We start from the raw sequence: 216,351 nt of genomic DNA, 5'->3' as shown, positions 1-216,351 counted from the left end.
TGACTGCGATGCGCGGCGTGCCGGCGCCCGCGCTGACGGCCGGCACGCCGCGCATCGCAGTCACGATCGGTGCGCAACCGCCCGTCGTCGTGCGGATGGGGCCGGCCGCCTCGCTGACGGCGCTCGCCGATGTGCTGCAAAGCGCGCTTCAGGCCGCGAGCCCCCTCGTCGAATATAAGCAGGCGCAAGTCGGCGTGAGCGGCACGCAGCTGTTGGTGATTCCGGGCTCGCCTGGCCTCGTCAGGTTCGATGCGGTGTCGGGCGACGTCACCACGGTCGTCGAGCTGCAACTCCACGCGCGCTTCGCGGTGCGCGTGCGCGTGAACGACGCCGAAAGCTTCGACGATGCCTCCGTGGAGCTGCCGCAATGAAGCCCGAACCTTCCTTCGACGACTGGCGGCTCGACAATGCGCAGTGGCTGCGCCTCGCGTTGCGCCTCTTGCGCGCGCGGCTGCATCGACATGCGCGCCGTTGCGCGTGCGATGCGGGGCGCGCGGCCGACTGGCTGCTCGCCGCCGACGATGCCGAGTTCGACGCGCGCGCCGCCATCGAACCGGACTGCGCACTGGCTGCGCTCGAAGCGGAGCTCGCCGCATATACCGCGCACATGCGCGAGCACGGCGCACGAGCGCCCGCGCTACCCATGCTCGCGGATCTGGCGAGCCTGGACACGCTGGAAAGCGACCTGTTGCTGATGGCCGCCGCTCCGGCCCTGGACGGTGCATTCGAGCTGGCCTACGCGGGCGTGCACGGCGATGCGCACCTGACGTGCGCGACGCTGCATCTAGCGCTCGCACTGCATGTCGATGAACCCGATGCGCGCCTCATCGCCGCCGACTGCCTGATGCCCAATCGGCCATTGCGCGCTCTGCGCCTTCTGGAAGTCGACGACCGCGAGGGGCCGCTGCTCACGCGGCGCCTCACGGTCGATGAGCGTGTGAGCGACTTTCTGCGCGGTGTGAATCACCTCGACGCGCGCCTTTGCCCACTGCTCGCGCCGCTGCCCGCGACGCCCGAGAGCGTGGCGGCGCGCGCGGCAGGCGAGCAGGCCGCGCGCGCAGTGCTCGCCGACGCCGACCGTTGGGCGACGCTCAATCTGATCGGCCAGCTCGAACGCGGCGCCGCCGATGCCGCAGCGGCCGCGTGTGCGGCGCTGGGACTGCGGCCGTTGCTGCTGGACCTCGAGCGCTACGCGAGCCTGAGCGCCGCCGAGCGCGCGACGATGACCACGCTGATGAGCCGCGAGGCGGTGCTCGTGCAGCTCGCCGTCGTGGTCGACGGCGCGCGCGCCGCCGGTCACGGCGAGTGGAGCGCGGCCATCGACGAGCTGATCGCCTCGCTGGCCGGGACACTCTTCGTCGTCAGCGGGGAACGCTGGCAGGGCAGTCGCGAGCTCCTCACGCAGCGCATTCCCGCTCCGACGCGCGACGAGCAGCGCAGCCTGTGGCGCTCGGCGCTCAACGGCCACGGCGAGGCGATGCAGGACACGGTCGAGCGCATCGTGCAGCAGTTCGATTTCGGCGGCGCCGCCATCGAGCAGATCGCGGCGCGCACCGCGGCGGCTCACGGCGACCCGTCCGGCGACGCCCTCACCGGCGACGCGCTCTGGCAGGCCTGCCGCGAGCACTGCGGCGCGGCGCTCGACGAATACGCGCGCCGCCTCCAGCCCTGCTACGGCTGGGACGACATCGTCGTGAGCGACGCGGTGCGCGCGCAGCTGCGCGAACTCGCCTCGCAGGTGGAAGCGCGCGCGCGCGTCTACGAGCACTGGGGCTTCGGTGCGCAACTCGCGCGCGGGCGCGGCATCACCGCGCTGTTCGCGGGTCAGAGCGGCACCGGCAAGACCATGGCGGCGGAAATCCTGGCCGCCCATCTGCGGCTGGATCTGTACCGGATCGATCTGGCGGGCATCGTCAGCAAGTACATCGGCGAGACGGAGAAGAACCTGCGTCGAGTGTTCGACGCCGCCGAGCGCACCGGCGCGATTCTCTTCTTCGACGAAGCCGACGCGCTCTTCGGCTCCCGCACCGACGTGCGCGACAGCCACGACCGCTACGCGAATCTCGAAATCAATTACCTGCTGCAGCGCATGGAGGATTACGCGGGACTCGCAATTCTCGCGACCAACCGGCGCAGCGCGCTCGATCCGGCGTTTTTGCGGCGGCTGCGCTTCGTCATCGATTTTCCGTTTCCGAACGCCGATGAACGCCGCCACATCTGGCAGCGCGTGTTTCCGCCGCAGGCGCCCGTCGACGGCCTCGAACTCGCGTTCTTGTCGCGGCTCGATCTGAGCGGCGGCAATATCCGCTCTATCGCACTGAACGCGGCGTTCCTGGCGGCATCCGCCGGGCATCCGATCGACATGCCGAGCATCATGCGCGCAGCCGCGCGGGAGTACGCGAAGCTCTCGAAGCCGGCCGGCGGCGCGGAGTTCGGCGTCTGGCTCGACGCGGCGCAGGGCGGAGCCAGGCGATGAAGCCTGCGCATCTCACACTCACCATCGACCGCGTGATCGTCGCGGCGAACGCGGCGACACCGGATGTGGGCGTGCTCGACGCGCTGATCCAGGCCGAAGTGCGCGCCGCGCTCAGCGACGCCTCGCTCCCGGCGTGCCGCACCGTGAAGGCGCAGGTCAGCGTGACTGCGGCCGCGCTCGATTCGATGGCGTCGATCGCGCGGGCAATCGGGATGGGCGTCGCGCAGGCCGTGAGCAGGGGACGCGCCCATGGGTGAGATGACCCGAGCCGCCGTGCGGCGCAGCAACCTCGCGACGCAGGCGCGGCGAACGCCCGAGCCTGCGGCGCGCGGCGCACGCGACCACGATGGCCACGAAAGCCACGACGCCCGCGCGAGCCTGCACCTGGTCGGCGGACACGCCCTGCAGCCGAGCCTGATGCTTGGTGCTGCCAACGATCCGTTCGAGCAGGAAGCAGAGCAGACCGCCGAAACGGTGACGTCGACGGGCGCGCCGCCTGCCATCGCGGCAGGCGGCATCGCCGCGCGGCTGATGCGCTTCGTGCGCCGCGCGCTCGGCAAGAACGAGCCGCCTACCCACAAGGACGATGACGATCGCCCCAAGCACGTGCAGAAGGAAGCGGCGGAAGCTGCGTCCGGGCCGGTGCCGGCTGGCGTGGAAGCGCGTATCGACGCGATGACCGCAGCGGGCGGCGCGCCGCTGCCCGACGGGCTGCGCGCGGTGTTCGAGCCGCGCTTCGGCTTCGATTTCACCGACGTTCGCGTGCACACGAGCCACGAAGCCGCGGATGCTTCGCGCAAGCTCGGCGCGCGCGCATTCACGGTGGGCGATCACGAGTTCTTCGGCGCGGGCGAATTTCAGCCGTCGAGCCGCGGGGGGCAGAAGCTCCTTGCGCATGAACTCACGCACACGATCCAGCAGAAACCCGCCGCGGCCCGCGCCGCGCGCACCTCGCCGGTACGGGCGACGGGCAACTCGGGCGCGGCGACCGGGAGCGTTTCGGTGCGAGCCGCGCCCAAACGCGTGCAGCGGCTTTTCGAAGGCGTTGCCGCGACCGTGCGCGAGAAGGTGCGCGACTTCATCACGCAGGACTTTCCGCCGTGGGAACTGATCACGCTCATCATCGGCTGGGATCCGTTGCAGGATCACGCGGTGAAAGGATCGACCCGGGACTGGATCCACGCCGCGATGAAGCTCGCGCCCGATGGCGAGGCGCTGTTCGCGCGTCTCGACGGCGAAGGCAAGATCGAGGCGATCGCCAAGTGGTGGGACTCGGAAGTCTCGAAGCTGAACCTCACCTTCGACGGTCTGGTGGCCCTTCTGAAGCAGGCGTGGGACGCGGTCAGCGTGACCGATCTGGCGAGCCCGCGCGCCGCGTGGAACCAGAAGGTCAAGCCGATTCTCCAGCCGACCATCACGCGCGTCTGGGACTTCGTCAAGGCCGTGGGCTCGAAGGTGTACGAGATCGTGAAGAGCCTCGTGCTGGATTCGATCTCGGCCTGGGCGCAGCAGCAGAAGGGCTACACGCTGCTCACCTTCGTGCTCGGTCGCGATCCCGTCACCGGCGAGCCGGTCAAGCGCACGGCCAAGGGCCTGATCTACGCGGTGCTCGATCTCGTGGACGGCGGCGACAAAATCAAGGAGAACCTGGAGAAATCGAAGACCATCGAAAAGGCGTCGGCGTGGTTCAGCGAGGAGGTGAAGAAGCTCGATCTCACCTGGGACGGCATCAAGGCGCTGTTTTCGAAGGCGTGGGACGCGTTCAAGGTAGCGGACCTGTTGCAGCCGAAAGTGCTGTTCGAAAAGATGGCCGAAATTTTCGGTCCGCCGCTAGGCCGCCTGCTCGACTTTCTGATCGCGGTGGGCAAGAAGGTACTGGAGCTGATCTTCGAGGGCGCGATGTTGCTCGCGGGCCCCATTGGCCTGCAGATCGCGGGCATTTTCCGCAAGATCGGCGACACCTTCAATCTGATCGTCGCAGACCCGGTCGCGTTCGTCGGGCATCTCGTCGATGCGGTCAAGAAAGGCATCGAGCAGTTCGGCAAGAACATCTGGGAGCACCTGAAGACGGGGTTGATCGAATGGCTCGTCGGCACGCTCGAAGGCGCGGGGCTCGTGCTGCCGAAGGTCTGGGACCTGCACGGCATTCTCGATCTGGTGCTGCAGATTCTCGGCATCACCTACGCGAAGATTCGCGAAAAGCTCGTGAAGGTGCTCGGCGAGAAAACCGTGTCGATGCTCGAGAAGGCGTTCATCTTTCTCAAGACGCTCGTGACCGAGGGACCGGCGGCGGCGTGGAAGCAGATCGTCGAGGCGATCGGCTCGCTGTGGGACATGGTGATCGGCGGCATCAAGGACTGGGCCGTCACGAAGATCGTCACCGCCGCGATCACCAAGCTCGCGACCATGTTCAATCCGGCGGGCGCGGTGATTCAGGCGATCATCGCGACCTATAACACGGTGGCGTTCTTCATCGAACGCATCAAGCAGATTCTCGCGTTCGTGGAGTCCGTGGTGGACTCCATCTCGAACATCGCACACGGCAAGATCGCGCAGGCGGCCAATTACGTCGAACGCGCGATGGCGCGCACGATTCCCGTGATCCTCGGCTTTCTCGCGCGGCTCATCGGGCTGGGCGATGTCAGCGAGGCGATCAAGAAGGTCATCACCGGGATTCAGCAGAAGGTCGACAAGGGTATCGACGGGGTCATCAAGTGGGTGGTGGAGAAGGCGAAGTCGATCGTCGGGAAAGGGGAGGAAAAAGGCGAGGAAAAGGGCGACGAGAACCACGACGAGAAGTGGAAGGCGGGGGTGGCGGGTGTGACGGCGGAATTTGAACAGATGAAAGGCAGCGGCGTCGGGCCCGAGGAACTCGAAAAGGCGCTGCCGGCCTGGAAGACGAAATTCGGCTTCAAGTCGCTCGACATCGTGGACCTGGAAGACGGCTGGGACATCCACGGTGAAATGAGTCCCAAAGGTTCCGTGGTCAGCACCTCGATCAAGCAGATCAATTTCGAGCACCAGTCCACTTCGTCGGGACAGGCGCGGTCCGTGCACGCAGTGCCGGTTCATCGCACCGATTACTCCGCGCCTGGCGAGGATCCGGTGGGCTGGGAGCGGCTGGACCACAACTACTGGATCCGGGGACACCTGCTGCACGGCCGTTCAGGTGGCCCGGGCGTGAACTGGAACATGACGCCCATTCCCAAAAGCGTGAACTCTGCTATGTGGTCCGATCACGAGAAAGATTTGTTCGCGCTCGTCGGCAGGAAGCCGCGGCCTCAAGTGTGGTTTCAGGCGGATGTCACGTATTGGGGAAGCCCGGGTCCCGAGAAAATTCGCAATCCCGAACACTTCGCCAAGACCATCAAGGTCAACTATGGCCTTGCGAAACAAGGAAAGTCCGCCTTCATCGACGGCAAGGTTGAAAAATCCGAGAGCTACGACGTGCGTCTGCCGTCCAAGTCGAACGGCGACCTTATCGGACCGAAGTTTTGAGATGACCACGCCATGACCACCATCTCCCCCATCCGCCCCAACCTCCTCAAAGGCGCGCTCGCCGTCTACCCGACTCACACGCCGGGTTCGCGCCCGAGCGCCGTGATCGCGTTCCAGTTCAATCCGGAGGCGATGAAGCGCACGCTCGTGCATCGCGCCGCGCCGCCGCCGCAGACTGGCAACACCGGCGCCGCGAAGGAAGACGTGCTGCGCGTGGCCGGGCCGCCCGTCGAGACGATCAGCATGACGGTGGACATGCACGCGAGCGATCAACTCGAAGACCCGTCCACCTATCCCGCCGTCGCGCTCAACGGCCTGCATCCCGCGCTCGCCACGCTCGAACTGTTGATGTATCCGCCAACGCTCAGTGCATCGGTTATCACGCAGCAGGCCGCCGCCGGGCAGGTGCAGGTGAGCCCCGCCGACCTGCCGCTGGTGCTGCTCGTATGGGGCAAGCAGCGCGTCGTGCCGGTCAAGCTCACGTCGTTTTCCGTGTCGGAAGACGCCTTCGACACGCACCTCAATCCGATCGCCGCCAAGGTCGAACTGGCCATGCAGGTGCTGACCTACATGGAGTTCACCGACTCGAGCATCGGCCGCGATGCGTTCATCGCCTATCAGAAGGCGAAGGAGAGTCTCGCGCAGATCAACCGCACGTCCGGCACGCTCGGCGACGCCGCCATGCTCGCACTGCTTCCACGCTAGGAGCCATCATGTTCTTCAAGGGCAGCCGCTACGAGAAAGTCCCCGAGGCCGTGTACGTCGATGCGTCCGGCCGCGCGATCCGCTACAAGACGACGCGTTTCATCACTAATCCGGTCGCGCTCGCCGGGCATCGCGTCGTGCAGGGCGAACGGCTCGATCACATCGCCTGGCAGCATTTCCGCGACGCCGAGCGCTTCTGGCGCATCTGCGACGCCAATCGCGCGCTCTGGCCCGACGACCTGCTCGAAGTGGCCGCCGTGCTGCGCATTCCAGCTTCGGAAGACTGACCGGAGCGCCGCGCCATGGCCACGCAGATCAGCTTCGCGCTCGGCATCGCTGGCAGTCCCGCGCCGACCACCGTGCTCAATGCGATCAAGCGCATCGAGATGGAAGACCACGCGCAGATGGCCGACATGATGCGCCTGCGCCTCTCCGTCGCGGTGAAGGAGGATGGCAGCGGCTGGACGCTGATCGACGACACGCTGTTCACCCGGCTCGCGCATCTTACGCTCAGCGTGACCGTGGGCACGGGGCGCGCCACGCCGCTCATCAGCGCGTATGTGATCGATGTCGACACGAAGTTTGCCAATGAGCCCGGCGGCTCCGAGCTCATCGTGACCGCGATGGACCCGACCGTGCTCATGTATCTCGACGAGCGGGTCAAGTCGTGGCCCAACATGAAGGATTCGGATGTCGCGAACGCGATTTTCCGCGACGCGCATTACGGCTTCACACCGATCGTCGACGACACCGGCTGGTCGCGCCACGAGGACGACGTCACGCTGATGCAGCGCGGCACTGACATCCAGTTCCTGCAACAGCTCGCCGCGCGCAACGGCTATGAATGCTTCGTCGAGCTTACCGACAGCGGCGAGGTCGAGGGGCACTTTCATCCACCGCGCCACGACGGTCAGCCGCAGGGCACGCTCACGATCAACACCGGCTCGGCCACCAACGTCAACCGCTTCCGCGCAAAGTTCGACATGCTCGGCCCTACGACCGCGCGCGCCGCCACGCTCGATCCAGACGACGCCACCACGCAGAGCGGCCGCGCCGATAACGCCACCCAGTCCGACGGCATGGGCGACCAGCCCGCCGTGCCCGCGGATCGTCCTCGCACGGTGCTGCTGTCGCAGCTCGGCATGGCGCAGGCGGGCGAAGTGCAGCGCTATGCGCAGGCGGTGGTGGACCGTTCGAGCTGGTCGATCGTCGCCGATGGCGAGCTCAACACGGTCGCCTACGGCGGCGTGCTGAAGGCCAAGCAGAGCGTGATGGTGCGCGGCGTGGGCAAGCAGTTCAGCGGACGCTATTACGTCGAGCGCGTGCTGCACACCATCGACAGCGACGGCGGCTACACCCAGCGCTTCACGCTGAGGCGCAACGCGACGGGACTCACGGGGCAGGAAAACTTCAGGAGCGACGACGCGCTGGCGTGACGCGTAACGAGCAACGCGTCGCGCGCCTGAGCGCATCACGGAGACAACATCATGAGCACGAAGCATGACCACAACCGCCACTACGGCAAGTATCGCGGCACCGTGACCGATAATCAGGACACGAAAAAGCAGGGGCGCATCAAGGCGCTCGTACCGGAAATCCTGGGCGATGTGGAAACCGGCTGGGCGCTGCCCTGCGCGACATACGCGGGCAACAAGAGCGGCGCGTACACCGTGCCACCGAAGGACGCCGGCGTGTGGATCGAATTCGAAGCGGGCGACGTGTCGCGGCCGGTGTGGGTCGGCTGCTGGTGGAAGAGCGGCGAGCTGCCCACGCGCCGGGGCGGCGGCGACGTGACGCCCGAGAACCGCGTGCTGCGCAGCGAGGAAGGCCTGATGCTCGCGCTGCACGACGACGACCGCACCATCAGCGTGTCCGACGCCGACGGCGACAACATGGTCCATCTGGAAATCTCGCAGGGCAAGGTGACCATCAAGGGCGCGTCGCGCATCGTCGTGGAGGCGCCGGACATCGAACTGGTCGCAGATGCAACGCATCCGGGCGTGTTCGGCGACCGGCTCTCGGCGTCGTTCAACAAGCTGGTCGCCATGTTCAATTCGCACTGCCATCCGGTGCCGCCCGCGCCGGTCAACCCCGTCACGAGCGCGCCGCCCGTTGCACCCGCCGATCCGCTGCCGCCCGATGCGCTATCGAGCCGCGTGAAGATCGGCTGAGCCGGGAGCCGCCATGACGATTTCATCGAATGTCTCGCGCAACAACTACTTCGATCACCCATATCGCCTCGACGGGCGTGGCCGCACCGCCGAAACGGACGAAGACGATCACATCCGCGACCTGATTCATCAGGTGCTCTTCACGAGCCCGGGCGAACGCGTGAACCGCCCGGACTTCGGCTGCGGCGTCGCGCAACTGGTGTTCATGCCGAACTCCGAGGCGCTCGCCGCCGCAACGCAGTTTCTCGTGCAGGGCGCGCTCACGCGCTGGCTGGACGCTGTCATCGCCGTGCAGAAAGTCGATGTGCTCGCCAGCGACAGCACGCTCGCCGTGACGGTCTCGTTCACCAAGCGCAGCACCGGCGAGCAGCTCGACATGAACTTCAGCTCGCCCTGGTCGGTGTGAGGCAAAGCCATGAGCAACAGCGCCTCGCAGATCCTCGCCGTGCTCGGCCCGAACTGCCGCGACGACACGCGGCGGCAGTTGTTGCGCGCGCAGGGGGCGCTCAACGGCATCGATTTCGTCGAGTTCGACGGCACGGGCGGCGTATTTGTTCTGCATGTGCATTTCCTGCTGCCGCTGCCCGCCGGCGCCTACGGCCTGCCCGCCGATTCATCGCCGCTCCTAGTGCATGGCGGCACGCGCATCACCGGCATCCGCGTGCTGGGCGCGGCGCCCAACGCGGCCGACCCGCTGGTGCTCGACGTGAGCGTCGATCAGCAAGGTGACTACGCGCCGTACCTGCTGTCCATCGGCTGGACGCGCGACCAGTACGGCCGCCAGCGCTTCGCCTTTCCAGGCATCGACCGGCTGTTCTCCGTCGCGCCGGTGAACTTCCGCCCTGGCTGCCTCGTCGACTTCGACTGCGCGCCGTCGCATGTCTGCTCCAGGGAGCCGCTCGACGAACCGTTGATTGACTATCTCGCACGCGACTACGCGAGCCTGCGCCAGTTGCTGTTCGATTACGTGGCGCAGCACAATCCGCGCTGGCTCGAGCGCAGTCCGGCCGATATCGGCACCGTGCTGCTGGAACTGCTCGCCTACGCGGGCGATGAACTCAGCTACTTCCAGGACGCCGTCGCCAACGAAGCGTATCTCGACACCGCGCGTCAGCGCATCTCCGTCAAGCGCCACGCGAAGCTGATCGACTACACGATGCACGACGGCCGCAACGCGTGGACCTTCGTCCACTTCCGGGCGAACGGCATCGTCACGCTGCATCCCGGCATGCAACTGTTGACGAAGATCGGCGTGCCGATGCGCTTCGACCGCGATCCCGCCCTGCCCGCACCCGCGCAGCCGCTCCTGCCGCCGGGCGCGGTGCTGCACGAGATCACCGATCTCGATTACAGCACCGACCCCGCGCTCGCCCCGGTGCGCGTGTTCGAGATTGCGGCGAGCCAGCAGATTGATCCGCTCAACAACGAACTGCGCATCCACGCGTGGGGCAATGACGAATGCTGCCTGGCGCGCGGCGCGACCTCGGCCCACGTGTTCGCGGTCGATGCCAATGACCGCGCCGTGCCCGCGCCGCTCAAGGCGGACGATTATCTGCTCTTGGAGGAAGTGCGCGGCCCCGTGACCGGCGCGCAAGCCGACGCCGATCCGGCGCACCGGCAAGTGGTGCGCATCGTATCCGTCGATGCATCGGCGCGCGACGGCCTGTTCCTCGCCGCGCTCGCTCCCGTGACGCACGCGCTCCAGCCGGTGACCGTGCCGGTGCCGGCCGCCGACACGTTGCCGCTCACCGAAGTGATCTGGCGCGACGAGGATGCGCTCACGTTCCCGCTGTGCCTGACGGCACGGCTGCCCGACGGCACATTCGCGGAAGATATCTCTCTCGCTCGCGGCAACATCGTGCTCGCGGATCATGGTCGCAGCGTGCGCGAGAGCTTCACCTTCAGGCCGCCGCTCTCGGGCGACGCCGGCTTCCGGGTGCGCCTGAGCGAAGGGCCGCTCACGCAGCAATGCCAGCCGGCGCCGGCGGCCGGCACGTTCCCGCCGCAGCAGGAGCGCACCGAACTCGACCTCGACGTGCAGGGCGCGCGGCCGGCCGTGGCGCTGCAGGCGAGCGGCGGCGGCGCGCCGGCCGTGCAGTGGTCGCCGGCGCCCGATCTTCTGTCGAGCCACGAGTTCAGCCGGAACTTCGTCGCGGATGTCGATAACGAAGGGCGCGCGGTGCTGCGTTTCGGCGATGGCGAATACGGCAGCGAGCTCACCGATGTCGACACGATCGACGTGTGGTATCGCATCGGCAATGGCCGCGACGGCAATATCGGCGGCGACGCGCTGAGCCATATCGTCGTGCTGAAGGCGGACGCGGCGCTCGAACCCGCGATTGCCGGTCTGCGTAATCCGGTGCCCGCGCAGGCCGGCACCGACCCCGAGCAGATCGAGCACGTGCGTCAGCACGCGAGCGCGGCGTTCCGCGCCACGCAACTGCGCGCCGTGACCGAGGCGGACTATCGCGACGCCGCGCTCGGGCTGAAGGGTGTCGCGGGCGCGGTGGCGAGCTTTCGCTGGACGGGAAGCTGGTACACGGTGTTCGTCGGCATCGATCCGGTAGACCAGGACGAAGTGAGCACCGATGCGCGCGGCATCACGCGGCTCTCGGACGAGTTCCGGCAGAAGATCGAAACCGGGCTGGAGCGCTATCGGCTCGCGGGTTACGACCTCGAAATCCGCTCGGCGCGCTATGTGCCGCTCGACATCGAAATCCACCTCTGCGTGAAGCCGGGCTACTTCGCGGCGGATGTCGCGCACGCCGTGGCGCAGGCGCTGTCCGCCGGGATTGGCCGCGACGGCGCGCCGGCCTTCTTCAACGCGGCGAACTTCAGCTTCGGCCAACCCGTGTGGCTGAGCCGCATCTATGCGGCAGTCGACGATGTCGATGGCGTGGATTCCGCCGCCGTCACGGTGTTCCGGCGACACGGCGCGCTGCCCGCCGGCGAGCTGGAAAACGGCGTGATCGAAATGGGCGCGTGGGAGATCGCGCGGCTCGACAACGACCCGAGCAACATGGAAAACGGCACGCTCACCTTGACGGCCGGAGGCGGATCGTGAACCCGGGCGCCGGCGACTGCGGATGCTGCGCCGCCCCGGCGCCGGCCGCGCCCGCGCCGATCGCGAACCGGCCGGGCCTCGCGGCCATCGCCTACCGGATCGGCACCTTCGCGACCTTCCGCGAAGCGCTAATCGAGAGTCTGTCGCATACGCCGGAACTCACCGCGCTGCGCACGCGCGTGAGCGACGACTACACGATCACCGTGATCGAGCTCTGGTCGGTCGTGGCCGACGTGCTGACCTTTTATCAGGAACGCACCGCGAACGAGGCTTTCCTGCGCACCGCCACCCAGCGCGACTCGTTGCTACGCCTCGTGCGCCTGATCGGCTACGAGCTCGGGCCGGCGGTGGCCGCGACCGCGCAGCTCGCCTTCACGCTCGAAGCCGCCGCGCAGGCGTTGATCCCGGCGGGCACGCGCGTGCAGAGCGTGCCGGGCGAAGGCGAAAAACCGCAGATCTACGAGACGCTCGCCGCGCTGAACGGCGACGGCCGCCTGAACCGGCTGCGCATATTCGGGCGTCCGGTCGCCGTTCAGCCGCTCGCGGCGGGACAAGGCGCGGCCGTCGTCGCGCCCGATCCGGACGCGCTTGCCAACGCGGCGAAGCTCGCGCAAGGCGACCGCGTGATGCTGTATTCGAGCAGCGCCTTCGAAGTGCTCACCGTGCGCGACGTGAGCGCGCAGGACGGCATGCTAACCGTGTCGTGGAGCGCGCCGATCCATGGTTCGTCGTTCACCCAGGCGGCCGACGCGAGCAGCGCGACGTGCCGCGCGTACCGGCTGGGACGCGCGTTCCGGCTGTTCGGCGTCGATGCGCCGGCCTCGGTGGGCATCCCGGTGACGAGCGGCGCGAGCCTCGCGCTCAAGGCCGCGCCGACCGATTTCACGCGCAAGGGCGACGGCAGCGACGACTCGCACCTCACGCTCGACGGCCGCTACGAAGGCCTCCAGCCTGGCGCGACCGTGCTCGCGGTCGCCACCCTTGCCGGCGGCGTCCACGCGATTCCGTTCATCGTGACCGAGGTGAAGCAGCGCAAGGCCGAGCGCACGGCGACACCGGACGGCGGCGTCACCAACGTGACCGTCCAGAGCGCCGCCGCGACGACGCTGACAGTCAGTCCGCTCGGACCCGGGACGCTCGCGGATCTGACGCCGTCGGCGGGCGACGACGATGTCCACAACTTCGTCATCTACGAGCTGACCGGCGATGCGCTGCGCTTCTGGCCCTACGCATTTCCGTCGACTGCCGGTTCGCCCGACGTGTACCTGCCGGGCCGGCGCTCGGGCTGGAGCACGGTCGAGATCGGCCGCACGCTCGAGCGGGGGGCATACAAGCCGGGGGGCGACGTCGCGGCGGCGGACTTTCAGAGCGGCCGCGCCGTGCTCCTCACCGACGCCGCCGCGAGCGAGGTGATCAGCGCGCGCGTGGCGGGCGCGGCGCTTGCCGGTTCCGACGTGAGCTTCGCCCCGGGCGCGACCGATACCGCCACCATTCGCCTGCTCGGCCTCGACGCTGATCAGGCCGGACCCGTGACAGTTGCGCTGTCGGGGGCGCTGGGGACGAGCGTGAGCCTGTCGGGCGCGCGCGAGCTCAGCGTGCGCATCGGCGCGCTGCCGCCGCAGCGCATCGCGTTCGACGCCGCGAGTTCCGGCACGCTCACGCTCGCTCAGGCAGCCGCGGCGCTCCGGAAAGCGCTCAACGCCGCGCTGCCCGGCGCGCCGGGTTTCGCGCGCGCGCAGACCTGGGTGTTCGACGACGCCATCGCCGTGGCGGCGGGCGTACCGGAAGACGCCATCGCCTTCGCGCCCACGCCCGGCGATGCGCTCACCGTCGCCGCGCTCGGACTCGACGCCACGCAGGTGCGGTATCTCGACGGCGCGCTCTCGGGCGTTTTGCAGACCACGCAGCCGGCGAGCGGCCACATCCGCGTAACGCTCGGCATCGACGCGTCCCGGGAATACGGTGTGATGGTCAATTTGCCGGCTGGCGCGGCAAAGGCGGCGAGCGCTCTCGAGACGTCGCTCGGCGTCGTGCATGCGCGCGCGAGCGCCGATGGCGAGCGCATGCTAGTGCTGCCGAAAGCGCGCCCGGTCGAGCCGCTGGCGTTCGTGCGCATCTCCGTGTCGCCGGTGAACGGCGGCCCTTCGGGCGCGGCGCTCGACGCCGCCAGCGCCACGCTGCTCGGCAACGTCGCGCCCGCGAGCCAAGGCGAAACCGTGCGCGCCGAGATTCTCGGCGACGGTGACGCGTCGCAGGCCTGGCAGCCTTTCACGCTGCGCAAGAAGCCACTCACCTTCGTGCCCGCCGCGACGCCGGGCGGCCTTGCATCGACCTTGAGCGTGCTCGTCAATGGCGAGCAATGGGCCGAGACGCCGACGTTCTACGGCGCCGGGCCGCGCGACCGGGTGTACGTGACCCGGCGCGCCGACGACGGTACGGTCACCGTGCGCTTCGGCGACGGCGAGAGCGGCGCGCGCGCACCGAGCGGCCGCCAGAACGTCGTCGCGACGTATCGCTTTGGCGCGGGCCTCGCGGGCCGCGTGGGCGCGGGCAAGCTCTCGACGCTGCTCGACCGTCCGACCGGCGTGAAGGGGGTTACCAACCTGCTGCCCGCCGACGGCGGCGCGGACCCGCAGGGCCTCGACAGCGCGCGCGAGGCCGCGCCCGGTCAGGTGCGCACCTTCGGCCGCGCCGTGTCGCTGCGCGACTTCGAGGACACCGCGCTGACGGGCGGCGTGGTCGCGAAGGCGCTTGCCACCTGGGCGTGGACCGGCGAGCGCCGCGCAATCCATCTGAGCGTGGCGCCGCAGGCGGGCGGTGCGTTTTCCGCCGACGCCCTCGCGCGCATCTCGGCCACGCTCGGCACGGAGCGCGATCCGAATCACCGGCTGATCGTCGCCAATTACGCGGCCGTGCCGATCCGCATCGCGGCATCGCTCAATGTCGATCCGAAGCGCGAGAACGCGCAGGTGCTGGCGGCGGCGCGTGCGGCGCTGCTCGATGCGCTGTCGTTCGAGCAGCGCGCCTTCGCTCAGCCGGTGTTCCTGAGCGACATGTATCGCGTGCTGCAGGACGTCGAGGGCGTGGTTTCGGTCGATATCGATGTCCTCGACCTGAAGAGCACCGACGCGGGTTTTCGCGCGGCCCACGGCGTGGACGACAGCCTCGGCCAGCCGCAGCCGCGCATCCTGATCCTGCCCGCGCATCCGGGCGGCTGGCCGGGTGTCGTGCTGCCCGCCGAGCTGGCCGTGGTGGAGTTGCCCGCGCAGGACGTCGTGCTGCGCGCGAACGGAGGACTGTCATCGTGACCGATATCGTGACCCGGCAGCCGGACCGGCTGTTCCGCCTGCTGCCCGCGCTTTACCAGATCGCCGACGCCGCGGAGAACAACGCGCTGCGTGCGCTACTCGGGCTCATTACCTCTGAAGCCGACGCGCTGCGCGCCAACACGCAACAGCTCTGGGACGATTTCTTCATCGAGACGTGCCAGCCGTGGGTGATCCCGTACATCGGAGAGCTGATCGCCAACCTGCCGCTGCACGATCTCGATCTGGCCAGCGCCGCCGCCACCGCCGAGGCGACCTTCACCGATCTCGCGGGTCCGGGTCTCGCACCGGCGAGCGAGGTGCGCCTGCGCGCCGATGTGGCCCAGACCATTTATTACCGCCGCCGCAAGGGCACGCCCTCGATGCTCGAAAAGCTCGCGCAAGACGTGACCGGCTGGGGCGCGCATCTCGTCGAATTCTTCACGCTGCTCGACTGGAACCAGAATCTCGAGCATGTGCGCCCGGCGTGTCACGGCACGCCCGAGCTGCGTCGCGTCGATGCCGGCGACCGCGCAGGCGGCGCGTGGGATACGGCCACGCATACCGTGGACGTGCGCGAGATCGGCATGACCGAGGGCTGGTACAACATTCCGAACATCGGGTTCTTCCTGTTCCGGCTGAAGGCGCTGCGGCTCACGCGGTGCACGCCGCGCAAAATCGGCACCGACGACTGGCGGCGCACCTTCAGCCCGCTCGGCCAAAATTGCGCGCTCTTCACGCCCGGCGGGCCGGAGGACGCCGGCGAGCAGCGCACCACCGAACTCACCGTGCCCGCGCCGATCCGCCCGGCCGCCTTCTTCGAGGACGTGCGTAGCCTGCCGCTGCCGCCGCTGATCACGCAGGCGTCCGCCTATTACGGCGACGACATCGGCAACACGTCGAGCTTCGCGGTGTACGAGGACGGCGCGCTGATCCCGGCGAGCGACGTACGCTGCGCGAATCTCGAACCGTGGCTGGGCTTCGCGCAGCCCGCCGACAAGGTGCTCGTCGATGTCGCGCGCGGTCGCATGATGGTGCCGTCGAGCCGCAAGGGCGTCATCATCGTGTCGTGGTTTCACGGCTTCAGCGCGAGGATGGGCGGCGGGGAGTATGAGCGCGGCAACTGGCTCGTCGTGCCGGCGCCCGGCGCGGCCGTGCATTCGCAGGCCGTGAGCGGCGGCGACAAGGCGCTCGCCACCGCGCTCGCCGCGCCGCGCGCGACTTCCGAGACCATCTTCGAGATCGGCGACAGCGCGACCTATCACCTGAACGCGGATATCACCCTCGCGCCGGGCGAGCGACTGATCATTCAGGCGGCCGACGAACACTGTCCGCTCGTCATCCTCGACGGCGGCTCGATCGCGCTCACGGGCGGCGGCGCGCTCGCCGACGAGATGGCGGGACTCACGCTCGGCGGCCTGATCGTGGAAGGCGGATTGCGCGTTGAGGGCGATCTCGGCCTGCTCCGCTTGCTGCATACGACGCTCGTCCCCGGCCGCTCGGTTGAACAGCTTGCGACGCTGCCGCCCACCGGGCCCAGCGTGGTCGTGAGTCCGGGCCCGGCGGGCGCGCTGATCAACACGCGGCTCGAACTTCAGTTCGCGTTCTCGATCACCGGCGCGCTGCGCGTGCCCGCGCACGCCGCCAGGCTCATGCTGCTCGATTCGATCGTGGACGGCATCGAGCAGGACGGCGCCGCGGTGAGCGATGCCGCAGGCACGGGCGGCCCGCCCGCGCACATCGAGCGCTCCACGCTCATCGGCACGGCGCGTTTCCTGAAGCTCGAACTCGCGAGCGAGTCGATCTTCACCGATGTCGTCGAAGTCGACGAACGTCAGCAGGGCTGCGTGCGCTTTTCGTGGCTGCCGTGGACATCGCGCACGCCGCAGCAGTATCGCTGCCAGCCGGCTCTCGAGATCGCCCGTCAGACGACTCAGCGCAAGGAAGAGGCGGCCCGGACCGGCGTCGCCCTGCCGTCAGGCTGGGAAGCCCTGCTTGCGGACGCCGTCAACGCGTGGCTCAAGCCCGCCTTCACGAGCGTGCAGTATGGCGCGCCGGGCTTCGCGCAACTCGGCTACACGTGCCCCAAGGAGATCCGCACCGGCGCGCAGGACGGCTCGGAAATGGGCGCGTTCTGCGTGCTGAAGCAGCCCCTGCTGGAAAGCAATCTGCGCATCCGGCTCGACGAATACCTGCCGGTGGGGCTCTCGGCGGGCCTCATCTACATGAACTGATATCCCGCGGAGTCATCATGGCCGGCGACTACACCCGATGCACGTTCGACCCCATACGCGGCTACAGCGGCGTGCACAAGCAGCAAGGGCGCGTGAGCCTCGACGCCGAACACAACGAGCACGACGAGATTCTCGACCGGCGCAACCGCGCGCACGCCTATGACGTGTTCGGTCCCGCCGTGGTGCCGCAGACCGCGCCGGGCTTCAAGATCGGCGTGACGGGGACCGAGCTCGACATCGGCATCGGGCGCGCCTATGTCGATGGCATACTCGCCGAGTGCTTCGGCGACGTGTCCGACCCGACCCTCTGCAAGGCCGACAACGTGCTCGGCTTCATCACCGGCAATGGCGCGCTGCGTTACACGCAGCAGCCGTTCTTCTACGATCCGGTCTATCCCGCGCCAGGCACGGCCGCGGGCAAGTTCGATCTCGCCTATCTCGACGTCTGGCCGCGCGAAGTCACCGTGTTCGAGGAGGACCGGCTGCGCGAGCCCGCGCTCAACGGCCCCGACACCGCCACGCGCATGCAGACCGCCTGGCAGGTCAAAGTGCTCGCCGGCGTGAATCAGGACGCCTGCGCCAATCCGCCGCCTTCGTGGACGACGCTCATCGCGGCATCAAGCGCGCGGCTGACGGCGGCGCTCACGCCGAGCGCGCCGTCGCCCGGGCCGTGCGTGATCAATCCGGCGGGCGGCTATACGGGGGTGGAGAACCGCCTGTACCGCGTAGAGGTGCATCGCGCGGGCGTGCTGTCGGGCGCGGGCGGCGCGCAGGCCACCTTCAAGTGGTCGCGCGACAACGCTTCGTTAGCCGCGCGTGTGCTGTCGATCCGCAACGCGGCGGTCGCGGGGCAATCGATCATTGGGCTGACGACGCTCGGGCGCGACAAGTGGATGATCTTCAAGGCGGGCGATCACATCGAACTGCTCGACGACGATATCGAATTCGCGATGCGTGAAACGGGCGTCGGCGGCAGGCTCGCGCATATCGTCTCGGTCAACGAGGGCGCGAACGAGATTCAGGTCGATATCGACCTGTCCGCCTACGTGCTGCATTCGGACCGACATACGCGCGTGCGCCGCTGGGACTACGCCGCCAACAACGAGGATCTGGAGCGACCGGCCACAAGCGGCGCGAGCGTCGCGCTTGAGCATGGCATCGTCGTAACGTTCGGCGGCTCGGGCACGGACACACTGCATGCTGGCGACTACTGGGTTTTCGCGGCGCGCACCGCGGACGGCACCATCGATCCGCTGGACAACGCGCCGCCCCGCGGGCCGCTGCATCATTTCGCGCGCCTCGCGGTGATCGGCGAGGGCGCGCCGCCGACCATCATCACCGACTGCCGCATCCAGTGGCCGCCGCCGCAGCAGCAGCCGGGCGGAGGGAATGAAACCGGCTGCTGCACCAGAGTCGTCGCGCCCGGCGAAAGCATTCAGGACGCCATCGACGCGCTCAAGGAAGGCGGCTGCATCTGCCTCAAGACCGGCGTGCACAAGCCGCCGAAACCACTCGTCATCCCTTACTCGAACGTTCATCTGCATGGCGAGAGCGAGGGGGCAGAAATCAGGGTCGATCCGTTCAACTACGTATTGGCGATCGGCGGCGCGGGCGGCGCGGTCATCGAAGACGTGACGGTCGAGTCGATTCGCATCGTCGTGAATGGCGGCGCGGCCGGTGGCAATGCGGCGATCGTCGCGATCGTGAGCGCGAACCGCGTCACGCTCGCCGGCATGGAACTGTTCGTCGGCGACGGCGTGGCGGGCGCGCCGCCGAACCAGTACGTCGCAGTGTCGATCGACAGCGCCGCCGATATCGTCGTGCGCGACTGCGTCGCCTACAACGTGCGCTGCGCCGTCGCCGTGCAGGAGCACAGCGGGCGCGTGATCGTGCGCGACAACGACTTCACCGGACTCGTCCCGCCAGATGCGCCGGACCTGATGCTCGCGCCCGTCGGCGTGCTGTTCGCGGCCGTGCGCGGCGATCCGATCTGGGTGCACGGCAACGTCATCCGCCAGTTCGAAGCGGGCGTGGCGGTGGCGCCGCACACGAAGGGCGCGCGCGTGTCGTGCAACCGCATTCTGCGCGGCACGGTGCGGGCCGCCGGCGGCCCGCCGGTCACGACCGACGCGCTGCGCAGCTACCTGGACTCGTGCATCTACGGCATCGAGTTGCAGGGAGGCCTGTGCGTCGCGGAGGACAACGATATCGATATGCCTTCGGCGGGGCTCGGCGGCATTCGCGTGACCACGCCCGACGCGCGCGTCGCGCGCAACACGCTCGTCGGCAGCGCGCCCACGCAGGCGCTGATGGTTCCCGCCAGCATCTATTGCACGGTCGACGCCGCCACCGGCGGTAACGCGAGCGGCGCGACCGTCCGCGACAACCTGCTGGAGCAGCCGCAGACCGGCATCGTCGTATCGCGCGTGACCGGCGTGCTGGTGGAAGGCACGCGCTTCAATGGTCTCGGGCAAAGCTGGTACGGGGTGCGCTTCGACGACGCGCTGTTCTGCGGCGCCGAGCGCAATGACCTCGCGGCGGTCGGCGACGGCTTCATGCTGACCGGCGGCGATCACAACGTCGTGGCCAGCAATCGCGTCGTGGGCGCGCTCGCCGGCGTGCTGGCGCTAGGCGGCGGCCTGCTCGACGTGCGCGACAACGAACTCACGTTCACTCTGATGGGCGGCATCGTCGGGGCGACCGATACGGGCGACATCCTGTTGTCCCGCAATCGCATCGCCAATGCCGGGAGCCTGCCGTTCAGCAAGGAGATACAGGGCGCGGTGTTCGCGTCATCGAATGAAGTGCCGAGGCCTTCGGCGAGCACCTTGCGCATCGACTCGTGCGAGATCACCGATCCGGGCATCGCGCCGGACGGCACGCCCGCGAAGGGCGCCGTGCGCGGCATTCATGCGTGGGCGCCGAACTGCCAGATTCTGTCGAATCGCGTGGACTTCGGAACCGCGCATCCGCTGGACCCTTCTCAGGAACATCGAGCGTTGCTGCTGCTCGGACCGCGTTCGGACGAAGGCGAGCAGCGACGCCCGATCATCTACGGCGCGGCGCTGGTGAACGACAACGTGTTCAGAGGACCGGGACGGTCGTATCAGGTCGAACTACGCCGGACCAATATTACGGACACGGTCGGCTGGTGGTTCTTCAAATGCGTCTTCGACGGCAACGTCTGCGAGCATCACTTGACCGAAAAAGCGCTCGCGACTGCGTTGCTGGAGAGCCTGCATGTGATCGCGAGTTCGAATCACGTCAGCTCGTGGGTCCTCAATGTGCCATCGATAGCCGGTAACTCGGTCCGGCATGCGTGCGTCATCAGCAACATCACGACCGGCCAACTGGCGATTCCGAATGCCATTCCCACCGTCGCCGGCTTCAACATTCAGCTTCCCTGACGAGGCGACCATGAGCTATTTCGATGACCTTCAGGCGCTCGCGAAACTGCATGCGGAGATCGCCGACGAGCTGGATCGCAAGCTCGAATCCATCGGCGCGAAGCCCGATCCCGCCGTGATGCTCAAGAACCTGAGCGCGCTCGCCGATAGCGCTTCCGCCGACGTCGACGACGCGATCAGGCAGCGCGACGCCGTGACGCGCTACTGGGACGAGCGCATCGCGAGCCTGAAGGCGCAGGCCGCGGAACGGGCTCAGGCCGTGAAGGCGGCACAGGACGCACAGGGCGGCGCGCCGGCACCGGAACCTCCCCCGAAGCCCGCGCCGCGGGTCGTCGCGAAGAAAGCGGCGCGACAGCCGAAGTGAACATGGAGGCACCCCGAATGCCAAAGATACCGGATCGACAGGCCGCGATCTTCGTCCCGACCCTGCACGTCGGAACGACACGCAGGGACCGCAAGTGACCGGCGGGCGAGTACGACCGCGAGGGCTGGGACGGCTCCGGCGTGCCGAATTTCAAGCTCAATCGCACGGGGTCGCGATTCGGGATTCGCGGCGTGGATCTCGCCGTGTAGTTCGAGCGCAAGGGCCGGCTGTACTTTCTGTGCGGCGAACCGCTTACCAACACTGATCCCACTGGGAGCGGCCGAAGGGTGGACGATGGTCTGGAAGAAGCCGCAAATGACTGCTGCGCCCAGAGCGCGCCCATGAGCGAGGCTCTCCATTCCTGTCCGACCAATGCGCGCAGCGTGCCGTGACTGACGAGCCGACTGTGGAAAGAGTCGTGACCCGCGCAAAAGACGTTTCCAAAGACCAAACCATCGGAGGTCGACCCTCGACATCACCGCCCAAATAAAGAAGCGGTCACTCACGGACAGATACGGTAGGACACTGGAAGTCGCGTAAGCCCAGCGAACAGCGGCTGAAGTTTCGGCAGACTCAGGCGCTTCTCGGTGTATCCCCGAGATTTGCGGAACTGTTGTCGCAAGTCGCGCTGCAACTGCCTTACGCGTTGCGCTGGCGAAGTTTGGTCCGGGTGTGCTCGCCGGCGACTCCGCCTTGAATCACCTGGCGTCATTGGCCGTCAAAATGCCGATGAATAAACCCTGCGTCCTGCACAATTGCATGCGAGTAGGGACGTGCTGAATTCTGACAGGCGAGGGTTGCACAAGTCGAAGCTTCGAAAATATCATTTAACAGCGGAGCGGCTATCCTGCCGGAGAAGAAAATGCACGCGAATGCACGCACCACATTGCTCCTCGGCAGACTTCTTTGCTCCATAGTCTTCGTGCTACTCGCGCTCTCCACGTTTTCCAAGCCTGCGCAGCCCTTGACGCCGCCATCAGATCGGTGTCGATCGCCGCATGGATTGTCGGAAGCCGAGCAGTCTGCCTGGACCGATATTTGCGCTCGAGCTCTTTTGCCCATGCGGCATTCTTGCGACGACAACGCACCAACAATGGGACACCGTTTTAATGTCAGAGCAAATTTCATCAGAATGGTTCTATCTGCCAGTCCGTATAAGGACATTTTCGACACTCAACATGCAGCTGACTTTGTCAATATTGATGTCGAAGGCGACCTCGACTTAAGCCGATTAGAGCTACCAACGTTGCTGTTTGACTCGGTTGCAGTAGGCTCAGTGAATTTGGATAAATCGAATATAAAAGGCGATGTCGAGTTTTGCAAGTCGGACGTCTGGAATTCGATACGGGCCGTTCAAGCGCGAGTTAGTGGAAACTTCGGCGTAGTCGGTTATAAAGAGGTGCGCTCCAGATCTTACCCGCACATCAATATTGACGGCTCCGAAATTGGCGGAATGATTTACATAAATAACATTGTTGTTGGGGGGTTTGATCTATCGGGATCTGCTGTGGCGAAATCAGTTCGCAGCACCAACGCGACGTTTTATTTTTTTCGCATTGAAGAGTCGGAAATTAACAGCAGTTTAGTTCTGACCGACGTTCGCATCTTTCATCCGCATCCGTCGTCGGGCGACTGCAGGACTGGATACGACAATGACGATGACACCAGGATCCGCTTGGCACGGGTGGGGCAGGAACTTCGATTTGAGAATGTTGAGTTAAACACTCGTTTGGTGCTAGTAGATACAACGGTCAGAACTAATGTACTGTTGGACGGCAGCAAACTCCGCGACGTTTGCGCTATGAATCTCACGGTGCAAGGACTCCTCCAGTTTTGGGGAACGAACTGGGCCGACAACTCGCGATTGGACCTACGATATGCGTCCGTAGGCAGGTTCCTGTCGGCTTACAGTCCATCTGCATGGCCACCGATGATTGTTCTGACAGGGCTGTCATTTGGAGCGTTTGACCCGTTGCATGATCCACGTGATCAATTGGCGCCGGAGAAATGGTTCCCCCTGTGGCTTGAGCGCGGTACGCCCAAGTTCCAAGCTCAACCGTATCAAGAGGCGATTCGCTTCCTAAAAAATGCCGGTTTAGACGAGGCAGCAGTTGAAGTCGGCTATCAAGCAAAAGATCGTCAACGTAATGCTGCATGTGCTGCGCGAAATTTCAGCGACTGCATTATCTTGACACTTTCTAAAAAACTTGTTGGTTACGGTTTTCGGCTTTGGTACTCGCTTATATGGTCGTTTGTATTTGTTTTCATCGGAAGCTTTGTCTTCTTTAACACGCACGAAATCGGTCCGCCTCGACTGAGCAATCACAGGCCTAATACTCGTGGGCGCGCAGTATGGGCAATAATCTACAGCTTCGATATGCTACTTCCAATAGTAAAGCTTAAGGACTCAAACTACGACGTGGATATAGCGAGCAAAGCGCAGTATTATCTTTATTTTCATAAATTGATGGGGTGGATATTGGGAACATTTATATTGGCTGGACTTACGGGATGGACACGTTCAATCTGACCTCGTCGGTTCGTGGGGTTGAGATTCTCATATTGGTGCCACTTGCATCGATTGAATTGCTTGTGACCGCTGTGCTCTCAAAAAACGCCGGTGGAGCTCTGACGGCTAGATGCTATGTGGGAGGACAGCGGCAGTAAGCCGATGCCCTCCCACATAGCATCTAGGCCGCGCCCGCGGCTCGCCAGTGAATTGATGTCGGTCTCGGCTATCGGCGACCGCATGGCGTTCAGGACCCGTTCGCGGCTGGAGACAAAGCGCCGAGCCGCATCAAAGGCGCGGCATAGTTGCGAACTCAGCGCAGACGCTAAATGCGCGCGTTTGCGGGAAGGGGTAGCCCGAGAAGGACGCGTCCGAAAAGCTCTGCCGAGGGGTTTACCGGCATGGGAAAGTGAGATGCCATGGCGTGGAGGTCACGGAATTATCGCTCGACGGGCCCCACAGGCATCAGACTACCCCCAGATTACGCACTAAGTCATCAGAGGCGGCGAGCGCGATGTCGCAGATTACAGCACCGTCCGTCCGGTACCGCGCACGTTGTTCCTGCGTGAACTGATTCCCGGCTTCGGCACTTCACGGTAAATTCGTGGCGGAAACGCCTCATCGAACGCTGTGCTCAAGGGTGTTGGGACCGTCGACGATTCTCGGTGAGAAGAGCACTTCACATGCGTACAGTGCCAAGCGGCTTTTGTTCGCATTCTTGCCGGACCACCGAAGAGTCAAATAGCCTTCACGCGGTACACCCGGATACCATCCGTACTGTGGAATGGTTGCACGTCAGACAAGGCTTCGTCAGCACCGAGCCCCCAGAGCTTGTTGCGTTACAGCCGTTCGCCAATGCTGATCCAGCAACGCCAGAAGCCAGAAAATTTGTTACACGCGACAAGAACCAGGCGCCACGAGGGGTGCTCGTCGTGCGCTTCCGCGTACGAGTCCCGGCGTCGAAAGATTGGAAGGTCTTTTACCTGCTCGAGATTGAGCGAAGAAGGGAGCGCGTAAAGCAACGCGGCACCGTCGTTCATACAGAGGAAAAGGGCTGCCGCGGCCTTGTAGCGACTTTGGCACCCGAGACAGAGTTCCGGGAGTGGCTATTGAAAACACTCTCAAGCATCCGTCACGTTGTCGGGAGAGTACAAGAATTGAAGTTCTTGCATCCGGACGCGCTCGTCACGTTCAAGCATCGTCCGTCCAAAAAAGCCTCCCAATCGCCCACTCCGGACAGCTGCCGTGCTGGTGTTCACAAAAGCACGCATTGCACTCTAACTGCCCGACCTACCTATACCCAGCCGGTCCTCCACCCCATTCTCGCGCGCAGGCGAGAAGGCGTGGTGGGCAACGGGATGTCAGCCTGGCTGCAGCAACTTCAGCCGCGACAACTCTGCGAGGATGACGCTTGAGACCTTCAATTCATCACCACGGCGGGAGCGCAGCCATGAGCGGATTTGCGATGCCGTCCAGTCCGTGCTCTTGATGCGCTTGCCAAGCAGCTGCGCTGAGATTCGAGACATGCCGAGTTCAATCAGAGAAATGACCGTGCGGGTACAGGCGCCGAGTTCCAGAGCCAGTGACACCGGATAGATATCGTCGGCTGCCTTCGTAAGACCTGCCTCGCGCAGCGCCGCCGAGAAGCAGTCACAGTACGCGCGTGTCAGCTGAACGTACGTAAAGTGAAGCGTCTTCTCGAGCAGTTCGAAGATACGCCGCACGGCCGTGTTCGAATTGGTCAATCCACGAGCGTCTTTTTTCGGGCGCTTCGGTGCACGGCGGTAAGCGAGCTCTCCCTCGACCAGGGCGGCAATTGTCGCGCCTTTCATCCACGCATTTGCCTGATGATTCAGATATCGCGCCCACTTCTCCGACGCCTTGCCCTTCAGGCGTTCTTCAATGGCAATGAACATCCGCTGGTAGCAATGATAGCTGTCACGCTGCATTGGATGCGTGGGATAGTATTCGTGCCACGTGCCATCCGCGACGCGAGCCTCCAGAAATTCATACATCGCCTGAAGACGCCACGGCGAGATGAGCCAATTCCGGTCCATGACCGGCAACGGCACTTTCAATTCATTGAGGGCCTCTTCCAACTGTGTTTGCAGGTTTTTCGCCTCTTCCGCGTCGAGATGCGCCGCCGAGCGCGCAATCGTCTCCTGAAACGTTCCGCGGCGCACCCGACTCAACATCAGGCCCGCAGCCGCCTCATAGTCACGTACGTCCTCGAAAGTCGCGTCGACCTGCCCGCGCTTAGCGATGTACTCTTCGAGGTTCGGCAGTCCCGGGCCCAAGACTTTGCTTAGAGCAGGCTCGACCTTCACCTGGGGAGGATTGTCGAGCAACTTCTCCGGCCAGTTGTCGTAGTCAACGAGAAAGACGTTTCCGGCAACATCGTGCGAGAGCCGCCCTGCCCGACCAACAAAGTTCCAGACGTCGTCCTCCTCGAGTTGGGCTGACGTCCCGCGCTTCACCTTGTCGATGAAGACATTTCGCGCGGGCAGATTGACCCCTTGGAATAGGGTCGTCGTGCACGCGAGATAGGTCAGACTGCCATTGCGGAAAGCATCTTCCAGCGCCTGCCTCAGCAGCGTTGGCATAAACCCATAGTGAAAGCCGACGCCACGTAGGACGCAGTATTCCAGGGTGTAGTCGCGGTGGACGTCGCTGCGAATAAATCGCGCCAGCTCGATAAGCCCCGCATTGTCCGTTTCGGGACGTTTTGTTGCAATCTGGAGAGCTATATCTTCCGCATTTGCTTGACCCGATGCATAGATTAGCGAGCCGCCGGCCGCGCCGAGTTCAAGGCAGACTGCAGCGAGCAGACCACTGCGGCCCCCGAAACCCTCTTCACGATGCAGGTGAGCAATCTGCACCCGACGGCCGTTGTCCATCATCTCGAGGGTCAAGTCTGTCGCCGAGTCGGCCTTCGTCTTCACCACGATTTTCGTTGAGACGACCGGCGAGTCTTGCGTAAGATGCGTCTCTACTTCCGGCCGACCGACGGCTGCGGCAAGGTTGTCCACGCGGCTTGCCATCGGCGCGATGAAATACTGATGGCAGCGCGGATTCGCTCGGTTGATGCGTTCGAGGCACTCTTGCAGAATCATCCCGCGTGAGCCGTCACCCATCTGTTGGGCTTCGTCGACAATGACGAAGTCGAAGGACGCCGACGGCACTTCGTCGAGGTAGGAAAGCAGGCGCTCTTGCGTCACGACAAAGACCTGCCGCGCGCGGGCATCGGCGTCCACAATCGGAACGCTCGTGATGCGAAGTGTCGGGTCGTCTGTCCCGAGCGACAAGGCCAATTTGTCCTGCACCTCCGCCATCAACGCACGCGTCGGAACGATGTATGCAACGTGTACGACCGACGCCTCCTTGATCTTCTGGACGACGTACTCGCGCACGACAAACGATTTGCCCGCCGAAGTCGGAGCCGAGATTGCGGTGGAGCGGCCTCGTGCGAGATCCTCCCATATGTCGAACTGAAAGTCCGTAAGCGGAATCTCGCCGCTCGGCAGCTTGACGGTATTGTGGTAGCGCCGCGCAAAGTCGCGCACGTGCACAACCCTCGGCAAACTGTCCTCTTTTACGCCCTGCTTTTGTCGGATGAAGCGCGATGCCGGAAAGTTTCCCAGCTCCGAGAGAATGTGGCTGCATGCGGCCACGATTTCGGGACCGCGCTGTGCAGCGACACCATACAGCGCAATCGTCTGTGCGAGCTGATGGCTTCGATGGTCGTCGTCCATCGCAAAGCAACTGGCAGACTCGACAAGCCTACTAAGCCGCTCCTCTTCGTCTTCGCCATCATCAATGTCGAGCTGCAAGTCGGCGTTTTCCGTCAGCGCAGCAATGCCGCTCGCGCACAACCATGAGTAGTCCCGCTGGAAGGACGGATTGTTCTGAATGCGCTTCGCGAGTCGCGCAGCAAAGTTAGCCATTGCTCAACGCCCTCTCAAATTCTTTGCGGAATTCGGCCACACTCGGAAGCCCGAGGACGAAGGTCACAATCTTATCCTCGGGAAGGTCTCGCTTCTTGTAGGCCTTGCTGACTGTCGCGCGCCGGTCTTCACAACCTTCACTGAACGCTTCTGCCAGCATATCGTTTGCGTTCTCTCCAGACACATCCTCGAAGGCTGGCTCGTTGTATGCAAGCAAACACGCATGCGTGTCAAGACGCTTCGCCGTCTGCGCGCCAGAGTATGGGTCGAGGAAGTCTTCGAGTGCCTGCTGCGCAGCGTCATCAAGCTGGTCGAAGTTACCCAAATCCAGTGCGAGGCGAAGTTCAACTGACCGCTGTTTTCCACTGCGGAATTCGTCGATAGACTTCGAGGCGTCTTCCGCCGCAGAGTCAATCGTCTTGTGCACCTTCGACTCGAGATAGATTACCTCAAGCTGGTCCAAAGCAGCCCGATACTTGACGTGGACGCCATCAGCTCCGAACACCGGCATCGTTGTATTCGTTTTCGTGTGCATTTTTGCAATCGCCATCGGCGCCCGCAGAAAGTGTTCAACGAATACATAGGCGAGCATCTCCCCGGCTTCCCCCGAGCGCGCTGGAAATTCTTCGCGGTATTTTTGAAAAGCGTGCCGGGCGTCACGACGCAGCGTAGCTATTGCGGCGGTCAAATCAACTAGATTCTTCGCATACCGCTGCACTGTTCTCGCGACGCGCTTTCGAGGAAGGCAATAGCCGATAATCTGGTCAGCAAGTTTCGCCGCCAGCTCCATCATCATCGGTTCATCGTCGCGCAATGCCAAAAAGAACTGCCGGATTGACGCGCCTTCTGATTGCAGCTCAGGATGCTCAGTACAAAAGGTTGGGATCCAATCCATTGTCCCGAGCAGACCGTTTAACTCTGCTTCAAGATTGTGTGACACCGTAACGCCTTTTTATTCTCGTAGCCGTCGACTCATTGCAAGAGCGCGATGACCCCCAAAATTATGCGTAGCGAATAGGCCTGATATGGCTGTTCCCCGAACTGCCATATCCTACCGCATAGAATAAGTTTTTCGTATCGGCGACTGCTCGACAAGATTGCGTTCGGAGGTGAACTATTTATATTGGTGCCCCCACGATTGCCCGCATGCCGCGTCGTGACCAGCCGATTCGCGGCGGTGCGGCGACCTAGTTCTGCGACGACGAAGCCGAGAGACCCGTGATTAGCGCGGTGCCGTTTGTCGGAGCGATTTCTTGCCCGTCACATGCTGGAAGAATACGTCTACGTCACTTCTCGCCTTCGCCCGATTGATGGCGGTTGAATTCGCGAACTGCGCCGCGGCGCCGTGAACATATCGCCCCACAGCAGTAGCCGCTGTCCGTTGCTTTCGACCACGTACATCGTATGGCCGTATACTGGTCTCGCGAGAATGCCGGCGCCAAGCTCCGCCTCACCATCGGACAAGGCTAGCTTTCCCGCCTCCTCGTACGGCGTCATCGAAATTCCGCGGCATCGAAGAAGCGCGCGGCCGACGCCGGCGCTTTGCGCTTCTCTTCGTCGCTCATCCAGTAATTCACGTCGTGGCGATTCGCATGCACCATAGCGTTCGGGAATGCGCGACGATTACCGCCAGATTCTCTGGGAGGAGATTCTTCTGCCGGCGCACGCCGAGCCAACAAGTCCGGCTGGAGGGAAAGTGCAAGCCAAATTGAACAAACTGAACCGCCGCCTCGTAGACGTGGCGCGCACCAAGCGTGCGCCTGCCATTCGGCCAGCTTCGCGACAAAGGAGAATCAACTGATGCTCGCCATCTAGCTCTGCAGTGCAGAGCTAACTCAACAAGTTGAATGATTCTCTAGCAACGAGCACTAGATCACGGAAGCCGTCGCACGTTGTCCGCGGTCCAGATAGGAGATGACCGTCGACGTCACAGTGCACTGCCAACGCATCCACGGCTTCTTTGCTTTACAGGGAGCTGCGATGTGGGCCCACCCACATCACTTCCGCAGTGAGCACGTTAAGCCGCAAGGTCAGCGCGACGCCGCCAGCGAACCCGAAGGCCGAAAGCCGGCGCTTCAACCACGCGAGCCGGTCGCGTTGAACATGCCCCCGAATTTTGGCCAAACGAAGATGCGCCCTGTGCTCCGCGGCGCACATACTCTGTGCGTCATTGTCGTTCTATCAGAATCACCTCTTCGATAGCAAAGCTCCCGGGAAATTGTGCGCTGCACACCGAATTTCGAGGTTCCCGCACACTTTGTTGTTCCCGAAACGTAATTTTTGCCTTCCCGCAGACTTTGTTGTGCCCCGATAGTGGGACCCACGAGGCTTCCCCACTCTCCTTGACATGCAAGCAATCTCTTGCCTATAGTAAATGCAACAGATCACTTGCCTATAGCCGTTCATGGCCGAGCTTCCCGACGACACAGACCTGCTGTTCAAAGCCCTCGCCGATCCGAGCCGGCGCAAGCTGCTGGACGTTCTGCACGCGCACGACGGCCAGACCCTGAACGACCTGTGCGAGCACCTCGACATGACGCGGCAAGGCGTCACGCAGCATCTGGGCCTGCTGGAAGCGGCGAACCTCGTCGTGACGGTACGCAGCGGGCGCGAAAAATTGCACTTCCTCAATCCGGTGCCGCTGCAGCAAATCTACGAGCGCTGGATTGCCAAGTTCGAAAAGCCGCGCCTGATGGCGCTCTCTACCCTGAAACGACGCCTGGAGAAAGGCAATGACTAGATCCACATTCGTCTACGTGACCTATATCCGCACCACGCCGGAACAGTTGTGGTCGGCACTCACCGACGCGGAGTTCATCAAGCAGTACTGGTTCGGCATGCACTGCGATAGCGAATGGACGGCGGGCTCGTCGTGGAAACTCGTGTCGAGCGCGGGGGAGACTTTCGACGCGGGCGAGATCATCGAGGCTGTGCCGCCGCGGCGCCTCGTGATTCGCTGGCGGCATCAGAAGCGGCCCGAGTTGCAAGCCGAAGGCGATTCACGCTGCACTATGGAACTCGAACCGAGCGGAACGGCGGTCAAGCTGACGCTCACGCATACGATCGAGCGCGATCAGTCGAAGTTCATCGAAGCCGTGTCGGGCGGCTGGCCGAAGATCATGTCCAACCTCAAATCGCTGCTGGAAACCGGCTCCATCGCGTTGCAGGAGGCATATCCGGCCAATGGCGGCAGTCATGCCGCGAAGGCATGAAGCGGAGGGTACACTGAAGAGCAGCAGGTGTCGCGTGCTCACAGGTTCGATAGCCGACCGTCCGCGAAATCACGCTGATAGAATCGTCTGCCTACCCTCGCCCGTCTCAGGGAATCAGCATGGAAATCCAACCCTATCTGTTCTTCAATGGCCGTTGTGAGGAAGCCATTGCGTTCTATCGTTCGGCGCTCGGCGCGCAGGAGTTGCTGAAGCTGCGCGCGAAAGACGCGCCGCCCGATCCCGCTCGCCCGGTCGCGCCCGAACACGCCGACAAGATCATGCACGCGACGCTCGTCATCGGTAACACGCACGTGCTGATGTCGGATGGCGATTGCCGCGGCGGCGATACCGTGCACGCGGGCTTCAGCCTGTCGGTCACCGCCGACGACCAGGCATCCGGCGAGAAATATTTCAACGCGCTGGCGGACGGCGGACAGATCACGATGCCGTTCCAGCAGACCTTCTGGACCAGTGGCTTCGGCACGTTGATCGACCGCTTCGGCGTGCCGTGGATGGTCAACGTGCGGCACGAGGAGCCCGCGGCATAGCCTTTGGAGCGGGCCTCCGCTGAGCCGCCTGCTGCGCGCGGTTCCGCGTCCCGTTCTATTGAGCGCACGAGCCCCGAGCGCATGGAACGGCGCATGCTGCTCCGAAAGCGAACCAGCCACGAGAACCGTCGATGCAGGAAGTTCATCTCCACCGCGGCTTCACCATCACCGTGCTCGTCGAGGACGACCCGGCCGGCGGTTCGTCGATCACCACGCGAATCGATCGCACCGATACCGACGCTCGCGACCTCGAAGCCTGGACCGCTCCGCGTCATGCGCGCTCCGCGCTGCGCGGCAAACCCGCGATCGGCGAGGCCGTCGACAATGCCCAGCGCGCGATCGACTCAGCATTGGGCGACCCCGATCCGTTGGACGAATAGTTAGGCCATGCGCCCGTCCGAGCGACGCTTACTGCGTCGCGGACGCCCCGCTCGCCGGCGTGCTGTGGACCGCCGCGGCGGCGCTCGCGGCGGGCGACGCGCTCGCTGCCGCGCCCGCCTCGCCGTTCGCGCGATTCGCCGCGTCGCTATCGCCCGGTGTGCCACGCGGACTCGCCGAATTGCTCATGACACCGCTGCTCATCTGGCCCGTCGAGATGCGGCCGTTCTCGGCCGACCGCTTGCAGCCGGATGCGCCCGTCATCAACGCAATGGCCGATAGCGCGATCAGCATGTTTGTCGCAGCTTGTCGCATGATTCGCTCTCCTTGGGATGACTCCAGTAGCGAAGCATTCGACATGCCCATCACAGCCCTGTGCGGCTGCATGCCCGCGCGCGTACGCGGACCAGGTCGAGAAAACGAGGTTCGGGACCTGCCATCGGGGCCGGCCGTTCAAGCCCCGTCGTCCTCTCCGACGACTCCGAACTCGGCCGTCGCTTTCACGTAGAACAGATGCAAACCCTCAGCGCGCAGACGATCGAACAGCCGATCGGCTTCGTCGCTCGTCACCGCCATCACGACGGACAACGGTTGATCGGCAAGCTCGAAGAAGTGCGCGGAGTGAATGCGATGATGATGGCCGATGCCCTCGCAAGCCGGAATCACGGTCGCGCCGCGCAGGCCAAGTTCGCTCGCGAGACGCACGAGCCAGTCGGCAAGCGGCTTGCCATGATGGCTGCGCCCCTGCTGGGTGAAGAACGTGATCTGAAAGCCCTGCATGTCAGTGCCTCCCCAATGCGGGTCGGGCCGGATGAAGCGGCGCTTGCAGCCGATTCGGGCATACCGGCTCGCCACATCACGGCTCAGGAAGGTGATGACACCAGTTTAGATGTCGGGCCGCGCGAGTGCCAGGTCCAGGCTGGCCACTTGCAGCGCGGTCCCGGCTCACTGACCGTACACGTCGAAGTCGAAATACTTTTTCGCAATGCGGTTGTAAGTGCCATCCGCGCGGATATCGGCAATGGCTTTGTCGATCTTTTCCTGCAGATCGGTATCTTCTTTACGCAACCCAATCGCCGTGCCGCTGCCGAGCGTTTTCGCGTCGTAAAGCGGATTGCCGGCAAATCCGAAGTCCTTACCGCGCGGGGTGCGCAGAAAGCCGATATCGGCTTGCACCGCGTTCTGCAATGACGCGTCGATACGGCCGGCAAGCAAATCCGAATACACCAGATCCTGATCCTGATACGGCACGATCACCGCGCCGGCCGGCTCCCAATACGTCTTCGCGTAGGTTTCCTGAATCGAGCCCTGCTCAACGCCGATGCGCTTGCCCTTCAGCGCTTCCGGCGTCGGCACGATCGGCGAGCCCTTCTTCGCGACGAGACGCGTCGGAATGCGGAACACCTTCGACGAGAACCCGATCTGCGCCTGACGCGCGGGCGTCATCGACATCGTCGACAACACGCCGTCGAATTTGCGGCCTTTCAGCGCGGGAATCATGCCGTCGAACGAATTCTCGACCCACACGCATTTCGCGTTGAGCCGGCGGCAAATCTCATTGCCAAGATCGATATCGAAGCCGACGAGCTTGCCGTCGGCGGCTTTCGATTCGAACGGCGGATAGCTCGCGTCGACCCCGAACCGCACGGTCGACCATTCCTTGGCGATTGCGCTTCCGGACGATACGGCCAGCAGTGCAATCGTCAGGGTGGCCAGCATGGCTTTCATTGTTGCTCCTTATCGGTTTTTTGATGAATTCAAACAGGCGGCACACCGTTATACGCGGGCCGCGAGAAACCCGACATTCGACCGTGTTCCGGCGATCCGCACAATTCATTAAAAAAATCAATTCATGCGGGCCGCGCATAGCCCTGGATCGGGCTTCGGCGGGCAAACAGCCCTATCGTGGTCCTTTTTCAATAAACGAGCGTCGATCCGCATCGGGTTTGATTTGCCATAAATTGTCACTTAGAATTTTCCGCACGGCCTCCTTAGGAACCGATGACATGGCTTCGAACAACGGAAAACCGGTGTCGTCGTTCGTTCCTCGGGGAATGGCCGGCCTCTGGGTCGTCCTGTTCGTCATCTGGATGGTCGCGAATGCATCGCTCGCGATCGAACCCGCTCTCGTCGGTCTCGTCATTACCTTCGTCATCGCGCGTGTCTTCGTTTCGTCGAGCGAAGCATGGCAGCGCCTACGTCTAACGCCAGCGGCGCCGTATCACTTCGCCGCGTATAGCGTGACCTTCATCGTCGAGCTCGTACGCGCCAATCTGAATGTGATGGCGCTGGTGTACTCGCCGCGTATCGACATCAAGCCCGGCATCGTCAAGGTTCGCACTCGCCTCCAAACACCGCTCGGCCGTCTCGCGCTCGCCAATTCGATTGCGCTCACGCCGGGCTCGCTCGTGATGGACATTCGCGACGACATACTTTTCATTCACTGGCTCGACGTGAAGACGACTGATATCGACGAAGCGACCAGGACACTCGTCGCACCGTTCGAAAAGCATCTGGAGAAAGTCTTTGGCTGAGATCATGCTCCGGATCGCCGGCGTGCTGATCTTGTTCGCGATCCTGTTCGGCGTGATCCGTCTCGTGATCGGCAAGACACTCGTCGACCGCATCGTCGCGATCGACGTGCTGACGGTCATCTCGCTGTCGCTGATCGCGCTGTATGCGCAGTTCTCCGGTCGTTTCGTCTATATCGACGTCGCACTCGTGTATGCACTGCTGAGCTTTCTGGCGGTGCTGGCGATTGCGCGCTTTCTCGAAAGGGGGCTGTGAACGATGCTCGAACTGCTCCTGCTGCTGATGTGCGCGAGCATCCTCGTGAGCGGAGTGCTGGCCGTCTGCCTGAAGAATCTGCTCGCCGCGATGGTGAGTTCGGGACTCGCGAGCCTGTTCGCGGCGGTCGCCTTCCTGCTGCTCGCCGCGCCGGACGTCGCGATGGCCGAAGCCGCGATCGGCTCGGGACTCACGACCTTCGTCTTTCTGTACGCGATCCGCAAGACCGGCTATCAGAAGGGCTAGCGCATGTTCGAATTGACCGGCAGCGTGTTCATCTTGTTGGGCGCCGTCTTTCTGTTCTCTGCCGGCCTCGGGCTGCTGCGAATGCCGGATGCGTATACGCGCATTCAGGCCGGCACCAAGGCGTCGACGCTCGGCAACATGCTCGTGCTGATCGGCCTCGCGTTCTACCACCCGAGTTGGACCTTCCGCCTGATTCTGCTGATCTACTTCGTGCTCGTGACCAACCCGGTGTCCTCGCATGCGCTATCGCGCGCCGCCTGGCTGATCCGCACGCCAATGACCCCATCCACGATCACCGACGCGCTCGCCGACGAAGATGCGCGCACCGCCGGGAAGGCCGAATGATGATGCGTCGCGTGTTCGCGCTGCTGACGGTGCTGCTGTTCGCGGTCGTGTTCTGGCGGATCGTCGGCGGCTATGCGGAGTTGCAGGGGCTGCGCCCGCTCGCGTGGTACTACGTCGTCAGAGGGCCGCTCGAACTCGGCGCGCCGAACATCGTGACCGGCATCCTGATCACGTTTCGCGGCTTCGACACGCTCGGCGAAGTCGCGGTGCTGTTCATGGTCGCGGCGAGCGTCGGCATGCTGCTGAAAGAGGAAAGCGCAACACCCACCGCTGCGCCGGACGAAGCTGCGCTTGCGCGCCGGCCCGCCGGCGAGATCGTACATACCGGCAAACAGGTGCTGCTGCCGATGATCTTCACCTTCGGCGGCTACGTGATCGTCAACGGCCATCTGTCGGCGGGCGGCGGCTTCCAGGGCGGCGCGATCGTCGCATCCGCGGTGATGCTGATGCTGCTCGCGCGGCCCCGCTCGACGCTGAACGTGGCGCTGCTGAGCGTCGTCGAGTCGCTCGCGGGCGTGCTCTACGTTTGCATCGGCATTCTGGGCCTCGTGCTCGCGGGCGGTTTTCTCGACGCGCGCTTTCTGCCGCGTGGCCAGTTCGGCGCGTTCTTCAGCGCCGGCGCGATCCCGCTGATTTCCACGCTGCTCGGTGTCAAGGTCGGCGCGGAGCTTAGCGTCATCATCGACCGGTTCAGAAGCTGAACGAAAAGGAGAGCGCATGAGCACCGGCATCCCGGTTTCGAAGATCCTGCTGATCACGGGTTTCTGCCTTTCCTTGATCGGCCTGTGGGGCATGCTGACCCACCGCAATATCCTGCGCATCATCATCGGCTTCGCGGTGATCGACACGGGCCTGCACATCGTGATGGTCGCGACCGGCTACATCACGGGCGGCACTGCGCCGATCATCGATGCGGCGCTCAGCAAATCCGCCGCCGCGCACCGCGCGATCGATCCGATTCCATCGGCGCTCGTCGTCACGGCAATCGTGATCGGGCTATCGGTCACCGCCATCATGCTGTCGTTCGCAATCCGTCTCTACGCGGCCAAGAAGACGCTCGCCATCGACGCCTTCACCGAGTCGAAATGGTAGCCGCGCTGTTCCATCCGTTGCAGATCTTCATTCTCGGGCTCGGCGGCGGCTTCGTCATTCCGCTGCTGTATCGGCTCGGCAAGCCGTGGTTCACGCTCGGCTTCTTCATCGCGCTGTGCGGAATCGTGCTGGTCTCCGGGGTATCGTTCTACGGCCTGCTCGACGGCGGCGATACGATCGAAGTGCTGACCGCCGGTGCGCTGCCGCCAGTGTCGATCAATCTGCGCTTCGGCTTGTGGGAAGGCTTCTTCACGTTCAGCGTCAACGTGGTCGCGCTGCTCGGCGCCTTGCATCTGTGGGACCGACTGCGCGGCAACTACGCGGCGTTGCTGCTGTACCTGATTCTGGTGATGGGCATCGACGGCATGGTGATGACCCGCGACCTGTTCAACCTGTTCGTGTTTCTCGAGATCGTGTCGATCGCGACATACGGCCTGTTCGGGCTCGAGCGCACGCCCGCCGCGCTCGCCGCCGCGTTCAAGTACATCCTCGCGACCGTGATCGCGTCGACCCTGTTCCTGCTCGGCGCGGTGCTGCTCTACTACGTGAGCGGCACGCTGAACATCGACGAATTGCTGTCGCTGCGCGAGCAAATCGGCGGCCCGATCGGCACGGCCGCGATTCTGCTCGTGTTCGCGAGTCTAGTGATCGAACTGAAGCCGTTTCCGGCCAACGGCTGGGGGCTCGACGTCTACGAGACCGCGCCGAGCGGCGTCGCCGCGATGGTATCGGTCGGCGTGTCGGCGGGCGTGTTCTTCGCGCTGCTGAAACTGCTGCCGCTTTTCGACGGCCAGCTGACGCTGCTCGCCGTGTCGGGCGGCGTCACGTTTCTGTTCTCGAACCTGCTCGCGATCAAGCAGACGAAGCCGCAACGCGTGCTCGGCTATTCGTCGATCGGGCAAATGGCGCTATTGATGCTTTCGCTCGCGTTGCTGCGCCAGGTCGGCGCGGACGCATCGATCCCGCTCGTCGTCGGCGGCCTCTTCATCAACCATCTGTTCGCGAAGGCGGGGCTGTTCTGGCTGAACGGCGTGCTGCGGCGGCATGGCGACGACGCACGCGCGATCCTGTCGCGCAGCCCGTTGCTGATCGGCCTGCTCGGCCTCTTCCTGGTGGCGATCGCGGGACTGCCGCCGTTCCCCGGCTTCTGGGCGAAGTGGGAACTCGTAATGCGCCTGACCGCCGCCGGCAAGCCGTACTGGATCGTGCTGATCCTGAGCGGCTCGCTGCTCGAAGCGGGTTACATGTTCCACTGGTTCGTGCGCGCGCTGGCGCCGTCCGGTGTCGAGGCCAAAGCGCGCCCGAACCTCGCCGCGCTGCTGCCGCTGTTCGGCGTCGCCGTGCTGCTGATCGCGGCGGCCTATATGGCGGCCGTGTTCTCGGGCGTCGCGTCGGCGTGGATCTTCTCGCCGCTCGCGGCGGGCGCGCTGTTCTATGCGGCCGATCGTCTGCCAGGGCGCGTGAAAGGCGTGCTCGCGGTGATCGCGATTGGATTGATCGGCAGTCTGCTTTGCGAGGGCGCGGGCCGTATCGCCGGGCTGTTCGCCTGGCTGCTGCTCGCGGGCAGCCTCGTGATCGCCGCGGCGAGTCTCTATCGCGACGATGCGCGCCCCGGCTTCTATCCGATGCTCGTCGTGCTGTCGCTGTCGATTCCAGCGCTGCTGCGCTCGTCGACGTCGCTCGAATTCTTCTATAGCTGGGAAATCATCACGCTGTCGTCGTGCTTCCTGATCGCGAAGTGCCGGCGCGCGGGCCCGCACGTGCTGACCTTCCTGCTGTTTTCGCTGCTGGCGGCGTTCTTCCTGCTGGCGGGCTTCGCCAACGTCGCGGTGATCGACGACACCATCGCACTATCGGCGCTGATCCATTCGGGACCGGAAGCGAACCACGCGTTCGTGCTGCTCGCGGCCGGCTTCCTGATCAAGGCGGGCGCGATCGGCGTGCACGTATGGCTGCCGGGCGCCTACACCGAAGCGGAAGACGACGTGACCGCGATGCTCTCGGCGGTGGTCAGCAAGGTCGCGATGTTCGGCCTGCTGATCGGCACCTATCTGACGATACGCTCGGAGGTCGGCCTCGAACTCGCGCACGTGATGACTTGGATCGGCATGCTGACGACGCTGTTCGGCGCGCTGATGGCATTGCGGCAGAACGACTTCAAACGCATGCTCGCGCTGTCGAGCATGAGCCAGACCGGCTATATCGTCACCGCGATCGGCCTGATGAGCCATCTCGGCTGGGTCACCGCGCTGTACCTGGTCGCCAATCACATGTTCGTGAAGGGCATCCTGTTCCTCGCGCTGGCGGGTGTGATCTTGCGCACCGGCACGCGCAACTTCGCCGACGTGGGCGGTCTCGCGCGCGAGACGCCGCTGACGTTCGCGATGGTCGTGATCGCGCTCGTATCGATGTCGGGCCTGCCGCCGCTGATGGGCTTCGGCGGCAAATGGCTGTTGTTGAGCGCGATGATCGACAAGGGCTGGTTCGGGCTCGCCGTGTGCGGGCTGCTCGCGACCTGCGCCGGCTTTCTGTACATGCTGCGACTGTTGAACGGCGTTTTCCTGAAGCCGCGCCCGCCGCAGCGGCCACAGGTGCGCGAAGCGCCGGTGATGCTGCTGGTGCCGCAGTTCTTGTTCGTGGTCGGAATCGCGATCCTGTCGTTCTTTCCGAAGGTGTTGCTCGAACCGGTATCCGCCGCGATCGATCCGCAGTTCGCCGCGACACTGGTATGGGGCGGCATGTCGCTCGAAAGCATCTACGGGTTCTGGAATCCGACGCCGGTCGTGATCGTCGTGCTGATCGTCACCGCGATCGTGTTCGGACTCGGTGAGCTGTACTACCGCAGCCGCCGCGGCAACGCGCGCAACGCTCCGGACTTTTACCACTTCTATCGGCCCATGCTGAGCCGCACGGTGCCGCCGGTCGCGCAGATCTTCTGGCGCGGCCTGTCGCACTTCGCGCTCGCGGCGGCGGCACGGATACGTCGTGTCTACACCGGCAACGGGCAGACCTACGCGCTCTACGTGCTGCTGTATTTTCTCGTGATCTATTTTGCTAGCACGGGATTGAGTTCAGCGGGGACGCCATAGCGGTGCGGGTGGTCCCGGCGCGGCGGCATGGGAGCCGCCGCGCATGAGGTTCCGCGCGATCCAGTCGTGCGCACCCCGTTGGCAACTCAACGATCAGCGAACGAAATATTCTTCCGCTACCCAGCCGTCCTTGGTCAGGCGCACGCCCTCGCGCAGCTGCATGGTGCCGGCGCCTTCGATCACACGCGCCACCATCGGGAACACTCGCTGGAACTCGGATGTCCTGGCAAAAGGCGCCGGGTCGATCTTATAGGTGTAGAGCACCGAGGTCCTGGTCTCGCCGTCGCGGGTCACGGGCGGCTCCCAGCCCACCACCTTGTCCAAAGACAGCGTAGCCACGCATAGATCGGCGTCGTGCGTGAGGGTCTTCCCGGGTGTCGCCACCACCACCGGATTGTGCAGGTAGAACTTCCTGCCTTCGTCGGTCAGCACATACTCGCGTCCCGGAGCCTCGATCCTGGCTCCGTCCTCGCCAGTGCGCTCGACCATCATCGCGGTGCTCTTGACGAGGCCCAGCTTTTCCATCACCGGCAATTGCACCGCATCGCGGGAATGCGTGACCACGGCGTCCTGATCGGCCACGTGGATGGGCCAATCGTATTTCGCCACGCACAGGTGGCCGCGGTCGGCGAGGTAGTGCGTGATGGTGTTGGTGAAGTTCTCCGCGGAAGGTTCGGTCTTGTTCTGGCAACCGCCCAACAAGAACGCCGCCGTCAGGGAACACGCAATGGCAGTGCCGCGCACCGCATTCGAAAAATGCATCATCGTGGATAGTTCAAGTATTCAGAAGGATCAATTCACGCAGCTACCGCTCGTGGGCTGCGTTGCGGGAGCGTGGTAGCCATCGCTCAAGGTATTCAGGAAACAGATCACGTCCTGCACGTCCTGATCCGACAGTTGCGGCGCCGAATGGACAGCACGCGGCTGCGCACCGTTCAACGCGGTGGTGCCGCCCGCGTCGGTCTGGCCCTGCCCCAGCGGCAGTTCCTCGTCGATATTGCCCTGGTAGGCGGCCGGCAGATCGTTGAACATATTCACCGTCGCGCCCGTTGCATAGGTGGGTTGCAGCGCATAGCTGGGGTTGCTGGTCAGTTTGGTCGAATCGCCACCCGTGGACGGATACCAGTACTCAGGGTTGGTGTCGCGTGTGTTGTAGAAACGAACCACCTGCTCGAGCGAGTGGAACACGCCGTTGTGGAAGAACGCGTTGCGCGCGGCGACGTTGCGCAGCGTAGGCACCTTGAAGCGGCCGCAATACGGATCCGGGTTGTTGACGCCCGTAAAGGGGTCCGGGCCGGCGCCGCTGGTGGCCGAAAGCGGTGTGTGGCTGTCATAGCTGCCGTTATTGATCGGGCCGCACAGTCCCATGTCGTAGTAGCTCGCGTTCAGGTTGGCCGCGATGGGGTTCGGATTGTCCGGGATCGACGCGTCGTTGCGCGGCGCGCCGATCGCCTGATAGGTGAAGTCGGTCCCCAGCGCGTTCGAGCCGTTGAAGTTCGCGCCCATGAAATGACAGGCCACGCAGCCGGCTCCGTGATCGGTATCGTTGAACAGGTTCATTCCGCGAATTTCGGCTGGCGTCAATGTTCCGCCGATCTTGTTGTTCGCATACAGGTCGAACTTGCTGGAATACGGCGCAAAGCTCGGGTCTTCATTCTGGAAGGCCTGCAGCGCGAGTCCGATGTCCTGGAACGCCGTGTCCGTATCGCCGAACACGGCCGGGCCATACACCGCCGTGAACTTTGCGGCATATGCGGAGTTCTTCACCGCCTGCACCACCGCGTCCTTGGAGGCGTTGTTCATTTCGATGGGATTGAGGAGGGGCAGCGCTACCTGATCGGCCAGCGTCTTGCCGCGGCCGTCCCACATGAACCCGCCGCCCGGCGCCTTCGCCGTGATGCCGTCCGGGTTCGAAGCATTGTCGTCGTAGGCCGGCGTCATAGCCTTGTAGCGCAGCGAAGGAACCGCGCGCAGGCCTTCCGATACGCCATCGGAACCGAGCTGCACAGCCAGGCTGTTGGGCGGGCCGTAGGCGAACGCCGGATCGTGGCAGGACGCGCATGCCTGGTTCTTGCCGCCAGACAGGTTCTTGTCGAAGAACATTTGCTCACCGATCTGGGCCGCCGCGCTCAGTGTGCTCGTAGGCGCCGACCCCGGGGACCCCGTCGAGCCCGTGCCGGCGTCAGTCGAGGACGACTGCGACGAACCCCCGCCCCCGCAAGCGGCCAATGTTGACAAGATGACATACAGCGCCCCCGCATAAACCTTGCGCATCGCTACTCCCCGGCTTTGTTCGATAAAACGGCCGGCGGGGGAGCGGCCGAACCACTCCCCCGCGCAGGCTACTGCTTGATGAATGGCACGCTTGCGCGTGCTTACCCTTTAGTACTTTTTATTACTTCGCTGCCCACAGGTTCTTCTGGGTAGCGTCGGGACCGACTTGCGCCGGATCGTTGACGTCACCCGTCTGGAACCTCTGCGTGTAACCGGCCGGAATCACATAGGCGTGGTTCATCGGACGAACCGCGTCGTAGTGCGTATCGGCGCTGCCAGCGTATTCAGGCAGGTTGGCGATGTTCTGCGCAATGTACGATTCCGTGTACTTCGAACGGTTGGCGTACGAAGTCGGAACACCGGGGTCGGCCAGTTGGAACATGTCCTGCAGCGTGCGCACGAACGAGAAGTGGCTATACGTATCGCTGTCGGCGACGCCCTTCGGCGCGGTGCCGACGTCTTGCTGGTTGGTCATCAGCACAAAGATCGAGTTGCCGTGACCCTTGTTGCCGTTGCCGTACTTCGCCTGAACCGGGGTCCAGGTGCCGTCCGCGTTCTGCATCTGCGTAGCCTTGCCACCCACGTCCCAGCCGCAGCACGAGCTGCCGGCGCCGTTGGACGCGCCATTGCCTTCGTCGAACATGACCACGATGGCAACGTTGCGCTGCTTGTTCTGCCACAGCGGCGAAGCCTTGATCTTCTGCACCACCGCGTTGGTGTAGAAGTCGGCGCGGGTCAACAGCGAGTGAGCCGGAACGGTACCCGAGGCGGTCGTGCTGTCCTTACAGGTGCCGTCGCTGCCGGTGCCGTGCAAGTCATCGCACTGGTCGGGCATGATGAAGTTCAGCGTACCGACGTCGCCCTTGGCCAGGTCGGTGCTGAACTGGTCGACGTTGTAGCCGGTCGGAACCTTGTAGAGCGTCGTGCTGGTCAGGTCGGCCGCGTTGGTGTAGTACTGGGTACCGAAGATCGTGCGGTTGTTCGCGTAGAACTCCGGCTGGTTACGCACGTTCTGATAGGCCATGCCCGGATGGTGCTTGGTCTTGTAGAGCGAGCCGGGCATGGCGAAGGGCGTGCCCGTCACGGTGATGCTGCCGTCGGTCTGGTTATAGGCCTGCGATATACCCGTGTCACCGAGGCTGTCGGCGCGCGGATCCTGACCCGGGTTCATGGATTCGCTGTAGGTACGCCACGTCAGGCCCGCGTTCGAAATCTGCGTGAACAGGTTCGGCGCGTTCATGATGTTGTGGTTGGCAACGGAGCCGGTTCCATCCGTCGAGCACGCCTGGTTGGCGGCTGCCGTGTAATTGGACAGCAGCGATCCAACGGCCACGGTGGCGCCGCCCGCGGTGGTACCGATAATCGGGTCGTTCGGCGTCAGCGCAACGTGGGCCGGCAGCGGTTGGCCGTCGGAAGCGGTGCCGCCGGCGAAAGGCTTGTCCGTCGGGGCGGTGGTGCCGGTGGCGGCGCAACCCCACCAGTTGTCGTCGCCGATACCGAAGTCGTCGGCGCCGCCCAAGGCGGTGTAGTTCGGCTCGGACGGGCTGCCGGTCGCGAAGTAGGTCGAGAAGTAGTTGCCGTTGGTGATCATCGAGTTGACCGCCGGCATGTACGCCGAACCCTTGACGCGGTTCGTGCTGCTGTTCTCCAGCATGATCACGAAGATGTTGTCGTAACGCGGAATCGCTTCGACGTTGAACGCAGCCTGCTGGGCTTGTGCGAAGGTGATCGCCTTACGCGCATCCGTCGGGATGGTCTCGCCAGCGGTGATGCCCGAAACGCTTGCCAAGGTGGGATCGCCTCCGGCAACGGCCAGCGCGTCAGGGTACTTGTCGCCACGATCGAGCTTCGTGGTCGCGTACGTGTAGCGGTTGATCAGTGCGTTTTGTTCGAACAGCACGGCATACTGTTCGGCGCCGGACAGAGTGTTGACGTCGGCCAGGACGTCGGCGGCAGGAACCGTCACCGACGCGTTGTTGAACGCCGGGCCCGACAGACGAGTCGACAGATTGGCCTTCTCCGCCGCGTACTTGGTGCCGTTGGCTTCGACGAGCCGCTGCACTTCGCTCGACAACGGGCTGATCACCACCTTGCCGGCGCCCTGGTCGGCGATCTGGTCGGCCGAAGCGCGCAGGATCAGGTGGCTCGCGACCTTCGCGCCCGATGCCGTGTTGGTGGCCGAGGTCGTGATGTCAGCGACGAGCGGACCCGAGGCGGTCGTGGTCAACGAGAAATGGCCGTTGGCGTCGGTTTTCGCCGAGGCTTCGCCGTTGTCGAGCACACCGTTGCCATTGGCATCGACGAACACGGTGGCACCGGAGTAGTAGCCGGCCTTCAGGTTCGGGTTACCGGTCGCGCTGCCCGGTACGAAGGCAGCTGCCGCGACCACGCCCGAGTAGGTCGTGCTGGCGTTGTTGTTGGGAGCGGGGCTGTCCGAATTTCCGCCGCAAGCTGCGAGCACGCAGGCAGCGGCAACGGACGTTAGACAAAGCGCTGGACGCATTTTGTGATGCGATGACATTTGGAGGACCCTGTGTGAGTTGTTTCGGCAACCGCTTCTTTTATGGGGGGCAACACTTAGTAAAACGAGCGAATAATATGAAGGGATTGTGTAAAAAGTATGTCTGCCCACGATAAGGATTAGCGTGACAACCCGACTTGGTTCAGTTCACGACGTCTTGCGAAAAGCCGCAATGCACGGGCAAGCGGTAAAAATGTTCCCGATTCCGCGCTACTGTTGATAAACACTCGAATGCTTCGCGTGCGTGGTGCAGCATCGTGTGTGTGGCAGGCTGGGCTTAGGGTTCGGCCGCGGCGCGGATGGCATCATCCGCCTCGCGTGAGCCGAACCAATGCACAAAGGTTTGAAAAAAAAGATGCCTTTTCAGGCAAAGACGCCGTCGCAGGAAGACGGACGACCAGCGCGATAAGAGTAACGAAAAGAAATATTTCGCTTTTCTTACTATCGATGAATTACGTTATCGACGAGTACAAATAAGCCAAATACCAGCGCCAATAACGACGCCGGGCGATTCAAGTAATGACTCACTCGCTCGTAGAATCGACCGTCACTTGCGAACCGCTATCTCGCGCCGGACGCTGCACGACACGAACGAGCCCGCTGCCGCCGCCGCCGCAGAAGAACAGATCCGCGCCGTTCGATTCGAGTCCGGAGATCCCAGCGCCGGCCGGCATCTCGACGCTCTCGAGCACCTCGCCGCTGCGTGGATCGATATGCCGCAGTTCACTCTCGTCACCTTCCCACGTGCCATGCCATAGCTCGCCGTCGACCCACGTAATGCCGGTCACAAAGCGATTCGATTCGATCGTGCGCAACACCGCGCCAGTGTCCGGATCGACCTGATAGATTTTCCGCTCGGGATACTGACCGACCCACAGCGAACCCTCGGCCCAAGTCAGGCCGGAGTGGCCGCCGTCGCCGGGCGCCGCGATCGTCGACAGCACACGGCCGCTCTGCGGATCGATCTTCTGGATGCGGCCATTCGCGATCTGGAACAGGTGCTCGCCGTCGAAGGCCGTGCCCGCGTCGGCGGCAACCGCGATCGAGCGCAGCGTCTCGCCGCTCGCCGGATCGATCGCGTCGAGCCGTTCGCCGGTCGCGATCCACACCAGCCGGCCGTCATAAGTGACCCCGTGCACTTTATCGACGCCCGTAAAGGGCCCATATTCGCGGACGATTCTGGCGGCAGAGTGGTTCATGATGACCATCCTAATCACGAAGGGAACGGGGAAGGGAGTAACAAAGCCGTCGCGAATCCGGCGAGCGGCGGCGTCATCCATCGGCGCGCGCGCCCCTCGCCCACCGGCTGCACTTTGCCAGCCGCGGCTAGCGTGTCGAGCGAGCGCTGCACGGTGCGCTGACTCGCGCCGAGCACGAGCGCAAGCGCGGAACTCGACCAGGATTCGCCATCCGAGAGACACGCGAGCAGCGCCGCATGCTCGCCTTCGACTGGCGGCGCCAGCACGACGACCTCGCGCGCTTGCCGCGGCGCGAGCGCGAAGCCGCGCGTCGTCGCGCTGACGCTCGCGAGCGTGCCGAGCGCCGCACGCAGCCGGCCGATCTCGACGCGCAACCGCGCGCGATGTGATTCGTCGGCGCGTTTGGCGCGAAACGCGCGTGCGACGAGCGCGTCGCGCGGCACGTCGTCGGGCCATGCCTCGCCTAGCATGCGAGCAAGCGCGAACAACACAGGTCGGCTCGCGAGCGCAACCGCCGCGTTGGCGTCGCGGATCGCGTAGCGGCAAGCGTCGACGATGAGCGGACCACCATCCTGGTTCGAGGTCAGCAGCTTTTCGATCTCATCGAGGAGGATCGGTTCTTCTTCGCCCCTCGCGATCATGCGCGCCGCCGGCTTGCTCAGTGCAGCCGAAGCGCTTTCGACTTCCGCGATCAACGCCGGAATGCCGGCCTCGTGTGCCGCGCGCGCTGCCCGCGCCAGCGCGGCACGAGCGGCGCCGCTGCGCAAACGCCGCAGCGCGACTCCCGCGACCACCAGCTCATGCGCGGCCCGCAACGCGGGCGGAAACGGCCGGGGATCGAGCGCGGCAAGCTTGCGCTCCGCTTCGTCGAGACGGCCGATCAGCAGCAGACGCCGCGCCGCCAGATACCGCGCATGCGCGGCATTCACGCGATCGCCGTGCGCGTCGAGCGTGGCGGTCGCGGCGTCGAGTGTTCTGGCGGGCCATGCGAGATCGCGCGACGCGAACGCGATCTCCGCTTCGGCGACCACGCAGCGGGCGCGCGCGGCCGCATACTGCGCGCCGAATGCGCGCGCGGCGGCGCGCACCAGCGCCTTTGCGCGCACGAAATCGCCGAGCTGCGCCATCGCGATGCCGCGCAGCGCGAGCGCCGGCGCGTCGTCGCGCAACGCGACGCGGTCAAGCGCGCCGAGCGGATCGCCGGCCGCGAGCGCGCGCGCCGCCGCCGCAATCAGCGCGTCCACGGCGTGCGAGTCCGCGCGTAGCACGTCAATGCATCAAGCGAATCCCGCCACACTTGTCACTCCCACCCGATCGATGCCCGGTCCTAATCTAGCACGACCATCAACCGCCACCGACGCCTTCGGGCAAGAGCTCGCACGGCGCGGCACGACCCACGGAGGAACCCACGATGACCACGCATCCGATCGGAACCCGCGAACAGTGGCTCGACGCGCGACGCGCGCTGCTCGACGCGGAAAAAGCCCACACGCGACACGGCGACGAACTCGCGCGGCAACGTCAGGCGCTGCCGTGGGTGAAGGTCGATAAGGCCTACCGCTTCGATACCGACGAAGGCAGCGCATCGCTCGCCGATCTGTTCAGAGGACGTTCGCAGCTGCTCGTCTACCACTTCATGTTCGGGCCCGACTACAAGGCGGGCTGCCCATCGTGCTCGTCGATCGCGGACGGTTTCGGCGGCTTCGCTGTGCATCTCGCGCATCACGACGTGATGCTGATGGCGGTGTCGCGCGCGCCGCTCGAGAAGTTGCAGGCATACAAGCGACGCATGGGTTGGACGTTTCCCTGGGCATCGTCGGCAAGCGGCGATTTCAATTTCGACTTCAATGTCTCGTTCACCGAGGCACAGCAGCGCGACGGCGATATCGAGTACAACTACGCACGCAACTCTCACGCGATGGACGTGAGTCCCGCGCCCGAACCCGTCGCGCAATTCGCGGCGACCTGCGGCACCGACGCGGCCACCTATTCGCGCGACCGGCCCGGCATGAGCGCGTTCGTGCTCGAAGACGGCGTCGTCTATCACACGTATTCGACCTACGCGCGCGGCGTCGATGCGCTGTGGGGCATGTACCAGTGGCTCGATCGCGCGCCGAAGGGACGCAACGAGACAGGCATCTGGTGGCGCCGTCACGACGAGTACGAGCGGTGATGGGCCCGCTCGTACGCGCTGCCTGCACGAACGGGCAGCACTTCACCACGTGGCGCGCGATGCGCTCATCGCAGCGGGTGTTCGTCGGCGTCTGCGCGTTGGTGTTCATCGCGAGCGTCGCGGCGACACTGGCGCACAACGCGTCGATGTCGGCGATGGGCGCGCTGCCGATGCCAGGCGGCTGGTCGATGTCGACGCTGTGGATGCCGACCTGCGGGCGCACGTGGGCCCGCACCGCGGCATCGTTCATCGGCATGTGGATCGTGATGATGGCGGCGATGATGCTGCCGTCGTTGATGCCGATGCTGCTGCGCTATCGCGACGCGGTCGGCGCGCGGGCGAGCGCGGGGCGACTGGCGCTGCTGACGGTGCTGGTGAGCGGCGCGTACGCGGTCGTATGGACTGCGCTCGGTGTGGCCGTGTTTGCGCTCGGTGCGTCGCTCGCGGCGCTCGAGCTGCGGTGGCTAGCGCTCGCGCGGTCCGTGCCGTTAGCGGCCGGCGTGGTGGTCCTGCTCGCCGGCGCATTGCAGTTCAGCACGTGGAAAGCCCGCCGCCTCGCCTGCTGTCGCGCGACACCGAGCCTCGCCGCCGACGCGGCAAGCGCCTGGCGCTACGGGCTGCGCATCGGGGTGGACTGTGCCGGTTCCTGCGCGGGATTAACGGCGATTCTGCTGGTCGCCGGCATGACGGATTTGCGCCTGATGGCCGCCGTGACGGCCGCCATCACCGCCGAGCGGGTCGCGCCGGACGGCGCGCGCGTCGCACGGACGATCGGCGCCATAGCCATCGGCGTCGCTGGCTGGCTGCTTGTCCAAGCCGTTTCAGGCGGCTAATAGACGCGCCTATCAATCGTCGATCGCTTCGCAAATCGATGATCGACAGCCTTGCTGCCCCAATATTGTTTTAGTTACCGAAACAGTGAGTTCAGGAATTAGGTATTTACCCTAGTTCCGGCTCCCCCTAGACTGTCATCACTGCTGCAAACAAACGGTTTCGCAGCCTAACAAGACAAAACCTGGAGGTAGTAAAAATGAAATCGCTCGTTCAAGCTGTCGTTATCGCCGCTACTCTCGCTGCTCCGGTTGCCGTTTTCGCTCAATCGAACCAGCCGCTGACCCGCGCGCAAGTTCGTGAAGAGCTGGTTCAGATCGAGAAGGCCGGTTACAACCCGGCGCGTTCGAACCCGAACGAATATCCGTCGAACATTCAGGCTGCCGAAGCTCGCGTCGCGGCGCAAAACAGCGCGGTCGGCGGCGTGACCAGCGGTTCGTCGCAACAGGGCCGCGCAGCGCAGTAAGCCGCGTTCCCGTTAGAAAGTTGCTGTTGATGTAGCTGTACCTGCCGGAGCGCTTTGCCATAGCTCTTGCAGCTTCCCCTGCTGGCCCGCCATCGCGATCGAATGCGATGGTGGGCCAGTTCCGTTTTAGCGGAGCCCGGCTAGTGTCGCGTCAGACCGCGCCCGGGTTGATATACGCGGTCTTCACCGACGTATAGAACTCGCGGGCGTAGGCGCCCTGCTCGCGCGGACCATAGCTCGATCCCTTCCTGCCGCCGAACGGCACGTGATAATCGACCCCCGCCGTCGCGGTGTTGACCATCACCATGCCCGCCTGCACATGGCGGCGGAAATGACTCGCGTACTTCAGCGAGGTCGTGCAGATGCCGGCCGACAGACCGAACTCGGTGTCGTTAGCGACCGCGAGCGCTTCCTGGTAGTCCTTGACCTTGATCACCGACGCGACCGGCCCGAACACCTCTTCGCGGTTGATGCGCATCGCCGAGGTCGTCTCCGTGACCAGCGCCGGCGCGAGGAAGTTGCCCGGCGTCGCGCCCTTGACGCGCTCGCCGCCGAACACCGTGCCGCCCTCTTCACGCGCGATCGCCAGATAGCGCTCGTCCTGCTCGAGCTGCTTGTCGTCGACGACCGGGCCGATCTGCGTGCCGTCCGCGAGCGCATCGCCGACCTTCAGCGCGCGCATGCGCGCCTTCATGCCGTCGATGAAGCGGTCATAGATCCCCTCGGTCACGATCAGCCGGCTCGATGCCGTGCAACGCTGGCCCGTCGAATAGAACGCGCCGTTGATGCAGGCTTCGACCGCGACGTCGAGATCGGCGTCGTCGAGCACGACCATCGGGTTCTTGCCGCCCATTTCGAGCTGGAATTTCTTGCCCGACTCGAAGCACTTCGCGCCGATCGCGCGACCCGTCGAGACGGAACCGGTAAAGCTGATCGCATCCACGTGCGGCGACGACACCAGCGCCTCGCCGACCACCGAGCCGCGGCCCATCACGAGGTTGATCACGCCCGCCGGCGCGCCCGCCTCGGCGATGATCTTGACCAGCTCCCACGTGCTGCCGGGCACCAGATCGGCCGGCTTGATGACGACCGTGTTGCCGTACGCGAGCGCCGGTGCGATTTTCCACGCCGGAATCGCGATCGGAAAATTCCACGGCGTAATCAGGCCCACCACGCCGACCGGTTCGCGCGTCATTTCGACCGTCATGCCCGGCCGCACCGACGGCACGATTTCGCCGCCGACACGCAGCGCTTCGCCCGCGAAGAACTTGAAGATCTGGCCGGCGCGGCCCACTTCGCCGATCGCCTCGGGCAGCGTCTTGCCCTCTTCACGCGCGAGCAGCTTGCCGAGCTCCGCCTTGCGCGCGAGGATCGCGCTGCCCGCCTGGTCGAGCACGTCGAAGCGCTGCTGCGGCGTGGACAGCGACCACGTCGCGAAGGCCTTGCGCGCCGCGCTGATCGCGCGATGCGTCTGCTCGGCGTCGGCTTGCGCGAATTCGCCGATCACGTCGTCCAGATTCGACGGATTGACATTGCGCGACACGCTCGCGCCGTCGACCCACTGTCCGTCGATGTAGTTTGCAAATTGACTCATGTCCTGATTCTCCTTTCGAAAATTGCAGCGACAATCCGGTTATTCAGCAACCAGCAGGCCGCGAACCGCAAGGTTGCGATACAGAGCGCGCACGCCGAACGTCCACGGTTCGATTTCGGTGGACAGACGCACCGTGTTGGTCAGCGCGCCGAGCTGCGGCGTCGAAATCGTCACACGGTCGCCGAGGTGATGCGTGAAACCGGCGCCGGGCGCGTCGCGGTCGTTGATCGGCGAGAACATCGTGCCGAGGAACAGCATGAAGCCGTCCGGGTACTGGTGATGACGGCCACAGGTCTGCGCGACGAGGTCGGCCGGGTCGCGGCTGATCTCGCTCATGTGGCTTACGCCGTCGAGCACGAAGTCGTCGTCGGTGCCTTCGACGCGCAGCGACACGCTCGCGCTGCGCACCGAGTCGAGCGAGAAGGTGTCGTCGAACAGCCGCACGAACGGGCCGATCGCGCACGAGCCGTTGTTGTCCTTGCACTTGCCGAGCAACAGCGCCGAGCGCCCTTCGATGTCGCGCAGGTTCACGTCGTTGCCGAGCGTCGCGCCGACGATACCGCCGCGGCTATTCACCGCGAGCACGATCTCCGGCTCCGGGTTGTTCCACACCGACGCGGCGAGCAGACCGACGTCCGCGCCGAAGCCGACCGCCGACATCGGCTGCGATTTCGAAAATACCTCCGCGTCCGGACCGATGCCGACTTCCATGTATTGCGACCACGCATCGCGGCGCTCGAGCTCGGCCTTCAGCTTCATCGCGGCCTCCGAGCCCGGCTTGATCTTCGACAGGTCGGTGCCGATCGTCGATGCGATCGTCTCGCGCACTTCCTTCGCCTTCGCCGGATCGCCGCCGGCCTGCTCCTCGATCACGCGCTCGATCAGGCTCACCGCGAACGTGACGCCGCAGGCCTTGATCGCCTGCACGTCGCACGGCGCGAGCAGGCGCACGGCGGGGGCGCTCGCGCCCGGCAGGTTTGCGTCGATCAGTTGTGCAACCGGCCCGAGCGGCACGCCCGGTGCGCTGCGCGCAAATTGCGCGGCATCGTCGCGCTCGAACAGATCGGCGGTGGTCGGCACGCTCGCGGTGATGTCGAACACCTCGCCGCCGCGCACGACGACCACGCACGGTCCTTCGTGCTGCTCGGACTTGCGCCACACGCGGCCGATCAGCAGCGCGTCGTTCAGATCGCCGGGAAGAAAGCTGGAAGAGGAAGTTGCGGACATGGGATGGGCTCTTTCGGATAAGTGGAGAAACGGGCAAGGCCGGGCGTCGCGTTGTATGCGAAGCCCGGCCTTGTCACCTGCAGGTCAATGCGAATGCCGTGGATTGCCGCGCTCGGCAATCACCTTCAGATAAAGCGTCGCCGGTTCCAGACAGCCGCCGGTTGAAAGCTGGCCGACCGTCTTGCGGTACAGCTCCTGCCACGGCGTTTGCGCGGCCGGAATCTCGAACTGCACGGTTTCGCGGCGTCGCGCGAGTTCCGCTTCGTCGACCAGAACGTTGACGCTGCGCGAATTCAGATCGACACGGATGCGGTCATTCGTGCGCAACAGCGCGAGGCCGCCGCCCACCGCCGCTTCCGGCGACATGTTCAGAATCGACGGGCTCGCGGACGTGCCGCTCTGCCGGCCGTCGCCCAGCGTGGGCAGCGACGTGATGCCCTGGCGCACCAGCGCAGCCGGCGGCGCCATGTTGACGACCTCGGCACTGCCCGGATAGCCGACCGTGCCCGTGCCGCGAATCACGAGGATGCAATGCTCGTCGATTTCGAGGGCCGGGTCGTTGATGCGCGCGTGATAGTCCTCCGGGCCGTCGAACACGATCGCGCGTGCTTCGAAGGTGTTTTCCGCACCTGGCTCGCTCAGATAGGTCTTGCGGAACGCATCGCCGACCACCGACATCTTCATGATCGCGCTGTCGAAGAAGTTGCCCGACAGCACCATGAAGCCCGCGCCGTGCTTCAGCGGATCGTCGGTCGTCTTGATGACCTCGCGATCCGGCGCCGGCGCGGCGGCCGCGATTTCGCCCATCGTGCGGCCCGACACCGTCAGACATTCCTCGTGCACGAGGCCGGCTTTCGCGAGCTCGTGCATCACGGCCGGCACGCCGCCCGCGCGATGGAAGCTCTCGCCGAGATACTCACCCGCGGGCATGCAGTTGACGATCAGCGGCACCTGCTCGCCGACGCGCTGCCAGTCGTCGAGACTCAGCTCGACGCCCATGTGCCGCGCGATCGCGATCAGATGCGGCGGGCAGTTGGTCGACGCGCCGAGCGCCGATGCGACGACGATCGCGTTTTCGAACGCTTCTTTCGTCATGATCTTCGACGGCCGCACGTCGTCGCGCACGAGATCGACGATGCGCTTGCCGGTCGCGTAGGCCATCTGGCCGCGCTCGCGGTAAGCGGCCGGAATGCTCGCGCAGCCGGGCAGCGACATGCCGAGCGCTTCGGCGAGGCTGTTCATCGACAGCGCGGTGCCCATCGTGTTGCAGTGACCGATCGACGGCGACGATGCGGTGGTCAGCTCCATGAAGCCTTCATAGTCGATCTCGCCGGCCGCGAGCAGATTGCGCGCATGCCAGATCACGGTGCCCGAGCCGACGCGCTTGCCGTCGTGCCAGCCGTCGAGCATCGGACCGCCGGACAGCACGATCGCCGGCATGTCGACGGTGGCCGCGGCCATCAGGCACGCGGGCGTGGTCTTGTCGCAGCCGGTGGTCAGCACGACGCCGTCGAGCGGAAAGCCGTGCAGGATTTCGACGAGCCCCAGATACGCGAGGTTGCGGTCCAGCGCGGCGGTCGGCCGGCGGCTCTGCTCGGCGAGCGGATGCACCGGAAACTCCATCGGAATGCCACCCGCGTCGCGAATGCCGGCTTTCGTGCGCGCCGCGAGTTCGATGTGATGGCGATTGCACGGCGCGAGATCACTGCCCGTCTGCGCGATGCCGATGATCGGCCGGCCCGACTGCAGCTCTTCGCGCGTCAGACCGTAGTTCATGAAACGCTCGACGTACAGTGCCGTCATATCCGCATGCGAGGGATCGTCGAACCATTCCTGGCTGCGCAGCCGGCGCGGGGTGGATGCTGACATGATGCGTATCTCTCTGTCTGGGTGAGGGTTGCTTATCGTGCTTACGCGTGCTCTGCGTGTTTCTGCGCCCGCGCCGTCTCGCGGCCCGGCACGCTGTCTTCATTCGACGTGGCCCGCGTCAGCATCGTGCGCGGCACGAGCAGGATCAGCACGCAGCTGACCAGCAGACACGCACCGAGTGCGTAGGTGCCGTTGTTGATGTCGCCGGTCAGGTTTTTGGCCACGGCGGTGATCATGGAACCGGTAAAGCCGGACAGATTGCCGATCGCGTTGATCATCGCGATGCCGGCCGCCGCCGCGGCGCCCGACAGCAGCTGTCCCGGGAACGTCCAGTAAATCGGCATCAATGCGAGGATGCCGGCGGTCGCGATCGTCAGAAACGTGATCGCCCACACCACATGATGCGCCAAAGCCGCGCTCATGATCAGACCGAGTCCGCCGATCAGCGCCGGAATCGCCGCATGCAGACGCCGCTCGCCGGTTTTCTTCGAATGCGCGGCGTTCGCGAGCGTCGCGATGATCGCCACGCCATACGGGATCGCGGTCAACAGGCCGATGTGCAGCGGGTCCTGCACACCGGTCGCCTTGATGATCGACGGCAGCCAGAACGCGAGGCCGTAGAAGCCGGTATTGAACGTGAGCAAAATCGCGACCAGCAGCCAGACACGCGGATCGCGCACCGCCGAGCCGAAGCGCGCGGTCTTGTGCGCGCTCTCGCGCTGCAGATTCGCCGCGAGCAGGCTCTTTTCCTGCGGCGTGAGCCAGCGCGCGCGCTCGATGCCGTCGTCGAGCGAAAAGTACACGACGAACGCGGTCAGCAGCGACGGCACGCCCTCGATCAGCAGCATCCATTGCCAGCCCTGATAGCCGAGCAGGCCCGCCGTATGGTCCATCAGCCAGCCCGACACGACGCCGCCGAGCATCAGGCTGACCGGCATCGCGATCAGAAAGCCCGACATCACGCGGCTTTGACGCTGTGCCGGAAACCAGAAGTTCAGGTACAGAATCACGCCGGGGAAGAAGCCGGCCTCGCAGAGCCCGAGCAGGAAGCGCAGGATGTAGAACATCGTCGCGGTTTCGACGTGCGCGAGCTGCGCGAGCGGCTGGACGAACGCGAGCGCCATCGACACGAGCCCCCACGTGAACATGATCCGCGCGATCCAGAAACGCGCGCCGTAGCGATGCAGGAACACATTGCTGGGCACTTCGAAGATGAAATAGCCCCAGAAAAACACGCTCGCGCCGATCGCGTACATCGTGTCGGACAGGCCGAGATCGTCGAGCATCTGCAGCTTCGCGAAGCCGACGTTTACGCGATCGAGATACGCAACCACATAGCACAGCAACAGTATCGGCAGCAGCCGGCGCACGACCTTGCGATAGGTCCTTTCCTCGAACTCGTCGACGCGCGCGGCAGGCGCGGCGATGGCGGACGGTACAGCGGTCATTCGTTTCTCCATCAGCGTGTTTTTGTGGGGAAATGCCGTTGCCGGTAAAGTTACCGGTAACATTTCTGGCTGTGGATGTTACGCCCGGCTTACCGTCCGGACAACCAAGGGATATCCCTGATCTGTCTGGTTAAGGGTAGTTGGGCGCGTTCGCGTCTTGCGAATTCAGCGACGCGCCCTTTTACGCGCTATCGCGCGAAATCACCGTGAAATCAATCTTCACCGCCTTCCTGCGATGCACGTCGCCCGCTTCGCGATCGGCGAGCGCCGCGAGCAGCGTCTCGCCGGCGCGCAGGCCGATGCCGTAAGCATCGACCGATACCGTCGTGATGCTCGGCTGACAGCACCACGACACCTCGAAATTGCCGAAGCCGGCAACCGCGATGTCGCCCGGCACCGACAGCCCGCGCCGATGGCACTCCATGATCGCGCCGAACGCCGACATGTCGCTCACGCACATCACGGCTTCGGTATCGGGCCAAGTGTCCAGCAAGGCGCTGATCGCCGGCGCGCCGTGGCTCATCGTGATCGGCGAATCGCCGAGCCGGATCACGCGCGGCTCGCCGAGGCCCAGCGCCTTGACTTCGGCGACGTAGCCGCGCATCCGGTCGTGCCCGCGCCGGTCGCGCTCGCTGGCGCCCGCGATGAAGCCGATCCGGCGATAACCGCGCTCGTGCAGATGCCGAACCATCGCGCGCGCCGCCGCCGAGTTCGAAAAGCCGACGACCGTATCGATCGGATCGCTGGGCAAATCCCACATTTCGACGACCGGAATGCCGGCGCGCTGCAACAGCATGCGCGTCGCGTCGGTGTGCCGGCCGCCCGTCAACGCGACGCAGCGCGGCTGGTGGCGCAGCATCGAGCGCACCAGCAGTTCTTCCTGTTCCAGCAGATAGTCCGTATCGCCGAGCAGCAACTGCAGACCATGCGGACTCAGTGCGGCATTCAGGCCGCGCACGGTGTCGGAGAAGTTCGAGCTCGACAGCGACGGCACCAGCACCGCTACGAACTCCGAGCGTCCCGACGACAGCGCGCCCGCCGCCGCATCCGCGACGTAGCCGAGTTCGTCGATGACCTTCTGCACGCGTTCGCGGGTCGCTTGCGACACGTTGCGGCCTGCGAGCACGCGCGACACGGTCATCTTCGAGACGCCCGCGCGTTCGGCAACATCGGACATGCGGGGCGGGACTGGCGGCCTGGACGTCATGATAGGAATCGGGGCGGATGCGCGGAAGTCATGGAACGCACATGATAACGGGCCACTCCTTGCGGAGCGACCAGGCAACGTCAGGGTTGCGTATTGCGGCTCGTCCTGTCGCTGTGTTTTGTCGCTTTAACGCTCGAATCCCACCGAGCAGCGAGCCTGAACCTGCCCCGCCACCGGTGCGCGGAACGAGAACAGCCCGCCCGCCTGCGGCTGATGCTGCCGCTCGACGGCAGTCAGCCCCTTCCATGCGGTCGACACATAAACGGTTTGCAGATCCTCGCCACCGAACGCGAGTTTCGTCACGTTCGCGCACGGCAACGGCACCTGATCGACCAGTTCGCCCGCCGGCGAGTAACGCTCGATCCGCCAGCCGCCGAACAGCGCGATCCACACGAAGCCGTCGGCATCGACCGCCATGCCGTCGGGATGACCGTCGCCCGAGATCGCGGCGAAGATGCGCTTGCCCGACAGCGTGCCGTCCGCGGCGACGTCGAACGCATAGACCACGCGCCGCACCGTGTCGTTGTGATACAGCGTGCGGCCGTCCGGGCTCATCGCCGGGCCGTTCGTGATCACGTAGTCGTCGTCCTGCGCGATCGCCGCGCCTCGCTCGTTCACGCGATACAGCGTGCCGCTCGGCGCCTCTTCGGCGTCGTCCATCGAGCCGAACCACAAGCGCCCCTGGGCGTCGACGAAACCGTCGTTCAGGCGGTTGCCCGGCAGATGCGGTTCGACGTCGACGAGCTTGCTGAACTCCCCGCTCGCCGGATCGAAGCGATGCAGGCCGCCCGGCAGCCCGCATACGAACGTGCCGTCAGCGAGCGGCGCCAGAAAACCGGGCTGATCGGGCGCCTGCCACGTTCGCTGCTCGCCGCTCGCGACGCACAGCCGATGAATCCGGCGCCCCTTGATATCGACGAAATACACGGCGTTCTCGGCGGCCTGCCACAGCGGCCCTTCGGCCAGCTCGGCGCCGACCGCCCATACGCACACAGGTACCGGCATGCTCATTCTCCGTACCACCCTGCGTCGACGAAGTAATCGCGGCCTGAGCAGCGCGACGCGTCGTCGGACGCGAGGAACAGCGCCATGCGCGCGACGTGCTCGGGCTCGATGCGCAGTTGCAGACACTGACTCGCGACGACCTTCGCTTCGCTCTCCGCCGATTGCCACAGCTGCATTTGCCGAGGAGTCTTCACCGCACCCGGGATGATGCAGTTCACGCGGATGCCCGCGCCGCCGAGATCGCGCGCGAGACCCCGTGTGAGCCCTTCGATGCCGGCTTTCGCGGTCATATAGATCGCGAGGTTCGGCAGCGCGACATGCCACGACACCGAGCCCAGATTCAGGATCACGCCGCGCCCCGCGCGACGCATGCCGTTCGCGGCGGCCTGCGCGCAGAAGAACTGGTGGCGCAGATTCACCGCGATACGGTCGTCCCAGTAGCTCGCGGTGAGCTCGCCGATTTCGTGCCGGTCGTCATTGCCGGCGTTGTTGACTAGCACGTCGATCGGCCCCGCCTCTTCGACGATTGCCGCAAACGTGCTTTCGATCGCGTCGACATTTTTCAGGTCGCAGCGGCGGAACAGCGGCGGATGCTTCGCGTGGCGAAGCGTTTCCTGCAGCGCGAGCGAATCGTGCTCGGCGACGTCGAGGAAGAACACGCGCGCGCCTTGCTGCGCGAAAGCCTCGACGATCGCGGCGCCGATCCCGCTGCCGCCGCCGGTGACGACGATGGTTTTGTCCGCCAGGCTTGGATAGGTTGCGTACGACATCAGATTTTCCACTTGTAACGAGTAGGACCACACACGGGGCGGCACTCGCCGTCCCGACCCGCCGCTTAGGCCACGATCTCGACTTCGCTCAGCATGCGCCAGTTGCGCTCGAGCGTTCTCGTCGCGGAGCCCGCGACCGCGACCGTGCCGCTCAGATGAATGTCGCGGCTCGAACTGCCGACGAGCAGATCGAAATCACCGGGCTCGACGATACGCTCGCCGCGCGCGTCGGTGAAGTTCAGCATGTCGACCGGCAGCTTCACGCGCACACGCGCCGAGGCACCGGCCGCGAGCGGCACGCGCGTGAACGCCTTCAGTTCGCGCACCGGCCGCGCGACCGACGCGTGGCGGTCACGCACGTAGATCTGCACGATCTCGGTGCCGTCGCGGGCACCGATGTTGTCGAGCGTGAAGCTCAGCTCGATCGTACCGTCTTCGATCGGCACCTCGCTGTGCGCGAGCGCGAGATCGCCGTAACGGAACTGCGTATAGCCGAGACCGAAACCGAACGGATAGCGGCATCCGAAATGGTAGGCAATCGGCGTTCCAGCGCTCTTCAGACGATGGTTATACACGTACGGCACGGCGCCCGCGCTCTTCGGCACCGACAGCGGCAGACGGCCGCTGAAATTGGCGCGGCCCACCAGCAGATCGGCCAGCGCTTCGGCGCCGCGCTCGCCCGGCGCGAACGCCATGATCTGCGCGGCGATGCGCTCTTCGAGGCCGCCGAGATTGTACGGACGGCCGCCCGTCATCACGACGACGGTCGGCGTGCCGCTGTCGACCACCGCCTGCAGCAACGCCTGCTGCACGCCCGGCAGGTCGAGGCTGTCGGTATCGGAGCCTTCGCCGACCGTGCCGGACTGGAACAGGCCCGCCAGATCGCCGACGAACACCAGCGCGACGCCCGCTTGCCGCGCGGCTTCGACCGCCGCCGCGATGCCGTCGGTGTCCTTGCTGATCAGCTCGTCGCAATGCGCGTCGCCGGTCAGATCGAGCGACACGTCGCCCGGGAACACCGGCGCGCCCGCGCGGCGTTCCTTGATGATGTCGCAGCCCTGCGCGTGAATCACGCGCTCGTTGCCGAGCAACGCGCGCAGCGAGCGCAGCGGCGTCGCGATCGACGCAGTGGACTGCTCGCCGCTGTTGATCAGATGCACCGGGAAGCTGTAGCCGGCGAGGAGCGCGAGCGGATCGTCGGCGGTGGGGCCGATCACCGCGATTTTGTCGGCGCCGTTCGGGGCGAGCGGCAGCACGTCGCCCTGATTGCGCAGCAGCACCGCCGATTCGAGCGCGACCTGATACGCGGTATCGCCCGCTGTGGCGCTCTTCACGTCGACGCGCTCGGGATCGACATACGGATTCTCGAACAGGCCGAGCTGGAATTTCACGCGCAGCACGCGCGAGACGGCGGTGTCGATCGTCGCTTCGGTGATCTCGTCGCGCTCGAGCGCTTCCTTCAGATGCACCGCGCACTCATGGCCCGGCAGCTCGACGTCGAGGCCGGAGTTAAATGCGAGGGCCGCGGCCGACGCGCTGTCGCGCGCCACCGCATGGTGGCTGTAAAGCAGGTCCACGCCCGCGTAATCCGCGACGACGAGACCGTCGAAGCCCCACTTCTCGCGCAGCGTGTCGTGCAGCAGCGCGCGATCGCCATGGCAGGGCACGCCGTCGACGTCGTGATACGCGGGCATCACCGAGCCCGCGTTCGCGAGCTTCACGGCCATTTCGAACGGCAGCATGAACACGTCGTTGAGCTCACGCGGACCGACATGCACCGGCGCATGATTGCGGCCGCCTTCGCTCGCCGAATGACCGACGAAATGCTTGAGCGTCGCGAGCAGATCGCGCTCTTCGCCTTGCAGGCCCTTCACGTAGTGGCATGCGAGCACGCCGACCAGATACGGGTCTTCGCCGAGCGTCTCCTCGGTGCGGCCCCAGCGCGGATCGCGCGACACGTCGAGCACCGGCGCGAGCCCCTGGTGACAACCGATCGAACGCGCCTGCTCGCCGATGATCGTGCCCACTTCGCCGACCAGCCGCGGATTCCACGTCGCCGCATAGTTCAACGGCGACGGGAACAGCGTCGCGTCCTTGATCATCAGGCCGACGAGGCACTCCTCGTGCGCCATCACCGGAATGCCGAGACGCGTGTCTTCGACCATCTTGCGCTGCAGTTCGTTGAGCGCTCGCACGCCTTCCTTCGGATCGACCGTATGGGTGCCGAGCGGACGCGTGATCTGGCCGAGGCCATACTGCAGGATCTCGTCGACCGTGATCTGGTTGGCACTCTGCGCGAAATCGATGCTACGCGCCTTGTGATTGCCATCGGCCGACAGCACCAGCCAAGCGGCATGAAGCTGCGCGATCTTTTCATCGAGTGTCATGCGCGCGAGCAGATCGGCCACGCGCTCTTCCAAGGCTGCGGCGGGATTGCGGTAGAGCGGCACCTCACTTTGGCGAAGCAACATCGAAAACTCCTTCTTTTTATGCTGGTGTACGAAGCGCAAGAAGCGCCGACAAATCCGTTGTTTCTGACAAGCGTGCGGCGGGGCGTTGCTTCGGCCGGGAGCCATCCCGTTCCATTTCAGATATCTTTCCGTACTTCGCAGTCCTGCTAATCAATCAAACGCGGCCGCGACTCGAAATTCGCGGTGTTTGATCGGCTGCGGGTCGTTCGGTACGTCTAGCGATGCGGTGCAGTGCGCCCGCGCTCGCCTGCGTCGTGCAAGCAAGCGCGGTCACAAGCGGATCAGTGCAGACGCGGCAGCGCGAAATCGTTGTCGTCGAATACGTGGCACGCGTGCGGTGCGAACGCCAGCTCGACGCGTTCGTCGTGATTGACGCCACCGTCGCCGGGCAGTTTGGCGATCATCGTGTTGCCCTCGCGCACGCCACCGTCCACGTGCACGTAGCTGTGCTCGCCCATCCGTTCGACCAGACGCACGGCGCAGCGAATCGTCTGCACGCCGGGCTGCGCCGACGGCAAGGCGAGGTGCTCCGGCCGGACGCCGAGCGTGACCTGCGAGCCGACGCGCTGCCTGCGGCCGTCGACCTCGGCGCGCACGCGCTCGCCCGTGGTCAGCTCGACCTGAATGCCCTTTTCGTCGACCGCGAGGACCGTGGCCGGCATGAAGTTCATCTTCGGCGAGCCGATGAAGCCCGCGACGAAGCGGCTCTTCGGCCGGTGATACAGATCGAGCGGCGCGCCGATCTGCGCGATGCTGCCGTGTTTTTCCATGTCTGCGCCGGCGTGCAGCAGCACGATCTTGTCGGCGAGCGCCATCGCTTCGATCTGGTCGTGCGTGACATACACCGCGCTCGCGCGGTTGAACTCGCGATGCAAACGGGCGATTTCGGTCCGCGTCTGCACCCGCAGCGCGGCATCGAGATTCGACAGCGGCTCGTCGAACAGGAACACGCCCGGCTCGCGCACGATCGCGCGGCCGATCGCGACGCGCTGGCGCTGACCGCCGGACAGCGCAGCGGGGCGGCGCTCGAGGTAGCTGTCGAGTTGCAGCGCGGCAGCGGCGCTGCGCACCTTCTTGTCGATGATGGCCTTATCGACTTTCGCCTGACGCAGACCGAATGCCATGTTCTCGTACACGCTCATATGCGGATACAGCGCGTAGTTCTGGAACACCATCGCAACCTGGCGCTTCGCGGGTTCGACGTTGTTCATGAGTTCACCGTCGATGCGCAGTTCGCCGTCGGTGATCGATTCGAGGCCGGCAATCATGCGCAGCAGCGTGGACTTGCCGCAGCCCGACGGCCCGAGGAACACGCAGAATTCATCCTTGCCGACTTCGAGGTTGGCGTCGCGGATCACCGAGTTACCGCTCGTATAGGACTTCTGTACGTTAGTGAGAGAGATGCTTGCCATGTCGTCTTTGCGAAGTTCGGTGTGCGAGCCACTGCGGCCCACACGATTCGAGGTTGTGTGCGATGCGGATCAGCCCTTGAGCGAGCCAGCCATCATCCCCTTGATCACGCGCTCCTGACCGAACGCATAGGCAACGATCAGCGGCAGCGAAGTGAGCACGAGGACGGACAACATCGACGGAATGTTCGACGCGTATTGCCCCATGAAGTCCCAAATCGCGAGCGGCAGCGTACGGTGCTCGGCTGTCGAGGTGAGCATGTACGCGAAGATGAACTCGTTCCACAGACCAATGCCGTTGAAGATCGTCACAGTGGCGAGCCCCGGTGCCGAAAGCGGGAAGAAAATCCGCCAGAAGATGCGGAACGGACTGCAGCCGTCGAGCTGCGCCGCTTCTTCGAGCTCGCGCGGAATCTGGCGCATGAACTCGGTCAGGATGAAGATCGACACCGGCAGACTGAGCGCCACATACGGGCCGAGCAGCGCGAACGCGGTGTCGTAGAGACCGAGGTTGCGCGTGAGCAGATAGATCGGCACGAGCGTCGCATGCAGCGGCACGATCATGCCGGCGACCACCAGACCGAACAGCGTCTTGTTCAGTGAGAAGCGCAAGCGCGCAAACACGTAGGCCGCCATAGCACTGATGATGACGATCAGCAGCACCGACACGCCCACCGTGAACACGCTGTTACGGAAATAAGTGAAGAACGGCCCCTGCAGCACAGCCGCGTAATTGCCCCAATACAGGTGGCTCGGCGGCGCCCACACGGACGTCGCGAAAGTCTCCTCCTGGCTCTTCAGGCTCGACGCGACCATGAAGAGAAACGGAATCGTCGTGACGGCCAGCCAGATCAGTGCCAGCAAAGGAATCCCGACGCGGGGGAAGCGTAGTTTCTTGTTCATGGTTCAGACCTCGGTTGCATAACGGCGGGTGAAGTACATCGACACCGCCGCCACCGTGATGACGATAAGGAACATCGCCGAGCCGATGGTGCTGCCGTAGCCGAGTTGGAACGAACTAAACACCGTGCGATACATGTAGGTGGCCATCACCTCGGACGAACCTTCGGGGCCGCCTCCGGTCATGACGAAGACGAGATCGAAGTAACGCAGCGAGCCGAGCACGGACAGCAGCACCGCCGTGCGCACCGTGCCTTGCAGATGCGGCAGCTTGATGCGCCAGAAAATGGTCCACTCGGATGCGCCGTCGAGCAGCGCAGCCTCGTTGACCTCGGCCGGCATCGACGAGAGCCCGGCGAGGAACAGAATCATGTAGAAAGGCGCGTTCTGCCAGATGATCACGGCAATCGTCGCACCCAGCGAAAAATGCGGGTCGCCCAGCCAGTCCTTCGCGAGGCCATCGAGCCCGAATGCCTGCAGCGCGACGTTGACCGGACCGAAATTCGGATCGTAGATCTGCTTGAACAGCACGCCGATCGCCACGCTCGACATCAGCAGCGGCAGGAAATACAGAACCTTCAGCAAGCGCGAGCCGCGGCCGGCCTTTTCCAGCAGCACGGCTAGCGCGAGCGCGATCGGAAGCTGGATGACGATCGAGGCGACAGCAAGAATCACGTTGTTCCGCAGCGATTGCCAGAACACCATGTCGTGCGCGAGCCGCTCCCAGTTCGCGAGTCCGATATAACGGGCAGTGTTGCCGAGGCCGTTCCAGTCGAGCAGCGACAGCCGCAGGCTGGAGACGAGCGGATAAAGCAGGAACACGGCCAGCAGCAGCAGCGACGGCGCAAGAAACACCACCGTGACGAGCGTTTGCGATGAGAATCTCAACCGGCGTTCGGGAGTAGCGGTAATTGCAATATTCACGGGCTTGTATGCCGACCGGCACCTCGCGGTGCCGGCCGGACTTTTCTTTAAGACTGGAGAAGATTAACCGCCCTTCTTCGAAGCGGCTTCCATTTGCTGCGCAGCAGCTTCAGGCGTCAGCGACAGGCCGAACAGTGCCTGCGTCGTGTCCTTGTGCAGCTCACCGAGGGCCGGCGGCAGTGCCTGGTCGTACCAGAGCTGCACGCTCGGAGCCGCGGCAAGCAGTTTCTGCAGACGCTGCGTGAACGGATCGTCAATCTTGACGTTATTGACCGGCGGGAGCTTGTGGTCATCCGACGCGCGAGCCTGCATCGCCTGTTCGTCGGTCAATGCCTGGATCAGCTTGAACGCTGCGTCCGGCGACTTGCACTCGGCTGAGATGCTGAGGAAGCCATCGCCGACCGTGCCGATCAGGTCACGCGGATCGCCCTTGCCACCCGGCACGCTCGGGAACGGGAAGAAGTCGAGATCCTTCGAGAACGCCGGATTTTCGTTGGCGATCGTCGAAGCTTCCCAGGCACCCATCAGCTCCATGGCAGCCTTGCCCGTGTACAGCAGACGGCGCGAAGCGCCCGAGTCGTAATCAAGACCGTTGATGCCCGGTGCGAACGCGCCAGCCTTCACCAGTTCCTGAATGCGCTTGCCGGCTTCGACGAAGGCCGGATCTTCGAAGCCCTTGCCCTTGCCTTCGATCGCGTCCTTCACGACTTGCGGACCGCCGATACGGTCGACGAGGTACATGTAGTACATCGATCCGGTCCACTTGTTCTTGTTCGCGAGCGAGAACGCCGCGACGTTGTGCGACTTCAGCACCTCGACGACGTGCATCAGTTCATCCCACGTCTTCGGCGGCGTGATGCCGTACTTCTTGAAGACTTCCTTGTTGTAGAAGATCACCGCGGCCGCCGCGTTTTCGGCAGCGACACCGTAGGTCTTGCCGTCGAACGTCGTGACATCCCACGACGATTGCATGAAACGGTTGCGATACGACGGATCCTTGCTCAGGTACGGCGTCAGGTCGGCGATCTGGCCGGACTTCACGTACTCGTGCAGGCCGCCGCCGCCCCAGTTCTCGAACACGCACGGCGGCTGGTTCGCGCCGAAAGCGACCTTCAGCTTCGTCTTGTACGCTTCGTTCAGCACGTGCGAATTCTCGACCTTGTAGCCCGGAACCGCCTTTTCGAATCGATCCGACGCGTCGCGAATGATCTTGCTCGACGACGCATTGGTCTGCTGGTCCCATACCGTGATCGTCTTGGAGTCCGCCGCTACGGCGTTCGAAACAACTGCAGACAACGAAAACAGCAGCGCCGTCGCGCCGATGATGGACCGCGCTTTAAACAACGCCGGGTACGCCATGTGTGTGTCCCCTCTTCTGGATTTTTAAGAAACCGCCGAAACGTTAACGTTAGCCTTAACGTTAGTGAATGTTAGGTCGATGCGGTAAGTAAGGCTATGCGGGATTTTACCTGGTCTCGGTCGGGCTGCGACGCAAACACCTGTATAAGATTGATTGATTGTGGGAAAGCGGAAATAAAAAGGGTTCTGCTAGAATAGCGACTACATAAACGGTATCGCTAACGCGATTAGCGAGTCGACCCATCCAATGACCTCTCGCACAGCTCCGACCCGCATGGCAAGACAAACCCCCACGCTTGAGCACGTCGCCAAGCTTGCCGGGGTGTCCCAGATGACCGCATCGCGCGCTCTGAACGGCCGTCCTGGCGTGTCGCGCGAAACCCGTGACGAAGTACTGAGAATCGCGTCGGACATCGGTTACGTCGTCAACCGCACCGCGCAGAAACTGTCGGGGGGCCGCAATGGCATCATCGGCATCATCACGCCGACGCTCGACACGCAATTCTCCAGCGAACTGATTCTCGGCGCGGGCCGCGCGGCGCGTGGCGCCGGCTGCGAGATGCTGGTCTACACGGTGTTCGACGAAGATCGTCATACGCATCACGACCTGCTCGGGCTGATCCAGCAATTCTCCGACGGCATCCTCGCGATTCTTCCGCGCGAGTCGCTGTGCCTCGAGGCGCTCGCCACCGCGAAGGTGCCGGTCGTCGTCGTCGATCAGCGCGGCACGCTGACGGGCTTCCCGTCGGTGTCGGTCGACAACTACGGCGGCGCGTGTCTCGCGGTCGAACACCTGGCGGAACTCGGTCACAAGCGCATCGCGTTTCTGGCCGGCGACGAAACGATCGAAGGTGTACGCGACCGGCAACGCGGCTATCACGACACGCTGGCTCGTCTCGGCCTGCCGCGTGAAGACTCGCTGGTCGCCGCGGGCGACCTGTCGCAAATGATGGCGTTCGACGTCACGTTCGACCTGCTGAACCTCGCCGAGCCCCCCACCGCGATCTTCACGGCCAACGACCAGAGCGCGTTCGGCGTAATCGCCGCAATTCGCGAAGCCGGCCTGCGCGTGCCGGACGACATCTCGGTGATCGGCTTCGACGACATCCCGATGTCCGAGCAGTTTCACCCCGCGCTCACCACGATCCGTCAACCGTTCCAGCAAATGGCGCGCTCGGCGGTCAACACGCTGCTCGCGCAAATCGCCGGGATCGACGCCGCTTCGCAGCGCATCACGCTGCCGGCGGAACTGGTGGTGCGCGATTCCACCGGCCCTGTGCGCACCAAGCAGCGCCGCGGCCGTCACCAGATCGTTTCGACGTAAGTCGAAGCGCGCACCTTCGCATCCGAAGTCACGAGCGCGCCGCCATGCGTGCGCGCGGTCGCGACGATCAGGCGTTGATGCAAGCTGAGCGATGGCGGCAGCGTGGCCGCGCGAAACGCGATTTCGGTGTCGACCGGAATCATCCGCACGCCGTCTAGCGACAGAAACGTCGACATCCAGCTGCGCGCGTCCATCGACAGCCCGAGACTGCCGACCTTCACGAACTCCGCGATTTCGAACGCGCTGATCGCCGAGATCAGGATCTCGCCGCCGGCGAGCTCCCGATCGATCGCATCGTGCGCGGCCTGGCTCAGCGCTTTCTGCCTGCCGAGCCAGCACACGAGCGCAAGCGTGTCGAGCGTGATCATTACTCTTCCTGGTCGGCCGTGACAGGTTGCAACGCGTGCTTCAGATTGAAGTGCGTAATCGACGCGCGCAGCAGCTCGAGCGGATTTTCCTGCTTGCTGCGATACGGCCGAATTTCGATGGTGGGTTGCCCGCGGTCGGTGACGACCACGGTTTCGCCCAATGCCTCGACCTGGCGGAACAGCTCGCAGGCCCGGGACTTGAAGATGGCTTTAGATACTCGTTTTTCCATGACGCTCTCCACCCAGCAAAATTCCAACGGTTATTTTTTGCGCCGGGCCGGCGCGCCCGCATGCGAACGCGCGCGATGCGTGGCCCGACATTCTTTTTCAACCTTGCTCTCAGGCACTACTTTCCAACCTACTGCCAGGAGCTCCCTCGAACTCCCGTCCAACCCGCGGCGACGATTACCGTGACCGCGACACCGCCCGCACCGGTCGCGCCAATCCGTGCGCGCAACCGCTGCGCTTTCAGCTAATCAATACCTTTTAGGCAGACCGTTTCGGCCACACAAGGGTCGTGCCGGATAGCACCGCGGCGCGTCTCGGGTTTCAATGTCTGCTCCGTGTTTTAGCTCTTCGAATAGATGCAAACGTCTTGAACGTTACCCTTAACGTTAGCGGATGTTAATGGCACACATTCGCCGCCGCCATGCGGAGTTAACCTAAGCTCCGAACCACTATCCGGGACCACCCGACCCGACCCTCAAAGCCACGCCCAGCAAGGAGGAAGCTCCGCGCAAGGCATAGACAGCAAATCGTAATATTTGATGCGAACCGACTAACGAGATCCCTGCTTGCGTCTCACTCTTCGTCATCCGATGCCGGGGGCCTCGATGAAGGCTCCGCATCGAAATGTACGATCCACGAATGCAGCGATTCGCGCGGCTTCTTCAACCTTTCTCGCTGCTGCGGTCCTCGTTCGATAGCCGATTGCCCCCGGTCCGCGGCAGCCGCCGTTTCACCGGGCGTCTGCGCATACCGCTGCCCGGACGAGCCGCTAGCCGCGGCCTCGCCATCGTCCTTCGCTACATTTTTCTCCATCGCGCTATCCGCCATCGGTGTGCTAGTGCTCGCTCGCCGGCATCGGCCTGTCAAACGACCGCGCCTACGTCCTCGCCGACTTTGGGTCGCGACAGGCTCACCGCGGCGCCGTTCGCATCGAACAGCGTGACCGACGACGACGCCACCTTGATCCCGACGCGCGCGCCGACCGCATGCTGCGCGTCCTTCTTGTCGAGCTTCAGCGTGATCGCGTGCGCGATGCCATCGAGTCGCGCATGCAGCAGCGATACATCGCCGAGATGCTCGACCAGTTCGACTCGGGCGGCGAGACCTTCGTCGAGCGTGCCGATGCCCAGATGCTCGGCACGCACCCCGAGCGTCAGCTCACCGCTCAGCGACTGCGACGACCGGCCGGGCAGCACGATGCGCTGGCTCGCGCCCGCGAGCGCCACGACGGTTTGGGTATCGCTTTGCGACACCAGCGTCGCGGCCAGCATGTTCATCTGCGGCGAGCCGATGAAGCCGCCGACGAAGCGGTTCGCCGGTCGCTCATACAGTTCGAGCGGCGCGCCGGTCTGCTCGATGTTGCCTTTGTTGAACACGACGATCTGCTGGCCGAGCGTCATCGCCTCGACCTGATCGTGCGTGACGTAAATCATCGTCGTGCCGAGTTCGCGATGCAGCTTCGCGAGTTCGATACGCATCTGCACGCGCAGCGCCGCATCGAGATTCGACAGCGGCTCGTCGAACAGGAACACGCGCGGCTTGCGCACGATCGCCCGCCCGATCGCGACGCGCTGGCGCTGGCCGCCCGACAGTGCCTTCGGTTTGCGTTCGAGCAGATGCGTGATCTGCAGGATCTCGGCGGCACGGCCCACCGCCTCGCGCACTTCATGCTTCGACTTGCCCGACAGCTTCAGCGAAAAGCCCATGTTTTCCGCGACCGTCATGTGCGGGTAGAGCGCGTAGCTCTGGAACACCATCGAGATGCCGCGGTCCGTAGGCTGCAGATCGTTGACGCGTACGCCGTCGATCAGAATGTCGCCGCCCGTTACCGACTCTAACCCCGCGATCATGCGCAGCATCGTCGACTTGCCGCAGCCCGACGGTCCCACGAAAACCGTGAACTGCCCGTCCGGGATGTGCAGATCGATGCCCTGGATCACCTGCGGTCCTTCGCCATACGTCTTCGAGACGTTGCGCAATACGAGTTCGCCCATTTGATGCCTCCTCCTCCTCAGTCCTTGTACTTGCAGACCCCGCGTGACGCTATCCCACTGCCCCACTACTGTCGCGCCACGCGAGGTTCGGTGCGCCCGCCGCCGGGCGTGCGCGTCAGCGCACGGCTGCGACGCCGGCGTGTTGCGCGATCACGTCGCGATACCACAACGCGCTGTCCTTCAGCGTGCGCTCCTGGCTCGCATAGTCGACGTAGACCATGCCGAAGCGCTTGTCGTAACCCGACGCCCATTCGAAGTTGTCCATCAGGCTCCACGCGAAATAGCCGGCCACGTCGACGCCCTTTTTCACCGCGTCCGACAACGCGGCCAGATGCAGGTCGTAGAAGCGCACCCGCTCGGCGTCATGCACACGGCCGTTAGCCAGCACGTCCTTCGCCGCGCAGCCGTTCTCGGTGATGTAGATCGGCGGCAGCTTGTAGTCGGCGTTGATGCGCGTCAGCAATTCGGTGAGGCCTTGCGGATAGACTTCCCAATCCATGTCCGTGAAGCCGAGCACGCCCGGCGGACGCTTCTCGCCCGATGCGCTCGCGAAGATGCGGGTGTAATAGTTGATGCCGAGGAAGTCCATCGGCGTACCGATCACGTCGAAATCGCCGCTCCGAATTGCCTCTTGCGGACCGTTCGCGCCGTACCATTCCAGCGCCTCGGCCGGATACTCGCCCTTGAACAGCGGGTCCATGTACCAGCGCACGAACTTCGCGTATTCGAGCGACGCGGCGGCCTGGTCTTCAGGCGAATCCGTCGCGCCATGCGCCGGCGACTGGTTCAGCACGATGCCGAGCGGCGCCTTTACGCCATCGGCGCGCAACGCCTGCAACGCGAGACCGTGCGACAGCAGCAGATGGTGCGCGACGTGCGCGGCTTTCTTCAGATCGGCGTTGCCCGGCGCGAAATAGCCCGTTGCGTTGCCGAGCCATGCGGTGCACCACGGCTCGTTGTGCGTCGCGATCGATGCAACGCGATCGCCGAGCACGCTGCCGATCTTGCGTGCGTAGTCCGCGAAACGATAGGCGGTGTCGCGGCTTTCCCAGCCGTTTTGCGTGTGCTGCAGCGACGACGGCAGGTCCCAGTGATAAAGCGTCGCGAACGGCTGGATATCGCGCTCGAGCAAACCGTCGACGAGGCGCTCGTAGAACGCTAGACCCTTTTCGTTGAATGCGCCGCGGCCAGTCGGCTGCACGCGCGGCCACGCGATCGAAAAGCGGTAAGCATTGACGCCGAGTTCAGCCAGCAGATCGAGGTCTTCCTCGAGCAGGTGATAGTGATCGCATGCGACATCGCCGCTCTCGCCGTTCACGACCTTGCCCGGCACTTTGCAGAACTCGTCCCAGATCGACGGGCCACGGCCGTCCTCATGCGCTGCGCCTTCGATCTGGTAGGAACTGGTGGCCACGCCCCAGACGAAGTCTTCGTTGAATCGATACGTCGGCATAAATGTTGTTGTCCCGAATGGTCATGCCCGCCAGGGCGTGAAGATGAAAGGAAAAATCTCAGGCCTTGACCGCGCCGGTCGTCAGACCGTCGATCAAACGCCGCGAGGTGAACGCGAACAGCACCAGCAACGGCAGCACCGCGACCGCGGAGCCCGCCATCACTGCGCCCCAATCCGAATTGGTCGGGCTTTGCAGAATGCGCAGCGCGAGCGGCAGCGTGTACATCGACGGCGAGCGCAGCACGACTAGCGCCGACAGAAAGTTGTTCCACGCCTGAATGAAGCTGATCAGGCCAAGGGTGCCCAGCGCCGGTCCCAGCAGCGGCATCACGATGCTCCAGTAGATGCGGAATTCGCCGCAGCCGTCGATGCGCGCCGCCTCGATCAGCTCGGACGGAATCGCCGACGCGACGTACTGGCGCATCAGGAACACGCCGAGCGCGGCGGCCGCGCCTGGCACATACAGCGCGCGCGGCTGATCGATCCAGCCGAGCAGGTTCATCGTCATGAAGGTCGGAATCATGCTGAGGAACGGCGGCACCAGCATCGCGGTCAGCGCGATTGCGAACAGCGTCTTCTTGAAGCGAAACTCGTACATCGCGAACGCGTAGCCGGCCATCGACGTGACCAGCAGCGTCAGCACGGTTTGCATCGCGGCCGTATAGAAGCTCCAGCCGAGATTGCGCCAGAACGGAATGTGCCGCATCAGCGAGGCCATGTTGTCGAGAAACGCGCTGCCGAACCACAGCGGGGGCGGCATCGAGAAAATCTCGGAGCTCGTGTGCGTCGCGAACACGAACATGAAGTAGAACGGCGAGAACATCAGCAGCCCGCCGGCAACCACGATCGCATAGCCGATATAGCGGCCCTTGTTGTTCGACGATTTCATCGCTGATTCTCCTCGTTCATGCCGCTGCGGTGAAAGATCCGCGTGTTCAACCACATCATCGCGCCGATCGAGATGAATAGCAGCCATGCGATCGAACTCGCGGTGCCGAAATCGCCGTCGTGGAATGCGGTGCGATACATATAGACGGCCGTCGTCAGGCCGGACTGGCTGGTACCCATGCCTTCGTTCGGCAGCAGGATGAACGGCTCTTCGAACAGTTGCAGGCCGCCGATGATCGACAGCGTGACCGCGAAGAAAATCATCGGCTTGATCAGCGGAATCGTGATGCGGGTGAACTGTTGCCAGCCATTCGCGCCGTCGATGCGTGCGGCCTCGTACAGGTCTTTCGGAATGGTTTGCAGCGCCGACAGATACAGCACCGTGTTCCAGCCGACATAGCGCCAGAAGATCACCACCGACACCGCCGGCTTGACGTTCTTCGGGTTATATAGCCACTCGATCGGATGCGCGGGAACGATCCAGTGCAGGCCGGGCAGTTTGCCGAGCTCGGCGATCGCGAGGTTGATCATGCCGAAGTCGGTCGAATACAGCGACGAGAAAATCAGCGCGATAGCGACGCTGGACGTGATGAACGGCAGGAAGTACAGGCCGACCATCAGGTTGCGCCAGCGGCGAAACGCGGTTTGCAGAAAGAACGCCAGCGGCAGCGCCACCAGATGCTGCGGCACGCCGGACATGATCGCCATCGACGCAGTGTTGTACAGCGACTTCCAGTACCACGGGTCGGTCAGCGTGAACGTGAAGTTCGACAGACCCACCCACTTCATGCTCGCGAGCCCTGCCGTCGCGTCCCAGCTCTGGAACGACAGGTACAGCGAAAACAGCAGCGGGAACGCCATGAACAGCGCGAACAACAGGAAAAACGGGCCGAGAAACAGGTAGGGTGCGACCTTCACCGGATCGAGCCGCGAAGTTTTTCGCGGCGCGGCGAACGGCGTGGGCGAGCTCAGCACATCGCTCACGCGTGCATCGCGGGCGACCTCTTCGGTCGTGGGCAGCGGAGTGTTCATCAATAGTTCCGTCCAGTCGGGCGTGGGGTGGGTCTTCGATGACCGGCCACGCTGTTTGCAGCAGACTTGCAGCGCACTGCGAGACACTTCGGTCGCGGCATGCAGCGTGCCGCGACCTTGCATCAATACCGCTTAACGGCGGACCCGATGGGCGATCTGGTCCTGCGCTTCCTGCAGCGCGGTATGCACGTCTGCGCCATCGTCGACGACCTTGTCGAGCGCCGAATGCACCGCCTCTTCAGCGACCTGGTCGTACTTGCTGCGCTGGATCGCCGGGATGTGCGAGGCCGCATCACGCCAGATCAGGCGCGCCTTCTCGTCGCCGAGGAATGACACCGGCTCGGCGAAGAACGAATCGGTCTGCGCGGAGAGCAGCGACGGGAATGCGTCGATCGAACGGAACGAAGCGAGCTGCGTGTCCTTGCGCGTCGTCAGGAACTTGATGAATTCCCACGACATCGGCTTTTGCGTCGCTTTCGCCGGAATCGACCAGAACGTCCCGCCGAACGATGCGTACGCGTTGTTCGGCAGATTGGCCGCGCGCCACAGACCCTTCGTGTCCGGTGCGATCCACGACGACAGGTGGCCACCGAGCCATGCGCCCATCATTTGCGTCGCGACGGTGCCGCGCTTGAAGCTCTCGGCCCATTCGTTCGACCACGGAGTGATCTTCGCGTCGAGACCGAGGTCGCGCGCTTTCTTCGCGAGCTCGAACGCCTTCACGAAACGCGGCGACGTGACGATCGGATTGCCGGCCTTGTCGAAGTACACCCCATCGCCTTCCTTCAGGTCGGCACGAATGTAGATGTCCTCGATATCACGCGACGATGCCATCAGGTACGCACCCGTCGCCTTCTTGATCTTCACGCCGGACGCCAGATACGAGTCCCACGACTTGGTCAGATCGGCTTCGGTCACGCCCGCCTTTTCGAGAATGTCCTTGCGATAGAACAGCGTGCCCGGACCGATATCGGCCGGCATGCCGACGATCGCGCCGTCCTGCGTGGTCGCCTGCGCGAACGTGTAGTTGATGAACTGGCTCTTGTACTGGCCCGCGCTATACGGAGCCTTCGACAGATCTTCGAGACCGCCGCCCGCCGCAAAGCGGCCGATGAAGCCGACCTCGACCGCCATCACGTCGGGCAGATTCGAGCTCGTCGCGAGCGCGGTGGTCATTGCGTTGTGGTGATCGGCGATCTGGAGCGACGACACCTTAACGTCGACGTCCGGATGCAGCTTCTTCCACGCCGGCAGCGCGTCCTTGATTTCCTGATCCAGCTTCGGAAAGACCGCGACGTTCAACGTGGTGTTGGCGTGCGCGCCGACTGCTGCCAGGCTGAGCAGAACGGCGGCGGCAGAGCCTGAAAAGCGGAATTTCATTACTCGTCTCCTAAAGAACCCTGTTTGAACTGCATTTGATGAATACCCGGTTGCTGCGACCTACTTCCCCTGTTGTCTTTGTTGCTGCTTTGCTTGGTGCTGCTTTGCTTGGTGCTGAATGTGCTGCGAATCTCTGCTTGACTGCCGATATCTGAAAGCGCTTTCACGTCTCGACGAAAAAAAGCCGCTACGCATGCGTATCCCCCTGCTCTACCGGCGGCGTGATTCGACGCGTGGTTTCGCGCGTCACGAGCGTGAGCGGAATCGGGCTGAGCGCGATCGACTGCTTGCGGATCATCTGCACGATGCCCTGCGCGGCGAGTCGGCCGATTTCATAAGTCGGCTGGCGAACCGTCGTCAACGGCGGCGTCATGTACGACGAGGTCGGCAGGTCGTCGAAGCCGACCAGAGACACGTCGTCCGGCACCCGCACGCCGCGGCGGAACATCGCGAGGCGCGCGCCGTAGGCGGTCTGATCGTTTGCGCAGAATACGGCGCTGAACGATGGATGGCGCGCCATCAGCCGCTCCATCGCGGCGACGCCGCCCGTTTCGAGGTAATCGCCCTGCTCGACGAGGTCGGCATCGAAGCCGATGCCCGCTTCCTCGAGCGCGGTCCGGTAGCCGACGAGACGCTCGATCGCATCCTCGTGACTGGCCGGCCCGGCGATGAAGGCGATCTCGCGATGGCCTTGCTCGATCAGATGGTGGGTCGCGTCGCGAGCGCCCTGCATGTTGTCGATCGGCAGGCCCGCGAGCGTCGCGCTGTTCTGCACCGAGCGGCCCAATACGAGCATCGGTGCGTGCCGCGAGTAGTCGGTCAACGTCGACTCATCGAGTTGCGCGTGCAGCAGGATGATTCCGTCGACACGCCGGGCGATGAACTGCTCGAGGCGCGCCTTTTCGTCGGCGATGTTCCAGCGGCTGCTCACGAAGATCGGCGTAAAGCCCGGCTCGGACAGCGACTCTTCGATACCTCGTAGCCACTCGGCGTAAAACGGACTCGACACCGCCTGTGTCAATACGCCGATCGTTTCGGTCCGGCCGCTCGCGAGACTGCGCGCGAGCACGTTCGGCCGATAGTTGAAACGCGCGATCGCCTCCTCAACCGCCTGCTGCTTGGCGGGAAGCACGCGCGCAGAACCGTTCAGGATCCGCGATACGGTACTCGGAGAAACACCGGCCGCGCGCGCGATGGCCTCGAGCGTCACGTTGGGTACCTTGGGCGCGCCGGGGTTGTCGTTTGAGCCGTCGTGGGTCATGAGTTCTGCCTGAATCCTGTGATGAAAGCGCTTTCAGATAGGAAGAAACGCAGTCCGTCCGATGGTGAAATCGAATAAAGAGAAAAAGCAGCCGATGCGACGAGGGTGGAGGAGGCGTCGCACCGGCCTCTCTATGAAAGAGAAATAAACAGTCCTTGAAACAAAGAGATCACTACGATTGCTGGTCAGGCAACCTCAACTCAGAACGAATGCATGATCCCGGCGAAGACGCCAGTCTGGCTATGACCATAGTTCGGGTTGCTGTTCGACGACGTGCCCGTCACCGGATTGAAGTTGTTGTTGCCGTACGGCCCGTTGCCGAGGTTCAGATTCGACGTCGAGCTGTTGTGCACATAGCCGGCTTCCGTGTACAGGAACGTGCGCTTCGACAACGCGTACGTACCGGCGAGCGTGAACAGCGTCGCGTTGCCGTTGCCGTTGTTCGCGTTCGCGTGGTAGACCGCTGCCGTCAAGAGCGTGGGTGCCGTGACCTGCCATGCGGCGCCGAACCATTCGTGGTTCACGCTGGTCGGTGCGCTCACGCCGAGCGGCTGCGACGCATCGGTCACGCCGACGCTCGCGTTGGTTGCGTCAGGCGCGCTCAGGTGCTGATAGCCCGCGTACAGCTTGACAGGACCGATCACGTAGCTACCGCCGACGAGAATGTCGCGCGAAGCGGAGTACACGTTGTTGAACGAGCCGTTGGCGCCGCGCACTTCGTCGTAGATCACCCGGAAGTCGCCCGAGCCCCACGTATAGACGCCCTCAACCGCGTTCGTACGCCCCTGGCCGGTCGGCACACCCGCCGCGTTGACCGGTGCCGAGTTCCAGCTCGTGTTGTTGGTCAGCGAATACTGGCCCTTCAGCACGAGGCCGCCGAACAGCACCGGCGAGTTGTACTCCGCGCCGTTGCTGGTGCTCGTCCAGTTACGGCCGCGCACCAGGGTCGAGATCGCGTAGCGCTGCATCACCTGCGGGTCGGTGCCCCAGCTGTCTTGCGCCAGTTCGCCGGCGCCGAGGTTACCGATCTTGAACAGACCCCAGCTGTCGTTCGTAAAGCCCACCGTTGCGTGGCGGCCGAACAGATTGCCCGCCGATGCACCAGTCATCGTATTGAGTTGCCCCTCCAACTGAAAGATCGTCTTCGTGCCACCGCCGAGATCTTCGGAGCCGATGAGGCCGAACCACGAGCAACCCCAGTCACCGCTTTGGGCTGACCATGCGTGGCCGCCCGGAAGGCCGGTTTCAAACTGGATGCCGTTGTCGATACGGCCATACAGGGTGACGCTGCTCTGCGCATGAGCCACCGTCGTCGCGGCTGCCATCACAGCCACAGCAATAAGCTTCTTCTTCATTTAGATATCCTATATATATTTTGGCGTCTCCAAGCCGCACAGGACGCACGCGTTCTCACACGTTTCCCCTCTTGCCGAAATGTTCGCTTCGTATTCGCATCACATTTCGAGGCGATTATAGGGATGACCTTGCGCCGCGCATCGAACTAACGGCTCAGGGAAAACGCTGTTATCGATAACAGTTGCGCGCCGCCCGATCCCGAAGTAGCACCCTGCTTTGTGACCATTAGGTGATGGTCACAAGCGTCGGAAATCCGTTTGAATTCACGAACCGTAACGATGCGTGAATCCGTCTCGCGCGTCGCTCAGCGCTCGCTTAACAAGGAGAACGCGCTCGAATGCAAGAAGAATCTCGCGTTCGTTGTTGCGAAGATGCAACGACCCGGCGCGCTTGCATTGACGGTTTGCGCTTGACGAACTGGCCTTGGAGCAGTCAGCAGCGGCGGACATTACCGACTATCATCAATGCATACGATGCCGGGCAACGAGCCGGGCTCAGCCGCATAGCAGGCTGAGTGCGGGATTGTCAGCGCATCCGTCTGGCTCTCGCGCTCCGTCACGAACGCTCCAACCAGCTCCCATCCCTCGGCTCTCGCTGTTCCCCGCCACGCCGCCCCTGCGACGTCGCGCTCGAACACGCTGCCCTTGCGAACTTTTCTGCGGGCGACGGCTTGACCGCCCAACGCCCCGACTGGCCAAACCTCGACGCGCAACCGCGATAACCGCGACGCAAGCAGTGAAAGAGGGGGTTTTGTCCAATGCACTTCCGAGGCCTCGCATGGAGTCGGACCGGAAGATTTGCCGGCGGATTTTGCCGGCACACCTTGGCATTTAATAAGGAGGTATCGTGAAAACAACCCTTGTTTCTACTCTCGCGTTGCTGATTTCAGGCGCAATCGCGCCGATCGCCCATGCTCAGGATTCGCAAGCCACCGACCAACAACTCGCTCATAGCGTGCGGGTTGCGGAGGCGCACAGCGGCGTCGGGATGTCACATGTGTTTGTCTTTGCCCACTCGGGGCAAATCATGCTGCTCGGATTTGTGCCCGAGCGGGAGCATGTCGCGCGTGCCGAACGGGCTGCGATGTCGGTGCCCGGTGTCACCTCGGTGGACAACCGGCTCACGCCCGACGGTGGCTCGTTGAACGGGCATTGAGATCGAACTGAATCGCGGCGCGCGGACGTCGATTGAAGCAGACCCCGCGCGTTAGGGGATTCCGTTTTCCTGTTCCGCCAGTCGGATTGAGTGACTGGCGTCCTGTTTCGCACGGTCAGGCGCGCGGGCGGTTCGTGCACCCCTATCTGAAAGCGCTTTCATCGGCCGCCGGGTCGAACCGGTCGACTCCACGCTTGTCCACCCTCCGTCATTTCGTTGATCTGTCGGGTAAATCCCTCATAGCGGGGACGCGGGACGCTGCTTAATATCGTCTTTGTTACCGATAACGTTATAAGTGGTTAGAAAAGCAGCCGAACCGGTATTTCCTCACAGGAGACCAGGAGTGCGTCGTTTACGGACCTCGATGCGCATGCTGTGCGCAGCCGTCAGCATTTGTACGCTCGCATGCACCGCAGGCTGCGCGCTCAACCAGGCGGCCGTCGCTCATGATGGCCCGCCGCTCGCCGCGGCGCCCGCTGACGCGCTGCCGCCGCTGCGCAGTGTGATGGCCGCCCACTTCAAGGTCGGCGCGGCGATCGAACCCGAATCGATCGACAGTCCGGCCGACGCGACGCTGATCGCGGCTCAGTTCTCGAGCCTGACCGCCGAGAACAAGATGAAGCCGGGCACGATCGGCGTCGCGCAAGGCAAGTACAACTTCGTGCCGGCCGACAGAATCGTCGCGTTCGCTGAGGCGCACGGCATTGCAGTGCGCGGCCATACGCTCGTGTGGCACTTCAAGGCCGGCGACTGGACCGAGGCGCCGGACTGGTTCTTCGCCGGCGATCCGAAAGATCCGCACTACCACGACATCGTCGCGAAGCGGCTCGATCGATATATAACCGACGTCGTCACACACTTCCGAGGCAAGGTCTATGCGTGGGACGTGGTCAACGAAGTGATCAGCGACGATCCACATCAGGTGTATCGCGAAGACAGTCCGTGGTATCGCGCTCTCGGCAAGGACTACATCGCAATCGGGTTCCGCGCGGCGCGCGCGGCGGACCCGGACGTGAAGCTCTATATCAACGAGTACACCACCGACGATCCGCGCAAGCGCGCAAAGCTGCTCGCCGTGATCCGCGATTTGCGCGCGCAGGGCGTGCCGATCGACGGTGTCGGGCATCAGATGCACATCAGCGTGAACTGGCCGCCGCTGCCGAACATCAAGCAGGCATTCGACGACGTCGCCGCGCTAGGCCTAGAAAACCAGGTGACCGAACTCGACGTGAGCCTCTATACCGATCCGGGAGAATGCTGGAGCAATCCGCACGCATGTCTGCCGGACCTCGGCCATCCGGTTCCGAACGACATCATGCGTGCGCAGGCCGAGCGTTATCGCGCGGTGTTCGCTCTATTCGAGCAGGAGCCAAGCATCAAGGCGGTGACGTTCTGGGGCTACTCCGACAAGCACACGTGGCTGACGTCGACGCCGGTGCCCCGCAACAACCTGCCGCTGCCGTTCGATGCGAACCTGAAGCCAAAAGCGGCGCTGTGGACGATCGTCGATTCGTCGTATCAGCCGTAACGTCGCTCTTCGCGCGAAAAAGCAGACGGCGATCCACACCTCAAGGTTCGTCCGAGTCTACCTCCCCCAGCGCGTTCAGGTCCGCCGCGAAATCGTCGGGTGGACCGCCCGCCGTTTCGTGCGTGCGCGGCGGTGACTTAACCACCGGCGGCGGCATCTTGCCGATGCCTTCGTCGATCCGCTGCAGCAAATACGGGAAGAACGGATTCGACGCGATGCGGAACATCGAATCGAGCGTCAGAATCAGCGTGCCGCGTTCGCCGCGCGGCGCGAGCGTACCGAGGTTCTCGTTGAAGTTCTCCGAATCGTCCGGCGCGATGCCGTACAGCGCGTCGGTGATCGGGAAAGGAATCGCGACGTGCGACAACGAGAAAATATCCTGCGGATAATCGATGTCCAGCGGCTTGACGCGCGTTTGCACTTCTCCCGCATAAACGCTGCGCTCGACAGTATGCGCCGAATCCGGCGACACGTTGGCGATCACCGTGGTGCGATAGTTCTGCGGACCGATGCGCAACAGTCGCGAGAGCGCCGTGTACGACGCGTTGCGTAGGAAGGTCCTGAAGCGCACGCTGCGGTTAACGTCGAACAGCACGACTTCGCTGCCGTTCTCAGGCAGCTTGTCGTAGAGCAACGACATCACCGCGGGCGTGCTGACCGTGAAATCCGTCACCGACTGGAACGTCAGAATTGGCGGCAACGAATCGAGCCGGTTCTCGCGCTCGAGCCGCGCAATCTGTTCCTGAATCACGCTCGTGAGCAGATAGGACTGCCGCGCGCCATTCACTGGAAACGAGTTGTACTTGAACGGGTTGAACTCCGGCACGATACCGAGCCACGCGGCGCGCGCAAAGGCCGGCAGCACCGCGGGCAATCCGGCGAGACCGGCAAAGCGCGCGTAGCGTGTAACGCCGATCATCGGCGAGATCAGCACGACGCGCGTCGGACGCGCGAGCGCGGGATTCTCGATCGCGTCGAGCGCATATTGCAGCGCAAGCGCGCCGCCGTTCGAAAACCCGACCAGCTCGATCGGCTTGTCCGGCCCCACGCGACGTCGCGCTTCGCGTACCGCGAGCCGCGTGGCTGCGGTCCAGTCCTTCCAGTGCACGTCGGTGAGCCCCGCCGGCACCGTGCCATGTCCCGGCAAGCGGATGCCGATCGCGACGAAACCGCGATCGCGATATCGACGCGCGATATGCCGCATGCTGTACGGCGCATCCGTCATGCCGTGCAGCAGCACGACCGCGCCGACGGGTGGCCCCGACGGTTCGAGAATGTACGAGCGATTCCAGTTTTCGGCGAAATGCCACGGAAAAATCGGCGAGCCCTCGTAATAACGGTTCGCCGAAATGCGCTCCGACGGCCGGATCTTATCGACGACATTGGCGCGCACGTCCTCGAAAATCCGGTTTTCCGCCTTGACGTACGCGTTCCAGTCGGCGGTGTCCATTTCCTCGACGGTCATTTCGCGCGGCACATAGGTGTGCCATACCGACAGCTCCGGCCCGCGCTGCGAATACCACGCGCGTAGCCCCAATGCGAGCACCGCCAGCAGCACCAGAACCCATGCACTTATCTTTATTACCTTCAGCGACGTGCGCAGCATTCGTGTTCTCTTGATGAGATGAAGGTTGCACCGCGCGCAGGCTGCTCTCTGCGTGGTGTGCGCATGCCGTCATCGGGACGGCTTCGGTGTGGATATCCTAAGGGCTTTTAATCAGCGGTTCAAACTTTGTCGTCCGAGCGCGCGGCGCGGCATCGACGAAGCGGCGTGGTGGGGAGGCAAGATATGCCAGACGCGGATGGTCGCAAGAAGAGTCCTTCAGCGACGCTTCCGAAGTCGCTTCGCCCGACGCCTACGGGCTGCCCATCAAGGCCAAATCATCGGGCCGTTCGCTTCAATAACGAAAAGCCGGGACGCGACCCGCGTCGCGCCCCGGCCCTGCCTGCTCGCTGGCAATGACTAACGGCCGCGGATATTGCCGGCCACGCCGCCCGCCGCACCGCCGATGATCGCGCCGGTCCACGCGTCGCCGCCGGAGATCGCCGCGATACCCGCACCGGCGCCCGCGCCGAGTGCCGCGCCGCCTATCGTTCCCTGCGTCCGCGGGCTCATGTCCGTGCAACCGATCATCGCAGCCAGCGCGCCAATACTAACGATCCACCCAAGTCGTTTCATGATCGTTCTCCTTATTGATTTTTCTTCAGGCCGGGCACGACCATCTGGAACCAGAGAGTCTCGATCACCGGGTGCTGGATCATCGTGGGATTGGCCGCGTAGTAGCTATCGAGGCCTTGACGCACGCTGTCGAGCGTCTGGCCTTGCATACCCTTGCCGAAGCGCTGCGCGATGTCATTGCTGTTCGCCGTGTTGCCAGCATAGGCCCGCTCGATGTCAATCACATTCGAGATACCGACCAGATACGCTTTCTTCTGCTCATCGGTCGACTGCATCCATTGCTGGCCCGTGACGATTGGAATGTTTTCCGCACGCGCGACGTTGCCCATCATTGCCAGCGACAGAAAAGTCACAGATAACAGCGTTCGCCATTGTGGTTTGCTTGCCATCACATACTCCAGGGAAGTTATGTTCTCCAGCGGCCGGCCAGCGACCGCATCCGGCGGTGTCGATCGCGTTATTTGAAAGAGTGGTCTGTGGGTATCGTCGATTCTCCTTTCAGGTTCATCGGTCGGCGTGGTTCGCCGGTTCAGGGTCTATTAGCGTTGAGTCTTATCAGCGAATAGACACCTTGATGGCAGAAAATCTCGTGACGGATTGGAGTGATTTGCACACATGCTGTGTGCGCGCAACGATTGAAACGGCGTTGACATCGCCGCGTAACACACGCTATAGAGTCTACAGCCTTTTCTGCAATTTCCAAGCTCATTTCCGCTCGATGCACGCCGCGTGAAATTTGTGTCAAATCTCATTCTACGAGCGAAGGGCGCGATGCAATTCGCGTCAACATTCATCGGTTATCCTTCGCTCGATCGAGCGCGGTGATATTGCTGGCGATTTTTTATCGATGTCCATTCAGTGTTCTTTCCACGCAATCCGAACACAGTTTCTTCTTCCTGTCGTGAATATTCGGCTTCCTGATTAGATCGCGTTAATTGAAAACGATGTGAATCTGTCGATTTACGTTCGAGACGCTTGTTCTGGCATTACGTTCGTTTTTTATTGATGCGTTTGTCCATCATCTTATCGGCGACCCAGCGGATTTCACGCCGTCGTCTGTCGGCCAACGGGCTCCTGTCGATCACACTTTCCTTGCGGCGGTTGGCTGCGCAGCAGCGAAGTGGGTGGTGGTGCGCGGTTGACCGTTAGTTGCGTGATGACCAGCGAGAGAGGACAGCGTTTCAAATATCTCCGTGCCCACCATTAACAGTCTTTAGCTTGTATTTACGAAATACAGGGCATAGACTGTATCCGCAATTTACAGTTTGTGGCCTGTTACGCCGCCGCAGCCGAACCGGAGATCCACCGTGGACTACGCCATCAAGACACTGAGCCAGCTCAGACCGATCCTGCAGGGCTTCAGGAAGGCCGCCGGGCTCACTCAAACCGCGATGGCCGCCCATCTCGGCGTCACGCAACAGACCTACGCGCAACTCGAAGCAAATCCGGCGGCCGTCAGCGTCGAACGGCTCTTCAGGGTGTTACGGGTCTTGCAGGTCGATCTGAAGCTCACGCAGAGCGGATCGACGCAAAAGGTGGCCGTGGAAGACGCCGCGCCGGCCGCGGCAAAAGGCAACGCCAAACGCGCCACACGCGCGCAAGGTGCGGCGCACCGCGCGGCGACGACATCGGCCGGTGATGCCAGCGACCACGCCGCAGCCCAGGCATCGAGCAGCGGCGCCAAAGCGGCCAAACCCGCCAGCACCTCCCAAAAGCCCAAAGCGGTCAAGCCTGCCAAGGCAACCAAAGCTGCCGGCGCCAGCAAGAAACGGGAGGACTGGTAAGCATGGCGCGCAACACACCGAACCGTCTGAACCTATGGATGAACGGCCTGCGGGTCGGCACATGGGAAACGATACGCAGCGGCGAACGCCTGACCTATGCCGACGAATGGATCGGCGATCCACAAGGACGCCCGCTATCGCTGTCGCTGCCGTTCACCCCGGGCAATCAGCCGTATCGCGGCCAGATCGTCGCCGACTATTTCGACAACCTGCTGCCCGACAGCGAACCGATCCGGCGCCGCATCGCCGCGCGCTACCGGACCGGCAGCACCGCGCCGTTCGCGTTGCTCACCACGCTCGGGCGCGACTGCGTCGGTGCCTTGCAACTGCTGCCGCCGGACGAAGAGCCGAGTGACCTGACGAGCATCCACGGCCGCGAACTCAGCGACAGCGACATCGCGGCGCTGCTGCGCGGCACGACGTCGGCGGCGCCGCTCGGGCAGCACGATCCGCTCGAAGACCTGCGTCTGTCGATCGCCGGTGCGCAGGAAAAAACCGCGCTGCTCCGTTATCGCAACGGCTGGCTGCTGCCCGAAGGCAGCACGCCGACCACGCATATATTCAAGCTGCCGCTCGGGCTCGTCGGTAACATGCGCGCCGATATGCGCACGTCGGTGGAAAACGAATGGCTGTGCTCGCAGATCGTCGCGGCCTATGGGCTCCCCGTCGCGCGTTGCGAAATCGCGCGATTCGACGAGCAGAAGGTATTGATCGTCGAGCGCTTCGATCGGCGTCTGTCGAGCGACGCCACGTGGATCGTGCGTCTGCCGCAAGAGGACATGTGTCAGGCCACTGGCACGTCGGCGCTGCACAAGTACGAGTCCGACGGCGGACCGGGCATCGAGGCGATCATGGAGATACTGGCGGGCTCCGCGCGCGCAACGACGGACCGCCGCAACTTCTTCGCGACGCAGCTGGTTTTCTGGCTGCTCGCCGCGACCGATGGCCACGCGAAGAATTTCAGCATCGCGCATCTGCCCGGCAATCGCTACGAAGCCACGCCGCTTTACGACGTGCTGTCCGCGCATCCGATCATCGGAAGCGGTGCGGGACGTCTCGCGGCGCAAAAAGTGAAACTGGCGATGGCGGTCCGCGGCAAGAACGTCCACTACCTGCTCAATCAGATCCAGCGCCGGCATTGGGTGGCCGAAGGACAACGCGTGGGCTTTTCCGCCACCGATGTCGATGCGCTGATCGATCAGTTGAGCGCGCAAACGGAGACGGTGATCGACACCGTCGCGTCGCAACTGCCCGCCGACTTTCCACTGGACGTGGCCGATGCGGTTTTCGACGGCATGCGCCGGTTGAACCGGAAGCTTGCGCAGTAAAGCTCCGCCATCGCATGACCGACGCGCGGCACCACGGCAAGCTCACGCACGCCGCACCGCCGCTGCATCGGTCTTCGCCGACGCACGCCACTGCACGCTCAGCAGATGCTCGCGCATGCATTGCGCGGCCGCGTCCGAATCGCGCGCTTTCAGCGCATTGACGATCGCCTGATGCTGTTGCGCGAAAAACTGCCGCGTCTCCTGCGCGGAAGTTTTCTCACGAACCTCCGGCTTCACCCGCATGCCGTTGATCACCTCCATCAAAGCGATCAACGCGGGATTACGCGTGGCATGTCCGATCAGCAAATGAAAGCGATGATCCCATTGCTGCCACTCTTCGTCGTTTTTCGCGGCGGCATTTTTGCGTGCACACTTCTCCAGCTCCTGCAGATCGTCACCACTCGCTTTCGTAGCGGCCAGCGCCGCCAACGCCGGCTCGAACAGCAGCCGCATTTCGGCGATATCCGCGGGACTGGTACCTGCGCGCAAGCCGCGCAGCGTCGGCGCAAACTTCAGCGGCCGCGCGCCCAGATAGGTACCGCGGCCGACGCCGCGCCACACGCGCCCCGACGCCTCGAGTGAAGCGAGCGCCGCGCGCAACTCGCGGCGGCTCACGTCCAGTTCTTCGGCGAGCTTTCGTTCGGGCGGCAGCGCGTCACCGTCCTTCAACTGATGGCCGGCGATGTAGTCGAGCAGCGCAGCCAGTACCGTTTGTTCCATGTCATTCAATGAACCAATGTGTATTGGTCTCAACGATACCAGAATAGCAACGACTTGACACGGCAGCACCCAGTGATTTTTGATCCGCTATACTGGCTCGCAGCTCGAGGGTTAACACCGGGTGCAACCCGGCTTCGTTAGACTTACGCTCTCATTTTCTCCAGTCGAACCATTAAGCATTGGTTCAATCATTCGGACCCGTCGTCGCCAAGGAGTTGCGCATGTCGTTTACAACCCGTCCAGAACTGATCGGCACCTTCGGCATGGTGGCCTCGACGCACTGGCTCGCGAGCGCATCGGCGATGGCGGTCCTCGAAAAAGGCGGCAATGCGTTCGACGCCGCCGCCGCGGCCGGCTTCGTCCTGCAGATCGTCGAGCCGCATCTGAACGGTCCGGGTGGCGAACTGCCGGTGGTGTTCTACAGTGCGCGCGAAGAACGCGTGCGCGTGCTGTGCGGCCAGGGCGTGACGCCCGCGCGCATGACCATCGAGCGGATGCGCAAGATGGGGCTCGACGTGGTGCCGGGCACGGGCCTGCTGCCCGCGGTCGTGCCGGGCGCGTTCGGCGCATGGATGGCGCTGCTGCGCGACTATGGCCAGTTGCCGCTCGAAGACGTGCTGAGCTATGCGATCGGCTACGCGGAAAACGGCTATCCAGTGCTGCCGCGCATGGCATCGTCGATTCTCGCGATTCAGGACTTCTTTCGCACCGAATGGACGACCTCCGCCGAGCAATGGCTGCGCAACGGCGAGGCGCCGATGCCGAACCAGTTGTTCGCGAATCCGGCGATCGCCGAAACCTACAAGCGCATCCTGCGTGAGGCGAACACGCGCAGCGATCGCGCCGAGCAGTGCGAACGCGCGCGCGATGCCTTCTATCGCGGCTTCGTCGCCGACGCGATCGACCAGTACTTCCGTTCGACCGCCGTACTCGACACCTCGGGCCTGCGCAATAGCGGCCTGCTCGATGCTGGCGATCTCGCGCGCTGGGAGCCGACCTACGAAGACCCGGTGTCGTACGACTACGCGGGCCTGCGCGTGCACAAAACCGGCCCGTGGGGCCAGGGCCCGATGTTCCTGCAACAGCTCGCGCTGCTGAAGGGCTTCGATCTCGGCGCGATGGACCCCCTCGGACCCGATTTCGTGCACACGGTGATCGAGTGCTCGAAACTCGCATTCGCCGATCGCGAAGTGTTCTACGGCGACCCGGCGTTTTCCCATGTGCCGATGGACATGCTGCTCAGCGACGCATACAACGACGAGCGGCGCCGCCTCATCGATCCGCGCCGCGCGTCGTTCGAATTCCGCCCCGGGCTGCTCGGCGACAGCGAGCAACGCGCCGCGCGCATCGTCGCGAACGCCGGGCGCGAGCAGGCCGGCGGCTTCGGTCAGGGTGAGCCGACCTTCGCGCCGCTGCCCGAATTGCGCGGCGACACCGTGCATCTCGACGTGGTCGACCGCTGGGGCAACATGGTGTCGGCTACGCCGTCGGGCGGCTGGCTGCAGGCGTCGCCGGCGGTGCCGGGTCTCGGCTTCAACGTGACCACGCGCGCGCAGATGTTCTGGATGGAAGAAGGCCTGCCTTCGTCACTCGGCCCGGGCCGCCGCCCGCGCACCACGCTGTCGCCGACGCTCGTCACGCGCGACGGCAAGCCGTACGCAGCCTTCGGCACGCCGGGCGGCGACCAGCAGGATCAGTGGTCGCTGCAACTGTTCCTCAAGCACGTCCATGGCGGCATGAACTTCCAGGCCGCCGCCGATGCGCCGTCGTTCCAGACCGCGCACTTCCCCGGCTCGTTCTATCCCCGCGCGATGCAGCTCGGCAAGATGTCCGCCGAGTCGCGCTTTCCGGACAGTACGCTCGCCGAACTGCGCGCGCGCGGCCACGATCTCACCGTTGCGGAGCCGTGGGCGCTCGGCCGGGTCTGCGCGGTCGCGATCCGCAACGGTTTGATGCGAGGCGCGGCCACGCCGCGTCAGATGCAGGCCTACGCGATCGGCCGATAAGCGGCCCGAAGCAGCCATCAGCACAGAACGCGCGGCCTCGTCGCGCCATTTCCTCAGGAGAAGTTGCCGTGTCCGCCGTCGCCGCCCGTCTGGAAAGACTTCCCATATCGAGCTTTCACCGCAGACTGCTGCTGATCGGCGGGCTCGGGTACATGTTCGACGGACTCGATTCGTCGTCGCTCGCATTTCTGCTGCCGGTCGTCAGCAAGCTGTGGCAATTGACGAGCGCGCAGACCGGGCTGGTCGCGAGCAGCACCTATATCGGCTACTTTTTCGGCGCATTCCTGTCGGGTGTGCTCGCCGACGTGATCGGCCGACGCCGCATCATGATGAGCGCGCTCGCCATCTATTGCGTCGCGTCGCTCGCGAGCGCGACTGCGCAAGACTGGCACACGTTCTTCGCATTGCGCGTCGTCGCGGGCTTCGGTTCGGGCGCGGAGACCGTGGTGATCGCGCCGTTTCTCGCCGAGTTCGTGCCGCGCCGCTATCGCGGCATTTTCTGCGGCGCGCTGGTCGGGTTCATGTCGTTCGGCTATCTAACCTCGTCGATTCTCGGTTTCGCGGTGGTGCGCAACTTCGCCGACGGCTGGCGCTATCTGGCGGTGATCACGTCGCTGCCAGTCGTGATGCTGCTGTGGTGGCGCCGGACGCTGCCCGAATCGCCGCGCTGGCTCGAAAGCCAGGGTCGTGCGGACGAGGCGAACGGCATTGTCGGCCGCATCGAAGCAGCGTTCGTCGAGCGCGGCATCGCGCTTGCTCCGGTGAGCGCAAGCAACGCGCTTCACGCGGTGCCCACGCCGGTCTCGACGCCGGCGCGCGGCAACGCATGGCGCAACGTGGTGACGCTGTGGTCGCCGCGACTCGCGCGCACGACCGCGGTCAGCTGGCTGATGTGGTTCTCGGTTGCGTTCGCGTACTACTCGTTCTTCTCGTGGATCCCGAGCCTGCTCGTCAAGGAAGGACTGACGATGACGAAGAGCTTCGGCTATTCGATCGCGATCTATGGCGCGCAGATTCCCGGCTATTTCTCGGCCGCTTGGCTCAACGAGAAGATCGGGCGCAAGGCGGTGGTCGCTTCCTACATGCTGCTCGGCGGTATCGCCGCGATCACGCTAGCGTTTTCTCACACCGGCATACAGATCATGACCGCGGGCATTGCGCTGTCGTTCTTCATGAACGGCGCATTCGCCGGCGTCTACGCTTATACGCCGGAGGTGTTTCCGACCGCGGTGCGCACCACGGGCACGGGTTCGTCGTCATCGTTCGGCCGCATCGGCTCGGTCAGCGCGCCGATTCTCGTCGGCCTCGTTTATCCGCTGTTCGGCTTCCTCGGTGTGTTCGCGATGACCACGACAGTGCTCGTGATCGGCGCATGCGTGGTGTTCTTCCTCGGCATCGAAACGCGCAATCGCTCGCTCGAAGATATCGAAGCGAGCGAACTCGAACCGGCCCGCGACGCGCGAGGCCAGCTGAACTCCACCCGCATGCACGGCTGAACCGCACTGCGACTTTTCACATTTCCCGATCCAAACGCGATGCAAACGATGCAAGGCAACCTGACCGGATCAGCACCGCACGATACCCAGATGCTGGATATCGCGGACCTCGAACGCCTCGCGCTGGCGATGCGCGCGAAAGACCAACCGCTCGAGCTGTTCCGCGCGGTTCACGCCGTGGCGGCAAAGGCGATAGGCCTGAGCCTGATCACGATCATGTCCTACGACGCGCGGCGTCACGAGGTCGAACGGGTCTACACGAACATGCCGGACGTCTATCCACTGGGCGGCCGCAAGCGGAAGCAAGGCACCGCGTGGGCGCGGCAGATACTCCAGGAACTGAAGCCGTTTCGCGCCGCAACGTCGCAAGGCATTCGCGAGGCCTTCGACGATCATGCAGTGATGACAGGGATGGGCCTCGGCTCGATCCTGAACATCCCGATCGCCTATGACGGCGTGTGCATCGGTACGATGAACCTGACGCACGAGGAAGGCTGGTACACCGGCCGTCATGAAAGCATGGGCCTGCTGATCGGCGCCTTCCTTGCCCCCGCTCTCATCAAACACAGTACGCAATCCCCCGCTTGCGCCGCGCATTCATGAAAACACCATCCGATCTGCAACGCTATCGAGCCGTGCCCCATCCGGCCGTCTCGCAAGGCCGCTGGGTGCTGGTCTTCGTGCTCGGCTACCTCGCGCTGATCGCCGATGGCGCCGACGTGATGATGTACGGCCTGACCCTGTCGCGCATCAAGGACGACTTCGGGTTGACCAACGTCGAAGCGGGCGCGCTCGGTAGTCTGACCTTGCTCGGCATGGCGATCGGCGGCATTGCCGGCGGTTGGGCGAGCGATCGTCTGGGGCGCGTGCGCGTCATCGCTTGGGCGCTCGCGCTGTTCTCGCTCGGCGCGGGGATGCTCGGGTTCACGCACAGCTTCGTCGAATTCGCGGCGGTGCGCTTCATCAGTTCGCTCGGCATTGGCTGCATGGTGCTAGTCACCACCCTGGTCGCCGAATACGTGCCGACCGAGCGGCGCTCGCTGGTACTCGGTATGCTGCAAACCGGCATTTCGGCCGGCTATATCGTCGTGATCGCGCTCAGCAACTGGATCCTGCCGCAATACGGCTGGCGCACGCTGTACTACGTGTCGGCCGTGCCGGTGCTGCTCGCGTTCGCGATCAAGTTCGCGGTTCCCGAACCGGCCGCATGGCTCGCGAGCCGTGCCGCCGACCGTGCAAGCAAGACGCGGCTCGTCGACAATCGCTACGCGCAGATTTTCCGCGACCGCCAGGCACGCACGATGTTCATCCTGTGGACCTTCGCGTCGATCTTCGTGCTGTCCGGCTTTTACGGTCTGAACAACTGGCTGCCGACATACCTCGAGAAAGAACTGCACATCAAGTTCAGTTCGCTGACCGGCTATATGATCGGCACGTACGTGGTCGCCTTCATCGGTAAGATCTTCGCGGGCTGGCTCGGTGATCGCTGGAGCCGGCGCGGCGTGTACGTGCTCGGCTGCATCGGTGCGGCGCTGTTTCTGCCCGTGATCATTTTCTGGCATACGCGCGACAACATTTCCACGCTGATGCTTTTCTTCGGCTTTCTGTACGGCGTGCCGCTCGGCACGATCGGCACGTTCATGTCGGAGAGTTTCGCGACGTCGGTGCGCGGCACCGCGGTGGGCGGCTCGTATAACCTCGGGCGCTTCTGTTCGGGGGCGGCGCCGATCGTCATTGGTTTTATCGCGACGCAGTTCTCGATCGGACTCGGCTTTCTCGTGGTCGGCGCGGTGTTCTTTTTGAGCGGCGTGACTGCATTGTTCGTTCCTGACCGTCTATACGATACGCAGCAGTAAACCTTATAGCGACCATGACAAGATCATGTCGTGTCAAAGTAATGCCCAGGTCCCGGCGCTAGATTCTGGTCGCCGGATTACCTGGGCACCACGATGAAGCATTACTCGTTTCCGGCGACGATGTTGGAAATGGTCCAGTTGTTCGTCGATACGAGCACATAATCGCCATTGACGCCCAGCCATTTATGGCCGCGCGGCGGCGCATTGAGGCCGTGTCCGCGCCAGTCGTCCATTATGAAATTGTAATTACGGTATTCGGTCGGCACACGTTGGCCTTTGTGCCAGTCACGATGCGGAATAGACGGCATCACCTGCTGACGGCCAGTACCGGCCATCTGGCCGCCTTCGTCTTGCGGCTGCGGTCCAGCCGCAATCGCGAACGCCGACACACCGGCAAACGACAACGCGACGAGTTGCGCAACAAAGCGATTATTCATGTTCGAACCTCCGTGCGGTGGAAGAAAGCTCCGGGCATTCACGTGATTGACGTGAAAAATAATCGTCCAGCTACTCGCAGATTCATTAATTCGAACTTCATTGCAGCGATCGCTGGTCTATCGAATGTAATCTTTGCAAATTGCGAGATGTCAAATTCGATATTTCAGGCCTGACCGTAAGTCGTTAAAAAGTATAGTAAAAGGAAGTTCGACTTCAAGCCGGACCGCCTGGCGACGGCACACGCGCGCGCGGCCGTCAGATCGGTCCGCCTGGCTGATCAATAGTCGACCGCATCGCGAATGATCGGGCAGGTCATGCAGTGACCGCCGCCTCGTCCACGGCCCAGTTCGGCACCGACGATCGTAATCACCTCGATGCCCTGCTTACGCAAAAGCGTGTTCGTGTACGTGTTGCGGTCGTATGCATAGACGACGCCCGGCGCCGCGCACACGAGGTTCGCACCGCTATCCCACTGCGTGCGCTCGCGCTGATAGTCGCTGCCGCCCGCCTCGACCACGCGTAAATGCTTCAGCCCCAACGCCTCGGCGACGACATCGGTGAACGGCTTGTTCTCCGCGTGCAATTCGACGCCGCTCGGATGGCTGCTCGGCCGATACGAATAGGTGCGCGTCTTCGCCATGAAGTCCGGGGCCACCAGCACGCAATCGCGATCGGCGAACGTGAACACGGTATCGAGGTGCATCGCCGCGCGAATCTTCGGCATCGCCGCGACGATCACGCGCTCGGCCGCGCCCTTCTTGAACAGCGTTGCCGCCAGTTGACTGATGGCCTGACGCGAGGTGCGCTCGCTCATGCCGATCAGCACGACGCCCTTGCCGATCGGCATCACGTCGCCGCCTTCCAGCGTGGCGAGACCGTGATCCTGGGTCGGATCGCCCCACCACACGTTGACCTTGCCGGCGAAGTCGGGGTGGAACTTGTAGATCGCCGTGGTCAGGATCGTCTCTTCGTGGCGGGCCGGCCAGTACAGCGCATTCAGCGTGACGCCGCCATAGATCCAGCAGGTCGTGTCGCGCGTGTACAGCGTGTTCGGCAACGGCGGCAGCAGATATTCGGTGCCGCCCGCCGCTTCCTTCGCAACCTCCAGCGCCTTGCCGCCGTGCGCTTCCGGGAAGTCGTGCGTGGATAGCCCGCCAATCAGCGTTTCGGCCAGCTTGCGATTGTCGAGCCCTTCCAGATAGCTTCTCAATTCATCGATAAAGCCGAGGCCGACCTGGTTCGGAACCACCTGGTTGTCCAGAATCCACTTCTTGCCTTCTTGCACTGCAACCGTTTCGGAGAGCAGATTGTGCATCTCCACCACTTCGACACCGCGGTCGCGCATCTTCGTGACGAAGTCGAAGTGGTCGCGCTTCGCGTTCTCGACCCACAGTACGTCGTCGAACAGCAGTTCATCGCAGTTGCTCGGGGTAAGACGCTGATGCGCGAGCCCCGGTGCGCAGACCATCACTTTGCGCAGCTGCCCGACTTCCGAGTAGACACCCAACTCACCCGCTTTCGCGTCCGTGTTCGCCATGATGACCTCCTGAATATCAGTGGTGACCCGCTCTGTTCAACCTGCTGTCGTTAGATTGTGATCCTTCCGGTTACGAGGGCGTAGACGCCGATGATCGCGCCAATGACGATGACGGTAAAGATGAACCAATCGGACGTGATGAAAACGTTCTTGCTCTGCTCTCGCCGCGCCCAAAGGTAGAGCGCTGTGCCGGGCGCGTACAGCACCGCGGCAAGCAGAATGAATTTCAGGCCGCCCGCGAAGATCATGAATGCCGTATAGATCACGGCGATTGCGGCCATGATCAGGTCGCGCCGGCGCTCGTCGGCGCGCAGGTCGTAACCGTCGCCGCGATTCGCGTTCATGCATCCGAACACCGCGACGAACAGGTACGGAATCAACGACATCGCGCTCGTCAGGTTCAACATCAGCGCGAATGCATCGCGCGAGAAGTACGTGCTGATGACGAGCAACTGCACCACGATGTTGGTCAACCACAATGCATTGGCCGGCGTCTTGTTGACGTTTTCCTTGCCGAAGATCGCGGGCATGTCTTCGGTCCTCGCCGCCGAGAACAACACTTCGGCGCAGATCAACGACCAGGCCAGATAAGCGCCGAGCACCGAAATCAGCAGACCTATGCTGACGAAAACCGCGCCCCAGTGACCGACCACCGCTTCGAGAACCGCAGCCATCGACGGCTGCCGCATCCCCGCGATGTCCGCGCGCTCGAGCACCGCGTAGGGCAGCATCGTCACGAGCACCATCAGAGAGGTGACGACGACGAAGCCGAGTATCGTCGAATGCCCGACGTCGGAGCGCTTCTTTGCATAGCGGGAATAAACGCTTGCCCCTTCGATGCCGATGAACACGAACACCGTGACCAGCATCGTGGCCCGCACCTGCTCGAAAATATTGCCTTCGAGACCGCCGCCGTAGAGGTTGGCCTGGAACAGGTCCATTCGAAAGCCAAACAACAGGATCAGGATGAACACCAGAATCGGGATGATCTTGGCGACCGTGACGATACTGTTGATGAAGGCCGCCTGCTGCACGCCCTTCAGGATCATGTAATGAAAAAGCCAGATGCCGATCGAAGCAACGACGATCGCGACGACCGTATTACCGTCGCCGAACACCGGAAAAAATGCGCCGAGTGTCGACTTGATCAGCACCCAGTAAGAAACATTGCCGATACAACTGCTGATCCAGTAGCCAAATGCGGAAAGAAAGCCCGGATAGTCGCCAAAGCCCGCTTTCGCATACGCAAACACGCCGGCGTCCAATTCGGGCTTTCGTTCGGCAAGCGTTTGAAATACGCGCGCCAGCATATACATGCCCGTGCCCGCAATCAGCCACGCAATCAGGGCGCCCAGCGGACCGGTGGCATCGGCGAATGTACGCGGTAGGGAAAATATTCCGGCTCCGACCATGCCGCCCACGACCATCCCGGTGAGTTGCATTTTTGACAGCTTTTGTGGAGTGGACGCCATTCGGATTCCTTTTTAGTGACCTTTTTAACAAGGATCTGTAATCAAATTCGAACGAAACGTGTCTCTCGGCCAATCTTGCTGTCGATCAGCCGCGTTACTCTGCAACCACCACACGAAAAGAATGGTCTGTCCGTTGACGTTTGTCAATTTATCGCCGCGAGCATCGATAAGTCGCATTGAGTATCGATGATTTAACAATGATGCGACGTATCGCATCATCAACGCGGTTTTCTCAAATGATGGGGTATCGCTGAAGCGAGCTGAAAATATGGTCGCTCAGAACTACTAATAAGCAGCTGAGCGACAGCTCGAGATGACGCGCGAAAGTCATCGATGGTCCAAGCCTGACGATGATTTCGTAGTGGCGGGCTGTGGGTCCAACTATGACTCGCGCAACTTCCTCAACGTCAGCCGCGCTTCGAGACCGCCGCCAACCCGGTTGTGCAGCGTGAGCGTCGCGTCCATCGCGAGCGCGAGTTGCCGCGCGATCGCGAGCCCCAGCCCGGTGCCGCCCGTTTGACGATTGCGCGAACCTTCGAGTCGCACGAACGGCTCGAACACCGTCTCGAGCGACTCGGCCGGAATGCCGGGACCACGATCGAGCACCGACACGGTCGCCTCGCCATCGTGCAACGCGCCGATATCGATCTGCGCGGCGCCGGCGTACCTCAGCGCGTTATCGACCAGATTGCCGACGATGCGCTTCAACGCCTGCGGACGCAACGTCAGCGACTGGCCGAACTGGCCGTGCAGCGACACTTGCTGACCGGCGTCCACGTAATCGCAGACGAGGCTATCGAACAGCGCATCGGGATCGATGCGGCGCGGCACCTCGGTCGTGCCGTGCATCGTACGCGCATAAGTGACCCCTTCCTTGACCAGCGCCTCCATTTCCTTCAGATCCTGGCGCAGCTTCGCGGCCTCGCTGTCGTCGTCCATCGTGTCGACGCGTAGACGCATGCGCGTGATCGGCGTCTGCAGATCGTGCGAAATCGCCGCGAGAATCTGCATGCGCTCGGTCATGTACGTGGCGATCCGATCCTGCATCGCGTTGAACGCGCGCGCGGCGCGCGCCACTTCGGACGGACCGGCTTCGGGCAGACGCTCGGCCTTCAGGTCGGGGCCGAGCGTGTCGGCCGCGACTGCGAGCTGATTGAGCGGGCGCGTCGCGAGGCGCACCGCCAGCCAGCAGCAGGCGCCGAGCACGAGCAGCTGCAGCGTCAGCACGAGCGGCAGCCAGCGCGACAACGGAGCGCCGGACATCGGCCGCAGGTCGATGGTGAGCGGCGTGCCGTCGCTCAGTTTCAGGTGCACCTGCAGACGCTCGCGATCGCCGGGCACCGCGTTGACGGTCAACGGATAACGCGTGCCGATGCCGTCGCCGATCGATTGCGCGACGCGCGCCGACAGGCTTGCGTCGACCGGTGCGCCGGGCACGCCTGGGCCGAGCACGAACTCGTAGCTGCGCCGCGCAAGGCGCGGGAGCCACTGGGCGCGCTCGTCGGGCGGCAGATGGTCGAGCAGCGCGACCGAGCTCGCCACCTCGCGCTCGATGTAGCCCATCATGATGCCGGTCATCGTCTGGTCTCGCTCGGTCATCGTGAGCCAGAACGACAGCGCCTGCGCGAGCGCGAGCCCGACGAACAGAATCACCGCGAGCCGCGCGAACAGGGTGCGCGGCCAATGAGGCCAGCGCAGCGACGACGGTGATGCAGAAACGTTCATTGCGGATCTCCGATCGCAGTCACCGCCGCCGAAAACACGTAGCCCTCGCTGCGCAGCGTCTTGATGTAGCGCGGCTCGCGCGCGCCGTCGCGCAGGCGTTGGCGCAGGCGGCTCACCATTAGATCGATCGAGCGGTCGAACGGATCGGCCTGGCGTCCCTGGGTCAGGTTCAGCAGCTGGTCGCGCGTGAGCACGCGCTGCGGGTGATCGAGAAACACGCGCAACAGACGGTACTCCGCCCCGCTCAACGCCACTTCGGTGCCGTCCGCATCGAGCAGATGGCGCGCGGTCGTGTCGAGCCGCCAGTCGCCGAAGCACAGCATCGGCGCCGACTCCGTCACCTCCATGCCGGGCGGCAGCATGCGCGCGCGGCGCAGCACCGAGCGAATTCGCGCGAGCAGCTCGCGTGCGGCGAACGGTTTGGTCAGGTAATCGTCGGCGCCCATTTCGAGGCCGACGATGCGGTCCGCTTCCTCGCTGCGCGCCGTCAGCATCAGGATCGGCACCGTGCGGAACTTGCCCGCGCGCAGCTCGCGGCACAGCACGAGGCCGTCTTCGCCGGGCAGCATCAGGTCGAGCACGATCAGGTCGGGTGCGCCGTTCTCGAGCGCGGCGCGCATCTGGCGGCCATTGGCCGCGAGCGAGACGCGCACGCCGTTTTTCTCGAGGTAACCCGCGAGCAGTTCGCGGATTCCGCGATCGTCGTCGACGATCAATACGTGGTCGGAGGTTTCCATCGACGGATTATCTGCCGCGGCGTTTGAGTTGCACGCCGCTCGATTGGATCAATGAACACTGCAACGGATGCGCGAGCTCGGCCGCGAAGCCGCCCACGACGAACACCGCGATGGCAAACAGGCGTTTCATGCGTCCTCCAGCACGGAAAGACTCGCGCCGTCGGCCACGCTGGCTTCGAGCGCATAAGGGTCGACCCCGTCGAGGCAGCCGATATTGACGCGCCATTGCTGCGGGTCCTTGCGCGTCTGATGAAAAGGATAGATGCCGCAATGCTTGCAGAAGTAGTGTTTCGCGACCTTCGTGTTGAACTGGTACAGCGTCAGCGAATCCTCGCCGCTCAGAATCTTCAGTTGACTGGCGGGAAAGAGCGGCGTCATCAGCGCGCCCTTGCGGCGGCACAGGCTGCAGTTACAGCGGCCGGCCGGAACGATTTCGGTGCGAACTTCGAACTTGACGGCCCCGCAGTGACAAGACCCTTGCAGCAGCTCGGCGCTCATGGTGCTCTCCGTGATTTGACGATGCCTGCTTTATAGCCTGGTTCATCAGTCGAATTATGTCGTAATGTATCCGGTCGCCGAGACGATACATCACATTGCAATAAGCTATGGCAATTAGCGCAGGGCGAAACAACGAAGATTAAGCGCGTGAATTGGCATTCAAGCGGCATGCGCAAACGGATGACACGGGTTGCTTCCTTGCCGCCGCAATGTCGTGCTCGCCGGTGCAAAGATACGCCGCTTATCCATGATTATGTCAGCGGCGCGGCGGGGCGCGCCAGCCGGCTTGCTTACACGCTGTTTTTGACCTCGGCATGACCAACCGGCTCTCTATGTTCCGCTTGACTGGCCGGTATTGCCAGGCACAATCGCGCGAGGCCTTGAATACGCTTGACTTTTAATCAGTAGCCACTTCCAATACCAATGGTGCAGTGCGATGCTTCACCTCTGAAACACGCCTCACGTCATTCGGTAATTCAAAGCATTGGCCAGCAGTTCATTCGTCCGCCGCGCATGCGGCGTCAGCTCGAAATGGAGCACTCCTCATCACGGGAGTCGTCTTGGCTGCAAGAAAAAACCAACCCGCTCGCAGCGAACCCGCCCTTATCGATCTCGCATTGCAGGGTGGCGGTTCGCACGGTGCTTTTACATGGGGTGTCCTCGACCGTTTGCTCGAAGAGTCGTGGCTGCAGATCGAAGGGATATCGGGTACGTCGGCTGGCGCGATGAACGCCGCGGTGCTGGTGAGCGGCTATCAGGTGGGCGGCGCGGCCGGCGCGCGCGCCGCGCTCGAAGCGTTCTGGCGGCGAGTATTCGAAGCATCGGTGTACAGCCCGTTTCGCCGCAGCCCGTTCGACGTGTTGATGGGCCGCTGGACGCTCGACTACTCGCCGCTCTTCATCGCGATGGACCTCGCGGCGCGCGTGTTTTCTCCATACGACCTGAACCCGCGCGGCGTACATCCGCTGGCGAAGATTCTGCAGGACTCGATCGATTTCGAGCATCTGCGCGACGCGCCGATCAAGCTGTTCATCACTGCGACGCGCGTGCGCACGGGCCAAGCGCGCGTGTTTCGCAATGGCGACCTGACGCCCGACGTGCTGCTCGCCTCCGGCTGCCTGCCCACGCTGTTCCAGGCCGTGCAGATCGACGGTGAAGACTACTGGGACGGCGGCTACGCCGGGAATCCCACCATCACGCCGCTGGTGCGCGAATGCACGTCGAGCGATACGCTGCTGATCCAGGTCAATCCCGTCGAGCGGGATGAAACACCGCGCACCGCGCGCGACATCATCAGCCGCCTGAACGAAGTCGCCTTCAATGCGCCGCTGCTGAAAGAGCTGCGCATGATCGCGCTGCTGCGACGCGCCGCGGACGCCGGTAGCGACGAAGGCCGCCATTGGGCGGCGATGCGCATCCATCGGATTTCGAGCGAACTGATGACCGAACTCGGCTACTCGTCGAAGCTGAACGCCGAGTGGAGCTTTCTGACGATGCTGCGCGACGAAGGCCGGCGTGCCGGGGACGCGTTCCTCACCGGGCATGCCGATTCGATAGGCGTGCGCTCCTCGCTGGATCTCGACGCGTTGCTCGACGGAGTCTGACCATGGAAGTCATCACCCTGTCCCCGCTCGCGATCGGTCTCGGACTCTTTGGCATGCTCGCGAGTCTCGCGCTGCTGATCGCCTTCGCATACCGCGGCTGGACCGTGCTGTTGCTCGCGCCGTTCGCCGCGATGCTGGCCGCCGCGATTTCGGGCGAACCGATTCTCGCGCACTGGACCCAGACTTTCATGCTCAGCGCCGCGCGCTTTCTCGCGCAGTTCTTTCCGTTGTTTCTGCTCGGCGCGCTGTTCGGCAAGCTGATGGAAGACAGCGGCTCCGTGAAGGCGATCGCCAGTTACATGACGGAGAAGCTTGGCGCGCATCGGGCGATTCTCGCGGTCGTGATCGGTGGCGCGCTCGTTACCTATGGCGGCGTCAGCCTGTTCGTCGCGTTCTTCGTGCTCGCGCCGATGGCCACCGCCCTGTTCCAGGCCGCCAATATCCCGCGCCGTCTGATGCCGGCCGCGATCGCGCTCGGCACGCAGACGTTCACGATGTCCGCGCTGCCCGGCACACCGGCGATCCAGAATGCGATCCCGATGCCGTTCTTTGGTACGACGCCGTTTGCGGCGCCCGGGCTCGGCATCGTCGCGAGTATCGTGATGGTGGCGTTCGGGCTGTGGTGGTTGTCCTTGCAGCAATCGCGCGCGAAGGCGGCCAACGAAGGATTCGACGGACTCAACGCAGCGATGAAATCCACCACGGCGCCGGCCAGCGACAACCTCGTGCGCGAACGCGCGAGCGTCTCGCAGAGTTTCGATCCTGAGGAAGCGAAGCGCGGGCACGTCAGCGAGGATCTGCCGTCGTTCGGCGTCGCGCTCGCGCCGCTCGTGCTCGTGGTGCTAACGAATTTCGTGATGAACGTGATCGTGCTGCCGCGCATCGACGCGGACTATCTGGCCGAGGTCCGTTGGGGTGAGACGTCGCTTTCGGCAGTCGCCGGAGTGTGGGGCGTGTGCGTGGCCCTCGTCGTCGCGATCGTGGTGCTCCTGCTGCTCAATCGGCGCCGCCTTCCGGCGCTACGCGAGACGATCGACGCGGGCGCGAATGCATCGGTGCTGCCTGTGCTCAACGTCGGCAGTCTGGTCGGCTATGGCGCGGTGATTGCCGCGCTGCCCGCATTCGCGCTCGTGCGCGAATGGGTGCTCGGCGTCGGCGGTGGTCCGCTCGTATCGCTCGCGGTCGCGACCAATCTGCTCGCGGGCTTGACCGGCTCGGCTTCAGGCGGTCTCACCATCGCGCTCGACGCGCTCGGCGGCACCTATCTACAACTGGCCGCGCAACACGGCATCGACCCGGCGTTGCTGCATCGGGTCGCCGTGATGTCCTCCGGGACACTCGACAGCCTGCCGCATAACGGCGCGGTCGTGACGCTGCTCGCGGTGTGCGGCTCGAACCATCGCGAAAGCTATCGCGACATCGTGATGGTCGCGATTCTCGGCGCGTTGCTCGCGCTGGTCGTGGTGATCGTGCTGGGCTCGCTGGTCGGTACCTTCTGAGAGTTTTGTGCCGGCTAAAGTATCAAGGGGTCTCGCTCTGACGTCGCTGTTCGTCAGTGCGAGACCCCTTTCCTGTTGCTGTTCGGCCGAGTCCCGATTGCTTGCCCTGCTGATTACCGGCTCACTTCACGCGGCCGCGCGCGCCGCATTCATCCGGCCGAACACGAACTGCCCCAGATACCAGACCAGCTCCGTATTCGCGAGGATCGCATCTTCGGTGACCGTCGACGGTTCGAGCTTCATCCTGCGCAGCATCAGCTTGCCTTCGCGCGAGGTTGTCCAGGCATGCATCAGTTCCTTGCGCGTCTTCGGATCGGCGGCGTTGAAATGATCGCGGCCCCTGCGCGAATCCTCGTTCATGCGCGCGCGCACTTCTTCTTCACGCGTCGCGATGCTGGTCGCCAGGGTCTTTCTCGTTTCGGTCTTGGCCGCCTGTTCCTGCGCTTCGTCGGCGAGCAGTTTGGCTTGCACGTCGACCATCGTTCGCTCGGCGTCGGAGATCTTCCAGTTGTCGCGTAGCGCGCGCATCAGATAGCCCGCGGGACTCTTCTTGACCTGGCCGCGCTTGATTCTGAAGCGCGTGTATTCGACGGCCTGCTGAATACGCTCGTCGGTCCACAGTTCGCGGTTCTCCGAAATCTCGCTGAACTGCTTGGTCGACAGCCCGAATTCGTCGGTAAGAATCTTGTAGAGATGGCTCGCGTCGGCGAGGCTCGCGAGTACCGCGTCGGCTGTGTCCTTGCGCTTGAGGAGGAAGCGGATGCGGTCGATTTTCTTCGACGTCGTGGATGCAGTGCGCGTCTCGTAAGACATCTCGACGTCCGACACTTCGTTGATCTCGCGCACCGCCGGCTCGAGCCAATCGCGCTTGAAGTATTTGAAGATGGCGGCGTTCGCGCCCATTTTGCCGGGCCAGTTACGCATTTCCTCGAGCTGGATCCAGTCGGTGCGTCCTGCGGGCACGTTGGGCAAAACCTTGTCGTAGATAGCGCGCGCGAGACTGCGCGTGAACGCGGTGGAAATGCGCAAGCTCAGCCAGTGCGATTTCTGCGGATCGCGGATATGCGGCACGAGCCGTGGATGGACGTCGAAACGCATACGTCCGCGATGAAAGCCGACCATACCGATCAGTTGGACCTGCACCCACAGGTCGTCTTCACTGGGATCGCGGTCCGCAGGCGTATTCGTTACGCGGACTTTCGCGTTCTGAGCTTCGTCGGCGATCGTGCGCAAATGCTTCAGGTTGCGGCTGTCGTAACGCATCAGCCACTTGAAGTAGTTGAGTTCGACGTCGTACTGATCGCGTTGCTCGGGCTCCTGCGCGACGATGAAGTAAGCGGCATCGAGAAACCGCCGCGCCGGCAGTCCCATGTTGACGATCTCGGTGAAGAAATCGTTGCGCTGATAACCGATCTCGCGATTGGCCTCGTTGATGCGCAATCCTTGATCGAACATGTCTTCGAACAGCGCGAGCGCCATCTGGCGTGATGTCGCTTTCGACTTGCCCTCTTCCGGATTGTCCGCAGCCATCTTCTTCATCCACTTTTTAGCTCCCGGGGACTGTAAGCATGCAGTGGTGAGCTGTCAACACACAGAACCTCACCATCAGAACGGCCGAGGCGGCGGCCGCTTCGTCGTTCATTCCGCGATCTGGCACACAGAACCTCACCATCTACACAAGGAACCTCACCTTGCCAGACGGCTTTCGCACGGCGAAGCCTTATGGGACGGCCCATCCGAGCTTCATTTCCTGCAGATGCACAACCCACCTCACCTTCCAGATTCGACGCACAGGCAAACACATGGAACCGCACCTTGGCGGGGAATTGGTCTCACCTTGCTGCACAACCAACCGCACCTCTCAGCACAGCGAACCTCACCTTCGACACAACGTACCTCACCTTTTGGAACCTAAGTAGCTGAATGAATTGAATATCGTCTGGCTGCGTGGGTTTGTCGGTTTGTTCTCGGTTTAAAAAAACGTACCGACTTGGGTCACACAGTAAGTTGACGTGAAGATTGCGCAATGCAGCATGGTGAGGTTGATTGTGCGATGCCTGGAGCTGATGAACGGCTGCGTAGCGAAGGTGAGGTTGGTTGTGCTCCCACGGTGACCAGCAAGGATTGGTGACACTGGGGCCCGCGCTGGACCGCCTGCCGCCGGCGGAAATCAACGGCGGTAGGTGAGGTTGATTGTGCATTTGCGCTCCAAGCGGCCGGAGCGGTCGCCGGAAGGGGCGAAAACGCGATTATGGTGAGGTCCGTTGTGCTGGAGATCGCCGGATCGCACGTCGTAGAAGTGAGGAAGTGCACAAATGACCTCACCTTCCTTCGTGACAGGGCCAGCGTAACCGGCACACTCGCCTAAAACTTAGGCATTTGGTGAGGTCATTTGTGCACTCACATAGGCGGGGTTTCGGGACTCGTTTCGTTTCCACGACAGTTCCGCCACCGAAAACGCTGTGAAAATATAGAAATTTTCAGAAAATCCGCATTAAAACAGTAATTTAAAAAGCTATTTTCAAGTATTTCCTGTATTCTGAGGTTTCTGGAATTTTATGGATAAACCTCAGAATGGTCAGAACGAGCCAACTTCCTGCCGTAGACCGAACCGTTCACTTTGAGCAGATCAGTGAGTTCGCAGAAAAGGTCACCATTTTCACTAATGAGCTGCGTGACACGATTCTGGCTCCACGTCCTCGAAAAACGGCTCCCGTCTTCAAGACCGGCGAGATTGCCGAGATGTGCAACATCTCTCACTCGCAGGTTCAGTATCTCGCGACAAAAGGCGACGGAGAACTGCCTTCGGGCACGGCAGCCGGCACGGGCCGCACCCGGACCTTCACGCTAGAAGAAGCGCGGATTTGGGTGCAAAAGATTTCCGACATTTACCAGACTCCACTGGTCACTCGTCTGAAGGAACCGGACGGGAAGATCATTATCACCGCGCAGCTCAAAGGTGGTTCCGCCAAGACGACTACGACGATGTGCCTTGCCCAAGGGCTGTCGCTACGGGGACGCAAAGTGCTGGTGGTCGATCTCGATCCGCAGGCATCACTCTCGGAACTGTGCGGACTGTACGCGGAAAAAGACGTGTCGCCTGAGGATACGGTGTTGCCGTATGTCTACGACCAAGACATCGAGGGCGGCCTCGAGGGACGGATTCAGTCGACGTACTGGGATGGCATCGACGTGATTCCTGCGCATACGGAATTGATCGGTGCAGAGTTCCATCTGCCGGCGATGCAAAAGATTCGGCCAGGTTTTCGTTTCTGGACCGTGCTTCGTCAAGGGCTCGAGCCGCTGCGCAAGAAGTACGACTACATTCTGATGGATACGTCGCCGTCTCTGTCGTACCTCAATCTGAACGCGCTGATGGCTGCGGACGCCATGGTGATGCCGATGGTGCCGGAAAACCTGGACTTCATCAGCTCACTCTCGTTCTGGCGACTCTTCTCTGACGTGTCCAAAAGCTTCATCAAATTCGAGAAGGAAAAGAAATACGACTTTGTATCGCTGGTGTTATCGCGGGTCGATTATGGGCGGAACTCGTCGGCGCCGATCGTGCGTGCGTGGGCGCAAAGCGCATACGAAAACTGGCTGCATTCGATCGAGGTGCCGGCGAGTTCGGTAATGAGCACAGGGGCGTTGGCATTCTCTACCGTCTTCGACATCAGCAGCAATCACAGCGCGGCCAAGTCGCTGCAACGCGTGCGGCAGCCTCTCGTCGATTACTGTCGTTGGATCGACGAGATCTATTCGGAAAAATGGAGGAACGCGCAATGAGCAATATGCGAGAACAGTTGCTGGCCAAGACGTCCGGCATTCGCAAAACTTCGTCGATCAACGAAGACGAGGTTAAGCGCAGCAACCGCACGCAAACGGCGCCCGGCCTTGCCGGCGCGCTGGCCGTTGCGCAGCTTCGCGTGCAGGAATTGGAATCGACCGGAGTCGCATCGCAACTGCCGGTTGCGGGGATCTTGCCGAACCCGTGGCAGCCGCGCCGCGTGTTCAACGAAGCAAAGTTGGCCGAGCTTGCGGAGTCGATCCGGGAAGTTGGGTTGATGCAGCCGATCGTCGTCCGGCGTGTCGCCGACGACTATCAGATAGTCGCTGGTGAACGGCGCTGGCGTGCGCACAAGATGCTGGGGCATGACACGATCAAGGCAGTCGTCGCGGATTGCTCCGACTCGGATATGGCCGTCCTGGCGATGGTCGAGAACATCAGCCGCGACGACCTTGCTGACTATGAGATCGGCGTTGCGATCCGTCGATCGGAAGCGGAGTTTCCGAATCGCAAGCGACTGGCGGAAGCGATGGGATTGTCGAGGGCGGGTCTGTACCAGTTCTTGTCGTTCGATAATTTGCCGGACTTCATCAAAAAAGATCTCGATATTCAACCGCGACTATTGGGCGGAACTGCGGCGCAAGCAATCGGGGCGGCTATCAAAAAGCACGGCGAGGATGGGGTTAAAGCGGCTCGCGAAATTTGGCCGCTGTTGGTGAGAGGCGAAATGGATCAAGGCAAGGTCGCGGCGGCAATCACTGCGTTGGCGACGCGGCAGACGACGTCGGCTGGTACCGGCGGACGCAGCATCGAGAAGTTTTTTGCAGGACGAGAGCACGCCGGAAGCATCACGAAGGATGTCAGCAACTTCACGATCAAGATCAAGACCGGGGTGATTACCGAGGCGCAAGAAGTTCAGATACGACAGTTGATCGGACAGATGTTCCAATCGCAGCCGAAAACGAGCTGATTCGATGTTTGGTTTTTTAGTGTAGAGAGAGGCCCGCCAAGTGCGGGCTTTTTTTCGGCCAGCCAAATTGGTTTGGGCTGAGAGAGTGTCTAGAGTCTAGACAGTCTCAGTAGATGCCCTCAGGGTTCGTCGCAGTGTCTAGACTCTAGACACTCTTTCCGGCGAAAGCCAACGTCGATAGAAGAGTCCCCTGTCGTGCGGACGCAGATTCTTTGCGTCTTGTCCGGTTCGCGGGGAGATCGCGTAGCAGTAGGTTCGCCGGACCAATTTGCAGGTGCAGGACATAATCGAGACCGCCCCCCCGCTCGGAATTTGTGAGGCAGTCTGTGAACTGGCTTCCGCCAACTCGCCGACCGGTCATATCGTCGAGGGCGCCGCCGAGCGTGTTCGATGATCACATGACGGCAGAAATGGCGGGCCGTTTACTGTCCTTTGAGACGGAATGTCCCCAGGCAGGCCATCGCCGGTCATTCTCGACCCTCGCCACGTTCGGGTTATTCGTCCTCGTACCTCGGCGCGGCACTCGACGGCCGACTCTCGCAATGAGAAAAATCGTTGCTCCTGACGTCGAGGCGTCCCGCACCAAATGGATGTCAGGTGAAAAATCGCGGGAAGGGTTGACGATGATTTTCCATCAAGCCCTGAGTTCATGACGGCGCTGTCGGGTGCAGCAGTTTAGTGAATATCGTCAACGTCATTCACGGCTGCTCCAACTCAGGAAGTACCTGAGGCCAGATGGGCGCGGTGCGCATGCCTATGCTCATTGACCATACGGTCAGCGGTTTTCTGCCAGAAATCCGTCCCATACGATTACCGGCGGAAACCGGATCGACGGAACGACGCGCGCGGGAAGGCCTTGAATTTGGCTTGTCTCAGCGAACACACCACATACGTAAAGGTGTGGCGGGAGCCCGCCATTAGGCGAGTGTCGCGTTAAGCGATGCCGACCTTGATAGCGCGATCCCTCTCGACCGATCCAGACCAGGCCCATCGCAAGCGGTGCATCCTTGCTTTCGAGAGTCGCAAGCATGCCTTCGAATCACATCCCGTTGCACGGTGCAGATCCGACCTCTGGGCCGGCAGCCAGAAAGTGAAGAAGGAACCCCTGCCGACCGCTGCCCATTTGGCGGTACGTGTGTCGACCCCCCTCCGTGGTCAGCAAGAAAATACTCTCGGTTAGTTGGCCACGCTCGAAAGGTCGTCCGGTCGACTTGCCCGCATCATGAGATGCGCGGGTCCTCGTATTCGAAGGCATGCATCGTGACCGCTGCAATCATCGCTTGGGCAACTCGCGAGTCATGAACTTCCACCTGCTCGCTACTGGATGAGTTTGCACTTGACCATCTGGTCAGCGCGACATCAACATCGATACTCCCGCCGCATCGGCAATCTACGCGCGGGGCGATCATTGCCAGGGGAGGGGAGGGCCAAACGCGCGAATCACCGCCGACAATGCGTCGTCGTCCGGCTCGCTCTCGTTGCATCAATTAGCGAGACGATCGTCCACCGCTTGATCCGCAACGCGAGCCACTGCCAATCGCCGAGCGCGTCGCAAGGGGGAGCTTCGGCTATACAGTAGTCGGCCATCGGCAGTTTTCCGAACTAAATATCGAAAAACCAGCGGGTATTAGCCGATCCGAGCGCGAACCCACGATTCTTCGGTTGATCTCGCTAACCGCAGCCGCGTGAAACATTGAGAAATGTCTCTTGGATCTCGTAACCATTTGTTTTTAAAGACCTTTTTCACTTGTCCGACGCATTGTTTCACGCGGATCAGCCAAATTGGTGCACGATACCCCGGCACACCCATCACGAGAGGAGCCCACGCAGGATTGCGCAAACACGCTCCAGCGATACGTAGCATTTAATACGTAATTTGTAGCGAATTATTTTAAAGGACGGACGTGGCTGCAAAGCCTACGCTGTCGCGAAAAACACCTGGCCCCTCCGCCGTCACGTCTCCATTTCAGCCTCCTCGCAAACCAGCCCGCGCCGATCGATCTGCCCGATATCCTGATTCGAAATCCGTCGGATCTCGAAGATCGCCTCCGCGTCTCCCGCACGCTGTCCCGGCAACAATCACATTCTCCGATAGCGCGCCCGCGAGATGCGCGCTGCGATAAGAGACGACCCCATCATCGGAATCTTCGAGCGGCCCGCTTTCGCGCCGAGGTTGACCGCCCAGCGAGACAGCCGTTGCTCGCGAACCGAGTGCCTTGATGGGGGGCGCCATAAACATGGCGCGCTCGCGTTTCGGCATCGGCGTGAAGTTCAGCAGCCGATTGAGCGCTCGTCATCACGAGCGACGTCGGAGCCTTCGGGCACGTATTTATCCTCGAACGTTGCCCAAAGCGCGTCGCCGGAAGCCGGCACCCGCAGCCGTGCGTGAATTGCCGCCCATGCTGTGAGCGATCAGACCATCACCATGCGACGCGGGCGCCGTGCGGTCCGGATCGAACTACGCGAGCGTCTGTTGCGTGGCGTGCCGCATGCGCACGAGGTTGACCAGCATCGGCACGTTGGTCGGGTAGTAGCCCTGCCACACCTGAAAATATTGGCGAAGCACTTCATCGCCCGGAATATCGTTGTCGACATTGATCTATGCCTCCGGGCCCGTCGCGAGGGCCATGCAACATCAGAATGATCCGTCGACTGCGATCGAACAGTTGCTTATGCGCGGCGCATCGATACCGCGTGCGTCTAAACAGCGTGCGCAACGTTGGCACGGCTTGGCCATCTCACTCGACACTGGCTTCGCGATACGGATCTTAGACGGACAGCACGACATCACATGAGGCAAGCAGTTGCCCGAGCTTGCCCCGGCTGAACCGGATCAACGTGATAACGGTTGTGGACGGCATCTCACTGAAATAGCGCGACGCCCAACTCGTCAGTCCCGCGGCCCGTGACGACACGCCGGTGTCAGCGCCGCATTGCTGCTCCCATCGCCATCGGTATCGCCACTCGCATCGGCATCGTCTTCGACTGGCCGCCGCAATTTCACCCCCGCAACGATCGCGACGCCCAAGTCATCGCGCCGATAAATGTTAAGTATCCCGGCGAACGACAGCCGGGCCATCTGCAACGACAGTTCAACGAGGCTCGACAATCGCCAGTCGGTATTGATTCCGCCGACGGCCGATATCGCATCGATGCAATCCAGCGGCTCGCGTTGGCAGGTGCAATCGCGAACCGCGCAACGTTGAGCGCCTCGGGCGAACGGCCATACGCGCATTCGCCGATGCGCGTATGGCCGCCGCCACTGCGAGGCTTTCATTCGAGCACTGCCGCAACACGCGACGCACCTAATGGCATTGAGCGGTCCGAATGGCAGAAACGAACGGCTGGACTCTACCGCCCAGCAAATCACTGGTACAACCCATGCCGTCCGCCATGATGCGCATTGGCTTCAATGAGAAAGACCCCCCGATTCAACAATCACGGCTGTTTCATCGGCGAAAGCATTCCCTGATATCTATAGCAGTCTTTCCCATCGCCCTTCATCACTAGTACGACAGCATAGCCATGCTTATCTTTCGTCAACGGACGTCGAAGAAACCATGGAATAAATCCGTATGCCCGCAGTAAGTCGCGAATCGATTGACGGCTGGCGCATTGATCGGCCATGATGCCTCTCACGAACTGTGAAAGGGGACAATGGCGCACGCATGACACGGGCGGACCACCAGTTCCTTAGCCTTTCTTCGGCGTGGCGAAGCAGATTGGCATTTAGGCAACATGCCCGACAAACGAAGCCTGAATGACGACACAACGTTGCCGGTCCGACCGACGCGATGCCACCGGTCATCGAGTCTGACCTGGCCGTGGAAATCGCAGCGAAAATGCACTGATCGGTCCACTGCTATGGACCCCTATGAATTCATGAGCAACCCGTAGAGCACCGTATTCGCCGGTCCGCGAACAAGGTTGCCGCAGGGTGTACGACATGGGTTGCGCCAGCAGTCAGCCGAGGACGTCATGACCGCAAACCGTTCCGATGCACCGCGGCCTCACCGATCAGCCAGCGTCGCACTGACCGGCGTATTGTCGTGCGTGTTGGCCAGTGCGCTCGTCATTTCACTGTCGGGCTGCCAACGGCCAACCGAAACACCGAGCGGCGATACGAGGCCAGCCGTGCAGCTCACCAGGGTCGAACCGGCCGACGCGTCCGCCATTCGCATCTTTACCGGGCGGGTCGAGCAGACCAGCATCTCGCCGCTCGCCTTCGAAGTATCGGGCCGCGTCGTGCAGATCGCGGTGCTCGAAGGTGCATCCGTGAAACGCGGGCAGCTGATCGCGCGTATCGATGAAGAACCCTACAAGCTGCAACTGCAACGCGCGAACGCGCAGTATCAGCAGCTGAGCGACAACCTGAAGCGCCAGGCGGTGCTGCGCAAGGACGGAATTCTGTCACAGGCTGCTTATGAGCAGCTGTCGGCTGCCACGGACGCCGCACGCGCGGCACGCGACATGGCGAGCCGCGACCTGCGCAATACCCGGCTAGTCGCGCCATTCGACGGCCGGATCGCTCGCCGCAACATCGAGATTCAGCAGGTCGTGCAGGCTGGCGCACCCGCGTTCAATCTGGAAAACATCGGCCGTGTCGATGTCGGCGTCGATCTGCCTCAGAGCATTGCCGAACGTCTATTCGTCGACAAGACGCTGCGAGCCGAAGCGTGGCTGCCCGAGCGGCCGCAGAACCGCTTCCCGCTAGTGTTCCGCGAACGGACCACGCAGACCTCGCCGACTTCGGCGGCCTACCGGCTCGTGTTCTCGATCGAAGGACCGCAAAGCGCCATGCTGTTACCCGGCATGGCGTTGCGGGTACAGATTTCCGACACGGCCCGGCAAGTCGCGCAAAACGACAATCAAGGCTACTTCGCGATTCCGATCGCGGCGGTGTCGATCGGCGCGGACGGTCAGCGCAGTCTGTGGCGCTACGATGCGGCGTCCGGCCGTGTGCATGCGGTGCCGGTCAGCGTACGCGAAATTCGCAATGACGATGCGGTCGTCGCGGGTGCGGTGGCGGAAGGCGACCGCGTGGTGGCGGGCGGCTCGCAGTTCATGAAAGAGGGAATGGCGGTCCGTCCAATGGATGCTCCTCGATGAACCTCGCGCGCCCCCTGATCGAAAAGCCGCTGATCGCATGGGTCCTGACGCTGATCTCGCTGTTTGGCGGCCTGTTTGCGTACTACAACATCGGGCGGCTCGAAGACCCGAAGTTCACGATCAAGACTTCGGTCGTGGTGACGCTGTATCCGGGCGCGAGTGCGCACGAGGTCGAGCAGGAGGTGACGGACCGGCTCGAAAGCGCGATCCAGCAGATGCCGCAGGTCGAGAAGCTGACCTCGCGTTCGATGCCGGGCTACTCCGAAATCCGCGTCCAGATTCGCGACCAGTACACGTCGGCGCAATTGCCGCAAGTGTGGGACGAATTGCGCAATTCCGTGTCGGATGCACAGGTACGGCTGCCGCCCGGTGCGGGCCCGACACTCGTGCTCGACCGTTTCGGCGACGTCTACGGCATGTTCTACGCGCTGACTGGCGAGGGCTACACGCAGGCGCAACTGTATGCGTACGCGCGTGAACTGCGCCGCCAACTGCTGACGCTCGACGACGTGTCCGACATCGTGATCGCTGGTCAGCAGCAGGAGCAGGTCTCGGTCGACGTCGACCAGTCGCAACTGATCGCCAACAATCTGTCCACCGACGATCTCGCGCAGACACTGTTCCTGCAAAACGAGGTTCGGCCCGCGGGCCGCGAACGCGTCGGCGATCTGTCGTTGCGGATTGCGCCGACCGGCTCGCTCGACTCGCTGCAGGCCATCCGATCGCTGCCTGTCAACAATACGCCCGGCCCGCTTCTGCTCGGCGACATCGCTCGCGTGAGCCATGGCTACGCGACGATTCCGAACCAGGTCATTCACTACAACGCTCAGCCCGCGATCACGATCGGTATCAGCGCGCGACCGCGCGTCAACGTCGTGAGGGTCGGCGAGCGGATCAAGGCGAAGCTCGCCGAACTCGAGCGCGACCGCCCGATCGGCATCAAGCTGTACTCGCTTTACGATCAGCCGCGGGTCGTCGATGAGAGCGTGCGCGGTTTCATCTTCGACGTGTTCCTGTCCGTGTCGATCGTCGGTGTCGCGCTCGGCATCGGGCTTGGCTGGCGTGCGGGTGTGGTGCTCGGCGTCGAGCTGTTCCTGTCGATTCTCGGCACGCTGCTCGTCATGTACGCGGCGGGGATCGAGCTGCAGCGCATTTCCCTGGGCGCGCTGATCATCGTGATGGGCATGCTGACCGATAACAGCATCGTGGTGGTCGAGGGCATGCTCGTGAGGGTGCAACGAGGCAAGTCGCATCTCGAGGCGGCGACCGAAATTCTCAAACAAAGCCAATGGATTCTGCTCGCGTCGACCATCGTGGGGATTCTGGCTTTTTCGGGCATCGGCCTGTCGCCGGATGCGGTCGGCGAATTCTGCGCGTCCCTGTTCGCCGTCGCTGCGATTTCGCTGCTGTTTAGCTGGGTGATCGCCATCGCGCTGACGCCGCTGTTCGGCACATATCTTTTCAAGCCCGCGGACATCATCGATGAAGATCCGTTCAAGGCAAAGCTGTACAAGCGTTACGGCGAGTTGTTGTCATGGGTCACCCGACGGCGCGTGCTCGTGGTCATCGGCCTCGTCGCGCTGACGGTACTTGCCGGCTGGGCGTTCCGTTTCGTCGAGCAGAGTTTCTTCCCCGCGTCGACCACGCCGATCTTCTATGTCGATATGCGTTTGCCGCGCGGCGCCGACATTCGCGCGGTCGTCGAAAAGAGTCGCGAAGTCGAGAAGGTGCTGCTCGAGCATGCGGATGTCAGCAACGTGCAGACCTATATCGGCTCGGGCGCGACGCGCTTCTTCCTCGTCTACGATCCGGAGACGCGCGATCCGTCGTATGCGCAGTTCATCGTCGGTGCGAAGGACCAGCGCCTGATCGACGTGATGCTTCCGGACATCGAAGCGGATCTGAAGAAGCGCTTCCCCGAACAGCACTGGACTGTGACACGGCCTAATTTCGGCCCGGGCGGAGGCGCGGCGATTCAGGCGCGCTTCTCCGGTCCCGATCCAGCCGTGCTGCGTCGCTTGTCGCAGGAAGCGCAGAACGTGCTGAAGGGCGACGGCCGCATCATCGCGATCCGGGACGACTGGGAAAATCCGATCAGCATCGTGCGGCCGGAATTCGACGAGTCGCGCGCGCGCTCGCTTGGTGTGACGCGCCGGCAGGTCACCGACACGATGGCCTATGCAACCGAGGGCCTGCGCGCGGGCATCTATCGCGAAGGCGATCAGTTGCTGCCGATCGTGCTTCGCTCGCCCGACTACACGCGCGGCGTCGCGGGCCTGCAGGACCTGCAGGTGTTCAGCGCCGGTCTGCGCCGTTACGTGCCGCTCGGCGACGTGGTCAACGGCTTTACGGTTGGGACCGAGGAAGGTCAGATCGCGCGCGAGGACCGGATTCGCACGATCACGGTATCGGCGAACCCCATCTACGGACAGAACAGTGTCGACGCCTTCAATCGCATACGCCCGGGCATCGAGAACATCAAGCTGCCTTCGAGCTACCGCTTCGAATGGGGCGGTGAGCACGAATCGTCGACGCGCGCGCAGCAGAGCCTGTTCCGGCAACTGCCGCTCGGCTTCATCGCGATGGCGCTGCTGGTGCTGATGATGTTCGGACGCCTGAAGCCCGCGCTCGTCGTGCTGCTCGTCGTGCCGATGTCGATCTGCGGCGTGACGATCGGTCTGCTGCTGTTCCGCGGCGCGTTCGGCTTCATGGCGTTGCTCGGTCTATTGAGCCTGATCGGCATGCTGATCAAGAACGGCGTCGTGCTCGTCGAAGAGATGGATGCGCAGGTCGCCGCCGGCGTGCCGCGCATGCAGGCGGTGACCCACGGTGCGATGAGCCGCTTGCGTCCGGTGATGCTGTCGGCCGGCACGACGGCGCTCGGCATGGCGCCCCTGCTGTGGGACCCGTTCTTCAAGGACATGGCGATCACGATCATGTCGGGCCTTGCTTTCGCCACCGTACTGACGATGGTCGCCGTGCCGGCGCTGTACTCGATGCTGTTCTCGATCAAGCAGGCGGAATGGGAGCCGGGCCGACACCCGGAAGCAAAATGATCCGCGCGCGCCACTTTCTTCTCACCATCGCGGCGCTGCTGCTCGAAGCAGGTTGTGCGGGTTCATTGCAACTGCAAAAGCCCGCCGCGTTTCCGCCGCAGTATTCGGAGGCGCAACAGGGCGCGGCCACCCCGATGTCCGCGCAGGATCTCGCGGCGTGGTGGACCCAGTACGACGATCCGACGCTGAACAAACTGATCGAAGTCGCGCTCGCGCACAACTTCGACATCGCCACCGCTTACGCACGCGTCGATCAGGTGCAGGCCGGAATCCGGCTGGCTCGCTCGCAACTGCTGCCGTCGGTCGGTGCGGGCGTGAGCGGCGCAAAGTTTCACGGCGGCGAGACGCAACTCGAGTTCGCGCAGTTCCTCGGCATCACCAATACCGATGCGCAGTTCTGGCGAGTCGGTCTGCAGGCGCAATGGGAGATCGATCTGTTCGGCCAGGGACGCTCGCGGCTCTCGGCGGCACGTGAGCAGGTACGCGCGGCCGCGGGCGATGCGGAAGCGGTGCGCCTGAGCGTAGTGTCGGGTGTCGCGGATCTGTACGTCACGTATCGCGGGCTGCTGCGTCAGCGCACGATCCTGCTGCAAAGCCGCGCGATCGCGGACGACTTCGTCGACATCGCCGAAAAGAGCTTTACCGCGGGCCTCGTGATGAGTACGGACATCGAAGCGGCGCGCGCTGGCCGTGCGCAGGTCGATGCGCGTTTGCAGGACGTGGAGAACGGCATCGCTCAGGCGCGGCTGAATTTGCAGAATCTGTGCGGCGTGCAGCCAGCGGACTTCGCCGGAATCCTCGATGAAAGCGACACGCTGATGACCGCACTGCCGCATATCGAGCCCGGCCAACCCGTCGACCTGCTGATGCGGCGCCCGGATCTGATCGCGGCGCAGGCCCGCGTGAATGCGGCGGTCAGACAGTCGGATGTCGCGCGGCTCAACTACTGGCCGACCCTATCGCTAAGCGGCATGCTCGCGCGCAATGGTTGGGAGTTCGCGGGTCAAAACCTCGGGGCCAGCACGTTCTGGCTGTTCGGCGCGGCGATGGCGATGCCGCTGATCGACTTTGGCGCGCGGCGCTCGCAGGTCGAGTCGTCGGATGCGCAGGCGCAACAGGCGATGTTCAATTACGAAAAGACCGCGCTCGGCGCGTTCTATGACGTCGACCGTGCGCTGGCGCGTTTGAACCGGCAGGACGAGTTGTTCAACGCGCGCAATGAAGAAGTCGCGCGACGTACCACGCAGCTGAACCAGGTGCGACGTCGCTACGAGCTCGGCGATACCGGCCGCGTCGATATCGATCAGGTGCGGGTTGCGCTGCTCGAAAGCCAGTCGTCGCAGGCGAGGGAAGAGGTCGGCAAACTGCAGGCACAGTTCGCGCTGTTCAGGGCGATGGGGGGCGGGTGGTTGGCCAATCCGCCCGTGGCTGCGAATCCACAAGCGCCGACGGGACCCGCGCCCGCCGCCGGGAACGCACCGGCGCCGGCTTCACAGTAAGCGAAGGATCGAGTAAAAGCCGTTGGCTTCAGTCGGGAGGACTAACAGGAGATGCGCAACGTACGCGTACCTGCTCCGCGTAAGTCCCTTTCTGGAAGAAATCAGCTTCTCTGAAGGGTGAACGATGACAACCCAGGTCGAGACGAAACTGTCGTTACCCGCACTGACGGCGATGGTCGTCGGTTCGATGGTGGGCGCAGGGATTTTCTCGCTGCCGCGCAATTTCGCGCGCGCGACCGGACCGTTCGGCGCCGTCATTGCATGGTGCGTGGCGGGCATCGGCATGTATGCGCTGGCGCGCGTGTTCCAGGCGCTCGCACAGCGCCGGCCCGAGCTCGATGCCGGCGTGTTCGCCTATGCGCGAGCGGGCTTCGGCGATTATGCGGGCTTTCTGTCCGCATTCGGCTACTGGATGGCCGGCTGCTTCGGCAACGTGTCGTACTGGGTGCTGATCAAATCGACGCTCGGCGCTTTCTTCCCCGTCTTCGGCGAGGGCAATACGGCGACGGCGATCATCGTGTCGTCGGTAGGCATCTGGCTGTTTCATCTGGTGATGCTGCGCGGCGTCCAGCAGGCCACGATGATCAACACGATCGTGACGGTCGCGAAGGTGATTCCGATCGTGCTGTTCATCGTGATCCTCATCGCGCTGTTTCGCGCCGACATGTTTCACGCAAATCTGCGGGAAGGCAACGATCAGCTCGGCAACGGCCTGTTCTCGCAGGTTCGCGCGACGATGCTCGTCACCGTCTTCGTGTTCGTCGGTATCGAAGGTGCAAGCGTGTACTCGCGCTACGCGAAAAAGCGCTCGGACGTGGGCGCCGCGACGATCACCGGCTTCGTCGCAGTGCTGTGTCTGCTAGTACTGGTGACGCTGCTGCCTTACGCGAGCTTGCCGCGCGCCGATCTCGCGGTGATGCGCCAGCCGTCGATGGCCGCGGTACTCGGCGCGTTGCTCGGCCCCTTCGGCGTCGTGTTTATCAGCGCCGGTCTGATCGTTTCGATCCTCGGCGCGTACCTCGCGTGGTCGCTGATCTGTGCCGAGGTGCTGTTCGCCGCCGCGCGCCTCGAGACGATGCCGCGTATCTTCGCGCGACAAAACGAACGCAAGCTGCCGGTCGCCGCGATCTGGCTCACGAGTACCGTGGTGCAGTGTTTCGTCATCAGCACGTACTGGTCGACCGATGCGTTTGCGCTGATGCTCAATCTGACGAGCTCGATGGCGCTGATTCCCTATTTCCTCGTGGCCGCATACGGAATCAAGGCCGCGCGTTACGATAGTCGCCACAATGGCGGCACCTTGAGCGGCGTGTTGCGCACCGAGTATTTCGTCGCGATGTTCGCGACGTTCTATACGGCCTTTCTGCTGTTCGCGGGCGGCCTGAAGTTCCTGATGCTATCGGCGCTGCTTTATGCGCCCGGTACGGTGCTGTATGTGTTGGCCAAACGCGAGCGCGGCATGGGGGTGTTTTCGAAACTCGAATGGATCATCTTTGCCGTCGCAGTCTGCGGCGCGATTGCCGCGCTGATCGGCCTCGCGAGCGGCACGATCGTCATCTGAGCGGTCGATCATCGTAGTCGCGCGAGCGCGGCTCGATCGGAACGTGTTTGCGGGAGAGCGATCGCAGCATGGACAAGCGCGTCAGACTGTCAGCGCCGGGCCTGATGGCGATGGTGATCGGCTCGATGGTCGGGGTGGGCGTCTTTTCGTTGCCGCAGGCGCTCGGCAAATATACCGGCGTCGTCGGTTCGCTGATCAGCTGGACCATCACCGGCTCCGGCATGCTGATACTCGCGCTGATCTTTCAACGGCTCGCATGGCGCAAGCCGGAACTTGATGTCGGCGTCTACACGTATGCGCGCGTCGGGTTCGGACGCTATACGGGATTTCTGTCGGCGTTCGGCTACTGGTGCGCCAGCTGTCTCGGCAACGTGGCCTATCTCGTGCTGATCAAGTCCGCGCTCGCGATCGTGGTGCCCTCTTTCGGCGCCGGCAATACGTTCAGCGCGATCGTCAGTTCCTCGCTGATGATCTGGGTGTTTCACTTTCTGATTCTGCGCGGCGTGAAGGGCTCGTCGATTGCGAATGCGTCGATGACGGTCGCCAAGTTGCTCGCGCTCGGACTGTTCGCGGTGCTCGTGCTATCGAGCGTCGAGTGGCGGGTGTTCGTCGCGAATCTGTGGACCCGTGCCGAGCCGTCGGCGACCGGTCTTTTCGATGAGGTGCGCAAGACGATGTTGGGGACGGTCTTCGTGTTTCTCGGCGTGGAAGGCGCGAGCGTTTATTCACGGCATGCGCGCGAACGGCGCGACGTCGGCGTCGCGACCGTGCTCGGCTTTCTATGCGTGCTTGCGTTGATGGTCATGGTCACGTTGTTGTCGTATGGCGTGTTGCCGCTCGAGCAGTTGGGTACGTTAAAAAATCCGTCGATGGCTGGCGTGCTGAGCGCCGCGGTCGGCGCGTGGGGCGCGGTCGTGGTCAAGCTCGGCCTGCTGATATCGGTACTCGGCTCCTATCTCGCATGGACGCTGCTCGCCGCCGAAATTCTGCACGCGGCGGGCAAGAGCCGTACGATGCCCGCGTTTCTCGGCCGAGAAAACCGCAACCACGTACCGGTCGCTGCGCTATGGATGACGAGCCTCGTGATCCAGGCGTTTCTGATCGTGACGCTGTTTTCGAAAGAGGCGTTCACGCTGGCCAAGGAGTTCACGACGTCGATGAGCCTGATCCCGTATCTGTTCGTCGCCGGCTATGGGTTGAAGCTCGCGGCGAGCGGCGAATCGTATGCGGGGCAGCCCTGGTCACGGCGCGTCGATTTCATGCTCGCGCTGATGGGCTGCGTCTATGCCCTCTTTCTCGTGTACGCGGGCGGCCTGCATTATCTGTTGATGTCCACCGTGCTTTATACGGCGGCGACCGCGTGGTTCTACATCGCCGAGCGCCGCAAGGGGAAACGGCCTGTGTTTACGCTGCTGGAACGCTGGCTGTTCATCGTGGTTCTGCTTACCGCGCTGGTCGCGTTCGCCGATCTCGTGCGCAATCATTTCGGGGCTTGAGGTTCCGTTAGAGGCACACGGGGCAGCAACTAGCGAGGTATTGCCATCGGTCCGGCTGGGCAAGATGTTGCGTCGAAGCACGACGCTGCAATACTCTGTGACGCTCTGCTCCCGTCTATGCAGCCGTAACGCTAGCGATTGACGCTCCATGTGGAATGGTCGACGTGCTGCTCGTAAGCGTGCGTTGAGAGCACCATGACAAAAGCACTCCTTGTACCTATGACGCATATAGGAATCTGCTGACTTTTTTCTTGTTGGTGCCAAGTACAATCCGCGTAAGTGCAAGGCGGGAATCTATTAATTCATCGCCGCTGAGTGAGTGCGTCGCGCTTCCCGTCTTCATGATGGTCCATGCCTGGTTGCATGCGAGAAATTGCTTTGTCTCTGCCAAAAAGCGCACCGACCTGCTCAGCGATTTCAACTGACTTAAATAAATAGTGGTTCAAGAACTTCCGACGAGTGGCATGGGCGAGATGTCCTGTGCTTTTCTTGTCATGTAACGGCGTGAAATGACATCGTACTTTGGCAACAAAGCATGCAGGTGTGTCGGCGCGAGAAAAGTATTCACCAGCGTGGTATGGAGTGCGAGTGAACAAAATCAGAGTGGCTATTGCCGACGATCATCCATTCATTCTTCTCGGCGTCGAGCATCTTCTTCAGCGTCGTCCGGACGTCAAGGTCTGCTTCAAAAGCGAAACAATTGGCCAGCTTCTCCAACTGTTGGGTGAAGTGCCGGTCGACGTGCTCGTGTGCGACTACGAATTCGAAGGCGATCCGTATGCGGACGGTCTCAATCTTCTTGACCGCATCCGGCGCGTCGCTCCAGCCGTGCGCGTAGTTTTCCTGAGCGCGCACTCTTCCACGCACATCATTTCGGCTGCGTTCAATGCGGGGGCGGCCGGCTTTGTCGGGAAGGGGCCGGAGGGCTTTGCCAGCCTAACCGCCGCCATTCGTGCCGCCAAAAACAAGAGCGTGTTTCTGCCTGATTCCATTGCGAACAAGATGTTGCGCGCAACGGCGCGCGCAGCGGAGGGCGGATCCTCTCTCAATTTGCTATCTAAAAATGAATCGACGGTCGTGCGAATGATCTGCGACGGCATGTCGATCGGCACCATTGCCGAGCGGCTCAATCGCAGTCCCAAGACCGTCAGCAATCAGAAGAACGCTGGCATGAAGAAGCTGGGTGCCAGAAACGACGTAGAACTCGTCACGATCGTGCGCGAGTGGTCTTGCTCGTAGCTATTGCCGCGATTCTCAGCCGGATTCTGTAGTTCTCGTAGCGCCTTTCCCTATCGTATGGCGGACCTGGCATCGATTCAATTCGAGGAATCGACACGCCGGTTGTCGGCTGTCCTATGTGGTATTTCATTTTGGGTATCGGCCCATTAACACCGATCTTCTTCAATGACATCATTCCTCTGCCTTGACGATCGCTGGGAGCTCCGGCTTCACAAGGGTTTGTAGTTTCGAAATAGCAACAAAGAGGAATCTCATGAAAAAACAAGTGACGCAACTCATGATCGCGGTGGCCGGCCTGTCCGTCGCGCCGATGGTTTTCGCTCAAGCCGTACCGGGCACAGGTCAGGTAACGTTCAACGGCGAACTGATCGACGACACCTGCCTGATTAACGCCGGTGACGAGGACAAGACGGTCACGCTGCCTACCCTGTCCACCCAGTCGTTGGTTGCAGCCGGCCAAACCGCCGGCTCCAGGATGTTCGAAATTTCGGTGTCACAGTGCCCGGCAACGCTGACCAATGTCGCGGCGCATTTCGAGACCACGAACATGGACCCGGCTACGCGTAATGCCATCAATCAGGCAAGCACTTCGCCGGCTACGAATGTCGAAGTGCAACTGCTTGACCGCGATGGCAAGACGCCAATTCTGCTGGGTAGCACGGGTTCGTTCGTTCCTGTCGCAAGCGACGGCACCGCAACGATGAGCTACGGCGGCCAGTACTACGCAACGAACAAAACCACGGCCGGTAACGTGACGGCCGTTGTTCGCTACACGTTGGCATATCAGTAAGCCAGTCCAAGCCGAATGGCATCGGGTTGCGCTTCCTCTCTGAAGGCAACCCGAAGTGACATTCCGCCTATCTGTCGCGTGGAGGAGCGAATGTCTTCAATGAAATTCTCTAGATATCTGGCTGCGGCCATAGCCTGTAGTGTGGTGTCGTTTGGTGCACAAGCGGCTATCACCATCACCGGTACACGAGTTATTTATCCGGCGCAAAACCGCGAAGTCAACGTTCGTTTGAACAATGTTGAGAGCCGCCCGGTCCTGGTTCAGGCATGGCTGGACGACGGAGATGCAGCAGCCGCGCCGAATGAAATCAAGGTGCCATTCACGCTGCTGCCAGCCGTATTTCGAGTCGAGCCTCATCGAGGTCAGGCTTTGCGCATCATGTTCGCAGGCGGCGACATGCCAATGGACCGTGAGTCCGTCTATTGGCTAAACGTTCTGGAAATTCCCCCCAAGCCTAAGGACGCTGATGACCGAAACATGATTCAGCTCGCGTTCCGTACGCGGATCAAGATGTTCTACCGGCCCACATCGTTGCTCGATGACCCAACGGCGGCGCGAGCTGAACTGAAGTGGCATGTCGAGTCAGATGACAAAGGTCAGAGGGTCGTTCGTCTCGACAACCCGTCGCCCTACTTCGTTTCCGTCGGAATGGCAGAAATAGAAACGGCAGGCAGGAAGGTTGCACTTTTGCCCGACATGGCACCGCCGTTCGGACACGTCGATCTCCGTCCACGGGATGGAAAGCTGGATATCAAAGCTCCTGCCACGATTTCCTACACGGTTCTGAACGATTTCGGTACAGCGATCAAGGACTCGGCGGAAGTGGCAAGTGCGCAAAGCGCGGAAGCGCAAAAGAATCAATAATTGGAATACGGGATGTCGGGCGTGCGGAATAGTAAGACAGCAGTTGAGAAAGTATTCGGTAATGTCCCATTCCGGTTTCACCCACTGGCGTGGGCGGCAATCGTAGCGTCGGGCTGGGTGTTTTCCGCGAATTCCGCGGTCGCCGCATGTGCGCCGGATTCGGGCGGGGCGACGCCGCCCAGTGACTGCTCGGCGTCCGAGCTGCCGGAGCAGGCAGTCGGTGCCAACAGAGAAGATGCGCATACAGATGCGTCTTCTGACGCGCCGACATCGAATGCGCCGTCTGTGGAAGCTCCGCAAGAAGTCGAGTTCAATCCCGCGTTCTTCACGGGCAACGTCGCCGACCTGTCGCGCTATACGCGAGGTAACCCTGTTGCTCCGGGCGTTTATCCGGTCGAACTGCTCGTCAATGGTAAGAAGCGTGGACGCTTCGATGTCGTTTTTCAGGCGGTGCCGGATTCGGATATCGCCAGGCCCTGCTTCACGATATCCAGCATGGACCGGGCTGGCATAGATACCGAACGCGTGATCCAACGGCTAAAGGAAGCCGGAAAGGCCGACGTCGACGATACGGATGCGTCATCGCAATGCGTGCCGCTGGCGGAAGCCGTACCCGGATCGCTGGCATCGTTGAACACCGCCGATCTGCAACTCGATCTGTCGATCCCACAGATCGAACTGCGCAAGGAGGCTGCCGGTTATGTCGATCCGTCCCGTTGGGACAACGGGATCAACGCAGGCTTCGTGCAATACAGTCTCGCCAGCTATACGACTCACCAGAACAATGGGAGGGGAGACTTCAGCAGTGCCTACCTCGGTCTGCAAAGCGGATTCAACGTGAACGGCTGGCGTATCCGGCAGTGGGCCACGGCAAGCTTGCAGAACCGGAGTCCCGACGCGCATTGGCAAAGTGTCGCGTTGTTCGCGCAGCACGATGTCACGGCGCTCAAGAGTCAATTGACGATCGGCGACAGCTCGACGAGCGGTGACGTCTTCGACTCGTTCAACGTGCGTGGCGTCCAGCTTTCGAGCGACGACCGCATGTTGCCGGATTCCATGCGCTCCTACGCACCGGTAGTGCGTGGCGTGGCCGATACCAATGCACGCATCATCGTCCGTCAGAACAACATCATCGTGGCCGAGACCAGCGTGCCGCCGGGACCGTTCGAACTGAGCGACCTGCCGGCTACCGGTTATGGCGGCGACCTTCAGGTCACTATTGCAGAATCCGACGGCCGCCAGCGGACTTTTCTGGTTCCGTTCGCGTCAGTCCCGCAGTTGTTGCGGCCAGGTGTTTCACGTTTCAATCTGACGACCGGTGTCTATCGCGATACCGTGCTGGATAGCCATCCGTGGGTCGCGCAGGCGGTTTATCAGCGCGGCCTGACAAACCTGTGGACCGGCTATACCGGTGCACAGTTTGCGGAAGGTTACTGGGCTGGGTTGGTCGGTGTCGCGCTCAACACGCCGCTCGGCGCATTCGCGTTTGACATAACCGCGGCGGGAACGAATATTCCCGGCGCGTCGGGTGGTCGTCCCGGCTACAGTACCCGCATCAGCTACAGCAAGCTTCTTCCGGGGCCGAACACGAATTTCTCGGTTGCGGCCTACCGCTACTCGACCGCACGCTTCTATAGCCTGCGTGACGCGATGTACGCGCGATATGGCTCGAGAGACATGGGTCAGTATGACTACCGCACGCGCAGTCGTCTGCAACTGAACATCAACCAGCCAATCGGCGAGTCGAGTTCTTTTTATATCGCCGGCAGTTCGCAGAATTACTGGGGCGCGTCGAAGGGCTACGATCTGCAGTATCAGGTTGGCTTCAACAGCGCGTACAAACGGGTGTCCTACTCGCTGTATGCGCAACGCACGCGCCTGCAAAACTCGAAGATCAGCACGCAGGTTGGCTTGAACCTGACGATTCCGCTCGGTAAGGTCGACTCGAACGAGCATCGTATGTTCGACTATCTGACCACCAACGTTGCGCGCAGCTCGAACGGGGACCGCACGATACAGGCCACTGCGTCGGGCAACACGACCGGAGCCACGCCGATCAACTACGGTGTCAACGCATCGAGGATCGTCGCCGGCGACAATCGAACCGTTTCCGCAGGCGGTTACGCAATGTATCGCGCGCCGTTCGGTACGTACAACCTCAATGCGTCGATCAGCAATCAGACTCGTCAAGCCGCGTTCAACGCCGACGGCGCAGTCGTCATTCACAGCGGCGGCGTCACGCTGAGCCCGCCACTCGGTCAGGCGTTTGCGCTCGTCGAAGCGAAAGGCGCAGAGGGTGGCCGGATTATCAATGGCCAGGGCGCGCGAATCGACGGCCACGGCTATGCGGTTGTGTCTTCGTTGACGCCATACCGGGTCAACACGGTCGCGCTGGATCCGAGCGACGTGCCGCTCGACGTTGAACTGGGCAACACGAGTGAGGAAGTCGTGCCGCGCGCAAACTCGCTGGTGAAGGTAAAGATTGCGACCACGCAGGGCACGCCGATCTTCGCCGAGGTCATGGATCGGGAAGGCAAAGCCATGCCGATGGGCGCCGAGTTGTTCAATGAATCCGAGAAATCGGTGGGCATCGTCGGTCAGGGCGGTCTCGCGTATCTGCGCGGCCTCGAGCATGAAGGCAAGCTGCTGGTGCGCTGGGGCAACCGCGCAGCGGAGCAGTGCGTGATGCCCTACACGGTGCCGGACGACGACAAGGCGCAGGGTAGTCATCACGCGGGGATCGTTGCGCGCATCAAACTGAGCTGTGATCCAGCGCTTGTATGGTCCGCGCCGGCAAAGCCTGTCGCGCGGCGTCCAGCGGGCGCGGCGCTTGTCAGTTCGCTTCGCTGAAAGGCGAAGGCGGATGCCCGGTCAGCTCCAGCAATGCGGCTCGGAGGAATCCGCCGACAGTGGAGGTCAGAAAATGAAAAATATTTGCAGATACTTTCGGATTGCCGGACCCATCGCCGGGTTGATCGCGGGTGCGCTGTTGGGATCAGTTTGCGTACAAGCGCAAGGCTCGCCTTCGGTCACGCTCAATTTTAGTGGCACCTACAACGCGACGACGTGTTCGCTGGTTAGTTCGCCCGATATGACAGTCACATTGCCGAGGCTTTCGACGCAATCGCTGCCGAGGGCCGGAGTGGCGGATGGCTCAAAGATCTTCACCATTACGATCCAATGCCCAAGCGGCGTGACGGATGCGCGCGTCTATTTCGAGAGCGGTTCGTCGACCGATCCCAATACGGGAAATCTGGAATTACAGAACGCGAGCGGCACGACATCGGCAAAGAATGTACAGGTCATGCTGGCGAATGCGGACGGATCGCGGATCAAGGTCGGCGACCGATCCACGATGAAAGTCATTCCGATCGCGTCCACGGATCCGACGCCGGTGGATTTCATTGCCAGCTACTACGCAACGGGGCGAGCCACGGCTGGCACTGTGAGTACGTTCGTCACCTATATCGTCGAAATGCCCTGAGGGTGTCGGCGCGCATACGTTTATATGATGTTTGATTCAACAGTCGCGCTGATGCGAGCGACAGCGTTGCATGCAGCACTGCTGTCGGACGGCGCGCAGATGCCGGCTATTCCTTTTTGGCGCGCGCGTTGTAGCACGTTGGTCGAGACGCTGCAGCAGCAAATGCAGGATCGGAATTTTCCGCCAACGGATATCCAGGAAGTCAGCCTCGCACAGTGCGTTCTGCTGGATGAACTGACGTTGCATGCATTGGCTTCCAACCAGCACGAAGAATGGTTGCGTGACTCGCTCCAGATGCGTTTTCATCGCGTGCGCGATGGCGCTGCATTGGTTTGGGACCGGATCGAAGCGGTGGTGAATGGCGGCGGCCGGGATCTCGCTGGACTCGAGTTCTACAGCATGTTGCTGGGGCTGGGCTTCGACGGCGGACGGGGAGACGCAAACGCATATCTGGAGCGTGCGAAATCGGCGTTGAACTGGCGTAGATGTGATACGGCGGTGTTGTCCACACCCTACGCACCGGAGACCGCCATGTCACCGTCTAATTCGCTTTGGCCGGCGAACATATCACGCATCTCACTTTCACGTAGGACCGCCGGCGGGCTCATTGCTGGCGCGATTGCCGTCGCGTCGCTATGGGCGGCGCTGGACGTTAGCCTGGACATTGCGATACGTGATCTACCTGAAACATCGTCCCGGCAGAGTACGCAATGATTTCCGCTAACAGCTACCGGGCGGCGCTGATCTGGATTGCTGTCGCCGTTGTCGACCTGATATGGCTGTGTTTGCCGCTCGCTCTTCAACCGTCGTGGCCCGTCGTGCTTAGCCTTGTTCTGGTGACGGCGGTGGGCACCGCGGTATTGCCAACTTACGGGCGATCGAAACCGCCCCAAGAGGACCAGCACGTTCAGCTCGGGAACATGCGCGACTTAGCGATCGTTCTTGTCGTCGGGCCGCATGCCGGTGCGTTGTTTGCACGCGATGGCCAGTCATCCATACTGCGCCGTAACGGTGATGCCGTGTGGCTCCATGTCACGTCACCCGGGGAGCTGTCCAGCGTGTTCGCTACGGTGATGGAGTCGTATCGACGTGCGCCCGATGCTGTGTTGATGCCCGTTGTTCCCGACGCTGAGTGTGACGACGCGGTGATTCGCCGCGAATTTACCCGCTGGAAGCATGAAATCGCCGCAAGCACCGGTCCCCGGGCGTTCGTATTACCTTGCTATCTCGCGATCTACGCGTATCTCAGCGCGAATGGCGACCACCCAGCGGAACCGGTCTGGTTCGGCGATGCAATTAGTCTGTCGGCAATGCCACCCGCGACCGCAACTGCGCGGCAACATGTGCAAGCACTCAGGCAACAGCTAGACCAGGCATGGCTCGCCGTCGCACACCCGGAACGTGCGTCGCGAATCGGTCTGGGACACGCAGTGTTCGACTGGCTAGAAGATGCGGCGCTGTTATCGATACTTTCATCGCTCGCGAACACCGCGCCGTTCTCGCTGCGCAGCTTGCTGCTGGCCGATATCGGACACCCGCCGATGCGTCCCGGTGCTTGGTCGCGATGGCTAACCGGTAAAACCACGCTGCGACCGCCGCTGATGACGCCGAAGGCGCAGCCGAAGCCGCTGTCTCTACCTTTACTCACGCCCATTGCGCGGGACGAGAGCTTCCGGGTCTCGAAGAGCGAGCGGGACCGGCCGTACTCCGCAATGCTGCACGCGGTTGCTGCGTCGGCCGTCGTCCTGATGGTATCGATCGGGGTCTCAGCATGGTCGAACAGCAGGTTGGTCGCGCGAGTCGCCAACGACCTCGAGGTCTACACGCATATACCCGCAGCTCATGCCGATCTGGCTCGCTATGCGAGCAACGGTGTGCCGACCGGACTCGGCTGGGGACTGTATCAGGGCAAGCAATTCCAAGTCGCGCTTGAACGCGTGACCGCCGCATCGCATTCTTCATCGATTGCCGCGCATTCGCCGCCGCTTGCTGTGACGATCGACAACTTCCTGTTGTTCGACAGCGGCAAGACGGTGCTGAAGCCAGGTGCGGAGCCGAAACTCAAGGGCGTTCTCGATCTGATTCGCGCGAATCCCGGCAAGCGGATTCTCATCGCGGGTCACACCGACAACATGGGTCCCAGCGTCGCGAATCAGAAGCTGTCCGAGGCACGAGCACAGGCCATCCGCGATTGGTTCGTCAACACTGCTTCGTTGCCCATCACACGTTTCGCCATCCAGGGATATGGCGACACGCGGCCGATTGCCAGCAATGAAAATAGTCAGGGCCGCGAGATGAATCGTCGTGTCGAAATTACCCTTATTCCCGATTCAGGGACCCAATAAAAGTACTCGTCGCGGGTATCCCTCCAGCTGCTTGCGATCGTGGCACATCAAACCTGTCCTTCGTTCTCGAAAACGAATCCGAATTTTGGGCATCCGCCCATATCGTCACGCTGCTTCGAGACATAACATCACCGGATTGCAGATTTCCTAAGTGAAAAGGAGCGGTGTCACCGCTTCTTATTTTATTCGAGCGATAACCTCAGAGCACTATGTCGGCTTCTACCAGTTCTCAAAAATTCATCGCACGGAATCGTGCTCCTCGCGTCCAGATCGAATACGACGTCGAGATTTACGGTTCGGATAAGAGAGTCGAGCTCCCGTTCGTGATGGGCGTCCTCGCCGACCTGTCGGGCAAGCCGCTCGAACCGTTGCCCGCCGTCGGCGATCGCAAGTTCTTCAATATCGACATCGAGAACTTCGACGAGCGAATGAAGGCCATGAAACCGCGTGTCGCGTTCGCGGTGCCCAACACGCTGACGAACGAAGGTCAGCTGATGGTCGATATCACGTTCGAAAGCATGGACGATTTCTCTCCCGCAGCCGTCGCGAAGAAGGTTGACGCGCTCGCGCAATTACTGGAAGCGCGTACGCAACTCGCCAATCTGCAAACGTATATGGATGGCAAGAGTGGCGCGGAAAACCTGGTCAGCAAGGTGTTGAGAGACCCTGCATTGCTCGAAGCGCTCGCCAAGGCGCCGAAACCTGAGGCGGGAGCCACCGGCGAGCCGGTGACCGACGAATGATTTTTGCTTTCCGCACGAAAGCACAGCCTGAAACAATGGGGAAATGATGGCCGAACTCCAAGCGAATACGCGCGCCAAGGCAACGGCGAGCGTGACCAATCAGTCCGATTTCAATACACTCCTGTCGCGCGAATTCAAGCCCAAAACGGAGCGCGCGCGCGAGGCTGTCGAGGGAGCTGTTCGAACGCTCGCACAGCAAGCGCTGCTTACATCGGCAACGGTGTCCGACGACGCGTACAAAAACATAGAGTCGATTATTGGGGAGATCGACCGCAAATTATCCGAACAGATCAACCTGATTCTCCACCATGAAGATTTTCAGGGTCTTGAAAGCGCGTGGCGTGGACTCCACCACCTGGTCGCGAACACGGAAACGGATGAGAAGCTGAAGATCCGCTTCATGGATGTGTCGAAGGACGACCTGCGCCGCACGATGAAGCGCTATAAGGGGATTGCGTGGGACCAGAGTCCGCTCTTCAAGCAAATCTACGAGGAAGAGTACGGGCAGTTGGGTGGCGAGCCGTACGGCTGTCTCGTCGCTGACTACTACTTCGATCACACACCGGCCGACGTCGACTTGCTGGGCTCGATTGCAAAGGTGGCGGCAGCATCGCATGCGCCGTTCATTACCGGCGCGGCGCCGTCCGTACTGCAGATGGACTCGTGGCAGGAACTCGCGAACCCCCGCGACCTGACGAAGATCTTTACGCAAAACCTCGAGTACGCGCCTTGGAACGCGTTGCGTAGTTCCGAAGACGCGCGCTACATCGGCCTTGCAATGCCGCGTTTCCTTGCGCGTCTGCCGTACGGCGTCAAGACGAATCCGGTCGATGAATTCAATTTCGAAGAGGCGACCGACGGCGCGGATCATCAACGCTATGTATGGTCCAACGCAGCCTACGCAATGGCGGTGAACATCAACCGTTCGTTCAAAAACTACGGCTGGTGCACGCTGATTCGCGGCGTGGAAAGCGGCGGTGTGGTTGAAAACCTGCCGTGTCACACGTTCCCGACGGATGACGGCGGGATCGACATGAAGTGCCCGACCGAAATCGCAATCTCCGACCGCCGCGAAGCGGAATTGTCCAAGAGTGGTTTCATACCGCTGATCCATCGCAAGAACACTGATTGCGCGGCGTTCATCGGCGCGCAATCGTTGCAGAAACCGGTCGAGTACCACGATCCGGACGCGACTGCGAACGCGAATCTATCGGCGCGTCTTCCGTATCTGTTCGCATGCTCGCGCTTTGCGCATTACCTGAAGTGCATCGTGCGCGACAAGATCGGCGCATTCAAGGAGCGCGACGAAATGCAGCAGTGGCTCAACGAATGGGTCATGAACTATGTCGACGCCGATCCCGCCAATTCGTCGCAGGAAACCAAGGCGCGTCGACCGCTGGCGGCGGCCGAAGTGGTCGTCGAGGACGTCGAGGGCAATCCTGGATATTACCAGGCGAAATTCTTCCTGCGTCCGCATTTCCAGCTCGAAGGTCTGACGGTTTCTCTGCGTCTCGTCGCGAAGCTGCCGCTTGTGAAGGAAGCCGCCTGATCCGGCGTCTACCGCTTATGCGGTGATTGCGGTGATTGAGCGACGGACAGGCGCTCACTAAATATGCCTGGCTTTCATTGAGCAACTCAAAACTAACGTGTACCAAGGAGTACTTTTATGGCGCAAGACATCTTTCTCAAGATTAACGGGATTGATGGTGAGTCGGCAGACGCTAACCACAAGGATGAAATCGACGTTCTGAGCTGGGAGTGGGGCGTTACGCAGCAATCGAATATGCACGTTGGTTCCGGCGGTGGCGCCGGCCGGGCTACGGTCGAAGACTTCACGTTCGAGCATTTCATCGATCGTGCAACGCCCAACCTGACGCAATACTGCCTCACCGGTAAGCACATCGACGAAGCGAAGCTGGTCGTGCGCAAGGCCGGCGGCAATCCGCTCGAGTACATCAAATTCACGATGAGCGACGTGCTGGTTACCTCGGTGCATCCGTCCGGCGTCAGCGACAGCGAATCACGCCCGCGCGAAACGGTGAGTCTGTCCTTTGCTCGCCTGAAGCAGGAATATGTAGTGCAGAACGCGCAAGGCGGCAGCGGCGGTGCGATCACGGCGACCTTCGATATCAAGAAGAATAAAGCCTGAAGTCGCACAGATTCCTGAATCCTGGCACCACCACTCTGTTGTCCGGTGGACCGTGTCAAGGCTGTTAGCCAGGATGCCGGGCTGGATGCAGGCATCCTGGTTTATTCAGGGCGACGTGCGAGATCTCCTTGATACCGTCAGATGGTTTCGATCTTTTTTTCCCGCTTCGCGATATGGCTGCGCATCGGGGGTTGGCTGGCTCTAAGCGGGGTGAGCGCATGGTTCTCCGGCTGCGCTAGCACGCCGGCTCCTGTTATCAAGGAGCGAACGACCCTCCGGCTTCAGGTCGCGGCAAACGAGAACGTCAATCCGAACGAGTGGGGAACGGCGGCGCCGATCCTCGTGCGGATCTACGAACTGAAGTCACCCGCGGCGTTTCAAACCGCCGACTTTTTCACGCTACAAAGCGACGACAAAAAAATCCTTGGCGACGACGCGCTGATCGTCGACGAATTCATTCTGCGTCCCGGCGACACCCGCGAGATCGTCCGCAAGTCGAACCCCGCCACTACCGCAATTGGCGTGCTGGCCGGCTACCGGGATCTCGGGAAATCAGTCTGGCGCGCGGTGTACCGGTTGCCAGTCGCGCCCGACGCCGCATGGTACAGGATGGCTCTTCCAGACAAGGAACAGAAGCTGACGATCCAGCTTGACCAGCGCACTGTTTCGATTTCAAAGTCAGACTAATTTCGATGAGTTGGTATAGCAAAGTTGTTTGGAGCGAGGGACTTTTCCTGCGCCCGCAATTGTTTCAGCAGCAGGAGCGGTATTTCGAGTCGTTCGCGCATCGCCGCAGTGCGCCGCTGAGCCCGTTTTTCTGGGGCTTCAGCCGTTATGAAATCGATCAGGAATCGCTGGCGTTCGGCAAGCTGGTGTTCAAGAGCGGGCTCGGCGTATTTCCGGACGGCACGCCGTTCGAGGTGCCGGGGCTGACGCAGCCTCCGCCGCCACTGACGATCGGACCGGAGCATCAGAACCAGGTGATTTACCTGGCGATCCCGCTTCGCCTGCCGAATACCGAGGAAACCGCCTTCACCGAGCAGAGCGGATCGCTGGCCCGCTACCATGCGTACGACACGGAACTGCGCGACAGCAATGCAATCGGCCAAGGTCCGAAGCCCGTCCAACTGTCGAATCTGCGCCTGCGGCTGTTGCCGGAGAAGGAGCTGACACAGTCCTGGATCGGTATTGCGCTGACGCGCGTGAAGGCACTGCACGCCGACGGCGCCGTGTCGCTGCACAGCACCGACCACATTCCGCCCGTGACCGGTTACGGCGCGAATCCATTGCTGCGCGAATGGGCGATGCAACTGCACGGCCTCGCGCGACTACGCGCCGACGCGCTCGCCGCTCGACTGTCAGGTGCCGATGGCCGTTCGGGCGCGGCGGCCGAAGTGGCCGACTATCTGCTGCTCCAGGTGCTCAATCGCTATGAGCCGCTGCTCGAACATATTTGCCAGCTCGAGGAGACAGCGCCGGTCCACCTGTATCGCGAGCTCGCCCTTTTTGCGGGCGAACTTTCGACGTTCGTGCGTCCGCAAACACGCCGTCCGCGGCCCGCTCCAGGCTATGACCATGCGCAGCTCTACGGCAGTATCAGGCCGCTCGTCGAGGAGGTTCACTATCTGCTGAACCAGGTGTTGATTCGCGGTGCGCAGCCCATTGCGCTTACGGAGCAGGCGCACGGCATCCGTACGGCCGCGATGTTGCCGAACGAACTGGCTGGCTATTCGAGCCTCGTGCTCGCGGTGGGCGCGCAGATGCCTTCCGAATTGCTGCAGCAGCAGTTTCTTGCCCAGACGAAGATCAGCCATCCGCAGCGCTTGCCGGAATTGATCCGTTCGCACCTGCCGGGTCTGACGATAGCCGCGCTGCCGGTTCCTCCGCGTCAGATTCCGTTCAACTCGGGCTTTATCTATTTCGAACTGTCGCGTACCGGACCGTTCTGGGAACAGATTGCACGGCACGGAGGGCTCGCCATGCATGTCGCCGGACACTTCCCGGAACTCAAGCTTGAACTGTGGGGCGTGCGTCAAAAATGAGTACCGGCGCATACGGGGATGATGCGTTCGACTTTCTGCTGAACCCCGACAACTCCGCTTCTGGCCAGAGCCAGCCGTCTGCATTGCCCGCTGGGCGTCCCGCAGCCGCGGCCGTCTCCAATCAGGAACCGGTCGTCGATGCGGCTGCCTTCGATCCGCCGGAAGACGTGCAGACGCGTCTCGAGCGCATGAAGACCGCGCGCAATCCGTTGCGTGAAGCCGCGCAGCCTTTGTTGCGCATGCTGGCGGACATGCCGGCTTCGCTCGATTCGTCGGCCGCGGTCGCGAGCTTGCGCTCGCTGCTGGTGCGTGAGGTCGCCGCCTTCCAGAAGGTCTGCGACAAAGCAGGTTTGCCGTGGAAACACGTGGCGGCTGTTCGTTACGCGCTGTGCACCGCGCTCGACGAAGCCGCCAACCGCACGCTTTGGGGGAGCGGTGGCATTTGGGCCGCGCGGGGTTTGTTGCTGAAGTTCGAAGGAGAAGTGGACGGTGGCGAGAAATTCTTCCTGCTGATCGGCCGCATGGCAACGGACCCCCAGGAGTACATCGACGTCCTCGAGGTGCTGTATCGCATTCTCAGCCTGGGATTCGAAGGACGCTACAGCGTTGCCGCGGACGGTTCACGTCATCTGGAGCAGATCCGGCAGCGGATGCTGACGCTCATCAGCGGCACGCGCGACACGCTGCGGCTCGAACTGTCGCCGCATTGGCGCGGCGAGGCGCCGGGCAGGATGCGGCTGCTGAAAAGCGTCCCGGTCTGGGCGACGGCGGGCGTCGCCGCGCTATGCGTGTTCGCGCTGTTCGCCTGGTACGAATATCGGCTTCTGGCGCAAAGCAATGCGCTGCAAGCGAAGATTCTCGCGATTGGAGCGCCGATCAAGGTCGCGGCTCCGGTCGTTCACGAGCGCTTGCGCCTGGCCGTTCTGCTGAAGGATGAGATCGCTCGCGGCCAGGTCCTGGTCGAAGAGAACGACAGCAGCAGCCGGGTCGTGTTCCGTGGCGACTACGTGTTTCTTCCGGGGCAAAGCCGCATTCGCCCGGAACTTGACCCGGTGTTGACCAGGGTGGCACAGGAGGTCGCGCGGGTCGGCGGCCATGTCACGGTGACCGGGCACACCGACAATCAGCCGATTCATACCGCGGAGTTTCCCGACAACCGCGCGTTATCGGAAAAGCGTGCGGCGTTCGTCGCCGACGTATTGAAGGCGCACGGCGTGCCTGCTAATCGCATCGCGGCCGTCGGCAAGGGCGATACACAACCTGTCGCGGACAACGGTACAGCGGAAGGTCGTTCCCGCAATCGGCGCGTGGAAGTCTTCGTCGCGCATTAACGGGAAAGCCTTGATGTCTTATTTGAACCGCTTATCGAAACTTGTGCTGACCCGCCAGACGCTGGTGCTCGCCGCGATCCTCGTGGCGGCTGTGGCCGTCTGGTTCGTGGGGCCTCTGATCGCATTTGGCGACTACCGGCCGCTAGACAGCGTGCTCTCGCGCGCGCTGTCGATCGCCGTGCTGTTGCTGCTGCTGTTGTTCTGGCTGCTCGGCTGGTCGCCGGGCGTCATCGGCGTCGCGTTGCTGTGTGTTGCGCTATGGTATTTCGGACCAATACTCGCGTTCGGCGAAACGCATCCGCTCGGCACCACATGGTCCCGCGTGCTGCTGATCTCGGTGTTGCTCGCCTGCTACGCGATCTATGGGCTGTATCGCCTGTGGCGGGCAGTTCGCAGCGACGACGTGCTGCTGCAGCGCGTGCTGAACCCGTTCACGAAGAAGTCGGCCGCGACCCCTGTCGCACGAGAGGAAATCCGCGCGCTTCACGCGGTCGTCGCGAAGGCCATCGACAAACTCAAACGCATGCGCGGCGGACCGGCGGGGCTGCGTCGTCTGCTCGAAAGCCAGCGCTATCTGTACGAACTTCCGTGGTACATGGTGGTGGGCTCGCCGGGTGCCGGCAAGACGACGTTGATCCTGAACTCGGGTCTGGATTTCCCGGAGGCGGAGCAGATGGCCGCGGCGTCGCTGAGAAGCCGCATCGAAACGGATAATTGCGACTGGTGGTTCGCGAACGAGGCGGTGCTGATCGATACCGCGGGCCGTTATGCGGTTCAGGACGCAGCGTCGCAAGACGCCGCGAAGGTCGACGTCAAACCGGAAGACCTGAAGAGCGCGAACGAGGCCGAATGGCGCGGCTTTCTCGGGCTGCTTCGCAAGCGGCGCCCGCGCGCGCCGATCAACGGTGCGTTGCTGGCCGTTTCGGTCGAAGAGCTGTTGACGCGCCCAGCGTCTGAACGAAAGGCGCTAGCCGCGTCGTTGCGCGCGCGGCTCGGCGAGTTGCGACAGCAGTTGGGGATTCGATTCCCCGTCTACGTACTCGTCACGAAGCTCGATTTGCTGCCCGGCTTCGGGGAGTATTTCCAGTCGTTGACGGCGGAAAGCCGCGCGCAAATCTTCGGTTTTACGCTGCCTTATCAGGAAGAGCCGGAACAACACGGCCGCGACACATTGCGTCTGACCTGCGCAGCCGAGATGCGTGAGCTGGAGCAGGGACTCGAAGACGGCATCAACACGAGGCTGCAGGAGGTGTACGAGGTCGATCTGCGCAAGAAGCTGTATGCGTTGCCGTCCGAATTTCGCAGCCTGTGCGCGGAACTCGATGAATTGCTCGCGCTAGTGTTCCTCGATTCGAAATACGACGACACGCAGTTGAACAGCACGCTGCGCGGCGTCTATTTCACGAGCGCGGCGCAAACTCACGAGGCCGTGTCCGCCGACAGCACCACACTGCTACAGCGGCTGCGTCGCGGGCTCGCGGGTTCGTTCGGCGCCGCGCCGAAAACGCTCTCGACGTCGTCCGGCGACGCTATCCCTATCGCCTATCGCGGCTATTTCTTACGCAATCTGTTTAAGCACGTGATCCTGGCCGAAGCGCATCTGGTGCGGCCGAACCTGTACTGGGAAATCCGTTTCCGCGCGTTGCGTGTTGTCGGGCATCTGCTCGCGATCATCATCGCGGTGTGGCTGATTGGTGCTCTCGTCGTGAGCTTCGGCAATAACCACGAGTATCTTGCGGCGATCGGCGGCAAGACCGATGGGCTCGCCGCGCGGGTCCTGTCGCAGCGCAAGGCGCCGCAGCCCGGGGCGACGGGGTCGATACTGTCAGCGTCGCGTGACCTGCCGCAGTTCGACGGCATCGACCTCGACAGCCCCGGTCTCGCATGGCGCTACGGGCTGTACACGGCGCCCGCCATCAGCGCCGCCGCTAACGAGACCTACGACAATCTGCTGAAACAGATGCTGCTGCCGCAAGTCATCGGCCGGCTCGAAACGGTGCTCGACACGCAAATTGGCGCACAGGACGCGGACGGCGTTTATCGCACGCTGACGGTCTACCTGATGCTGTTCGATCGCTCGCACTACGACGCGAAAGCGATCAAGGCCTGGGTGCTCGGCGATTGGGAACACGCCAACAGCGTCGCGCCGCTGGGCGAGCGCAGCGTGATGGCGCGGCATCTCGACGCCCTGATCGATGAAAGGGTCCCCGCGGTGCCGGCGAAACCGGTGAATGCGCAGCTGGTGCGTCGCGCGCGCGAGTTCCTCGGCCGCAATCCGGCGTCCGGACGTCTCTACGAACGCGCGACGAACACCATGGCGCCGGAGGCGCCCGAGAACGTCACGCTGCTGAGCGCCGCGGGTCCGCAGGCCACTACCGTGTTCATGCTGGCCAACGGCTCGACGCTCGCGCGAGGCATACCCGGTCTCTATACCTACGATGGCTATCACGCGGTATTCAACAAGCGCCTGCCGGAATTTCTCGAGCAGGCGCGCAAACAGGACGCGTGGGTGATGGGCGAGGCCGAGGCGTCGACAGGGTGGCGGCGCGCACTGCGCAAAGATAGGCTCGCCGACGATATCCGTCGCCAGTACTTGACCGACTATGGCAACTACTGGAGCCAGTTTCTCGACGACGTAAGACCGGTGTCCGGCGGCGAAGGCACGCTGGCGCCCGATCTGCAGACCCTGCGTACGCTGGCTGCGCCGGATTCGCCACTGGCGAGACTCGCGCGAACCGCCGCGCGCGAGACGTCGCTGTCGGTCGCTGACGGCGCGGACGAGCCGTCGGCCGCCGGGAGCGCCATCAACGTGATCATGCGTCGCTCGCAGGGGGCGCGCGCCGCGAGCGCCGTGGCCGCAACCGCCACCATCGGGCAACTGGCGCAGCAGAAGATGGAACGTGAACTGGTCGACCGACGCTTTGCCGCGCTGCGCGAAGTCGTGACCGGCCAGGCCGATAGCGGGAGCGCGCTCCCTGGCGGCAGCGGCGTGCTGCAGCTGGGCGGCGTCATCGGGCTGATCAACGAGCAGTACACGCGTCTGATGACGGCCGGCGACGTGCTCGCTACCAACAGCATGCCGCCCACGGACGACCTCGGCGCCCCGATGCAGCTCGAGGCGCAGAAGCTGCCGCCGCCGTTTCGCGCCGTGCTCGTGGGTCTCGCGTCGCAGTCGTTGCGTAAGGTGGACCGCAACGTCGGCTCGCTGCTGACGATGCAGGTCGAATCGAGCGTTGGCGCGCAATGCCGCCGTGCAGTCGAAGGCAAATATCCGTTCGTCGCGAGCGTCCAGGAAGTCGACATCGACGATTTCAACCGCGTATTCGCGGCAGGCGGCCTGCTCGACGACTTCTTCCATAAGACGCTTGCCAGCCGTGTCGATACGAGCATACGGCCGTGGCGTTATAAGCCGGTGAGTCCCGGCATGCCGCCCATGCAGGGACCGAGTCTCGAACCGTTCGAACGCGCCGCGGCGATCCGCCAGACGTTTTTCCGCGATCCCGGCGCGACCCGGATGTCGTGGAACGCGGGTCTCAAGGTCGTGTCGCTGGACCCCGAGATTACCGATCTGCTCGTCGACGTCGACGGGCAAAGCCTGCGCTATGCGCACGGTCCGGTCACGTCATTCCCGATCACATGGCCGGGGCCGCGCGGCGGCTCGATGGCCGGCCTCACCGCGAATCCGCGCGTGCGTCCGGACACGTCGACCGTGATGACCGAGGGTCCGTGGGCGCTGTTCCGTCTGATCGACCGGGGCCGTGTGACGTCGACGTTGTCGTCGAGCCGCTCGGCAGTGGACTTCAATTTTGACGACCGGCACGCGGTTATCGAACTGACGTCGGGCGGGCAGTCGGGACCGCAACTCACCGCGTTGCTGCGGGATTTTCGTTGCCCCGGCAGTGGAAGCACGCCGGCAAGGCGAACGGACGCGTCGTCAGGCAGTGCATCGTCCAACTAGCTGTAGCGCCTTTTCGATAAAGAGACCTTAGAGGAGTGCATGTCAAGTAATCCCTTGAACGCGATAAGTGTGCAAAGCCGCGCAGTAACCGTATTCAGCGCGGCGATACCGGGGTGGCCGGCTCAGGGCGCGGACGGACTGACGCAGCCGGCGCTGAAGTTCATGTCACTGAACGGTGACGAGCATCTCGGCAAGCTGTTCGAATACGAACTGCTGTTGCGCACGCCCGACGACTACACGGTGCCGCTTGCCGTCAGTGCCAACCTCGACCTGAAGGCGCTGCTAGGCAAGGAAATGACCGTCGCGATCGACCTCGAGCCGAGCGCCGATGCCGAGGCGGCTCAGCGTGAAATCACCGGACTCGTCGCCGCCGCGCAATACCTGCGTCGGGAAGGCCGCTACAACGTCTATCGTGTCGTGTTGAAGCCCTGGCTGTGGCTGGCCACCCTGACGACCGACTACAAGATTTTCCAGAACAAGACGGTCATCGAGATCATCGACGAGGTTCTGAAGGACTATCCGTATCCGGTCGAAAAGCGCCTCGAGGTGAGCCGCTATGCGCTCGAAGGCGAGAGCCCGACCAACGAGCCGCGCGCGTTCCAGGTCCAGTACGGCGAGACCGACTACCACTTCATTCAACGCCTGATGGAGGAGTGGGGCATCTACTGGTTTTTCGAGCATGCCGACGGCAAGCACCGGCTCGTGCTGTGCGATCACATTGGCGCGCACCGTCAGTCGCCGAACTCCGCATACCGGACGCTCGCGTTCCAACCGCAGAACGGCAAGACCGACACCGAATACATCAGCGCGTTTTCGACGGCGGAAGTTTTGTGCACCGGTCACTATGTGACGAGCGACTTCGACTTCACACGTTCGCGGGCCGACATGCGAGCGATCAATCAGCAGCCCCGCGACACCAGCTGGAACCTGCTCGAGCGCTACGACTGGCCGGGCGACTACACCGACGGCAGCCACGGGGAACTGCTCGCGCGTACGCGCATGGAAGCGCTGCGGGCGCCGGGCACGCGAGCGCAAGGCGAAGGTAACGTGCGCGGACTGGCGTGCGGGCAGACGTTCGTGTTGAGCCACTACGATCATACGGCCGCGAACTGCGAGTACCTGGTGATCGGTACGAGGCTCGCCCTGACCGGTACGCCGGATGAATCGGGTAGCGGTTACGAGTACACCTGCAGCAACAAGTTCGACGTGCAGCCGACAAGCGAAGTGTTCAGACTGCCGCGCGAGACGTCGAAACCGATCGTCAGCGGGCCTCAGTCGGCGGTCGTCGTAGGTCCCGAGGGCAAGGAATTGTGGACCGACGAATTCGGCCGCGTGAAGGTTCGCTTCGTCTGGGACCGCTACGGCCGCAACGTCGAAACCGACTCCTGCTGGGTCCGTGTGAGCCAGGCTTGGGCCGGTCAGGGTTTCGGTGGCATCTACATTCCGCGCATCGGCCAGGAAGTCATCGTCGATTTCTGGAACGGCGACCCGGATCGCCCGCTGATCACCGGGAGCCTGTACAACACGGTGACGCGTCCGCCCTATGAGTTGCCTGGCAACGCGACGCAAAGCGGTTTCATGAGCCGGTCGATGGAAGGGGGCTTGCAGAACTACAACAGCATTCGCTTCGAGGATAAGGCGGGTGCCGAGGAATTCACGGTGCAAGCCGAGCGGGACATGAACCGCCTGACGAAGCTCAACGAATCGCACGTGGTCGGTGCCGACTACACGATCGGCGTGGCCGCGGCGCACAGCATGACCGTTGGGGCGACTTCGAGCACGGTCGTTGGCGGCAAGTATTCGATGAGGGTGAAGAATGTTGCCTTCCATTCCGTCGATCTGGGACAGTTCGTTTCGATCGGCGGGCTCGAGGAGACTGCGGTTGGGGGTGCCTCCACTCTGACGGTGGGCGGGGCACGTACGGTCACGGTCGGTGGCGCGTCCACGCACGCGGTGGGGGGGGCCTATTCGCTGTCGGCTGGAGGGGTGCTGTCTATCGTGTGCGGCAAGTCGTCTCTGACGATGAACATGGATGGCGAGATCAAGCTCATCGGCAAGTCGATCCGCATCCAGGGCGACACCCGTGTCGTGGTGCAAGGCACGCCGCTGGACCTCAACCCCGGTGACATGGAATGCGGCAGCGCAGTGACGGTGCCGGTTCCTGTAGTGGTGCTTGATGCGCTGGACGTTCCAATTATTCCGCCGCCGCCTTCGGAGGAACCACTTCCGACGATGGATCCGCTTCCGACGGAAGACCCACCGCCTTCGGAAGAACCGCCGCCTTCGGAGGAGCCGCCGCCGTCGGAAGAGCCACCGCCTTCGGAAGAACCGCCGCCTTCGGAAGAGCCACCGCCTTCGGAAGAACCGCCGCCTTCGGAAGAGCCGCCGCCTTCAGAAGAACCGCCGCCTTCGGAAGAGCCGCCGCCGTCGGAAGAGCCGTCACCTTCGGAAGAGCCGTCACCTTCGGAAGAGCCACCACCTTCGGAAGAGCCACCGCCTTCCGAAGAGCCGCCGCCCTCGGAAGAGCCACCACCTTCGGAAGAGCCGCCGCCTTCGGAAGAGCCAACGCCTTCGGAAGAGCCACCACCTTCGGAAGAGCCACCACCTTCGGAAGAGCCACCACCTTCGGAAGAGCCACCACCTTCGGAAGAGCCGCCGCCCTCGGAAGAGCCACCGCCTTCGGAAGAGCCGCCGCCCTCGGAAGAACCGCTGCCTTCGGAAGAGCCACCGCCTTCCGAAGAACCGCCGCCCTCGGAAGAGCCGCCGCCCTCGGAAGAGCCGCCGCCCTCGGAAGAGCCGCCACCGTCGGAAGAACCGCCGCCGCCGACTGAAACACCACCGGCAACCGGCACCGACGCGTAACAGCGTATTTCGCAATACCGTGCAGCCGGCGGATGCCTTCGCGCATCGCCCTGCACGGTCTTTCAATTTTCATTGGGAGAAGATCGATCATGTTTCCAGCGGCTCGCAAAGGCGATGCGATCGGACATGGCGGTTCGATCGCTGGGGGTTCCCCGACGGTCTTCATCAATCAAATGCCTGCGGCGCTCGTCGGTATGAGTTCTGCCGTTTGCACACTGCACCCGGGCTCGCAAGCTGTGGTCGCGGGTTCGGGCACGGTATTGATCAACAACGTGCCGGCGGCATTGGTTGGCGGCCAGGTTTCGTGTGGCGCGGTGTGTTCCGCTGGCTCGCCAGACGTGCGCATCGGTTCATGATGACGATGGTGGCCACGTGACGACGGGACTCGCGGGAATCGGCGGCGAGCTGCTCGGCCTGCCCGGCGTCGTATTGCCCGTCGCCTGTGTCGGACCGTTGCTCGATCGCTGTGAGCGGCTCGGCGACCTGGTCGACCGCTTTCGGATACGCCGTGCGCTGTCTGGCATTCTGTGCGGCTCGGTCGATGTGATCAGCGGCAGCAAAATCTGCCTGCCTGCCGACGAAACCGACTTCAGGCTGCGAGGCCGCCTTCCGCTCGGATGGTCGCGTTGCTATTCGAGCGCGCAGCACGCGCTCGGACTGCTCGGCGTCGGCTGGCGCACGAACTGGGAAGTCACGCTGCACAAGCGCGACGATCAACTGCTCTATACCGACGAATACGGCAGCACGCTCAGCGTGCCGTTTCCCGAGCCGGGGACGCAGGTGATTGCGTCGGCTGCGCAATTGCACATCGCGCATCTGAGCGACGGACGCCTCGTCGTTGCGGATCTGACGCCGCACTACCGCATGTTCGGCGATTTCGACGCGAACGGAATCGCACGGCTCAAATACGTCGAGGATCTGCGTCAGCAGCGGATCGGCCTGATCTGGGACCCAGACGGGCGCTTGCTGCGCATGCGTGGGACCTGCGGACACGAACTGCGCATGCACTATGAAGCGCGGATGGGACCGCGTTTGAGCGCTGTCGAGTGTGTCGACGGCGGTCCCACCGGCGCGCTGGTCCAGTATGGCTACAGCCAGCATGGCGAACTCACCGAGGTGCGCAACCGGGTCGGGGAAATCGTGCGTCGCTTTGCATACCGCGATGGGCGGATCGTCGAAGACGCAGACGCGCTCGGCATGGCGACACGCTACGTATGGCAGACGATCGGCGGCGCCGCGCGCGTGGTTCGACGAGTTACGTCGGAAGGCGCGCGTGATCGCTTCGCCTACGACTTCGATAGTCAGATCAGTGAGGTCAGCGATGTCTTCGGCAACGCGGCGCATTGGCAGTACGACGACCACGGCCGCGCGCTGTCGCACACCGACTTCGACGGCCGACGCTACCGGTTCGGCCACGATGCCGCCGTCGCGCCGGTCACACTGCAACTGCCCGGCGAGCGGGAGGTTCGCATCGAATACGATGCGCTCGGACGCGTCGCGTGCGAGACGGACCCGCAGGGCGCCACCCGCTCGACGCAGTATGCGTTTGCGTCACGCGAGCCCGTGTCGGTCGCGTTGAGCGATGGCCGTGCGTGGACGTGGGCACGCAACGATCGCCTGCAGCCGTTGCACTATCAAACCCCGTCGGGAGAATTCACGCGTTTCGAATATGGCGACGCTGGCGATGTCGTACGCTCGACGGATGCGCACGGAGGCGCCACCACCTTCGCGCATAACGCGTGGGGACAGGTGACATGTCGCACTGGAGTCGGCGGGAGCACGACGCGCTACGAGTATGACGTCAACGGTTACGTCGTCAGCCTGACCGACGCGCTCGACGGCGTCACGCGAATCGAGCGCGATGGCCTCGGCCGGCCGTTGACCATCACACGTCCGGACGGACAGGCCGAGCGTCATGAGTGGAATGCGGCTGGCAAGCGCACGTCGTTCGTTGGCCCGAGTGGCCGATGCCGGCACTGGCATCGAGACCGGCGAGGCAACGTCGTACGCGCGGTCGACGAAGAAGGTCACGTGATCGTGCGTCGGTACGATGCGCATGGGCGTCCGGTTCGAATCGAAAGCGCGAACGGCGCGGTGCAGGTGCTTCGGTGGAATGCGAGCAGTTGCCTGTCGATCGCGGACGCCGATGGCGTGCAACGCAGCTTCGACTATGCGGCTAGCGGGCAGGTCCGTTGTCTCACGTGGAAGGCGGGCGAGCAACAGCGTTGCGAAACGTTCGACTACGACCGTGCGGGCCGGCTGATCCAGCGCGAAACCCCGCATAGCCGCTATATGTACCACTACGGACCGGGCGGATTGCTCGACCGCGTGATCCGCGAGCCGACACCGGAAGGCGAGCTACTCGGTATCGGAGCGGATGAGATCCGCTTCGAACACGACGCCGGCGGACGTCTGATCGCCGAGCACGGCGCAAACGGCACACTGCGTTACACCTACGACGCCGCTGGCCGCATTGTCGCGACTCAGCTGCCGCAGGGGCAGGAGCTGCGTACGCGCCGCTTCGAAACCGGCGACATCGCGTTCATCGAACTGGGCGAACGGCAGATTGCGCGCTTCTGGTATGACGCGATGAGGCGTCCGGTTGCGCGCACGCAAGGTCGCTTGCGTACGCATACGGGCTTTTCGCCGCTCGGCTTGCCGGTGTGGTGGCGCTCGGTGACGGGGCGCGACGTGGATACGCCGGGCTCCGCGACAGAACCTGTCACCGAATTGTGGCGCGAAGTCGATTACAGTCCCGCTGACCTGATCGTCAGGACGGGCGGCGAGCGCGACGGTCAGATGTGGTACGACTACGACCGGCGTGGGTGTCTGTTGCGCTCGGTGTCGGAGAACGGGGACATCGAGTATTTCACGTGGGACGCCGCCGGCAATCTGCTCGATACGCCTGGCGGCAGCTGGTTCCCGGCCGTGTATCCGGACCACCGGTTACGGGAATGCCGCGGACATCGTTACGACTACGATGTGTGGGGACAATTGGTGCGTAGAAGTGGTCGCGACCATACGCTATCGCTTGATTGGGATGCGGAGGGGCGCATCATCGCCGCGCATCGCCAGGGCTATACCGTGCGCTATCAGTACGACGCAATCGGTCGGCGTATCGCCAAGCGTGTCGAATCCACTGCGCCACGGCGCATGCAGCAGCTATCGATGCCGGAGCGCGACGAGGTCACGCGCTATGTATGGCAAGGACACAGACTGATCCAGCAGCGCCGCGCGATGGAACTGCGCACCTACCTGTATCAACCCGAACCCGACGGCTCAACCGGCTTCGCGCCGCTCGCTTGCGTGGACCAGGCCCTCACCGATGATGGTGCGATCAAAAGGACGCAGGTCTATCACTATCACACGGACGTCGCCGGTACGGCCGTCGCGCTCACGGACGAGACTGGCCGGGTCGTATGGCGTGGGCGTTATCGTGCGTGGGGCAGTCTCGTGACGCCGGAGTGGCAAAGCAGCGACGCGTTTGCGCAGCCACTTCGCTATGCCGGCCAATACGCCGACGATGAAACCATGCTGTATTGCAACGGTGCGCGTTTTTATGATCCTCATGCGGGCCGCTACATCAGCCCCGATCGCAACGGCGAACCCGGAGGCAGTCCGTACCGCTACGCGCCGAATCCGCTGACGTGGTGCAATCCTCTCGGCCGCGCGACGCCGGAGGCGTCTCCGTGCGTCGTAGTCGCGGACGCATCATGCATCGCTGGCGCGTCTGACCCGGCTCAATACGTTGCCGGCGTCGTCGAACAACTCCACGACGTAGCTGGCTGGGACCCGGCCAAGTTCTGATTCGAAAGTCACATGAAAATCGAGCCAATCGTTTTTCCGGCATCGGGACAGACCGCTGGCGTCGACGGTTTCGCGGCGTAGTTCCGTCTCGCCGTTGTCGTAGATCACGACGGCAACCGACGTTGCGGCCAGCAACGCGTGCTCGACGCCGGGTATGCTCACATGCCTGTCGAATCCATTCCGATGTACGCACACGCGGACGTCGTTTGCGCGTAGCAGAGAGGCCTGCCATGTCGCTTCGTCGGGACGCTGAGAGCCCGGGGTGGGTGGATCGTCGTTCAATACCGACTGTTGGACTCCGCGCCACTTGAAGCTGATGCCCGCGTAGGCCTCGTAATCGGCGAGCGTGCGTTCGGCCCCGAGTCCATACTTGCCGAACTCGGCGTCAGCCAGCGTTTGTCCGTCGATACCGAGCAGTGCACGATTGCGCTGCAATGAGCGCTCGTTGCGCTCGTGCCAAGGCTCGCCGATCTCACCCCGTTCCTTGGCCTCGTGACTGTGGTCGTTCCACATCTTGACGCGATATGAACGCAGATATTCGTGCCACCCGATCAGCCTGTGCGGACTGTACAGGTCATAGCCGTGCGTGAACGCTCGGACCGCAAGCGAGATCTCCTCGCCGTGAAAGAAATAGTCGGGATCGTGCTGGACCACTTCGGCAAAGTGGCCGTCGGCAAATGCGAAGTGTGCGCTGAAGAAGCGCGAACGGACCGGGCGAATGCGCGTTCTCCAGTCGGAAAGTGTTCTCGAGCGGAACAGGACGACCCCTTCCTTCGAAAACCTCGCATAGGCCAATATCCTCGGCTCGTCGCTCGATCGAGCATCGTCGTTTTCGGGGTCGTACATCGGAAGGTAAGCGGTCAAAACCGGTTTCGGGCTTTCATCGCGTAGCGACTCCAGCATCTCGATTGCGAGCGTGTCCCATCCGTCGACGAAGCGGTGGTGCGAGTCGAGTTGCAGTGTGTAGCGCTCGCCACCGTATCGCTGCTGGACCAGATTGCGGGCCCAACATGCGCCCTGCGTCATCATGTGAGGGACGTCGATCAATTCGATCTTCGCTTCGCGATGACCGAGATGGTGGATCGTCCAGTTGCCGGTCTGTTCGGCTCGCCAATCGCCAAAGCCCTGCTGCCAGAACTGGATCATCGTTTCGTCGTGCGCATGCTGCCAGCAGACGATGATCCTCAGCAGATTCGGCCTGCCGGCTTTGTCGATCAAATCCAGCAGGGTAGGGACCAACTGCGGGTCGCGATAGCTCGCGATTTGCACGAAGATCGAGTTCGGCGGTGCGACGGGTATCTCGGTCATGCTAGTTGCTTCTGGTAGACGTTTGCCGTTGATAGTCGGTTTAAAGAATGGTCATCGTGACTGTTGCGGTTGCCTGGATCTTGCCGGCGGTTGGTGTCGCTGTGCCGACGCGCAGCACGGTCGCCTCTAGTGCGAACGGCGATTGCATCGCGCCCTGCGGGGTATGGACGAGGGTGCTCGACGGATCGTTGGGCCGGAAAACTGTTTTGCTTGCAACGTCCCGCAAACGAATCGCGAGATGCGTCGCGCCGGTGTTCTTCAGCATGCTGCTATCTTCGGTATCGGGGGTTCCGGAAAGTGCAGCGGTGATCGAAGCCGGTGGCGTGGGGCCGGTGCAGAGCACCGTAAAGTCGACTGGCCGGGTCGGCCCGCTTGTGGTCGATACATCGCTCGGGCCGAACGTGCCGAAATCGATGTTCAGTGTGCTGGTATTGACCGAGCAACTTGGAAGAACCTTGACGTTGATGCTGCCGCCTGTGATCGTCACGACCTGACGGCCGTCACCCTGGGCGACACCGGCTCCGATGGTGCTGAGCATCACGTTGACGTTGCTTGCAATGTCGCCCGTTTTGACCAGTTCGATCTCGAATTGCGAGCCGATGCCGAAGCGGCCATAGATAACCTGATTGGGTTCGCCGGCGGCAAAGGAAGGCGTAAACGGGAGAGGCGAATTCACGCCGGTCGCGCGAAGATAGGTCAAACGAAAGCCGATTCCTGGGACGTTGGTGTTATAGACGATACCCCCAGCTACAACGGACGGCGTTGCGTTGGAATAGTGTATGGATACTGTGCCTCCGTTGGTGCAATCCGCGAAGTTCGCATAGGTAGCGTAAGCCGGCGAGAAGCCGGTGGCGATCACCGAGCCGACCGGCAACGCCGGGTCGATCGATACCGAGCTTTCCCGGAACGGTACGTTGACCAGTATGGTCTGTCCCGCGAGGTAGCCTTGAGACAGCAGTTCGGAAACTTGCGCAGGCTTCAACTGGGTGCAGATCGCGAACGCGAAATGGGGCATCGCGAAGCAAACCAGGATAAAAAATTGGACGAGTCTTTTCATTGGAGGATGTTGGTTGACCGGCGGACCGTAGGGGCCGACAGCGGAGAAATTGCGCAGATGCGCGCGAGTTGCCTCAACCGTCGAACTCATCCCATGTAGCGAGTAAATCGGCGGGAATGATATGGGCGAGTTCTGAAAACCGTTTGCCCACCATTCGCTCCGACTGGCGCAGCAAGACAATGACCGGACTGCTCGGTTCGTTTTGCTCGAACCACATGCGTGTCCCCTGAATGGCTGCGAGCGCGTTCCAGCGATCCATTGGACACGGCGCGGTGATTGGCGGATCGGCCGGCGCGTCGGACCGCGGTAGCGTTGCCGCAGCGACGCTAGCCGGCGCCGGTCCATGCGCAGTGTCGTTGTCCTGTTCATTGACGGCTCGAGCGGGCACGGGCGTCGGCCCGGATGCGCCGCCACCGTCCACCCGATGCTGCGCGAAAGGCTGCAGCGCTCGGGACAACGAGCCGAGATCGGGCGCATCGAAGCCGAGCGTCTCATCGCACCAAGCGGCGATGCGCTGCGTCAGACACTGCGCTTCGACCAATGCGGCAAGCGCCGCGTCGCGTCGGCCCCACCATTCCTTTAGCAAGCGGGCGACGGATTCAGGAGCGAGCGCGTCCTTCTGGCGCGGCGTCGCGAACGATTTTTCGATGTCGCGCAAATGCAGTTGCAGCCCGGCCGCCCTTGGCATCGGGATGTCGCGCGCATCGGCCAGCATGCCATCCGGTTCGACGAGTCCGCCGATCGCGTTGGCGAACATCGCCGGGTCTCGTTCGCCTTCGAACACCGGCAGCGGGTGGAGCGCTTCGCCATGGCATTCGAGCATCGCCATCAGCAAAGCCAGGCCATCGCGCAGGCCGGCCGCGCCGTCGAGCCGGGTTCGACAACGCAGCAGGATCACCGCGAGGCGGATGTCTTTCGTGCGCAGCAGCAGCGCGCGGCAATCGCGTTCGATGTCGGCCCAATTGGCCGTTGGCGGCACGTCGACGAAGTCGCCGTACTGCGCTTCGGCGCGTGGGGCCGCGGCCGCCTGCAGCATCACGAAAGCCGGATCGTATTCGAGATCGGGACCGCAAGGCGCGTGCGCCGACACCGGTTCGAGCAGATCGGCGTAGCGCAGTACGACGGCGGGAGTGTGGGCGTTCATGCGAAGGAACTCCGGGGTCGGTCGTTGTACTGTTCAGGTTCGAAAACCATGCCGACGACCGGAAGGTCGTCGACGGAATCACCGAGCCACGTCGAGTAGCCGAGTCTCTGCGACGTGCCGATGCAGGCGGGTGGCGCCGCGCGCGGGTTGACGAGCAGCTTGACCTCCCACGCGTATTCATGGCCGACGAAGGCCCGCACCCATTCGACGAACGTCGGCAAGTCCTCGCCGTGCGGCGTGAGGCGCAGATACTGATCGAGGTCGAGCGGACCCACGACGAGCCGGAACTTGTGTTGCCGGTCGGGGATGGCCTCGCCGAGCTGCGCGCATTCACCGATGATCGCCGCGGGCCCCGGCACGCCGAGCCTCGTATGTTCCGATGCGCACAGATGGATCCAGTGCGGCACGAACTCTTCGATGGTCATCGGAACACCGAAGTAATGCGAGAGCGTCGCCTCGATGCCGTGCGGCGTTCGCGCCTCGCGCACGAGGTGCGCCGCCGCGCTGTAACGCGAGTGCGTGGGCAGACAGGAATGCTTCGCCTCGGCCGGGTCGACGCCGATCAGACTGGCGACGTAGAACGAAAACGTTTCGTCGCCGGCACGGTCGAGCGACGCGGTGGCTTGCCCCGATGCCCACGCGCGATAAAACTGTGACAGTGCGCGGTGATGGAACAGATCGACGAGGCCGACGAGCGCATGATCCTGGTAGCTTTCCACACGACTGTGCGCCAGTTCGGTCATATGCAGCGGCAGCGGCCCCTGCGGCCCCCACAGGCCGAGCCCGAACAGCCGCACGTCGAGGCGACCGTCTCGCGTGCCGAGCGACGCGATTTCGCGCGGCGCAAAGGCCAATGTGGGCTGCTGACCGATCCGGAACGGCTCTTCTTGCGGCAGGCTCGCGCTGCCCGGCAACGGCATCAGCGGGTCGCGCGCGGCGATCGCGCGCAGCAGGCTCAGGAAACCGGACTGCCACGGCGTGTCGGGATCGAACCACGCGTCGAGCGATTGCGGATCGAGCGATGATCGCGTCGGTGCGACGGCGCTCGCCAATGTCCCGTCCATGCTCATACCGCTCCGCGTCCGCCCATGCGCGGCCGCCATTGGGTGATCAGGCCGCGTTGCATCGAACGAAGTTCGGTTTCGGAGAACACGTTGATCGAAACGTGGCGCGCGAGGTAATGCTCGAGCACGAGGCCGAACAGATACGGGCTGATGCCTGAGAAGCCGGTTTCATCGACCGTCAGTTCGCAGCGCACGCCACGCCCATAGACGAGCAGTCCGTCGCCCGGCAAGCGACGCACCACCGGTTCGGTGCGAGCACCGACCAATGCCTCGATTTGCCGTGCCTGTTCGCGCTCGCCTGGCGCGATGAAGAGGCCGAGCATGTTGCGCAGCGCCTGGCCGCCGTCGCCGTGGTCGAGGTCGGCGAGCGGCATGTAGTTGAATCTCAGCTGCCGGATCAGACGCCACGCCGTTTCGCCGCTCGCGTACGGCGCGCGCGGCGCGCTCGGTGCATGCACGAGGCGCACGCCTTCGATCGGCACGGAATCGGACATCGTGAGGTCGGTTTTGCCGTCACGCGGAATCAGGCGCGGCAGGTCACGGTTCGTGACCCACGCCTCGACCGACAGATAGCGGATGTCGTCAGCGTACGGCGCCTCCGCCTGATCGACGAGCGACACGTAGACCTCGGTGCCGATATACGGCGTGCGGGTGCCGTACCTGCGTGCATTGGCCGACAGCGCGCGCTGCTCACGACGCACCGAAAAATAGCGGCCGTGGTTGCCCACATCGCTATGCAGCGTCTGATAAAGCGGATTGAATTCGACTTCGAGCGATGTTTGCGCCCGCTGACCGAATACGCGCGACACCGAAAAAATCTCATAGTCGAGCGGCCGGGTGCGGTCGGCGAGCAGATGAAAATCGGTTTGCGCCCGATTGATTTCCACGCGATCAGTGCGCTTTCGAAACAGGTTGATGACCGGCGTGCAGAACAGCAGGAAACGCGCTGCGTCCACGTGCGCGGCCAGCTCTTCCGGCAGACGGTCGAGCAGCAGCACGATCTCCGCCTCCTTGCTGTCCACACGCGCGAGACCGGCCGCGAGCTGCGTCAGCGCGAAGAAATAGAAGCGCTGGCGGCATGCGAAGTATTCCTGCAGCAGATTGTGGCCGTGAAATGTATTCCAGGTAAGCGGCAGCAGGCACTGCTCCGCTTGCAGACCTTCGAATTCGATCGGGGTTTTCGCGACCACGTGCCCTTCGTCGCGCGACGCACCATACGCACGCACGACCGAAGCGACGCTACCGGCATGGATCAGCTCGAACAGATGCGAAGCGATCCGTTCGTCACCACCGATGTAGATGGGCAGCCGGTCGAAGTTCGTCATCTGGCTGAACTTCACTTCGCCGGTTGTGCGCAGGCGCAGCCGCAACGCGCCGCGCAATTGCACGTGCGGCAACAGATGGCGATCGGTGTCGGGGATATCCGGTGGCACGGCGGTGAGCCGGGCTTCAACGATCTCGATAGGCCATAGCGTGACGTCCTGGCTGCTGCGGAATTCGCATGCGGTTTGCTCGCCTGGCGGGATTGCCGAGCGCAGCATGCTATGCCGGGGCACTTTCAGCCCTTTCGTGAAATCGCCTTCACGCAGGCTCGGACGCAACTGCGCGACGGCGATCGCCGGCGTCGGCGCGACGTAATTCGGATAGACCACTTCGAGCAGGCGCTGCGTAAACCGCGGAAACTCGGCGTCGAGTTTGATCTGCGTGCGCGCCGACATGAAGCAGAATGCCTCGATGAGCCGCTCCACGTAGGGGTCGGCGACGTCGATGCCCTCCATGCCAAGGCGGCGCGCGATCTTCGGGTGCTGCGCGGCGAACTCGCCGGCCATTTCCCGCATGTACGTCAGTTCGCGGCTGTAGTAGTCGAGGAATTGCGGGTCCATGTCAATTTCCCCTGCCGGTGTCCGCGTCGAATGTGACGTGATTCGTTTCGATGTCGAAAGCGCTCTGGATGCGAAATTCCAGTGGATAGGGCGACCAGCGCATGAGGCCGTGAATCTCGAACACGAGCTGGTTGTAGCGTACCGGGTTCTCGCTATTGAGCGGCCGGATGCGCAGCGACTCGGGAATCAGACGTGGCTCGAAGCGCACGATTGCGTTACGGACCATCTTCTCGACGGTCTCCCAGTTGCGACTGGCGAGGTAGCTTCCGGACAACGCGGGGATGCCGTAATTGACGACCGATTCGGCTAGCATCGGGTAGCGCGCGATGTCCATTTCGTCGTCCAGGTTCGTCGTGTTGAGCAGCAGGCTCAGATCACGCTGGATGATGCGGCGCATGCCTTCGCTGTTCGGCGCATAGGCCTCGGGCCGCTCGCTGCGCCGTGCGGGCGCATCGTCGAGCAGGCGGTCGATCAGCGACGGCATATAGGCTTGCCGGTGCCGCGCGTCGGACCTGGTCATACGTGCTCGTCGTGATTGAACCGGCATTCGCCGATGTCGAGCAAGCCGACGTCGCCCTTGTCGGTGCTCCAGGTTTTCTGGCCGAGCGCGATCACGCCCGTTTCTCCAACGTCTTTCCAGGTAGTTTCGCGCGCGAGCCGGGTGGCAGCGGAGCCAGTTTCCGAGCCGGGATAGCGCACCGGCAGATAGCCGCGCAGGACAGTCGCGTCGCGTAGGCCCACGACGGCCGAGCGCCAGACGAGGTCGGTCAACGCGGTGACCGGACCGAGCGTCAGCGATTTCATCGAGTCGAACGGCACCCAGCGATAACCGCCCGCGACGGTCAGCTCACACACAGGACCCAGCCGGCTGTCGCTATCGGTGAGCCACTCGAATTGGCCGATCTGCGTGCTTTCGCCGCGAGTGGCCGGCGCGGCGTTCAACGCGGCGCCGCGCAGTTCGTCGGCGGCGGCGAGGTTGCCTTCGCCGAACTCGAGATTGGCTTGCAGCAGCGATTTCACCCACTCGGGCAGCGGCTCGATCTCGCCCGGCGTGCGCTGACCCGCGAACACCTCGGCGCGGAACATCTCGCTGCGGATCAGCCCGCGATACATCTGGGCGCGCGACGCACCTTCCGGCTCGAGCGTGGCCCACGTCTGCAACTGCTGTAGCGCGCGGTTCCATTCGCCGTCGAGGCACAAAAGCTCGAACAGCAGCCAGCGTTCGCGCAGGTTCGACGGATGCTTGCGTACTTTGTCGATGGTTTGCTGCTTCAGTTCGCCGTAGGTTTGCGCGTCGAGCAGGCTGCTAAGGGTTGGAGTATCCGACTTGGGCAGGTCAGCGGTTATTTTCATCTGAAAATGCAGGCTCTTCGTATTCGATCGATTCAGGCATGGCCATGTGGCTGTCCATGCTCACCAGGTAATGCTCTTCGCGTGCGAGCAGCGCGGTCCTGCTCGCACGGTGTGCGGGAATTCCGCGCGGCGCGAGCAGTGCGAGGATCTCGTGCGTTTGGTCCGCCTCGAAAACCTGCTCGGCACCGAACGAGTCAAGATCATCGAGCAGGGTGTCGATGTTCTTCCCCTCCGTCAGCAGGTCGAACACGGATGTTTCCATTTGCGACGGATCGACAAGTTCGGCGAATGGATCGGGAGATGACCCGATGATGGGCTCGCTCTGAGCTTCGGCCGACGCCTTGGGCTCGGGCGCGTTCCCGCTGTTCTGGTTCAGCAGCGCGTCACGGTATTCGAGCGTGAGCGCGGCGAGCGGGTCCGCTTCATCGATGTCGGCTGCCAGAAGCTTTGCCATGCCGTCGTGTCCGCCGTGTTCTGCTGGATGCGGTTCGCGCCGCGACGGCAGCGGATCGTCATCGTTCTCGTCGGCTAGTGCGATCAGGTCGCCGAAGTCATCCGGTTTCGTGAGCACGGGCTCGATCCGGGCCGCGGGCGAATTCGCGCTCGACGGTGGTGTCGGGACAGAGTCTTCAGGCGCGTTCGCTTTTTCGAGATGCGGGTTCATCAACAAATCGGGCATAGGCTGAAAGTCGGGATGCGCGTTCGGAACAGCGTCAGACGAACACGCCACGCCGGCGCGACCGTTTCGCGAAACGGCGCGAACGAGCGCGAGAGACTGGATGGTTCGTGCGAACGTCCTGAGCGCACTCGCTTCGAAAGGCGAATGGTCCCAGCGAGCGTGATATCCCGTGGCTTGGCCGGTATGCAATGGCGAATCAGATCCGACTGTAAAGCGCGCATTGTTAAAGGACTCTCCCGACGCAGAAATAAAAGGAACACCAACTAAAACTGCGGGCTGGCATCTGGCAGAGGTGAATGCTACTTCGCGCACCTCGAGCGGAATATGGGCGACGGCCCAAATACAAGTAGCGATCGACCGGCTATCCTTTGTCGCTCGATCAGTGTGGCCAGCACGCTTTTTCGGACACCTGCTCGCGGAATGCCGGATGCCACGGCAGAGCCACGCCTTTTCGCAACAAATATCTTTACCTGCAACTTCATCATGTCCATTTCACGCCACGCGTTGTTCGGCAAGCTCGGTGCGACGCTTTTCAGGAGCATCGAATCCGCTACGGCGTTTTCCAAGCTGCGCGGCAACCCGTATATCGAACTGGTGCACTGGCTGCACCAACTGCTCGCGCAGTCCGATAGCGATCTGCACCGCATCGTCAGACACTGCGGCATCAGCCGCGAGCTGCTCGAGCGCGACCTGCAGAGGGCACTTGCCGCGCTGCCGTCCGGCGCGAGCGCGCTCACGGATTTTTCGCATCATGTCGAGATGGCAATCGAGCGCGCGTGGATCGTCGCGACGCTGGCATTCGGCGACGGGCGGATTCGCGGTGCATGGCTGATGGCGGCGCTGGTCGAGACGCCGGAATTGCGGCGCTTGCTGCTGGCCATTTCGCCGGAGTTCGGCAAGATTGGCGTCGACGGCCTTCACGATGCGTTGCCGGCGTGGATCGACGGTTCCCCCGAAGAGAAGGACACCCCGTACGACCAGAGCGACTTTTCGTCCGCGGTGCCGGGCGAGGCGTCCGGCGCGCTCGCAGCATCGGCGAAGGGCGCGGCACAGGCGCAGTTTTGCGCGGATCTGACCGCACGCGCGCGCGCCGGTGAAATCGATCCGGTGGTTGGCCGCGAAGTCGAGATTCGCACGATGATCGACGTGCTGGTGCGGCGGCGTCAAAATAATCCGCTTCTGACCGGCGACGCCGGGGTTGGCAAGACGGCGGTCGTCGAAGGGCTCGCGCGCGCGATCGCGGCGGGCGAAGTTCCGCCGAAACTCGCCGACGTGCGGCTGTTGAGCCTCGACGTCGGTGCGCTGCTTGCCGGCGCGAGCATGAAGGGCGAATTCGAGGCCAGGCTGAAGTCGGTACTCGAGGAGGCGGCGAAGTCGGCGACGCCGGTCGTGCTGTTCGTCGACGAGATTCACACGCTGATCGGCGCAGGCGGTCAGGCCGGCACCGGCGACGCGGCAAACCTGCTCAAACCGGCGCTCGCCCGCGGCACGTTGCGCACGATCGGCGCGACGACGTGGGCCGAGTACAAGCGGCACATCGAGAAAGACCCGGCGCTCACGCGGCGCTTTCAGGTGCTGCAGATCGCCGAGCCCGACGAGCCGTGCGCGATCGATATGGTCCGCGGACTCGCGCGCACGCTCGCGAGCCATCATGGAGTCGTACTTCTCGACGAAGCGATTCGCGCAGCCGTGACACTGTCGCATCGCTATATTCCGTCGCGTCAGTTGCCGGACAAGGCGATCAGCCTGCTCGACACCGCCTGCGCGCGCGTCGCGCTATCGCAGCACGCGCCACCGCGCGAATTGCAGCGAATTCGCGAGCGGTTGCAAGCCGCGCGCGTCGAAGCCGGGCTGCTCGGTAACGAGGTGCGTATCGGGCTTGGCAGCGAGACCGAGCTGGCCGACGTCAACGCGGCCATCGCAACGCTCGAGTTCGAGGAACGTGTTGTCGAAGCCGCCTGGCAGACCCAGTCGGAGGCGGCGAAGGCGCTCGCTGGCGCACGCGAGGCCGTGAGCGCGCGAGCCGCAGAAGGCGGCCCTGAGCCCGACGCGCGCGATAGCGCGGCGAGCGAGCTGCAGACGTTGCGCGAACTGGAGCGGACGTTATCGAACCTGCAGGCGGATGCGCCATTCGTGTTTCCGGAAGTCGGCGAAGCGATCGTCGCCGACATCGTCTCCGACTGGACCGGTATTCCCGTCGGACGCATGCTCACCGACGAGGTCAGCGCCGTTCAGAGGCTGCCCGCCACGCTGGCGGCGCGCGTGATCGGCCAGCACGACGCGTTGCAGCAGATCGGCGAACGCGTGCAGACGGCGCGTGCCGGGCTCGCGGACCCGCGTAAGCCACTCGGCGTCTTCCTTCTCGCGGGACCGTCCGGCGTCGGCAAGACGGAGACCGCGCTCGCGTTGGCGGAGGCGCTCTACGGCGGCGAGCAGAATCTCATCACGATCAACATGAGCGAATACCAGGAGGCGCATACGGTCTCGGGACTCAAGGGCGCGCCGCCGGGCTACGTCGGCTACGGCGAGGGCGGCGTGCTGACCGAAGCGGTGCGCCGACGTCCGTACTCGGTCGTGCTGCTCGACGAGATTGAAAAGGCGCACGGCGACGTGCACGAAATGTTCTACCAGGTGCTGGACAAGGGCTACATGGAAGACGGCGATGGTCGCTATATCGATTTCCGCAATACGACCATCCTGATGACCAGCAATGTCGGCGCCGATCTGAGCGCGAGCCTATGCGCGGACGAAATGCTTGCGCCGGATTTTGACGGTCTGCGTTCCGCGCTTGCGACAGAATTGCTGAAGGCGTTTCCGGCCGCCTTCCTCGGGCGCGTGACGCTGGTGCCGTATCGTCCGCTGGGCTCGGATTCGCTCGCGCGGATCGTGCGTTTGCATCTCGATCGAGTCGTTCGGCGCATCGCGGGCAACAACGGCATCGCGCTGAGTTATGCGTCGGAGGTGGTCGACTACATCGTCGGGCGCTGCCTCGTGCAGGAGACCGGTGCCCGTCTTTTGATCGGCTTTATCGAACAGCACGTGCTGCCGCGCCTCGCACGGCAGTGGCTCGATGCATTTGCAGCGAAAAGCGCGCTCACGCATATGACGATCGAGGTGACCGATCCGGCTGCGGCGCCTGCTGACGCGCTCGTGGTCCGGGCTAGCTAGCCGCTGACGCATGCTCCGGGCTTATTCAGGTTTGTTGACGAAAATGAACGGCGGCGGGCCATTCAATCGATGCATCTCGCAAACAGTTTTAATTGGCATTTTTTTTGCATAGCAATAGCGCTGGCATTTGACATCGTTTTCACATCATGCATGCCCAATGCCATGCGGCATGATCGCCAGATCGTCGGAAATCGCCAATCGAAGGGAATCCTTAAAAAGTGCTCGCGTTACTTGATCGGAATAGTCTATAAAGACAAAAAGGTCCGCATCATGCGCATGTCTTTCATACAGTATGAATGCACGTGCCCACTCGGCATGCGGTCATGGTAGATTTTCAGCGCTGCCATGCTAATCGTATGCGCCATCCATAGCGGGCAGCCATAGGTCGAAATCCGTTACGCCTTTCAATTGCAACCGGAATGACTGGAGAACAACAATGCTCTTCTTTAATGATGGTTTCACATTCCCGAATTTTCTGGCCGACGTTTTCTCCATCTTCATCTTTATCCTGTGGTTCTGGCTGTTGATCACGGTGTCGAGTGACCTGTTCCGCCGTCATGACGTGTCCGGATGGGGCAAGGTTCTGTGGGTAATTTTCCTGATCATCCTGCCGTATATCGGCATCTTCGCGTATCTGCTCACGCAACATCGCGGCATGGCGGAACGCGATCAGGCGCGGGCCAAGCAGGTGCGCGAAGATCTGCGCAATGTGGTGGGCTTCAGTGTCGCCGACGAAATCGAGAAGCTCGACAAGCTGAAAGCGTCCGGTTCCATTTCCGCGGACGAGCACTCGCGTCTGCGCGCGAAGCTCGTGCAGTAAGCGTCGGTTACCTGAGTGCAGCCATCGGCGAGCGGGCACACAGCCCGTGTCGCCTTGGCTTGTGCACGGTGAGGTTTTCCCGATCGACGCGCGATCGAACGTAACGGGAGGAACCATGCTTACCCGAGTCGCCCACGTTCGAAACGCTGTTGCGCGTACCGCACGCACGCCACTGGTTTTGCGCCGCGCCGCGCTCACGTGCCTGACGGCGTTGATGCTCGCGGCTTGCGCGCAACCGTGGCAGCAATTCCAGGCTGGCCAGGATCAAGCGGCGATCATCGCCCGCATGGGTCCGCCGCGCGAAACCTATGACCTGCCCGGAGGCGGCCGCCGGCTGATGTGGCCGACCCAGCCGATGGGGTCGACCACGGTCGCCGCCGACATCGACGCTTCAGGCAAGATCGTGAGCGTGCGGCAAGTGTTGCAGTTGAGCGAATTCAATCGCGCGGAAATCGGCAAATGGACGCGCGAGGATGTGCTGACCAATTTCGGCCGCCCCGTGCAGACGCAGTTTTTCCGGCTCTCGCAACGCGAAGTCTGGTCGTACCGCTACATCGAAAACAACATCAACCACATGCTGTTCAATTTCGCGTTCGACACCAATGGCGTGTTGCGCGCGACGCAGCGCTCGCCCGATCCATTGAGGGATCGCGATTTGCGACGATTCTGAACCGCGCTCTATAGCAACGACTCAATTGGCATGATCGACAGCATCCATACACCGAGTCGCGCGTACCACGTGGTGTTCGGTTCGGTGTTGTGGCGGGTTTCGACACCGTCGTTGGTTTCGATCCAGTACAACTTGCCGTTGGCGTCGAGATGCACTGCGTACGCGACTGTCGGCAGCAGCGCGAGAAATTTGCGATCGACCCGCGTCGCGAGATCGGGGCTGTCGATCACGAGGCCAAGCTCGGTATTCAGATGCGCGGAGCGCGGATCGAAGTTGAACGAACCGACGAAAACCCGCTGGGAATCGACGATGAAAGTTTTCGCATGCAAGCTCGATCCGGAACTGCCGAACGGCCCCGGCGACTGTTCTTTCTTCTGGGTGACGCCCGCCACGCGCCGCAATTCATACAGGTGCACGCCGTCTTGCAGCAACTCGACGCGCCGCCTGATATAGCCCGAGTGCACGGCGGCGACATCGGTCGCTTCGAGCGCGTTCGTCAACACGCGTACATCCACTCCCTGGGCGGCGAGGCCGCTCAGATACTGCGTGCCCGTATTCGCCGGCACGAAGTAGGGCGAGACGAGGTCGAGCGACTTCGTCGGCTGGCCCATCACTTCGCGTAGCTGGTGCGGAATCAGCGCTTCCGGCGGCGCGTCGTTCAGGCCTTTCGCGGGGTCGTCGCTGATCATCTTCGTTTTGGCCCAATCGAGCGGCAGCTTGTGATCGAGCAGGTTCTGCACGACGCGCGGACCGCGCAGCGCTTCCTTGTACTCCGCGGCGGCGGGGTCCTGTTCGATCGCCTGCGCATCACGCTCCAGCGTGGCCAGCTCATCGACGCTCTCGTGCGGCAGGATCTTGTCGACCGGATACGCCGACGCGCTGGCCCAGTAGCGGTCGAAATCGCGCGACACGTCGGCCGCGGCCGGTCCGATCGCGAGGACATCGAGGTCGGCGAACACGACGCCGTCGGTGGCATCGAAGTACTCGTCGCCGATGTTGCGGCCGCCGAGGATCGTCGCGGTGGCGTCGGCGGTCAGGGACTTGTTGTGCATGCGCCGATTGGCGCGCGAAAAGTCGGTTACGAAGCCAAGGAATTTCGGGCTGCGCACGACGAACGGGTTGAACAGGCGTACCTCGATGTTCGGATGTGAGTTGAGCGCCGAGAGTGTCGGGTCGAGCGCGGACGCGATGCCGAGATCGTCGAGCAGCAGGCGCACCCGCACGCCCCGGTCCGCCGCTTCGTGGATCTGTTCGAGCAGCAGCGTGCCGGTCAGATCGTCGCGCCAGATGTAGTACTGGATGTCGAGCGTGCGTTGCGCGGAACGGATCAGGTCCATGCGCGCGGCAAACGCAACATGCGCATCCGCGAGCGGATAAATGCCCGCGAGCCCCGCATGCGCGGCCAGCTCGGGCGCGACCGCGCGACCGAGATCCGTGGTGGCCGCGACCGCGGGAGATAATGCATGCGACTCCTTGCGGTCCTCGAGCGACGGTAACCGTGCGCAGCCGGCGAGCAGGCTTGCGCACAGAAGCGCGCACAGCGCGCCCTTCCATCGACGATGCGGGAACGACGGGTGGTATGTCTGCGCTTGCATGGAGTCCGGGTCTTCCTTTGGGTCGCGCGTTCTTGCACGCAGCTTGCATTGGTTGAGAAGAATACTATGAGCGCATGCCCATCGGTGCGCCGCCCGCCGCTCTTGTTGCGCCAGGCGCTTTGTCCGATGATACGGGCAGGCTGCGCGAATTCGAACGGGGGCCAACCCGGCCGCGCATCGGCCTCAAGAGGCGTAAAGGTCCGGTTCACGGCGCCTTCGAGCGTTTCGCCCCACTGTGGAGTCGAGCAACGTGAAGATCTCCCGCTTGCTGCTGGCTAGCGTGCTGCTTTTCGTGGCGGGCAGCGTGCTGCAGATGATATGGCCGCTCGCGCAGCCGGCCGCGTATCACCACTTCGCCGATCAGCGCTCGCTGGGGCCGCTGCAGCATGCGGCGGACGTGCTGTCGAACGTCGTCATTCTGATCGCCGGCGTGCTCTGTTTGCGCTGGGTCATGCGGCATGCGTCGAACCAGCCGGCGCAATTCCCCGGCATGGTCGTCGCCGCGGTCGGGCTGCTGTTCACCGCGTTCGGTTCCGCTTACTACCACATGGCGCCGAACGACGAGACGCTCGTCTGGGATCGCCTGCCGATGACGATCGTGTTCGCCGGCATCCTCGCGATGCTATGGACGTCGTGGAGCGGACAGCGCGTCGGCTGGGCGCCGATGCTGATCATGGTGGTCGTGTCGCCCGCCACCGTCGGCTACTGGCTGGTGTTCAACAGCCTGTGGCCTTACGCGATTCTTCAGTTCGGCGGGCTCATGCTGATCGTCGGCATGACGCTCACGCGCAAGGTGGACGGCGTGATCGCATGGACGCTCGTGATCGTCTTCTACGGGGTCGCGAAAATTTTCGAAAGCCTCGATTGGCAGATATGGGAGCTCACGCATCACGTGATCGCCGGCCACGCGTTGAAGCATGTGTCGAGCGGTCTCGCCGGCGCGTCGATGATTCTGGTCGCGAACGCGGCGCCGCGCTCCGTTGCGGGCATCGTGCCGCGCCGGCCGGGCGGCATCGGGCATTCGGGTACGCCGCGTTGAAGCCGCGTCACGGCGAAGTGACGCGGCCTGCGGCCGATGTTACTGCGGTTCGTACCACGAATACGTCGCCAACGTGCTCACCGGCGGTGTGCCGATCTGCAGCGTGATGTCGCGCAACGACGTCAGTTGGATATTGCGCAAGTCGCCCATATAGCGGCGCGAGTCGCCGTTGTCGTTGATATACGCGACCACGTCGCCCATGATGCCCGCGACGTTCGTACTCGTCAGCGGCTCGCCCCAGATATCGAAGAACTCGCCGAGCGTATAGGTCTTTGCGTCCGGCGTTTCGATATGGATGATGCCCGTGTTGTCGTGCGTGTGCATTTCATACGTGCATTGCGACAGGATGCCGACGTTCGCCGGCAATGCGAGCCACTGCCCGTCCTTGATGATCGCGAGGTGCGCGTGCACGTGATACAGCACACTCATGTTCGGCGCGCAGGTCAGGCCATCGACAGGCGTGCCGTTGCCGCCCGTCGACGTCGTGCCGTTCGGCCAGAACGACGAGCCGACCACGCCTCCGAAGACGAGCGTGATCGGGTTCGGGTCGAACGGCGGCGGATCGGTCCACGTATAAGTGGGCACTTGTGTGACTGGCGTGCCGACCATGATCGTGATTTCGTCGTGCGGCTTGAGCACGAGGCTCGCGGGGTCGCCCGTGTATTGCGTGAGCGTGCCGCCGTCGTTCACATAGATCGCGATCGGCGAGGCGGTCAGGCCGGCCACGTTCGACGCACTCAGCGGCTCGCCCCAGATCGAGAAGAACTGGCCGAGCGTGTAGGTGGCGCCGGTCGTCGCGTCCATATGGATCTTGCCGCTCGAATCGACCGTGTGCACCGGATATGCGCAGCCAGTCGGCGCGGAGACGGTCGGCTGGACCATGCCGATGTTGGGCGGCAGCGTCAGGAGTTGCCCGTTCTGGTAAATCGAGACGTGCGCATAGGTGTACGCGGTGCTGCGCAACCCGCAGTTCAGTCCGCCGACAGGCTGACCTGTACCGCCCGTTGCCGTGGCGCCCGCGGGCCAGATGGCGGCGCCGAGTGTCGTGCCGTCGATGATCGGCGTCGCGGCGGCGAGCTTGGGCGTCGTCGCGCTTGCGTCCGATGCGCCCGACGGGCTCGACGCAGGAGTTGGACTCGATGCCGGTGTCGGGCTCGACGCGGGCGTTGGACTCGATGCGGGGGTGGTTGCTCCGGCTGCGCCGTTCGAGCCGGTGCCGCCCGGCTCCGCGCCGCTGCCGCCACCTCCGCCGCCACAAGCGGACAATGTCCAGATCAGACCCAATGCAAGGAATCGCGACCCCAGCCGTTGCAGCATCTCGTTCTCCATGCCGTGAATTGAGAGGGATGCGTGCAGCGGACATCGCGCACAGACCTTGTGCGGACATCGCACCGCGACGCGCGGCGCGGGCTTCGCTGCGTGGATTTGACCAAGCGCTACCACCGCGTGGCGCAGGCGCTCGCGTCGGATCACGTCAGGTGGTTGAAACCGATTAAAACAGCGTAACAGATGGTTTCACGAGCGAAGGCGGCTCATCACAACGTTTCGCGACATTCTGCTGGCGCATTTCGAGGTATCGGCCTGAAGCTTGCGGATGGAACGATCTGGCGCGCTTTTGTATGAGCTGTCATCGTTCTGTGCGAAGATCGGTTCTGTCCATCGCGCGGCCCGCTGTGTAACGGGCTCGTACGGCGGCCGCGTGCGCGGCGAGCGCCGTCGTCCTCGGGTTGAGCTCGGGCGCACCTGTTTGCGGATTCATGGAGCACTGACCAATGACCGACAGATTGCAAGCGTCCGTATACGTAGTGCTGCTGCTGCTGATTGTGGGCTGGGTGCTGTATATCGGGCGTGCGGTTTTCGTGCCGATCGTGTTCGGCGCGATCGCGGTGTACCTGGTGGTCGACCTCACGCGGCTGCTGCAACGCATTCCGCTGATCGGCCCGCGGCTACCGGTGCAGTTGCGCTATGGGTTGTCGATGTTCCTGATCTGCGCCGCGATTTTCTTCGCGGTCGACATGCTGGTCGCCAACTACGACGCGCTCGTCGCGCTCGCGCCGCGCTACCAGGACTCGGTCTTGCTGATGATCCACAAGATCTCGACGCTGCTGCACCTCGAAAGCGAGCCGACCTGGGAGTCACTGCGGCGGAACATACTCACGCAGCTGAACATTCAGGCGATGGTGACAGGCCTGCTCGCGTCGCTGTCGTCGATGATCATCGACCTGTTCGTGATCGTGCTGTATGCGAGTTTTCTGCTGTTCGAGCGCCGCACGTTCGGCGATAAGCTGGCGAACATGACCGCCAATTCGACCAACGCGGCGCGCATCCGGGGCGTGGTCACCGACATCAACCGGCGCATTGGCGCCTATCTCGCGCTGAAGACGTTTCTCGGCGTGCTGCTCGGCGCGCTCTGCTGGCTTGCGATGCGCAGCGTCGGCCTCGAGTTCGCCGGGCTGTGGGCGATACTGACCGCGCTGCTGAACTATGTGCCCTATATCGGCTCGGTGCTCGCGGTTGCGTTCCCGGTGCTGATGTCGGTACTGCAGTTCGGCGACCTGAATTCGATCCTGATCGTGCTGGTGTCGCTGTCCGCGATTCACTTCGTGATCGGCAATATTCTCGATCCGTATCTGACGGGCAATTCGCTGAACCTGAGCCCGTTCGCGATTGTCGCGAGCATGGCGGTGTGGTCGGCGTTGTGGGGCGTGCCGGGCGCTTTTCTCGCGGTGCCGATCACCGCCAGCATGACGATCATTTTCTCCGAGTTCGAAATGACGCGGCCGGTCGCGGTGCTGCTGTCGAAAAACGGCCGGCTCACTTACGGCAAGACTGAGCAGACCGCGTGAAGCGATCGCCGCTTCACGCCACGCTCGTCCGCGCGCGTCACGTGGAATCGCGTAATAACGCGCGATAGCCGCGATACCGACGTCATTCTCGGCGGCATCGGCTATCGGTTCTAACGCGAACTCATGTCCCGCTCACACGACCCTGAAGTCCAGCCCCTTCCGATCCCGGGCAGCGCCGAAGCGCTCGAAGACCCGGCGTTGCTGCGCCGCCTGCTGCGTGCGAAAGACCGCATCGATGCCGCGTCGCACGAAGCCTGGCCGGTACGGCGCCTGGCTGAAGTCAGCGGCGTGTCGGAAGCGCACTTCGCGCGTTCGTTCAAGCGGGCCTTCGGCATGCCGCCGCACCGCTATCTGTTGACGCGGCGTATCGAGCAGGCCACCACGCTGCTGCGTGACACCGACCTCGGTATCACGGACATCGCGTTCGCGACCGGCTGGGAAAGCCTCGGCACCTTCGGCCGCGTGTTTCGCGACATCACCGGGCTAAGCCCGAGCGAGATGCGCGTGCAGGCACGCGCCAATCAGGCCGAACTCGATCGCGTGCCCGCCTGTGTGCTGAAGGCCGCGCAACGTCCGGACCTGACGACCGCGGTTCTGGAAAAGCGCCGTCGCGCGAATGGCTACGCTGCCGAGCCTGCTGCCGGCGAGAAGTCGTGAATCAGGCAGTGCTCGCGCACGCCGCGCCGTGATGCCGGAATCCGCATGTTCGATGCAGTTTCCAACCAAGACCCGCCCATTTGGGCTTCCTATACTCGTTCGACCAAGCCCGGTGCCACGGCGCCCTCTTTCTGGAAGGAAGCCATGTCGACGATTCCCGCGCGTATAGAGCGCCTGCCGTACTCGAGCTTTCATCGCAAGCTGCTATGGATGGGAGGACTCGGCTACGTCTTCGATGCGATGGATGCTGCGGTACTAGCCTTCATGCTGCCAGTGCTGCGCAACCAGTGGCATCTGAGCAGTGTGCAGACCGGCGTGCTCGGCAGCGGCACCTTCATCGGCTACTTCTTCGGCGCCGCGCTCGCCGGCATCCTCGGCGACGTGATCGGCCGCCGCAAAGTGATGGTGTGGGCACTGATCATCTACTGCCTCGCATCGCTCGTCAGCGCCACTGCGCAGAACTGGCCTTTCTTCATGGCGACACGCATCGTCGCCGGGCTCGGCACCGGCGCCGAAAGCGCGATCGTCGCGCCCTTCCTGTCGGAGTTCTGCGCGCGCAAATATCGCGGCACCTTCACCGGCAGTCTGGCGGCGTTCTTCTCGTTCGGCTTCGTGTTTGCCGCGATACTCGGTTACCTGGTCATACCGCTCGCGCCCGACGCCTGGAGAGTCGTGTCGGTGATCACCGCACTGCCGATCGTCATGCTGCTGTGGTGGCGGCGCGCGTTGCCCGAATCACCGCGCTGGCTCGACAGCCGTGGCAGAAGCGCCGAAGCCGAGGTGATCGTCGAACGGATGGAAGCCGTGGTACGCGCCGCCGGCTTGCCGCTGCTGCCGGAGCAAGCGCAGGGAGCGAGCGCGCCAGCCCCCGTCGCGTCCGGTACGCCACTGGCTAAACTCAAGGCGCTGTGGTCGCGGCAACTGGCCGGCATCACCGCGATGGCCTGGTTGATGTGGCTGTCGATCACGTTCAGCTACTACGCGTTCTTTACGTGGATTCCCGGACTGCTGGTGCAAAACGGCATGACGATCACGCGCAGTTTTTCGTATTCACTGGTCATGTACCTCGCGCAGATTCCCGGCTATTTCTCGGGCGCGTGGCTCAATGAAAAGATCGGCCGCCGCGCAACCATCGTCACGTACATGGCGCTCGGCGGATTCTCCGCGTTGGGGCTCGCGCTCACGCACAGCGATGCCGAGATTCTGACCTCGGGCTTTTTGCTGTCGTTCTTCATGAACGGGACTTATGCCGGCGTCTATGCGTACACGCCCGAGGTGTTTCCCACCGAAGTGCGCGCGACCGGTATGGGCGTCGCTTCGGCGATCGGCCGCCTCGGCGCGATCGCCGCGCCGATCCTGGTCGGCTTTCTGTATCCGCGGCTGGGCTTCGGCGGGGTTTTCGGCGGTACGACGCTGGTGCTGATCATCGGTGCGCTCGCCGTTCTGATCATGGGCGTGTCCACTCGCGGCCGGTCGCTCGAAGAAATTGCCGCGATGCGCCTGAATCGCTGAACCGCTGATACTGCGCTGAGCCGGGTCGTCGATGGCGTCGACGCGTTGCGCCGCGCGGTGCGCGAAGAACTGCAGATGGGCGCCGACCAGATCAAGATCATGGCCTCGGGCGGCGTCGCGTCGCCGACCGATCCGATCGGCGCGCTCGGCTACTCGGAGGACGAGATTCGCGCGGTCGTCGCCGAGGCCGAGGCGCGCGGCACCTATGCGATGGCGCATGCCTATACCGCTGAATCGATGCGTCGCGCGGTGCGCTGCGGCGTGCGCACGACCGAGCACGGCAATCTGATCGATGCGCCGACCGCCGATCTAATGGCCCAGTGCGGCGCGTACGTGGTGCCCACGTTGGTGGCTTACGAGGCCTTGCATGTCGAGGGCGTGCGCTACGGCCTGTCGGCCGGGAGCGCGGCCAAGATCGACACCGTGCGCGAAGCCGGCCTGAAGTCGCTGGAGATTTTCAAGCGCGCCGGGGTCAAGATGGGCTTCGGTTCCGATCTGCTCGGCCCGGGCCATCGGATGCAAAGCGACGAGTTTTCGATCCGCGCGCAAGTGCTGAGCCTCGCCGAGATCATCGGCAGCGCCACCACCATCGGCGCCGAGATTCTCGGCATGACGGGTAAGCTGGGACGCCTGACACCGGGCGCCTATGCCGACGTGCTGGTGGTCGACGGCGATCCGTTGCACGATTTGAGTTGTCTGACGGGCCAGGGCGAGCGTATCCCGCTGGTGATGAAGGGCGGGCGCGTCGAGTTCAACGAATTGCATTGAACCGGCGCGCGAGCCGAGCGCAGTTTTGGAGAAGCGCCGCCTGGTGGTCAGCGATACAGTCGAGCCCTCAACCACCGACGGAGGAGTCATGAATCAGGGAATCAATGTGGTCGGTTTGTACGTCGACGATCAGGACGCGGCGCTTTCGTTCTACGTCGACAAGCTCGGCTTTCGCGTCCACACGGACGTGCGCAACGGCGCTTACCGCTGGCTCACGGTCCAGCACCCGGAGCAGCCGGCTTTCCAGTTGGGCCTGTTCGCGCCGGGGCCGCCGATCCACGATGAAGCGACCGCGCAAACGCTGCGCGCGATGGTCGCGAAGGGAGCGATGCCGCCGTTGGTGCTGTCCGTTGCCGACTGTCGCGCGAGCTACGAGCAGTTGAAGGCGCGCGGCGTGGAATTCACGCAGGAACCGGTGGATCGTTTCGGCAGCGTCGATGCGGGCTTTCGCGATCCGGCGGGCAATGGATGGAAGATGATCCAGGCGGCGGCGGGGAAGTGAGCATAAGGGATCCGCGCGGCGCGTAGTCACAGACGGCTGACGACGCGTCGCACCATCGCGCCGCGCCGCCGGCCGTCCCTCCTACGGGACCGAAGGACTAACCGAGCATCACTGCTGATGCTGCTGCAAATACTGCCGCACCTCGTTCAACGTCACACGGCCCGAATGCGCGCTATCGATCTCGTCAAAATGCCTGGCGATATAGCCGAGCCCATTGCTTTGCGCCTCGGCCTTGGTGATCGACGAGCCGTTGCTGAGCACCGAATTCGCGCCCAGCCTGCTCTCCATGCGCTGCTGAGCCTGCTGCTGCAGCGTCGAGCCGGTGGTCGGCGCGACCGCGCTAGCACGGTTATGCGGAAAGAACGGACCGTCGACGCCGTGTCCGCCGTGGGGTAGCGTCACGGGCGCCACCGGCTGAGGCGGCAGCGCATGCGCACTACCGACGACCACACCGAGGACGATCAACGCCAGCGTACGTCGCAAGATATCGATTGAAGACATGATGATTCGCCATAAAAAGTAGTCGGAGGGTTTCGCGCGAAGCGAAACCGCCATCGATCAGGGCGCGGCCGCGGCGACCGCCTCGCTCGTCGGCGTGGCGGCGGGTGCTTCGTCTGCCCACGGCTGCGGCAGCGTCGCGAGCGTGAGTGCGCCCGCTATCGGCGTGCCGCCATAGAAGGCCGCCAGATCCGCCTTCATCTGCGGGCGCGCCACGTCGTCCAGATAAATCATATGCCCGCCCTGGAAGAAGTTGACCTGCAGATCCGGCGCGAGGCCCTGCACCGTCTTCAGTCGCGCGAGCTGCTTCTCGGTATTGAAGAACGGCGTGGCCAGATCGTGGTAGCCGTTTTCCGCCAGCACCTTCAGATGCGGATTGAGCTTCAGTGCGCCGAGCAGATCGGGGATCGTGTCGGGCAGCGGCTGGCCGCCGTGCGAGAAGTCCCACGCCTCGATGACCGCGTCGTTGAGCGGCATATACGCGGCGTTCGGCGCCGTGTAGCCGAGGTAATCCGGCATCTGCGTGGCCAACGCATTGGTGAACGGCAGCGAGATCAGGATGTCCGACGGGTCGCCATCGCTCTGCAGGCGCGAGTCCGAGTTGGGCAACGACACGCGACCATCGTAGCGGCCGATCGTCGAGCCCGGCACCAGCGTGATGTTGAACGGATTGATGTTGAAGTAGCCCTGCATCGCCTGCAACGTGAGGCCGGATTCGGCGTCCCAGATCTTCTCGAGCCACGTCGGCGGGAAGTTCGGCGGTCCCGCGTAAGTGGGCGCGCCGAGCTGGCTCAACGTCCAGTACAGCGAATAGTTCTTGAACAGGTTGTAGTTGGCGGTCACGAACGCCTCGCTGCGAAGCGCGTAAGTCGCCTGACTCACGGGCGCGGGCGACACCTGGTTGTAGTACGCCGCGACCTCGGCATAGCCCGGCATGTAGCCGCTCAACGTATCGGTTTCGAGCGCGAGCTGATCGGGCGAACCCGTGATCGCCACCGCTTCGATCGCATCCGCGAAGTAGTTCAGGATCGAAGACTGCAGCGTGATCCCCGTCAGATGCACGCCGGCCGATTCGAGCGCGAGCGCGAGGATGTCGGTGCGAGGCGTGCCGTACGATTCGCCGTACAGATAGATCGGCGAGCTGCTGCGCGAATTGACCGTCAGGTAGCGGATGATGAAGTCACGCATGATGTTCGCGTCCGCATCGGTGCTCCAGTAAGTCTTGTTGGTGTTCGGCAGGATCGCTTCGGAGAGGCCCGTGCCCGGCGGATCGATGAACACGAGATCGGTCGTGTCGATCAGGCTCTCGGTATTGTTCACGAGCGGGTAGTTCGGCCAGCTGGTGCCGTTCAGCAGCGGATCGGTGGTCGCGACGCGTGTCGGCGCGAACGATCCGAGGCGCAGCCAGATCGACGAAGAGCCCGGCCCGCCGTTATAGACGAACGTGATGGGGCGCGGCTTGCCATTCGTGCTAGGCGCCGTGTAGGCCACATAGGACATCGTCGCTTCGGGTGCGCCGCTCGTCAGATCCATTGCGGTCAGGTGGCCGGTGGTCGTCGTGTAGTTGATGGTGGTGCTGCCGGACGTCCACTGGTAATGCATGATCGCCGCTTTCTCCGTGACCAGTGACGAGGCAATGCCGGATGTCGCGCTCGTCGAATAGGTGGTGAGATCGGTGTAGGGCTGGTTGGCGGACGGCGTCTGCGGCGCGGATGCGGCTTGCGCCTGATTGGCGACCTGCGCCATGCTGCCTGGAACCGCCGACGCCGACGAACCTCCATCGCTGCCGCCGCAGCCGGCGAGGATCACGATTCCGAGTGTCAGCGCGCTTAGCGCGGCTAGCCGGCCATGACGACGGACGCGGCCATCGTCGGTACTCCTTCTGTCTGGTTTCATCTCGTTCCCTGGTGAGTGATACCGCTACACAAAGGCCGCTTTTCTCCGGTCGCGCGCGTTGGAGAATCGAATCACCCGCACCGCACTCGAAGCACGCAGCGGTTGCATGGACAGCTTTTCCGCATTCATTAATTCAAATTGCTTGCGTTGATATTTCTATTTGCTTTCCCAATTTACCGATTGAATGGCCAAAGGAATTCCCTGTCGATTTATCTCGACATTTCAAGAGAAAATTGAAATTGAATGTTTCCGGTGCTTACAGCAAGAGTGAAAATAGGATGAGAAATGAGGTCTTGTCAAGGATAGAGCAGTGATTATGCTATTCGGGATAAAGAGGGCCGGTTAGCGAGCATTGGTGCGGCTTCGGCGGCTTGCGGTGTAGAAATGCTGTCCGGATTTATCCGAATTGCATTGGATTTTCGTGGTAAGTCATCGGAATTAATTGCGTTTGAAAAATATAATTAAAGGGTAAATCTAACCGGTTAAAGCGTTTTTTCAATCGAATTAAAAAGGCCGTATTCGAGTCACGCGCGTGGCCGAATTCGATACCAGGTAAGAAGCACCGCGAGCAGGAACGCGACATAGGCAACCACGAACACCCACGGCGGAAAGTCGTAATACAGCCAGGCGCTGACCCAGCGCTGTATGAAGCCTCGCGGACCCGCCGTGCCCGTGCGCAGATAGTCCTCCAGCACGGTCAACGGGCACGGCACATCGAGCACCGCGAGGGTGGCGACGATACCGATGGCGAGAACATGCACCGTCCGGAACACGCGATTGCGCGCCCACGGGAGTCGCAAACCGTGGGCGATCCAGATCGCGAATAGTCCGCCGACGATAAACACCACGATCAGCGCGTGCACTACGAGAACAAGATTGGCGAGCCAGATCATTCTGCTTCCACTGGGGATGTGTCTGGAATCATAAAGCCGACCTCAGTGCACTCGCCTGACCATGCCGCGGCGCGTCACTGCCCGTTGCCGTACAGATCGAGCAGCATCAACGTCACGCCATTGGTCCACCCGAAGCCGTCCTGCAGCGGATACTCGCCACCCCCGCCGCCGCCTTCTCCCGCACCTTCGACGACGTACTTCTCGACGAGCTTGTGCTGCGTGTTGTAGACGTTCTGGACGTCCGCGAGAAAGCGCGTGCCGATCGACTGAGCGAGGTCCGCCCGTCCATAGCGCTTGAGGCCCTGAATCGCGATCCAGTGCAACGGCGCCCAACCGTTCGGCGCGTCCCATTGCTGCGTGGTGTTATAGATCGAGGTCGCGAGGCCACCCTGCTTGAGCAGCACGTTGTGCGCGGTCTGCGCAGTCTTCCACGCGCGGTCTGGCCACGCCACGCCGGCCATCAGCGGATACAGCATCGCCGGTGTCTGGTTATCGCGTGACTTGCCGAGTTGCCAGTCGTAGTCGCCGTAGTAGCCCTTGCTATTCCATAGATAACGGTTGATGCCTTCCGCGCGCCGTGCCGCGTAGCCGATGAACTGCGCGACGCAATGGAAGTCGCGTGTCGTCGAGCAGCCGCGCGCGATCGTCGTCTCGAGATGGAACAACAGGCTGTTCAGATCGACGGGGATGATTGATGTCGTGCGTACCGTGGCGAGCGTCTGGTTGTCGCCGAACCAGCGTGAGCTGAAATCCCAGCCGCTTTCGGCGGTCGCGCGCAGATCGCGGTAGACCTCGTTGGCCGGCCGGCCGCTTGCCTGCGCGGTCTGCACGTCCTCCAGATAGGACTCGTCGCGCGGTGTGTCCAGCTCGTCCCAGTAGCGGTTCAGCACCGTGCCATCGTTGAGCACGACCACATTGCGCGTCGCGCCGCCGCGCGGCGTGCTGGTCGAACCCTGCATCCAGTACGCGTATTCCTTGCGCAGCTCGGGCAGGTACTTCTGATAGACCTTATTGCCTTCCTTCTGCGCCGCAAGCTCGACCATATACGAGTAGAACGGCGGTTGCGAGCGGCTCAGATAGTACGTGCGATTGCCGTTCGGGATATGGCCGAACGTGTCGATCATGTACGCGAAGTTGTCGAGCATATCGTCGACGAGATCTTCACGTCCGGACTCCTGCAGCCCCAGCATCGTGAAATAGGTGTCCCAGTAGTAGCCCTCGCGAAAGCGGCCGCCCGGCACGACGTACGGTTTCGGCAGCGGGATCAGCGAGCTGGAGTCGGGGGCGCTCGTCGTCGTGCGCGTGAGGCCGGTCCACAGCCAGTCGATATGCTCGCGCAGACTCTGATTGGGCGGCGGCGTAATGCTCTGATCGGGCGGGGGAGTGAAGTACTGGCTGACGAATTTCTGTAGAGAAAAGCCGGACTGGTTCTTCTGCGTTTCGTATAGCTGCACGATCGCGGCAGGACTGCCATTCGGCGTCGAGTCGACGAAGGTCTTCTGATCGTTGAAGATCTGCGCGGTTTGCACGGCGACGAACAGATCGCCGTACAGGATGTCAGGCGCGGGCGGCAGCGCGGCGCCCACCTGGGTATCGGCCAGGCAGTTCGCGGATGCGAACACGAGCGTGGCGATGCAGGCGACGCCGAGCGTGATCGGCGAACGTCGCGGCACGAAGTACTTATTCGAGCTGGGGAAGAAATGCGCGTTGGATGCGGTGCTGGTGCGAGACAGTGATTGAATGCTCATGATGCCTCCAAGGTTGTGGGCATGTCACTGGTCTCTTCGCACGCCATTCGACGTCGTCTCCCGACGACATTCGAGTCCGGCACGAGGTGGCCGGATCAACGGCTCCGAAAGCATCGCACGCTTTCGAAGCATCAGGCAACTGCGGCGCAGCACATCCTCTATGCACTCAGCATGAAGAATGAAACGTGATGAACGAAGGGGAGGGTGCGCGCAATCGCGCATCTGCGCGTGCTTCGTGATTCGAAGCAATGGAAGCGTTGATCGCGAGCGATTGCGCGAGAAAAACCGCTCGCCGAGCAAGCGACGTACCCGCGTCGACCATTCTGCAGGCCGGCGCGGGTACGGGGGAACGACGAGAAATTTACTGCGCGAGAGGCTGCGTCACGTCGGTGCCGAACCAATGCATCGAGATCTTCTTGAGCGTGCCGTCCTGCTTCATTTGGGTCAGCGCATCGTCGATTGCTTTCGCGAACTTGGGATTGTCCTTGCGGAACGGGATGCCCATTTCCTGATCGGCGCCTTTTAACACCGCGCCTGTACGCAGAGGCAATTGCGAGTTCTTGATGATGTACGGCAGCATCAGCCGGTCGTCGATCGTCGCGTCGATACGCTTGGCGGCGAGATCGCGCAGCTTCTCGGGTGCGCCCGGATAAGTCTGCACGTTGATGCCGGGCACTGCGCGCGCCATCTGGTCGTAGTTGGTGCCGAGCGTCACGCCGATCTTCTTGTCACCCTTGAATTCATCGAGCGATTTGAACTCACGCTTGTCGTCCGCCCGTTGGATCAGTTGCGCGGCCGAGTACGTGTACGGCTGGCTGAAATCAAGAACCTGTTTGCGTTGCGGGGTAATGGTGACCTGATTGATGATCACGTCGAATTTGCCACTCTGCAGCGCCGCGATAATGCCGCTCCACTCGGTCGGAATGAACTCAGGTTTCACCCCGAGCTTCGCTGCCAGGGCTTTCGCGACATCGACGTCGAAGCCTTCCAGTTGACCGTCCTTGTTGCGCGAGTCGAACGGCGGATAGGTGCCTTCTAGACCGATCTTCAGGACTCCAGCCTGTTTGACCGAGTCGAGCAGATCTTCGGCATGAGCCGCGATTGCGGTAAAGCTGAAGGCGGAGATGGCCAGCGCGTTAATCAGCAGCTTCGAAAGTTTCATTGAGTGTCTCCTCTGTACTTGAGTATCAGGCTGCACAACGCAACGATTTCATCATCGTGTTCACACCCCCGACTGTTCCGTTTCGTGGAACATGTCGGGGTGCGGCGTCATCCTAGCACTCCAAAAGTCGTCTGTTTTATCTTTGTTCGGAGGCGGGGGAGCGACGCTTCGAGCCCACGATCATGCGAATCAGTCAATTCGTGGAGACACCCTACGCCTTCACCACGCTCACCCCAGCCGCTTCAATCGGCTTCGTCAATTCCGCGCTGGTCTTCTTCTCGACCACGATAGTTTGCGCGAGCGTGATCTCACCGATCACGAACCGCGACGCGGCGTTCAGTTTCGACGCCGACGCGAGCACGACCGTTTCCGCCGCGCGCGCGGCGAGCGCGCGCTTGATCGCGGCTTCCTCGAAGTCGCCGGTGCTCAGCCCTGCGCTCGGATGAACGCCGGTCACGCCCATGAAGTACAGGTCGGCATGAATGCGCGAAATGCCTTCCATGGCCGCGGCGCCGACCGCCACGATCGAATGCTTGTAGAGCCGCCCGCCAATCAGAATCACGTCGACGCAAGGATGGGCGGCCAGCGCCGTCGCGACGCTCGGACTATGCGTGACGATGGTCGCGCGCAAATCGGCCGGCAGCTCCTGGACCAGTAGCGCCGACGTGGTGCCGCCGTCGACGATCACCGTTTGCCCCGGCACGATCAGCGCGACCGCTCGCCGCGCGATGCGCCGCTTGGCGAGCGTCTCGATGTCCTGACGCTGCTCGAACGACGCGAGCGCCGCAGACGCCGGCAACGCGCCGCCGTGGACCCGCTGCAAGCGCCCCTCCGCGGCCAGTTCGCGCAGATCGCGGCGGATCGTATCTTCCGACACGCCAAAGGCCACGCTCAACTCGCCAGCGAGCACCTGCCCGTTGCGCGCCAGCTCGTCGAGGATCGCTTTCTTGCGTTGGGTGGTCAACATTCGATTGCACGAAATCGCTTGAAATTGCACGAAGTTGCACGATACCATGAATCATCGTCGATGCTCGACAGGAGGCACCATGACTGCAACGAAAGACCGGGTACGCATCGTCGGCACGACCTTGCTATCGGACGACTGGTACACGCTGAAGAAAGTGACCTTCGACTTCCTGCGCCGCGACGGCACCTGGCAGCGCCAGAACCGCGAGACCTACGATCGCGGCAACGGCGCGACGATCCTGCTGCACAGTCCATGCACCGGCAACGTGATACTCACGCGGCAATTCCGCATGCCCGCGTTCGTGAACGGTCACGACGGCATGATGATCGAAGCGCCGGGCGGATTGCTCGACGACGCTTCGCCGGAAGAGCGCATCCGGCTCGAAGTCGAGGAGGAAACGGGGTATCGCGTCGGCGCGGTCCACAAAATTTTCGAGGCCTACATGAGCCCGGGTTCCGTGACCGAAAAGCTGTACTTCTATGTCGGCGAGTACGACGCGTCGATGCGCGTCAACGATGGCGGCGGCGTCGAAGATGAAGGGGAAGATGTCGAGGTGATCGAAATGCCGTTGCAAGCCGCGTTGCGAGCGGTCGAGGCAGGAGAAATCGTCGACGGCAAGACGATCATGTTGTTGCAGTACTTCGCTTTACGTGGGGTTGCGTCAGCGCGGGCAGCCTAGTTGCGTCGCGAGTTCGTGCAGATCGCCGACGACGAAGTCCCACGCCTCGTCAGCCTTCAGATCGCTCGTCTGCTGCGGGCCATGCTCGGTGGGCCGCAGCACGAACGCGGTGCTCAGACCGACGCGCCGGGCAGCGGCGAGATCGTTGTTATGCGCGGCAACGAGGCATAGCTCACGCGGTGCGATGCCGAGAATTTCCGCTGTTTCGCTATAGACCCGCGGCGAGGGCTTATAAGCGCGGACGACTTCGGCGCCGAGAACGGCATCCCAGGGCAGACCGGCACGCTTTGCCATGTCCACCATCAGGCGAATGTTGCCATTCGATAGCGGCGCGATGATGAAGCGCGCCTTCAGGCGCTGCAATGCGTCGACGGAATCGGGCCACGGGTCCAGCCGATGCCAGGCGAGGTTCAACTCATCGATCTCGGGCTCAGTAACGTTGACGATGCCCAAACGCGTCAGCACCTTGACGAGGTTTTCCCGGTGCAGCACGTCGAGGCGCACATACGGTCTGCGTCCGCTTCGCACTTCTTCCATCGCGGGCGAATACTCGCGTCGCCATGCGTCCGCGAAGTCGGATGCGTCGAGATTCGGCGCGTACCGCTGCAGAAACGGTCGCGCTTCACGCGCGACGCCGCTTCGCCAGTCAACCACGGTTCCGAACACGTCGAACACGAAAGCTTTGATGGTGGTTTGGCTGGTCGAGTCGACGCCCATAATTGTCCTTTGCGGGTATGGCACGAACAATCCATCTTAGGCGAAAAGAACGCACGCGTTGGTGGCATCGCGGCTGAGTGGACGCATGGGTCGTCATGAACGAGGAGCCGCGCAGGTGCTGAGAACCGTCCAGGGTTTTGCCTGGTCTCGCGCGTGTCGATTCCCGCAACGGCGGCGCGTCGTGACAGTATGTTCAACCCCTTCAGTGAAAGGCACACTCATCATGGCTACCGGAACCGTCAAATTCCACCGTGTTTTGCGCACGACACCCGAGCGTATCTATCGAGCGTTCCTCGAACCCGCCGCGATCGCGAAATGGCTGCCGCCGTATGGTTTCACCTGCGATGTGCATCAGATGGATGCACGCGTCGGCGGCACCTACAGGATGTCGTTTCATAACTTCGGCTCGGGCAAGGGTCACTCGTTCGGCGGCGAGTACCTCGAATTGGTGCCGTTCGAAAAGATCCGCTACTCGGACTCTTTCGACGATCCGAATCTTCCCGGTCAGATGCATACAACCGTTTCGTTGCGGCAGGTGCCGTGCGGGACCGAACTGAACATCGTGCAGGAGGGCATTCCCGAGATGATTCCGGTCGAGATGTGTTACCTCGGCTGGCAGGAGTCGCTCGCGCAACTGGCGAAGCTGGTCGAGCCGGAGATCCCGGACTGACATTCAATAGCGGTCGCTTGCTCCATCATCCAGCAAATAAGCGAGCCCGGCGCGGTCCCAAACCGCGCCGCCCGCACTCAACCCGGGAAGGTTCGGCACTTTGACGGGCGCGCCGGCTACATCGTCGGAATCACACTCGGCGACTCCAGATGGCTCTCTACCCGCTTGATGCCGGGCACGTTTTCCGCGGCGATGCGGATCGCGCGCTTCTCCTCATCGGATTCGATGATGCCCCACAGATGCGCGACGCCGTCCTTGACGAATACACCTTGTTTCGCGAGCCCCCAGCGCTTTCCGTGCATCTCGTGCACGATTGCGTCGCGCAGGCTCGCGTCGTCGTGCGAGCCGGTGTCGATTATCGGCTCGACGGAGGCGAGCGCGCGGATCAGGTTCGAGCGGCTGACGATGCCGACGAGCTGCCCATCCTTCAGCACCGGCACGCGTTTCAGATGCCGGCGCTCCATCAGGTCGGCGATCTGGTGCAGCGGCATGTCTTCGGGAATCGAAATGACGTTCTCGCACATCACGTCGCCGACCACATGCCCATGCTCCTTGATATACCTCGCGGCCTGCTCGCGCGCCGACGAGGACAGCAGTTCGAGCCACCATCGACGTTTGCCGTGCCCGGTGCCGTTTTCCACACGATGCAGCAGATCGCCCTGGCTGACGATGCCTATCACCCGCCCATCGGCGCCGAGCACCGGCATGCCGCTGATGTGGTGATCGACGAACAGCTTCGCTGCGTCGTGGATGGTCATATCCGGTGTGGCGGTAATGACCGAAGAAGTCATGATGTCGAGCGCGCGCATGTTCTTCTCCTGTGCGGGCCGCGACGGGTCCTCATCGGTCGCACGCGTCGCGCGAGTTCGGCAGACGCACCGGGGACGAGGCCGCGGTGCTGAGGCGCCTTGAGTGTAGGTTAACTTTACCGGCTGGTACGCAACACAAGGCAGAACTTCCCGCTGCTAATGGGCTACGACAACGTCGGCGGCGAACCATTTTCAATACCTGATTAACGACAAGGTCGGTTTCAGCCGGAATGTCGCTTAGTGCGTTGCAGCAATATTTGAGGTCGCCCGGAATGTAGGTGTCTCCAATGCCTCATCCCATCGCCTGGAAATGGTCCTGACGCCGGCGGTCCTAGCCCTAGTTCGGGCAGTCAGGGCCGAACGACCACCGGTCCAGTAGTCTGCGCTTGCCCGGTCTCATCGCAACATGCCAACGGGCTGCGTCTGCCTCGCCATCTTTTCAATTCCCTGCTATCCGGCGTCAGTGCAAGCAGCGGTGGTGTCGTGCACATTGGCCGCCGTTGCAATGACTGTATGAACCGGTCCTGAGTCTGCGTCGACGCAGGCGTGCGATTTCGTTCCGAAATTCCAGTTGCCGACTTTCTGCGTTGAGTGCATTCCCGGATCCGAGCTGCCCGTCTTGGCATTGAAGGCTCGAGCACCCACCGTTCAGCGGCAATTCAGGAACGCAATGCGCAACACCGTCCATCGAACTTTCAACGACGGCTGCAAGGTTCAAAGCATTATCTACTGGACCTCACGTTCGACTGTATTCGATCGACTCAACAAAACATGGCTCGTTCTGCAGACGATGAGTCGTCACGATATGAGCGACGAATCTCACAGAATCCGGACGTTCGAGGTATTGGGCACAGACATTCACTGATATGTTGTCGGCATGCCTCGTCGAGCAGCGATGCATCAATATCTGCGATCAGACTATCGCTCCATCCGCGATGGCTAAGAAGCGATCCGGCGGCATAGATAGCTTCGTTTTTCGTTGGACCAGCGTATCGTCGCCTCCGCACCGCGCAGCGCTCACGTTTCATCAACCTTTGGCTGATTTGCAATAGTTAGCGCCGCTGCTTCAAGGCTCGCTTCAGCGCGATTTCCAGTTCGAGGTGTTATCTGGCGTCCGAGAAGACTTCGCCTCATACGGCACCCAATCGTGAGATCGCACGCAAATTCTCGCTTGGCACTTAGAAGGGCATCAGAGGATCGCAGCGCGTCAGCATTCGCCCATACATTACATTGGGAAAATTGACCAGCGTGGCGACTCGGTCGGACCGGCGGTTGCAGATCTTGATAGATCAGGAGGAGTTTCATCGCGAACGGGCCGAGGATCACCGGCAAACTCGAAAAGACTGCACATCCTGCTTTGTAATCTTAGGCGAAGCCTCCGCATCCGGCACCCGGAGAATCTCACTGGCAAAGTTATCGTCGAATCTGTCGGCTATCTGCCCGGATGAATCGAACCCGTTTACATCGTTGCCGCCAATGCTAATGGCCGGAGAACAGGACCTCCGCAATGATGCCGCTCGCGACAGCGGCGAGCACGTAATCTCCGTTCACCCCGACCCAGTGATAACCGTGCGGCGGCGGTCGGAGGCCGTGACCACGCCAGTCGTCGACGACGTAGTTGCGATTGCGGTACTCGGGCGGAAGCCGATCGCCCTGACGCCAGTCGGCGTGCGGCATCGGGCCGCCCGGCCGGCCGTGATAGGCCTCATGCGGCATGGGGCCATGTCCGTGAACGGGCGGCGGACGCATGTCGTGTTGTTTGGGACCGTGCGCCGACCAGTCACTGCGATGCTGATTGTCGTGAGGCTGGGCGAAAGCGGGGATCGACGCACCGAGTAGGGTTGCAATCATGAGTTGCGCAAGCAATCTTGATTTCATGGCTGCCTCGAGAGGAGAATTGATCGAAATAAAACAGTGGCGTTTGACGGCGATTATGTTTCCCTAGCCGTTCAGCGGAGACGGTCAATGCGCACGCTCTCTGCGCACTTCGATGGAAAGACGGTCGGACGCAGGGCCGTCCGACCGTCAGCCGGTTAGTGACCGAAGTAAACCGAGCCCGGGCCGGTCCGAGCTGCTTCGCTCGTGTAGGCATGGCTGCCCGCTTCCGACGAACCGCTTACGACGCCACCCACTCCGGACGTGTCCCCGTGTTGCGCAGCAACCTTGGCTTCTGCAGCCTGAATGTCCGCTGGATATTCGCGCGGGTTTGCACGGGCCGGGTTGTAGCCCGCTGCTTGTATTTCGACCAGTTGCTCACGGACTTCAGCGCGGGTTAGCGGATGGTTTGCTGCCGCGTTTGCTGCGGCGAAAACCGTAATCGGAGCAGCGAAGGCGATGGCGGCGACAAAGGCGGCGAGTTTGACGAGGGGCTTCATGGTTACTACCTCCTTGGTTGTTGGTTGGCGCTACAAGCTTCTGCTTGGTTTCAACCGTTAAGAGAAGTGTAAGGAAATAGTAAACAAGGGTAAACACCTACTTTGCAAGGGACTATTGCGTGAAATGCAATAAATTGGACCTATTAACGCAACATCGCCGATTTGCCGCACGAATTAGATGATATTCGCCTGCGGGTACGGGACAAAAATGGCCGTCGTCGCTCGCGCACGTCAAAGTCGGAATGTTGACGTCGCCCGACGCGCTCGAGCGGTTGAACGGGCCGTCGCGTGATCAACGGACAGTGGGCGTCGATCGCATCGAAGAAGCTGCTGCGTGCCTTGTTGCTGCAGGTGTGTCAATCGCGAGCGCACGCTGATGGAGCAGATGCGCCATGCCTGCTGATTCGCTGATTCGTCAGGCCGGCCATCGAACATGCGGTGCGGGGATCGTCCGGTGTTATCGAAGAACGTGAGGTTCCTGGACGACTTGAAGTGTTCCTGTACGGCTTTTCATAAACCTTCATCGGTACTCCAAAGGATCCGCAAATTCGTCCGATATTGAATTTGAGCGACATGTGACGTTGGCCCGGTTTCGCGGACAGATTTGTAGTCAGCCATTTTGATGCGGGCTAGCCTCCGTTAACAGTTGACTCGCGGGTCGTCCACGGCCGGACGGCGGGTCGCTTCGCTCGACCATGACGCCGTGCGGCGGTGAGCAACCCGCGATGCGATGTCGGTTGATGTGGCGCATGCAGGTTTTCAAATTCGAGCGGCGAGCAATAACCGATGCGGCTGTGCAGGCGGAGCTCCACAGATCATCGCCTGTTCGCCGAGCACCGTTGGGGCTCGGTCGTTGTGCAAACCCCCGCTCGTTCTCGCCGCCGATGCAATAGATCCCGGAAAAATCACCTGGTTGAATGTGCGGCGGCCTCCTTTATTGCTGCTACATCGTCCGTCACTGCACCCTCGTTGCGGGACGTGGAGAAGCGTCAATGCAGTGGCCTTCGGGCTCAGCCGTGACGTAGGCGAGCGCCATTTCGTCCAACGCGGCGGAAATGGATGCGCTCGATAGACGCGCGTGGGCATGGGCATGTATCACGACCTGCGGTGGCAGGTCGAGGGCAACCGGAATCCTCCACACTCACAACCGGTGGAACAACGTCTTTCGATCAGGTTGCGTCTCACCAGGGTTGACGCAAAGGTAGCTTGATATTGACCCCTTCGGTTTCAAGCTCGCGCATTCCGATCTCGGTGCATTCAACAATTTGCGGGATCGAAGAACCGACGTTACACCCCTCGCTCCGGTTTTCTGGTCTGGGATGCCTCTGCCGGACCCGCAGGCGTATCGGCGGCCGCCGCTGCCGTCGCATTTTGTACGATGTGCAACTTTCTGGCGCGCAACGGCAGCGAACATTGCGCGTCGGTCAGTGTTTGACGCACTTTGCGCGCGAGTTCCCAGCGCATGGTCCAGAACATGTCCGTGTTCGACCAGACGCGGATATTCAGTACCGCCGTGCTGTCGTCGAAGCGGATGACCATCACCTGTGGAGCGGGATCATTAAGCGCACGCGGATCGGCCGCGGCGAGGTTGCGCAGTGCATCGAGCGCGCGATGCACATCGTCATCGATCGAGATCTCCACTTCGAGGTCGAGTCGACGGATCGGATTACGGCTGAAGTTGCGTATCGAGTTGCTCCACAACGTGCTGTTTGGCACATATTCGCAGATGCCGTCGGGTTTGGTGAGGCGCGTCGTGAACAGGTTGACTTCGACGACCGTGCCCGCGACACTGCCGGATCCGCCCTCGATAAAGTCGCCGACTTTGAAGGGCCGCAACACGATCAGCATGATGCCGGCCGCGATGTTCTGCATCGTGCCTTGCAGCGCGAGACCGATCGCAAGGCCGGCGGCGCCGAGCACGGTAATGATGCTGGCCGTCTGGACGCCTAATTGCGACAGCGCGCCGACAATCGCGACAATGCGAACGCCCCACAGGCCGACGTCGCATAGGATCGGTCGTAGCGTGGCGTCCATGCGTGGTTGACGCGCGAGAAGGCGGCTCAACGACACCGAAGCGCGGCGCGCGACCCACCATCCGATGATCAATATCGCCGCAGCGGCGCACAGCCGAATCGAGAACGCGGCGAGCGTATCCAGCAGGAAGTCCCATCTGTCCGGACTGATTTCGACGAGAAGATTCCCCATATGTATTCGTGATGCCTCTATTGGACAGCGGCTAGATTAGGTATCACGGCACTGGCCTGTCGCCGAGGACCCTACCACGCGGCGATAGCAGCTCCGTCGGCCTCGCCGTTGCTTCAGCATAGGAAAGAATCGTTGCGCAGGGAAGACGCGCCAGAACGAGCCTCGTCAGACGGACTCCGCGGGTCGTACCTGCTCAAGCGCGATGACCGCTCGCGTAGACCATCGGGCCCGTGTCCCCATACCGTTTGGGCTTATTCCCGTAGGGTAGTCTTGAGGTTCCGCGCGTGGTAGGAGGGCATTGAGTCAAATGCAGTTGGTGGACCGCCGTCAGCCGGCGCACCGCGGAACTTCCTTCCTGAGTGCCCATGAAGATAATGCGCCGTGGGTGTGCTGACGACCGGGCGGCTGGTGGCTGAAGGTTTCGACCATCCAGCGCTTGACACGCTGTTGCATCAGCACTTCGATTGGGCTGCCGCCTGTCTGAGAGGGACGTTTTGTTCGTAACGCAGTGCGTTGTCTACACCAAACGCAATACCGTCAGTCGTACAATCGGCGAATCGATGCTCGGTCCACACCTTTCTCCAACGAGGTGACTATGTCGGTCGCGGCCCGTTATGATGGCATTTCACGGTTTCTTCACTGGTTAATCGCTGCACTCGTCACTGCCCAAATCTAATTAGGCATGGCCCATGCCGGACGTTCATAACGGCACGAGGGCGGTCGGCCTAATCGCCGGGCACCTGTTGGTAGGCACTGTGCTGCTGGCGGCCATGATGTGCCGCGTCCTCTGGCGTATTTCGCATCGACCGCCGGACATCAAGATCGCACGGCCATTGCGCATCATCTCCGCGGTAACGCAGTTTGCGCTATACACACTGCTGATCGTAGTGCCCCTGCTTGGTTGGATTAATGCCTCTTCGCGTGGCTGGAACGTCACATTGCTCTCGGCGGCTATCCCACTGCCCGCATTGTCGTCGACCGGCTCCTCCTTCGATCACGAAATGGGTGATGTTCGTGGTGTCGTTGCGTGGGTACTGTTCGCCCTGATTTGCTTGCATGTTACAGGGGCGCTACTGCATCGGTTCGTCTTTCGCGATCAGGTTTCGCAGCCATTGTGGGCCGAATCGGCGAAGTCGGCGAGAATGAGCGGAGACAGCTCCAAGCCGAGATAGCGCTTCAGGCAACAGCAAATCTCCTTGTTTGACATTCCTTCCCTGGTTGCGCCGCTCGACGTACGCGCGCAGGTCCCCGGATCGCTCCGCATTCTCACCTTGGCAATGACCCAAAGGGCGTTGCTTGCTCCACGGTGGCGAATCGTTGCCGAAGCGGTCGGGAGTGTTGAAGATCGAGCGTCCGGGCATGGCGTCGAGCGTCTTGAGCCCTTCTGTGAGCGCGAAAGACTGTTGGGTGCACGGTCTCAAACAACACGACATGCGTCCGCCGCCCGTTCACGGTCATGGCCCATGCCGCACGCCGACTGGCGTCAGGCTAATCGGCTTCCGTGCACGTCAAGCGCGTCTGAAGGCGAGCCAGAGCATTCAATCTCTAACTCAACGAGATCGAGCAGGCATGTCCAGCGCGAGAAGCCAGCCGTGTGCACGCTAGCAGAGCCTTGCCGCAGGCGGTGGGGCACCCAGGCGCCCCCAGTCCCCGCACTCGGTACGCGAAACGGCGCGATCCGGCTGCTCGCGACGTCATGATGCCCAACGCGATTGCGCCCGACTAGCTCATCGAGCGGGACTGCCGCGCGCTTGTCGCTATACTTTCCTCTCGACGAGCGCTCACTTTGCCGGCCCGTATGGCGATGTTCATCCAATTCCTCTTGCAACTGGAACAGGACCTCGAAACGCTGCTGGTCCAGCATGGACCGTTGGCCTACGCAATCATCGGGGCGATCGTCTTCGGCAGTGTTGGCGTACTGCCGCTCGTCATTCTGCCCGCGGACATGCTGCTGTTCATGTCCGGGGCACTCGCTGCCGTCGGCGTGCTGCAGCCTCTGTGGCTCGCGCCGTTGCTGGTCGCCGCCGCGATTGGAGGAACAGTGTTCAACTATGCGCTGGCACGTGCCGTCGCCTCGGTATGGAAACCGAAGCGCAGTGGCTGGATCGACAAGGTAAGTGCGCGAACTCGCGCGCTCTATGCACGTCACGGCGCCGCGCTGCTGCTGTACTCTCCGTTCATCGCAATCGTCCGCGCGGTCGCGCCCGCGCTCGCCGGCGCGTTGAAGATGCCGTTTCGCCGCTTCGTGCGATTCGCGACCGGTGGCGCTGTGATCTGGATATGCTCACTCGCGGGGCCCGGTTATTTTTTCGGCAACGTGCCATGGGTGCGCTCGCATCTGCCGGCTGCGATGGCGATCGTGATCGGCGTGGGGGGCGTCGCGCTCGTCGTTAGCCTGTTGTGGCGAGGACGGCACAAGCGCCGTATCGGCGATTCGATGCTACCCGACGAAAGATCCCGCTGCGACTGAGGCGCCCACCCACAACCCAGCAAGCAGCGCTGCTCGCGAGGAAACGCATGAATCAGGGTCTGCTGAAATGCACGTGCGCGGCCATACTCGCCACACTGTTCGGGTGGGGACTGTATGTCGGGCGCCCTGTGCTGGTGCCAATTGCGTTCGGCATCATCGCGACTTACGTGGTCTTCGGCCTCGCCAATCTGCTGCGCAGCTTTCCCTACGTCGGTGCACGCCTGCGGGAAGGCCCGCGCCACGCAATCGCTGCGACGCTGATGCTCTTCACGGTCTACCTGTCGGTCAGCCTACTGCTGTCCGACAGGGACCGGCTGATGGCCGTCGCGCCGAAGTACGAGGCGACGTTGCTCATACTGCTTACCAAATTCGCCGCGCTGCTGCACATCGAAACGGAGGCGAACTGGGCTGCGATACGTCGCGATCTGTTAGCGAGCGTCAACGTGCAGGCGATCATGACCGCTACTCTGTCGTCGGTGTCGTCGCTCTTCGCGGCGATCATCGTCGTGCTGCTTTATGCTACGTTCTTCCTCATCGAGCACGCGAAATATCGCCGCAAGCTGGTGAACTTCGCGGGCGGCTCGGCGCGCATCGTGTCGGTAATCGACGAGATCAACTCAAAAATCGGCATCTATCTCGCCATGAAGACCCTGCTCGGCGCAATCCTTGGCATCGCGAGTTGGATCTGCATGTGGCTCGTCGGACTCGAATTCGCAGAGCTTTGGGCGGTGCTGATTGGCCTGCTGAACTTCATCCCGTATGCGGGCTCATGGATTTCGGTCGCGGTGCCGACGCTGCTCGCGGCGCTGCAGTTCGGCCAGTGGAACGCGGCAATCGTGCTGTTCATCTCGCTCACGCTCGCGAACTTCATAGTCGGCCATCTTCTCGATCCATGGCTGATGGGCGGCTCACTGAACCTGAGCCCCGCGATAATCCTGATCAGTCTGGCAGTTTGGTCGTCGATTTGGGGCATCGGAGGGGCCTTCCTCGCAGTGCCGATCACTGTCGGCCTGGTCATTGCGCTTTCGGCGTTCGAATCGACACGTCGTTTCGCGGCTCTCCTGACGAACGATGACTAACATGTTGAGGCGACGCGGCGAAGCGCTCGATTGCCCGGGGGGAAGCTTGACGAGTCCGCGTGCGACGACCGGTTCAATACCAGTGAAACAGGTTTGCGACGTTCTCGGTGTGGCGCGTTCAATGTGGCGGTAACACTTGCTCGACCCACTCATTGGCGGAACGGACGCACGGCTCGACAAACCGATGACGCCGAACTGGTGGAAAAATCAGGCGCGCAATCGCTGACTTGCCGAGCTGGGGCTACCGACGCGTGTGGGGCACAATGCGCAGCGAGCGGGCGAGCCAGTGCGCCACTCCATTAATGCCAAGCGTCTTTATCGCGTGATGCGCATACAGTTCGGGATGGCCGAGAGTTTTGGGAGGACGCGATGAAGGTTCCCAACGAGGGGAATTCGACACTACGACACCTGTGCTAGTCGCGCTGGAGCGAGCGAGGCACCAGCGAATGCACATCGCGGCCGACTGGCAGCCCGATCGCCGAGAGAAGGGATCGGGCCTCGCTGAAACCGCTCTCGGGATAGCGCTCGAATATCCGGTTAAATTCTTCGACAAGCAGACGGGCACGTTTCGGCACGGGAGCGTCTGGTCCCAGCATCAAGGCAGTTCGTCCGAACTTGACTGGTCCAGCCTTGATTACGGCGCGCAGAGCCGAATTCGCGCTGCCGCGCCCGAACAACTCCATGCCGTATGTGCGGATCATCGCGCGCACGATTGCTTCAGCAGCAGGTGTAAGCGGCGGCAAGGCCTGTACCAGCCGCAGATGCGGCGAGCGCACATCCGGCGCGGTGAAGCGCCCGATATCTTCTATGTCGGCCTCCAGCCTATGAACCGGTAGGTCGGCACTGAAAAGCAGCAGCCGTATGTGGTCGTAGAACGCGTCTTCGGCTGGATCGATGACTGTAGTCTCCATCGTTCTTTTTCCTTGGGCGGCGACGTTGGCCCAACCGGACCAGGGCGAAACTGCAAGAGGCGAGGCGGGCGGTGCGGGCGTGCCGCACGGTACCCGCTTCGCTTCTCGGCGGCAGGCATCGGGTCGGTGCTCTTTAGGTCCGTCGGACATACCGTTCCGAAACGACCGAGCGTCCATGGATCCAGGCGACCGCAAGCTCCAGCGCTTCATCGCGCGCCTCCTCCACGTTGGAGAAGTCTCCATCAACGCCGAGCGTGCGTATCTCGCCTGCCCGATCGGTGATGACGGCCGTCGCTGCGTAGCGACCCTTCTCGGTGGCGGTAACCACCGGCCTGATCTCACAGCCGTGATACTCCATGATGTTCTCCGCTTGCATATCACACCTCCGGCAGAGTGTTGTACCTCAGGCGACACAGATGATTCGGGATATGCAGCATCTCACGAAGCGCGAACCTGACCACGCGCTCCAGTTCGCCTGCCCGTGGGATGCCCCACCGACAAACAGATCGAAACACGCAACGCTTGGTCGCGACTGCCTGAGCGATGGATAAAATAGCGCAAGGAACGCAAATTTCAAGAGGCCCTGCAACATGTCATCCGGGAGGCTTCATGGAACTTTTCGACAGGCTTCAGGAGCAGATCGACACCGTGCGTCTGCCGCTCTTTGCCGTCACCGTCACGGCGGTGGCTCAGGTGAATACCCCGCTTTTTGCGATACTCCACTGGCACGGATTCCGGCGAGCGACGCCGCTTGTCCTGCCCGGCATCGAGATCCCGCGACGACCGGTTCCGGGGTCGGCCTTTCGCTTCGACGCACCGTGGCACAGCTTTGAGACCGTGGACGCCATGCTGCTGGATGCCGGCTGGCAATCCGGCGCGTGGGACGTCGAGCGCGTCGAGCGGCGAGGCTGCAACGTGATCGGTGCCAGCCAGGCCGAGGCGCTCGCTTGCCGTCAGGCGTTCGGAAACTATCCCGAGCACGGGGCCCGCGACCCGCAGCTTGTCAGCGACGATACAGACCGCGACGCGCTGATGCGTCTTGCCGCGCACAGCGGCTACCTGCGCTGGCTCTTCCGGCCGGTCAAGGGCGGCCTATGGGGCACGCTCAACGAACCCGACGACACCCTCGATGCGGATGGTGGACGCCAGCCGCCCTGTCCGGTGCTGCCTGAACCCCCCCGCCGGGATCGGCGCGGCCGCACGGTTTATCGCCTCGGCAAGGTGCAGCGCCTGCTGCTGCCGCGTTGAAATATTCTGTTACAAATAGACATTTTCACGCCCCTTGAAGCGCGGCATTGGCGCCTCTATTTCGCTTTCCGCCAGACATTGGCTCGGCTGCACCGCGGCGAATTACGCGCCCGGATCCCCGCAGCCGGATTCCCTTATTGGTGATCCTTTAATCGCTCAGGAGATGGAAATGCAGATTCGTCCCCTCTACGACCGGGTTATCGTCAAGCGAATCGAAACGCAGCGGACGACGGCTTCGGGCATCGTGATTCCCGATTCAGCGGCAGAAAAACCAGAACAAGGCGAAGTCGTCGCAGTCGGTAGCGGCCGGCTGCTGCAGGATGGAACGCTGCGCGCGCTCCAGCTGAAAGTCGGTGATCACGTGCTGTTCGGCAAATACGCAGGCCAGACCGTCAAGGTCGACGGCGAGGAGTTGCTCGTGATGCGCGAGGAAGACGTCATGGGAGTCCTCGAGGCCGACGCGGGCGCCGCCCGAAAGGCCGCCTGAAACCGCGTTCCGGTCGCGGACACCCGACCGGCTGTTCGCGACGCGTTTAGTCAACGACTTTACCAGGAGCAAGAACATGAGTGCAAAAGACGTCAAATTTCACGACAGTGCTCGCGCCCGTATCGTCAAGGGCGTGAATGTCCTCGCCGATGCGGTCAAGGTCACGCTCGGACCCAAAGGACGCAACGTGCTGATCGAGCGCAGCTTCGGCGCGCCGACCATCACGAAAGACGGTGTGTCGGTCGCAAAGGAAATTGAACTGAAGGACCGCTTCGAGAACATGGGAGCGCAGGTGGTCAAACAGGTCGCCTCGAAGACCGCTGACGTGGCGGGCGACGGCACTACCACCGCCACCGTGCTGGCGCAGGCCATCGTGCAGGAAGGCATGAAGCACGTCGCCGCTGGCATGAACCCGATGGATCTCAAGCGCGGCATCGACAAGGCTGTGGCCGCAGTGCTCGACGAACTGCGCAACCTGTCGAAGCCGATTTCCACCAACAGGGAGATCGCGCAGGTAGGTTCGATCTCGGCGAATTCCGACGAGGCGATCGGCAAGATCATCGCGGACGCGATGGAAAAAGTCGGCAAGGAAGGCGTGATCACCGTCGAAGACGGCAAGTCGCTCGACAATGAACTGGATGTGGTCGAAGGCATGCAGTTCGACCGCGGCTACGTGAGCCCCTACTTCATCAACGATCCGGAAAAACAGGCCGCGTATCTCGACGACGCATTGATCCTGCTGCACGACAAGAAGATCTCGAGTATCCGGGACCTGCTGCCGGTTCTCGAAGCGACTTCGAAGGCCGGCAAACCGCTGCTGATTGTCGCGGAAGATATCGACGGTGAAGCACTGGCCACGCTGGTGGTCAACGCAATGCGCGGCATCCTGAAAGTTGCGGCCGTCAAGGCCCCCGGCTTCGGCGATCGCCGCAAGGCCATGCTCGAGGACATCGCCGTGCTCACCGGCGCGACCGTAATCTCCGAAGAGACGGGCAAGCAACTTCAGAACGCAACACTCGAGGACCTGGGGCGCGCCAAGCGCGTGGAAGTTCGCAAGGGCGACACGATCATCATCGACGGCGCAGGCGACGAAAAGCGCATCGAGGCACGCGTGAAGTCGATCCGTGCGCAGATCGAGGAAGCGACTAGTGACTACGATCGGGAGAAACTGCAGGAGCGCGTGGCAAAGCTCGCAGGCGGCGTGGCCGTGATCAAGGTCGGGGCGGCGACCGAGGTTGAGATGAAGGAAAAGAAAGACCGCGTCGACGACGCGCTGCACGCGACCCGCGCGGCAGTGGAAGAAGGCATCGTGCCGGGAGGTGGCGTGGCGCTTTTGCGCGCGCGTTCGGCCGTGACGAGCCTCAAAGGCCTTAACATTGATCAGGACGCGGGCATTCAAATCGTGCTGCGCGCACTCGAAGCGCCAATGCGCGTCATCGCCTCGAACGCTGGCGATGAGCCTTCCGTGGTCATTGCCAAGGTGCTGGAAGGCAAGGGCAACTTCGGCTACAACGCGGCCACTGGCGAGTTCGGCGATCTCGTCGAGGCGGGAGTGGTCGACCCCACGAAGGTTGCGCGCACGGCGCTGCAGAACGCCGCGTCGATTGCCGGACTGATCCTGACGACGGATGCAACGGTGGCTGAAGCGCCGAAGGACGAAAAGCCGGCGCAGGCGAGCGCGCCGGAACTGGAGTATTAACCGCTTCTGTTCCGCTCCGCACCGGTCAGCGAGGCTGACCGGTGCATTTTCTTCATGGCAATGTGGGTCGTACTGGATTCGAACCAGTGACCAACGGATTAAAAGTCCGCTGCTCTACCAGCTGAGCTAACGACCCAATCCTCTCTTTTTCGCCGTTATAGCGCTTGGGACGCTCGCCCTAACCGATATCGATCGTGCGACTCGTGGACGGGGCCGGCTCCGTTTTCGGCACGGTCAACGTGAGCACGCCATTGTCGAATTTCGCAAGCGCGCGACCGGGATCGGCGTATTCCGGCATCGGGATCGTGCGTACGAAGCGTCCATGAGCACGCTCCAGCCGATAGCAGCCGTTTTCCTCACTGTGCACGTCCTGCTTTTTCTCACCGCGCAGCACGATCGCGCCGTCCTCGACGCTTGCCCTCACGTCTTCGCGTTCCATCCCCGGCAGTTCTGCGGTGACGCGCAGCACCGGTCCCTCGTCGACAACGTCGATGCGCGGCTGGAAGCGCGATGAACTGAAGTCGCCGAACCATCGTTCCACCGCGCCGCGGCCAGCAAACGGGTCGTGAAAGAACTCTTCCACTGCGCGCCACGGCTCGCGGGAGAACAGTCGCGGAATGTCGGGCCATGCGCTACGCCACGGTTCGCCGGCGGGCGTGCTCTCCGGGTTGTCCGCATCGGTCTTTCGCACAGTCCCGCGAAGGAACTTGAAGGGGTTCCACTTCTTCGGATCGCTGTTCATCGTTTCCTCCTCTGTGATCTGTCAGAGCGAACAGGATTGCGTTCTTGCGTCACGGCGCGATCAGGACCCGGGCCTGCGCTGTCGGAGGGTGGCAGCCAGGCCGCCGCCACCTCGGGTGCTTCCTGGCGTTGCCGCCGACGCGCCGACTTCAGCCCGTACGCACTTCGATCCGCCGCGGACGCGCTTCGTCGCGGCGCGGGATCGTGAGCTTCAGTACGCCGTCCTTCAGGCTTGCCTCGATCTTGGACGTATCGAAGTCCGGGGAGAGCGTGAAGGTTCGCGCAAAGCGTGGCTCACGGATCTCGGCATGCTGCAGCCGCAGATTTGCCGGTGTCGGCACGACCGCCTCGGCCTCAATGGTGAGGTTGCCGTCATGAACCCGCACATCGAGCTTCTCTTTGGTGACTCCCGGCAGGTCCGCCCACAACGTGACGCCCTGGGTGTCCTCGTAGATATCGACAGCGGGAGTGATCGTCATCCGCCGCGCGGACGACCCGCTTTCGTTGCGCGTCACCGCGGACGGTTCGCGCTTGCTCAGTTCAGTGGTATCGCTCATTTTCGCCTCCTGGAATTACTGGACGGTGATCGCGCAAGGCTTCGACGATTCGCGCTTGCCGATAGCGATCGACAGGCAGCCATTCTCGTAGCGCGCCTCAACCTTGTCGGGATCTGCGTTCTCCGGCAGCTCGATGACCCGCCGGAACGCGCCAGTGAAGCGCTCCTGCGCATAGACCCGGGCATCCTCGCCGGTATCCGGTCGCGCTGGCTTGCGCTCACCGCTGATGGTCAGCAGCCCTTTATCGATCGATATGTCGAGTTCGGCCGCATTGACGCCGGGTGCAAACGCGACGATGTGAATCGAGTCGTCGGTGGCGCCAATGTTGACGGGCGGGAGCGAGCCGAGGCGGCTTGCCCGAAGACTGGAGGGGAAAGTACCGAAGAAGTTTGCCATCTGCCGCTGCAGCCGGTCGAACTCGCTGAAGAGGTCAGTGCCAGAGTAAAGATCGCTCATGATGTAGTTCTCCTCAGGTGACGCATCGAGGTGAACCAGCCTACGCGCTCCGGTTCGCCTGCCAGCGTCTGGCAAATAAATCGAAACACGCAGCGTACGATCCCGTGAGCACCGCACGTCTGCCTGAGCGAAACCTAAGATAGGCTCTGCGGCAGATTTTTCAAGGGAAGAGTGCAGGGGCACGCTTGAATTTTTTGAGGCCGGCCCTATTATCGCGGACGAGGCCGTTTGACCACAGGAGGAGGTCATGGAATTCGATACAGACTGGTTGACGCTGGGCCCGCACCGCGTGCGGCTGCGCTCGACGAAGGGCTTCCCGACGGAAGCCATGCGCAAGGCAGTGGAGGTCGTACGCATTGCGGTCGACAGCAACATGAGCGCCCGCGCGCGCCTCGTAGAAGTTGTCTGCCGCCAGGAGAAGATTTACGAAGTCACGATTGGCACAACAGTGGCAAAGGACAAGGCATGTGGGCCACAACTCGAGACGTTTATCGCTGGCGTGCTTGGCCTCCCATCGGACCACATCAACCTGATCGTCACGACGGTGGAACAGTCCGAAGTGGATTTGCACTTTGGCGTGTATGAGAGGATGCTCGCCGAAAAGCTCGGTACGGCGCCGCCAATCCAGTGACACGGCACGCTCGCAAGCGGAACCCCTAACCACGGGGTGTGCCAGTGTCTGGTCACGCGGATTCAGATGCTCAAAAGTCTGACGATTTCCCGTGTGGCGCGCGTTGCGATCTATCTTTGGGCGGCTGTGCGGCTGACGCCTTAGCTCGGCAGTACCAAGGCCTCGGCAGCATTGAAGAACTTGAATTTTTTAGTTAGTTAAACTAGTTTATATCCAGCTCAGGCAGTGTGCTGAATCATCCACTAATTGCACACTGCGTGTTTCGATTTGTTTGCCCCGCAGCATGGCAGGCGAACTGGAGCGCGCAAGCCCGTTCTCTTCCTTGCTGCCTATAAGGAGAAGACAATGAGCGACCTTCACCCTCGCCCGTACTCCAATCTGTTCGAGCATCTGAACCGCACGACTGCCTCCGTTCTCGACGTTCTACGATCGCTTCGGGAACGCGCTGGTCGCTTGCTCGATGCACAGGTCACCGCGATGCGAACCACGATCCGACGGTGGATCTCGCACATACGCAGGCGCTAGCGCAAAGTGATTGACAAAGCATGCGGCGCCGATGCCTTTCACCACAGCGGCGAATTGGACAGGGGCGCCACGCTCGCTTAGCCGTTGGCGCCACTGGCGTGCGCGACGTTTAGCCAGGCGATGACATGGTGATCCGATGAAGACGATAAAAATCGAGCAGTGCAACGGATACGAGATTGGTATCAGAACGGTCCTTGTGCATGACGGCAACGGCAGGCCAGAGGCGGACGCAACTTCGGCGGGCGGCTATGCTGCGTTCGTGCAGATCGCGCGTGACGGCGAGGTCTGCGTGGACTGGCACATGCCGCAGCGTCTAAGACGCTGGGCCGCGCGTGAGGATGCCGAAGCGCAGGCGAAGGACTACGCAGTTCACCTGGTCGAGCGGCGCCCATTCGACCGCCCGCCGCCGGATTTCCCGCAGGCCGCCTGATGGCGGCGTAAAACCTGAGCAGAGGGAGGCAGTTTCAAAGAGATCGTGATGGAACTTCATTTGCGTTCGCATCGTTTCAATAGCCGCATCAGGGAAGTGGAAGGAAAGCAGTGACGTGCAGGCGAGCGTTACTCGGACGTCAAGAGGTTTGCGCCATGAAAAGACGATTGTGTGTCCTTGTCCCAGCAGCCATGATCGCTGGGTTATGGTCAGAGAACGTCATGTCGGCCAGCCCCCTGCCGACGTTGCCCCTGCAACATGACATCTGGATCACCGGGACAGTGGAGCGTGGGGGCGGGAAGTACGCGCTGGGTGACTATCCGACGATAGTGCTGGATCGACCTTCCACTTCCCCCTGCAACGACAAGGTGCTCTCGGACATCCCTCTTGCCGACGGAGGCGAGGCAGCGCCCTCACTGCTGCTGCCGTACCTGAACCAGCGGGTTGCAGTCAAGGGACGCGTAAGCTGCCCTGACTCGGGCATTCAATTTACGCCGCAGCCGGACGTCGTGTTTCCCGTCTGGTAGGGCAAGGGGAAGCACACGACCATCACCTTTCGGCAGCGCCTGACCAGAGTCACATATCCGTGATCGGCGTCCCGACCATCGCGCGCGAGGGCAGGCAAGCCGGCCGTGCGGCTGCCGTTGCCACGCTACGCACGCTGCCGCAGTGCATCGACCAGCGCTAACGGCTTCGCTGGCACACGGCTGGTGGGCGGGAAGACACCTCTGATACCTGCATCTGGCGTTACCACGAGGGCAGGAGACGGACCAGCGTCCCCGCCGCGATATCGTTCGACGTCGAGAAATCCGGTAGCACCCCAATGCCTCCGCCCGCGAGTGTTGCGGCGCGGCAGGCCGTTGCCGTGTTTGTCACGATCGGGCTCTGGCAACGAACAGTGCATGTCGTGCCAGGGCGTGCCACGCGACTATCCGATGAAGGCCGTGCGCTCTTCGGGCGCACCGATACGTTCTTCATCGCCCCGGCTAATGTCTCGGATGACGCGGACGTCGCGCGCGGCGTGGGCGTCTGGCACCGAGGTGCCCTCCCCGGATTCCTGCGCGTCGACGACGATGTCACGCTGACCACGCGCGACTTTCGCGGGCAACAAGCTTCTCAACACGATTGGCAATCTGCTGGTCGACCCGCGCGCGGGCCTGGTATTCGCAGACTTCTAGCACGGCGACCTGCTCTACGTCGCCGCCGAGGCGGAGGTCGTCTGGGACGGCCCCTTTCATGTTGGCGAGCTGCGGGGCAGTGAGGGGGGCCTGCCGTTTTGCTGGACGTCGGCGCAATTTGCACGCGAACTGGTTCCTGAATCCGAGACGTGGATTCGCTTGCGTGGAGCCATTGAGCAGGAGACCGTTCATATCCGCTCGTTTCTGCTGGAGCGCGAGGGCGGGGACCGGCTGCCGGCATTTGAGCCGGGCCAGTTTCTGCCGATACGGCTTGCCGTGCCGTGCCACGCCGCGCCGCTGGTGCGGAGCTAAACATTGTCGGTGCACGCCGACCGCCGTCGCTACCGTATCAGCTTGGAGCGGCACGGTGTGGCATCTCGTTCATGCGTGATCTCGACCAGCGGCTGCGCGCACTGAACGGACAGCGCGTCCGCTCCGTCTACCGCGACCGACTTGCGCCGGTAGCCCGTGGTCGCGAGCAGCAGGCTGCGCGTGTATTCGTGCTCGATCTGCTGCGCTCGAATGGATGCGATATCGCGTTGCTCGACAATCTCACCATGGCGCATGACCGCGACGCGCGAGCAGAGAAAGCCCACCACCGCCAGATTGTGGCTCACCAGCATCATCGTCAAATTGCGTTCGCGATGAAGCCGTCTCAGCAGGTTGAGGATTTCGGCTTGCACGGACACATCGAGCGCGGACGTCGGCTCATCGAGCAGCAGCACGCGCGGTTCGACGATCAGCGCCCGAGCAATTGCGACGCGCTGCCGCTGCCCTCCGGACAGCTGATGCGGATAGCGGAAACGATAAGACGGACCCAAGCCAACTTCGCGCAGCGCATCGACAATGCGTTCTTCCTGCCCGCCGATGCCGTTGATGGTCAGCGGCTCGCGCAAGCTCTGATCGATTGTGAAGCGCGGATGCAGCGAGCCGTACGGGTCCTGAAACACCATCTGCACGTCGCGTCGGAAGGAGCGGTCGAGTTTTTCTCCGAGCACGTGCGAGCCGATTTTCATATGACCGCCGGCAACGGGCGCGAGACCGGTCAACGCGCGCAGGATCGTCGACTTGCCGGAACCCGATTCGCCGACCAGTCCGAACACCTCACCTTCTCCGACATGAAAGCTCGCCGCGCGCACCGCGTCGAAGCGGCCGGTCCTGGTTTTGAAGCGCACCGTCAAAGCGTCGACATCGATCATGCTGATTCTCCTGCCGGTTGCGTGAGCCATGCCGCGTCCCGCTTCAGCACGGGCAGTTGCTCGGGCGGATCGACAAGCGGTGGGTTCGCCGCGAGCAGGGCACGCGTGTAGGGATGCTGCGCGTGGACGAGATCGCGCGCCGCGCAGGTTTCCACGACGCGTCCCGCGAACATCACGACGACGCGGTCGCAGAATGACATGACGAGGGGCAGGTCGTGGCTGATAAAAATGAGGCCAGTGTCATGCTTTGCGATCATCTCGTCGAGAATCCCGAGGACCTGCATCGATACGAGCACGTCGAGCGCGCTGGTGGGTTCATCGGCGATCAGCAGACGCGGCCCGGACGACACCATCATGGCGATCATCACGCGCTGCCCCATGCCACCCGACAACTCGTGCGGGTAGGAGTCGGCGACACGCTCCGGATCGCGGATATGCACCGCTGCCAGTGCCTCGATGATTTTCTCGCATATCTCGCGGCGGCCGAACTTCGACCCGTGCAGTTCGAACGCTTCGCGCATTTGCTGCGCGACGGTCATCACCGGGTTCAGTGAGTATTTCGGATCTTGCAGGATCATGCCCATCTGCTGGCCGCACAGTTGCCGGCGCTTGCGCGCCGGCATGGCAAGCAGATCCTGACCGTCGAACTTCATCGCCTTCGCATGACATTGCGCCTCAGGCGGAAGCAGGCCGAGCAGCGCGCGCCCGGTCAGCGACTTGCCGGAACCGGATTCGCCGACGATGCCAAGCCGCTCGCCGCGCCGCAGCGTCAGCGAAAGGCCGCGCACCGCTTCGCTCAATTCGCCGCCATGACCGCGAAAGCCGATTCGCAGGTCGTCGATTTCACACAAAGGCTGGGCCATATCGATTGGCATGTCAGCCTCCATGGCGCGGGTCGAAGACGTCTCGCAGACCGTCGCCGAGCAGGTTGAAGGCAAGACTCACCAGCAGAATGGCGAAGCCGGGAATAGTGGCCACCCACCACGAATCGAGCAGCACGTTGCGGCCCGACGCGACCATGAAACCCCACTCGGGGCTGGGCGGTTGTGCGCCGAGGCCGAGGAACCCGAGGCCCGCGACAGTGAGAATGATGCCGGCCATATCGAGGGTCGCGCGCACGATCACCGACGACGAGCACAGCGGCATGATGTAGAGCAGGAGAATGCGCTTGCGCGAGGCGCCCTGCAAGCGCGCGATGTGAATGAAATCGGCCTGCACGAGCCGAAGCGTTTCCGCCCGCGCGAGGCGGGCATAGGCCGGCCACGCGGTAATCGAAATGGCGATCACCGCGTTGATCACACCGGGCCCCAAGGCGGCCGCGAAAGCCAGCGCGAGTACGATCTTCGGAAAGGCGAGTGCTACGTCGGTGATCCGCATCAGCGCGTTGTCCACCCAGCCGCCGAAGAAGCCGGCAGTGGTGCCGATCAAAAGCCCCACCGGAACCACGATCACCACGACGAGAATCGCGATCGAGAGCGTGAGGCGTGAGCCGTAGATCAGACGCGAGAGGATGTCCCGGCCAAGCTGGTCGGTGCCGAACCAGTGCGATGGCGCACCCGGCGGCAGCAGGCGGTCGGAGAGGACTTGCTGCAGCGGATCGTGCGGTGACATTAGCGGCCCGATTGCTGCAATGATGATCAGCAAGGTCAGAATCACGAGGCCGAAGACCGACAGCGGATTACCCGAGAAGCGTCGCCAGCGCCGGTAAGCGAGGCCAAGCGCGGCCTGCTTGCGTGACGCGGGCGTGTCGCTCAGCAGCCAGTCTTTCCATCGTCGGGGCGCGGCATTCATCGGCCAGTCCTGCGTTTGCATCGATTCATCGGTAGGGGGACGCACGAAAGAGACCTCCGCAATGTCAGCGGGCGCGTGGATCGAACACGCGATAGAGCGCGTCGGTCAACAGGTTGAGCGCGATAAACGTGACGCCGATCACGAGCGTGCTGCCGAGCACGGCGTTCATATCGGCGTTCAGGAGGGCGCCCGTCAGGTACGAACCGATACCGGGCCAGGCGAAGACGATTTCGGTCAGCACCGAGCCTTCGAGCAGATAGCTGTACGTGAGCGCGATCACGGTCAGAAGCGGCACGGCGATATTACCGAACGCGTGGCGCCAGACCACCCGGCGCTCGGGCAGGCCTTTCGCGCGCGCCGTGGTGATGTACTCCTGGCTGAGTTGATCGAGCATGAACGAACGTGTCATGCGGCTCAGATAGGCGACCGAGTAGTAGCCGAGAATGGCCGCGGGCAGCGCGATATGCGAGAACGCATTGAAGAACACATCCCATTCGCCGGCGATGAGCGAGTCGATCAGCAGGCTGCCTGTGCGCGTATCGACCATGCCGTCGAATACCGGATCGACGCGTCCCGGCCCCGCCACCCAATGCAGCTTCGCGTAGAACAGCAGCAGGCCCATCAACCCGAGCCAGAACACCGGCACGGAACTGCCGACGAGGCCGACGAAGCGCGCGACGTGATCAATCCAGCGGTTATGGCGCACGGCGGCGATCACGCCCAGCGGCACGCCGATCAGCACGCCGATGATGGTCGACAGGGTCGCGAGTTCGAGCGTTGCAGGAAACACCCGCCGGATGTCTTCGATCACAGGATGCGCGGTCAGCAGCGACATACCGAAATTGCCATGCAGCACATCGCGCACGTAGATCAGGAACTGCACTGCGAGCGGCGCGTCGAGCCCGAGTTGAAGACGCGCCGCCGCGTAGGCTGCGGCTGACGCGCGATCGCCGAGAATCGCCAGCACCGGATCGATCGGTATTTTGCGGCCGATCACGAACGTGACCGCCAGCAACCCGGCGAAGGTGATGACGAGCGTGACGATCCAGCGCACGAGGCGCAAGGTCCAGCGCACGCTGGCGCTTTCAACCGAAAGCGCGCGCATGCGCTCGAAAGTCGTGAGGCGAGTGGACATGGTAAGTTCCTCGGTCGAAGGCGAAGCCCGGACAGTCTCGCCTCCACCGCAAACGTTACTGCTTCTTCAGATCACGATACGACACGAGGTCGTTGATCGGACCCACCTCGAGACCCGTTACGCCCGGTCGTGCGGCCACCTGCGAGACCTGCTGGAACATGATCACGAAGGGGGAGCTCGCGAGCACCTGCTTCTGCATGGTCTGGTACAGCTCGGCGCGCTTCGCCGTCGACGATTCGGCGAGCGCCGCGTTGGTTTCCTTCGTCAGGCCAGGGATGTCCCATGAGTTGCGCCACGCGAGCATCTTATAGGCCGACTTCTCGGAATTGTCGGGATTCCAGGTGAATCCCTGGGCATTGCTGTGCGGGTCGATGTAATCGGCCGACCATTCGCCGATATAAATGTCATGCGAGCGCGAGCGGTACTTGGCTAGCGTCTGCTTGTTGTCGCCGGGGATGATCTGTACCTTGATGCCGCCTTGCGCAAGATTGGCCTGCACTGCCTCGGCGATTTCGCTGTACGGGTAGCCGTTACGCACGTCCATCGTCACGGAAAAGCCGTTCGGAAGCCCGGCCTTTGCCAGCAGTTCCTTGGCCTTGGCGACGTTCTGCTGGTAGGGGTCGGTATTCAGCGCGCCGAGGAAACCTTCGGGGAGGAAGGTTTCGTGCACCTTGTAGGTGGTTTTGGCGACGTTGCTCTGAATCCCGTTGTAGTCGATCAGCCACTTCATCGCTTGCTGGACTTCCGGTTTGACCAGATTCGGATTCTTGACGTTCAGGCCGAGGTATAGAAGCGTCGCTTGCGGCACCGCGCTCACATGCGCCTTGCCGGACTTCGTCAGCGCGACGAGATCATCAGGACTGAGGTTGCGCGCCACATCGACGTCACCGTTCTCGAGCAGCAGGCGCTGGCTCGACGCTTCCGGCACGTGACGCAACACGATCCGCTTCATCGCGAGCGGTACGCGATAACCGTCGAAGCGCTGCAGGACGATGCTGTCGTTGGCAGTCCATTTGACGAGCTTGTAGGCGCCAGAGCCGGCCTCGTTCGTGCGCAGCCATTCGTTGCCGAAGTCATTGCCTTTCTGGTGCGTGAGCAGCAACTGCTTGTCCACCACCGACGCAGGCCACGAACCGAGTACGTTCAGCACAAACGTCGGCGCGTATTTCTGGTCGGTCGTCACACTGACGGTTGTGTCGTCGACCTTCTTCACGTTGGCCAGCACGTTGTCTTTGGTCAAACCGATGCCTTGCAGTACGGCCGCCGCGCCTTTATCGAGGAGGACGGTGCGCTGGATCGACCACGCGACGTCGTCGGCGCTCAACGCGTTGCCCGAGTGGAACCTGAGACCTGGACGGATCTTGAACGTGAAGGTCAGGCCGTCGGGGCTCACGGTCCATGATTGTGCGACATCGCCGTTGAATTTCGACGGGTCTTTCAGATCGACGCGCACTAGCCGGTCATACGTATTCGCCACATATTCTTCCGGCACCAGTTCGTAGATTTCGCCCGGATCGAGCGTGGTGAATTCGTCGAGGAGCGTGGCCATAACGAACATGTCTTTCGGCGTCGCCGCCGCAGCGGGGACGGCGGCTGTGAACGACAAGGTCAAGGCGGAGGAGATCACCGCCGCCGTCAGTGCATTGCGCAATACCAGTTTCATTGCCGCTCCATAAGGAATGGGTAGAGCCTGTCAGGGAACAACGGATGGAGAAATCGAACGCCATTACATGAGACGCAACGGACCGCTTTCGCTGTTGTCGATCAACGGCAGCGCGCGGGAGCCAGGCAACTCGTAATGCCACCATTCGCTCTTGATGTGGATGAAGCCGGCTGCGTGCATGATGCCGAGCAGTAACACGCGGTTGCGCTGCACATGCGCGGGCAGGCCAGTATGGAAGTGTTCGGACTCGATCGTCATCGCGTCGAAGCCTGTGCCCATGTCGAGTTCGTTGCCGTCAGCGTCGAGAAGCGTCAGATCGATCGCCGTGCCGCGGCTATGGTTCGAACCACGGCCAAGCTCAGCGATGTAGGTCGGGTCGGGCAGAAAATCCCACAGCACCTGTTGCGCCTGGGGCGGACGGTACGCATCGAAAATCCGCACGGTCAAGCCGGCGTTGCGGGCAATCTCTACTGCCTCGCGCAAAGCGGCTTCCGCGGGTTCGAGCAGCAGGCAGTGAGCTTCCTTGTAGATCGGCTTGCCTGTCAAGTTGCGCTCGGTGGCATAGACGAGGTCGATGTCCACGCCATGCGTGGCGGCGGTGATTTCGATGAGTCGCGGTTGTGTCATGGCGGGCGCGTTCAGATTCCGGATGTGAGAGGTTTAGAGATCGAACTGGTTGAATCCGCCTTGCAGCTAGCTGCGACGCGTTCGTCGATCGCGGCCCCCAGTTGAGCAACGATCGCGGTAATCATCAGCAGGTTGAACAGACAGCTGAGCGGCGCCAGCGAGTCCCAGAACTGGCCGACATCGGTTTTGATCTGCAACAGGTCGCAAGCGAATTCGCGAGCCTACGGGCAATAGATGTCGGTGGCCAGTGAAACTGCCCGCCACGATGCGCCGCGGCTTCACAGTAGCGGCGCGCGATCACCGGGTAGGCGCGCCTGTCGGTAATGACGAGGATCGGTGCGGCGAATTCCGAGTTCAGCGAATCGACGTATGAGACGGACATGCCGTCGGAGTACAAGACGCGCGGACGGATGTATTCGAGGTAGCCGTCGAACGCGTTGCTGGTGCCGCGGGTGGACTGGATGCCGACGATATATACGGCGTCCACTTGGGAGATGCGCTCCGCGATGCGGGCGAACATGGGCGATTGCGCCAACTGGTACACATGCTGGATCGCGTCGATTTCGAGTTGCAGCGAGCGGGTCATGGCGCCGGTTTGGACGTTTTCGCCGTGGTGCGGAGTGTTGGCGAACTGCCCGAACACGCGCAGGTATTCGTCGAGCCGGTCGGTAATCATCCACGGGCGCCCCTGCGCGCCACGCAGTTCGCGCTTGAGGTCGTCGAGGTTGCGATAGCCGACGCTGCGCAGGGTGGCCGTTTGCTGCGCGATCTGATCAGCCGGCTCCAGGCCTAGTCGCTCGAGATGAGCCAGCATGTAACTGGCAATGCGCTGAGGCGTTCGAGTGAGTTCGGCAAAGTGGGCCTCGACGGTCTGTGCGAAAGCGGTCGGCATGTCAGCGCGGATGGATTTATGGTTAATTGCCTGTCATACATTACGTCAATGACATGTATCTAACAAAGCCAATAAAGTCAGCGCCAGCTTAAAGAATCAATTGAATGCCGCTGTCCAATAGCTTGTGGGCGAGACTTCCGCTTACGGCCCGCGTATTTGGGTGGATGCCGCTATTCGATGCCCTCATTCTGTGGCTCCAGAGTTTTGTCCCCTAATGATGGCCTGGCGGGGTTTGGATGTCGATCTGCGAGGCCATCCCTACTCCGCACATGGATAACCATCGACGTGCAGGCCGGAATTAGCGCGGGAAGGGCGCCGAGCAAATCCGGTTGTGCACGTGGACTTTTATCTGCTCTCGCGCCGAGGCAATCGCGTCAAGCCCGCCTCGCGCAGCAGTACGACGAAGCGACTGGCGTTGGAGTTCACGTTGGTCAGCGTCGTGAACATGGCGTAGAGAATGAACCGGTCTGACTCGCGATCCGCGTGCCCCGTCAGGCGCGCAAGCCTGTTGTACTGCGCGATGCCCTTGACGGCATGCACCAACAGATCCTGCAGGTCAGCAGTTGTCGCGTCCTTGCCGCAATTGCCCTTCAAAGATGCGCAACCAGGTTGTACACCCGTGCGGTCAGTCTTTGCGACGCAAGTGCGCACGGAACATATCCTCAGGAAGGGTCGTGCTGCAGGAATCGATCTAGCGGCGGGCGAATGCGCGAGGCCCACAACAGCCACCGAAGCGCTCGCCGACCTTCATTGGCGCTTGTCACTTTTGAGCTCAGGTTATCGTGCCGATTTGCGTTCGCCCATTTGTGCACGAGTTAGTAACTGCTCGCGCGCGATCGTGAGCAATGCTTCGAGTTCGGGAGTGTGCTCGCCGCGCCGCCAGACCATGTAGAGCGGGATCACGGGCGCCTCGCCCGCGAGCGGTCGCGCGCACGATGAACGATTGATCAGCGAGGCGGTGTAGGCGGGCAGTAGGCCGAGGCCGAGCCCCATGCTGATGAGATTGAGATTGAGCAGAATGTTGTTCGCGATCTGCGCCGTGCGCGGGCGGATGCCGTAAGCCTCGAAATACGCCTCTACCACCTTGTGCACCTGCCCCGCGGCGAGCGGATCCGTAGCAACGAAGGTCTCCCCGTCCAGCTGCTCGGGGGCGATTTCCTCGCATTGCGCAAGCCGATGGCTCGCGGGAAGGATCACCATCATCGGTTCCTCCAGCACGACCTCGCTTTCGAACACCGCCGCGTCGATCGGTCCGCGCATGAAGGCCACATCTATCCCGCCCACCGTCAGCAGGCTCTCCTGCTCGTAGGTTAGCAGGCTACGTAACTCGACGTTGATTTCCGGATACTCCATGCGCAGGCGCGGCAGGATGGCCGGGAAAATCTGTACCTCGGCCGCCGGCACGAAACCGATGGTAATCGTCGTGCGACTTCGCTCGCCGATGCGGCGCGCATGAGCGACGGCGCGAGCGGCCTGTTCGATCACGAGCTGCGCGTCGCTGCGGAAAGCGCGTCCGGCCTCGGTCAGTTCTACCTTGCGGCGCGTGCGCGTGAACAGCGGCGTGCCGATTTCCTCCTCGAGATCGCGGATTTGCTGGCTCAGTGAAGGCTGGGCGGTGCCCAGACGCTCGGCCGCACGCGTGAAGCTCAGCTCATCGGCCACGGCGATGAAATAGCGGAGATGTCGAAGTTCCATTCCGCCTTTTTATCGTTAAAACCTATCAATTGCAACAAACAAAGTATTTCAGTTTTTATGGCGGCCGTCGCAAAATCTGCGCACTTCGGTTCCAAATTCGAGCCGGACGCTTGTCCGGAGGAGACAAATCATGTCTAAGAGCATTGACTTTGATGCGCTTGTCGATGCGCGTACTGGCCGCGTCGCATCGTCGATCTATACCGATCCCGAACTCTACGAACTCGAGCTTGAGCGCATCTTTGGCCGCACCTGGCTGTTTCTGGCCCATGTGAGCCAGATCCCGAAGGCCGGCGATTTCTTCAACACCTACATGGGCGAGGACCCGATCGTCGTCGTTCGCCAGAAAGACGGCTCTGTCAAGGCCTTCCTGAACCAGTGCCGTCATCGCTCGATGCGCGTGTCGTATGCCGATTCGGGCAATACCCGTGCGTTCACGTGTCCGTACCACGGCTGGTCGTATGGCACTGATGGCGCGCTCGTCGACGTGCCGCTCGAAGAACGTGCCTATCCTCACGGCCTGTGCAAGGAGAAGCTTGGCCTTCAGGAAGTCACGCGCGTGGCTGAGTACAAGGGCCTCATTTTTGGCAACTGGGACGCCACGGCGCCGGATCTGCATGACTACATGGGCGACATTGCCTGGTATCTCGACGGCGTGCTCGATCGCCGCGAGGGCGGCACGGAGATCATCGGCGGCGTGCAGAAATGGGTGATCGACTGCAACTGGAAGTTCCCGGCGGAGCAGTTCGCGAGCGATCAGTACCACGCGCTGTTCTCGCATGCGTCGGCGGTGCAGGTACTGGGCGCCAAGCCCGACGGTGAGGCAAAGCAACTCGGCGCGGGCCAGACTGCGCGCCCCGTCTGGGAAACGGCGAAGGACGCGCTGCAGTATGGCCAGGCAGGTCACGGCAGTGGCTTTTTCTTCACGGAGCAGCCGGATGCCAACGTCTGGGTGGACGGCGAAGTCTCGCAGTACTTCCGCGACAGCTATGCCGAGGCCGAGCAGCGCCTCGGCCAGGTTCGTGCACTGCGTCTCGCGGGCCACAACACGATGTTCCCGACCCTGTCCTGGCTCAATGGCACGGCCACGCTGCGCGTGTGGCATCCGCGCGGCCCGAACCAGGTTGAAGTCTGGGCATTCTGCATCGCCGACAAGGATGCGTCGCCAGAGGTGAAGGCTGCGTTCGAGCGCAGCGCGACGCGCGCGTTCGGTCCGGCGGGCTTTCTTGAGCAGGATGATTCCGAGAACTGGGTCGAAATCCAGAAGGTGCTGCGCGGCAAGCGCGCGCGGCAGACGAAGCTGATCGTCGAAATGGGTCTGGGCAACGAAAAGGTGCGCGAGGACGGTATCCCCGGCATTACGAACTACATCTTTTCCGAAACCGCGGCACGCGCTATGTACCGCCGCTGGGCTGATCTGCTGGCGAGTGAGACCTGGGATGAAGTCCATGAGCGCACCCAGCGTTATGAGCAGGAGGTACTGAAGCGTGACTGATACGACCAAACTTCTGAGGGCCGTTCCGCTCGAGCTGCATCACGAGATCGAACAGTTCCTCTGTTACGAGGCTGAACTGCTCGACGACTGGCAATTCCGCGATTGGCTCGATCTCGTCAGCAAGGACATCGCCTATACGATGCGCACGACCGTCAACGCGCAGACGCGCGACCGTCGCCGCAGCGTGCAGCCGCCGACGACCTGGGTATTTGACGACAGCTGGCATCAGCTCGAGCGCCGGATTGCGCGCCTCGAGACCGGCATGGCCTGGGCCGAGGAACCGCCCTCGCGCACGCGCCACGTGATCAGCAATGTGCGAATCGCAGAGGGGGAGGTGCCGGGCGAGTTCGACGTGCGCCTGAATTATGTGCTGTACCGCTCGCAGAAGGAGCGCGACGAGACGTTATACGTCGGTACGCGGTTTGACCGCGTGCGCCGCGCCGACAGCGCGGCAGGCTGGCAGCTGTGTCGCCGCGAGATCGTGCTCGATCAGGCGACGCTGAATTCCCACAATCTAAGTGTTCTTTTCTGAAAACCATGGCCCAAGTATTTGTTTGCAGTGGTGATGCGCTGGCCGATGGCGAAGCGATCAAAGTGGATGCGCCTGTCGAAGCGATCGCGGTGTTCAAGGTCAATGGTGAATTGTTCGCGCTCGCTGACCGTTGCAGCCACGGTAATGCCTCGATGTCCGAAGGTTATGTCGAGGACGACGGCACGGTTGAGTGTCCGCTCCACGCTGCGCGCTTCTGTCTGAAGACGGGCGACGCGCTGTGCCAGCCCGCCACCGTGGCACTCAAGACCTTTCCGGTCAGCCTCGTGGACGGCAAGGTCTACGTCGACGTGCCGGAGGCGTGATGGATGCGAACCAGACGCCGGCGCCGGCCGGCTGGCTGCAGGGTGACGTCGCGCTGATCACGGGCGGCGGTTCCGGTCTCGGGCTTGCGCTGGTCGAGCGCTTCCTGCTGGAGGGTGCGAAGGTCGGCGTGCTCGAGCGCTCGCACGAAAAGGTCGACGCGCTGCGCGCTCGCTTCGGGGACGATGTGGTCGCGACGCAGGGTGACGTGCGCAGCTACGAGGATAATTCGCGCGCGGTGAACGAGACGGTGAACCGCTTCGGCAAGCTCGACACCTTTATTGGCAACGCGGCGATCTGGGATCACGGGGCGAGCCTGATGAGTCTCACGCCCGAGCAGTTGGCCAACGGTTTTGACGAGTTGTTCCCTGTCAACGTGAAGGGCTATCTGCTCGGTGCGAAGGCGGCCGCGCCCGAGCTGATCAAGTCCGAGGGCAGCATGATCTTCACGCTGTCGAACTCGGCGTTCTATCCGGGCGGCGGCGGCCCGCTCTATACCGCGAGCAAGCACGCCGCCGTGGGCCTGATTCGTGAACTCGCCTACGAACTCGCGCCCAAGGTGCGCGTCAACGGTGTCGGTCCGTGCGGCATGGCGAGCGACTTGCGCGGCCCCGCTTCGCTCGGCCAGGAAAACATGCGGATCATGGACTCGCGCTCGCCCGAAGCGATTGCGAGCATTCTGCCGTTGCAGTTCTTTCCGCAAGCAGCGGATTTCACTGGCCCGTTCGTGTTGCTGGCCTCGCGAGCGAACAACCGCACGCTGAGCGGCGTGCTGCTCAATGCCGACGCGGGCCTCGCCATCCGTGGCATCCGCCATACGGCGGGCGGCCTGAATCTCTGATCGCGATGGCGCAATGCGAGGGCCACTCGAACGTGGCTCCTTACATCGAGACTTGTCATGACCTCATCCACTTTCGTGATCGTCGGCGCGGGCCAGGCCGGCGCCAATGCAGCGGCTGAACTGCGCCACCAGGGCTTCGATGGTCGCATCGTACTGGTGGGCGATGAAGCGCATGCGCCCTACGAGCGGCCGCCGCTCTCCAAGGATGTGCTGCTGCGTCCGGAAGAGACGCGCTGTGCCATGTACGCCGACGACTTCTACCAACAGAAGCGGATCGAACTCCGCCTCGGCGTGACCGTTGTCGGGCTCGACTTGTCGAGCCACGTGCTGGCTCTCTCGACGGGCGAATCGGTCGCGTTCGACAAACTGTTGATTGCGACCGGGGCGCGTGCGCGCCGCCTGCCGCTGCTCGACGCGCTGGGTGAGGGCGTGCACACGCTGCGCACGCTCGACGACGCCAGACGTTTGCGCGACGACCTGCGGCCGGGTCGCCACGTAATCGTGGTGGGGGCGGGCGTGATCGGTTTGGAGATTGCGTCGAGCGCCGTCGACCTCGGCGCGCGCGTCACGGTGCTCGAAGCAGGGCCGCGCGCGATGGGTCGCAATGCGCCGTCGATGTTGGCTGACTGGCTCTGCGGCGTGCATCGCGGTCGGGGCGTGGAGTTGATCTTCGGCGCGCAAATCGAATCTGCGGCGCGCGTTGGCGGCGAGATCGTCCTGACGCTTGGGGACGGCACGACCGTGACGGGCGACACAGTGCTGTACGGCGTTGGTGCGATTCCGGACACGGCGCTGGCTGAAGCGGCCGGGCTGGCCATCGCGAACGGCATTGCCGTGGACGCGCAGTATCGTACTTCGCATCCCGACGTGTTTGCCGCTGGCGATGTGGCCGGCCGCCAGGATCCGATGACGGGGCGCGTGGTGCGCCTCGAGACCTGGGAAAATGCCCAGAACCAGGGTGTCGCCGCCGCGCGTGCGATGCTCGGTCTCACCGTAGAGGCGCCGGGCGCGCCGTGGTTCTGGACCGACCAGTGCGGTCTCAACATCCAGTTGGTCGGTGAGATGGCGGCGTCCGATTGGGTCGTACGCGGCGCGCTCGATGCGCCGCCCGCCGTGCTGTTCGGCCTTGACGCCGGGGGCGCATTGACCGGTGCGATCACCGTGAACCAGGGGCGGGACATGCGCAGCCTGCGTGAACTCGTCGCAAGACATGTGGTACTCGCGCGCGAGGTGCTGGCCGATTCGGCGCAGAGCCTGCGCAATCTTGCCAAGGTAGCAGCATAGGTTGCAGCGGCATTCTACGCTCGGCAGCTTGCCCATCGCATCGGCGTGATGGCGGACAGGATCCACGTCTTTTTCGCGTCGGTCGAGCCATGCGCTGTTTGGCGTGCTGGGGGGCAATACTTCCTGTCGAGGCGCACCGTGCTCTACACGCAGGTGACCGTCGTCAACAACCATGGCTACGCGCATCAGGGGCGGGTGAGACCAGCACGCTATTGCTTGCGGGGACCACGACGGTGGTCGACCTTGGCATACGTCACAGCTTCCGAGCCCGGCGTGACGCGCCGTCCGTGAATGCCGGTGCGGCCGTCTGGCCGACGAGGAGCCTATTCCACCGAGAGCGCGACCGCGCGGAGCGGACTCATGACGGCCGGTCCGTTCGGTCGGTGCACCGCCATCATCTGAAACACGTTGCCGTCGCCTGGACGGCCGGAGCCCTGTAATGTCGATTCATCTCGAGTGTCTGTCCCATACGCCGCTGCACGGCTACTTCGATCCTGCGCCCGAGGTTGTGGCCGAGGTCGAACGGGTGACGGCGGCCGCGCGCGAGCGCGTGCGCGCCTACGATCCGGAACTGGTGGTCGTGTTTGCGCCGGATCACTACAACGGATTTTTCTATGACCTGATGCCGCCGTTCTGCATTGGCGCGGCCGCCGCTGCGATTGGCGACTACAAGAGCCTCGCGGGCCCGCTGAACGTGCCGACCGAACTGGCAAAGGACATGACCGCAGCCGTACTCGCGGCCGACATCGACACCGCCGTGTCGTATCGCATGCAGGTGGACCATGGCTGCGCCCAGGCGCTCGAGGAACTGACGGGCGGGCTCGATCGCTACCCTGTTGTGCCGGTCTTCATCAATTCGGTGGCGCCGCCTTTGGCGACGCTGCGCCGCTCGCGCCTGCTCGGTCAGGCGATCGGCCGCTTCTTGCAAACGCTCGACCAACGCGTGCTGGTCATCGGCTCGGGTGGCATCTCGCACGAACCGCCGGTGCCTGAGCTCAACGGCGCGGCGAGCGACGTAGCCGAACGTCTGATCGCAGGCCGCAATCCGACGCCGGAGGCGCGCCAACTGCGTCAGGAACGTACCGTGGCCGCAGCTAAAGCGTTCACGGCCGGCGACGCGCCGAACATGCGCGCGCTGAACCCGGCATGGGACCAGGCGTTCCTGTCGATGCTGCAGCATGACCTGCTCGCGGTCGACGGTCTGAGCAACAGCGCCATCACGCGCGACGGTGGCAGGTCTGCCCACGAGATCCGCACCTGGGTTGCCGCGTTTGGTGCGCTTTCGGCGTTCGGCGCATACGAGGCGCACCAGGACTTCTACCGCGCGATTCCCGAGTGGATCGCAGGCTTCGCTGCGATGCACGCGAAGCCGTCAGCCTGAATCAAAGGAGAACAGGGGATGACCCAGCAGAACATTCAAGCCATCGCGGCACGCCTGCGCGAAGCGGAGCGCACGCGTGAGGTAATCGAGCCGGTGCGCGGCGAGATCGCACTGGGTGGCATTCCGCTCGACGACATGTCGACAGCCTACGCGGTGCAACAGGCCAACATCGATGCGCGCATCGCCGCCGGCGAGCGCATCGTTGGCCGCAAGATCGGCCTGACTTCGCTCGCCGTGCAAAAGCAGCTCGGCGTCGATCAGCCGGACTTCGGCGCGCTGTTCGCGAACATGGCGTACGGCGACAACCAGCCGATGCCGCTCGCGAGCCTGATCCAGCCGAAGGTCGAAGCCGAGATCGCCTTGGTGCTGAAGCACGATCTCGTACGAGAGAAGCACACGTATATGGACCTGATCAACGCGACCGACTATGCGCTGGCCGCGATCGAGGTGGTGGACAGCCGCATTCGCGGCTGGGACATCCGCTTTGTCGATACGGTCGCCGACAACGCATCGAGCGCGCTGTTCGTGCTAAGCAGTCGCCCTGTTCCGCTCGCTGATGTCGACCTGTTCAATGCCGCGATGACGCTCGAACGCGACGGCGAAGTCCTGTCGCGCGGCGGTGGTGCAGCGTGCCTTGGCAATCCGTTGAACGCAGCTATCTGGCTCGCAGATCGCATGGCGCAGCTCGGCACTCCCTTGCGCGCTGGTGACGTGGTGCTCACGGGTGCGCTTGGTCCGATGGTCGCCGTGACGCAGCCGGGCATCTATACGGCGAATATCGAAGGACTCGGCAGCGTACGCGCGACGTTCGTTTAGCACACTGAGCACTCAATTCATCAGGAAATCGACATGGCTTCGGCAAAACTCAAGGCGGCGATCATCGGCTCGGGCAACATCGGCACCGACCTCATGATCAAGATCATGCGGCATGGCAAGCATCTGGAAATGGGTGCAATGGTCGGCATCGACCCGAACTCGGATGGTCTCGCGCGGGCCGCGCGCCTCGGCGTGGCAACCACGCACGAAGGCGTGCAGGGGCTCGTGAACCTGCCCGTGTTCAAGGAGATCGACGTCGTGTTCGACGCGACATCGGCCGGCGCACACATCAGGAACGACGCGTTCCTGCGCCAGCACAAGCCCGGCATCCGCGTGATCGACCTCACGCCCGCCGCGATCGGCCCGTACTGCGTGCCGGTCGTGAACCTCGACGCGCAGCTCGCCGCGCTGAACGTGAACATGGTCACCTGCGGCGGCCAGGCCACGATCCCGATGGTGGCGGCCGTCTCGCGCGTCGCGAAGGTCCACTACGCGGAAATCGTCGCGTCGATTAGCAGCAAGTCGGCGGGCCCGGGCACCCGCGCGAACATCGACGAATTCACGGAAACGACCTCGAAGGCGATTGAAGCCGTCGGCGGTGCCGCTAAGGGCAAGGCGATCATCGTGCTGAACCCGGCAGAACCGCCGGTCATGATGCGCGACACCGTGTACGTGCTCTCGGAAGCCGCCGATCAGGCGAAGATCGAAGCCTCAGTCGAGGAAATGGCCAAGGCCGTCAACGCATATGTACCGGGCTATCGCCTGAAGCAGAAGGTGCAGTTCGACGTGATTCCGGAGAGCGCGCCGCTCAACATCCCGGGCCTCGGCAGGTTCAGTGGCCTGAAGACCTCGGTCTTCCTCGAGGTGGAAGGCGCTGCGCACTATCTGCCGGCCTACGCGGGCAACCTCGACATCATGACCTCGGCGGCGCTCGCCACCGCGGAGCGCATCGCAAGTTCGGTCGTCGCCGCATAAAGGACAACGCACATGAGCAAGAAACTCTATATCTCCGACGTGACGCTGCGCGATGGCAGCCACGCGATCCGTCACCAGTACTCGATCCAGAACGTGCAGGACATCGCACGGGCGCTCGACAAGGCCAAGGTCGATTCGATCGAAGTCGCGCACGGCGACGGCCTGCAGGGTTCGAGCTTCAACTATGGCTTCGGCGCGCATAGCGACCTCGAATGGATCGAGGCGGTGGCCGACGTGATCTCGCACGCGAAGATCGCGACGCTGCTGCTGCCCGGGATCGGCACGATTCACGACCTGAAGGCCGCGTACAACGCGGGCGCGCGCGTGGTGCGCGTGGCGACGCACTGCACGGAAGCCGACATCTCGAAGCAGCACATCGAATACGCACGCGAACTCGGCATGGACACCGTCGGCTTCCTGATGATGAGCCACATGACCACGCCGGAGAACCTGGCAGTCGAAGCGAAGAAGATGGAAAGCTACGGCGCGACCACGATCTACGTGGTCGACTCGGGTGGCGCACTGACGATGAATGACGTGCGCGATCGCTTCCGCGCGGTGAAGGCCGTGCTGAAACCCGAAACGAAAACGGGCATGCACGCGCACCACAACCTGTCGCTGGGCGTGGCGAACTCGATCGTCGCAGTGGAAGAAGGTTGCGACCGGATCGATGCCTCACTTGCGGGAATGGGCGCGGGCGCGGGCAACGCGCCGCTCGAAGTGTTCATCGCGGCAGCGGAGCGCATGGGCTGGAATCACGGCACCGATCTCTACACGCTGATGGACGCCGCCGACGACATCGTGCGTCCGCTGCAGGACCGCCCGGTGCGCGTCGATCGCGAAACGCTCGCGCTCGGTTATGCCGGCGTGTATTCGAGCTTCCTGCGTCATTCGGAAGTGGCTGCGAAGAAGTACGGCCTGAAGACCGTCGACATTCTGGTCGAACTGGGCAAGCGCCGCATGGTCGGCGGTCAGGAAGACATGATCGTCGACGTCGCGCTCGATCTGCTCAAGCGGCAGTGAGACAAGGGGCAGGCCGGCGCTGCGTGCGCTCGTCTGCCCCATATTCCGATCGAACAATCACGCAAGGAATTCGCACATGAGTGCTACTTACACTGAAGCCAATACCAGCCGCTTTGCGACGATTCGCGACGGCGAGACCGATTACAAGGTGCATTACAACGACGCGGGCCCGGCCGAGGGCCAAGTCGTGATGATGCTGCATGGCTCGGGCCCGGGCGCGACCGGCTGGGCCAACTTCCACCGCAACATCGAGCCGCTCGCGGCGGCCGGCTATCGCGTGATCCTGCTCGACTTCCCGGGCTGGGGCAGGAGCGATGCGTTCGTGAACACCAAGGGTTCGCGCTCGGACTTCAACGGCCGCATCGTCAAGGGCCTGCTCGACCACCTGGGCGTCGAGCGCGCGCATCTGATCGGCAACTCGATGGGAGGCCACAGCGCCACGGCGTTTGCGCTGGAGAATGCGTCACGCGTCGGCAAGCTCGTGCTGATGGGCGGAGGCACCGGCGGCCCGAGCCAGTTCGTGCCGATGCCGACCGAGGGCATCAAGCTGCTGAATCATGTCTACCGCGAGCCGACGCTCGAGAACGTCAAGCGCATGATGAACATCTTCGTGTTTGATCCGAGCTCGCTGACCGACGAACTGCTGCAGCTGCGCGTGGACAACATGCTGTCGCGCCGCGATCACCTCGAGAACTGGGTCAAGAGTCTGGCTGCGAATCCGAAGCAGTTCAGCGACTACGGTCCGCGCCTCGGTGAAATCAAGGCGTTCGCGATGATCATCTGGGGCCGCGACGACCGCTTCGTGCCGTACGATATTGGCCTGCGCCTGTTGTGGGGTATGCCCAACGCCGAACTGCACGTATTCAACCGCTGTGGCCACTGGGCCCAGTGGGAGCATGCGGAGAAGTTCAACCGTATGGTGCTCGAGTTCTTCGCAGACTGATCGATTTTCCTCGACCCCGGTTGCCGACATCGTTCACGCATGGGTTTGCATATCCCATACGGGGATCGGCGCGGCGACGGGTGGCGCAGGAACGCGCGATACGCGATCGCATCTCCTGGGCTACTCTCGCCTTGACGAGGAACTTCCACTCCGGCTTGTATCGACCGAACTGGTTCGGGAGGTGTCGATGGGCGCGAACAAAAGACAGTTCCGGATCGGGACACGCCGATGGTCAGGTTGGATTACTCCATCGACGTCATGTTCACCGATACGCTTCGCAGCAGCGGAAAGCGCGTGAGCGGTTCATTCGTTGCCGCATATTCGTGCACTGGCTTGTCGTTGACATCGTGACTATCAGTTGAACAAGTCTCGGATTGCTGAGACGGAAATGATCGACCCATACAGACGTATCAATGAGGACGCTCATTGGCCGCTGGCTCCGCTCTGCGCCGCGGGATGTCGGGTCTATCAGGAGCCGCACTACCTGGGACCGCCAGGCGCTTACCAGCCTGAACGCGAACAAACGTCTGAATTGCCACCCCAAACAGGTCTGCTTTGTCCATGTCAGGGTCGGCAAGCTCAAGAGCGCGCTCGTAAAGAGCGTCGTCGATCGTCACGGTGGTGTTCGACGAAAAACTCAAACATTAGGTCGCGTTTAATGTTTGATTATTAATAAACTGTGCGTCGAGAGGTCCACGGAAACGCGAACCTGCCGTCATCCAATGGTCGAGCAGTCGCTGTTACCTTATGTCCTCCAACGGCCAACCATCGGCATTGTTGCCAAGCCGGCCAGGTCGCGGTACGCGGTCGCAGAGTCGCCGTGACCAGGTATAAACCGCCGTCGCTACGAGCGCGCCGTCGAATTCGCGGAAGTGGCGGACGCCCGCCGCGACCGTTTCGCTCATTCGCCTATGCACCGCGGGGAGCATCGGCAATGTGCGGCGTGGATCCGCCGCCGCCTCGGACGCGACAACGACGATCGCAACCTTGCCGATCAATGAGGCGAGGCTGCGCGCGGCGTTCTGTGTCTCCAATCAATGTCGACGATGTGCGGGGCACCTCGGTGAGCCGCATCACGTTGGCGGGATTGAAGAGGCGAAGCCCGATGACGCAATCCGGTCGTTGCGTCGCGGCGGCGAGTGACGGTTGAAGCCGGTGATCTTATCGTCGCTGATGAAGACGGTGTGGTCGCGATTCCGGTAGCCCGTGTTGCTGAAGTGATTGCCGCTGCGCAAGCTCGTGAGGCCAGGGAAGCAGATCAGATGCGTCGCATCCGGGAAGGGGAATCCACGCTCGCCATTTTCGGCTGGGATTAGTGATCCCGTAACTGGGAAAAGAAAACGCCGCCGAAGCGGTAATGCCGTTCAGTTGAGCGACTGGATGGCATTTTTTTTTATTGGCGCGTCAATGGGACGTCGCGACGGCTTCTGCATGTAGTTGTCCTGGTCTCGCTTCATCGCGAGGTAGCGTTCTACCTGGCATTGTTTAAGCTTGAATTAAGCGACGCGACCTACGCTTCCAACCGTAGCAGGACAGGAAAACGGCGCGACGGAGTGCACCTTTCCGCCGCGCTACGCACGTACTACGCACGTAACAACTCGGGGCATTCCCGGCAGAAAGAGGTTGAGATGATGTACTTGATTACGGACCTGAAAATGGTCGAAAGCTACGGTCGCATCAAGGCTGACAGCGGCAATGATGCGCTGCATGAGTTTGCGGTCAGCAAGGGCTTCGTCGACCTGATGGAGTTCGCCTCCGCCCGGCCCGCGTTCGCCAACGACTTGCTCGCTGTTCAACTGCAATAAGGAGACTGACGTGGCCATAACTTTGGGGCAGGCGCTGGTGCACGCTGAGCAACTGGAAGTCTACGGCGTGATCTCGAAGACGTCGCAGGCGCTCATCCGGCTGATGCAGGAGTACCGAGCCGTAGTCGGCGTGGAACAATACGAGCAGGTTATCGAGGAAGCGGGCCTGGCTCATCCGGACGCGCAGTGACCCGCTTCGCGCGCTAAAAGATAAAACCGGTGTTCACGAACTTCGAGGTATGGTTCGTGACCATCGTGTCGAGCAGCGTCTTGTTCGAGTCGGTCTCCTTGGCTGCGACCATGGACCGGATCGAGAACGCGCGCAACGCATCGGTGACCGATAGCGTGCCTTCCGCCGAATCCTTGCGGCCCGCAAACGGAAAGACGTCGGGACCTCGCTGGCACTGGCTGTTGAGATTGACACGGCATACCTGGTTGACGAGCGGGTCGACCAGCGAGCCGATCTGGGCGGCGTCGGTGCCGAAAATGCTGACCTGCTGACCGTGGTCCGACGTGATGACATATTCGAGCGGTGTATCGATGTCATCGAACGGCACGACTGGGATGATCGGTCCGAACTGCTCTTCACGATAGAGCATCATCCCTTCCTTGACGGGGTACACCACGGCCGGATAGAAAAGCGTTTTGCAGAACACGCCACCACCTTCATTCACCACCGCCGCACCTTTCGCCTTCGCATCGTCAATCGCCTGAGTCATATAGGCTGTGCGATGCATGCCGGGCAGCGGTGTAATGGACACACCCTTTTCCCACGGCATACCGACCTTCAGATTCTTGAGCGCTGCGTTGAAACGCTCAAGAAACGTATCGACGATCGAGCGGTGCACCATCAAGATCTTGAGCGCCGTGCACCGTTGACCATTGAACGACAACGTACCGAGCAGACACTCCTTCACGGCGAGGTCTATGTCGGCGTCAGCCAGCACGATCGCGGCGTTTTTGGCGTCCAGGCCGAGAACGGCGCGCAGCCGATGCGACTTCGGGTGCTGCTTCTTCAGATGGTCTGCAACCTTGCTCGAGCCGATCAGGGCAAGCACGTCGATCTTTCCCGAGGCGAGCATGTGTGGCACGACCACCGCGCCCGGCGCATAAATCGTGTTGATGACGCCTTTCGGAAAAGCGGAGCGGAATGCCTCGAGCAGCGGGAAGAACAGCAGCGTGCCGTATTGGGGCGGCTTGAATACGACGGTGTTGCCCATCAGCAATGCGGGAATGAGCGTCGCGAACGTCTCGTTCAGCGGATAGTTGTAAGGCCCCATGCACAGTACGACGCCAAGCGGTGTGCGGCGAATCTGGCCGATGGTGCCCTCGGCGATGACAAAGCGCGAGTTGCTATTGTCCAGCTCCTTTAGCGCCGAGATCGTGTCTTGCATATAGCTGATGGTGCGGTCGAACTCCTTTTGCGAATCGGCAAGGCTCTTGCCGATTTCCCACATGATCAGATTCACAATCTCATCGCGCCTGGCCGCCATCAGACGAATGAAGTCCTGCATGCAGCCGATGCGCTGCGCGACAGTCATCGTTGGCCACTCACCGCGGCCGTGGTCGTAGGCTCGCACGGCCGCGTCGAGCGCGGCGTCGCTCTCGACTTCACCCATGACCGGATAACTGCCGATTACGAGCTGTTCAGCGTCGCCCGAGGCTTGTCGCACGCAGACCGGAGATAGCACGGTCTTGCAGTTTCCATCCCATGCCTTCAGTTCTCCATCGACGAGCGAAACCCGCTGATGAATCGGCTCCGCAAGGCGGGCGGTCTCTGGAATATCGTCGGTGACGGGAAACAACTGCCGGAGGTTTTCGAAGTCGATACTTGCCACGTTTCGCTCCTATGTTCGTGCAGTACGCGGTAGGCGCAAGACACAGACAGAAGCATAACCAATGGCAGCAGAGTTGGGGCCGAACCGTGCCCAACATCAATCAGCAGCGGCGGAAGGGTCCTCGAAACCGGATTCGATGAGATTCATCATCGTGGTCTGCAGTTCGACCAGCGGCGTAGCAGTCACTGCAGTCGCTACCCCGTCGGATTTCGGAAGCAGTCCAGCGAATGCCGCAATGCCCGTTCCGCATGCCGCTATGAGTAGGGCGGCAGCGAGTGCGGCTACGCTGCCGCGCACCGCTTGCCTGGGAACGAAGTCCACAAAACATCGCATGATGGCTATCTCCGGTTGACGCAGCTTCTGCATGCAAAGGCTGTGCCGACGCAGCGGTCTGTCGGGCAAGCGTGCGGCCGGCCGGCTGCATACGCGTCGGCTGCTCGCACGACAGCGGCAACGCGGATTCGATGGTGGGCCGCACCAGACACTTTGAGGGGGCCGAGACGGTCCGGAACCAACAGGTCCCTGCGGAGAATCGGGCGCTTCAACCTTGGCGGCGACGCATGCAATACCCTGTGACAGGGAGGGACGGCGGCGAGCAAGCCTGGCGATAATTCACTTATTGCGAAGTCCGCCGCGACGCCTGTGCGGCAAGCGCACACGATTTACTGTTTCCTCCTACCGAACAGCTGTACTAACATCGAGTAACGGTTCGAGCGCTGACGACCGGGCGGGGCCGGGAGGCAAAGGTGCCTCCTTCCTGGAGGACCAAGATGAAAGAAAACTCGTCTCGGGAAATCGTCGGACTGCTGACCAAAGTAGTCGGGCTGGCCGCCATGCATGTGCCCAGGGGGCAGACCCGCCGGAGTGCGTCGAGAGCGATCGACCAACTCGAAGAGATCAAGCGCAACGCCGCGTTTGCTCGCCAATATGAATCAGCACCGGAGCCGCTACGCGAACTGGTGATGAGGCGGGCCGTAGAAGTCCATGACCTGGCGACTGCACATGATTACGCGAGCGCCGTCAATGCCCTCAGAGCGGTTGTCGATTTTCTTTATCAACATCTGGTAGACACCTCCGGCTCAGCAACGCCGCCGAGCAAGCTGGCAAGCATTGATTTGAATGCCGTTCACCGGGCTCTTCAGTTCGGAGGTCTTCCGGGACAGTCGCAGCAAGACCCCGATGACGACAACCCGCCGCCAGTGCGTCGCTGAACTTGCCAAGGATAACCGCCGATGCTCTCGGGCCTATCGAAACTGCTGGACAAAGCATTTATCCTCGGCTTCTTTTTGCCAGCCCTGCTTGGCTTTACAGGCTTTCTCGCAGCTAATGCGGATATCCCGGTGTTTGGCGATTTGCTGAACAAAGCGACCTCGGACAGCGAAAAGGTTGGCGGCTTGTTTACTTTCCTCATAATCATATGGGTTCTATCGCTGATCTTGATGGTACTGAGCAACTGGTTTTATCAGGTCCTCGAAGGATACAAATGGCCATTCAATCGTGAGGCCTGGAAGCGCGATGAGCGCGACCGCCGTAATCGTCAGCTGCGCCTTATAGAACGCCTCCGTACGGAACTCGAGACAGAGAACAGTACGATCGAGCGACTCAAAGCGTCGATAGAATCGTCGGAATACAGAAAAGCCGAGGTGAACAGAGCCACCGTAAGGGCGAGGCTGTATCGCACTCAGGAGCGCAACGCGCGTGATTTCCCTCGCTATGAAAACCTCGTTCTTTCCACGGCCTTTGGGAACACGTTGCGTGCATTCGAGGGGTACTCGAGCGAAGTCTATAAGGTCGACAGCATATTCGTATGGCCACGTCTTCTTGCCGTCATCCCAAAGGACTATCAAGCAATCATTGCGGACGCGAGAGCTCCGGTTGACTTTCTGGTCGGACTCGTCGTTTTGGGTTCATTTACGTCCATCTTTACGTTCGTGCGGGCGCTCGACATCTGGCTTGCGGACGGGCTGGCCGGCAATTGCGTGTTAGCCGATCTTTTGCAGAATGCCGCGATTGCGGCCGCTATTGCGGTAATCGCATATCGGC

176 protein-coding genes, 1 tRNA gene and 9 pseudogenes (1 of these 186 cut by a window edge) are annotated in these 216,351 nt (G+C 62.6%); 101 read left to right on the top strand and 85 right to left on the bottom strand.

The annotated features are described in order from the left end of the window. The 15 genes from AB3X89_RS08065 to AB3X89_RS07995 form a co-directional block, all read left to right on the top strand. A partial coding sequence (locus AB3X89_RS08065) for a hypothetical protein (RefSeq protein WP_368582686.1) occupies positions 1-371 on the top strand: 371 nt, incomplete at its 5' end. Continuing rightward, positions 368-2,476, top strand: coding sequence for an ATP-binding protein (locus tag AB3X89_RS08060; RefSeq protein ID WP_368582685.1), 2,109 nt, complete (start codon positions 368-370; stop codon positions 2,474-2,476). The genes AB3X89_RS08065 and AB3X89_RS08060, both read left to right, overlap by 4 nt. Next, complete coding sequence (locus tag AB3X89_RS08055) at positions 2,473-2,733, top strand: hypothetical protein (RefSeq protein ID WP_368582684.1); 261 nt, start codon at positions 2,473-2,475, stop codon at positions 2,731-2,733. Before AB3X89_RS08060 ends, AB3X89_RS08055 begins: the two co-directional genes overlap by 4 nt. Continuing rightward, on the top strand, positions 2,726-5,974 hold the full coding sequence (locus AB3X89_RS08050; RefSeq protein ID WP_368582683.1) for a DUF4157 domain-containing protein: 3,249 nt from the start codon (positions 2,726-2,728) through the stop codon (positions 5,972-5,974). Before AB3X89_RS08055 ends, AB3X89_RS08050 begins: the two co-directional genes overlap by 8 nt. A gap of 12 nt (positions 5,975-5,986) precedes the next feature. Continuing rightward, on the top strand, positions 5,987-6,679 hold the full coding sequence (locus tag AB3X89_RS08045; RefSeq protein WP_368582682.1) for a hypothetical protein: 693 nt from the start codon (positions 5,987-5,989) through the stop codon (positions 6,677-6,679). Positions 6,680-6,687: 8 nt separating this feature from the next. After that, positions 6,688-6,966, top strand: coding sequence for a LysM domain-containing protein (locus AB3X89_RS08040; protein WP_368582681.1), 279 nt, complete (start codon positions 6,688-6,690; stop codon positions 6,964-6,966). 15 nt (positions 6,967-6,981) lie between these two features. Next, positions 6,982-8,115 carry a phage late control D family protein gene (locus AB3X89_RS08035; protein ID WP_368582680.1) on the top strand — a complete coding sequence of 378 codons (1,134 nt, stop codon included), beginning with the start codon at positions 6,982-6,984 and terminating at the stop codon, positions 8,113-8,115. Between the two features lie 51 nt (positions 8,116-8,166). Beyond that, positions 8,167-8,850, top strand: coding sequence for a phage baseplate assembly protein V (locus AB3X89_RS08030; RefSeq protein ID WP_368582679.1), 684 nt, complete (start codon positions 8,167-8,169; stop codon positions 8,848-8,850). Positions 8,851-8,863: 13 nt separating this feature from the next. After that, positions 8,864-9,256, top strand: coding sequence for a GPW/gp25 family protein (locus AB3X89_RS08025; protein WP_368582678.1), 393 nt, complete (start codon positions 8,864-8,866; stop codon positions 9,254-9,256). A gap of 9 nt (positions 9,257-9,265) precedes the next feature. Next, positions 9,266-11,914 carry a hypothetical protein gene (locus AB3X89_RS08020; RefSeq protein ID WP_368582677.1) on the top strand — a complete coding sequence of 883 codons (2,649 nt, stop codon included), beginning with the start codon at positions 9,266-9,268 and terminating at the stop codon, positions 11,912-11,914. Continuing rightward, entirely contained in the window at positions 11,911-15,222 is a 3,312-nt protein-coding gene (locus AB3X89_RS08015; RefSeq protein ID WP_368582676.1) for a hypothetical protein, read from the top strand. The genes AB3X89_RS08020 and AB3X89_RS08015 overlap by 4 nt, the downstream gene beginning before the upstream one ends. After that, a complete protein-coding gene (locus tag AB3X89_RS08010; RefSeq protein ID WP_368582675.1) occupies positions 15,219-17,453 on the top strand; it encodes a hypothetical protein in 2,235 nt (744 codons plus the stop codon). Before AB3X89_RS08015 ends, AB3X89_RS08010 begins: the two co-directional genes overlap by 4 nt. Before the next feature lie 17 nt (positions 17,454-17,470). Next, the gene (locus AB3X89_RS08005) at positions 17,471-20,860 is read left to right on the top strand and encodes a DUF6519 domain-containing protein (RefSeq protein ID WP_368582674.1); all 3,390 of its coding nucleotides are present in this window, start codon (positions 17,471-17,473) and stop codon (positions 20,858-20,860) included. 10 nt (positions 20,861-20,870) lie between these two features. After that, entirely contained in the window at positions 20,871-21,224 is a 354-nt protein-coding gene (locus tag AB3X89_RS08000; protein WP_368582673.1) for a hypothetical protein, read from the top strand. 862 nt (positions 21,225-22,086) lie between these two features. Then, on the top strand, positions 22,087-23,754 hold the full coding sequence (locus AB3X89_RS07995) for a hypothetical protein (protein WP_368582672.1): 1,668 nt from the start codon (positions 22,087-22,089) through the stop codon (positions 23,752-23,754). A 1,340-nt stretch (positions 23,755-25,094) separates the two neighbouring features. Here the strand turns inward: AB3X89_RS07995 and AB3X89_RS07990 are convergent. Both AB3X89_RS07990 and AB3X89_RS07985 read right to left on the bottom strand, forming a co-directional pair. Further along, positions 25,095-27,677 (bottom strand): DEAD/DEAH box helicase, encoded by a 2,583-nt coding sequence (locus tag AB3X89_RS07990; protein WP_368582671.1) that lies wholly within the window; start codon positions 27,675-27,677, stop codon positions 25,095-25,097. After that, positions 27,670-28,617: a DUF1837 domain-containing protein gene (locus AB3X89_RS07985; RefSeq protein WP_368582670.1), complete on the bottom strand. Its 948-nt coding sequence runs from the start codon at positions 28,615-28,617 to the stop codon at positions 27,670-27,672. The genes AB3X89_RS07990 and AB3X89_RS07985 overlap by 8 nt, the downstream gene beginning before the upstream one ends. A 1,464-nt stretch (positions 28,618-30,081) precedes the next feature. Between AB3X89_RS07985 and AB3X89_RS07980 the strand changes: the two genes are divergently transcribed. The 4 genes from AB3X89_RS07980 to AB3X89_RS07965 all read left to right on the top strand — a co-directional run bounded on the left by AB3X89_RS07980 (position 30,082) and on the right by AB3X89_RS07965 (position 31,817). Beyond that, the gene (locus tag AB3X89_RS07980) at positions 30,082-30,417 is read left to right on the top strand and encodes an ArsR/SmtB family transcription factor (RefSeq protein WP_368582669.1); all 336 of its coding nucleotides are present in this window, start codon (positions 30,082-30,084) and stop codon (positions 30,415-30,417) included. Continuing rightward, a complete protein-coding gene (locus AB3X89_RS07975; RefSeq protein ID WP_368582668.1) occupies positions 30,410-30,889 on the top strand; it encodes an SRPBCC family protein in 480 nt (159 codons plus the stop codon). The genes AB3X89_RS07980 and AB3X89_RS07975 overlap by 8 nt, the downstream gene beginning before the upstream one ends. 119 nt (positions 30,890-31,008) lie before the next feature. Next, a complete protein-coding gene (locus AB3X89_RS07970) occupies positions 31,009-31,437 on the top strand; it encodes a VOC family protein (RefSeq protein WP_368582667.1) in 429 nt (142 codons plus the stop codon). A gap of 131 nt (positions 31,438-31,568) precedes the next feature. Then, on the top strand, positions 31,569-31,817 hold the full coding sequence (locus AB3X89_RS07965) for a hypothetical protein (protein ID WP_368582666.1): 249 nt from the start codon (positions 31,569-31,571) through the stop codon (positions 31,815-31,817). Between the two features lie 28 nt (positions 31,818-31,845). Here AB3X89_RS07965 and AB3X89_RS07960 read toward each other — a convergent pair whose 3' ends face one another. From AB3X89_RS07960 to AB3X89_RS07950, 3 genes are all read right to left on the bottom strand, one after another. Continuing rightward, positions 31,846-32,130, bottom strand: coding sequence for a hypothetical protein (locus AB3X89_RS07960; RefSeq protein ID WP_368582665.1), 285 nt, complete (start codon positions 32,128-32,130; stop codon positions 31,846-31,848). Positions 32,131-32,268: 138 nt separating this feature from the next. Continuing rightward, positions 32,269-32,595: a DUF190 domain-containing protein gene (locus tag AB3X89_RS07955; RefSeq protein ID WP_368582664.1), complete on the bottom strand. Its 327-nt coding sequence runs from the start codon at positions 32,593-32,595 to the stop codon at positions 32,269-32,271. Positions 32,596-32,760: 165 nt separating this feature from the next. Beyond that, entirely contained in the window at positions 32,761-33,543 is a 783-nt protein-coding gene (locus AB3X89_RS07950) for an ABC transporter substrate-binding protein (RefSeq protein WP_368582663.1), read from the bottom strand. A gap of 278 nt (positions 33,544-33,821) precedes the next feature. On the opposite strand from AB3X89_RS07950, the gene AB3X89_RS07945 reads away from it, so the two are divergent. The 7 genes from AB3X89_RS07945 to AB3X89_RS07915 are packed head-to-tail and all read left to right on the top strand — an operon-like array spanning position 33,822 to position 39,374. Continuing rightward, the gene (locus tag AB3X89_RS07945; protein WP_368582662.1) at positions 33,822-34,349 is read left to right on the top strand and encodes a Na+/H+ antiporter subunit E; all 528 of its coding nucleotides are present in this window, start codon (positions 33,822-33,824) and stop codon (positions 34,347-34,349) included. After that, positions 34,342-34,602, top strand: a complete 261-nt coding sequence (locus tag AB3X89_RS07940) for a monovalent cation/H+ antiporter complex subunit F (protein ID WP_176378568.1) — start codon at positions 34,342-34,344, stop codon at positions 34,600-34,602. The genes AB3X89_RS07945 and AB3X89_RS07940 overlap by 8 nt, the downstream gene beginning before the upstream one ends. Positions 34,603-34,605: 3 nt before the next feature. Next, positions 34,606-34,848 (top strand): hydrogenase subunit MbhD domain-containing protein, encoded by a 243-nt coding sequence (locus tag AB3X89_RS07935; RefSeq protein ID WP_018433708.1) that lies wholly within the window; start codon positions 34,606-34,608, stop codon positions 34,846-34,848. A gap of 3 nt (positions 34,849-34,851) precedes the next feature. Continuing rightward, the gene (gene mnhG, locus AB3X89_RS07930; protein ID WP_368582661.1) at positions 34,852-35,193 is read left to right on the top strand and encodes a monovalent cation/H(+) antiporter subunit G; all 342 of its coding nucleotides are present in this window, start codon (positions 34,852-34,854) and stop codon (positions 35,191-35,193) included. Further along, on the top strand, positions 35,190-35,894 hold the full coding sequence (locus AB3X89_RS07925; protein WP_368582660.1) for a Na(+)/H(+) antiporter subunit B: 705 nt from the start codon (positions 35,190-35,192) through the stop codon (positions 35,892-35,894). Before mnhG ends, AB3X89_RS07925 begins: the two co-directional genes overlap by 4 nt. A gap of 16 nt (positions 35,895-35,910) precedes the next feature. Beyond that, positions 35,911-36,285, top strand: coding sequence for a sodium:proton antiporter (locus tag AB3X89_RS07920; protein ID WP_368582659.1), 375 nt, complete (start codon positions 35,911-35,913; stop codon positions 36,283-36,285). Further along, entirely contained in the window at positions 36,279-39,374 is a 3,096-nt protein-coding gene (locus tag AB3X89_RS07915) for a complex I subunit 5 family protein (protein WP_368582658.1), read from the top strand. The genes AB3X89_RS07920 and AB3X89_RS07915 overlap by 7 nt, the downstream gene beginning before the upstream one ends. A 93-nt stretch (positions 39,375-39,467) precedes the next feature. On the opposite strand, the gene AB3X89_RS07910 is transcribed toward AB3X89_RS07915, so the two are convergent. From AB3X89_RS07910 to AB3X89_RS07890, 5 genes are all read right to left on the bottom strand, one after another. Then, positions 39,468-40,139 (bottom strand): hypothetical protein, encoded by a 672-nt coding sequence (locus AB3X89_RS07910; protein ID WP_368582657.1) that lies wholly within the window; start codon positions 40,137-40,139, stop codon positions 39,468-39,470. Between the two features lie 27 nt (positions 40,140-40,166). Further along, positions 40,167-41,648, bottom strand: coding sequence for a cytochrome-c peroxidase (locus AB3X89_RS07905; protein ID WP_368582656.1), 1,482 nt, complete (start codon positions 41,646-41,648; stop codon positions 40,167-40,169). A gap of 121 nt (positions 41,649-41,769) precedes the next feature. Beyond that, entirely contained in the window at positions 41,770-44,169 is a 2,400-nt protein-coding gene (locus AB3X89_RS07900) for an alkaline phosphatase family protein (protein ID WP_368582655.1), read from the bottom strand. Positions 44,170-44,693: 524 nt separating this feature from the next. Continuing rightward, the gene (locus AB3X89_RS07895; RefSeq protein ID WP_368582654.1) at positions 44,694-45,368 is read right to left on the bottom strand and encodes a glutamine cyclotransferase; all 675 of its coding nucleotides are present in this window, start codon (positions 45,366-45,368) and stop codon (positions 44,694-44,696) included. Positions 45,369-45,382: 14 nt separating this feature from the next. After that, entirely contained in the window at positions 45,383-46,612 is a 1,230-nt protein-coding gene (locus AB3X89_RS07890) for a helix-turn-helix domain-containing protein (RefSeq protein ID WP_368582653.1), read from the bottom strand. Positions 46,613-46,779: 167 nt separating this feature from the next. Here AB3X89_RS07890 and AB3X89_RS07885 point away from each other — a divergent pair, with 167 nt between their 5' ends. The 3 genes from AB3X89_RS07885 to AB3X89_RS07875 all read left to right on the top strand — a co-directional run bounded on the left by AB3X89_RS07885 (position 46,780) and on the right by AB3X89_RS07875 (position 48,838). Then, a complete protein-coding gene (locus AB3X89_RS07885; RefSeq protein WP_368582652.1) occupies positions 46,780-47,541 on the top strand; it encodes a DUF899 domain-containing protein in 762 nt (253 codons plus the stop codon). Further along, on the top strand, positions 47,541-48,374 hold the full coding sequence (locus AB3X89_RS07880) for a DUF2182 domain-containing protein (protein WP_368582651.1): 834 nt from the start codon (positions 47,541-47,543) through the stop codon (positions 48,372-48,374). The genes AB3X89_RS07885 and AB3X89_RS07880 overlap by 1 nt, the downstream gene beginning before the upstream one ends. Before the next feature lie 197 nt (positions 48,375-48,571). Further along, the gene (locus AB3X89_RS07875) at positions 48,572-48,838 is read left to right on the top strand and encodes a DUF4148 domain-containing protein (RefSeq protein WP_176111596.1); all 267 of its coding nucleotides are present in this window, start codon (positions 48,572-48,574) and stop codon (positions 48,836-48,838) included. A gap of 151 nt (positions 48,839-48,989) precedes the next feature. Here AB3X89_RS07875 and AB3X89_RS07870 read toward each other — a convergent pair whose 3' ends face one another. The 12 genes from AB3X89_RS07870 to AB3X89_RS07815 form a co-directional block, all read right to left on the bottom strand. Further along, complete coding sequence (locus tag AB3X89_RS07870; RefSeq protein ID WP_368582650.1) at positions 48,990-50,432, bottom strand: aldehyde dehydrogenase family protein; 1,443 nt, start codon at positions 50,430-50,432, stop codon at positions 48,990-48,992. Positions 50,433-50,471: 39 nt separating this feature from the next. Next, on the bottom strand, positions 50,472-51,659 hold the full coding sequence (locus AB3X89_RS07865) for a fumarylacetoacetate hydrolase family protein (protein WP_368582649.1): 1,188 nt from the start codon (positions 51,657-51,659) through the stop codon (positions 50,472-50,474). A gap of 84 nt (positions 51,660-51,743) precedes the next feature. Then, the gene (locus AB3X89_RS07860) at positions 51,744-53,528 is read right to left on the bottom strand and encodes an IlvD/Edd family dehydratase (RefSeq protein WP_368582648.1); all 1,785 of its coding nucleotides are present in this window, start codon (positions 53,526-53,528) and stop codon (positions 51,744-51,746) included. Between the two features lie 41 nt (positions 53,529-53,569). Beyond that, entirely contained in the window at positions 53,570-54,976 is a 1,407-nt protein-coding gene (locus AB3X89_RS07855) for an MFS transporter (RefSeq protein ID WP_368582647.1), read from the bottom strand. A 181-nt stretch (positions 54,977-55,157) separates the two neighbouring features. After that, complete coding sequence (locus AB3X89_RS07850) at positions 55,158-56,153, bottom strand: LacI family DNA-binding transcriptional regulator (protein ID WP_368582646.1); 996 nt, start codon at positions 56,151-56,153, stop codon at positions 55,158-55,160. 156 nt (positions 56,154-56,309) lie between these two features. After that, positions 56,310-57,194 (bottom strand): SMP-30/gluconolactonase/LRE family protein, encoded by an 885-nt coding sequence (locus tag AB3X89_RS07845; protein ID WP_368582645.1) that lies wholly within the window; start codon positions 57,192-57,194, stop codon positions 56,310-56,312. Beyond that, positions 57,191-57,958: an SDR family NAD(P)-dependent oxidoreductase gene (locus AB3X89_RS07840; protein ID WP_368582644.1), complete on the bottom strand. Its 768-nt coding sequence runs from the start codon at positions 57,956-57,958 to the stop codon at positions 57,191-57,193. Before AB3X89_RS07840 ends, AB3X89_RS07845 begins: the two co-directional genes overlap by 4 nt. A 65-nt stretch (positions 57,959-58,023) precedes the next feature. After that, positions 58,024-60,429: a glycoside hydrolase family 3 N-terminal domain-containing protein gene (locus AB3X89_RS07835; protein ID WP_368582643.1), complete on the bottom strand. Its 2,406-nt coding sequence runs from the start codon at positions 60,427-60,429 to the stop codon at positions 58,024-58,026. Positions 60,430-60,710: 281 nt separating this feature from the next. Next, on the bottom strand, positions 60,711-61,841 hold the full coding sequence (locus tag AB3X89_RS07830; RefSeq protein WP_368582642.1) for an ABC transporter ATP-binding protein: 1,131 nt from the start codon (positions 61,839-61,841) through the stop codon (positions 60,711-60,713). Positions 61,842-61,910: 69 nt separating this feature from the next. After that, positions 61,911-62,741, bottom strand: a complete 831-nt coding sequence (locus AB3X89_RS07825; RefSeq protein ID WP_176111587.1) for a carbohydrate ABC transporter permease — start codon at positions 62,739-62,741, stop codon at positions 61,911-61,913. A gap of 3 nt (positions 62,742-62,744) precedes the next feature. Then, positions 62,745-63,626, bottom strand: coding sequence for a carbohydrate ABC transporter permease (locus AB3X89_RS07820; RefSeq protein WP_217710295.1), 882 nt, complete (start codon positions 63,624-63,626; stop codon positions 62,745-62,747). A gap of 99 nt (positions 63,627-63,725) precedes the next feature. Continuing rightward, on the bottom strand, positions 63,726-65,021 hold the full coding sequence (locus AB3X89_RS07815) for an extracellular solute-binding protein (protein ID WP_368582641.1): 1,296 nt from the start codon (positions 65,019-65,021) through the stop codon (positions 63,726-63,728). Between the two features lie 247 nt (positions 65,022-65,268). Here AB3X89_RS07815 and AB3X89_RS07810 point away from each other — a divergent pair, with 247 nt between their 5' ends. Beyond that, a complete protein-coding gene (locus AB3X89_RS07810) occupies positions 65,269-66,345 on the top strand; it encodes a LacI family DNA-binding transcriptional regulator (protein ID WP_309234952.1) in 1,077 nt (358 codons plus the stop codon). Here the strand turns inward: AB3X89_RS07810 and AB3X89_RS07805 are convergent. The 9 genes from AB3X89_RS07805 to AB3X89_RS07765 all read right to left on the bottom strand — a co-directional run bounded on the left by AB3X89_RS07805 (position 66,324) and on the right by AB3X89_RS07765 (position 76,304). Beyond that, complete coding sequence (locus tag AB3X89_RS07805; RefSeq protein WP_018433686.1) at positions 66,324-66,713, bottom strand: type II toxin-antitoxin system VapC family toxin; 390 nt, start codon at positions 66,711-66,713, stop codon at positions 66,324-66,326. The genes AB3X89_RS07810 and AB3X89_RS07805 overlap by 22 nt on opposite strands. Next, on the bottom strand, positions 66,713-66,943 hold the full coding sequence (locus AB3X89_RS07800; protein ID WP_013093946.1) for a type II toxin-antitoxin system Phd/YefM family antitoxin: 231 nt from the start codon (positions 66,941-66,943) through the stop codon (positions 66,713-66,715). Before AB3X89_RS07800 ends, AB3X89_RS07805 begins: the two co-directional genes overlap by 1 nt. Positions 66,944-67,804: 861 nt before the next feature. Then, positions 67,805-68,935 (bottom strand): ABC transporter ATP-binding protein, encoded by a 1,131-nt coding sequence (locus tag AB3X89_RS07795; RefSeq protein WP_368582640.1) that lies wholly within the window; start codon positions 68,933-68,935, stop codon positions 67,805-67,807. Between the two features lie 115 nt (positions 68,936-69,050). Further along, positions 69,051-70,388, bottom strand: a complete 1,338-nt coding sequence (locus tag AB3X89_RS07790; RefSeq protein WP_368582639.1) for a GH1 family beta-glucosidase — start codon at positions 70,386-70,388, stop codon at positions 69,051-69,053. 58 nt (positions 70,389-70,446) lie between these two features. Beyond that, positions 70,447-71,277, bottom strand: coding sequence for a carbohydrate ABC transporter permease (locus AB3X89_RS07785; RefSeq protein ID WP_018433683.1), 831 nt, complete (start codon positions 71,275-71,277; stop codon positions 70,447-70,449). Then, positions 71,274-72,308 (bottom strand): carbohydrate ABC transporter permease, encoded by a 1,035-nt coding sequence (locus AB3X89_RS07780; RefSeq protein WP_368582638.1) that lies wholly within the window; start codon positions 72,306-72,308, stop codon positions 71,274-71,276. Before AB3X89_RS07780 ends, AB3X89_RS07785 begins: the two co-directional genes overlap by 4 nt. 132 nt (positions 72,309-72,440) lie before the next feature. After that, complete coding sequence (locus tag AB3X89_RS07775; RefSeq protein ID WP_368582637.1) at positions 72,441-73,688, bottom strand: ABC transporter substrate-binding protein; 1,248 nt, start codon at positions 73,686-73,688, stop codon at positions 72,441-72,443. 187 nt (positions 73,689-73,875) lie between these two features. Next, positions 73,876-74,949, bottom strand: coding sequence for a LacI family DNA-binding transcriptional regulator (locus tag AB3X89_RS07770; protein WP_368582636.1), 1,074 nt, complete (start codon positions 74,947-74,949; stop codon positions 73,876-73,878). Between the two features lie 200 nt (positions 74,950-75,149). Then, positions 75,150-76,304, bottom strand: coding sequence for a porin (locus tag AB3X89_RS07765; protein ID WP_013093939.1), 1,155 nt, complete (start codon positions 76,302-76,304; stop codon positions 75,150-75,152). Between the two features lie 847 nt (positions 76,305-77,151). Between AB3X89_RS07765 and AB3X89_RS07760 the strand changes: the two genes are divergently transcribed. Next, positions 77,152-77,460, top strand: coding sequence for a BON domain-containing protein (locus AB3X89_RS07760; protein WP_368582635.1), 309 nt, complete (start codon positions 77,152-77,154; stop codon positions 77,458-77,460). Positions 77,461-77,803: 343 nt separating this feature from the next. Then, positions 77,804-78,988, top strand: a complete 1,185-nt coding sequence (locus AB3X89_RS07755) for an endo-1,4-beta-xylanase (protein ID WP_368582634.1) — start codon at positions 77,804-77,806, stop codon at positions 78,986-78,988. A gap of 40 nt (positions 78,989-79,028) precedes the next feature. On the opposite strand, the gene AB3X89_RS07750 is transcribed toward AB3X89_RS07755, so the two are convergent. The 3 genes from AB3X89_RS07750 to AB3X89_RS07740 all read right to left on the bottom strand — a co-directional run bounded on the left by AB3X89_RS07750 (position 79,029) and on the right by AB3X89_RS07740 (position 81,556). Continuing rightward, positions 79,029-80,594, bottom strand: coding sequence for an alpha/beta hydrolase (locus tag AB3X89_RS07750; protein ID WP_368582633.1), 1,566 nt, complete (start codon positions 80,592-80,594; stop codon positions 79,029-79,031). A gap of 357 nt (positions 80,595-80,951) precedes the next feature. Further along, complete coding sequence (locus tag AB3X89_RS07745; protein WP_018433676.1) at positions 80,952-81,167, bottom strand: hypothetical protein; 216 nt, start codon at positions 81,165-81,167, stop codon at positions 80,952-80,954. Positions 81,168-81,178: 11 nt separating this feature from the next. Beyond that, positions 81,179-81,556, bottom strand: coding sequence for a hypothetical protein (locus AB3X89_RS07740; RefSeq protein ID WP_176121532.1), 378 nt, complete (start codon positions 81,554-81,556; stop codon positions 81,179-81,181). Positions 81,557-82,474: 918 nt separating this feature from the next. Between AB3X89_RS07740 and AB3X89_RS07735 the strand changes: the two genes are divergently transcribed. Next, a complete protein-coding gene (locus AB3X89_RS07735) occupies positions 82,475-82,951 on the top strand; it encodes a helix-turn-helix transcriptional regulator (protein ID WP_368582632.1) in 477 nt (158 codons plus the stop codon). Positions 82,952-82,953: 2 nt separating this feature from the next. Beyond that, the gene (locus AB3X89_RS07730; RefSeq protein ID WP_368582631.1) at positions 82,954-84,279 is read left to right on the top strand and encodes a type II toxin-antitoxin system HipA family toxin; all 1,326 of its coding nucleotides are present in this window, start codon (positions 82,954-82,956) and stop codon (positions 84,277-84,279) included. Between the two features lie 42 nt (positions 84,280-84,321). Here the strand turns inward: AB3X89_RS07730 and AB3X89_RS07725 are convergent, their stop codons facing one another. Further along, positions 84,322-84,999 (bottom strand): FadR/GntR family transcriptional regulator, encoded by a 678-nt coding sequence (locus tag AB3X89_RS07725; protein ID WP_368582630.1) that lies wholly within the window; start codon positions 84,997-84,999, stop codon positions 84,322-84,324. 221 nt (positions 85,000-85,220) lie between these two features. On the opposite strand from AB3X89_RS07725, the gene AB3X89_RS07720 reads away from it, so the two are divergent. The 4 genes from AB3X89_RS07720 (at position 85,221) to AB3X89_RS07705 (ending at position 90,357) form a co-directional block, all read left to right on the top strand. Continuing rightward, entirely contained in the window at positions 85,221-87,005 is a 1,785-nt protein-coding gene (locus tag AB3X89_RS07720; protein ID WP_368582629.1) for a gamma-glutamyltransferase family protein, read from the top strand. 68 nt (positions 87,006-87,073) lie between these two features. Then, the gene (locus AB3X89_RS07715; protein ID WP_368582628.1) at positions 87,074-88,501 is read left to right on the top strand and encodes an MFS transporter; all 1,428 of its coding nucleotides are present in this window, start codon (positions 87,074-87,076) and stop codon (positions 88,499-88,501) included. Between the two features lie 39 nt (positions 88,502-88,540). After that, entirely contained in the window at positions 88,541-89,104 is a 564-nt protein-coding gene (locus tag AB3X89_RS07710; RefSeq protein ID WP_368582627.1) for a GAF domain-containing protein, read from the top strand. Next, on the top strand, positions 89,101-90,357 hold the full coding sequence (locus AB3X89_RS07705; RefSeq protein ID WP_368582626.1) for an MFS transporter: 1,257 nt from the start codon (positions 89,101-89,103) through the stop codon (positions 90,355-90,357). The genes AB3X89_RS07710 and AB3X89_RS07705 overlap by 4 nt, the downstream gene beginning before the upstream one ends. A gap of 101 nt (positions 90,358-90,458) precedes the next feature. Here the strand turns inward: AB3X89_RS07705 and AB3X89_RS07700 are convergent, their stop codons facing one another. From AB3X89_RS07700 to AB3X89_RS07670, 7 genes are all read right to left on the bottom strand, one after another. Then, the gene (locus AB3X89_RS07700; protein ID WP_368582625.1) at positions 90,459-90,794 is read right to left on the bottom strand and encodes an RcnB family protein; all 336 of its coding nucleotides are present in this window, start codon (positions 90,792-90,794) and stop codon (positions 90,459-90,461) included. Positions 90,795-91,072: 278 nt separating this feature from the next. Further along, the gene (gene arcA, locus AB3X89_RS07695) at positions 91,073-92,332 is read right to left on the bottom strand and encodes an arginine deiminase (protein ID WP_368582624.1); all 1,260 of its coding nucleotides are present in this window, start codon (positions 92,330-92,332) and stop codon (positions 91,073-91,075) included. 50 nt (positions 92,333-92,382) lie between these two features. Then, complete coding sequence (locus tag AB3X89_RS07690) at positions 92,383-93,804, bottom strand: basic amino acid/polyamine antiporter (RefSeq protein ID WP_368582623.1); 1,422 nt, start codon at positions 93,802-93,804, stop codon at positions 92,383-92,385. Between the two features lie 381 nt (positions 93,805-94,185). After that, positions 94,186-95,529: an ATP-binding protein gene (locus tag AB3X89_RS07685; protein ID WP_368582622.1), complete on the bottom strand. Its 1,344-nt coding sequence runs from the start codon at positions 95,527-95,529 to the stop codon at positions 94,186-94,188. Further along, positions 95,526-96,266, bottom strand: coding sequence for a response regulator (locus AB3X89_RS07680; protein WP_018422680.1), 741 nt, complete (start codon positions 96,264-96,266; stop codon positions 95,526-95,528). The genes AB3X89_RS07685 and AB3X89_RS07680 overlap by 4 nt, the downstream gene beginning before the upstream one ends. 7 nt (positions 96,267-96,273) lie before the next feature. Further along, positions 96,274-96,396 (bottom strand): hypothetical protein, encoded by a 123-nt coding sequence (locus AB3X89_RS07675; protein WP_255208695.1) that lies wholly within the window; start codon positions 96,394-96,396, stop codon positions 96,274-96,276. Continuing rightward, positions 96,393-96,764, bottom strand: a complete 372-nt coding sequence (locus tag AB3X89_RS07670) for a GFA family protein (protein WP_368582621.1) — start codon at positions 96,762-96,764, stop codon at positions 96,393-96,395. Before AB3X89_RS07670 ends, AB3X89_RS07675 begins: the two co-directional genes overlap by 4 nt. Before the next feature lie 560 nt (positions 96,765-97,324). On the opposite strand from AB3X89_RS07670, the gene AB3X89_RS07665 reads away from it, so the two are divergent. Together AB3X89_RS07665 and AB3X89_RS07660 are read left to right on the top strand one after the other, a co-directional pair. After that, entirely contained in the window at positions 97,325-98,368 is a 1,044-nt protein-coding gene (locus tag AB3X89_RS07665; protein ID WP_368582620.1) for a patatin-like phospholipase family protein, read from the top strand. Between the two features lie 2 nt (positions 98,369-98,370). Next, complete coding sequence (locus AB3X89_RS07660; RefSeq protein WP_368582619.1) at positions 98,371-99,867, top strand: GntP family permease; 1,497 nt, start codon at positions 98,371-98,373, stop codon at positions 99,865-99,867. A 126-nt stretch (positions 99,868-99,993) separates the two neighbouring features. Here AB3X89_RS07660 and AB3X89_RS07655 read toward each other — a convergent pair whose 3' ends face one another. Then, entirely contained in the window at positions 99,994-101,397 is a 1,404-nt protein-coding gene (locus tag AB3X89_RS07655; protein ID WP_368582692.1) for a replication initiation protein, read from the bottom strand. A gap of 1,044 nt (positions 101,398-102,441) precedes the next feature. On the opposite strand from AB3X89_RS07655, the gene AB3X89_RS07650 reads away from it, so the two are divergent. From AB3X89_RS07650 to AB3X89_RS07535, 24 genes are all read left to right on the top strand, one after another. Further along, positions 102,442-103,653 (top strand): ParA family protein, encoded by a 1,212-nt coding sequence (locus AB3X89_RS07650; RefSeq protein ID WP_176378527.1) that lies wholly within the window; start codon positions 102,442-102,444, stop codon positions 103,651-103,653. Continuing rightward, positions 103,650-104,624 carry a ParB/RepB/Spo0J family partition protein gene (locus tag AB3X89_RS07645; RefSeq protein ID WP_368582618.1) on the top strand — a complete coding sequence of 325 codons (975 nt, stop codon included), beginning with the start codon at positions 103,650-103,652 and terminating at the stop codon, positions 104,622-104,624. Before AB3X89_RS07650 ends, AB3X89_RS07645 begins: the two co-directional genes overlap by 4 nt. Before the next feature lie 4,134 nt (positions 104,625-108,758). Then, a complete protein-coding gene (locus AB3X89_RS07640) occupies positions 108,759-109,733 on the top strand; it encodes an efflux RND transporter periplasmic adaptor subunit (protein ID WP_368582617.1) in 975 nt (324 codons plus the stop codon). Next, a complete protein-coding gene (locus tag AB3X89_RS07635) occupies positions 109,730-112,789 on the top strand; it encodes an efflux RND transporter permease subunit (RefSeq protein WP_368582616.1) in 3,060 nt (1,019 codons plus the stop codon). Before AB3X89_RS07640 ends, AB3X89_RS07635 begins: the two co-directional genes overlap by 4 nt. Further along, positions 112,786-114,288, top strand: a complete 1,503-nt coding sequence (locus tag AB3X89_RS07630; RefSeq protein WP_368582615.1) for an efflux transporter outer membrane subunit — start codon at positions 112,786-112,788, stop codon at positions 114,286-114,288. The genes AB3X89_RS07635 and AB3X89_RS07630 overlap by 4 nt, the downstream gene beginning before the upstream one ends. A gap of 124 nt (positions 114,289-114,412) precedes the next feature. Next, positions 114,413-115,849, top strand: coding sequence for a basic amino acid/polyamine antiporter (locus AB3X89_RS07625; RefSeq protein WP_368582614.1), 1,437 nt, complete (start codon positions 114,413-114,415; stop codon positions 115,847-115,849). 68 nt (positions 115,850-115,917) lie between these two features. Then, the gene (locus AB3X89_RS07620; protein WP_368582613.1) at positions 115,918-117,345 is read left to right on the top strand and encodes a basic amino acid/polyamine antiporter; all 1,428 of its coding nucleotides are present in this window, start codon (positions 115,918-115,920) and stop codon (positions 117,343-117,345) included. Between the two features lie 588 nt (positions 117,346-117,933). After that, complete coding sequence (locus AB3X89_RS07615; RefSeq protein WP_368582612.1) at positions 117,934-118,584, top strand: response regulator; 651 nt, start codon at positions 117,934-117,936, stop codon at positions 118,582-118,584. A gap of 253 nt (positions 118,585-118,837) precedes the next feature. Continuing rightward, the gene (locus tag AB3X89_RS07610; RefSeq protein WP_368582611.1) at positions 118,838-119,374 is read left to right on the top strand and encodes a fimbrial protein; all 537 of its coding nucleotides are present in this window, start codon (positions 118,838-118,840) and stop codon (positions 119,372-119,374) included. A gap of 90 nt (positions 119,375-119,464) precedes the next feature. Beyond that, positions 119,465-120,238, top strand: coding sequence for a fimbria/pilus periplasmic chaperone (locus tag AB3X89_RS07605; RefSeq protein WP_368582610.1), 774 nt, complete (start codon positions 119,465-119,467; stop codon positions 120,236-120,238). 285 nt (positions 120,239-120,523) lie between these two features. After that, positions 120,524-123,088: a fimbria/pilus outer membrane usher protein gene (locus AB3X89_RS07600; RefSeq protein WP_368582609.1), complete on the top strand. Its 2,565-nt coding sequence runs from the start codon at positions 120,524-120,526 to the stop codon at positions 123,086-123,088. Between the two features lie 13 nt (positions 123,089-123,101). Then, positions 123,102-123,722, top strand: coding sequence for a fimbrial protein (locus AB3X89_RS07595; RefSeq protein ID WP_368582608.1), 621 nt, complete (start codon positions 123,102-123,104; stop codon positions 123,720-123,722). A 24-nt stretch (positions 123,723-123,746) separates the two neighbouring features. Further along, positions 123,747-124,436 carry a DotU family type IV/VI secretion system protein gene (locus tag AB3X89_RS07590; protein WP_368582607.1) on the top strand — a complete coding sequence of 230 codons (690 nt, stop codon included), beginning with the start codon at positions 123,747-123,749 and terminating at the stop codon, positions 124,434-124,436. Then, complete coding sequence (locus tag AB3X89_RS07585; RefSeq protein WP_368582606.1) at positions 124,433-126,067, top strand: OmpA family protein; 1,635 nt, start codon at positions 124,433-124,435, stop codon at positions 126,065-126,067. The genes AB3X89_RS07590 and AB3X89_RS07585 overlap by 4 nt, the downstream gene beginning before the upstream one ends. A 209-nt stretch (positions 126,068-126,276) precedes the next feature. After that, a complete protein-coding gene (tssB, locus tag AB3X89_RS07580) occupies positions 126,277-126,810 on the top strand; it encodes a type VI secretion system contractile sheath small subunit (protein ID WP_368582605.1) in 534 nt (177 codons plus the stop codon). A gap of 46 nt (positions 126,811-126,856) precedes the next feature. Continuing rightward, on the top strand, positions 126,857-128,359 hold the full coding sequence (gene tssC, locus AB3X89_RS07575; RefSeq protein ID WP_368582604.1) for a type VI secretion system contractile sheath large subunit: 1,503 nt from the start codon (positions 126,857-126,859) through the stop codon (positions 128,357-128,359). A gap of 117 nt (positions 128,360-128,476) precedes the next feature. Next, positions 128,477-128,959 (top strand): Hcp family type VI secretion system effector, encoded by a 483-nt coding sequence (locus AB3X89_RS07570; protein ID WP_368582603.1) that lies wholly within the window; start codon positions 128,477-128,479, stop codon positions 128,957-128,959. A gap of 141 nt (positions 128,960-129,100) precedes the next feature. Further along, a complete protein-coding gene (gene tssJ, locus AB3X89_RS07565; RefSeq protein WP_368582602.1) occupies positions 129,101-129,646 on the top strand; it encodes a type VI secretion system lipoprotein TssJ in 546 nt (181 codons plus the stop codon). 5 nt (positions 129,647-129,651) lie between these two features. After that, positions 129,652-131,001, top strand: a complete 1,350-nt coding sequence (gene tssK / locus AB3X89_RS07560; protein WP_368582601.1) for a type VI secretion system baseplate subunit TssK — start codon at positions 129,652-129,654, stop codon at positions 130,999-131,001. Continuing rightward, on the top strand, positions 130,998-132,332 hold the full coding sequence (tssL, locus tag AB3X89_RS07555; RefSeq protein ID WP_368582600.1) for a type VI secretion system protein TssL, long form: 1,335 nt from the start codon (positions 130,998-131,000) through the stop codon (positions 132,330-132,332). The genes tssK and tssL overlap by 4 nt, the downstream gene beginning before the upstream one ends. A 13-nt stretch (positions 132,333-132,345) precedes the next feature. Continuing rightward, the gene (gene tssM, locus AB3X89_RS07550; protein ID WP_368582599.1) at positions 132,346-136,290 is read left to right on the top strand and encodes a type VI secretion system membrane subunit TssM; all 3,945 of its coding nucleotides are present in this window, start codon (positions 132,346-132,348) and stop codon (positions 136,288-136,290) included. Between the two features lie 39 nt (positions 136,291-136,329). Then, entirely contained in the window at positions 136,330-139,152 is a 2,823-nt protein-coding gene (locus tag AB3X89_RS07545; protein WP_368582598.1) for a type VI secretion system Vgr family protein, read from the top strand. Between the two features lie 89 nt (positions 139,153-139,241). Next, the gene (locus AB3X89_RS07540; RefSeq protein WP_368582691.1) at positions 139,242-139,508 is read left to right on the top strand and encodes a PAAR domain-containing protein; all 267 of its coding nucleotides are present in this window, start codon (positions 139,242-139,244) and stop codon (positions 139,506-139,508) included. A gap of 16 nt (positions 139,509-139,524) precedes the next feature. Then, complete coding sequence (locus AB3X89_RS07535; RefSeq protein ID WP_368582597.1) at positions 139,525-142,959, top strand: RHS repeat-associated core domain-containing protein; 3,435 nt, start codon at positions 139,525-139,527, stop codon at positions 142,957-142,959. Here the strand turns inward: AB3X89_RS07535 and AB3X89_RS07530 are convergent. From AB3X89_RS07530 to AB3X89_RS07495, 8 genes are read right to left on the bottom strand one after another with little or no spacing between them, the layout of a single operon-like run. Further along, positions 142,864-144,267, bottom strand: a complete 1,404-nt coding sequence (locus AB3X89_RS07530) for a GlcNAc-transferase family protein (RefSeq protein WP_368582596.1) — start codon at positions 144,265-144,267, stop codon at positions 142,864-142,866. The genes AB3X89_RS07535 and AB3X89_RS07530 overlap by 96 nt on opposite strands. Positions 144,268-144,307: 40 nt before the next feature. After that, positions 144,308-145,414, bottom strand: coding sequence for a fimbrial protein (locus AB3X89_RS07525; protein WP_368582595.1), 1,107 nt, complete (start codon positions 145,412-145,414; stop codon positions 144,308-144,310). Then, positions 145,398-146,468 (bottom strand): ImpA family type VI secretion system protein, encoded by a 1,071-nt coding sequence (locus AB3X89_RS07520; RefSeq protein WP_368582594.1) that lies wholly within the window; start codon positions 146,466-146,468, stop codon positions 145,398-145,400. Before AB3X89_RS07520 ends, AB3X89_RS07525 begins: the two co-directional genes overlap by 17 nt. After that, positions 146,465-147,532, bottom strand: coding sequence for a type VI secretion system baseplate subunit TssG (gene tssG / locus AB3X89_RS07515; protein WP_368582593.1), 1,068 nt, complete (start codon positions 147,530-147,532; stop codon positions 146,465-146,467). Before tssG ends, AB3X89_RS07520 begins: the two co-directional genes overlap by 4 nt. Positions 147,533-147,534: 2 nt before the next feature. Beyond that, a complete protein-coding gene (gene tssF, locus AB3X89_RS07510; RefSeq protein ID WP_368582592.1) occupies positions 147,535-149,415 on the bottom strand; it encodes a type VI secretion system baseplate subunit TssF in 1,881 nt (626 codons plus the stop codon). Between the two features lies 1 nt (position 149,416). Next, on the bottom strand, positions 149,417-149,935 hold the full coding sequence (gene tssE, locus AB3X89_RS07505; protein WP_368582591.1) for a type VI secretion system baseplate subunit TssE: 519 nt from the start codon (positions 149,933-149,935) through the stop codon (positions 149,417-149,419). Then, positions 149,932-150,768: a type VI secretion system accessory protein TagJ gene (locus tag AB3X89_RS07500; protein ID WP_368582590.1), complete on the bottom strand. Its 837-nt coding sequence runs from the start codon at positions 150,766-150,768 to the stop codon at positions 149,932-149,934. Before AB3X89_RS07500 ends, tssE begins: the two co-directional genes overlap by 4 nt. After that, a complete protein-coding gene (locus AB3X89_RS07495; protein ID WP_368582589.1) occupies positions 150,752-151,432 on the bottom strand; it encodes a TagK domain-containing protein in 681 nt (226 codons plus the stop codon). Before AB3X89_RS07495 ends, AB3X89_RS07500 begins: the two co-directional genes overlap by 17 nt. 498 nt (positions 151,433-151,930) lie before the next feature. Between AB3X89_RS07495 and tssH the strand changes: the two genes are divergently transcribed. The 3 genes from tssH to AB3X89_RS07480 all read left to right on the top strand — a co-directional run bounded on the left by tssH (position 151,931) and on the right by AB3X89_RS07480 (position 156,105). Beyond that, positions 151,931-154,615: a type VI secretion system ATPase TssH gene (tssH, locus tag AB3X89_RS07490; protein WP_368582588.1), complete on the top strand. Its 2,685-nt coding sequence runs from the start codon at positions 151,931-151,933 to the stop codon at positions 154,613-154,615. A 436-nt stretch (positions 154,616-155,051) separates the two neighbouring features. Continuing rightward, a complete protein-coding gene (locus AB3X89_RS07485) occupies positions 155,052-155,435 on the top strand; it encodes a PLDc N-terminal domain-containing protein (protein WP_013093882.1) in 384 nt (127 codons plus the stop codon). 115 nt (positions 155,436-155,550) lie between these two features. Next, on the top strand, positions 155,551-156,105 hold the full coding sequence (locus AB3X89_RS07480; protein WP_368582587.1) for a hypothetical protein: 555 nt from the start codon (positions 155,551-155,553) through the stop codon (positions 156,103-156,105). Positions 156,106-156,113: 8 nt separating this feature from the next. On the opposite strand, the gene AB3X89_RS07475 is transcribed toward AB3X89_RS07480, so the two are convergent. After that, on the bottom strand, positions 156,114-157,700 hold the full coding sequence (locus AB3X89_RS07475) for a phospholipase D family protein (protein ID WP_368582586.1): 1,587 nt from the start codon (positions 157,698-157,700) through the stop codon (positions 156,114-156,116). Between the two features lie 250 nt (positions 157,701-157,950). Between AB3X89_RS07475 and AB3X89_RS07470 the strand changes: the two genes are divergently transcribed. Then, positions 157,951-158,739 carry a hypothetical protein gene (locus AB3X89_RS07470; protein ID WP_368582585.1) on the top strand — a complete coding sequence of 263 codons (789 nt, stop codon included), beginning with the start codon at positions 157,951-157,953 and terminating at the stop codon, positions 158,737-158,739. A 39-nt stretch (positions 158,740-158,778) separates the two neighbouring features. Here the strand turns inward: AB3X89_RS07470 and AB3X89_RS07465 are convergent, their stop codons facing one another. Then, positions 158,779-160,056, bottom strand: coding sequence for a hypothetical protein (locus tag AB3X89_RS07465; RefSeq protein WP_368582584.1), 1,278 nt, complete (start codon positions 160,054-160,056; stop codon positions 158,779-158,781). A 455-nt stretch (positions 160,057-160,511) separates the two neighbouring features. Between AB3X89_RS07465 and AB3X89_RS07460 the strand changes: the two genes are divergently transcribed. From AB3X89_RS07460 to AB3X89_RS07440, 5 genes and pseudogenes are all read left to right on the top strand, one after another. Continuing rightward, positions 160,512-161,585: an AI-2E family transporter gene (locus AB3X89_RS07460; protein ID WP_368582583.1), complete on the top strand. Its 1,074-nt coding sequence runs from the start codon at positions 160,512-160,514 to the stop codon at positions 161,583-161,585. 123 nt (positions 161,586-161,708) lie between these two features. Beyond that, positions 161,709-162,242 (top strand): helix-turn-helix domain-containing protein, encoded by a 534-nt coding sequence (locus AB3X89_RS07455; protein WP_368582582.1) that lies wholly within the window; start codon positions 161,709-161,711, stop codon positions 162,240-162,242. A 144-nt stretch (positions 162,243-162,386) separates the two neighbouring features. Further along, positions 162,387-163,754 (top strand): MFS transporter, encoded by a 1,368-nt coding sequence (locus AB3X89_RS07450; protein ID WP_368582581.1) that lies wholly within the window; start codon positions 162,387-162,389, stop codon positions 163,752-163,754. A 12-nt stretch (positions 163,755-163,766) separates the two neighbouring features. Further along, positions 163,767-164,522 (top strand): annotated as a pseudogene (locus tag AB3X89_RS07445) (amidohydrolase family protein); the annotation flags it as partial. 88 nt (positions 164,523-164,610) lie between these two features. Then, on the top strand, positions 164,611-165,024 hold the full coding sequence (locus tag AB3X89_RS07440) for a VOC family protein (protein WP_368582580.1): 414 nt from the start codon (positions 164,611-164,613) through the stop codon (positions 165,022-165,024). 108 nt (positions 165,025-165,132) lie between these two features. On the opposite strand, the gene AB3X89_RS07435 is transcribed toward AB3X89_RS07440, so the two are convergent. The 6 genes from AB3X89_RS07435 to AB3X89_RS07410 all read right to left on the bottom strand — a co-directional run bounded on the left by AB3X89_RS07435 (position 165,133) and on the right by AB3X89_RS07410 (position 172,188). Further along, positions 165,133-165,525 carry a 2-oxoglutarate dehydrogenase gene (locus AB3X89_RS07435; protein WP_368582579.1) on the bottom strand — a complete coding sequence of 131 codons (393 nt, stop codon included), beginning with the start codon at positions 165,523-165,525 and terminating at the stop codon, positions 165,133-165,135. 57 nt (positions 165,526-165,582) lie between these two features. Then, a complete protein-coding gene (locus AB3X89_RS07430) occupies positions 165,583-167,418 on the bottom strand; it encodes a peptidase S10 (protein WP_368582578.1) in 1,836 nt (611 codons plus the stop codon). A 524-nt stretch (positions 167,419-167,942) separates the two neighbouring features. Continuing rightward, positions 167,943-168,311, bottom strand: a complete 369-nt coding sequence (locus tag AB3X89_RS07425) for a DUF2784 domain-containing protein (RefSeq protein ID WP_368582577.1) — start codon at positions 168,309-168,311, stop codon at positions 167,943-167,945. 74 nt (positions 168,312-168,385) lie between these two features. Beyond that, on the bottom strand, positions 168,386-170,059 hold the full coding sequence (gene treA / locus AB3X89_RS07420; RefSeq protein ID WP_368582576.1) for an alpha,alpha-trehalase TreA: 1,674 nt from the start codon (positions 170,057-170,059) through the stop codon (positions 168,386-168,388). A gap of 361 nt (positions 170,060-170,420) precedes the next feature. Continuing rightward, a complete protein-coding gene (locus AB3X89_RS07415; protein WP_368582575.1) occupies positions 170,421-171,221 on the bottom strand; it encodes a transporter substrate-binding domain-containing protein in 801 nt (266 codons plus the stop codon). A gap of 211 nt (positions 171,222-171,432) precedes the next feature. Next, on the bottom strand, positions 171,433-172,188 hold the full coding sequence (locus AB3X89_RS07410; protein ID WP_368582574.1) for a DeoR/GlpR family DNA-binding transcription regulator: 756 nt from the start codon (positions 172,186-172,188) through the stop codon (positions 171,433-171,435). A 79-nt stretch (positions 172,189-172,267) separates the two neighbouring features. On the opposite strand from AB3X89_RS07410, the gene AB3X89_RS07405 reads away from it, so the two are divergent. Then, complete coding sequence (locus tag AB3X89_RS07405) at positions 172,268-172,867, top strand: NUDIX domain-containing protein (protein ID WP_368582573.1); 600 nt, start codon at positions 172,268-172,270, stop codon at positions 172,865-172,867. Here AB3X89_RS07405 and AB3X89_RS07400 read toward each other — a convergent pair. Continuing rightward, positions 172,850-173,584, bottom strand: coding sequence for a haloacid dehalogenase type II (locus tag AB3X89_RS07400; RefSeq protein ID WP_368582572.1), 735 nt, complete (start codon positions 173,582-173,584; stop codon positions 172,850-172,852). The genes AB3X89_RS07405 and AB3X89_RS07400 overlap by 18 nt on opposite strands. Positions 173,585-173,807: 223 nt before the next feature. On the opposite strand from AB3X89_RS07400, the gene AB3X89_RS07395 reads away from it, so the two are divergent. After that, the gene (locus tag AB3X89_RS07395; RefSeq protein WP_368582571.1) at positions 173,808-174,254 is read left to right on the top strand and encodes an SRPBCC family protein; all 447 of its coding nucleotides are present in this window, start codon (positions 173,808-173,810) and stop codon (positions 174,252-174,254) included. A 116-nt stretch (positions 174,255-174,370) separates the two neighbouring features. On the opposite strand, the gene AB3X89_RS07390 is transcribed toward AB3X89_RS07395, so the two are convergent. The 5 genes and pseudogenes from AB3X89_RS07390 to AB3X89_RS07370 form a co-directional block, all read right to left on the bottom strand. After that, positions 174,371-175,063, bottom strand: a complete 693-nt coding sequence (locus AB3X89_RS07390; RefSeq protein ID WP_368582570.1) for a CBS domain-containing protein — start codon at positions 175,061-175,063, stop codon at positions 174,371-174,373. A 370-nt stretch (positions 175,064-175,433) separates the two neighbouring features. Further along, positions 175,434-175,681 (bottom strand): annotated as a pseudogene (locus tag AB3X89_RS07385) (transposase); the annotation flags it as partial. An 861-nt stretch (positions 175,682-176,542) separates the two neighbouring features. Then, positions 176,543-176,941: an RcnB family protein gene (locus tag AB3X89_RS07380; protein WP_368582569.1), complete on the bottom strand. Its 399-nt coding sequence runs from the start codon at positions 176,939-176,941 to the stop codon at positions 176,543-176,545. 155 nt (positions 176,942-177,096) lie between these two features. Further along, complete coding sequence (locus AB3X89_RS07375; protein ID WP_368582568.1) at positions 177,097-177,438, bottom strand: DUF4148 domain-containing protein; 342 nt, start codon at positions 177,436-177,438, stop codon at positions 177,097-177,099. A 1,287-nt stretch (positions 177,439-178,725) separates the two neighbouring features. Beyond that, on the bottom strand, positions 178,726-179,643 hold the full coding sequence (locus tag AB3X89_RS07370) for a mechanosensitive ion channel family protein (RefSeq protein WP_368582567.1): 918 nt from the start codon (positions 179,641-179,643) through the stop codon (positions 178,726-178,728). A gap of 595 nt (positions 179,644-180,238) precedes the next feature. Here AB3X89_RS07370 and AB3X89_RS07365 point away from each other — a divergent pair. The 4 genes and pseudogenes from AB3X89_RS07365 to AB3X89_RS07350 form a co-directional block, all read left to right on the top strand. Next, a pseudogene (locus tag AB3X89_RS07365) lies at positions 180,239-180,815 on the top strand (cytochrome b). Between the two features lie 626 nt (positions 180,816-181,441). Beyond that, entirely contained in the window at positions 181,442-182,113 is a 672-nt protein-coding gene (locus AB3X89_RS07360) for a DedA family protein (RefSeq protein WP_368582566.1), read from the top strand. Between the two features lie 47 nt (positions 182,114-182,160). Further along, positions 182,161-183,192, top strand: coding sequence for an AI-2E family transporter (locus AB3X89_RS07355; RefSeq protein WP_368582565.1), 1,032 nt, complete (start codon positions 182,161-182,163; stop codon positions 183,190-183,192). A 79-nt stretch (positions 183,193-183,271) separates the two neighbouring features. Next, positions 183,272-183,523 (top strand): annotated as a pseudogene (locus AB3X89_RS07350) (IS3 family transposase); the annotation flags it as partial. Between the two features lie 82 nt (positions 183,524-183,605). On the opposite strand, the gene AB3X89_RS07345 reads toward AB3X89_RS07350, so the two are convergent. Both AB3X89_RS07345 and AB3X89_RS07340 read right to left on the bottom strand, forming a co-directional pair. Then, positions 183,606-184,103, bottom strand: coding sequence for a hypothetical protein (locus AB3X89_RS07345; RefSeq protein ID WP_368582564.1), 498 nt, complete (start codon positions 184,101-184,103; stop codon positions 183,606-183,608). Positions 184,104-184,236: 133 nt separating this feature from the next. Next, positions 184,237-184,479 carry a hypothetical protein gene (locus AB3X89_RS07340; RefSeq protein WP_368582563.1) on the bottom strand — a complete coding sequence of 81 codons (243 nt, stop codon included), beginning with the start codon at positions 184,477-184,479 and terminating at the stop codon, positions 184,237-184,239. 233 nt (positions 184,480-184,712) lie between these two features. Here AB3X89_RS07340 and AB3X89_RS07335 point away from each other — a divergent pair, with 233 nt between their 5' ends. The 3 genes from AB3X89_RS07335 to groL all read left to right on the top strand — a co-directional run bounded on the left by AB3X89_RS07335 (position 184,713) and on the right by groL (position 187,537). Next, entirely contained in the window at positions 184,713-185,351 is a 639-nt protein-coding gene (locus tag AB3X89_RS07335) for a diguanylate cyclase (protein ID WP_368582562.1), read from the top strand. Between the two features lie 169 nt (positions 185,352-185,520). Beyond that, the gene (locus AB3X89_RS07330; protein ID WP_026228167.1) at positions 185,521-185,838 is read left to right on the top strand and encodes a co-chaperone GroES; all 318 of its coding nucleotides are present in this window, start codon (positions 185,521-185,523) and stop codon (positions 185,836-185,838) included. Between the two features lie 76 nt (positions 185,839-185,914). Next, positions 185,915-187,537 carry a chaperonin GroEL gene (gene groL, locus AB3X89_RS07325; protein ID WP_368582561.1) on the top strand — a complete coding sequence of 541 codons (1,623 nt, stop codon included), beginning with the start codon at positions 185,915-185,917 and terminating at the stop codon, positions 187,535-187,537. 63 nt (positions 187,538-187,600) lie between these two features. Here groL and AB3X89_RS07320 read toward each other — a convergent pair. From AB3X89_RS07320 to AB3X89_RS07305, 4 genes are all read right to left on the bottom strand, one after another. After that, positions 187,601-187,673 (bottom strand) — tRNA-Lys (locus AB3X89_RS07320). A gap of 42 nt (positions 187,674-187,715) precedes the next feature. Continuing rightward, a complete protein-coding gene (locus tag AB3X89_RS07315; RefSeq protein ID WP_368582560.1) occupies positions 187,716-188,279 on the bottom strand; it encodes an Hsp20/alpha crystallin family protein in 564 nt (187 codons plus the stop codon). 148 nt (positions 188,280-188,427) lie between these two features. Then, positions 188,428-188,835 (bottom strand): Hsp20/alpha crystallin family protein, encoded by a 408-nt coding sequence (locus AB3X89_RS07310; protein WP_368582559.1) that lies wholly within the window; start codon positions 188,833-188,835, stop codon positions 188,428-188,430. A 15-nt stretch (positions 188,836-188,850) separates the two neighbouring features. Then, entirely contained in the window at positions 188,851-189,291 is a 441-nt protein-coding gene (locus AB3X89_RS07305) for an Hsp20/alpha crystallin family protein (protein WP_368582558.1), read from the bottom strand. 247 nt (positions 189,292-189,538) lie between these two features. Here AB3X89_RS07305 and AB3X89_RS07300 point away from each other — a divergent pair, with 247 nt between their 5' ends. From AB3X89_RS07300 to AB3X89_RS07290, 3 genes are all read left to right on the top strand, one after another. Then, complete coding sequence (locus AB3X89_RS07300) at positions 189,539-189,922, top strand: hypothetical protein (protein WP_368582557.1); 384 nt, start codon at positions 189,539-189,541, stop codon at positions 189,920-189,922. A gap of 661 nt (positions 189,923-190,583) precedes the next feature. Then, complete coding sequence (locus AB3X89_RS07295) at positions 190,584-190,877, top strand: hypothetical protein (RefSeq protein WP_368582556.1); 294 nt, start codon at positions 190,584-190,586, stop codon at positions 190,875-190,877. A 191-nt stretch (positions 190,878-191,068) separates the two neighbouring features. Continuing rightward, the gene (locus tag AB3X89_RS07290) at positions 191,069-191,404 is read left to right on the top strand and encodes a hypothetical protein (protein WP_368582690.1); all 336 of its coding nucleotides are present in this window, start codon (positions 191,069-191,071) and stop codon (positions 191,402-191,404) included. 125 nt (positions 191,405-191,529) lie between these two features. On the opposite strand, the pseudogene AB3X89_RS07285 reads toward AB3X89_RS07290, so the two are convergent. After that, positions 191,530-191,777, bottom strand: a pseudogene (locus tag AB3X89_RS07285) (LysR substrate-binding domain-containing protein); the annotation flags it as partial. A gap of 43 nt (positions 191,778-191,820) precedes the next feature. Here AB3X89_RS07285 and AB3X89_RS07280 point away from each other — a divergent pair. After that, positions 191,821-192,367 (top strand): annotated as a pseudogene (locus AB3X89_RS07280) (pyridoxamine 5'-phosphate oxidase family protein); the annotation flags it as partial. A gap of 134 nt (positions 192,368-192,501) precedes the next feature. Here the strand turns inward: AB3X89_RS07280 and AB3X89_RS07275 are convergent. The 9 genes and pseudogenes from AB3X89_RS07275 to AB3X89_RS07235 all read right to left on the bottom strand — a co-directional run. Next, a pseudogene (locus AB3X89_RS07275) lies at positions 192,502-193,254 on the bottom strand (ABC transporter ATP-binding protein); the annotation flags it as partial. Continuing rightward, a complete protein-coding gene (locus AB3X89_RS07270; protein ID WP_368582555.1) occupies positions 193,251-194,129 on the bottom strand; it encodes an ABC transporter ATP-binding protein in 879 nt (292 codons plus the stop codon). The gene AB3X89_RS07270 and the pseudogene AB3X89_RS07275, both read right to left, overlap by 4 nt. Position 194,130: 1 nt before the next feature. Continuing rightward, positions 194,131-195,045 carry a nickel transporter permease gene (nikC, locus tag AB3X89_RS07265; protein WP_368582689.1) on the bottom strand — a complete coding sequence of 305 codons (915 nt, stop codon included), beginning with the start codon at positions 195,043-195,045 and terminating at the stop codon, positions 194,131-194,133. A gap of 64 nt (positions 195,046-195,109) precedes the next feature. Continuing rightward, entirely contained in the window at positions 195,110-196,180 is a 1,071-nt protein-coding gene (locus tag AB3X89_RS07260; protein WP_368582554.1) for an ABC transporter permease, read from the bottom strand. Positions 196,181-196,235: 55 nt separating this feature from the next. After that, positions 196,236-197,843 carry an ABC transporter substrate-binding protein gene (locus AB3X89_RS07255; protein ID WP_368582553.1) on the bottom strand — a complete coding sequence of 536 codons (1,608 nt, stop codon included), beginning with the start codon at positions 197,841-197,843 and terminating at the stop codon, positions 196,236-196,238. Between the two features lie 63 nt (positions 197,844-197,906). Next, a complete protein-coding gene (ddpX, locus tag AB3X89_RS07250; RefSeq protein ID WP_018432803.1) occupies positions 197,907-198,470 on the bottom strand; it encodes a D-alanyl-D-alanine dipeptidase in 564 nt (187 codons plus the stop codon). An 11-nt stretch (positions 198,471-198,481) separates the two neighbouring features. Beyond that, positions 198,482-199,362: pseudogene (locus tag AB3X89_RS07245) on the bottom strand (MurR/RpiR family transcriptional regulator). A gap of 369 nt (positions 199,363-199,731) precedes the next feature. Further along, positions 199,732-200,013: pseudogene (locus AB3X89_RS07240) on the bottom strand (hydroxylamine reductase); the annotation flags it as partial. Positions 200,014-200,139: 126 nt separating this feature from the next. Beyond that, a complete protein-coding gene (locus tag AB3X89_RS07235) occupies positions 200,140-201,057 on the bottom strand; it encodes a LysR substrate-binding domain-containing protein (RefSeq protein ID WP_368582552.1) in 918 nt (305 codons plus the stop codon). A 130-nt stretch (positions 201,058-201,187) separates the two neighbouring features. On the opposite strand from AB3X89_RS07235, the gene hcaE reads away from it, so the two are divergent. From hcaE to AB3X89_RS07185, 10 genes are all read left to right on the top strand, one after another. After that, a complete protein-coding gene (gene hcaE / locus AB3X89_RS07230; protein WP_368582551.1) occupies positions 201,188-202,549 on the top strand; it encodes a 3-phenylpropionate/cinnamic acid dioxygenase subunit alpha in 1,362 nt (453 codons plus the stop codon). A 13-nt stretch (positions 202,550-202,562) separates the two neighbouring features. After that, complete coding sequence (gene hcaF, locus AB3X89_RS07225) at positions 202,563-203,081, top strand: 3-phenylpropionate/cinnamic acid dioxygenase subunit beta (protein WP_368582688.1); 519 nt, start codon at positions 202,563-202,565, stop codon at positions 203,079-203,081. A 5-nt stretch (positions 203,082-203,086) separates the two neighbouring features. Further along, positions 203,087-203,404, top strand: a complete 318-nt coding sequence (gene hcaC / locus AB3X89_RS07220) for a 3-phenylpropionate/cinnamic acid dioxygenase ferredoxin subunit (RefSeq protein WP_368582550.1) — start codon at positions 203,087-203,089, stop codon at positions 203,402-203,404. Beyond that, the gene (gene hcaB, locus AB3X89_RS07215; RefSeq protein WP_368582549.1) at positions 203,404-204,243 is read left to right on the top strand and encodes a 3-phenylpropionate-dihydrodiol/cinnamic acid-dihydrodiol dehydrogenase; all 840 of its coding nucleotides are present in this window, start codon (positions 203,404-203,406) and stop codon (positions 204,241-204,243) included. The genes hcaC and hcaB overlap by 1 nt, the downstream gene beginning before the upstream one ends. A gap of 57 nt (positions 204,244-204,300) precedes the next feature. Further along, entirely contained in the window at positions 204,301-205,527 is a 1,227-nt protein-coding gene (hcaD, locus tag AB3X89_RS07210) for a 3-phenylpropionate/cinnamic acid dioxygenase ferredoxin--NAD(+) reductase subunit (protein WP_368582548.1), read from the top strand. 439 nt (positions 205,528-205,966) lie between these two features. Then, a complete protein-coding gene (locus AB3X89_RS07205; protein ID WP_368582547.1) occupies positions 205,967-206,908 on the top strand; it encodes a 3-carboxyethylcatechol 2,3-dioxygenase in 942 nt (313 codons plus the stop codon). Positions 206,909-206,926: 18 nt separating this feature from the next. After that, entirely contained in the window at positions 206,927-207,724 is a 798-nt protein-coding gene (gene mhpD / locus AB3X89_RS07200) for a 2-keto-4-pentenoate hydratase (RefSeq protein ID WP_368582546.1), read from the top strand. Positions 207,725-207,757: 33 nt separating this feature from the next. Next, the gene (locus AB3X89_RS07195; RefSeq protein ID WP_368582545.1) at positions 207,758-208,699 is read left to right on the top strand and encodes an acetaldehyde dehydrogenase (acetylating); all 942 of its coding nucleotides are present in this window, start codon (positions 207,758-207,760) and stop codon (positions 208,697-208,699) included. 12 nt (positions 208,700-208,711) lie between these two features. Continuing rightward, complete coding sequence (dmpG, locus tag AB3X89_RS07190) at positions 208,712-209,722, top strand: 4-hydroxy-2-oxovalerate aldolase (RefSeq protein WP_368582544.1); 1,011 nt, start codon at positions 208,712-208,714, stop codon at positions 209,720-209,722. Positions 209,723-209,798: 76 nt separating this feature from the next. Next, positions 209,799-210,665, top strand: coding sequence for an alpha/beta fold hydrolase (locus AB3X89_RS07185; RefSeq protein WP_368582543.1), 867 nt, complete (start codon positions 209,799-209,801; stop codon positions 210,663-210,665). A gap of 410 nt (positions 210,666-211,075) precedes the next feature. On the opposite strand, the gene AB3X89_RS07180 is transcribed toward AB3X89_RS07185, so the two are convergent. Both AB3X89_RS07180 and AB3X89_RS07175 read right to left on the bottom strand, forming a co-directional pair. Next, a complete protein-coding gene (locus AB3X89_RS07180) occupies positions 211,076-211,306 on the bottom strand; it encodes a type II toxin-antitoxin system VapB family antitoxin (RefSeq protein ID WP_368582542.1) in 231 nt (76 codons plus the stop codon). Between the two features lie 99 nt (positions 211,307-211,405). After that, on the bottom strand, positions 211,406-211,699 hold the full coding sequence (locus AB3X89_RS07175; protein ID WP_368582541.1) for a hypothetical protein: 294 nt from the start codon (positions 211,697-211,699) through the stop codon (positions 211,406-211,408). A 105-nt stretch (positions 211,700-211,804) separates the two neighbouring features. On the opposite strand from AB3X89_RS07175, the gene AB3X89_RS07170 reads away from it, so the two are divergent. From AB3X89_RS07170 to AB3X89_RS07160, 3 genes are all read left to right on the top strand, one after another. Continuing rightward, on the top strand, positions 211,805-211,981 hold the full coding sequence (locus tag AB3X89_RS07170; RefSeq protein WP_368582540.1) for a hypothetical protein: 177 nt from the start codon (positions 211,805-211,807) through the stop codon (positions 211,979-211,981). A 237-nt stretch (positions 211,982-212,218) separates the two neighbouring features. After that, a complete protein-coding gene (locus AB3X89_RS07165) occupies positions 212,219-212,470 on the top strand; it encodes a hypothetical protein (RefSeq protein ID WP_368582539.1) in 252 nt (83 codons plus the stop codon). Positions 212,471-212,480: 10 nt separating this feature from the next. Next, positions 212,481-212,660, top strand: a complete 180-nt coding sequence (locus AB3X89_RS07160; protein WP_368582538.1) for a hypothetical protein — start codon at positions 212,481-212,483, stop codon at positions 212,658-212,660. A gap of 13 nt (positions 212,661-212,673) precedes the next feature. On the opposite strand, the gene AB3X89_RS07155 is transcribed toward AB3X89_RS07160, so the two are convergent. Together AB3X89_RS07155 and AB3X89_RS07150 are read right to left on the bottom strand one after the other, a co-directional pair. Further along, positions 212,674-214,308, bottom strand: coding sequence for an NADP-dependent glyceraldehyde-3-phosphate dehydrogenase (locus tag AB3X89_RS07155; protein ID WP_368582537.1), 1,635 nt, complete (start codon positions 214,306-214,308; stop codon positions 212,674-212,676). 96 nt (positions 214,309-214,404) lie between these two features. Beyond that, entirely contained in the window at positions 214,405-214,674 is a 270-nt protein-coding gene (locus AB3X89_RS07150) for a hypothetical protein (RefSeq protein ID WP_368582536.1), read from the bottom strand. A 404-nt stretch (positions 214,675-215,078) separates the two neighbouring features. Here AB3X89_RS07150 and AB3X89_RS07145 point away from each other — a divergent pair, with 404 nt between their 5' ends. Both AB3X89_RS07145 and AB3X89_RS07140 read left to right on the top strand, forming a co-directional pair. Next, the gene (locus AB3X89_RS07145; RefSeq protein WP_368582535.1) at positions 215,079-215,519 is read left to right on the top strand and encodes a hypothetical protein; all 441 of its coding nucleotides are present in this window, start codon (positions 215,079-215,081) and stop codon (positions 215,517-215,519) included. A gap of 21 nt (positions 215,520-215,540) precedes the next feature. Then, a protein-coding gene (locus AB3X89_RS07140; protein ID WP_368582534.1) for a hypothetical protein crosses the window boundary here: on the top strand, positions 215,541-216,351 show its 5' portion. Its footprint extends 278 nt past the window's final position; the window shows 811 of its 1,089 coding nt (coding positions 1-811); its start codon is at positions 215,541-215,543; its stop codon lies beyond the right edge, outside the window.

The sequence above is a fragment of the Paraburkholderia sp. BR14320 genome (assembly GCF_040948665.1).
Taxonomy (GTDB): domain Bacteria; phylum Pseudomonadota; class Gammaproteobacteria; order Burkholderiales; family Burkholderiaceae; genus Paraburkholderia; species Paraburkholderia youngii.
The sequence above is the reverse complement of the archived record's forward strand: the minus strand, read 5'-3'. Positions and strand labels throughout refer to the sequence as shown.

Excerpts from the sequence above, each read along its gene's own strand:
- AB3X89_RS07145 (WP_368582535.1), top strand. The coding sequence starts at position 215,079 with ATGAAAGAAAACTCGTCTCGGGAAATCGTCGGACTGCTGACCAAAGTA.
- AB3X89_RS07670 (WP_368582621.1), bottom strand. The coding sequence starts at position 96,764 with ATGAGCGCCGAGCTGCTGCAAGGGTCTTGTCACTGCGGGGCCGTCAAG.
- AB3X89_RS07810 (WP_309234952.1), top strand. The coding sequence starts at position 65,269 with ATGACCTCTCGCACAGCTCCGACCCGCATGGCAAGACAAACCCCCACG.
- AB3X89_RS07945 (WP_368582662.1), top strand. The coding sequence starts at position 33,822 with ATGGCTTCGAACAACGGAAAACCGGTGTCGTCGTTCGTTCCTCGGGGA.
- AB3X89_RS07765 (WP_013093939.1), bottom strand. The coding sequence starts at position 76,304 with ATGAAGAAGAAGCTTATTGCTGTGGCTGTGATGGCAGCCGCGACGACG.
- mhpD (WP_368582546.1), top strand. The coding sequence starts at position 206,927 with ATGACCCAGCAGAACATTCAAGCCATCGCGGCACGCCTGCGCGAAGCG.
- AB3X89_RS07995 (WP_368582672.1), top strand. The coding sequence starts at position 22,087 with ATGCACGCGAATGCACGCACCACATTGCTCCTCGGCAGACTTCTTTGC.
- AB3X89_RS07745 (WP_018433676.1), bottom strand. The coding sequence starts at position 81,167 with ATGAAACGACTTGGGTGGATCGTTAGTATTGGCGCGCTGGCTGCGATG.
- AB3X89_RS07310 (WP_368582559.1), bottom strand. The coding sequence starts at position 188,835 with ATGAGCGATACCACTGAACTGAGCAAGCGCGAACCGTCCGCGGTGACG.
- AB3X89_RS07290 (WP_368582690.1), top strand. The coding sequence starts at position 191,069 with ATGATCGCTGGGTTATGGTCAGAGAACGTCATGTCGGCCAGCCCCCTG.
- AB3X89_RS07920 (WP_368582659.1), top strand. The coding sequence starts at position 35,911 with ATGAGCACCGGCATCCCGGTTTCGAAGATCCTGCTGATCACGGGTTTC.
- AB3X89_RS07630 (WP_368582615.1), top strand. The coding sequence starts at position 112,786 with ATGATCCGCGCGCGCCACTTTCTTCTCACCATCGCGGCGCTGCTGCTC.
- AB3X89_RS07840 (WP_368582644.1), bottom strand. The coding sequence starts at position 57,958 with ATGTCGTACGCAACCTATCCAAGCCTGGCGGACAAAACCATCGTCGTC.
- AB3X89_RS07935 (WP_018433708.1), top strand. The coding sequence starts at position 34,606 with ATGCTCGAACTGCTCCTGCTGCTGATGTGCGCGAGCATCCTCGTGAGC.
- AB3X89_RS07680 (WP_018422680.1), bottom strand. The coding sequence starts at position 96,266 with ATGGAAACCTCCGACCACGTATTGATCGTCGACGACGATCGCGGAATC.
- AB3X89_RS07970 (WP_368582667.1), top strand. The coding sequence starts at position 31,009 with ATGGAAATCCAACCCTATCTGTTCTTCAATGGCCGTTGTGAGGAAGCC.
- AB3X89_RS07540 (WP_368582691.1), top strand. The coding sequence starts at position 139,242 with ATGTTTCCAGCGGCTCGCAAAGGCGATGCGATCGGACATGGCGGTTCG.
- AB3X89_RS07590 (WP_368582607.1), top strand. The coding sequence starts at position 123,747 with ATGATGTTTGATTCAACAGTCGCGCTGATGCGAGCGACAGCGTTGCAT.
- AB3X89_RS07700 (WP_368582625.1), bottom strand. The coding sequence starts at position 90,794 with ATGAATAATCGCTTTGTTGCGCAACTCGTCGCGTTGTCGTTTGCCGGT.
- AB3X89_RS07450 (WP_368582581.1), top strand. The coding sequence starts at position 162,387 with ATGTCGACGATTCCCGCGCGTATAGAGCGCCTGCCGTACTCGAGCTTT.
- AB3X89_RS07585 (WP_368582606.1), top strand. The coding sequence starts at position 124,433 with ATGATTTCCGCTAACAGCTACCGGGCGGCGCTGATCTGGATTGCTGTC.
- AB3X89_RS07660 (WP_368582619.1), top strand. The coding sequence starts at position 98,371 with ATGGAAGTCATCACCCTGTCCCCGCTCGCGATCGGTCTCGGACTCTTT.
- AB3X89_RS07915 (WP_368582658.1), top strand. The coding sequence starts at position 36,279 with ATGGTAGCCGCGCTGTTCCATCCGTTGCAGATCTTCATTCTCGGGCTC.
- tssM (WP_368582599.1), top strand. The coding sequence starts at position 132,346 with ATGTCTTATTTGAACCGCTTATCGAAACTTGTGCTGACCCGCCAGACG.
- AB3X89_RS07375 (WP_368582568.1), bottom strand. The coding sequence starts at position 177,438 with ATGAAGCCCCTCGTCAAACTCGCCGCCTTTGTCGCCGCCATCGCCTTC.
- AB3X89_RS07625 (WP_368582614.1), top strand. The coding sequence starts at position 114,413 with ATGACAACCCAGGTCGAGACGAAACTGTCGTTACCCGCACTGACGGCG.
- AB3X89_RS07455 (WP_368582582.1), top strand. The coding sequence starts at position 161,709 with ATGTCCCGCTCACACGACCCTGAAGTCCAGCCCCTTCCGATCCCGGGC.
- AB3X89_RS07845 (WP_368582645.1), bottom strand. The coding sequence starts at position 57,194 with ATGAGCATGCCGGTACCTGTGTGCGTATGGGCGGTCGGCGCCGAGCTG.
- AB3X89_RS07785 (WP_018433683.1), bottom strand. The coding sequence starts at position 71,277 with ATGAAATCGTCGAACAACAAGGGCCGCTATATCGGCTATGCGATCGTG.
- AB3X89_RS08035 (WP_368582680.1), top strand. The coding sequence starts at position 6,982 with ATGGCCACGCAGATCAGCTTCGCGCTCGGCATCGCTGGCAGTCCCGCG.
- hcaD (WP_368582548.1), top strand. The coding sequence starts at position 204,301 with ATGACCTCATCCACTTTCGTGATCGTCGGCGCGGGCCAGGCCGGCGCC.
- tssH (WP_368582588.1), top strand. The coding sequence starts at position 151,931 with ATGTCCATTTCACGCCACGCGTTGTTCGGCAAGCTCGGTGCGACGCTT.
- AB3X89_RS07850 (WP_368582646.1), bottom strand. The coding sequence starts at position 56,153 with ATGTCCGATGTTGCCGAACGCGCGGGCGTCTCGAAGATGACCGTGTCG.
- AB3X89_RS07730 (WP_368582631.1), top strand. The coding sequence starts at position 82,954 with ATGGCGCGCAACACACCGAACCGTCTGAACCTATGGATGAACGGCCTG.
- AB3X89_RS07295 (WP_368582556.1), top strand. The coding sequence starts at position 190,584 with ATGAAGACGATAAAAATCGAGCAGTGCAACGGATACGAGATTGGTATC.
- AB3X89_RS07300 (WP_368582557.1), top strand. The coding sequence starts at position 189,539 with ATGGAATTCGATACAGACTGGTTGACGCTGGGCCCGCACCGCGTGCGG.
- AB3X89_RS08055 (WP_368582684.1), top strand. The coding sequence starts at position 2,473 with ATGAAGCCTGCGCATCTCACACTCACCATCGACCGCGTGATCGTCGCG.
- AB3X89_RS08060 (WP_368582685.1), top strand. The coding sequence starts at position 368 with ATGAAGCCCGAACCTTCCTTCGACGACTGGCGGCTCGACAATGCGCAG.
- AB3X89_RS07925 (WP_368582660.1), top strand. The coding sequence starts at position 35,190 with ATGATGATGCGTCGCGTGTTCGCGCTGCTGACGGTGCTGCTGTTCGCG.
- AB3X89_RS07825 (WP_176111587.1), bottom strand. The coding sequence starts at position 62,741 with ATGAACAAGAAACTACGCTTCCCCCGCGTCGGGATTCCTTTGCTGGCA.
- AB3X89_RS07965 (WP_368582666.1), top strand. The coding sequence starts at position 31,569 with ATGCAGGAAGTTCATCTCCACCGCGGCTTCACCATCACCGTGCTCGTC.
- AB3X89_RS07790 (WP_368582639.1), bottom strand. The coding sequence starts at position 70,388 with ATGCCGACGTATCGATTCAACGAAGACTTCGTCTGGGGCGTGGCCACC.
- AB3X89_RS08040 (WP_368582681.1), top strand. The coding sequence starts at position 6,688 with ATGTTCTTCAAGGGCAGCCGCTACGAGAAAGTCCCCGAGGCCGTGTAC.
- arcA (WP_368582624.1), bottom strand. The coding sequence starts at position 92,332 with ATGGCGAACACGGACGCGAAAGCGGGTGAGTTGGGTGTCTACTCGGAA.
- AB3X89_RS07195 (WP_368582545.1), top strand. The coding sequence starts at position 207,758 with ATGGCTTCGGCAAAACTCAAGGCGGCGATCATCGGCTCGGGCAACATC.
- AB3X89_RS07475 (WP_368582586.1), bottom strand. The coding sequence starts at position 157,700 with ATGCAAGCGCAGACATACCACCCGTCGTTCCCGCATCGTCGATGGAAG.
- hcaC (WP_368582550.1), top strand. The coding sequence starts at position 203,087 with ATGGCCCAAGTATTTGTTTGCAGTGGTGATGCGCTGGCCGATGGCGAA.
- AB3X89_RS07980 (WP_368582669.1), top strand. The coding sequence starts at position 30,082 with ATGGCCGAGCTTCCCGACGACACAGACCTGCTGTTCAAAGCCCTCGCC.
- AB3X89_RS07835 (WP_368582643.1), bottom strand. The coding sequence starts at position 60,429 with ATGTTGCTTCGCCAAAGTGAGGTGCCGCTCTACCGCAATCCCGCCGCA.
- tssK (WP_368582601.1), top strand. The coding sequence starts at position 129,652 with ATGAGTTGGTATAGCAAAGTTGTTTGGAGCGAGGGACTTTTCCTGCGC.
- AB3X89_RS07260 (WP_368582554.1), bottom strand. The coding sequence starts at position 196,180 with ATGTCCACTCGCCTCACGACTTTCGAGCGCATGCGCGCGCTTTCGGTT.
- AB3X89_RS07270 (WP_368582555.1), bottom strand. The coding sequence starts at position 194,129 with ATGCCAATCGATATGGCCCAGCCTTTGTGTGAAATCGACGACCTGCGA.
- AB3X89_RS07780 (WP_368582638.1), bottom strand. The coding sequence starts at position 72,308 with ATGAACACTCCGCTGCCCACGACCGAAGAGGTCGCCCGCGATGCACGC.
- AB3X89_RS07740 (WP_176121532.1), bottom strand. The coding sequence starts at position 81,556 with ATGGCAAGCAAACCACAATGGCGAACGCTGTTATCTGTGACTTTTCTG.
- AB3X89_RS07305 (WP_368582558.1), bottom strand. The coding sequence starts at position 189,291 with ATGAGCGATCTTTACTCTGGCACTGACCTCTTCAGCGAGTTCGACCGG.
- AB3X89_RS07885 (WP_368582652.1), top strand. The coding sequence starts at position 46,780 with ATGACCACGCATCCGATCGGAACCCGCGAACAGTGGCTCGACGCGCGA.
- AB3X89_RS07990 (WP_368582671.1), bottom strand. The coding sequence starts at position 27,677 with ATGGCTAACTTTGCTGCGCGACTCGCGAAGCGCATTCAGAACAATCCG.
- ddpX (WP_018432803.1), bottom strand. The coding sequence starts at position 198,470 with ATGACACAACCGCGACTCATCGAAATCACCGCCGCCACGCATGGCGTG.
- AB3X89_RS07685 (WP_368582622.1), bottom strand. The coding sequence starts at position 95,529 with ATGAACGTTTCTGCATCACCGTCGTCGCTGCGCTGGCCTCATTGGCCG.
- tssB (WP_368582605.1), top strand. The coding sequence starts at position 126,277 with ATGTCGGCTTCTACCAGTTCTCAAAAATTCATCGCACGGAATCGTGCT.
- AB3X89_RS07570 (WP_368582603.1), top strand. The coding sequence starts at position 128,477 with ATGGCGCAAGACATCTTTCTCAAGATTAACGGGATTGATGGTGAGTCG.
- AB3X89_RS08005 (WP_368582674.1), top strand. The coding sequence starts at position 17,471 with ATGGCCGGCGACTACACCCGATGCACGTTCGACCCCATACGCGGCTAC.
- AB3X89_RS07805 (WP_018433686.1), bottom strand. The coding sequence starts at position 66,713 with ATGATCACGCTCGACACGCTTGCGCTCGTGTGCTGGCTCGGCAGGCAG.
- AB3X89_RS07815 (WP_368582641.1), bottom strand. The coding sequence starts at position 65,021 with ATGGCGTACCCGGCGTTGTTTAAAGCGCGGTCCATCATCGGCGCGACG.
- AB3X89_RS07720 (WP_368582629.1), top strand. The coding sequence starts at position 85,221 with ATGTCGTTTACAACCCGTCCAGAACTGATCGGCACCTTCGGCATGGTG.
- AB3X89_RS07425 (WP_368582577.1), bottom strand. The coding sequence starts at position 168,311 with ATGATCTGGCTCGCCAATCTTGTTCTCGTAGTGCACGCGCTGATCGTG.
- AB3X89_RS07950 (WP_368582663.1), bottom strand. The coding sequence starts at position 33,543 with ATGAAAGCCATGCTGGCCACCCTGACGATTGCACTGCTGGCCGTATCG.
- AB3X89_RS07545 (WP_368582598.1), top strand. The coding sequence starts at position 136,330 with ATGTCAAGTAATCCCTTGAACGCGATAAGTGTGCAAAGCCGCGCAGTA.
- AB3X89_RS07465 (WP_368582584.1), bottom strand. The coding sequence starts at position 160,056 with ATGCTGCAACGGCTGGGGTCGCGATTCCTTGCATTGGGTCTGATCTGG.
- AB3X89_RS07480 (WP_368582587.1), top strand. The coding sequence starts at position 155,551 with ATGCTTACCCGAGTCGCCCACGTTCGAAACGCTGTTGCGCGTACCGCA.
- nikC (WP_368582689.1), bottom strand. The coding sequence starts at position 195,045 with ATGAATGCCGCGCCCCGACGATGGAAAGACTGGCTGCTGAGCGACACG.
- AB3X89_RS07905 (WP_368582656.1), bottom strand. The coding sequence starts at position 41,648 with ATGCGCAAGGTTTATGCGGGGGCGCTGTATGTCATCTTGTCAACATTG.
- AB3X89_RS07400 (WP_368582572.1), bottom strand. The coding sequence starts at position 173,584 with ATGGGCGTCGACTCGACCAGCCAAACCACCATCAAAGCTTTCGTGTTC.
- AB3X89_RS07410 (WP_368582574.1), bottom strand. The coding sequence starts at position 172,188 with ATGTTGACCACCCAACGCAAGAAAGCGATCCTCGACGAGCTGGCGCGC.
- AB3X89_RS07710 (WP_368582627.1), top strand. The coding sequence starts at position 88,541 with ATGCAAACGATGCAAGGCAACCTGACCGGATCAGCACCGCACGATACC.
- AB3X89_RS07360 (WP_368582566.1), top strand. The coding sequence starts at position 181,442 with ATGGCGATGTTCATCCAATTCCTCTTGCAACTGGAACAGGACCTCGAA.
- tssF (WP_368582592.1), bottom strand. The coding sequence starts at position 149,415 with ATGGACCCGCAATTCCTCGACTACTACAGCCGCGAACTGACGTACATG.
- AB3X89_RS08050 (WP_368582683.1), top strand. The coding sequence starts at position 2,726 with ATGGGTGAGATGACCCGAGCCGCCGTGCGGCGCAGCAACCTCGCGACG.
- AB3X89_RS08025 (WP_368582678.1), top strand. The coding sequence starts at position 8,864 with ATGACGATTTCATCGAATGTCTCGCGCAACAACTACTTCGATCACCCA.
- treA (WP_368582576.1), bottom strand. The coding sequence starts at position 170,059 with ATGAGCATTCAATCACTGTCTCGCACCAGCACCGCATCCAACGCGCAT.
- AB3X89_RS08000 (WP_368582673.1), top strand. The coding sequence starts at position 20,871 with ATGAGCTATTTCGATGACCTTCAGGCGCTCGCGAAACTGCATGCGGAG.
- tssC (WP_368582604.1), top strand. The coding sequence starts at position 126,857 with ATGGCCGAACTCCAAGCGAATACGCGCGCCAAGGCAACGGCGAGCGTG.
- AB3X89_RS07645 (WP_368582618.1), top strand. The coding sequence starts at position 103,650 with ATGAGCAATATGCGAGAACAGTTGCTGGCCAAGACGTCCGGCATTCGC.
- AB3X89_RS07370 (WP_368582567.1), bottom strand. The coding sequence starts at position 179,643 with ATGGGGAATCTTCTCGTCGAAATCAGTCCGGACAGATGGGACTTCCTG.
- AB3X89_RS07525 (WP_368582595.1), bottom strand. The coding sequence starts at position 145,414 with ATGAGTTCGACGGTTGAGGCAACTCGCGCGCATCTGCGCAATTTCTCC.
- hcaB (WP_368582549.1), top strand. The coding sequence starts at position 203,404 with ATGGATGCGAACCAGACGCCGGCGCCGGCCGGCTGGCTGCAGGGTGAC.
- AB3X89_RS07150 (WP_368582536.1), bottom strand. The coding sequence starts at position 214,674 with ATGCAGAAGCTGCGTCAACCGGAGATAGCCATCATGCGATGTTTTGTG.
- AB3X89_RS07635 (WP_368582616.1), top strand. The coding sequence starts at position 109,730 with ATGAACCTCGCGCGCCCCCTGATCGAAAAGCCGCTGATCGCATGGGTC.
- AB3X89_RS07900 (WP_368582655.1), bottom strand. The coding sequence starts at position 44,169 with ATGTCATCGCATCACAAAATGCGTCCAGCGCTTTGTCTAACGTCCGTT.
- AB3X89_RS07235 (WP_368582552.1), bottom strand. The coding sequence starts at position 201,057 with ATGGAACTTCGACATCTCCGCTATTTCATCGCCGTGGCCGATGAGCTG.
- AB3X89_RS07650 (WP_176378527.1), top strand. The coding sequence starts at position 102,442 with ATGGTCAGAACGAGCCAACTTCCTGCCGTAGACCGAACCGTTCACTTT.
- AB3X89_RS07875 (WP_176111596.1), top strand. The coding sequence starts at position 48,572 with ATGAAATCGCTCGTTCAAGCTGTCGTTATCGCCGCTACTCTCGCTGCT.
- AB3X89_RS07500 (WP_368582590.1), bottom strand. The coding sequence starts at position 150,768 with ATGAAAATAACCGCTGACCTGCCCAAGTCGGATACTCCAACCCTTAGC.
- AB3X89_RS07520 (WP_368582594.1), bottom strand. The coding sequence starts at position 146,468 with ATGAACGCCCACACTCCCGCCGTCGTACTGCGCTACGCCGATCTGCTC.
- AB3X89_RS07330 (WP_026228167.1), top strand. The coding sequence starts at position 185,521 with ATGCAGATTCGTCCCCTCTACGACCGGGTTATCGTCAAGCGAATCGAA.
- AB3X89_RS07315 (WP_368582560.1), bottom strand. The coding sequence starts at position 188,279 with ATGAACAGCGATCCGAAGAAGTGGAACCCCTTCAAGTTCCTTCGCGGG.
- AB3X89_RS07800 (WP_013093946.1), bottom strand. The coding sequence starts at position 66,943 with ATGGAAAAACGAGTATCTAAAGCCATCTTCAAGTCCCGGGCCTGCGAG.
- AB3X89_RS07855 (WP_368582647.1), bottom strand. The coding sequence starts at position 54,976 with ATGACCGCTGTACCGTCCGCCATCGCCGCGCCTGCCGCGCGCGTCGAC.
- AB3X89_RS07530 (WP_368582596.1), bottom strand. The coding sequence starts at position 144,267 with ATGACCGAGATACCCGTCGCACCGCCGAACTCGATCTTCGTGCAAATC.
- AB3X89_RS07690 (WP_368582623.1), bottom strand. The coding sequence starts at position 93,804 with ATGGCGTCCACTCCACAAAAGCTGTCAAAAATGCAACTCACCGGGATG.
- AB3X89_RS07390 (WP_368582570.1), bottom strand. The coding sequence starts at position 175,063 with ATGCGCGCGCTCGACATCATGACTTCTTCGGTCATTACCGCCACACCG.
- AB3X89_RS07975 (WP_368582668.1), top strand. The coding sequence starts at position 30,410 with ATGACTAGATCCACATTCGTCTACGTGACCTATATCCGCACCACGCCG.
- AB3X89_RS07960 (WP_368582665.1), bottom strand. The coding sequence starts at position 32,130 with ATGCGACAAGCTGCGACAAACATGCTGATCGCGCTATCGGCCATTGCG.
- AB3X89_RS07750 (WP_368582633.1), bottom strand. The coding sequence starts at position 80,594 with ATGCTGCGCACGTCGCTGAAGGTAATAAAGATAAGTGCATGGGTTCTG.
- AB3X89_RS07860 (WP_368582648.1), bottom strand. The coding sequence starts at position 53,528 with ATGTCAGCATCCACCCCGCGCCGGCTGCGCAGCCAGGAATGGTTCGAC.
- AB3X89_RS07725 (WP_368582630.1), bottom strand. The coding sequence starts at position 84,999 with ATGGAACAAACGGTACTGGCTGCGCTGCTCGACTACATCGCCGGCCAT.
- tssG (WP_368582593.1), bottom strand. The coding sequence starts at position 147,532 with ATGGACGGGACATTGGCGAGCGCCGTCGCACCGACGCGATCATCGCTC.
- AB3X89_RS08020 (WP_368582677.1), top strand. The coding sequence starts at position 9,266 with ATGAGCAACAGCGCCTCGCAGATCCTCGCCGTGCTCGGCCCGAACTGC.
- tssL (WP_368582600.1), top strand. The coding sequence starts at position 130,998 with ATGAGTACCGGCGCATACGGGGATGATGCGTTCGACTTTCTGCTGAAC.
- AB3X89_RS07865 (WP_368582649.1), bottom strand. The coding sequence starts at position 51,659 with ATGTCCGCAACTTCCTCTTCCAGCTTTCTTCCCGGCGATCTGAACGAC.
- AB3X89_RS07655 (WP_368582692.1), bottom strand. The coding sequence starts at position 101,397 with ATGGCTGCGGACAATCCGGAAGAGGGCAAGTCGAAAGCGACATCACGC.
- AB3X89_RS08045 (WP_368582682.1), top strand. The coding sequence starts at position 5,987 with ATGACCACCATCTCCCCCATCCGCCCCAACCTCCTCAAAGGCGCGCTC.
- AB3X89_RS07705 (WP_368582626.1), top strand. The coding sequence starts at position 89,101 with ATGAAAACACCATCCGATCTGCAACGCTATCGAGCCGTGCCCCATCCG.
- AB3X89_RS07355 (WP_368582565.1), top strand. The coding sequence starts at position 182,161 with ATGAATCAGGGTCTGCTGAAATGCACGTGCGCGGCCATACTCGCCACA.
- AB3X89_RS07485 (WP_013093882.1), top strand. The coding sequence starts at position 155,052 with ATGCTCTTCTTTAATGATGGTTTCACATTCCCGAATTTTCTGGCCGAC.
- AB3X89_RS07345 (WP_368582564.1), bottom strand. The coding sequence starts at position 184,103 with ATGGAGACTACAGTCATCGATCCAGCCGAAGACGCGTTCTACGACCAC.
- AB3X89_RS07675 (WP_255208695.1), bottom strand. The coding sequence starts at position 96,396 with ATGAAACGCCTGTTTGCCATCGCGGTGTTCGTCGTGGGCGGCTTCGCG.
- AB3X89_RS07405 (WP_368582573.1), top strand. The coding sequence starts at position 172,268 with ATGACTGCAACGAAAGACCGGGTACGCATCGTCGGCACGACCTTGCTA.
- AB3X89_RS07955 (WP_368582664.1), bottom strand. The coding sequence starts at position 32,595 with ATGCAGGGCTTTCAGATCACGTTCTTCACCCAGCAGGGGCGCAGCCAT.
- AB3X89_RS07605 (WP_368582610.1), top strand. The coding sequence starts at position 119,465 with ATGTCTTCAATGAAATTCTCTAGATATCTGGCTGCGGCCATAGCCTGT.
- AB3X89_RS07415 (WP_368582575.1), bottom strand. The coding sequence starts at position 171,221 with ATGAAACTTTCGAAGCTGCTGATTAACGCGCTGGCCATCTCCGCCTTC.
- AB3X89_RS07895 (WP_368582654.1), bottom strand. The coding sequence starts at position 45,368 with ATGAACCACTCTGCCGCCAGAATCGTCCGCGAATATGGGCCCTTTACG.
- AB3X89_RS07610 (WP_368582611.1), top strand. The coding sequence starts at position 118,838 with ATGAAAAAACAAGTGACGCAACTCATGATCGCGGTGGCCGGCCTGTCC.
- AB3X89_RS07910 (WP_368582657.1), bottom strand. The coding sequence starts at position 40,139 with ATGATGCATTTTTCGAATGCGGTGCGCGGCACTGCCATTGCGTGTTCC.
- AB3X89_RS07775 (WP_368582637.1), bottom strand. The coding sequence starts at position 73,688 with ATGAAATTCCGCTTTTCAGGCTCTGCCGCCGCCGTTCTGCTCAGCCTG.
- AB3X89_RS07185 (WP_368582543.1), top strand. The coding sequence starts at position 209,799 with ATGAGTGCTACTTACACTGAAGCCAATACCAGCCGCTTTGCGACGATT.
- AB3X89_RS07870 (WP_368582650.1), bottom strand. The coding sequence starts at position 50,432 with ATGAGTCAATTTGCAAACTACATCGACGGACAGTGGGTCGACGGCGCG.
- AB3X89_RS07880 (WP_368582651.1), top strand. The coding sequence starts at position 47,541 with ATGGGCCCGCTCGTACGCGCTGCCTGCACGAACGGGCAGCACTTCACC.
- mnhG (WP_368582661.1), top strand. The coding sequence starts at position 34,852 with ATGTTCGAATTGACCGGCAGCGTGTTCATCTTGTTGGGCGCCGTCTTT.
- AB3X89_RS07380 (WP_368582569.1), bottom strand. The coding sequence starts at position 176,941 with ATGAAATCAAGATTGCTTGCGCAACTCATGATTGCAACCCTACTCGGT.
- tssE (WP_368582591.1), bottom strand. The coding sequence starts at position 149,935 with ATGACCAGGTCCGACGCGCGGCACCGGCAAGCCTATATGCCGTCGCTG.
- AB3X89_RS07205 (WP_368582547.1), top strand. The coding sequence starts at position 205,967 with ATGTCGATTCATCTCGAGTGTCTGTCCCATACGCCGCTGCACGGCTAC.
- AB3X89_RS07340 (WP_368582563.1), bottom strand. The coding sequence starts at position 184,479 with ATGCAAGCGGAGAACATCATGGAGTATCACGGCTGTGAGATCAGGCCG.
- AB3X89_RS07395 (WP_368582571.1), top strand. The coding sequence starts at position 173,808 with ATGGCTACCGGAACCGTCAAATTCCACCGTGTTTTGCGCACGACACCC.
- hcaE (WP_368582551.1), top strand. The coding sequence starts at position 201,188 with ATGTCTAAGAGCATTGACTTTGATGCGCTTGTCGATGCGCGTACTGGC.
- AB3X89_RS07255 (WP_368582553.1), bottom strand. The coding sequence starts at position 197,843 with ATGAAACTGGTATTGCGCAATGCACTGACGGCGGCGGTGATCTCCTCC.
- AB3X89_RS07620 (WP_368582613.1), top strand. The coding sequence starts at position 115,918 with ATGGACAAGCGCGTCAGACTGTCAGCGCCGGGCCTGATGGCGATGGTG.
- AB3X89_RS07795 (WP_368582640.1), bottom strand. The coding sequence starts at position 68,935 with ATGGGCGAACTCGTATTGCGCAACGTCTCGAAGACGTATGGCGAAGGA.
- AB3X89_RS07595 (WP_368582608.1), top strand. The coding sequence starts at position 123,102 with ATGCCCGGTCAGCTCCAGCAATGCGGCTCGGAGGAATCCGCCGACAGT.
- AB3X89_RS07460 (WP_368582583.1), top strand. The coding sequence starts at position 160,512 with ATGACCGACAGATTGCAAGCGTCCGTATACGTAGTGCTGCTGCTGCTG.
- AB3X89_RS07830 (WP_368582642.1), bottom strand. The coding sequence starts at position 61,841 with ATGGCAAGCATCTCTCTCACTAACGTACAGAAGTCCTATACGAGCGGT.
- AB3X89_RS07770 (WP_368582636.1), bottom strand. The coding sequence starts at position 74,949 with ATGACCCACGACGGCTCAAACGACAACCCCGGCGCGCCCAAGGTACCC.
- AB3X89_RS07440 (WP_368582580.1), top strand. The coding sequence starts at position 164,611 with ATGAATCAGGGAATCAATGTGGTCGGTTTGTACGTCGACGATCAGGAC.
- AB3X89_RS07495 (WP_368582589.1), bottom strand. The coding sequence starts at position 151,432 with ATGAACCCGCATCTCGAAAAAGCGAACGCGCCTGAAGACTCTGTCCCG.
- AB3X89_RS07335 (WP_368582562.1), top strand. The coding sequence starts at position 184,713 with ATGGAACTTTTCGACAGGCTTCAGGAGCAGATCGACACCGTGCGTCTG.
- groL (WP_368582561.1), top strand. The coding sequence starts at position 185,915 with ATGAGTGCAAAAGACGTCAAATTTCACGACAGTGCTCGCGCCCGTATC.
- tssJ (WP_368582602.1), top strand. The coding sequence starts at position 129,101 with ATGGTTTCGATCTTTTTTTCCCGCTTCGCGATATGGCTGCGCATCGGG.
- AB3X89_RS08030 (WP_368582679.1), top strand. The coding sequence starts at position 8,167 with ATGAGCACGAAGCATGACCACAACCGCCACTACGGCAAGTATCGCGGC.
- AB3X89_RS07435 (WP_368582579.1), bottom strand. The coding sequence starts at position 165,525 with ATGTCTTCAATCGATATCTTGCGACGTACGCTGGCGTTGATCGTCCTC.
- AB3X89_RS07430 (WP_368582578.1), bottom strand. The coding sequence starts at position 167,418 with ATGAAACCAGACAGAAGGAGTACCGACGATGGCCGCGTCCGTCGTCAT.
- dmpG (WP_368582544.1), top strand. The coding sequence starts at position 208,712 with ATGAGCAAGAAACTCTATATCTCCGACGTGACGCTGCGCGATGGCAGC.